This is a genomic window from Alcaligenes phenolicus (genome assembly GCF_032063905.1).
Taxonomy (GTDB): Bacteria; Pseudomonadota; Gammaproteobacteria; order Burkholderiales; family Burkholderiaceae_B; genus Alcaligenes; species Alcaligenes phenolicus.
Genome location: NZ_DAMBOE010000003.1, coordinates 115,344 through 346,029 on the forward strand (window position 1 = coordinate 115,344; position 230,686 = coordinate 346,029).

Below are 230,686 nucleotides of genomic sequence, written 5' to 3' on the forward strand. Positions count from 1 at the left end.
TTGCCCTGCAGAACACATTGAAAGCTCGCGTATGGAAGCCTTGCAATGGGCTCTGGAACGTGGCTCTCGCTCCGGCCGGGTAGCACGTCAATTTGCTAGAGATTGGACCGCTAGACATGTCTAAACCCACGTTGGAAGTGGCCGTTGGCGTTTTACTGAACCAACACGGCCAAGTGCTACTGGGAAAACGCCCAGCCGATAAACCCTGGCCGGGCTGGTGGGAACTGCCAGGCGGCAAGATTGAGGCGGGCGAGAGCGTCATACAGGCGCTGGTACGGGAACTGCGCGAAGAACTCGGCATTGAAACCACCCACGCACACCCCTGGGTCACCTATACACACGAATACCCCAAGAATTTCGTCAAACTCTCTTTCTGCCTGGTGCGGGAATGGGAAGGCGAACCCCAGTGCCTGGAAGGCCAAGAGCTTGCCTGGGTCAACCCTAAAGGTCCATTGGAAGTCGGCCCTGTACTGCCTGCTACCGAACCGCCGCTGAAATGGCTGCAACTGCCCGAACGCTACCTGATTACCAACATCGACGAGCCGGCCCGCTTACCGGCCTACCTGGAACAACTGGAACAAGCCCTGCAACAAGGCCCGGCCTTGGTCCAGTTTCGAGAGCCAGCCTGGGCTGCCCGGCCCGATGCCGAATTTCATTTGCACCAAGCGTTCCTGCAAGTTGTGAACCTGTGCCAGCGCTACCAAGCGCGCTGCCTGGTCAATAGCCTGCACCCCGAGAGCTGGTGGGACCATGCCGATGGTGTGCATTTGCGCGCCAGCGACGCCCAAGCCCTTTACGCGAAATGCCACGACACCCTGACGACATTTCCCGCGATCAGCAAAGGCCTGATCGGCATGTCCACGCACAATGAAAGTGATATTGAAATAGCCCGCAAAATCCAGGCGGACTTTCTGGTTCTGGGCCATGTCCTGGAAACCTCCTCCCATCCCGGCGATCCCGGCATGGGCTGGGCCCGTTTCGCCAGCCTGGCGGAACAAGCTGGACTACCTGTGTTCGCCATAGGCGGACAGTCGGCCAAGACCTTGGCTGACGCCCGCAACCACGGTGCACACGGTATTGCCGGTATACGCCACATGCTGGACAACGACCCGGCATGACGCCACACGTCACTATTTCGGAACACGAAGGCGTACGCTACCTGCACCTGGGCTCTGCCTGGGTGCAGGGTGCGATGCGCCTGGACGCTCCCGATCAGCTAGAGCTGCACTACATCCGTCAGATGATGATCTGGACCTTGTTCCAGACCGATCCACGCCGTATTGCCCAGCTTGGCCTGGGCGCAGGCAGCCTGACACGCTTTTGCTACCAGCACTTCCCCCAGGCGCGCATCGACGCCGTGGAGATCAACCCGGAAGTGGTGCAAGCCAGTCGCCTACTGTTTAATCTGCCGCCCGACGACGAACGCCTGAACGTGCACACGGTAGATGCCCTGGACTATCTGGATGCAATCTACGGCGAGCTGGATGTGCTGCAAGTTGATGTGTACTCCGACCAGGCCGAGCACCCTGCCCTTGAAAGCGCAGCTTTCTATCAGACCTGCCGCAAAGCTCTGGGGCCACAAGGACTGTTAACGGTGAATTTGCTGGGCTCGGAACTGGTCCATGCGCGCAATCTGCATGCGCTTCAAGAGAGTTTCCCGGCCGTAGTCTGGTTACCTGAAACGCACGATGGCAATCTGGTCGCCCTGGCTTTTGCTGACCCGCCACAAATTGACTTTGATGACTTGTACCAGCGGGCCGAAGAGATCCATGCCACCTTGGGCTTGGCCGACGGCAAGGAGTGGGTGGATGGGCTATATGCCTGGATGGACCAGGACTGAGGCGGTTTCCGCGCAATATCAAGCAAGGAATGAGCCGCTGTTGAACTGCAAGCAAGCAAACTGCAGCCCCAATCTTGGGAGGTAGTCCAATCTTTACTTGGCCCATACGGGTCAAACCGGACGTTGCAGCTCCGGTCCAGTCCCAGGCCGGAGAGCACGGTGAAACTACCAAATAAAGCGCCAAGAAGCCTAGCCAACCCCAAACCAAACCAAACCAAACCAAACCAAACCAAACCAAACCAAATTTAAATCAGATCAGATCAATTCAATTCAATTCAGGTCAGGTCAGGTCAGGTCAGGTCAGGTTAGTGTAGGTCAGGCCGAACCTACTCTGCTTTCGCGGCTGGATCAGCTTTCACCGCATTCGGCTCTTCAGGATTCAGACCTGTCGTCACATCCCAGCCACCGCCCAAGGCCACCATCAGTTTGACCGCCGCCCGCAGGCGTTGAGACTCCAGGTCCAAAGCCTGCCGCTCGGCCGACAGCGCCGTAGCCTGGGTTTGTGCCAGACTCAGGAAATCCACCAGACCGGCATCAAACTGATTACGCGTCAGCCGCAGGGACTCGCGTGCCGCGGCCAGAGAACGCGCCTGGCTGGCTTGCTCCAGCTCCAGGCCATTGCGTTCAGACAAGGCATCTTCCACTTCCTTCAGCGCATCCAGCACCGTCTGACGGTAGGCAGCCAATTGTTCGTCATAGCTGGCTTCGGCCTGCTCGACTTGCGCACGGCGTGCCCCAAAATCCAGCAAGGTCAGGGCAAAGGCAGGGCCCAGGGACCAGACACGCGCGGGTGCCGTCAGCCATTCGCTAAGATCACTGCTGCTGAAACCCCCACTGGCCTTCAGGCTCAGACTGGGAAACCAGGCAGCCTTGGCCACACCAATCTGAGCATTGGCCTGCGCCATGCGACGCTCGGCACGGGCCACATCGGGGCGACGTTCCAGCAAACTGGATGGCAGACCCACCGGAATATCCGGAGCAACAGGCCAGGGCGCATGAGGCACCACCTCAAACTGGGAAGGTGCGCGGCCTACCAACACAGCCATCGCATGCAGGTAGGTGGCCTTCTCGCGATTCAAGGCCAAGCGCTGGGTGCGAGCCCCCTCTAGCTGGCTTAAGGCTGCAGCCACATCTCCCGGTGCAGAAAACCCGGCGTCCAGGCGGTTCTGATTGATTTGCAAAGAACGCTCGTACGCGGCCACGGTTTCATCCAGCACTCGCTCACTGGACTCCACACTGCGGTACTGCAAATAGGTCTGCGCCAATTGAGACTGCAGACTCAAGCGTGTGGCAGCCATATCCGCAGCACTGGCTTGCAGGCCAGCATCACCTGCTTCTACCTGACGGCGAATCCGCCCCCACAAGTCCACTTCCCAATTCACCGTGATGCTGGCGTCATAGGCGCTGCTGCTTTGACTGGTATCACCCGACCCACTGCCACGCCTCGTCGTGCCGACCGAACTGCCTACTTGCGGAAACTGGGTCGAGCGCGTGTTGGACAGAGTGGCCTGCGCCTGACGAACGCGTGCCTGTGCCTGCTGCAAGGTGAAGTTTTGCTCGTTCAGACTTTGCATCAGGGTGTTGAGCACGCCATCGTTGAAGCTTTCCCACCAGGGGCCGCGATCCTTCAAATCAGCCGGTTCGGCCTGCTTCCAGGCTGTGGACCGTACCTCCTCCCGAAAGTGCTCGCCCACCGGTGCTTCGGGCCGCTGATAATCAGGGCCAACAGCACATGCGGACAGGAGCAGCACCATCCCAGCCAGTGCGAAGCGCGGAAGAATCATGGCGTTAGAAGTAGGCATATCAGCTTATATATTCAAAGTTGTCTGGTTCTTGCGGCGCATGAAGCGATGGCGCAAACGATCCAGATAAAGATAAACCACCGGCGTGGTGTACAAGGTCAGGATTTGACTGAGCACCAGACCACCCACAATGGTGACGCCCAAGGGCTGGCGCATTTCCACGCCGGGCCCGGAGGCCAGAATCAAAGGAATAGCACCAAAAATGGCGGACAAGGTCGTCATCATGATGGGGCGGAATCGCACCAGGCAGGCTTCGTAAATAGCTTCACGCGAGCCCATGCCGCGCTCACGCTCCATTTGCAAGGCGTAGTCCACCATCATGATGGCGTTCTTCTTGACGATGCCAATCAGCAAGAACACCCCGATCATGGCAATCAGGTTGAACTCGCCACTGGTCATCATCAGGGCCAGCAATGCTCCAATCCCGGCCGAAGGCAAAGTGGACAGAATGGTGAGCGGGTGCATATAGCTCTCGTACAACATCCCCAGCACGATATACAAAGCCACCAAGGCAGCCAGAAACATCATGGGTTGCTTGGCCAGGGCATCGAGCATCTGCGCCGTATTACCTTCAAACCCGGCCTGGATCTCACGTGTAGGAAGCTGAATGCGCGCCATAGCCTGCTCAATGGCCGCCGTTGCCTGACTGAGGGTGACGCCTTCGGCCAAACCGAAGGACACGGACTCGGCCACCAGCAAACCCATATGGTTAATGCTGCGCGGCGCGGTGCCGGTCGTAAAGCGCGTAAAGGCAGACAAAGGAACACGAGTGCCGTCTTTGGCAACGACCTCGATTTCCTTCAGGGACTCCAGATCCTGTGCAAAACGCGGCTCCACTTCCATGACTACGTAGTACTGGTTCAAGCGGCCAAAAATCGTGGAAACCTGACGCTGGGAAAAGGAGTTATTCAAGGTCCCCGCCACCATGGACATATCAATGCCCAGGCGCGTGGCCATATCGCGGTCAATTTCCAGTTGGACCAGGCCTGCCTTATCGTCCGTGCCAGTGTCCACGTCCACCAGCTCTGGCAATTCGGCCATGGCTTGCTGAACCTTGGGCAACCAGGTTTTCAACAGTTCCAGATCACTGCCCAGCAAGGAATAGTCGTAAGAGCCACTGCGCCCGCCGCCCCCGCTACCGACCGGAATATCCTGCTGCGGCACCATGAACATGCGCGCCCCCGGCGTGGTAGATAAAGGCTCGCGCAGACGATTCACAATATCCGTCGTGCTGGCCTTGCGCTCGTCCATAGGCTTGAGTTCAACCAGAATAAAGGACGAGGTGCTGCCACTGCGGCCACCAGCAAACACGGCCACCGAACGAATGTCCGGGTCCTGATTCAGGATGGAACGGAAGTATTCCAGCTTGGGCACCATGGACTGGAAGGAGGTCCCCCGGTCGACCCGGAAAAAACCCATCAACTGGCCAGTATCCTGCTGTGGGAACAGCCCCTTGGGCACTACGGCGTAGAGGTACACATTCAAGCCAATTGTGACGAACAAGGAGAACAGCATCAGTCGATGGTGCTTGAGCGCCCACCCCAATGAACGACGGTAGCCACGCCAGCTGACGCTGCCTATCCAGCCCAAAAAACGGCTGATAGGGTTGGTGGACTCATGCTCTTGCGGCCCAGGACGCAGCAGGCGCGATGACATCATGGGAGTCAGCATCAAGGAGATCACCAAGGACACCAGCACGGCGGTACACAAGGTGACGGCAAACTCCATGAACAAGCGTCCCGCCAGCCCGCCAATCAACCACAAGGGAATGAACACGGCCACCAGCGACAAGCTCATGGCTGTGACGGTAAAGCCCACCTCCCGCGTCCCGCGCAAGGCTGCCCGCATGGGGGACAAGCCTTTTTCCAGGTAACGCATAATGCTTTCCAGCACCACGATGGCGTCATCCACCACAAATCCGGTAGCGACAATCAGGGCCATCAGGGAAATGGTGTTCAACGTAAAGCCGAACAAATGCATGAAGGCAAAGGTACTGATCAAGGACGCCGGAACGGCAATGGCCGGAATTAAAGCAGCGCGCCAGTTTCGCAGGAACAGCAAGACCACCAGCACCACCAGGGCCACCGCAATAATCAGTGTCAGTTGGGCCTCTTCCAGCGTGGCGCGAATACTGGGCGTACGATCCTGAGCCACTGTCAATTGCGCCTGGGTGGGCAGCATTTCCTCGATACCAGCCAAGCGTTCACGAATGGTATTGACCGTCTCGATAATATTGGCGCCCGCCTGACGACGCACAATCAACAGCACCGCTTCCTGGTTATTCCAATAACCCATGCTGTGAATGTTTTCGACAGAGTCCTCGACCTTGGCCACATCCCCCAAACGGATAACCTGCCCATCCTGATTCTTCAGAATCAAGGGGTCAAAAAAACGTGCCTGGTTGTACTGCTTGCCCGAGTTGATCTGCCACTGGCCCTGCTCGCTTTCCAGGTAGCCATTAGGACGCAGACTGTTGGCGTTATTGATCACCGAACGCACATCGTCCAGCGCAATACCAGCCGAGGCCAATGCCTTGGGATTCAATCCCACCCGCACTGCTGGCAAAGAGCCACCGCCCACGTCTACCGAACCTACGCCCGGAATCTGTGCCAGCTTCTGCTGCACAATGCCGCTGGCCATATCAAACAGCTGGGCCTTGTTGGCCGTCTGCGAGGTCAAGGCCAGCACCATGATAGGCATGGACGAAGGGTTGACCTTCTCGTAGGTGGGCACGCTGGACATGCCCGAAGGCAACATGGGCCGGGCCTGGTTGATAGCAGCCTGCACATCGCGTGCGGCCCCTTCAATATCCCGGTCCAACTCAAATACCAGCATGATCTGGGTGGAGCCCTCGCTGCTGCGAGAGCTCATTTCCGACACCCCGGCAATAGAACCTAAAGCCTGCTCCAGTGGCGTGGCCACACTGGAAGCCATGGTTTCAGGGCTGGCACCAGGCAAATTGGCCGAAATCGCAATCACCGGGAAATCCATTTCCGGCAAAGACGCCACGGGCAAGAGTCGCAAGGCCAATGCGCCCACCAGAACCATCGCCAGTGCCAGCAGGCTGGAGCCCACTGGCCGGAAGATAAACAGCCCTAACAAGCGTTTCATGTCGACTCGCGTACCGACTTGGCGCCATTACGGGTAAAGCGGTCAAAAAACAGATAGATCACGGGAGTCGTGAACAAGGTCAGCACTTGGCTAGCCAATAGCCCGCCCACCATGACCAGCCCCAAGGGTTGACGCAGCTCTGCGCCAGAGCCGGTGGCCAGCATCAAAGGGATGGCACTGAACAAGGCCGCCAGAGTCGTCATCAAAATGGGGCGGAAACGCAGCAAGGCGGCTTGATGAATGGCTTCTTGCGGTTTCATGCCCTGCTCGCGCTGCGCCTCCAGGGCGAAGTCGATCATCATGATGGCGTTCTTTTTCACGATGCCAATCAGCAGGATGATCCCGATCACCCCCACCATGTCCAGATCCCGCCCGGCCAACAGCAAGGCAAGCAACGCCCCAATGGCAGCCGAAGGCAGGGTCGACAAAATAGTGATGGGGTGGATATAGCTTTCATACAAAACACCCAGCACGATATACATGGTCAGCACGGCGGCCAACATCAGCCACAGTGTGCTGGACAAAGAGGCATGGAAGGCCTTGGCGGCACCCAGGTAGCGGGTATCCACCGAGGATGGCATACCGATCTGGTCGGGCACGGTTTCAATGGCTTCAATGGCGTCGGACAAGGAGTAACCATCAGCCAAGTCAAAGGACACATTCACGGACGGGAACTGTCCCAAGCGCTCTACCGATAGCGTTGTGGGAACCAGCTGAATACGCGCCAGGGAAGTAATCGGCACAGGTGTACCGGCCGCTGTCATTACATGAATATTTTCCAGATCCTGGGGGCCTTGGCGATATTGATCCTTGACCTCGAGCACAACGCGGTACTGGGCAGACTGCGTGTAGATCGTGGAGATCAAACGCTGTCCGAACGCGTCGTATAGTGCATCGTCGATATTTGCCTTGGTCACGCCCACACGGGCTGCCGCATCCCGGTCAATATCCAGCAGCACTTGCAGGCCATCGTTTTGCAGGCTCATGGATGCATCTTTAATCTGCGGCAAGGCGTTGACGGCATCCAGCCAACGCGGCATCCAGGTCGTCAGCACCTCCGTTTCCGGGTCCGACAAGGCCATCTGGTACACATTACGGCTGATCTGATCGTCTACCGTCAGCTCCTGAATGGACTGCTGGTAAACCGACAAGCCGGGAATATCTTTCAGGCGCTCATCGAGCCTGGCCATGATTTCATTGGCGCTAGCCCGACCCGAGCCAATGGGTTTCAAGGCAATTTGCAGGCGGCCATTGTTCAAGGTGGCGTTCGTGCCATCTACCCCGATAAAGGACGTGACGGCTTCCACATCCGGATCTTCCAGCACAATCGCAACGGCTTGCTGCTGCAAATTCCCCATTGCGCGGAACGACGCGGTTTGCGGTCCTTGGGTAATCGCCTGAATCAGGCCGGTATCCTGTTGCGGGAAAAAACCTTTGGGGACGATCACGTACAGCAGGCCCGTCAACACCACTGTGCCCAGAGCTACCCACAAGGTCAGCGTCTGGTGGCGCAGCACGACAATCAGGCCACGGTCGTAAGCCGCAATGATGCGGTCCATCTGATCGCCCAACCAGGTCGTGAAACGGCCATACTGGCGCTCGTCCTCGGGCTTGAGCATACGCGCACACATCATGGGCGTGAGCGTCAGCGAAATGAACAGGGACAGCAGGATGGCGACGGCCAGGGTAATGGCAAACTCACGGAACAGACGGCCGATGACATCGCTCATGAACAGCAGCGGAATCAGCACTGCGATCAGGGAGATGGTCAGCGACAGCAGCGTAAAGCCAATCTGTGCCGCGCCCTTCAAGGCGGCCTGCAAGGCGGTTTCACCCTTCTCAATATAGCGGGCGATGTTCTCGATCATCACGATCGCATCATCAACCACAAAGCCGGTGGCAACCGTCAAGGCCATCAGGGTCAGGTTATTGATACTGAATCCCCACATCAGCATGATGGCAAAGGTGGCGATCAGGGAGATAGGCACGACAACGCTGGGAATCAGTGTAGCCGTCCACGTGCGCAGGAACACAAAGGTCACCAACACCACCAGCACAATGGCCAGCATCATTTCCTTTTGCACATGGTCAACCGAATCCCGAATGGTCTGGGTACGGTCCGTGGCGACTTCCACATCCACACCGACCGGCAAGGAACGGCGTATCTCGGGCAGCAGGCTTTGAATCTGGTCCACCACATCAATGACGTTAGCCCCAGGCTGACGTTGAATATTCAGCAAGATCGCAGGCACAGTCCCCATCCAGGCGGCCTGACGCACATCCTGCGCATCCCGCACGACCTTGGCCAACTCACCCAGACGCACGGCAGCACCGTCCTTGTAGCTGACGATCAGATTTTCATAATCCTGTACCGTTTTCAGTTGTTCATTGGCGCCGATGCTGGTGGAACGCTGAGGCCCATCCAGATTGCCTTTGGGCTGATTCACGTTGGCCGCGACCACCGCTTGCCGAAGGTGACTTAAGGTCAGATTGCGGACAGCCAAGGCGTTGGGATCAGCCTGAATGCGCATGGCCGGTTCCTGACCACCCGCAATGCTGACCAGACCCACGCCCGTCACCTGCGAGAGTTTTTGTGCAACCCGCACATCAATCAGGTCGCGCACCTCGTGCAGGGGCATATTGGGGGAAGTCACCGCCAAAGAAATAACCGGGGTATCAGCCGGATTGACCTTGTTATAGATAGGCGGTGCAGGCAAATCATTGGGCAGCATATTGGAGGCGGCATTAATCGCCGCCTGCACCTCTTGCTCGGCCACATCCAGTGGCAAGCCCAAATCAAACTGCAAGGTAATGCGCGATGCCCCGCCCGAGCTGGACGAAATCATCTGCGACAGGCCCGACATGCTGCCGAAGCGCCGCTCCAGCGGTGAAGTGATCAAGGCCGCCACTACATCCGGGCTAGCGCCCGGATAGAGCGTGACCACCTGAATAGTGGGGTAATCCACCTGCGGCAAAGCGGCTACGGGCAACATGCGATAGGCCAGCAAGCCGGACACCAGCAAGGCCACCATCGCCAAGGTGGTAGCCACCGGGCGCAGGATAAAGATACGCGACATGCTCACGGCTTACTCGCTTGCAGGACGTGGACGCCGACCCTCACCCGGACGTTTGCCTTGCTCTGGCTTGTCGGCGGCATCATCGGGCGCAGGCTTTTCCTTGACCTGACCATCTTGCTGCATCACCTCGACCTCCGAGCCTTCACGCAAACGGTCAGTCCCTTCAACCACCACACGATCGCCCTCTTTCAGGCCGGTTTTAATCAAGGTCAATTCCAGCGTGGCCGTACCCAATTCCACCACCTGGATATGGACCTTGTCCTCGGCATCCAGGGTGTACACATACGTGCCCACCGAACCCCGTTGCACCGCGTGCGATGGGATCAACAGACCTTGCTCCTGGCCCAAAAAGACACGGGAATTGACGAACTGATTAGCAAACAAGGTTTCATCGGCATTATCAAATTCGGCCTTTACTTTCAGCGTGCCGGTATTGATGTCGATCTGATTATCCAGTGCCTGCAAACGTCCCTTGTCCGACAAGAGCTGACCCTTGCTGTCGATCAGGGACACACGCAAAGGCGATTCGCTTTGCTTCATGGCTTCCAGCAGGCTGCTCAATTGATTCTGCGGCAAGGAGAACTCCACGCCTATGGGATCTGTCTGAGTAATGACAACAATGCCATCAGTACTACCGGCAGACACCAGATTGCCCTGATCCAGCTTGCGCAAACCCAGGCGACCATCCAAAGGCGCCGTGATGCGAGTGCGATCCAGCTGGACCTGCGCACGGGCCACCTCTGCTTGATTGGATTTGATTTGTGCCTGCAGTTGCTGAACGGCCGTTTCCTTGGTTTCCAAAGCCTGGCGAGCAATAGAATTCTGTTGAAACAGGACGCGGTGGCGGGCCAGTTCCTGCTGCGCCCCTTTTAGCTGGGCCTGATTCTGCGCCAATTGGCCGCGCGCCTGATCCAGCTGCACCTGATAAGTACGCGGATCAATCTCGGCCAGCAAATCGCCAGCCTTCACACGTTGGCCGTCCTTGAAGTGGATGCGTTCGAGCACGCCATCAACTTCACCGCGCACGGCGACTGTTTGCAAAGGTTTGACCGTGGCAATCGCATTGACCGTTTGATCGATCAGGCCTTCCTTGACCGTGGCCACCTGCACCGGGACTTTAGTCGCCCCCATCATGCCGCGAGACCCGCGCATGGGAGTGGACGTACTGGAAGGGGAAGACAGGGCGTAATAAACGAGGCCTGCTGTCACCAGCAGCCCTACCACCACCCAGACATAGAAGGATCGGGACCGCCGACCTCTGCCTGTGTTCAACTCCGACATGAATACTCCCCGGCTAAAACTTGATTGTCTCTATGCACGGTCTAAATAAGCGTTTAAGCACTACCGATCGTGACGGCGACACGCATTATGCAGCCAAAACACGATAGCAATTAGTTTCAAACGATAAAGAGATACAAGCGCTGACAAAACCGCATCCCTGCTAGACCACGCTGGCACAGCAAGTATAAAAGCGGCAGTCTGAACCTTATATGAACAGCGTTTTCAGCCGAAGTTGCAACGGGCCAGCCTGAAAGGGATATCCCCCGTCACGGCCTGCGGTTTCAATTGATTATCTTGCTGCACAAAGCGTATCCAGATGACGTAGCGGTTAGCGCTCATTTCCGGATAGATGCACGCACCGGCGTCCACCCACACTCGCAGCAACTGGAAGGTCTTGCCTGCCAGCATTTCTTGATAGGATCCGTCACGGGCCAGTTGGTCTGCCGAGTCACCCGACTGGCGCAGCAAGCGCAAAATCAAGGCCAGACCTTGATACAGTGGCAGGAAAGACTCCGACCAGCGGCGCAAATCCTGGACACGATCGGCATCAGGGCGCTGTTGCCAGGAATAATAAGAAGGCATGTCCACCTGGGACGTGCCACCGGGCACAGCAACCCGGCCCCGCAAACTGGCCAACCATTCATTTTCACGCAAGCCCTGCCCCACCCTCCCCTGGGCCGAGAGGTCAGCAGAAGCGCGCACAATTTGTTCAATCATCTTGTCCAGCGCCTGCAGCTGAACACCGGGGTGTTCACGCAGCGCAGCCAGCGCCACGCGCTGACGCTCCAGATCTTGAAGAACAGCAGAACGCAAATCGGTTCGATCCGAGATGTCCAGTAAATCAAACAAAGTCGCTACAGCGATCTGATGCGAGTACGCATCCTGGTTGGCCGAAAAATGAAACAGCCTATCGAACAAGTATTCGACTCTCAGTAAAGCCCGGACACGCTCATTGCAGGGGTATTCGTATAGAGTCACGCGTTTAAAAACCTTTTTCTGTCGACTGGAGGGTCAGACACGTCGTGTTGTCAGGCAGTCAGGGCACACCAGCGTTGGTGTACGGCTCGCGCCCGCTCTTCCAACAGGGGCAAAGTCGTCTGCCCGTCATTCAGAACCACGTCGTCGGCCACATCCAGGCGCTGCTGACGTTGCGCCTGTGCTGCCATGATACGTTCAATTGTGGCCACTGCCAGCCCGTTGCGCTTTTGAACACGCGCGATCTGGGTCGCTTCATCACAATCTACAACGCAAATCCGGTCCACACGGTCTCGCCATCGTCCTGATTCCACCAGCAAGGGTACAACCACAACAAGATAACATCCTTGCGCTTTCAAGGTCTGTGCTTTTGTTACGTTCCAAATCAGGGGATGAATGATCGCCTCGAGTCGATGACGGGCATCAGGATCGGCAAATACACAGGCCCGCATCCAATCCCGGTCCATGGAACCATCCGCGGCCAAGGCCTGTGCCCCAAAGGCAGCGCGAATCGGCTCAATGGCCAGACCACCGGGCGCGGTCAACTCATGCGCGATGACATCCGTATCCACAACAGCCGCCCCCCAAGAGGCAAAAAAATTGGCCACCTGGCTTTTGCCCGATCCAATTCCACCGGTCAGCCCAATTGTCAGCATGCGCAATCCACGGATAAAAAACAAAACTGTAACGTACCCGCGCCAATCCTCCTACCCTGAATAGGCCTGATACTGTCCCGCCGCCCCTGGTCTAGCGTAGAATTCAGGTATCAACCAGTCCACGGAAGCCCGCCATGTCTTTCACCAAGATTTCCCCCCTGCGTTCCCTTACCTTGCTTTCGGTCGTTTTGCTGGCAGCATGTGCCCAGGCACCCGTTCAGCCTACCCCCAACGAAGGTCGTGACTCCACCCAGAAAGACGCTCTGCGCCAAGCGCAAGGTAGCGGCACCGCACGTGCCCCCTCGCAAATCAATTTAGGCTTCGGTAACCAGGAAGGCCTGCACGCCATTACACCGGCCCGCGCCCAGCAGCCTGCCGCCATGGTCGACCGTAGCGTTCCAGAGCTGGCCGAGCCCAAAACCTTTCTGGGCACCCTGTCCTGCCCACCACAAGGCGGCGCATGTGAGCCCTACAAAATCAGCGTAACCCTGGCTCCTGCCGGCCAATGGCGCTTGCGTGCCACCCCGCTGGGTGCTGGCGAAGAACACCGCATGAGCGGCTGCTGGGTACCTATCGGCACACAGCCTACCCGCATCGCTTTGCTGGCCAACAACGACTCGACCTTGGCCGATCTGAGCTTTGTGAACAACAACGTACTGCGCATTCACACCTTTAACCAGCAACGCCCTACGCTGGAGAGCCATCTGACTCGCCAAGCCGACATCGACCCGATCAGCGAGCTGGACGGCCAGGCCACTCCCGCCTGCCGCTAATCTAAGGCATAGACAGGCTGCCCACCAGGCTGGGTGGCAGCATATCGCGCAAGCCCGGCTCGCTAAATACAAAGCGGGTCAATTCAACCGCATTGCGCACGCGTAATTTCTGAAAAACGCGTGCCCGATGCGCCTCCACCGTACGCTGGGAAATCGCCAATTCAGCCGCAATCACCTTGTTCGCCTTGCCGATGGCGATATAAGACAGCACGTCGCGCTCGCGCGGAGTCAGACTTTCAAACAGCACAGAGGCGGGCAAATGACTATTCAATACCATGTCAGTCTCGTATATCTGTACCAGGCGAACAGGCCGCCTGCGATGTGAAAAATCAACCATAGACAGAGTTTGTCATTTTAGGCAGGGACTACGCGACTGTTAACTTGTACGGGCTGCTTTTGTCACAGGACTAATATAGATACCCGGTTTTCAATGCGTCGGAAAACCATCTTTTTACGCCTCAAATTGGGGATAAACGCAGTCAAAACTGCTGCCTCACCTCCCCAAGAAACACAACAATCACCTAGGTCCCCCCCCGATCGGTCAAACACCCCACCACAACACAACAAACCCAGCCCCATAAACTGCCAGCAGAGATGAGCATTCACGGCCATGAGCCACTCTGACGCGCAGCTCTGGAGGGCGGCTGACTACTTGCCGGTGCTGTGCACCGGTGCCCTTGTCGAGAGATAGCGCAGGGATGCAAGCAGTCTGAATCGCCGCCCCCCTGAGCTGCGCGTCAGAGTGGCGTCTTACTGAGTCCCTCCCTGGCATGAGGGGGCCTGAACTGCCCCCCCAACCAAAGCACCAGAAAAAGACAAAGACAAAGACAAAGACAAAGACAAAGACAAAGACAAAGACAAAGACTGCAAAATCGAACCACGCAGATATAAAAAAAGCACAGTAAAAACTGTGCTTTTCTCACCAAACAACACAAGAAATCAGGCTTTAACCATTTCCAGGTTGTCGATCAAACGCGTCGCGCCCAATTTGGCAGCAGCCAATGCCACCAACGGTTCACCAGCTGCAATTTGCTCTGGCGTTGGTTCCAGCAAATCCGACTGACGACGCAAGGCCATATAGTCCACCTTCCAGCCCAGATCCGTCATCTTCTTGGTCGCATAAGCCTCGATCTCCTCGCGGCTTTGACCTTGCTGCAAACGCTCATTCATTTCCTGCAGTGTGTAATAAATCTGCGGAGCCTGGGCGCGTTCCTCGGGACTCAAATAGCGATTACGCGAAGACATGGCCAAACCATCCTCTTCCCGCACCGTCTCGTGAGCCAGAATCTCTACCGGCAGCTGGAACTGGCGTACCATCTGGCGCACCACCATCAACTGCTGATAATCCTTCTTCCCAAATACAGCCACACGCGGCTGCACACAGGAAAACAGCTTCAGCACAACCGTACACACACCTTCAAAGAAGTCGGGACGGAAGTGGCCTTCCAGAATGCGGCCCAAATGATCAGGCGGGCTGACGCGAAAACTCTGTGGCTCGGGGTACATCTCGCGCTCCGAAGGAGCAAACAAGACATACACATCGCGCTCCTGCTCCATCTTGGCCGCATCTTCCTGCAAGGTGCGCGGGTAACGATCAAAATCCTCGTTAGGGCCAAACTGCAGTCGGTTCACAAAAATACTGGCCACCACCGGATCGCCATGCTGACGAGCCAACTTCATCAAGTCCAGGTGAGCTCGATGCAGATTCCCCATGGTTGGAACAAATGCCACGCGTGTCTGGCCCTGGAGCTGATCGCGCAGTTCTTGGATGTTATGGACGACTTTCAAAAAATTCTCCGCTACGGAATAAGATCAGGCCCATCGGCCTGCGCTCGAATATAAGTCAGGCGCAAATAAATAGGAGCGTAGGGCTCGGCCTGCGTGATTTCAAGCAGTGACTCTCGTGCCAATTCCAGCATCGCCAGAAAATGCACGACAAGCACCGCCGCCGGATCACCCTGATCCAGGCGTTCATTAAACAGCTCTGTAAATTCCATGAAGCGTACATGCTGCAAACGTCGCAGAATCTGGCTCATGTGATCGCGCACCGACAACTGCTCACGCGTAATCTTGTGACTGGCATTGAGCTTGGCACGCTTCAAGATGCCCAGCCAGGCCTCGCGCAAATCATCCGCATTCACTTCCGGCGGAATGGCCTCAATAACCAGTTCGGCCTGGGCATTGGCCAGCAGATAGTCGCGCCCCATCAAGGGTAGCTCGTCCAGACGACGCGCGCCTTCCTTCATGCGCTCGTATTCCAGCAGACGGCGTACCAGCTCGGCACGCGGATCATCCACCTCTTCGCCCGTGTCAGCGCGCCGCACTGGCAGCAACATGCGGGATTTAATCTCGATCAGCAGCGCGGCCATCAAGAGATACTCCCCCGCCAGTTCCAGATTGGTGGCGCGGATCTGCTCCACATAGGCCAGATACTGCCCGGTGACCTGGGCCATCGGAATATCCAGCACATTGAAGTTTTGCTTGCGGATCAGATACAGCAACAGATCCAGCGGGCCTTCAAAGGCGTCCAGAAATACTTCAAGCGCATCAGGCGGAATATACAGATCCTGAGGGATCGCAAACAGCGGCTCACCATAAAGACGCGCCAGCACATCCTCGGGCTGAGGAGCTGGCGTATCCACAACAGTCTGCTGTGCGATCTCAGTCACAGGCGCAGGTGTACAGATTTAGTTGTTTTCGTAGTACACGTAAGGTTTCTGAGGCGTGCGAGCAGCCTTGTAACCGTCTTGCAGTTCCTGGTCAATCTGCTTGTCCCACAGACGATAACGGCCTTCACGCTGCCGTGCTTCGGTATCCGCGTTCTGCTCTTTATACTGTTTAAGAAACTGGGTAATTTCGGATTCGAAATTCTTTGCCATAATACCTGTACGCCTAAATAAATTGGATAACAGAAAAGTTTGAGTTTACTGCACCGCACACCAGAGAGTTCGCCGCATGGCATCTGAACAGACCGAAGCCGCCAAACCGGCGACCATGTCCCCTCAAGAGCGTCGAGCCATACGCATTATTCCCTACATTGTGGGATGTGCATTGTTCATGCAAATGCTGGACTCTACGGTTGTAGCCACTGCCCTGCCCACGATGGCCTTGTCGCTGGATACCAGCGTCATCCGCATGAATACCATCATTACCAGCTACCTGCTGGCCGTGGCGGTATTCGTTCCAATCAGTGGATGGGCTGCAGACCGCTTTGGTGCTCGCAAGGTGTTCCTGGCCGCCATTCTACTCTTTACCGCCAGTTCTGTTGCATGTGCCCTGTCCCAGACCCTGTCACAACTGATCATTTCCCGCGTGATACAAGGCATGGCCGGAGCCATGATGGTGCCGGTGGGACGCATTATCTTACTGCGGCGCGTCCCTAAAGATGAGCTTTTAAGCGCTATGGCGGTGCTGACCTTGCCTGCCTTGCTGGGCCCCATCATCGGCCCGCCCGTGGGTGGTTTTTTAGTCACGTACGCCAGCTGGCACTGGATTTTCCTGATCAACATCCCCGTTGGCATACTGGGCATTGCCCTGGTGCTGCGCTATATCCGCGAAGACTACCCCACAGAGCGCCCGCCCCTGGACTGGCTGGGCTTTATCTTGAGCGCCATCTGTCTGGCCACTCTGGTGACCAGCTTCGAGAACGTAGGCCATGGCACCCTGGGCTGGGATACCTTGGGCTGGCTGACACTGGCCGGCCTGGTCGCTGGCGCATGGTACGTCTGGCACTCCCGGCAAGTTGCCTACCCAATCATTGATTTGTCCTTGCTGCGCACCAAAACCTTTGCCATTTCCGTGCTGGGCGGCAATCTGTGTCGTTTCTCGCTAGGCGCTGCGCCATTTCTGTTGGCCATCATGCTGCAAACCAACTTTGGCATGAGCGCATTATCGGCGGGTCTGATCACCTTTACCGGTGCCATCGGTGCCTTGGGGATGAAACTGGTGGCCCCACCCATCATCCGGCGTTACGGTTTTCGCAAAGTCCTGATCGTCAACGCCTGGTTGACGGGCCTGTTCATCGCCCTGTGTGCCATGTTCCAGGCCACCACGCCCATGTGGCTCATGATTGCTGTCCTGACCGCAGGCGGTTTTTTCCGCTCCCTGCAGTTCACCGCAGTCAACACCCTGACCTACGCCGACCTGGATTCTGAAGCCATGAGCCAGGCCAGCAGTTTTGCCGCCATGGCGCAGCAACTGGCTATCAGTCTGGGGGTGGCATGTGCAGCGGTAACGCTGAATGTCAGTATGGCATTGCGCGGAGCCAGCAGTGTGGAGACTCAGGATACGATCTGGGCCTTTCTGATTCTGGGTGCTATTACGGCCATCTCCAGCCTGTCCTTTGCCCGGCTGTCAGCCAGTGATGGTGAGTCTTTGCAGAAGAAGTAGGCCTATTCAAGAACCGTCCTATAGCTCGTCCAGCATGCTTGTTCTATCAGGAGTGCTACGCAAAGAACTCAAAGCGCCTGCATGACCGACTCAGCATCTGGGCGCTCTGAATCGACACACCCAACTCAGCCGCACGTATCGTGATGCGTTCGTGCAAGGCCTCCAGATCTTCATAAGCCCGCTCATGTAATGCCTCCGCGACGACCAGTACCGTATCTGACTCTTTAGAGACCACGGACTGAGCCCCCTGCCGGAAAACCCAGCGACGTGAGTGCGCATGGTTGGCCTCATCGGCAAACACAATCTCGTCTTCTGTTGGATGTTCGACCTCACCCTGAAAGGTTCGGTAAATCTCCGTACCATCGGCAGGCCGAACTGTGATGCCTCCAGAAATATGGGCGCAGTCAAATGCCGCAATCGGAATGGCTGCCTGCATGGACTCTGCGTTCAAAGTATCGATCAAGGGATGAAAGCCAGGCAGGTGTCCGTCTTTACGAAAGCGACGCAGCAATGCCTCAACCGCACAGCGGTATTGGGTCGGCTTCATGCCAATCTGGGAATAAGCCTGACGCCAGGCCTGAATAGACGGGAGTTCGCTCTCCGGCCCCTGCTCCAGCAACTGGCCAACCCTCGTAAATGTGCTGTTCAGGGCATCGTTTTGGAGTTTAGCTACCCTCACCCCTTGTAAAACCAGGACCAATGCCGTCAGCCTCGGAAAGCGGTTCCACACAGTGTCAGAATGATTGAAGTACATGGTATGCAGGGCACCTTTCGCCAATTGAAAATGTGAAATACAGGCAAGCACACTGCCTATTGCGTCAGTGCGGTTCGTGCTCGGGTTCGCTCCGGGAAGGTCAACACAAAAATGGCAAGAATGACCGTGGCAACACCCACAATCTGTACCCACCCAATCTGCTCCCCTAAAACCAGCGCTGCCAGGGTGACGGCTGTCAAAGGAGCCACCGCCGTAAATACAGACGCTTCGCTGCCACTGACCCGCGCTGCCCCGCCATACCACAGCAAAAACCCTGCAACAGTAGGGACAAGCGCATACCAAACCACTGCGCCTATCGCTGCGGCATCTGGCATAGAAAGCGGTAATTCAAGAAAAGCAAAGGGCAAGGACACCAGCAGGCCCAGACCTGTCATCGTGGTGGCCTGCAATAAAGGCCGCAGCGGCACGGGGATGCGTTTGTTAAGCAAAATGAATGCGCTCTCGCAAACCACTGCCCCCAGGATGTACAACATGCCAATCGACGAACTCGGGCCGGTTCCTTTCCAGACCACTGCCATGACACCCAAGGTCGCCAGCACGACGCTGATCAGCAGCCTTAGCCCTGGCCGCTCGCCCAGGACGATCACGGAGAAGAGCGCAGACACAGCGGGCAATGTGCCGATGATTACGCCCGCATCAGCCGCCGACAAATGGGACAAGCCTGCTATCAGTAAGGTCGTATAGCCAACACTGCCCGCCCCGGCCTGAAGCAGCAACAGTACCCAGTCCCGGAACAACAGCTTGGGCCACCGCTCTCGCTGCCAGAACATCAGGGCAAGCAAAGCCGGCAAGGCAAGCGCAAAACGAAGTGCCGTTGCCAAAAAAGCAGGCATGTTGCCAGCGATCAGCTTGGAGGCAATGACAGTCGATCCAACCGTCATCATGGCCAAGGACAGCAATACATATCCAAGTGTGCGACTTGACATCTTTTCCTCTAGGACGCAAATCAATTCACGTAGTAACTTGGTATTTAATAGTATTGATCAAGAAAAATCTTGAACGATATTGCAAGGAAACAGAAAATCCGCAGGCATCAAGAGGGAGCACTATTTTTTTGATAAAAACAAAAATAGAAAACGACTAGAATAATCATTTCCCCACTCATCCAGGAACACGAAGTGCGCTCTTAGAAAATCAAAGGAAATATCCCAAATGAAGGTCAGTAAGCAATTCAGAGCGAAGGTATGCGGGCAGACAGATATCGTCGCTGTTGAAGCGATGTCCAGCCAATCGTTTGGTCGGCATACTCACGATCAGTTTGGGATAGGGGTGCTGGTCAGCGGAGCTCAGGACTCAGCCAGTGGTCGCGGACAGGTACGAGCGACCAACGGCAACATGATTACCGTCAACCCGAATGAAGTTCACGATGGAAGACCCGTAGACGGCAAGGCAAGAACCTGGCGCATGCTGTATCTGGACCCAGAGCTGATCGCCCAGTTTGCCCAGTCCATGGGGCATAGCGCCGGGGTGGAGTTTATCCACCCTGTTCTTGGCGACACCTCGGCGGTCATGGCATTCAAGCGCCTGTACGTGGCATTAACCGATCCAAAGCGCGAGCCCAAGCAAGGACTGATAGATGAAATTGCGGAGCAGGAGCTTTTTCAAATTCTGGTGCCACTGCTTGGAAATAATCAGCCCACGGAAGCAGAGATTCTATCTGCCGAGTTAGCCAGAGCCAAAGCTCGTCTTGATGCTCACCCGGAAATCCCGGTCTCACTTAATGAACTGGCAACGGAGGCCGGTTTAAGCCGATTCCAATTTCTAAGGGCGTTCAAGGCGGTGACGCAATTGCCGCCTCATGCGTATCGACTACAGCGTCAGCTGCAAATGGCACGCCGCCTGATCATGCAAGGACACACCTTACTGCAAGCGTCTCTTTTATCGGGTTTTGCAGATCAAAGCCACTTAACCCGCCATTTCGTCTCAAGTTATGGCCTGACGCCCGGCTCCCTCTCTCAATCTCGCAAAATGCAGTCTTTTTCGGCGCTCAAGTAATTGAGGGGAATCCGATAATTAATTCAAGACGGCAAATCAAGAATCAATAATTTTGATAATTTATTTTATTGAAAAAATTTGATTGGCAATAAAATTAATCTTTAAAAATAAATAATAAGGAAGCCAATTTAAACCGGCTTATCCTCATCCTCCAGCAACATCACCAGCTTGCAATCCGGCCGTATCGCCAGGCGAAAGGTAAATTGCTGAAAGCGGCGCACTCCCTGGCTGGGGTGCCGGAAATCCCGCAAGCCGCCCTCCCGCTCCACCACGGTCTGGCGTCCCCACCAGAAAGCGAATACCTGACTTTGCTGCGCCAACTCCTGGATCAAAGCCTGTATATCGGCCTCGTCCGCATGGGCGCCTACGTCAGCACGGAACTCGGCCACGACGCGGCTGGCGCGCTGCTCCCAGTCCACCACCAGCTCCCGCGCTGCGGGGTCCAGGAAGATATAACGCAGCAGATTGGGCTGCTCGCTACGGTCGGGCCAGCCGTCAAACAAGCCCAGCAAGGCTTCGTTGCGGGCCAGTACGTTCCAGCTGCGGTCCAGAATGTAAGCCGGGGCGGAGATGCTATCGACGCATGCGCTCAGGCCTTGCGGCAAAGGTTGAATATCGCCCTGCCAATGCTCGGGATCGGCGCAGTCGGCCAGTTCAAACAGGTAGTGGCGCTCGGCCCGGGCCAGTTTCAGGACCGTTGCCAGGCGGGCGCAGACCGTGGGGGACACGGTAACGTCGCGACCCTGCTCGATCCAGGTGTACCAGGTGGTACTGATATCGCACAGCTGCGCCACTTCCTCGCGACGCAAACCAGGAGTGCGACGGCGCACACCGGGGGCCAGCCCCAGGTCTACAGGCTGGATACGCTCGCGTGCATTACGCAAAAATCGTCCCAAAGCCTGACGCCGGGTTTGAGAGGCGCTCTCGGCGCCGCCCGGATTAGCCCCTGCTGGCCCCGTCGTTCCCATATCAGCCTAATACGCCCGACAAGGTGCGGCGTACGTCTTCTTCCGTACGACCACTGCGCTGGATATAGTCTTGCAACTGGTCTTCACCAATATTGCCCACGTTGAAGTACTTGGACTGCGGATGGCTGAAGTAGAAGCCCGACACACTGGAAGCCGGAATCATGGCGTAGCTGTCGGTGATGAACATCTCGATGTCTTCACACTGCAGGACACGGAACATATCGTGCTTGACCACGTGCTCCGGGCAGGCCGGATAGCCGGGTGCAGGACGAATGCCCTGGTATTTCTCGTCGATCAGCTCTTCGTTGGACAGGCGCTCGTCGGTGACATAGCCCCACAAGTCGGTACGTACGCGAGCATGCAGACATTCGGCAAAGCCCTCGGCAAAACGGTCGCCCAGTGCCTTGATCATCAAGTCCGAGTAATCGTCGCCGGCAGCCTGGAAGCGCTCGGACAGTTTGTCTACGCCAATCCCGCCAGTAACCGCAAACATGCCGATGTAATCGGCCACGCCGCTTTCTTTCGGAGCAATGTAGTCAGCCAGACACTTGCTATCCACACCTTCACGCTTGACGCCTTGCTGTCGCAGGTTGCGCCAGGTGAACAGGACTTCGCTGCGCGATTCGTCCGAGTAGACCTCGATATCTTCGCCATTGACGGTGTTGGCGGGGTAGAACGCAATCACACCGTTTGCCGTCAACCAGCGTCCTTCAATGACTTTCTTCAACATGGCCTGCCCTTCGGCAAACAGCGTCTTGGCCTGCTCGCCCACCACCTTGTCTTCCAGAATGGCCGGATACTTGCCGAACAAGCTCCAAGTCTGGAAAAACGGCGTCCAATCGATGAACTGGGCAATATCGGCCAAGTCGTAGTTTTTGAAGGTGCGGCGGCCAATGAATTTAGGGCGTGGCGGCACGTAAGTGGACCAGTCAATGGCAGGCTTGTCTTCGCGCGCTTTTTCCAGCGAAATCAAAGGCGTGGCTTTGCGATTGGCATGGCGCTGGCGCACTTGCTCGTATTCCTCGCGCACTTCAGCCAAAAACTCTTCCACATTGTCTGATACCAATTGGGTAGCCACACCCACGCATCGGCTGGCGTCCGGAGTATAGATAACCGGGCCGTCGTAATGCGGGGCGATCTTCACCGCCGTATGTACGCGGCTGGTGGTTGCGCCGCCAATCATCAAAGGAATATTGCGTTCACGGAAGTACGGGTCGCGCTGCATCTCGGAGGCGACATAGGCCATTTCTTCCAGGCTGGGGGTGATCAAGCCGGACAGGCCCACAATATCGGCCTCCACTTCCTTGGCCTTGGCGAGGATCTCGGCACAAGGCACCATCACGCCCATATTGACCACTTCAAAGTTATTGCACTGCATCACAACGGACACAATGTTCTTGCCGATGTCGTGCACGTCGCCCTTCACCGTGGCAATCACCATACGGCCTTTGGAGCGCACGTCACCACCCGCAGCCTCGATCTGGCGCTTTTCTTCTTCGATAAAGGGAATCAGGTGAGCCACGGCCTGTTTCATCACACGCGCGGATTTCACCACTTGCGGCAGGAACATTTTGCCCTGACCGAACAAGTCACCCACCACGTTCATGCCGTCCATCAAAGGACCTTCAATCACGCTGATGGGGCGGCCGCCCTGAGCGTCGATTTTCTGCCGGACTTCTTCGGTGTCTTCCACGATGAAGCTGGTAATGCCATGCACCAAAGAGTGGATCAGGCGCTGCTCAACCGTAGTTTCGCGCCAGCTCAGATCTTCCTCTTTCTTGGCGCCGGAGCCTTTGACGCTCTCGGCCATTTCCACCAGACGCTCGGTAGGGGTGCGTTCGTCCGCCGGATCGGTTTTGCCTTTGGGTTCGGCCCGGTTCAGGATCACGTCTTCAATCAGATCGCGCAGATGCGGCTCGATATCGGCGTACACGCCCAGCTGACCGGCATTCACAATACCCATGGTCAGGCCTTCCTGGATCGCGTAGTACAGGAAGACGGTGTGAATAGCCTCGCGCATGGCTTCGTTGCCACGGAAGGAGAAACTGACGTTGGAAATACCGCCCGACAAGCGTGCGTGCGGCAGATTCTTGTGAATCCAGCCCACACCGCGAATAAAGTCCAGACCGTAAGTCGCATGTTCGTCCATGCCGGTAGCAACAGCAAAGACGTTGGGGTCGAAAATAATATCCTCTGGCGGGAAGCCAACCTCATCAACCAGCAAGCGGTAGGCGCGTTCGCAAATTTCTACCCGACGCTCGTAACTATCGGCCTGACCTTGCTCGTCAAACGCCATCACAACAATGGCGGCTCCGTATTTACGGCACAGACGGGCATGTTCCAGGAAAGGCTCAATGCCCTCTTTCATGGAAATCGAGTTCACGATGGCCTTGCCTTGAACGCAACGCAAACCCGTTTCGATCACATCCCACTTGGAGCTGTCGATCATGATGGGCACGCGGGCAATATCCGGCTCGGAGGCAATCATGTTCAGGAAACGATGCATACAGGCTGCCGAGTCCAGCATGCCTTCGTCCATATTGATGTCGATAATCTGTGCACCGTTTTCCACCTGCTGACGGGCCACCGACAAGGCTTCTTCGTAGTTTTCTTGCTGAATCAGGCGCAAGAAAGCCTTGCTGCCCGTGACGTTGGTACGTTCACCCACGTTCACAAACAGGGTTTCTTCGTCAATATTCAGTGGTTCCAGACCCGACAAACGGGTTTTGACAGGAACTTCAGGAACAATGCGGGGAGGCAGCTTGCGGCACAGCTTGGCAATGGCGGCAATGTGCTCTGGCGTCGTGCCACAGCAGCCACCCACCATATTCACCAAACCGGCTTGCGTGAACTCTTGCAGCAGGCTGGACGTATCGGCAGGTGTTTCATCAAAGCCGGTCTCTGCCATGGGGTTGGGCAGGCCAGCGTTAGGGTAGACACACACATAGGTGTCACAAATTTTGGACAGCTCAGCCACGTAGGGACGCATCAAGGCGGCACCCAGGGCGCAGTTCAGGCCAATCGTAATCGGACGGGCATGACGCATGGAGTTCCAGAAGGCCTCCACGGTCTGACCAGACAAGATACGGCCCGAGGCATCCGTGACCGTGCCCGACACCATCACCGGAACACGCTCGCCGCGTTCATCAAAGACGGTTTCCAGAGCAAACACAGCTGCTTTGGCATTAAGCGTGTCAAAGACGGTTTCGATCAGCAGAATGTCAACGCCACCATCCAGCAAGGCACGGACCTGTTCGGTGTAGGCCACACGCAGTTGCTCAAAGGTGACGTTACGGGCGGCCGGGTCATTCACATCCGGCGAAATAGAAGCCGTCTTGGGCTGCGGGCCCAAGGCACCAGCCACAAAACGCGGCCATTCAGGTGTACTGAAGGCATCGCGCGCCTGACAGGCCAGTTGGGCAGAAGCCAGGTTCAGGTCATAGCTGATGCCCTGCAAATCGTAGTCACCCTGGGCAATATCCGTTGCACCAAAGGTATTGGTGCTGATGACGTCGGCGCCGGCGGACAGATATTTCTCGTGAATTTCGCGAATGATGTCCGGGCGTACCAGCGACAGCAATTCATTATTGCCCTTCACATCCTTGTGATGATCCGCAAAGCGCTCGCCCCGGAAATCGGCCTCGCCCAATTTGTAACGCTGAATCATGGTGCCCATCGCACCGTCCAGAATCAGAATTTGCTGCCCCAAACGACGCGCAAACTCGGCACCACGCGTATAGGCAGAGATCGGATAAGGCAAGGCAGGATAAGACACTAAAAGCTCCGTAACACGAAACGGGACATTGACGGCATCTGACAGCAAGAGCCGCGAGAATGGTGGATTGGCGCCACAATTGTAGCGCTTTGTACAGCGAATCCACCCTAAACACTTAACCTTTGCCCCAGCGGCATGTAACATTTTCCGCTCGGAAAGAGGTGCTTTCCGGCCCATGCAGCCTTGGGCCTGGGAAAGTCAAATGGGAAACGTGAGCGGTTCCGCCCTGGAACTGCCAAACGTGCTGCCCCCGCAACGGTACCTGCTACGCGCAAAGCCCGATACCAGCCTGCTTCTCGACCCTGAATTCATGGCCGTCCCACGGTGGGCGGCTTCGCTTACTGATGTGCGGGGACGCACATCTCACAGGAATCTCCATGACACTACTGTCCATCAGACCTTTGATGGTCGCCCTGGCGGGCGCCCTGCCTTTGATCGCCACGGCCCAAACTGCCCCTGTCACCAAACTGGATCAAATTGTTGTTACCCCTAGCCGCATGGCTCAGCCACTGAAAAACGTGGTGGGTGACGTGACGGTGATTGGTCAGGAAACCTTGCAGAAAGCAGGTCAAAGCAGTGTGGCTGAAATTTTGCAGCGTCAGCCTGGGGTGGAGATTTACAGCAGTGGGGGCCCGCAGACTACAACGGGCATTTACCTGCGCGGCACCAATCCACAACATACCCGCGTCATGATCGACGGGATGCGCATCAACAGCTCCACCAGTGGTTCGGTGAACTGGCAGGCAATTGACCCCGCCCTGATCGAGCGTATTGAAATTGTGCGTGGCGCGGGCAGCAGCCTGTACGGATCGGATGCCATTGGTGGTGTAGTGAACATCATCACCAAAAAAGGCGGCGGCGACCGTGCCTTGAGCGCATGGGGGAATGTAGGCTTGGGTTCGCAAGACACCTTCAAAGCCAGCGCCGGTTTTTCGGGTGCGGCCCAAGGTTGGGACTACAGCCTGGCTTCCAGCTACGGCACCAGCGATGGTTTCAACGCAACCAACCCGCTGTCCTTCAGCTACAACCCGGACAAAAATGGCTACACCCAGCACGGACTGAACGGTTCTCTGGGATATGAATGGGCACAAGGCCAACACCTGGGCCTGACTGCCATCAACAGCTTTATGGATGGTCAATTCGACAACGGCCTGTCCGAACGCCGCACCCCCAGCACGCAAACACGTCAGCAAGCCTACGGCCTGACCAGCACCAACAAGCTGTCTGAGTTGTGGACCAGCCGCCTGAGTGCCTCGCTAAGCAAAGAAACAGTGGAAAACCGCGCCTTTGGCTCTCGCTATTCCACACTGCAACGCCAATACAGCTGGCAAAACGATCTGACCGTGGCGAAGGGCCATACCGTCTCCTTGCTGGCCGAGCGTCTGGAAGAGCGCATGACCCACAGCACCGTACACAAGGACGACAAGCGCAACACCAATGCCTTTGCCCTGATTTACCGTGGCGATATCAATCAACACCACCTGCAAGCCAGCGTGCGTAACGACAATATCAGTGGCTATGGCAACAAGGTAACGGGTGGCCTGGGCTATGACCTGGATATCACCAGCAACTGGACAGTAGGCGTCGCCGCCAACACGGGCTTTCGTGCACCTACGTTCGCGGACTTGTACTCGCCATACAACTGGGGCTTCCAAGGCAACCCGGATCTGAAACCGGAAAAATCCCGCAACGTCGAAGGCCATATCCGCTACACGGACGATACGACTGAGCTGGGCTTGGTGGTCTACCAGAATCGCATCCGCGACATGATCAACCCTTATGTGTGTGACGCCAACTTCGAGTGCACGACCAGCAACACCGAAAAAGCACGTATCACTGGCGTGACCTTGACTGCCATGAAACAGTTGGGCGACACCACGCTGACTGCCAGTGCCGACTTCACCGACCCCAAAGATCGAAACACCGACAAGCAATTGGTGCGTCGTGCCAAGCAGAACTACAAAGTTGCTGTGGAGCACAAGTTTGGTGACCTGAAAACCGGCGCAGAATACTTGTTCGCGTCCCATCGCTATGAAGACGCAAAGAATGAACAGCGCCTGGGCAGCTCCGGCCTGTTGAACCTGACCGCCAGCTACCCGCTGACCTCCAGTCTGGAGGCCCAACTGCGCTGGAACAATGTGCTCGACAAGGATTACACCTTGGCTCGTGGCTATAACAACGCCGGCTCCAGCGTGTTCCTGAACTTCGCCTGGCGCATGTAAGCAGTAAAATCAGCTTTGCTTGATTCTGGCGCGGATCTGCACAAGAGCCGCGCCATTTACTTAAAGGCGCATGATGCCCTCTTTGCCTGCGACTTGTCGTCTTCAGCACCCGACGCGCTCTGTCTGGAGCGGATTGGGGCTATGGGGTTTGCATTCCCTGTGCGTCCTGCTTTTGGGATTTCCTATCCTGACGCAAGCGCAGGAGCAAGACCCGCTGCTGTCACAGACACAGACACAGACACAGACACAGACAAGCACAGAGCAAAGCACTCAAGAAGTACAGAGCAAGCAGCAAGATAAAACAATACAAAAAGCCGCGACAGAGCAAGCAGTCCAATCCCCACAAACCATTGCTCCAGCACGCGCGATTAGTCTTGCCCCTCACATCACTGAGATCCTGTTTGCCGCCGGTGCTCAAGATCACTTGATCGCCGTGGACAGTTCCAGCGACTACCCTTCAGCTGCCAAGGAGCTGCCCCGCATTGGGGACGCCTTGCGCGTGAACCCGGAACGGCTTCTGGAGCTAAAGCCTGATCAGGTCTGGGCCTGGCAAGCCAACCAGATCGGTCCTGAATTACAGCGCCAGCTACAGCAAACCCATATCAGCCTGATCTTTGCCGCTCCTGAAAAACTGGACGATATTCCCGCCTTTGTCCGTCTGGCAGGAGACAGCCTGGATACGGCTGAGGTCGCCGTGCCGATGGCTGCTTTGCTGGACAATCAGATTGCCGCCCTGCGCCAGAACAGCCGCTTGGGCGAGACTGTCAGCGTGTTTCTGGAAATCGGCTCTGAGCCTTTGTACACCTTGGCGCGCGATCCTCTGATTCAGGATGTGCTGAACACCTGCAAGGCGCAGAATATTTATGCTGGCCATGCTGCCGTCGCCCCCACCATCAGTCTGGAAGACGTGCTGCACAAGCGCCCGCAAGTGGTCATCATGGCCTACCGTGATCCGGCCCAACTACGCGCCCGCCACCTGTTCTGGGAAAGGCATCTGGGGCTAAGTCCCCACGCCTTGCTGAACCTGAATCCGGATGCGCTGTACCGCCCCGGCCCCAGGCTGATAGAGGCTACTCGCGAACTCTGCGAGCAACTGGATCGCTATCGAGCCCAGGTATCCTGAGCGGTTTTCTGCTTCGGCTTAGAACTGATACTTCACCGCCAGCATCATGTTGCGCGGTTCCCCCAGAAAAAACTGGCGAATTATTATCTTCACAGTCCCAATCACCTAGGGGGCTTATTAACCACCTCCATACCCGATATGCCATAATCGTGTAACTAAAAAATACCGACGAATAACTGTTCGGTAATAAAATTGAAAATGATTGTGATCATGCTTTGCCCTTGCCTAATTAAAAACTATTTGGATAGACATAGACAACCATGACAAATTTCCTTATTGATCCAGAATTTGACCCTTATCGTGCACATATAGAAAGACAACTACGAGAAGGCAAAACTTGGACAGAACTGCGGGACCAAGTAGAAAAAATGCCAGAAAAACTCGATCAATGGCTACAGTTCCAGCAAGATTTTTCATCATGGCCAAGCCTTGGCTCCACATTACAAGATCGGCTTTCAGCATGGATAGCACTTCTTGATGCAAAAGAAGATGCGGACACACGCATGACACGCGCTCAACGCCCACTCGTTTTAGTTGGACAAGAAGAAACCGAACCTGACATCCATATCCCAGAGGCCGAGCACTCCGCATGGCAACTTTACCGCTCCCATCTGCAAAATCAAGGTTGGGACAATAATGCTATTTCACCCATTGAAGAATCATCACTCAGAATCCTGAAACGGCTGAAAAAGAAAACACCGTTTAAGCAGCCCGTACGAGGCATGGTAATCGGTCATGTCCAGTCAGGAAAAACCGCAAGTATTGCCGGGCTATCCGCTATGGCTGCAGATCATGGTTGGAACTTGATAATTGTCCTGAGCGGCACACTGGAAAACCTACGACGCCAGACGCTTCGTCGATTAGTTAACGATCTGAATCACCCCGGCAACTTGCACTGGGAAGCTATCGATCAACCATCAAGCGACAGCCCAGATGGCCATCGAGCATCAGACAAGCATTTCCGACCAGGGAGTACGTCACGCTACCTTACTGTGTGCCTTAAAAATCCAACACGCCTTAAAAATCTGCTTGAATGGCTTACGAAAGACAAAGCGTCATTGAGACAAATGCGGATCCTGATCATTGATGATGAAGCAGATCAAGCCAGCATCAATACTGCTGCTGCAGAGCACACCAGAACCACTATCAACCAGGCAATCATCTATCTAACCCAGGTAGAAGCGCTGTCTGTCAACTACATCGGCTACACCGCAACACCTGCAGCCAACTTCCTGAACGAAGGGCCTGGAGAGGGGTTGTACCCCCAGGATTTCATTCTTTCACTACCGCAATCAAACAAGCATTTCGGACCACCACAGATCTTTGGAGTCCCTGACCGCGATATCGAGCCCCTAGGAATTATCAACCCAATTTCTTCAGACGATCTAAAAGCCATCAGCGTTTTACACGATGAGGCGTCCACAATCATGCCTCATAGCCTTAAAGAAGCGATACGCTGGTTCATCTGCGCGGCAGCTGTATTTCGCGCTAATAGCATTGCCAAGCCTGTCAGCATGCTGGTACATACCAGTCAAAGGCAACAGCATCACAAACATCTCGCCGATGCTATACGCGGTTACCTCACAACAGCACGCACAGACTTGGACTTCCTTGCCGCCTGCCGGACAACTTGGGAGGAGGTTGGTACACAGCTTAGCAAAGATGGTTTCAACGAACGTTTCCCTAGCTATGGCTGGCTGGATAAACTTGGTGACTATCCTGAATTCGATACGTTAGAACCTCATATCAAGGAACTACTAGCAGGAGTATCCTCCATCCCCCTTGACGAGGAGGGCTCTACCGCCTATCACCGCGGCATTCATATCTGCATAGATAACTGCGCGAATAATGGTGTCAATGATGAAAACGAAATCCGGCGCCTGGTCTACCCTGACCCCAGCGCTCAAGACTACCCTGAGTTCTCAACAGCTTTTATCGTCGTAGGTGGAAGCACCCTTGCTCGCGGACTAACGATCGAGAACCTTGTTAGCACTTACTTTCTTCGGGCATCGGTTCTTGGGGACTCCCTGATGCAGATGGGCCGCTGGTTTGGCTACAGAAAAGGATATGAACTCCTCCCCCGAATCTGGATGCCACGCCTGACCCAAGAAAAGTTTGAGTTTTTGACATTGGCAGAAGAAGATCTGCGAGACGACCTCAAAAGATTCATGGACGGAGGAGCCAAACCTAATGAGTTCGGGCCAAGGGTCCGCGTTCATCCACGTGCCTCATGGCTACGTCCAACCGCTAAAAACAGGATGGCACATGCCACCACCGCTGAATATGACTTTTCAGGAGTCAACCGGCAAACAACTATTTTTCACTCAGGAGAAGACAGCAAGCACATTCTCCAACAAAATAAATCTGAAACCGAAAAATTCCTTGGCAGCCTTGCAAATGGCCCCATGAGAGCCTCAACCCGAAACGCTCTCATTTGGAAAAACATAGCTTTCGAGAAGATTGCCCAGCTCTTGAGCAAGCTCAGCTTCCATCCAAACGCACAGTTTTTCTCTGACATAGAGCCATTTCTGGAATGGTATCGACAGCAAGCTGGAAATGCGGAATATCAAAATTGGAATGTCGTTGTCGCAGGTACAGGAGGGGATCACAATCCGTGGCACATATGCGGAGAGAAAATAGGACGCATCACTCGCTCTCGCCTAAAAAACGCAAGTAGCGACAGCGCGGTTTCCATTGGTGTCTTGCGAGATCCATTAGACTTGCTAGCCGACACCGACACAAAGTACACAGACTCCAAACCCCCAAGCAATGAAGATATCTCCCGCACGCGTAATGCAGCGGGCTTGGGCAAGACCCCTCAACTCTTACTTTACCTGATCGACAAGAACAGCCAACCTGCCGAGTCAGAAATATCCAAACCACGAAAAGACAAAGTCAGGGAAAGGGAAGCGCTTGGAGCAACAGAAGATATCGTCGGCGTCAGCATCTGGCTTCCGGGAGCTAAAGACTCCACACGATCCTACGCAACGCATCTCACTGTGAAAATGCCCACCGTATTGTCCACCGAAGAAGATGATATTCCTGGGACCGGGATTTGAAACGAAAAATGAAATACTTTCCACTAAGCCTGGGGCCAATGCAAGAGTCTGGCAGCGCATTGCTGCGGGCATTGCAAAATGAATCAATGATTCCTCTTGACCTGCTGGTCCGCGAAGCTGTTCAAAATAGCCTGGATGCTGCCCGAAAGCCTGCCACTGATACGGTCTCTATAGATGTGAGAATCCGTCCTCATGAAACTGACACTATCACTAATCTATTTGAGTCCGGTATCGACAGAGAGGTGCTCACCCGCCGATTTCCCAACGGTGGCTGCATGCTCGAAATTCGAGATTCAGGCACTGAAGGGCTAACCGGCCCAATCCGCTTAAAAGATGTCACTTGCGACACACCGCGCGGGAACTTTCTAAAACTCGTCTATGAAGTAGGTCGTACCCACAATGATGAAAATGCTGGAGGGTCATGGGGGCTTGGTAAAACATGTTACTTTCGGGTCGGCATAGGACTTGTACTCTATTACTCACGTATTCAAGTTGACGATCATTTCGAAGAGAGACTCGTTGCTTGCCTTGTCGAAAACGAATCTGCCGAATCTCGCCTGCAACGAGACTCGGCCACAGGCATTGCCTGGTGGGGGGTAGGCGAAGGCGCTCCAATTACTGAGCCCACCGAAGTTGCACGGATCCTGCAGGCAATCGATGTGCAACCATACGCAGGTAAGGAGACAGGTACAAGCATAATTATCCCTTTCCTTCGTCCTGACTTGACCCCTCAACAGGACGACGCCTACTCCGATGAGCTTAATGAGCAAACGAAATCTGAACCGCCACCATGGTGGTTCACAAACTATGCGGACTATATCCGCATCTCGATGGAACGGTGGTTCTGCGCAAGAATTGACAATCCTTTATTTCGCGGCGGGCCAGCGCTCGTAGTCAGCATTAATGGGCGTCGCTTGGAGACCCGGAAAATGTTGCCGGTGTTCCAAGTTTTACAAGCACTCTATAACAGGATGGAACCAACCACTAACAGGCTCAGGGAAGACTATCTGGATCAATGCGGTACCAGTGAGAACAATGTTTTCCACGCTCCGATTGATGTGCACCGAGTATTTAAAACGGGCACGAATGCCGGCCGGATTGCTGCTGTTCGCCTGACCCAAGAACAACTCAAGGTGGCAGTACCAGATAACATGCCCGATCCCTATCGTTGTATTTTCGACATACAAGAACATGCTCAACGGGACCGACCTTTAGTAGCCTTCATGCGTGGACCCGGCATGGTCATCCGCTGGGATAATAGCGTCGACCCCAAAGGCTGGGGAGGAAACACCCAGCTGGAAGCAGGTGAAACCTTCCTTATAGGCTTGTTTGTTCCAGATAAAGACCGAGAACTAAGAGAAGACATCCAGAATAAGCTGCGCAATCAGGATCAGACACTGGAGTCGTACTTACGCTCATGCGAACGGGCCGACCACCATCAGTGGTTGGATCAGGCAGGACTTACCATCATCAGCAGAATCCGAAGCAAGGCGGGCAGTACGATTGAAAGATTTCACTCACCCATAGTAGCTAATCCCTCTCGTGTGTCACTACGCGAAGCTCGCAATATTGCGGACAAATTACTACCCTCAGGTTTCGGCCAAGACGGACGTATCGCACCTACAACGACCGGAAGGACTGACGAGGGGGGCCCAGCCAGGCACCAGGGCGATACACCATCGTTACCTGACCTTGAAATAAGGAATGTGCAGTACGGAGAAGGCGACATAAAAATTTGCTGGAGATTGTATTGGGGCAAAGGCCGTTCCAGCAGGAACATACAACTGGGGATCGATTCGGAGTCGGGCTTCATCAGCCATGAGAAATGGGGTGCTGAGGGGCTTGGGGCATTCCCCCTCACAATCGAAACAGCATCAATTAATGAAGAAACCGTTTCAGGCAATGCAGACATCCTGACCACTAGCGGAACTGCAATAACGATCAACCCTTGGCTCCTGAAAATGGATGGTGCCACCCTTGATGGTGAGCTGACCATCAACATATCCAACGAAATGACGGGAAGTTTGCGCCCAGTACTGCACGCTAGTTCGATACTGGCAACTGCGAAGGAACAAGAATGAAACATTCTCCAATCCCTCCGCACCCTGTACTTACTCCCGCACTAATAGAACAATTGGAGATTACCCCGACCATTTCATTTTCCTCATCACGAACCAGTCCAGGAGAAAAAGGAAAATGGGGAGAGCAATACACACTGGGCCATGACTCCGACTGGGATCCCAGCAAAGACGAGCTGGAAGTGAGCTACTGTCTTGATGATATCCGGAACACCGCCCTACTATTCGGCCCGCACGGAGTTGCGCCAAGGTCCGCGACGTTGGCGCTAGCTCTGGAATGGCTCTCTATTGACTCGGGCTGCCGCCTCCTTGGGGAGCCGGCGATTCTAGAGCTACCCAAGCAATCCGACACGCCAGTCCCGGTGAAACTCAAGCTGACCTTGCCCGCCAATACTGTTCGGGGAACTGGGACACTCTCGCTACAGCTATTACTTGCCAGTGTCGGCACCCTCGAAGAGGACGAAAAAGGCCTTGCGCGTCTTCCAGGATTCAGATTCGGCACGCTCGGAGCTGAAACCCGACTTATAGTAGACGGGAGCGGCTCACTGTTCCCTGTTGTGTCCGAGTCACTTGGCGTTGACAACCCCCTGTGGTTATTTACTCAAGATTGGTCTGATCCTTTGGAGGACGAGTTCTCTACAGTCTGGCTATCTTTATCCTTGAACACAGACCATCCAGCTTTCCCACTGCTGCGCGAACAAGAGTCAGGCGCATGGAGCCCCCTCTTTTGCCAAGTAATTACAGCATGGGTGAGCACATTTCTTCTGGAGCTCAAAGCTGAAATGGGAAATGATTTTAATCCCATTACCTTCGGTCGGCCGGGAAAAAGTGTGCCCGGAAGCATAGTAGATGCAGCAGCATCAATGGTGAAGCGCGGCAACCTCGACTGTACGTCACCCGGGGCACTAATCAGCTCTATTCAATCATGGATTGATAGTACAGCCCGACCGCCTCTGGAGACGCAATGAACTGGGCTAAATTGACACGTAACGCAGCCAGCCGGAAATTTGACGAACTCAGAAATAACGATGAATTCAAACACGGCTTTTTAGCCACCAGCTATTCCGAGTTAAGGCAAGCAATTGTCGACAATCTTCAACCTTTTGAAAACAGCGATCTGGAAGCAGGAGCTTACGATCTGGAGGCTGGTCTGACCCTGTACAGAGTCCTGAATGAAAAAAAGTTTGAGGTTCGCCAAGCCGCAGATGAAAGCATCTGGCGCCATCTGTCTCTCATTGTTCTACCCGACTATGTAAGATCGCGATGGAACTCAGGCAATGCCGAAGCACGCTTTTGGCGGGATCGAAGCCGTATCTGGCTACGTGCAATCTGGTGGTTCATTCATCTTTCATGGCAGGGCGACGAAGACTCCACACGCATGGCAATAAAAGGCATGACCACCGACGATGTTGTACAAATCGTTGAGCGCCCAGGACGCCATGGTTTCCGCGTGGAGCTATACCGAGCAATGATTCAAGCGGCAAGCACAAGGCCTCAAAAGGACAGAAAGATTCGACAACTGATGAAGCTTAATACAGCGACCGTAGTGATGGTCGAACCTTCTATTTACCAAGGAGGACTTCCGAGATATGTGGAAGCTTTATACAAACAGATCGATCAACTCACTTGATGCGCAGAAGACAGGTTGAATCAATGAACGTCGTACAAGAAATTCGAACTGCTTTTGCAAATGTGCGAGAAGGCGCAATGCTCCCTGTCGTATCCGGGCAGGCTGATTCAGAAGCTTGGGTATTCCGGGAAGATGGACGCTTTGGCGTCGCCGTTCCTTTAAACAGCCCTCGTCATGTTCTCGAGTTCTTCGCCGGAGCCAGGCTAAACGCCGTAGAACGAGACATTGGAGGGCACATTCGCACCTTGCTTCGCCTTGACTCAGGACAAGAGGCACTGCGTAACGAGTTTGCAGTTCTCTGCGCACAATTTATTGAACTGGGTATAGACAGGCAAACAAGAGCGCACTTGATCTCGGATCCATTGGCATGGTGGGACCGTTGGCGACAATTACTAGGAAATACCAATCGAAACCAGCAAACCTACAGTGCTCTCGGCGAACTACTTACTCTGGAGCGGCTTCTTTCACAAGGCATCAATGCAAAATGGATTGGGCCTCTAAAGGGATCTGTAGATATTGAAGCTACTGGTAAATCATACGAGGTGAAATCAACACTAAGTCGCTATGGCTCGGTAGTACATATCGCAGGACAATTTCAATTGAATAGATCCAGACACAACCCTCTTTATCTCATTCACCATCGGTTCGAACCTTCTACGGCAGGCGACTCCATCAACTCTGTAGTACGTCGTCTCATCGACCATGGACTGGTTGAAGAAGAACTGGAAGCTTTACTAAGCCGTATCGGGCTTCATGCCGGCGGAGCTGCTCGAACAGAAACATACCGGCAGTTAGAGTCGATCATCTATGAAATAGATGAAAACTTTCCCAGCATTACTCCATCCAGCTTCCGGACTAGCGTAATTCCGGCCGGTATTGTATCCATTGAATACGATGTGGATCTTTCCACATTACAAGGACAACCATTCTGAAAAACTCCAACTCCAGAAACACTCGCCAAACCTGACTCCAAACAGGCACGGTATGCAAACCGTGCCTGAGCGCGAACTCATGCAACAGAAAATCCAGCGGTGTACCCAGCTCTGTCAGGCCATTCAGCTCACACCGCTATCGACCTGCCCTTACATCACAAAGGAAGGCAGTGTCAGCACGGCATGAGTGGGTTGGTAGCGAAAGCCTTCTACATCGTTCAGACGGGCTTTGGCACGACGGGACAGATGCTTGAGGACTTGGCTGCGCTCCACGGTGGGCAGTGTGGACAGTGCATTTTCGATGGTGCGACCGGACAGGTCATTAAGTGCGTAAGCAAACTCGCGAGCACCGTGGGTTTGCAGCAGCTCCAGCAGGTAGCCTTGACGCTGGCGGGATGCGGCCAGGCGCAGAGCGTCTTGCAGAGCGTTGTTGTGTGGGGCGGAACGGAACAGGTTGAGGCGGAACATAGCATTCTCCTTCGGACACAGGGGTCCAGAAAGAGTGCTCACCTCATCAGAGGGGCCCGCTTTGTGGTCCAGTGTCCAATTGACTGGTCATTAAGGAGGCTTGTCCTTTACAGGAACAAAGCCATAAAGAAGGATCAGGGTCCATTTACTTTTAAACGTGAGTAGTTAAAAAAGAAGGTGCGACGGTTTTTGCACCAACAGTATTTTCGCATCTGAGTGTGGGCTTGTCTGCCAGGCATTGGCACACTTTCCATCGCCTTGCAGACATCAAATTTATACTTAGGGATATGTCTCCTGAGCCGTCCCCACAAGCACTCAGCCCTGCCCGACCTTCCTGCGCCAGGGCCAGTGAGAACACGGACTCAGGTGCAGGAAACCGGCCATTTCATTAGAAGTGGTGTGTCACACCCAAGGCAACACGGCTACTACGTGGTTCACTGGCACTGGCAGCGGTTTCCATATCAAAGCGGCGTCCTTGCGCCGCAAAGGCATAGACGCTGGTTCGGGGCGACAAAGCATGCACGTAGCCCACAGACATCACCTGAATGCGACGTGCGCGCTCATCGGTATCCTCCCAGGTCCAGTTCGGACGACCCAGAGACCATTGCAGCTGGAACTCGCCCTTGCCTACAGGAATCGCCGTGCCCACATACCAGGTATCCAGTCGGCCACCGTTGATGAACTCCGCCGGGCCCAAGCCTTCCAAGCCCTGGTCTTGCAGATGGGCAGGTCCATCATCACCATTCAGGCCCACAAAGCCATTGCTCTGACGGCTCCAGCCAGCTGCAAGGCGGGCTACCTCAAAGTCATAGCTCGCGCCCAATTGCCAGGCCATAGGACGATGGGACTCGACACGGCTCAAACTCTCGTAACTGGCCCCCAGCAACCAGGGCCCCTCCTCGTAGCGCAAGGCCACGCTATAGAGTTTGCTGCGAGAACCCCCTAGGCCTTGCTCGCCCACATCTGCGCTGTAGCTGGCTCCTAACTGCATGCTTGCCCATTCCGGGCTGCGCCAACTGAACTGATTAGAGATCTGGTAGTTGTCCGAGGCACGCATCAAAGCGCCCATACCAAAGTCTTTCCAGGAACCCACTTCAATGGCAGAGACAAATTCCTGGCCCACGGTGTACTGGCGCCCAAAACGCAGCTCGCCCCAGTTATCACTGCCCAGACCCAGCCAGGCCTGATAGTTGAACAGACGCTCGGAATCCTCGGCCCGGCCTGTGGCCAGATCAATACCACTTTCAAGATTAAAGGTGGCGCGCAGCCCATCACCCAGATTCTCATGGCCGCGAATCCCCCACAGAGAGTCTGTCTGCCCGCCGCTTAACACGTCGCGCTGCGAGCCTTCGCCGCTCACGCGCGTCCAGCCCAAACCGGCATCCAGGGTGCCATAAAGCTGCACCGAGGTTTCAGCATGGCTGTGGCTGGGCATCAGAGCGGCTGCAAGACCAAACAGGGCCACGCCAGCCGCCAAAGAAGCGGCTTTGTTCAATTGAAAAGGACTGCACTCCAGCACACGACGCCAGCCGCAGGCCACAGGAACAGGTTCACGCATCAGAACTCCTAACAAGGTTTGATTACCCGTCGCCACCACTACACCTTGTGCGGTCCCGGCCACAACCCGGTCGCCCATGGCGCATGTATCGGGAGCAGCCTGCAAAATGGCACGGTTCAGAATCAGGTGATCCTGATGGATCAAGCGCAGATCCGCCGGTACGTAATCACCGGCAGACAGCAGCACGACATCACCGGGCACCAGCATACGAGCCGGCACGCGGGACTGGTGATCCCTTGCCAGCTCGTACATGGTCAAATCGCGGCGCACCTGACAGGTTTGTTTTTTCATGGTCTGGACCACCTGGACCAGATCAGCGGGGCTGGAACGTAGCACCCGTATTTGATTGGGGCCGTTCTGTATCAGACGGCGCAACACTTCATCAAAGGCCAGGCCATGGCGCTGGGTATTCAAGGCTTGCAACACTTGTGGCACGCTGCGGGTAGCGTAGTAGCTCAGCGCACAGTGGGCGCGGCGTACCAGACGCACCGGGCTCTGGTGTACGACGGCGCTGTGATCGGGATGGAAAAACCGGCTTGCATTCATGGATACCTCTACACATTGGTGCAGGGACGGCCACCCCGCTCTGAAAGGCTAGGGATGTGTTTACCGTCGAAGTGGAAAGACAAAAATCGCTAATTGATTCGGATAGGAGTTACCGCCCGCTGGCCTGCATTCAGAACCAACGGGCACTATCTCGTGGTCATCGGCCATCGACACCTCTGTTTCGTTCAATGAGTTCTTCAACAAACAGCCTGTGCACCGCCTAACCGGGCCAGCACACGGCGCTTACCCTCAACGCAATGCGCCCGATTTCTTGATTGTCCAGATCGGTACCGCCGTCAGCACCAACACGGTCACCAACTGCACCCACATGGTGCCCTCCCAAGATAACTCGGGCATGACATGGAAGTTCTGACCGTACCAGTTGATCAAGGCTGTACCGGGCACCAGCAAGGCCCACAACACCGTAAAGACCTTGGTCACATTCAGGTCGCTCATGGCCACGGACTCTCCGGCGGCACGCCAATGAAAACGCTGGCGTTCAATGGCGAAATGCGCACGGCGTTGCATGCCCTCGATGGCGGCAATCAGCTCGTCCACGCGGCTCAAATCCATGCTTTTTTCCTGATAAACCCAGCGGCGCAAGCGTTGTGCGGCCTGCTCCAGATCGTCAATGGAATGCATCACATGAGACAGCGGCTTGTGCAGGGTTGCCATATGACTGTCCAGATCGATCATGTCCTCGGCACCGCGCGAATAGTCCGTGCCTACATTGGACAGAAAGCCGCGCAAGGACAGGGTCGAGACACTCAGGCCCTGATCAATACGGTCCAGCACTTGCGAGGTCTGCGCCAGCAATTGATAAAGCAGAGTCAAAGCCAGGGCATGGGAGCTGGCCAGGGACATTTCCTGGGCACTCAAGCGCTCCAGAGCCTGGCCGGGACGCAGCAGACGATGGCCTGTTTCCACGGTATACAAAGGCTGATCGTCCTGCCCCAAACACCAGATCAGGTCAGACACCTGCATCTGTTCGTCACTCACTCGCACACAGCGTATGCGTGTGGCCATCCCCAGGCTGGCCTGGGCTTGTGGCAGCAAATCCACGCGATACAACTTGCCCAGATCTTCCAGCGCCTGACGGTCAGGGGCCTGCAAGCGCCGCCAGGAAGCCATATCCTTGAAACGGGCCGTCATCGCATCCACCCTTTACGCTTTACATAGGCCAAGGGAGCCAAGGCAAATACAGCGGTCATGCCCATGACCAGCCACTCGCCACCGATGATTTCCAGCTCGGGCATATTGGCAAAGTTCTGGCCGTAGAACGCAGCGATCAGCGTAGGCGGCAAGAACACTGCGGTAACCACCGTAAAGACCTTGATCACCTGGTTCTGTTTCAAATCCAGCGTGGTCATCAAGGACTGCTGCAGGTTGCGAATCTTGTCGTGCTGAAAGCGGGCGTAGCGACGCAAGCTTTGAATATCGGAGAGCAACATGGACAGGTTCTCTGCGCTTTCGCCACCGGGCGTACGACGCAACCAACGGCCTGCGCGAGCCAGCATCAACTGCCCCTCCACTGTTTTGGCGACCAGCTCCTCGGCCTCTCCCAGACCGATGGCGGTACTGGCAATATCCGCCACCCCGGCCTGACGCCCGGAGGTATCAAAGCCGCCACTGGCTGCCGCCACCGTATCGCTGCACTCGTCCAGACGCCCGGCAATATCCGAAATCGTGGCGCGGGCCTGATCGTTCAGAGCCTGCAAGATCATGAACAGAATTGAAGCGGGACTGGGCACGGCGTGCCCGACCTCTACCCTGGCGTTCAACTGCTGGCTGACACGCTCCAGGGTATCGACCCGCACGTCCTGCTCCACGCTGATCAAACGGTCCTTGCTCAAGGCGAACAGCAGGCTGGTTTCGCGGTACTGCTGGCCCTGACGTATCACCATCTCCACGGGAATCAGAATAAAGCCCGCTTCTTCCGCGGCAGCACGGCCCCGTTTGACGCTCAGGTCCAGGCCCAGTTTGGCTTGCGCCTCGGCAAGCTCATCATGCCGGCTGGCCGACAGCTGCAACCATGCCGTTTTTTGCCCACGCTTGTCGCTCAGGCTGGACACCACCGCGCCCCCCTGTTTTTTTTCAGTCATGGCTTAGTCCTCGCTTTGTACCTGTTCAGCTTCCGGGGAAACCATGTAGTGGCCATACAAATGCAGACCGGCAAAACTGCCCAGAATCAGGATGTACAACACCACCACCGCAATCATGATTTCGCGCTCGATATGCGCGGTGCGTGGGCGGTTGGCACGCGCTCGGTCAATGGCCTGACGGCGCTGCTGGACGGCCGCGTTGGAGTCCGACTGCAGGCTCAAGTCTTCATTCCAGACCAGACCGCGTAATTTATCCGAGCCTGCCGTTGCCACCTCGGTGCTGCTTTTCAATGTGTTCAACATACGAAATTCTTCCCATTCATTTAAGTATCAAAGGCAGCGAGCCCCACGCTCGCACAGGCGCGCTCTAGCGCAGCCAGCCCCGGTGTTTCACATAGATCAGCGGCAACATGGAGAACAAGGCGGTGGAAATAATCCCCACTATCTCGGCGTGCTCCCATTGCAGAATCGGCATATAGGCAAAGTTCATGCTGTAGTAGGTCGAAATCAGCATGGCGGGCAGGAACACGGCGGTCACCACCGAGAACACTTTCACAATCTGGTTCTGCTTCACGTTCAGCGCCATATTGTTGGTGGTCTGCAAAAGGCGAACGCGGTCGTGCACAAAGTTCACCTGCTTTTCCACAGCCTCGATGTCGTCGATCAGGGTATGGAAAACGGGCTTCAGTTTTTCCTGGTCTGCGGGTAAACGCGCCAGGGCATGACGGGCAGCCATGGCCAGTTGCAACTGGCTCTCCAGGCAGTCGGACAAGAGCTCTTCCACTTCGCTCAAATCCATCTGGGTGGAGACCACGTCACTAACGCCAAAGTCCCGGTCTTTGGTTTCCAGGCTGTTGAGCACGGCGTTGGTCTGAGTCAGCACCTTGCCCAGATCGTGGCTCAGGGAGTCCAGCAGCTCATCGGTGGCATCGTTAATGGATTGCAAAATCACCGCAAAGCTTTCAAAGGCGTCGTTCTCGCGACCATCACGCTGCAAGCGCTGCAGGGCCTGGGCCAGTGGTTTGGGGCTTGGGTCAGGTTCGATGGAGACCAGCGTTTCACGGCTCAGAATGAACACCACCCGGCTGGCCTTCTTCTGACCCTTGTCCACGTTCAGAAACGTCACGGGCACAAAGCTGAAGGGGCCTTCCTGTGTAGGACTGTTCTGCAAGGTCTGTGGAATTTCCACGCCCAGCTTTTTACGCAGGCCCCTGATCTGCTCGGTGGCATGGATGCTGATGCGCATCCAGTTATTGGGCTGGCCGTCGTTGCCAAAGAGCGGCGGCGTTTTACCTTGGTCCGTCATTGTTGATCTCCATCAGAACGGGTCTCTTGGGAGCTGGACGCATCGGGCGACGGCGTCGTGGTCCCCATGTAAAAGCTGGAATGCGAGCCGGAGGTGGAGCTGGTCCGGGTTTCCAGATGCGAGTTGCTGAAAAACAGCCAGCTCACCACCACAATCAAAATGCCCCACGAAGACAGCAGCATGGAAAAAGACAGGCGCTCGTAGCGCGACCAACGCTTGCGACCCTTAAGCGGTGCAACACTGGGGCGACGCGCCGAGCGGGTCCAGACCTGGGCGGCCAGCGAGTTGTCCTGATACGGTTTGCTGCTCAAGGAAGAGGGAATGGTTTGCGGCATAGCACTCTTTTGGGTTGATGAAAGCCACAGCAGCCGTCCATGACGATGCGAGCCCCGCATGGGCTGGTCTGCTGTGACAGGTTGAACAGAAAAGGGGTAGGGCCCAGTGCTCAAGAGCGCTGGGGCTGGCGATACTCACGCAGCCAGTCCTGCGTGCCGTAGCGGTGCGGGAACAGGGTGAACAGGCTGGGCGACGGGCCATGAGTGCGGCGGCGACCCAAATGCCCTACTCGCACGCCGGTATACATGGCGCTGTAGACCTGACTGCGATCAAATTCGGGCAGCATGGCCAGAACATCGGCACGCACACGAGTCGAAAGCTCGGGCAAGGCCTGGGCAAAAGCCAGGGTGCCGTGCGAGGCCAGCAAGTCGCACACGGCGACGGGGCGGTAAGTGGCGACAGCCATACGCAAAGCGCGCTGCAAGCTATCGTGAGGGCGGGAAAACAGCATGAGATTCTCCTGGGCACAGGGCCACAGAAGCACCCCACACGTCTTAGACCGTGAGGAACCTGGAGCCGGTGCTCAATTCGCAATGGGGTTTCATGCGGACATGAAACGCGGGGCGCAACGCAAATGTGCGTCTTTCAGATTCAGGGTCAGGGCCCAAGAACGTGCTCCTTTAACAATCAAACAATGCCAATCGAACTCAAGCCCCAGGTACATCAGTACCTGAGGCTTGTGTCCGAGCGATAAAACAGAAAGAACGGATGAAATCTACGGATCCCTCAAGAAAAATCCCGTTCTTGAGGAACAACAGAATTTTCGCATCGCAACTCTGGCAGGGCCAGCCTGCATTGGGGCCTTGCGCATGGCTTTAAACATAAGGCGAATATGCCAAGGTATATATTTGCCACAGCCACAGGCCAATCGGGCTTGCATCCGTGGCCAGCCCCCTGCCCGAGCCAAATCCCTACCGCACACCAGCAAGCCGGCATACGGGTTTTCCTGCGGGCACCGGCCAAATGGATTATTCTTGCAGTGTTTGCCCAGCAAAAAACCAATTCTTTATCCGTCAGCAAAGACGGATGCGCAACAAAGCACCACCATGACCCAAACAGTGAACAACGATCCCTTTATCCTGGCCGGAACCAGCTACCAATCCCGGCTATTGGTAGGCACCGGTAAATACAAAGATTTTGATGAAACTCGTCAGGCTATTGAAGCCAGCGGCGCTGAAATTGTGACGGTGGCCATTCGCCGCACCAATATCGGCCAGAACGCCAACGAGCCCAATCTGCTCGACTACCTGCCCCCCTCCAAATACACCCTGCTGCCCAACACCGCGGGTTGCTATACCGCCGAGGACGCCGTGCGTACCTTGCGTCTGGCCCGCGAACTGCTGGACGGCCACAAACTGGTCAAACTGGAAGTGCTGGGCGACTCCGGCAATCTGTTCCCCAATATGCCCGAAACCCTGAAAGCCGCCAAAACCCTGGTGGATGAAGGCTTTGATGTGATGGTGTATTGCGCCGACGACCCTATCCAGGCTCGTATGCTGGAAGATATTGGCTGTGTGGCCATCATGCCCTTGGCCTCCCTGATCGGTTCGGGCATGGGCATCATCAACCCCTGGAACCTGCGCCTGATCATCGATCAGAGCAAGGTGCCTGTGCTGGTCGATGCCGGTGTCGGTACAGCCTCGGATGCGGCCATTGCCATGGAACTGGGCTGTGATGGTGTCCTGATGAACACCGCCATTGCCGGTGCCCGCCAGCCTGTGATGATGGCCAGCGCCATGAACCTGGCTGTGCAAGCCGGTCGCCAGGCTTATCTGGCTGGCCGCGTGCCCCGCAAATACTACGATGCCGACCCCAGCTCCCCTACCGAAGGGCTGATCCACTCCCGTACCTGATTGAGACATGATTCCCAATACGCTGACCATTGCCGGAGTTGACCCCTCCGGCGGCGCCGGTATTCTGGCTGATGTCAAAGCCATGAGCGCCCTGGGTGCTTATGCCACCGCTGTGATTGCCGCTTTGACGGCACAAAATACCCAAGGGGTAACCGGCATCAGCCCGGTTCCTGCCGACTTTGTGCGCCAGCAGATTGATACGCTGTTTGCCGACGTGCGCATTGATGGCGTCAAGATCGGCATGTTGGGCCAGGAGGCCGTCACCACCGTGGTGGCCGAGCGCATGGCTCACTTCAAACCCAAGCATCTGGTACTGGACCCGGTGATGATCGCCAAAAGCGGCGATCATCTGCTGGAAAAGTCGGCCGTCCATGCCTTGCGCGAGCAACTGGTGCCCCAGTGCACCATGATCACGCCCAATCTGCCCGAAGCCGGTGTCCTGCTGGACGCCCGTCCGGTAGAAACCGTCAAGGAAATGCGTCAGGCCGCCGAGCGTCTGCGTCGCCTGATGAATCACAGCGATCAACGCTGGGTCTTCCTGAAAGGCGGTCACCTGCCCGGTTCGGACTGCATAGACTTGCTGCACGATGGCGACAAGATGATCGAAATGCCCGCCAAACGTATTGATACTGCCAATACGCACGGCACCGGCTGCACCTTGTCGGCTGCGCTGGCCGCCCTGCTGCCCCAATACAGCAATGTGCCTGACGCTGCTCTGGCTGCCAAAAAGTACTTGTACGAAGCCATTGCCCGTTCGGGTGAACTGACCGTGGGCAGCGGACACGGTCCGGTGCATCACTTCCATAAACTGTGGCCATCGTCCTGATACGTGCCGTTTGATCGGGCCGCTTGAAGGCCCCTGTCTTATGTCTACACTTGGAATTATTGTCGCCATGCGCGAAGAGCTGGAGATTGTGCTGGAGCGCTTGCAAGAGCCCCAGACCATCCAGCGCGCCGGCATGGATTTTCATCGCGGCAGCTATCTGGGCAAGCTCGTTGTGGCCGTGGTTTGCGGCGTGGGCAAGGTCAACGCCGCCGCCTGCACCCAGATGCTGATCTCGGAATTTGCCGTGGGCAGCATCATCAATATCGGCATTGCGGGTGCGGTTGAACCCAGCATCCGACCTGGCGATATCGTCATTGCCGATACCCTGGTCCAGCACGATGTGGAACTGAAAGCCCTGGGTCTGGCGCCAGGACAGGTTTTCCGTCTGGATACCTTCGATTTCCCCGCTGACCCCGCCCTGCTGACCGTGGCGCAAACCGCCGCCCAGCAGATAGAAGGCCACCAGGTCCATACGGGCCGAATTGTTACCGGCGACCAATTTATCGCATGTAACGATAAAATACAGTGGTTAAGCGCCACCTTTAGCGCCTTAGCCTGCGAAATGGAAAGTGGCGCCATTGCCCAGGTGTGCTATCTGAACAAGGTACCTTTTGTCTGCATACGCAGTATTTCAGACAATGCCAACAGTGAAGCGCACATGGATTTTGATACCTTCTTGCCCATTGCCGTCAACAACGCCAGCACCTTGCTCCATGCAATGGTGCCGTCCTGCTAAGCCCAACTGCGCATCTTTATCGATGTGCTGGCTTATAATCGGCTCTTTGCCAAGCCTTTAGTTTTCTGGAAGCTATGAACCATTTTGCGCTGTCTGAACTCGAACGTGCCCGTTACTACATGGTGGAACAACAGATCCGTCCCTGGAACGTATCCGACGAAAAAGTGCTGCAAGCATTGGTCGAGGTCCAGCGCGAACGCTTTGTTCCCTCGTCCTTGCGCTCTTCGGCCTTTTCGGACACCGAGCTGCCACTGATCATCAATGCCGTGGACACGCACGAGACCATGCTCTCGCCTAAAGTCGAAGCCCGTCTGGCGCAAGAACTGCTGCTGCAGCCTAGCGACGGCGTACTCGAAATTGGTACCGGCTCGGGCTACCAGGCTGCTTTGCTGGCTCACCTGGCCCAACAAGTCACCTCCATCGAGATTGACAGCAGACTGGCCGCTTTCGCCCAGGAAAACCTGCAGCGCAACAATGTGCGCAACGTCAAGGTTGAAGTGGGTGATGCACACGCAGGCTGGGGCACCACCGAATACGACGCCATTCTGGTCACCGGCTCCGTGCCCACCATTCCTGATGCCTTGAAGTACCAGCTCTGTATCGGGGGCCGTCTGGTTGTAGTGGTCGGTCAAAACCCGGTCATGACGGCTGTGCGTATTACGCGCACCAGCGCGGCCAGCTTCGAGACGACACCCCTGTTCGACACCTGGATCAAACCTTTGCGCGGCACCGCCGTTTCGCAATTCCGCTTTTAAGCACGTATGCGGTTCATGACTCCCTTGCGCCTGGCATTGCTCTCGCTGCTTGCCTTAAGTAGCACCGCCCAGTCGCAAGATCTGCTGCAGGCCTGGAACCAGGCCCTGGCACATGAACCGCAGTTTGGCGCTGCGCAAGCTGCGCATCAAGCCGATCAGGAACAAGTACCCCAAAGCCGGGCACAACTGTTGCCACAGATCAGCGCCATCGGCACAGCCGAACTGCAAGAGCGTCGTCAAACCAGCAAGCTGTCCAATCAGCATTCCAGCGACCGTGCCGCCTGGACCTTGACGCTGAGCCAACCCGTGTACAACCGCAATGCCTGGGCCCGTTACGAACGCGCCCAGTTACTGGCGCAGGGTGCGGATATTCAGCTGACGCTGGATCGGCAAGATTTGATGCTGCGCGTCAGCCAAAGCTATTTTGATGTGCTAGCTGCGCAAGATACGCTGTCCACCCTGAAAGCCCAGCAAGCCGCCATTGACGAGCAATTGCGTGCTGCTGATCAGAACTTTCAGCTGGGCGGCACCACGATTACCGATACCTACGAAGCCAAATCGCGCCTGGACCTGACCCGGGCTGGTGTCTTGCAGGCTGAAAATGCCCTGCAAGTGGCTCAGGACAAGCTGGCTGCACTGACGCTGGAGCGTTATGACACGCTGGCACGCCTGCGTGAGCCTTTACGCCTTCCCGCCCCGCAGCCTGCGAATTTGCAAGACTGGCTGGATCAGTCCAGCCAATCCGGCTTGAGCGTGGCACTGGCTGATATCAAGGCCCGTGCTGCTGAAGAGCAGTTGAAAAGCACCCAGGCCCTGCACGAGCCCACTCTGGCTCTGAAAGCCCAAACCGGCAGCGGTAGCGACCAGACTCTGTTTGGCCAAGCGGGCGGTGGCCCACGTTCGCTGAACAGCGCTTTGGGTCTGGAGTTAAGCATCCCGATTTTCCGTGGTGGTGAAACCAGCTCGCAAGTACGCGAACAAAGCTCGCGCCTGCAACAGGCCCGCTACGATCATCAGTTCGCTATTCAGCAATCCATCCAGCAGACGCGCCAGTACTTCTCTGGCGTCACCACAGGGCTGGTCCGTGTGCAGGCACTGGAAGCAGCCACCAAATCCAGTCAGGACGCCCTGGAGGCCAACAAGCTGGCTTACGAGGTCGGTGTACGTGTAAACATTGACGTACTCAATGCCCAGCAGCAGTTGTATGAAGCGCAACGCAGCTTGGCCCAAGCGCGTTACGAAGTTCTGATGAACAGCCTGCGCCTGAAAGCAGCCAGCGGCACCTTGAACGAAAACGACCTGCGTGCTGTCAACGATCTGCTTGAACCGGCGTCCTGAAGCCTGCGCTGGCAAAAAATACAGACTAGGCACCGCGATCTGGCCTTTAAAGTGACGCCTCTCCAGCCAGATTTAATATCTCCGAGTTATGCTCAATATCTGCCTCTGAGGCAGGCACGCCAAGCAAACCAGATCAAGCACGTGGGTCACATCAAACCTTGTTCAGCCACTGACAGTGGCATTAGCAACCCGGCCTGGCTTGGATCCAATGCCCCGGCATATCTCAAACACCAAGCAATCCTGGGCATCAGGAGAACCTCGAGTTCACGACTTAAAAGCAAAAAAAATCCCGGACCAAGCCGGGATTCAACACATCAATCTGTACTTCGCTTTTAGTCGCGCAGCTTCTTGACCAGTGCTGTCGTGGAACGCTGGAACTCGAAGGGAATCGCGACTGCATCGCCACCCCAGCTACGCACTAAAGCCGTTTCAGGCAAGGCTTCCATATCGTAGTCGCCGCCCTTCACGATCAAGTCCGGACGCAGCGTCGCGATCAAGGCTTCGGGCGTGTCCTCGTCAAACAAGACCACCGCATCCACGCAGGCCAGCGCAGCCAGCAAGGCGGCGCGATCCTGCTCGGGATTGATGGGGCGCTCCGGCCCCTTGTTCAAACGACGCACCGAGGCATCGGTATTCACACCGACAATCAGCGAGGCGCCCAACTGGGCGGCCTCGTCCAGGTAGCTGACGTGCCCACGGTGCAAGATATCAAACACACCGTTGGTAAAGACCAGCGGGCGCGCCAGGCGCCCCTGCTCCACCGCTTCACGCAGGACATTCAGACCCATCACCTTGGCCTCGAAACGTGCGCTCATATCAAGCCTGCACCAGCGTCGAATCAGAGCCGACCTGACGTGCCAGATCTTTGCGGTAGCGGTTCAATTCCTGCACGGTCTCGAACGAGCTACCCATCAGCAAGGACATATTGTGCAAGATGCGCGAGCTGACCTTGTGCTCCCATTCCTTGTCGAAACGAATCTGCGTATCCAGCCAGTTTTCCAGCCAACCGGGCGATGGCAGCTTGGACTGCACAGTATCTTCCGGGAACATGGCTTTGTTCACGTGCAAGTTGGTGGGGTGCAACGCCTGCGCGGTGCGATGAGCAGAAGCCATCAGAACACCAATCTTGGAGAAAGCCAGACGGGCTTGCAGGCCAAATTCCTGGCCCTTGTGCACCAGGGCACGCTTCATGTAGCGCAAGTAAGCACCGGCGTGACGGGCTTCATCCTGAGCCACGATCTTGTAGATGGCCTTGATCACCGGCTCGGTGTGCCAGTCGGCAGCACGGCGATACCAGTGGTTCAGGCGCACTTCGCCGCAAAAGTGCAGCATCAGCGTTTCCATGGCCGGGGCCGGATCGAAGTCAAAACGCACTTTGTGCAGTTCTTCTTCGGTAGGCATCAGCTCGGGGCGGAAACGGCGCAGGTATTCGATCAGAACCAGCGAGTGCTTTTGCTCTTCAAAGAACCACACGGACATAAAGGCGCAAAAATCGCTGTCATCTTTATTGTCACGCAGGAACATTTCGGTTGCAGGCAAGGCTGCCCACTCGGTAATGGCGTTCATTTTGATGGTGTAGGCTTGCTCGTCTGTGAGCTTGCTGCCATCAAAGTCATCCCACGGTATGTCATGCGCAAAATTCCAGCGCACCGCTTCCATGGATTTAAATAAGTCATGGTAAAGCATAACGATTCCTAAAAAGAATCAAGCGGTTCCTTGAGGGCGGCCATTCACCGTCCGGAAGGCGCCGGAAAGCGCCAGCTTAGCAATCAGCTGGCGGACCTGCGTCTATCGTAGAACCTGCAGTTATCAGAAATATGTCAGCCACAAAAAAACTGACGCGTTGCGGGGTCGTCACACTTATCGCCCCACCAAAGCCCAGATGGCCACCCCGACCGCAACCGCCAATACAGCACATAAGGCAGTCAATAATCGGTTGGTCTGCTGCTGCGACTGGCGCAACAGCTTGAGTTCCTGGTTCAACGCCTGCCCTGTCTCTGGCCTATTCAAAGCGGAATACACCAGACGCGGAAGCTGCGGCATGATCTGGGCCCACTGCCCTGCTTCCTGTTTCAAACGCGAATAAAAGCCCGATGGACCAATACGCTGGTACATCCACTTTTCCAGATAAGGTTTGGCGGTATCCCACAGATCCAGCTCCGGATCCAGATCCCGCCCCATCCCCTCCACATTCAGAAGGGTTTTCTGCAGCAGCACCAGCTGCGGCTGAATTTCTACATTGAACCGGCGCGAGGTCTGGAACAGGCGCAAAAGCACTTGCCCCAGGGATATTTCGGACAAGGGCCGGTCAAAATACGGTTCACATACCGCGCGTACCGAGCCTTCCAGCTCCTCTTCACGGGTTTCAGGTGGCACCCAGCCGGACTCAATGTGCAATTGAGCCACCCGGCGGTAATCGCGCCGGAAGAAAGCCAGGAAGTTTTGCGCCAGATAGTTTTTGTCGAACTCGGACAGCGAACCCACAATGCCAAAGTCCAGGGCGATGTAGCGGCCCAAGCTTTCCGGTGCGTCCGAGACATAAATATTGCCGGGGTGCATGTCGGCGTGGAAAAAACCGTCGGTAAACACCTGGGTGAAGAAAATCTCCACCCCTTTGCGGGCCAGATCCTTCAAATCCACATTGGCGGCACGCAGGCGATCAATCTGGTTGACCGGGATGCCCTTCATGCGGTCCATGGTGAACACGGTCGAGGCGCAATAGTCCCAATGCACTTCAGGCACAATCAACAGCTGGGTACGCTCTGCGTCTTTGGTGAAGTTGCGGCGTAGCTGACTGCAATTGGAGGCTTCACGAATCAGGTCCAGCTCGTCGTTCAGGTACTTGTCGAACTCGGCCACCACTTCACGCGGCTTCAGACGACGGGCATCCGGGCCCAGCCGTTCCATGAACGCAGCCAGCACGCGCATCAGACGCAAGTCTTTATGGATGACTTCGCGCATGCCGGGACGCAATACCTTCACGGCCACTTCGCGGCCATTGTGCAACTCGGCAAAGTGAACCTGCGCAATCGAGGCCGAAGCGATGGGTTCGCGGTCAAACTTCTGGAACAGCTCGTAAGGCGAAGCACCCAGGGCCTTCTGAATTGTGGCTTCCGCCACCTCCGAAGGGAATGGCGGCACGCGGTCCTGCAGCAAAGCCAGTTGCTCGGCAATATCCAGCGGGATCAAATCCCGGCGAGTGGAGAGCACCTGGCCAAATTTAACGAAGATGGGCCCCAGACTTTCCAGGGCCAGCCGTAAACGTACGCCACGTGGCAGCTTGGGCTTGCGACCCAGGCGCACAATGTGCAACATGCGTGATGCCCAAGGGTGGCGGATGCTCGATAGCACCAGCTCGTCCAGGCGATAACGGAATACAACCAGCAAAATGGTCAGCAGACGACACAAGGAGAACATGCTCAGGACTCCCGCCGACGCGCGTCAAGACGTTTCAAACGCTGGTCCAGTTCGTCCAGGCGTTGGACCAAACCAGCCGATTGCTCGCGCATCCGTTCCAGTTCGGGGCGGGTAACCAGCAAGGCGCTTTCTTCAGTCAGGTATTCGCTGGCATTGCCTGCCAAACGCTGGCCCAGATCCCGCAAACCGGAAAAGGCCCGGCGCGCCCCGCTGAACAGACGCACCGCCATGACATCACCCACAATTTTGGCCAGATCGTGCTCGGCATCCCAGCGCAGATTGGCTGCCAGGTCCGACACCAGATTGGCCAGCCCGGCCTCGCCTTGCACATGCATTAACTGGGCGACACGGCTGAAATCGCCGTCTTGAAGAATTTGTGGCAGTTCAGGCAGCTTGTCCTGAGGCAGTGTCAACGTGACATCCGGCACGACGGCAGGATGGCCCTGCTCCAGCTTCCCTTGAGAACTGATGGTGTAGACCAGTTGCAAACGGCCCACAATCAGCGACACGGTTTTGCCTGCATGGCTGCGCAAACGCTCACGCGCCCAATCCTCGCGATCAAGCAAGGCATTGAGCAAACGCACGCCCACGGCGCCAGGTTCTAGGAATGAAGGGATACCAAGCATGTCCATGCAAGTCTACTGCCGGGGCGAGTAAACCAGTCCAATTAAAACAGCCAGTTTAACCCGACACAGACACGGCCGGATGCACAGGGCGACAGGAACACGGGCAGATGGGATCACAGCGAAACGGGAGCGCTCATAACAGAACAGCCGCCTGGGTAAGAAGGCGGCTGTCTGTATAGATAGAGATCAAGCGTTGGGGTCAACCGGGATCTGCTGAATACCAGCCAGCAGCCAGCCTGCGCCGTCGGCCTTGAACAGATTCCAGACTTCCTCAAAGCGGAAAGCCTCTGCACCCACTTCTTCACGCAGCATACCGGAGTAGCGCACGCTGGCCAGGTGGCCGTCGGCTACTTTTTCAATACCCAGCAATTCTGCGTTCAGCAGTACCACTTGGGTTACGTTCTCGCCTTGGCGCTGAGCGATTTGAGGAGCGGCTTCCTTGAGCAGGTCATCGGTCAGGAAGGTACGCAGTTGTTCCACGTCGCCCTTGTCCCACAGTTTCTGGATTTCCACGAACTGGGTCTTGGCATTGGCCAGGAACGTAGGCGTGTCGAAATCACCGGGGATGAACCAGCTCTCGTCTACTGGCGGCGCTGGAACAGCGGCGGCAGCAGCGGGCTGAGCAGCTGGAGCGGCAGCAGGCATAGGTGCTGGCGCAGCTTGGGGCTGCTTCCATGGGCTAGGAGCAGGATCAGCATTGCGCATCATGGACTGACCACCGGCTTGTTGCATGGCAGGACGAGCAGCCGAGCCACGCAGACGACGCACGATGAACAGAACGGCGAAGATCACCAGACCGATCAACAACAGGCTGGACATCATTTCCAGGAAAGCACCGCCCAGACCCATGCTGGACAGCAAGGCGGCAATACCCAGACCAGCGGCGATACCGGCGATCGGGCCCAGGAAGCGGGACATGCCCGACTTGGCAGCGGTACCAGCCGCAGCCGTACCGGCAGCAGCGGCACCCGCAGCAGGCGTAGCCGAGCGAGTAGCGTTATTCGCTGCAGCAGGCGGCGTCGCTGCCGAGCGGTTGCTGGTGATGTTGGAGGATTGGCGGCCAAAACTGGAGCCACCACCCATGCGTCGTGCTTCCGCATCATAAGAAACGGTCAGCAAGGCGCCGGTGCTAAAAGCCAATACAGCGGCCATGAAATAACGAGAAAGCCGTCCAGACATAGTCACAAACTCCTGACCAGAACAAGCGCTTAACACACAGGGTTTTGACGCCCCCGGCCATGCCATCCCAGTCGATTATTCAAGAAAACTTACGATAAGCTGAACATTAACATGACAAGTTCTCATGCACCATGTTTTTTTTACCGTTCATTACAGACAAAAAACGAACGGCACCAGAAGGTGCCGCTGTATATAGAGAGGGAACGCCCGGAATCAATCCAGGCGGATGCCTTCGTGCAGCGCGGCTACGCCGGCTGTCAGATTGAAATACTGCACGCGCTCCAGGCCCACTTCGCGCATCATGTCGGCCAGAGTTTCCTGATCGGGGTGCATGCGAATGGATTCAGCCAGATAGCGGTAGCTTTCCTCGTCCTTGGCCACAAACTTGCCAATACGGGGCAGGATATTGAAGGAATACCAGTCATACGGGGCCTGCAAAGGCTTGGCCACGCGGGAAAACTCCAGCACCAGCAATTTGCCGCCCGGACGCAACACCCGCTTCATTTCAGCCAGCGCGCTATCCTTGTGCGTCATATTGCGCAAGCCAAAGGCTACCGAGACGCGATCAAAATAGCCGTCAGGAAAAGGCAGGTGCTCGGCATCACAAACCGTAACGGGCGTGATGATGCCCTTGTCCTGCAAACGATCACGACCCACGCGCAGCATGGAACTATTGATATCGGTATGCCAGACCTCGCCGTCCGCACCGGCCTGACGCGCAAAAGTCTTGGTCAAATCACCCGTACCCGCGGCAATATCCAGCACTTTCATGCCGGGACGCACTGCTGCGCGACCGATCGTGAAGGCTTTCCAGATACGGTGCAGGCCGCCCGACATCAGATCGTTCATAATGTCGTAGTTGTTAGCCACCGAATGAAAAACCTGGGCTACTTTGCCCGCTTTTTCGTTTTCGGCCACGGTTTGAAAACCGAAGTGCGTATCGGCGTTCTGGGCGGAGGAGGTTTGAGGACGCTGTTTTTCCATAGTGCATAATCGTAACGCAGATTTCCCGGTACAGAAACGAAAATCCGGCTCGCTGGGTGCTCCCCTTTTTTACACGTTCACAAACCTGAAACATTAACGCCATATGATGGCGCTATTACGTGCAGTCAGGGATTTGAAGCGCCTGCCGTATTGCACTTGAGCCGCCTGATGGCAACAGCAGGCCCCGCGCCCAAGCACAATACAGACAGCCAGCCTGACCCTCTATTATTTTTTATCGGACCAGTCTGAAGCTAACAATGAGTACAAGCATATTAGTCGTGGAAGATGAGCCTGCGATCCAGGAACTGATCTCTGTCAATCTGTCTTTTGCCGGCCATAAAGTGCTGCGCGCCTTCGATGCCGAACAAGCCCAGATCCTCATTCGCGCAGAACTGCCTGATTTGATTCTGGTGGACTGGATGCTGCCCGGCTCCTCGGGCATCAACCTGGCCCGCAAACTGCGCTCGGACGAACGTACTCGTCATATTCCGGTCATCATGCTGACCGCCAAAGGCTCGGAACAGGACAAGGTCGATGGCCTGGAAGCCGGTGCGGACGATTACATCACCAAGCCTTTCTCGCCCAAAGAACTGATTGCCCGCATCAAGGCCGTATTGCGCCGCCGCGCTCCCCAGCTAACTGACGATGTGATCTCCATCGGCACCCTGCAGCTGGACCCCAGCACGCACCGTCTGTCCAGCCAGGGCATGGCGCTGACCATCGGGCCTACCGAGTTCCGTCTGCTGCATTTTTTCATGACGCACACCGAGCGCGTATTTACCCGCTCCCAGTTGCTGGACCAGGTGTGGGGCGACCATGTATTTGTGGAAGAACGTACGGTAGACGTGCACATTCGTCGCTTGCGCAAGGCATTGGAGCCTAGCGGACACGACAAACATATTGAAACGATTCGTGGCTCGGGCTATCGTTTTGCCCTTTCCCCACTGGAAAAGGCTCCAAGCGCCTGATCCCATGTTCAGCATATTCACGTCTATTGTTATCTGGGCCCTGTTGGGCAGCCTGATTGGCTGGTGGCTCGGGCCATTCATCGGCCTGGCCTTGTTTTGTGGCGGCCTGTTGATGCTGGTTGTCATCAGCACCTTGCAGTTGTCCCGCGTTGAGCGCTGGACCCGCAACCTGAACGATCCCCCACCGCCCGCTGTCGGCCCCTGGGACGCCATCCTGGCTCCCATCTATCGCCAATTGCGCCGCGACCGGCAGGAAATTCAGGACCTGAATCGTTACGTAGACGGCATCATGATGGCCGCCGAGGCCCTGCCCGACGGTGCCATTACCCTGAATGGGGAGATGGAACTGCAATGGTGCAACCAGACCGCCTGTGAGCACATAGGCCTGAATCTGGCCACGGACCGCCATCACAGCATCTTCAATATCCTGCGCGAACCCGAGTTTTCTCGTTACGCCCGCCAGCCCCAATGGGATGGCCCCTTGCTGCTGCATCTGAGCAAAGACGGACGTGAGCGCTCCTTGCTGCTGCAATTAACCCCTTATGGCCTGGGCCAGTTCCTGATCGTGACGCGTGATGTCACCCAGGTGGAAATGCTGGAGACCACCCGCAAGGACTTTGTGGCCAATGTCTCCCATGAACTGCGCACACCACTTACCGTCTTGCTAGGTTTTCTGGAAACTCTGCAGGACATGCCGCCCGAAAGCTTGCCTTTGGAACAGCGTCAACGCTACGAGCAGATGATGCTGGAGCAGACCCGCCACATGCAGTCGATTGTGTCCGACTTGCTGACCTTATCCACGCTGGAATCCTCACCCACAGTGGAAGGGGAGACGGTACAGGTCAGCCAGTTGATTGAAAGCGCGCTGAAACAAGGCGAGGCCATTTCTGGCGGCCAGCACAGCTTTGTCACGGATCTGGACCCTCGCATTGCCATTCAGGGCATGGAAACCGAACTGAGCTCGGCTGTCTCCAACCTGATTACCAACGCGGTGCGCTATACCCCCAAGGATGGCACCATCACCGTGCGCTGGTATTTGAATGACAATGGCGAGGCCTGTTATTCGGTACAAGACACGGGCATCGGTATTGCCGCCCAGGATATTCCCCGTCTCACCGAACGCTTTTACCGCGTGGACAAGGGACGCTCCCGCTCCACGGGCGGCACCGGCCTGGGCTTGGCCATCACCAAACACATTATCGTGCGACATAACGCCGACCTGCAGATCCAGAGCCGTCTGGGCGTGGGCAGCGTGTTTATGTTGCGTTTCCCCAAGAGCCGGGTTCGACTCCAGGACAGCTAGAACATGTGGGGCCATATTGGCCCTACAATAAACGGCTCTGAAGACCACGTTGGCGGCCTTATGCCGCACAGGAGCCAAGCATGTCCCATACCAACGAGCTGCGCCCTTTCCACCTGGCTTTTCCGGTCCATGATCTGGCCGTTGCACGCCAGTTCTACGGACAGACACTGGGCTGTCCCGAAGGCCGATCCTCGGATCAGTGGATTGACTTCAACTTCTACGGCCACCAGATCGTGGCCCACCTGGCCCCTTCGGAATGCGGCAGCAATGCCACCAGCGCGGTGGATGCCCATAATGTGCCCGTGCGCCACTTTGGCGTCGTGCTGGACATGCCCACCTGGCAGACCCTGGCTGACAAGCTGGTTGCCGCTGGCACCAAATTCGTTATCGAACCTTATATCCGTTTCAAGGGCGAGCCCGGCGAACAGGCCACCATGTTCTTCATGGACCCTTCGGGCAACGCCCTGGAGTTCAAGGCCTTCAATAGCCTGGATTCGCTTTTCGCCAAATAAAGATGCACAAATCCTGGCAACTTAACGAGCAAGGCGACCGCTGTCTGCTAGTGCAGTTCAGCGGCCCGCTTTCTCTGGACACCGGCTTGCGCTGTACCCGCGCCGCCCGCTTGCTGCGCGACCACGCCCCCGCCTGTGTCCGTGATCTGGTCCCCAGCTTTACCGCAGTCGCCATCCACTTTTACCCGGATGGCAGCAGCGACCAGCTTGCCCGTTTGCACGACTATGTTCACCAAGCTCTGGCCGAGCTGGATGCCAACCAGGACCAGGCCGCTCCCGGCGCACTGGTGGATGTTCCCGTTTGCTACGGTGGCCCCTTCGGTCCGGACCTGCCTGCCATTGCCGAGCAATTGGGGCTAAGCCAGGAACAAGTCATCGAACTGCACAGCAGTCAGGTGCAACTGGTATTCATGGTGGGCTTTGCCCCCGGCGCTCCCTATATGGGCATCTTGCCCGAGCAACTGAATGTGCCGCGCCGCGCCACACCACGCACCGTGCTGCCCAAAGGCTCGGTCGCCATTGCGAACCAGCAAACCATTATTTACCCCAACGAATCCCCCGGCGGTTGGCATCTGATTGGCCGCTCGCCCGTTAATTTATTCGATGCCCGGCGCTCGCCCGCCGCCCTGCTCGCCCCCGGCGACCAGGTGCGCTTTGTGCCTCTGCCTCACGAGCAGTTTGATCACTGGACACCCGCATGACGGTGCATATCCTCAAACCAGGCATGATGAGCAGCCTGCAAGACCGAGGTCGTTACGGACACCAGCACCTGGGGGTTTCGCCCAGCGGTGCCATGGACGAACGTGCCCACCGACTGGCCCATTTGCTGGCAGGCAATACCACCGACCAGGATCTGGCCAGTCTGGAAATTACCGTACAAGGCCCAAGCCTGCGCTTTGACGAAGCTGCCCTGTTTGTACTGACCGGCGCAGATATGAATGCCAGCCTGGACGGCCAGCCCGTAGCAGTCCTGCGCCCTACTCTGGCACGTGCCGGGCAAACACTGACGATGCAGTCCGCCAAACCCGGCCAAGGTGCCCGTAGCTACCTGTCTGTTTACGGCGGTTTTCAGGTCGAGTCCCTGCTGGGCAGTCAAAGCACCCACATGCGCGTTGGCCTGGGTGGTTTTGAAGGCCGCGCCTTGAAAAAAGGCGACCAGATTCAATTGGCTCACCCACTGCCCAATCAGGAAGCGGCGCTGAACAAGCTGCAAGACGAACTCGACGAGCTGCGAATTTACATGCCGGCAGCCCTGGCCCTGGCCCCACGGGAGCGCCTGCGCGTCATTCTGGATCAAGCCGATTTGTTTACCGACGAATCGCTGGAACTGTTCCAAAGCCAAAGCTACCGCATCAGCCCGGCTTCAGAACGTATGGGCTATCGCCTGGAAGGTCAGCCCTTGCAGCGCAAGACACCCAAAGAACTGCTGTCCGCCCCCACTTGCTTTGGAACAATTCAGGTCCCCAACGATGGCCAGCCCATTGTGTTGATGGCGGACCGGCAAACCACCGGGGGTTATCCGCGCCTCGGACAAGTCATCAGCGTGGATCTGGCTCAAGTTGCCCAACGTTTGCCCGGTCAGAACCTGGGCTTTGAAGTGGTGACGGTAGAACAGGCCCATGCACTGGCTGCCCGCCAGGAACAGGCTTTCGCACGTCTGAATGACAGCCTGGAGCCGTTGCGGCAGGCTCTAAAACAGTGCGTGACATAGAGCTTGTTAAGTCGCCACCGTACTAACGGGCACCTGGCCTTATCGCACATTCGTATGGCCCAACAGGCCATCAGGCCGCAAAGGCAGTAAGGCGGCTTGAGCCAATCCCCCATGACGAACTCAGGAGCAAACACCCACTGCTCTTGGCTCCCAGGCTCAATACGGCTCCAACGACAGTCACCACATTCAAGCCCCAATAAAAAAACACCTCGCTTGGAAAAGCGAGGTGTTTTCATTTGCTCTGACGCAGGACAGCGAATGCCGTGCGCCGTCCATAGACTTACAAAAACAGCTTGTAAGCCGGGTTATCCGTTTCGTCCCAGTGCGGGTAGCCCAGATTGCCCAGGAAAGCCTTGAATTCCTTTTTATCGGAAGGCGGCACCTGGATTCCGATCAGAATACGACCGTAATCATCACCCTGATTCCGGTAGTGGAACAAGCTGATATTCCAGTCCTGGTTCATGCTGGACAGGAATTTACGCAAAGCACCGGGGCGCTCTGGAAACTCGAACCGCAGCAGGACTTCGTCCGTAGCCTGGCTGGACACCCCACCCACCATATGACGCACGTGGGTCTTGGCCAGTTCGTTGCCCGTCAGGTTCAAGGTACCAAAGCCTTTCTTGACGAAACGCTCTTCCAGCTTCTCGATCTCCGCTTCTGAAGCAATCGACATACCCACAAAGACGTGCGCCTTTTCAGGATTGGACATGCGGTAGTTGAACTCCGTCACCGAGCGAGTGCCCAGGGCATCGCACAGGCGGCGGAAGCTGCCTTTTTCCTCGGGGATCGTCAAGGCAAACAAGGCTTCACGAGCCTGACCCACATCTGCACGGTCTGCCACCATGCGCATACGGTCAAAGTTCATGTTCGCGCCGGACGTGACCGCAATCAGGGTCTTGTTCTTGAGCTTGTTTTGAGCAGCGTAGCGCTTGGCACCCGCCAAAGCCAGGGCACCAGCCGGTTCCAGCACGCTACGCGAGTCCTGAAACACATCTTTGATAGCCGCACAAATCGCATCCGTATCCACGATGACAAAATCATCCACATACTGACGCACCAGACGGAAAGTCTCGGAGCCCACCTGCTTGACGGCAGTACCGTCGGAGAACAGGCCCACGTCCGACAAATTCACACGACGACCGGCCTTGATACTGCGCACCATGGCACAGGAGTCTTCGGTCTGCACGCCGATTACTTTGATTTCAGGACGCAAGGACTTGATGTATGTGGCCACGCCCGCTGCCAGACCACCACCGCCAATCGCGACAAAGACCGCCTCAATCGGACCGGGGTGCTGTTGCAGAATTTCCATGGCCACCGTGCCCTGCCCGGCGATCACATCAGGATCGTCAAAAGGGTGCACAAAGGTCAGGCCTTCGTTCTTTTGCAGTTCCAGAGCGTGCTGGTAGGAATCCGAATAGCTCTCGCCCACCAGGACCACTTCACCACCCAGATTCCGCACACCATCAATTTTCACTTGCGGGGTGGTGGTTGGCATGACGATAACGGCACGGCATCCCAGCTTGCGCGCTGCCATGGCCACGCCTTGCGCGTGGTTACCCGCCGAAGCGGCCAATACACCCCGTTTTAATTCCGCGGCCGACAGATTGGCCATCTTGTTATAGGCACCGCGCAGCTTGAAGCTAAAAACAGGTTGATAGTCTTCGCGCTTGAGCAGGACCGTGTTATTAATTCGTGCCGATACCTGGGGAGCGGGTTCAAGTGGTGTTTCGATGGCAACATCGTACACTTTCGAGGTCAGAATGCGCTTTAGGTAATCGTTCGACATGACTCAGCTTTTAATAACAACCGGTTTTGCCACCAAGGCCAGCCGCAGGCCCCTGCCTGAGACCGCTCACCGGAAAAGAAAAACAGAATACCATAGGCGGATGCCCTAACTGGCGTTCATTATTCCCCACAAAACCCGTCCACTTTACTTATGCAAGCCTGGATCTCTGATCTTATTTCGTGGCTCTTGGCCGCCCTATCTCTGCCCGAAGTGGGCTTGAGCGCCATTTTCATCATCAGCCTGGTCTCGGCTACCCTGCTCCCCCTGGGTTCGGAACCCGCCGTATTCGCCTATATCAATCTGGCTCCACATATGTTCTGGCCCGCCGTGCTGGTTGCCACTGTGGGTAATACGGCAGGTGGGGCCATCAGCTATGCCATGGGTCTGGGCGCCGAGAAAGCCTACGAAGCCTGGCGCGAGAAGCACCCGCAACACACAGAAGACGGCGCAACTCCCAAGAACAAGGCAGCAGGCCGCTGGCACGAGCTGGGACAACGCTGGCTGACCCGCATGGGACCGCCCGCCCTGCTCTTGTCCTGGCTACCCGTGGTAGGCGACCCCCTGTGTGCCGTAGCCGGTTGGCTACGCCTGCCATTTTGGCCCAGCGTGTTTTACATGGCGGTGGGAAAACTGGCGCGCTATATCACCATGACCGCTGGTCTGCTGTGGATTTTCCCCAAATTGGGTTGGTAATTTGCAGCAAACTGGCCGCAAACGCCCCCTTAACCCCGACTTGGCCCTGTAGTAAGGGGGCAGCCCGGCTACGATTCGTATACACTTGTCTTTTGCCTATCTGCTCCTCGCTGAGCCGCCCTTGACGGGCCTTGCCAACTATCGCCATGAACGCCCCCATTGCAAGCAAGCACCTGGCTGCCCAGGCACGCAACAACGACACGCCGCGCCTGCGTGAAATCCCCTACAACTACACTTCGTACTCAGACCGGGAAATTATCCTGCGACTGCTGGGTGAAGAGGCCTGGGAAAAGCTGTCCGAGCTACGCTCCGAACGCCGCACCGGCCGCTCCGCACGCATGTTGTTTGAAGTGCTGGGTGATATCTGGGTCGTCAAGCGCAACCCCTATCTGCAGGACGATCTGCTGGACAATCCCAAGCGCCAGCATCAACTGATCGAGGCCCTGAACCATCGCTTGAACGAGATTGACCAGCGCCGCGACAGCGCCGTGCCCGATCGCGATGCCAAGGTTCTGCGCCTGCTGCACGCTGCTCGGGGTGCAGTAGCCGCGTTTGAACAAGAATTTACCGATATCCGCGAGCTGCGCCAGAAAATTGTGCGCTCCCTGTCGCGCCTGACCGCCAAGGACAACATCAAGTTTGATGGCCTGTCGCGCGTCTCGCACGTGACAGACGCCACCGACTGGCGTGTGGAATATCCCTTTGTCGTGCTCACCCCCGATCACGAAAACGAGATGGCCGCCCTGGTCCGTGCCTGTATCGAACTGAAGCTGACCATCATCCCGCGTGGGGGTGGTACCGGTTACACAGGCGGTGCCATTCCACTTAGCTGGCGCTCGGTTGTCATCAATACCGAAAAGCTGGATGCCATTGGCAAGCCAGAACAAACCACTCTGCCCGGCATGTCCGAGCCCGTCACCACCATTCTGACCGGTGCTGGCGTGGTGACCCGTCGTGTGGCTGACGCTGCCGAAGCCGCCGGTGCCGTGTTTGCGGTAGACCCGACCTCGGCCGATGCCTCCTGTGTGGGCGGCAATATCGCCATGAACGCGGGCGGCAAGAAAGCCGTGCTGTGGGGTACTGCGCTGGATAACCTCGCCTGGTGGCGCATGGTCGATGCCCAGGGCAACTGGCTGGAAGTGACCCGTCTTGAACACAATATGGGCAAGATCCACGACGTGGAAATGGCTCATTTTGAAGTCAAATGGTTTGATGGCCGTTACGCCCCTGGTGCCCAGTTGCTGCGCAGCGAAACCCTGCACATTGAAGGTCGGCGTTTTCGCAAGGAAGGCCTGGGTAAAGACGTTACCGACAAATTCCTGGCAGGTTTGCCCGGTATTCAGAAAGAAGGCTGTGATGGCCTGATCACGCAGGCCCGCTGGGTGCTGCACCGCATGCCGGCGCATACGCGCACCGTCTGTATGGAGTTTTTCGGCCAGGCCAAGCAGGCCGTGCCCTCCATTGTGGAAGTCATTGACTACCTGAACGGCGAAGGCAAACGCATCGGCGCCATTCTGGCCGGTCTGGAACACTTGGACGAACGCTATCTGCGCGCGGTGGGCTATGCCACCAAGAGCAAGCGTGATGGTCTGCCCAAAATGGTCCTGATTGGCGACATCGTAGGCGACGACCCTGATGCCGTGGCCACCGCCGCCTCTGAAGTGGTGCGTCTGGCCAATGGCCGCTCCGGTGAAGGCTTTGTGGCCGTCAGCGCCGAAGCCCGCAAGAAGTTCTGGGCCGACCGTGCCCGTACCGCTGCCATTGCCCGCCATACCAACGCCTTCAAGATCAACGAAGACGTGGTGATCCCCCTGCGCCGCATGGGTGAATACACCGAAGAAATCGAACGCATCAATATTGAGCTGTCCACGGACAACAAGCTGCGCTTGACCCGTGAACTGGAAGACTTCCTGCAAGGCGATCTGCCCGTGGGCAAGATCGAAGATCACAACGACGCCGAGCACACTCGCGAAGAGATTCTGGACGAGCGCCGTCACGACGCCCTGCAAATCGTGCGTAATGTGCGCCAACGCTGGCAGTGGTTGCAGGACAATCTGGACAAGCCGCTGAAAGACTCGCAGGCTGAACTGGCCGAGATTGGTGTGCCGCTGGACAGCGCCGCGATCGAGGCTCGTCTGCAAGAAGACCCGAACACCTCGATTTTCCAGCTGCTGCAAGATCACACGATCCGCACCTCCTGGAAGAGCGAGATTCGTGAAAACCTGGAAAACATCTTCCCCGGCGCCGACTGCGCGGCCGTACTAACCGAACTGCAAGCCATTCACGACCGCGTGCTGAAAAGCCGTGTGTTTGTGGCGCTGCACATGCACGCCGGTGACGGTAACGTACACACCAACATCCCCGTGAACTCGGACGACTACGGCATGCTGCAGCAGGCCAATGTCACCGTGGCCCGCATCATGCAAATTGCGCGCGGTCTGGACGGCGTGATTTCCGGTGAGCACGGAATTGGTTTGACCAAGTACGAGTTCCTGACACAAGAAGAGTTGGAGCCTTTCCAGAACTACAAGCGCGAAGTGGACCCGAACAACCACTTCAACGCTGGCAAGCTGATGCCCGGTGCGGATTTGAGCCGCGCGTGGACCCCCAGCTTCAACCTGCTGGGCCACGAATCGCTGATCATGCAGCGCAGCGAAATCGGTTCCATCTCCCATGCCATCAAGGACTGCTTGCGTTGCGGCAAGTGCAAACCGGTCTGTGCCACCCACGTGCCACGCGCCAACCTGCTGTACTCGCCCCGCAACAAGATCCTGGCCACTTCCCTGTTGATCGAAGCCTTCCTGTACGAAGAGCAAACACGTCGCGGGATCAGCCTGAAGCATTGGGAAGAGTTTGAAGATGTAGGCGACCACTGCACCCTGTGCCACAAGTGCTACAACCCCTGTCCGGTGGATATCGACTTTGGCGATGTGTCCATGGAAATGCGTTCCTTGCTGAACCGCATGGGCAAGAAGTCCTTCAATCCGGGCTCGGCCGCGGCCATGTTCTTCCTGAACGCCAAGGACCCACGCGTCATCAAGGCCACCCGTACCGCCATGATTGAAGTGGGCTACAAGGCCCAGCGTGCGGTGCACAATCTGCTGGCTGCCCCTGCTCGCAAACAGGTCAGCGCTCCCCCTGCCACCATCGGCAAGGCACCGATCCGCGAACAGGTCATCCACTTCATCAACCGCAAGATGCCCGGCGGCCTGCCCAAGCAAACTGCCCGTAAATTGCTGGATATCGAGAACTCGGATTACGTACCTATCATCCGTAACCCTGAAGCCACCTCCGTGGATTCGGAAGCCGTGTTCTATTTCCCCGGCTGTGGTTCGGAGCGTCTGTTCTCGCAAGTGGGTCTGGCTACTCAAGCCATGCTCTGGCATGTCGGCGTGCAGACGGTTCTGCCTCCTGGCTACCTGTGCTGTGGCTACCCGCAGCGCGGCAGCGGTCAAAGCGACAAGGCCGAGAAGATCATTACCGACAACCGCGTGCTGTTCCACCGCATGGCCACCACCTTGAACTACCTGGATATCAAGACCGTGGTGGTCAGCTGTGGTACCTGTTACGACCAGTTGGCAGGCTATGAATTCGACAAGATCTTTCCCGGTTGCCGCCTGATAGACATCCACGAATACCTGCTGGAAAAAGGCTTGAAGCTGGAAGACGTGCAAGGCGTGCGTTACATGTACCACGACCCTTGCCACAGCCCCATGAAGCTGCAAGACCCCATGAAAACGGTTAAATCCCTGGTGGGCGACAGCACCATCAAGGCAGATCGTTGCTGTGGCGAGTCGGGCACGCTGGCTGTGTCGCGTCCAGACATCTCCACGCAGATCCGTTTCCGCAAGCACGAAGAACTGCAGAAGAACCAGGATGCTGTTCGCGCCGATGGCTTCCAGGGCGAAGTCAAAGTGCTGACATCCTGTCCGTCCTGCCTGCAAGGTTTGTCCCGTTACGAGGACGAAACCAAGATGGATGCGGACTACATCGTGGTGGAAATGGCCAAGCACATGCTGGGCGAGAACTGGATGGCAGACTACGTACGCCACGCCAATGATGGTGGTATTGAGCGCGTTCTGGTGTAAACCACACGCATCACTCCCCCTGAACAGGCCGGCTTCATGTCGGCCTGTTTTGTAAGTGCTAGGTGGGTATTTTTGCCGCTGGGCCGATCCCCAAAAAAAACACTCCCTTGGGAGGGTTGAAACAAGGTAAGGCTATTCGTCGCTGGGCCATACCTCAAAGCGCCCATCGGATAGCTGCAAAGGGGCTTTTCTGCCGGGCCGCCGGAGATAATCTCCCTCAGGACGCCTTCAGCCCAAAACGCAGTATGGAAGCTTTTTCAGAATAGGTGCTTTTATGTCTGTTGATGATCCATTACTAATCAGCCTGCACGCCCTTCTCCGCAGCGAACGCACCGCGTCGCTGGGAACCCTCAGCAATCAAGGGTTGCCGGTGGTTTCCCGCGTTCCCTTTGCGATCTGCCCCGAGCAAGCCAGCATCATCATCCATATCAGCGAAATGGCGGCTCATACCCGTTATTTACTGCAACGCCCCGATGCCAGCCTGATGGTCAGTCAAAGCGAGCATGGCCAGGATGCCGTCCATGACCTGCCCCGTGTCACCTTTCAGATGCTGGCCCGCAAACTGGAACGCGAACAGCCCGACTGGGAACAGGCCAAGCAGGCTTATACCGCCCGCTTTCCCGACATGGAATTTCTGAGCAGCTTTACGGACTTCCATTTCTTTTCCCTGGATCTGGTTCGGGTGCGCCAAATTGCTGGCTTTGCAGCGGCACGCACCCTGAAACCTGAGCTGGTGCGCGCTTTACTGGCAAAGCCAGCAGCCATCTGAATATTCAGGGGCAATCGGCCTTGAAATCCTTGGGAGCTCACCCAAGCCACGCCCCCTAACCCCCCCTTAAAACGGCAATAAACCAAGGCATCCCCCCTTGCTGGCCCCGAGTCATCTCCAAAATGTTGCTCGTTTTGCAACAACATCGTCACTAAGCAGCTTTAAGACACAGAAATCAAACCACCAATTAAACGTCCCTCTTTCTAGAGAAATCGCCACTTCCTCTCCAGCCCCTCCAAAAACAGGTACACGTTTTCGCACATTCCAGACGCTAGGTATGACAAAACGTAAATTTTACCGCTATAAGATTCAACGGCTATGACGTTAAATGGCACGTTAGGACGTCGACAACACGCCCTCAGAACGAGTTGCCGCCAAGCATAGAAAAAACCTAGAAGAGGAAGAGATGCCGAACAAGAAGCGCAGCACTTATGTGCTGGTACAGATGGCTTTACTGAGCATGATTTTGCCGGGCATCGCCCACGCGGAACCAGACAGTTCACTGGAGCAATGGCGTACTAAAGAATACAAACGCCAGCCTGGCCTGGACATGATCAACGCCGGTAAAGCCTATTCGCTGGGCTTTACCGGCAAGAGCGTGACTGTTGGTATTCTGGACAGCGGCATTGAGGCCAAGCACCCCGAATTTACAGGTGCGATCGCAGGCGGCTTTGACTTCAATACGGATACTCACTATGCCAACGGCCAGGGTGTAGACTCGAACCCTCCAATAGGTCACGGCAGTCACGTTGCCGGCATTATTGGAGCACGCCGCGATGGCTTCGGCATGCATGGTGTTGCCTTCAACAGCCAGCTCTTTGCCGTTGCTTATCTCGAGTCAGAGGGGGTTGAGGGCGACCGTGTGCTTTCCGAAGGATGGAATTATCTTGCCCAGTTCAAGCTGCCTATTATTAATAGCAGTCTGGGGCTCAATAACTGCCGCAACTCAACTACCCCACCCTGCCATGTCCTGGATTATGGTTCAGCGCAAAGCGCTCTAGATAGACAACCCCTGATTATCGAGTCCTTCAAGAACAGCGTACAAGCGGGCACCTTGATGGTGTTTGCCACCGGTAATGAGAAACAAGACCACCCCGATTTCCTGGCTGGCTCTCCTCACTGGTTTCCCGAACTAAAAGACAATTGGCTGGCCGTCACCGCCTTGGGTGAGGAAGGCAATCTGGCCTCCTATGCCAATAAATGCGGTGTGGCCGCCGAGTGGTGCCTAGCCGCTCCCGGTGGAGACTACAACCCAGGGATTAAGTCAGTCAACTCTTCAGGCGGGTATGCGGTCATTAGCGGCACCTCAATGGCGTCCCCACACGTAGCCGGCGGTGCTGCTCTGGTCAAGGAAGCCTTCCCCTACTTCACCGCCTATCACCTGCAACAAACCTTGCTGACCACCGCAACGCCTCTAGGTGACCCCAGCATCTACGGCTGGGGCCTGATGAATGTGGGCAAGGCTGTTCAAGGACCAGGACAATTTACCCGTCTGTTCGATGTAGACACGCTGGGCTACAACTCCACCTTCGCCAATGACATCAGTGGCACAGGTGGCCTGCATAAGCGCGGTTCCGGCTCTCTGGAGCTGAGCGGCAATAACAGCTATACCGGCGACACCACCGTCAGCGGCGGTCGTCTGGCCGTCAATGGCACGCTGGTATCCGCTATCACTGTAGAGCGCGAAGGCACTTTGGGTGGCTCTGGTACGGTTGCTCAAGTAGATAACTACGGCACCCTGGCTCCGGGTAATTCAGTGGGCACCTTGACCGTCAGCGGCGACTACACCGCCCATGCCGGTTCGGTACATGAACTGGAAGTCGATCCCGCTGGGGCGACAGATCGTCTGGTGGTTGGCGGTGCAGCCCATATCGACGGCACCCTCAAACTGGCTGGCGGCCCCTTCCGCCAGAACGTCAGCTATTCATTCCTGAATGCGACCAACGGCGTGACCGGGCAATACAGCCACATTGCTTATGACATGGCCTTCCTGTCACCGACTTTAGTCTACGGTCCCAGCCTGTCCCTGATGGTCGAGCGCAACGACACGCCCTTTGCTGCCTTCGCCTATACCGGCAATCAGAAGTCTGTCGCCCAGGCATTGGATACCGGCTCCACACAGCCCCCTGCCGCCATGACTGATCTGTATGACACGGTGCTTAATGCCCAGTCCACTCAGGTCGCGGGCTATATGGAGCAGCTACAAGGCCAGATCCATGCAGGTACGACCTCGGCTCTGCTGAGCAACGGCGACCTGCTGCCCCGCACCTTGGGCAAACAAGCTTCGGGCGCACGTAATGCAACCGGCAAAGACACCGTCTTGTGGGCTGAAGTCATCCATCAACAACGTGATCTGGATGGTGACGACAACAGCCAGGATGTACGCCACAAAGTGGGCGGACTGTTCCTGGGTGGCGATACGGCCATCGGCGAGCAAGGCTGGCGCATGGGTGCCTCTCTGGGCTATCTGGAAAACCGCATCAAGCTGGATGATCGTCGCCAGAGCTCGCGCAGCAATAGCTACAGCGCGGCCCTGTACGGGACGCAGGCTTGGGAAATGGGTTCGGGCAGTCTGAATTTGTTGGCTGGTGGTGCCTACACCCGCCACAGTCTGGACAGCGAGCGCTCTCTCTCTGTTCACCAAAGCGAGACACTGAAGGCAGACTACAAGGCGCACAGCATTCAGGCTTTTGCCCAGTTGGGTTACCGCATGCCGGTCAGCCCACGCTCCAGCGTGGAGCCCTATGCCAGCGTGAACTGGCACCAACTGCGTCACGGCTCCTTCAGTGAATCAGGCGGTCAAGCTGCCTTGCGTGGCGACTCGCAACGCCAGAACCTGAGTACCGTCACACTGGGTCTGCGCGGCACCACTGAGGTGGACCTGTCCAAAACCACGCTATCCTTGAGCGCCGGTTTAGGCTGGCGTCATGCCCTGGGTGACACCACACCCGAGCGTGAACTGGCCTTTGCCGCACTGCCCGGCAGCAACTTCCGCGTCAGCGGCGCACCTATCGCCAAGAATGCCGCTGTTGCCGAACTGGGCGCAGAGCTGAAAGCAGGCAAGAGCACCTCCTTCGGGCTGAACTACCAGGGTCAGTTTGGCCGCAATCAGGATCATGCTGGCTCTATGTTCATGAAAGTGCGCTTCTAATCAAAGAACTTGCAGGGTGGTGCCTGCTCCGCACAGCCACCACCTTCGCAACAAAAATAAACAAGTATGAAGGGCATCGGTGTTGCACATACAAGGGCGGGACGCTTAATAGAGCACAAGCTCGACGGCATATAAGCCCGTAACGAAAAGATTAAACGGTTATGCCGTTAAATATGTCTTAAGGTTATTAACAGCAAGCTTTCGCAACGAATTGCCGCCATACATAAAAAGCCGGAAAGAGGAACAGATGTCGAACAAGAAACGCAACACTTATCTGCTGGTGCAGATGGCTTTGTTAGGCCTTGCCTTGCCGGGTCTCGCCTATGCGGAGCCAGACGGCACCTTAGAGCAATGGCGCACGAAAGAATATAAAAACCAACCTGGCCTGGACATGATCAATGCGGCCAAAGCCTATGCGCTGGGCTTTACAGGCAAGGGCGTGACTGTCGGTATTCTGGACTCCGGCATTGCAGGCAAGCATTCCGAATTTGCCGGAGCAATTGCTGGGGGCTTTAATTTCCGGACAGAAACCCCTTATGCGAATGGACAAGGCGTCGATAACGACAACCCTGCCGGGCACGGCAGTCATGTTGCCGGCATTATCGGCGCTAGACGCGATGCTGCGGGAATGCACGGCGTCGCCTTCAATAGCCAGCTTTTTGCTGTTGCCTACAACCTCAATGAGGATGATGACGATGATGACGATGATGATGATGATGGCGACGCAGCACTGCCCCCAGACCAGGACACAGATCTAGCGCTCTCTACGAGCTGGAATTATCTTGCGCAGTTCAAGCTGCCTATTATCAACAGCAGTCTGGGGCTCAATGACTGTCGCGACTCAACTACCCCACCCTGCCATATCCTGGATTATGGTTCAGCGCAAGGCGCACTAGATATGCAGCCCCTGATTATCGAGTCCTTCAGGAACAGCGTACAAGCGGGCACCTTGATGGTGTTTTCCACCGGTAATGAGGAACAAGACCACCCCGATTTCCTGGCTGGCTCTCCTCACTGGTTTCCCGAACTAAAAGACAATTGGCTGGCCGTCACCGCCTTGGATGAGGAAGGCAATCTGGCCTCCTATGCCAATAAATGCGGTGTCGCGGCTGAATGGTGTTTGGCCGCCCCCGGTGGCAAGAATCCCGGTATCTACTCCGTCGACTCTAGTGGTGGCTATGCCCATAATTACGGTACCTCAATGGCATCCCCACACGTAGCCGGCGGTGCTGCTCTGGTCAAGGAAGCGTTCCCCTACTTCACCGCCTATCACCTGCAACAAACCTTGCTGACCACCGCTACGCCCATAGGTGACCCCAGCATCTACGGCTGGGGCCTGATGAATGTAGGCAAGGCTGTTCAAGGACCAGGACAATTTACCCGTCTGTTCGATGTAGACACGCTGGGCTACAACTCCACCTTCGCCAATGACATCAGTGGCACAGGTGGCCTGCATAAGCGCGGTTCCGGCTCTCTGGAGCTGAGCGGCAATAACAGCTATACCGGCGACACCACCGTCAGCGGCGGTCGTCTGGCCGTCAATGGCACGCTGGTATCCGCTATCACTGTAGAGCGCGAAGGCACTTTGGGTGGCTCTGGTACGGTTGCTCAAGTAGATAACTACGGCACCCTGGCTCCGGGTAATTCAGTGGGCACCTTGACCGTCAGCGGCGACTACACCGCCCATGCCGGTTCGGTACATGAACTGGAAGTCGATCCCGCTGGGGCGACAGATCGTCTGGTGGTTGGCGGTGCAGCCCATATCGACGGCACCCTCAAACTGGCTGGCGGCCCCTTCCGCCAGAACGTCAGCTATTCATTCCTGAATGCGACCAACGGCGTGACCGGGCAATACAGCCACATTGCTTATGACATGGCCTTCCTGTCACCGACTTTAGTCTACGGTCCCAGCCTGTCCCTGATGGTCGAGCGCAACGACACGCCCTTTGCTGCCTTCGCCTATACCGGCAATCAGAAGTCTGTCGCCCAGGCATTGGATACCGGCTCCACACAGCCCCCTGCCGCCATGACTGATCTGTATGACACGGTGCTTAATGCCCAGTCCACTCAGGTCGCGGGCTATATGGAGCAGCTACAAGGCCAGATCCATGCAGGTACGACCTCGGCTCTGCTGAGCAACGGCGACCTGCTGCCCCGCACCTTGGGCAAACAAGCTTCGGGCGCACGTAATGCAACCGGCAAAGACACCGTCTTGTGGGCTGAAGTCATCCATCAACAACGTGATCTGGATGGTGACGACAACAGCCAGGATGTACGCCACAAAGTGGGCGGACTGTTCCTGGGTGGCGATACGGCCATCGGCGAGCAAGGCTGGCGCATGGGTGCCTCTCTGGGCTATCTGGAAAACCGCATCAAGCTGGATGATCGTCGCCAGAGCTCGCGCAGCAATAGCTACAGCGCGGCCCTGTACGGGACGCAGGCTTGGGAAATGGGTTCGGGCAGTCTGAATTTGTTGGCTGGTGGTGCCTACACCCGCCACAGTCTGGACAGCGAGCGCTCTCTCTCTGTTCACCAAAGCGAGACACTGAAGGCAGACTACAAGGCGCACAGCATTCAGGCTTTTGCCCAGTTGGGTTACCGCATGCCGGTCAGCCCACGCTCCAGCGTGGAGCCCTATGCCAGCGTGAACTGGCACCAACTGCGTCACGGCTCCTTCAGTGAATCAGGCGGTCAAGCTGCCTTGCGTGGCGACTCGCAACGCCAGAACCTGAGTACCGTCACACTGGGTCTGCGCGGCACCACTGAGGTGGACCTGTCCAAAACCACGCTATCCTTGAGCGCCGGTTTAGGCTGGCGTCATGCCCTGGGTGACACCACACCCGAGCGTGAACTGGCCTTTGCCGCACTGCCCGGCAGCAACTTCCGCGTCAGCGGCGCACCTATCGCCAAGAATGCCGCTGTTGCCGAACTGGGCGCAGAGCTGAAAGCAGGCAAGAGCACCTCCTTCGGGCTGAACTACCAGGGTCAGTTTGGCCGCAATCAGGATCATGCTGGCTCGCTGTTCATGAAGGTCCGTTTCTAAGCAACGCAACAAAGCACGGGGCTGACAAGACGTCAGCCCCGTGCACTATCAAACAGACAGACATGAAAAATCCCTGCGATGCTCCAGGCACGGCAGGGATTCAGGCTACAAAGCCAAACCGGCAATACGCCGGTTCTGGCAATTAGCGGTCAGATTCCTTAAAGCTACAGACGGTGTAAACCGACAGGCCGGAATCCGTCACCGCTTTGGAGCCGCCCAATTCGGGCAGATCAATAATCGCGGCAGCTTCCACCACGTTGGCGCCCAAGCGCTGCAGCAAACGAGCCGCAGCCAGCAAAGTACCACCAGTAGCAATCAGGTCGTCGATCAGCAAGACACGCTGACCAGGACGCACGGAGTCGGTGTGCATCTCGACGCTGGCATTGCCGTATTCCAGGGAATATTCTTCGGCCACTGTATTGAAAGGCAGCTTGCCTTTTTTACGCACCGGCACAAAACCCAGGTTCAATTCATAGGCCAGAACCGAACCCACGATAAAGCCGCGTGCATCCACACCCGCCACCAGATCCAGCTTTTGTCCCATGTAACGGTAGACAAACAGGTCAATCAACACCCGGAAGGAACGCGGGTCTTGCAGGACCGTGGTGATATCGCGGAAAGTCACCCCTGGCTTGGGCCAGTCCGGCACATTGCGAATGATTTGACGGATGTACTGGGTGGGATCAATTTGCATGTCAAAGCTTCTACAACAGAAAATCCGGGCGCGAAGGGCGCACTTGGATACGTTGCAAGTGTACACAATTGGGCAGCAGCAACAAGGGCTCGCCCGGCTTGTGCCCGTAAGTTGTACTAATACGACGCGGCTGGGCAAAAAACGCTACAGACTTGACCCAAAGTGTCCTTTTAGTTTGGTTCTAAAGTATCTATTGCTGCGCCGGATTTGCGCTGCAAACGCCCCGCCTCAAACCGATAAACGCTATCGACCAAAGGCAGCAAACGGGTATCGTGGGTCGCCATAATCACAGTTTTTCCCCGCGCTGCGGCCAGAATATCCTGCATCAAGGCCTGACTGGTCGGGCCATCCAGACTGGCCGTAGGTTCGTCCAGAAACCAGATATGGGCAGGCGACAACAGCACACGCGCCAGACACAGGCGGCGCTGCTGCCCTAGGGACAATTGCTGCCCGCCCTCGCCCAGCCAGGTATCCAGCCCTTGGGGCAAATCACGTACCACACTGTCCAGCTGGGCATCGTGAAGAGCCTGCCAGATTTGTTGCTCTGAAGCTGTCGGTTCTGCCAGCAAAAGGTTGTCTCGCACCGAACCCAGAAACAGTGGCGAGTCCTGTGCCAGCAAGGCGCAATGATCAAACCAGCTGGCGCGGCTCCAATGCTGGGCTGCTTTACCCTCAACCAGATACTGCTTTCCCGAAACAGGCAACAAGCGCATCAGCACACCCAGCAAGGTGGACTTGCCGGAGCCACTAGGGCCAAAAATAGCAATGTCCTCGCCAGCTTGGACTTGCAGCGACAACTGCTCCAATACGGGCTGTGAACCGTAGGAAAAATTCAGATCTTTGATTTCCAGGCAGGCTGGCTTGTCCAACGCAATCGCCTGCCCTTGCGCCTGATCGGTTGCCTCGGGCTCGTCCAGAATTGTCAGCAAACGATTGCTGGCCGCCTGAACCTCTCCCAAGCGGCACGCACCGCGCATCATGGGTGCCATGATCTCGAACAAACCCAGCAAAGCCAGCACCAGCCCCACCCACAAGGGGCCGCTCATGGCTTGCAGATTGACCTGTTGCGCTCCAACCAGCAGGCAGGTCATCAAGGCCACGCCCATCAAGACCTGCTGGGAAAACTGCCCGACAATGCCCCAGCCATTGCTGCGTAAACGGGCTTGTCCCAGCTCCAGGCCAAGCTTGTCCACTTGCTCTTGCACGACATCCGCAGCGGCAAACACCTGAATATCGGCATAGGCGCGGATGGCCTGATGCACCAGAACACGCTGGCGGTTTTCCAGTTGATGGACTTGCTGGGCTGCACGGCTGGCGCCACGGGCGCAAATATACGGAATCAGACAAGCGGCAGTCAGCAAACAAGCCAGAATCAGCCAGGCCCACCAGGACAGCCAGGTTTGCAGCACAGCGCTAAACACCAGACCAGCCACCACAGCCGTAGTCAGCGGCACCAAAATCAGCAAAAGCACCAGATCCAGCACAGCCACGTCAGAGGTCAGACTGGAAGCCAGCTCCCCATCTCGAAACTGGGCCAAGCGCGACTGACTGAATCGGCTCAAGCGTCCGAAAACCAGGCTGCGAATACGTACTTGCAAATCCAGCGTCAGGGCATGACCGACGACGCGCTCCAGATACCGGGAGGCGATACGCCAGAAAGACAGGCCGCGAATCATGGCCGAAGGGCCAAACAGATTGAATACGATGCCCAAGGTAGCCAGAAAAGCGCTGCTTAGAAACCAACCAGCCACACCCAAAAGGCCGACACCCGCGGCCACCGTGCTGATCGCCAGCAGAACTGTAAACAATACGGCCCCACGTCGTGCGCGCAGGCTGGAACCTAAGAGACGAAACCACGCTTTCATGCCGTCAGAACTCCTTGGGCAATGTGCAGTTGGTTCGAGCACATGGCCGCCAGTTGCTGGTCATGCGTGGCCACGACCAGACAGCGTCCCTGACAGAAGCGCAGAATATTGCGCATGACACGATCCCGGGTCGCCGCATCCAGGCGGGAGCTGGGTTCGTCCAGCAAAACCACATGCGGGTCTGTCAAAAACAGGCGGGCCAGTGCCAAGCGCTGAATCTGACCACCGGAAAGACCAAAACCACCTTCGCCCAGAACCGTATGCAAACCATCGGGCAAGGCCCGTACAAACTCGGCTGCACAGGCTTGTTCCAAGGCTTGCCACAGCTGCTCATCACTGGCTTGTGGGGCCGCCAGACGCAAGCCATCGGCAATGGTCCCCATGGCTAAAAAGGCCTGCTGGGAAATCAGTACGACGCCATCATGGCGCGTCAGCAAGCGCCCGGCAGTATCGCTATTGCGCAGCAAAATTTCACCCTGCGCCAAGGGGCGCAAACCAATCAGGCTTTCCAGCAGACTGGTCTTGCCGGAGCCGCTGGCCCCCAGCAAGGCGTAAGACTGATCTATATAAAGTTGCAGCCCGGGCACTTCCAGCAAGGTCCCCTGCCCGCCCAACTGCGGCAAATGCAGATGACGCAATACCAGTACCGGCAAGTTGGGAAAAACCGCTTCATTGTCGGCGCTGGTGGGAGCCGCAGGAATCAAATCCTGGCCCAAGTTTGCCCACAGTCTGTCGACTTCCACTGCAGCCGCACGCGCCGCTGCCCGATCATGATAATTAGCGGCCAATTGGCGCAAGGGCTGGTAGGCCTCTGGGGCCAGGAGCAAACAGAACAAGCCTTGTTGCAGGCTAATGCCCGAGAAGGACTCGCCCAGATAGCCCAGGTAACCCAAGCCAATGTAGACCGCTATCCCGGCCACACCCAATGCAGCGAAGAACTCCAGCACAGCCGACGATAAAAACGCGATTCGCAGCACTTTCATGGTACGTGTGCGCAGCTCCTGACTGGCCAATTCCACACGCTGCAACTCGTCCTGCCCACGCCCCATCAAGCTAAGGGTAAAAATGCCGCGCAGCCGGTCGGCGAAAAAGCCGGACAGTCGCAGCGTTGTTTGCTGTTGTTCACGGCTGGCTGCTTCCGCCCCCCAGCCCACCAAGGCCATGAACAGGGGAATCAGGGGCGTGCTCAACAAGAGAATCAAGGAAACAATGCCATCCACCGGCAAGACCGCCAGCACTAGCGCCAAAGGCACCAGAGCCGCCGCTGCCATGCAAGGGATATAGCGAGACACAAAGCCATCCAGGGCTTCAATTTGCGTGATCAAGCTGGTGGAAAGTTCGCCGCTATTGCTGGCCCGCAAGCGCGGCACCGTACTGCGGAACAGTCGGGCAAACAGCTCGGAGCGCAGCCCTTGTTTCAGTTGTTCTGAAACCTTTTGCGCACGGCGTTCACCAAAGGCGGAAATGGCGGCACGCAGCAACAAAAGTGCAGCCACCATCAGGATAGAGAAAAGCTGCCCTGTCCAGGGCAAGCCATCGACCACAATTGCCTGCACAATCTTTGCCAGCAACCAGGCCTGGGGAATCAGTAAAGCGCCGGCCAGCACAGGGGCCAGCATGGAAGCCCGCAAAGCCGTGCGGGCGCGGCTGGAGAATTGCCCCAGCCATTGTTGCGCCGTTGGACTTTGCGGTGTCAATCAGACCTCGATATCTGCGTTAGCCTTGGAGGCGGCTGCGCTCTGCAAAGCGGTGTTTTCACGAAGCTCGAACCACATCGCATTCAGGATGGAGAATGCGCAAGCCAGACCCAAACCTAGAACCCAAGAGAAGTACCACATATGCGCTGGCCTCCTTAGTAAGAATGAGAAGAATCTTTCATGCTGGCAACCGACACCTTGCCACGCATTACGCTATACACCCAGGAGGTATAGAGCACGATGATGGGCAAGAACACCAGTGTCACCAAAAGCATGATCCACAAGGTCAGATGACTGGCCGAGGCATCAAACAGGGTCAGGCTGGAACCGGGGTTCAAGGACGAAGGCAGCAGGAATGGGAAGACGGCAAAACCAAAAGTCAGGATGATGCCAGCCAGTGCCAAGGACGAGAACAGCAGAGCCAACAAGCCGCGACCACGACCAGCCAGCAAGGCACCGAACAGCAAGCCCGCAAAACCGACAATGGGGGCTGCCCACAAGGCAGGCCAGGTACGATAGTTAGCCAACCAGGCACCTTCAACCATATCGACCGTCTTGCCAATCGGGTTGGACATGGCGTGGGCCGCCTCGGGCCAAGGCATGCTATAGCCATTCATGGCACTGATCCACCAGCCGCCGGCAGCAAAAGCCACAATGGACAGCAGCCCCAAAGGCATGGCCCAGGCACGCGCACGACGAGCCACATGATCACTGCCCTTCCAGGCAACCACCACCGCACCTTGGAAAGCCAGCATCAGGACACTGAGCAAACCGCACAGAACGGCAAAGGGCTGGAACAGACCGAAGAAGTTGCCTTGGTACATGGGGCGCAGCGTGGTCTCGTCAAAGCCGAAAGGTACGCCCAGCATCACGTTCCCAATAGCCACACCAAACACCAGAGCACAAACCAGACCGGAGGCGGTCCAGATCGCGTCCCAGTTACGACGCCAGCGCGACGAGCTGAGCTTGCTGCGGTACTTGATGGCCACCGGGCGAACAATCAAGGCGACCAAAAGCAACATCATGGCCAGATAAAAGCCCGAGAAAGCCATGGCATACAGCAAAGGCCAGGCTGCAAAGGCCACACCACCGGCAACGATCAACCAAACCTGGTTACCTTCCCAGACCGGGCCAATTACGTTGTACAACGTGCGCCGTTCATCATCAGTGCGAGCAACCAGCGGCAGCACCATGGCCACACCCAGGTCGGCCCCGTCCATGATGGCAAATGCCGCCAACAAAACACCCAGCAGCAACCACCAGATGATGCGCAAGGTGTCGTAATCGAGAAGAATCAAATTTTCCATGATGGTTCCCCCTCCTTAACCGCGCAGCAACGGAGCGTTGCGCGAACCATAAGACAAAGCGGAAGGTGTGGCGGTCTCGCCAGCCTCGTCCGGACCTTTACGTACCGAGTGCAACATGACCTTGATGCCAATCACCGCCAAGGTGGTATAGAGCAACAGGAAGATGGTCATACTGATCATCAAGTCCACAAAGGACAGACCAGAGGCCGCATAGTAGGTAGGCAAGACGCCTTCAATCGCCCAGGGCTGACGTCCGAACTCGGCCACAAACCAGCCACATTCGATCGCAATCCAAGGCAGGGGAATGCTCCAGACCGCTACTTTAAGCAAGCGCGGGTGACGTTGCAGTCGGTCACGCGATGCCAGCACAAAAGCCACGCCAAAGAACAGGATGAAGTACAGCCCCAGCGCCACCATCACACGGAAGCTCCAGAACAGGGGTGCAACCTGTGGCACCGTATCCCAGGCAGCCTGGGCGATGGTCTCGGTATCGGCTTTGGTAATGTCGTCCGTATAACGCTTGAGCAGCAAGGCATAGCCCAGGTCTTTCCAGTTATTGTCAAAGACGCGGCGAGCCTCGATATTGCTGTCATCAGCGCGCACCAGCTGCAGTGCCTCGTAAGCACGCAAGCCATTGGCAATACGAATCTTGGCATGTTCGACCAGTTCATTAATGCCCAGCATGGGGGTACTGACTGAGCGTGTACCGATCAGACCCATCACCCATGGAATTTCCACGGCAAAGCGGTTTTCACGGGCCTCCTGATCAGGCCAGGCCAAGAGATTGAAACTGGCAGGGGCTTCCTCGGTTTCCCACATGGATTCCATGGCTGCAATCTTCATTTGCTGGTGTTCAGTAGTCAGGTAACCACTTTCATCACCCAGCACCACCACGGACAGGGACGCTGCCAAGCCGAAACTGGCCGCTACCGTCATAGAGCGCTTGGCCAGATCAATATGGCGACCACGCAGCAAGTACCAGGCACTGATGCCCATCACGAACATGGCACCCAGGACATATCCGGCACTGACGGTATGAACAACTTTGGCTTGCGCAACGGGATTGAGAATGACCTCGGCAAAATCGGTCATTTCCATACGCATGGTGTGGGGGTTGAAGATGGCGCCGACCGGGTTTTGCATCCAGCCGTTAGCGACCAGAATCCACAGAGCCGACAGGTTGGTACCGATGGCCACCAGCCAGGTGACGATCAGGTGTCCCAGCTTGGAGAGGCGATCCCAGCCGAAAAAGAACAGGCCGACAAAAGTTGCTTCCAGGAAAAAAGCCATCAAACCTTCAATGGCGAGCGGCGCTCCGAAAATATCGCCTACATAGTGACTGTAATAGGCCCAGTTCATGCCGAACTGAAACTCCATCACAATCCCGGTTGCGACACCCAGGGCAAAGTTAATGCCAAAGAGAACGCCCCAGAACTTGGTCATGCGGCGCCAGATGGCCTTGCCCGTCATGACATAGACGCTTTCCATAATGGCCAGCAAAAAAGACAGGCCCAACGTCAAGGGAACAAATAAAAAGTGGAACATCGCGGTGGAAGCAAATTGCAACCGCGACAAGGTAACAACATCCAGATCAATCATGACGATCCCCAGTTTGATCAGCTTTGCGAATCTTCCCGGCGAACCCCAGCACTTTCTGAACTTTGCTACCTAAACGCATCAGATTTTGCAGGGTCTCGGGCGGTAAGTGATGAACCTCGTCAAACCAACCACAAGCCAACTCGATCAATTCCAGCATTTCATTAATGCGCTGCTGCCCATATGCCTCTTCGTCATTGACGGGCGCTTCCATTAGGATACTTCGCAATAAGGTCAATGTGGGATCAATCTCGCGCTTACGCTTTTCCTCCACCAAAGTACGGAAAATATCCCATACATCCTTGGGAGATTCAAAGTATTCGCGGCGCTCGCCAATCTTGTGCGTCATGTTGACCAGTCGCCAGGACTGCAACTCGCGCAAGCTCATGCTGACATTGGAGCGGGAGATGCCTAGCGTTTCAGCGATCTCGTCGGCGTGGAGGGCTTCGGGGGCAATGAACAGCAGCGCATAGATCTGGCCCACCGTCCGGTTGACCCCCCAGCGCCCGCCCATCTCCCCAAAGTGCAGAATAAAACGCTCTGCCTGTGGTCCTAGATTCATGGCTTCCTGAATTTTCAGTAATTACTGAAATTACAAAACAAGACGTATCTTAACCCTAAACTATTCTGCTTGCCACTGGTCCAAGGGCATCTGTCCTTACAATTTGCCTCCTGCAAATCTACATGCCAAGCAGACACTTCACGTTTACAATTTCTCCATGAATACACCGGCACTTTTAGACCCCGCACATATCCTGTCCTCGGCACAACGCACCTTCGCCATTGAAGTTGACGCGTTACAAGCGCTGGGCGGGCGTCTGGACCAACGTTTTGTAGAAGCCACCAAGCTGCTCGTGCACTGCCAGGGCCGTGTGGTGGTGACTGGCATAGGCAAGTCCGGCCACGTGGCGCGCAAGATTGCGGCTACCTTGGCATCGACCGGCACCCCCGCTTTTTTCATGCACGCTGCCGAAGCCTTGCACGGCGACCTGGGCATGATTACCAAGCAGGACGTGGTCATTGCCATTTCCTACTCTGGGCAGGCCCAGGAACTGGTCACGGTGCTGACTGTGCTGCGCCGCATGGGTGCCAAACTGATTGCGATCACCGGCAATGCCCAGTCCGAACTGGCCCAAAATGCCGACCTGCATCTGGATGCCCATGTAGAGCATGAAGCCTGCCCACTCAACCTGGCTCCCACGGCCAGTACCACGGCCGCTTTGGTATTAGGTGATGCACTGGCCGTTGCCTGCCTGGAAGCACGAGGCTTTAGCCGCGAAGACTTCGCCCGCTCCCACCCCGGTGGTGCACTGGGCCGTCAACTACTGACGTTTGTGCGCGACATCATGCGCAGCGGCGAACAACTGCCTATCGTCTCCCCCGAGACCCTGATTCCCGATGCACTGATGGAAATGTCCAGCAAAGGCATGGGCATGACTATTGTCACAGATACACAAGGTCATCCCGTTGGAATGTTCACTGATGGCGACCTGCGCCGCCTGATTGCTCGTGCCGGCGATATACGCAATCTGCCAGTATCTGAGGGCATGTCGCGCGAACCACGCAGCATTGCCGCCGAAGCCCTGGCCATTGAAGCAGCCGAGCAAATGGATGCCCTGCGTATCAGCCAAATGCTGGTATTGGACACAAACGGGCTACTATTGGGAGCTCTGCACATGCACGACCTGTTGGCTGCAAAGGTAATCTGATCATGATGAATACGCCCACCATCCCGCTCCATCCCGCTGAAGCTCAAATTCTGGCCAAGCTGCCCGAGAACGTGCGCACCCAATTACGTCAGTTGCGCATGATGGTGTTTGACGTGGACGGCGTGCTGACCGACGGACGCCTGTGGTACAGCGCGAACGGCGAGGAGTTCAAGAGCTTTCACGCTCTGGACGGCCACGGTTTACGCATGCTGGGCGAAAGCGGCATTCATGTCGCCCTGATTACCGGACGCGAAAGCGGCATCGTATCGCGTCGCGCTGCCGAACTGGGCATTCCTTTTGTTTACCAGGGCGTACGCGACAAAATTGCCATCCTGACCCAACTGGCTCAGGAAAACGGCCTGTCCCTAAGTGAAGTGGGATATATGGGCGACGATCTGATCGACTTGCCCGCCATGCAGCGCGTGGGTTTTTCCGCCAGCGTGCCTGAAGCCCCCTTCTATATCAGTCAAATTGCCAGCTGGGTAGCCACACAGCCCGCCGGCCACGGCGCAGTTCGCGAATGCTGTGATGCCATCCTGGCCTCCCAGGGTCGCCTTGCGCCCTTTATTACAGGTGGTCCTTTGAAGACCACGGGAGTCATTCAGTAATCATGCGTGACCGTCTACCCACCGTCATTTCCCTGTTGTTGCTGACCTTGCTGGTGCTGGCAACGCTGTGGGCGGTCGATTACACCCAAAGCTCGGTCGCCATTGACCCGCCGCGCCGCATTACCCACGAACCCGACTCCTGGGCGCGCGACTTCACCATGATCAGCTCCGACCAGACCGGGATGGCCATCAACCGCCTGGATGGCAAGATTGCCTATCACTACCCGGATGACGATTCGCACGACATTACGGCCCCGCGCGCGGTCAGCAACCGGGCCGACTCCCCCCTGACCATTGCCACTTCCGACACGGCACATATGAATGCAGGCGGGGACACCATCACCATGAAAGGCAATGCCCATATTCACCGCCAGGCCACACCCGATGACGAGGCGATGGACGTGCGCAGCGAAGTGCTGATCATCCTGCCCGAAGAGGACGTGGTGTACACCAACGAACCGGCCCTGGTTGTCAACGGCCAATCCACCATGCGCGGTACCGGGATGCGTTACGATAATCGCGTTCGCCAATTGAACGTCATGTCGGAATCCGACGTTAAAATCTCCGGCCAACAAACACAAAAAGCGCGTTCTTCCAATAGCTCTAAGGATTCCCCTCCATGACCACGCCTGACAGCGCCCGCCTGGGCCACAAGCCCAAGCTCTCTCTTAGCCTTTTGCGTGGTGCCCTGGCCCTGTGCCTGAGCACTGCCAGCCTGGCTTTGCTGCCTACGGCCCCTGCTCTGGCCCAAGCGGCTGCCTCTGCCGCCGCCGAACCGGACACCTCCGTGCTGTCCGATACCCTGACCTACGACGATATTGCCAAGCAGACCATCTACAAAGGCAACATCATCCTGACCCGTGGCGCCATGACCTTGATGGCTGACCAACTGGCCATCGAGCAGGACGCGGAAGGTTTCCAGCATGGCACCGCAACGGTGACCGAGCGCGCCCGTGTCACTATTCGTCAGGAAGACCCGGCCAAGTTTGAACTGATGGTCGCCGAAGGCGTCCGAGCAATCTACAACGGCAAAACCGAAGAGGTCGAGCTGATTGGCAAGGCAGTCGTCAATCGTTATGTTTGCGGCAAGCTGCAGGACTCTGTCCAGGGCCAGCGCATTATCTACCGCCAGAAAGATGGCACGTACCAGGCCTTTGGTGGTTCAGACTCCGCCACACGTGATGGCCGGGTCCGCTCTGTGGCCCGCCCACGCGCCAATGCCGATGCTGCTCTGGCCGAATGCCAACGCAAGTCCTCCCCCCGCAAATAGCCCGGACCCCCTTGAATCATGGTTGCTTCTAACAACCCGTCTACCCCTACTCGCGCCAGCCACTCGACCAAAGGCAGCTTGATTGCACAAGGACTGCGCAAGACCTACGGCAAGCGTACGGTCGTGCAGGATGTTTCTTTGAATGTGGAAAGCGGCGAAGTGGTGGGCCTGCTAGGCCCGAACGGGGCTGGTAAAACCACCAGCTTCTATATGATTGTGGGCATTGTGCCCGCCGATGCAGGCCGTATTGAAATTGATGGCACGCCCATTACCGCCATGCCCATGCACAAGCGGGCACGGCTGGGCCTGTCCTATCTGCCCCAGGATGCTTCCGTCTTTCGCCGCCTGACGGTTGAAGAAAACATCCGCGCCGTGCTGGAACTGCAGCTGGACGATAACGGCCGCAGCATTAGCAAGAACGACATCAACGAGCGCCTGGAAACCCTGATCAGCGAGCTGCAAATTGCGCACATTCGTCAAAATACCGCCCTATCCCTGTCTGGTGGCGAGCGCCGCCGCGTAGAAATTGCCCGCGCGCTCGCCAGCAACCCTCGTTTCATTCTGCTGGACGAACCCTTTGCCGGGGTGGACCCGATCGCCGTGATCGAAATTCAGCGCATTGTGCAATTTCTGAAAGGCCGCAATATTGGCGTGCTGATTACCGATCACAACGTGCGTGAAACCCTGGGCATCTGTGACCGCGCCTACATCATCAGCGAAGGCACGGTACTGACCAGCGGGCACCCGTCCGAGATCATCGATAACGAAGCCGTGCGCAAGGTTTACCTGGGCTCGAACTTCCGAATGTAAGCCGACTTGTGGCCCTGTAACGGGGCCTGTCGGAGCAAGGGTTTTCCTGCACACCGCAGATTGATCCAGGTCATGTTATCTGACCAACATATAGGTATACTGGAATATCCAAGATCAGTAGTAAGGAGGCTAAACACGAAGATATTCCCCCCTCTGAAACATGTTGTTTGACTACTACGGAGAGCCTATATGAGCCTTAACATCACTGGCCGTAATCTTGACATAACTCCTGCCATTCGCGACTACGTCAAAAGCAAAATTGGTCGAATTGAAAAACACTTCGACAATGTGGTTGACTCGCAGGTTATGCTTTCCATTGAACGCCTGAAGCACAATGCCGAAGTGACCGTCCGTGTCCCCGGCAAAGATATACACTGCGCCTCTTCAGACGAAAACTTGTATGCCGCCATCGATCTGCTAGCCGACAAGATCGACCGCCAGATTCTGAAATACAAGGAAAAGGCAAACAGCCATGCGCATGAGCCCGCCAAGCGGCTCGAAGTTCCGGCAGCCTGATCACGCCGAACTGTTACAGCAGGCATAGCCGCCTGCCGACAAACCCCGTTCTTTCAGAAGTTCGGGGTTTTGTGTTTCTTGGCACAGTGTCCGCCTGTTGTTAGCCATCCAAAAAATGTTTAGCTAAAAAACATTCCCCCCTATAATGGCCGTCATGAATCTCTTGTCGCGTATTTTGCCTTTGTCCAACGTGGTTCTGGATCTTGCTGTTACCAGCAAGAAGCGCGCTTTTGAACAAGCCGGACTGATTTTCGAGAACCATCACGGCATTGCCCGGACAGCCGTTTTCCATAGCCTGATCGCTCGCGAGCGTCTGGGCTCCACTGCCCTTGGCCACGACGTAGCCGTCCCGCATGGCCGCATCAAGGACTTGAAGGAGCCTTGTGCCGTTTTCATGCGCTTGGCCGAACCGGTGCGTTTTGATGCCAGCGACGGTCGTACCGCCAGCTTGCTGTTCTTTTTGCTGGTTCCCGAAACGGCTACGCAAATTCACCTGGACCTGTTGGCCGAGATCGCCCGTTTGATGGCCGATCAGGACATCCGCCAGGCGCTGGCCCAGGAAACGGACCCTGTTCAAATCCACCAACTCCTGACCCAGACCCCTGATCTCAACGCGGAACACCCCGATGCTGACAGTTCAAGAACTGGTCAATGATAATCATGACAAGCTCGAGGTAAGCTGGGCAGCCGGAAAACAAGCTGCCCAACGCCCCATCCCCGATCTTGGCGCCTCTGCCGCGGATTTGGTCGGCCACCTGAACCTGATCCACCCTGGCCGCATTCAGGTTTTCGGTCCTGAAGAACTCTCTTTTTACAACCGCTTTGACGTCAAACGTCGCCTGCATCATCTGGATGATCTCAGGCAAGGCGGTGTTCCTGCCCTGTTCATTGCCAACGACGCCGTTGCGCCCGACGATCTGATCCAGTTTTGCGAAACCCAAGGGGTGCCGCTGCTCTACACCCCTATCGATGCGGCCCAGCTGATCGATTTGCTGCGCATCTACCTGGGCAAACGTCTGGCCCCCAAAACCACCATGCATGGCGTGTTCATGGATGTGCTGGGTCTGGGCGTGTTAATTACCGGCGAATCCGGTCTGGGTAAAAGTGAACTGGCGCTGGAGCTGATCTCCCGTGGGCACGGGCTGGTTGCAGACGATGCGGTTGAGCTGTCCCGCACGGCTCCCAACATGATTGACGGCCAATGCCCGCCCCTGCTGCAGAACCTGCTGGAGGTACGCGGGCTGGGACTGCTGGACATTCGCACCATTTTCGGCGAGACCTCCGTTCGTCGTAGAATGAAGCTTAAACTAATTGTGCACCTGGTTCGCTCCAACCCCGACAGCTTCGAGCGTCTGCCTACGCAGGACCAGACCCAGGAAGTGCTGGGGGTGGACATCAAACGCGTGATGCTTCAAGTGGCCGCAGGCCGGAACTTGGCCGTGCTGGTGGAAGCCGCCGTGCGCAACACCATTCTGGCCTTCCGCGGCATTGATACCATGGGCGACTTCATCGAGCGCCAGGCATTGGCTATCATGAATAGTCGCGACGACTAGGCGCTCAAGGGCCGGTTGGCACTTAACGGCCCTGACAGCTTTGTCCTGTTTCACCTAAACGCTGCCCGCCGGGCGGCGACTCGGAGCCCTTTGCCACGATGCTGAAAGTTGTATTGATTACCGGCATATCCGGTTCGGGAAAATCAGTTGCCTTGCGCTTGCTGGAAGATACCGGCTACCTGTGCATCGACAACCTGCCCCCCCGATTTCTGGCCGAATTTGTCGAGCGCTCTGCCGAACAGGGGCTGGAGCGTCTGGCCGTTGCCATTGACGTGCGCGGCGCCGGTGATCTGGACATTCTTCCCGGCGTCATCAGCAAACTGAATGAAGAAGGCTACTCCCTGCGTGTCCTGTTCCTGAACGCCAGCGATCACACGCTGATGCAGCGTTACTCGGAATCACGCCGTCGTCATCCGTTGACAGACCGCTTGCGTCAGGATGGCCGCTCGCCTTCCCTGGAAGAATGTATTGCCGTTGAGCGTGAAATGACGGCGCCCCTGCGCGAGCTGGGTCACATTATCGACACTACCGACCTGACCCCTGGCCAATTGCGTGCCTGGATTCGGGATCTGGTGCAGGCCGATCGCGCCAGCGTGGTGCTGACTTTCGAATCCTTTGCCTACAAGCGTGGCGTGCCCGGCGATGCAGATCTGGTGTTCGACGTGCGCTGTCTGCCCAACCCCCACTACGACCCGGAGCTGCGCCCCATGACAGGCCGCGACGAACCAGTAGCCAAATGGCTGGCCCAGTTCGGTTCCGTCGAGACCATGGTGGATGACATCGCCGGCTTTGTACGTCGCTGGTTGCCTTTGTATATGCAGGACACCCGCAACTACCTGACGGTCGCCATTGGTTGCACCGGCGGTCAGCACCGTTCTGTGTACGTTACCGAACAACTGGCGCTGCGTTTTGCTGATTACGCCCCCTTGCTGGTGCGCCATCGCAATCAACCGCCCATTAATCCCGTCCCATGAGCCCAACTGTACGCAAACTAGGCGCCATCCTGGGCATCCTGGCCTTATTGGCCGGATGCGCATCCAGCCCCAAACGCGCCAAGCCCAAAGCCAAATCAGGGGCCACCGTTTCAGCGCCCCGAGGCGGGGGCTACTACAAAGACGATGGCCCCGACGCCCGCATCCCAGCCAATCTTCAAGCCACCCCCGACGCAGTTCCCCGAATAGAACCCATCGCCCGCAGCAATACCCGCCCCTATACCGTGCTCGGCAAAAGCTTTGTTCCACACACCTCACACAAAGCCTTTACCCAGACCGGCACCGCCTCCTGGTACGGACGCAAGTTTCACGGCAAGAAAACAGCCAATGGCGAAACCTACGATATGTACGCCATGACGGCGGCGCATCCCACCTTGCCCATTCCCAGCTATGCCCGCGTGACCCGGCCCAAAACAGGCAAATCCGTCATTGTGCGCATTAACGACCGCGGGCCATTTCATAGCTCACGCATCATCGACTTGTCCTACGTTGCCGCCGCCAAGCTGGACTTGATTGCACCTGGCAGCGGCACCGTGGTGGTTGAGTCCATCACACAGGAAGAAATACGCAGTGGCAGTTTTGGCCGGGGCGACATTGAACTTGCCGAGGCACCGGCACCCAAGCCGGCTCCCACCGCTCCGGCTCCTAAATCCAGCCTGGTGATTACCGAAAAGCTGGAGCCCACGCCGGACGCCCTGGCCGCCTTGTCTGAGCAAGACATAGAGGTAGAGCTGGACGATTCGCCTAGCTGGAGCAGCGACGCCAGCGATCAGCAGTTGATTGTGCAGTCCTCGCCCACGACAGCCAGCAAGCCGCAGGCCCCGTCCGGCCAGAGTCGGGTCTATCTGCAATTTGGCGCCTTTTCTGCCCGTGAAAATGCGGCTGCCCTGGCACAGCAGTTGAATCGCCAGATTGCGCAGATAGAGTATCGCGATGCCCAGGTACAGATGCACAACGATCTGTACCGGGTACAAATTGGCCCGTATCAGAATCGGACCGAAGCGATTAACGCGGCTTACCGTATCCAGCAGCAAACTGGCTTGAGCCCCTCAGTTGCCGTACGCTAAGCCCCGGCTCCCTAGTCCTTGGGCGAGTTCGCCAGGCCCCAGGCATACAAAACATCACGAGAAATCCCGGTCGCCTGGCTGGCAATCCGGGCTGCATCACGCAGCGAAACTTGTTCCAACAAGGCTTTCATCCAGCGCTCTGTAGTGGCATCCAGCGCAGGCGCATCCTCGTCCACTTCGCGCACAGCGTCATGCAGAATCAGGACAAATTCACCCTGCTCGCGATGGCTGTCTTCATCTAGCCAGGCCAAGGCCTGCCCCAAAGGGGCGGTATGAATCTGCTCAAAACGCTTGCTGAGTTCACGTGCAAAAGTCAGTTCGCGCTCCGGGCCACACACCTCTTCCATATCACGCAAGGCCGCACGCAAACGGTGGGGGGACTCAAACATCAATACCGGCATACCCAGGCTGGACCAATGCTGCAGCCACTTACGGCGCGCCACAGTTTTGGGCGGCATGAAACCGGCAAAGGCAAAAGCGGGGTTCTCGTCACTGGTTGCACCACTCCCCATCAGGGCAGTAATGACTGCCGAGGCACCGGGCAAAGGAATCACCTGAAAGCCCGCCTCCCGCACTGAACGTACGACGCGAGCACCGGGGTCACTGACAGCAGGCGCACCCGCATCCGATACCAAGGCCACTCGCTGCCCCTGCTCCAGACGCTCGATAATCATCTGAGCGGCTTGGGCCTCGTTATGGCGATGCGCCGCCATCAAAGGCGTTTGTATGCCCCAGGCCTGCAGGAAAGGACGGGTTGCCCGCGTGTCCTCTGCCGCAATAATGTCGCACAGTTCCAGCGCCTGCCAGCCGCGCAGGCTAAGGTCTCCCATATTGCCAATGGGCGTGGCCACCACATACAGGCAAGACTGTGGCCAGACCTGACCTTGCACCTTGTCCATCATGCTTTGCCAGACGCCGGCATTCCCTGTTCGGTTTTCGGTATCGCTCATGCTTGATCCTGCTTATTGATCATCGTGTATCCCTATGAATCCCTTTGAATACGCTCGCCAGGCTCAAAACCGGCAACTGCGGCGCAAACAGCGTAGTCGTCCTGCAGCCAGAAAGGACAGGCCACGGCGCTCTCCCAGGCAGCAATGCGGCGATCAGGCTGAACAGCGCGCCTGCGATCATGTCACCGCGCAGGGTGCCCGTATTCTGGCCCGTCAACTGGGTGCTCGCTTTGGGGAGATTGACCTGGTTCTGTGGCATCAAGATCATCTTGTCTTTCTGGAAGTGCGCCAACGCAATCACAAGGGCTACGGCGGGGCGCTTGCCAGTGTAAACCGGGACAAGCAACGGCGCTTGATCCTGACAGCCCAACAATGGCTGCCGACGCTATGCCAGCGCTATTTCCAGGGCAGGCTGCCCGCCTGCCGATTTGACGTTATCGCCATTGAAGACGACACCCTGACCTGGATCCAGAACGCCTTCGAGCAGCGCTGAAAAATAAAAAATAGCAAAGCCACCCCGGGAATTTTCAGACAAGAACGCTGTCCTATACAGAAATCTCAACCGCCGTGCCGTATTTCGGCCCTGTTACAGCATCTGGTTTCAATACCGTGGCGTTTTTTTCAACATGACACGATCTGCCTGCCCCACGGGGAAATTCTCCGTGCGATAATGCGCGCTATGGACCTTATCGCCTTAATGACTTCGCATTTCGACGATTCCGTCGATACTCTCAAAGCCAGCACACGCGAACTGGCCGAACCTTTGGCCGCCGCTGTCGAGCTGTTGTTTGCCACCCTGGCCAACGACGGCAAGATTCTGGCCTGCGGAAACGGCGGATCAGCAGCCGACGCTCAGCACTTTATTGCTGAGCTGGTGGGCCGCTTTGAGCGCGACCGTTTGCCCCTGGCTGGCATTGCCTTGAATACCGACACCTCCATCATGACGGCGGTGGGTAATGACTATGGCTTTGACAGCATCTTTGAACGCCAGGTCAGTGCCTTGGGCCAGACTGGCGATATTCTGGTGGCCATCTCCACCAGCGGCAATTCGCCAAACGTGATCCGCGCCATCGAAGCGGCTCGCGAGCGCGATATGGTCATCATTGCCCTGACCGGCAAGGGCGGCGGACAAATCGCCGACCTGCTCTCGGATACCGACATCCATCTGTGCGTCCCGCACGATCGAACCATGCGTATTCAGGAAGTACACATTGTTCTGTTGCACGCCATGTGCGATGGCATTGATGCGCTGCTGCTCGGAGATCCACTATGAAACACCGTTTGATTCTGGCCGCCCTGCTGGCCAGCACAACCCTGACCGGTTGCGGTCTGCTGGTAGTTGGCGGCGCTGCAGCCACAACCGCCGTTGTCGCTACCGACCGCCGCACTACGGGCGAGCAGGTCGAGGACAAAACCATTGTCATGAAAGCCGGTGCGGAAACACGCCGCCTGCTGGAAAACAAGGAAGGCCGCATCAATACCACGTCTTACGCCGGGGTTGCCCTGCTGACGGGTGATGTACCTACCCAGGCCGACAAGGAAGAAGCCGCTCGCCTGGTTTCCAAGGTTGATAAGGTAACTCGCGTGGTCAACGAGCTGCGTGTGGGTGAACCTACCCCCCTGAGCGTACGCTCGAACGACTCCTGGATCACCACCCGAGTCAGCACCGCCTTGCTGAACGCCAAAGACGTTCCCAGCCGCACGATCTCCACCACCACCGAGCGTGGCGTGGTCTACCTGCTGGGTCGCGTCACCCGTGAAGAAGGCGAACGCGCCGCGATTGCAGCCTCCAGCGTCCCTGGCGTGAACAAGGTGGCCAAGCTCTTTGAATACGTCAGCGCCGAAAGCCTGGCACAGCCTTTGAGCACCAATAATCAGCCAAGCAATAGTTCTGGCACAGCGGCCCCTGCAACTGAGCCTGCGCCCGCCTCCTCTGTAGAAGTTATGCCCGTCCAATGAAAAAAGTAGTCATCATTGCCCTTGCTGTTGCCATTGCCGTAGGTCTGGGCGTCTGGACCATGTCCGGCAGCACCAAGGCCAGCGCCCCCGATGTCGCCTTTACCGATCTGAATGGCAAGCACTTTGAAACCAAAGACTTGCAAGGCAAGGTCGTCCTGGTGAAATTCTGGGCCACGGACTGCACCACTTGCGTGGCGCAGATGCCTGACAACATTGAGAACTTCAATGCCATGTCTGGCAAAGGGTTTGATATTGTGGCCGTGGCCATGAAGCACGACCCCATCAACTACGTGCGCAACTTCACCCAATCCCGCCAACTGCCGTTCACGGTTGTCCATGACGACAAGGGCGAAATCGCCAAGGCTTTTGGGGACGTCCGTTTGACGCCCACTGCCTTTTTACTCGACAAACAGGGCCACATCATCAAGCGCTACCTGGGTAACTACGACAAGCAGGAATTCATTGCCACCGTCGAAAAAGCCCTGGCCAGCAGCTAAAAGCCTGTTTCTGCCCCCAGCCACATAACCCCGGGTACCAGCAGTGGACCCGGGTTTTCTTCAAGTGAGCGCATCAATGAGCACCACAGATTCGCAGAATTACTCCTCGACCGTCAAAGCAGAAGTTTTGTCCGAGGCCCTGCCCTATATTCGTCGTTTCCACGGCAAGACCGTCGTCATCAAATACGGTGGCAACGCCATGACTGAAGAAGCGTTGCAGCGCAGCTTTGCCCATGACGTCGTCTTGCTCAAGCTGGTTGGCCTGAACCCCGTTGTGGTGCACGGTGGCGGCCCCCAGATCAATGACGCGCTCAAGCGAGTGGGCAAAGAAGGCACCTTTATTCAGGGCATGCGCGTCACCGATGCAGAAACCATGGAAGTGGTGGAGTGGGTGCTGGGCGGGCAGGTGCAGCAAGACATCGTGATGATGATTAATGAAGCCGGTGGCAAGGCCGTGGGCCTGACCGGTAAAGACGGTGGCATGATTCGCGTCACCAAGAAAATGCTGCCCGATGCCGAGCATCCTGGCGAGCTGCTGGATATTGGTTTTGTGGGTGATATTGAAAGCATCCAGCCTGAAGTAGTCAAAGCCCTGCAGGACGATCAGTTCATCCCCGTGATCTCCTCAATTGGATACGGTGAAGACGGTCAGGCCTACAACATCAATGCCGACGTGGTTGCCGGCAAGATGGCCGAAGTGCTTAGCGCTGAGAAACTGGTCATGCTGACCAACACTCCCGGTGTGCTGGACAAGGCAGGTCAACTGTTGCGTCGCCTGTCTGCTCAGACCATCGACGAACTGTTCGCTGATGGCACGATCTCCGGCGGTATGTTGCCCAAGATCTCTTCGGCCCTGGATGCAGCCCGCAATGGCGTCAACTCCGTACATGTCATTGATGGCCGTGTCCCTCACTGCCTGTTGCTGGAAATCCTGACTGACCGTGGTGTTGGCACCATGATCAGCTCGCACTAATCCGTGCGCGCTCCTATCCGTGCCCATACCTGGGCACGGCCTTTGTCAGCCTGTCAGCCAGATGAAACCATCTGGCTGTTTGATCTGGATAACACCCTGCACAATGCCTCCAAAGGCATTTTCCAGGCGATTGATGGACGTATGCGCATCGGCGTGGCGCAAACGCTGGGCGTGGATATGGATGAGGCCGACCGGCTGCGTCTAGAATACTGGAAGCGTTACGGCGCCACCATGATCGGCCTGCAGCGCCACCATGGAGCAGACCCGGCAACATTTCTGAGACACGCTCACGACTTTGACGTGCCTTCCCTGATCAGCGCCGAACCAGGCCTGGCCTACCAATTGCGCCGTCTGCCTGGCTACAAACTACTGCTGACCAATGCACCGCTAGAGTATGCACAGCGCGTCTTGAAAGCCCTGAATCTGCTGCCTGTCTTTGACGGGTTATGGGCTATCGAGCATATGCAGCTGCAAGGCCGTTATCGCCCCAAACCCTCTCAGGCATTGATGAAGCAGGCTCTGGCCGTGCTGAAATCACAGGCCCGCGACATTGTTCTGGTCGAAGACACCCTGCGCAATTTGAAAAGTGCCCGCCAGTTAGGGATGCAAACCATCCATATCTATAACGCAGGCACCCCGTTCAGCGCTCTGTATCATGGACGCAGCCCGTATGTTGACCATCGCATCAACCGCATCGCACAGCTGGTCAAGAACTGGCCACGCCCCTAGGCCTGCTTAGAACGCCAGCTGGCGCTCCCCTTGCTGAATGGTGACCCACTTCAATTCGGTCATGTCCGCGATCGAATAACGGCCATTTTCCTTGCCGTAGCCACTGTCCTTGAAACCACCGAAAGGCGCGTTCGGATCATCATCAAAGGAGTTGTCATTGATGTGAACCGAACCGGCCTCGATACGCTCGGCAAAATCCATGGCCTTTTGCAGATCGTTGGTCAGAATGGCAGAGGACAAGCCGTAGGAAGTGTCATTAGCCATTTCCAGAGCATGCTCATAGTCACGCGCCTTGTAAATGGCAGCCACTGGCCCAAAAGTCTCCTCGTGGTACAGATGCATGTCCGGGGTCACATCACACAAGGCCGTAGGCTGAATCACATTGCCTTCGCGGCCACCACCTGCCAGCAAGGTGGCTCCCTTGGAGACGGCATCCTGAATGTGGGCCTGCACAAAATCGGCCTGCTCGGAGCTGATCAACGGCCCGACGGCGGTTTGTGGCAATGCAGGGTCGCCTGTAGGAATGCGGGCAACCTGTTTGGCAAAGGCTTCGCAGAACGCATCGTAAATGCCCTGCTCCACAATAATGCGCGAGTTGGCCATGCACACCTGACCCTGGTTGAAATAGATGCCGAAAGCAGCGGAGCGCACGGCGTAATCCAGCGTGGCATCATCCAGCACCACCACCGGGCTTTTACCGCCCAACTCCAGCACAATGCGCTTTTGATGACGGCCAGCCAGATCCGCCAGGATACGGCCCACACGAGCCGAGCCTGTAAAGGTCACCAATTTGACGCGAGGATCGGAGAACAAGGTATCGCCCAGGGCTTCGTCCGTGGTCAGCAGAACAGTCAACACACCTGGGGGCAGACCGGCTTCTTCCAGAATCTCGGCAAACATCAGGGCGGCCATAGGCGTATGTGGCGAAGGCTTCAGAATGAAGCTGTTACCGGCTGCCAGCGCAGGCGCCAGTTTCTTGCCGTTGAGCAGCAAGGGGGCATTGAAAGGACCAATCCCGGCCACCACGCCCAAAGGACGGCGAATGCTCATGGAAATACGGCCGGGCAGGTCCGAAGGCATGGTTTCACCGCGAATATCGCGGGTCTGGCCTGCGGCAATACGGAAGGTGCTGACGATGTAATCGCACTCGAACATGGCCTTGCCAAAGACGTTACCGCCCTCTTCAACCAGCACACGCACGATGTCGTCGCGGCGGCGTTCCACAATGTCGGCCGCACGGCACAGGATGGCCTCACGTTCACGGGCCAGCATCTTGCCCCAGACGCGCTGTGCACGCTCTGCACTGGCTAGCGCTTCTTCAATGTCCTGTTTGGTCGCCAGAAAAACGCGAGCCAGCGGTTTACCCGTATAGGGATTGACCAAGTCCTTATGCAACTGACCTTCTGATTTCCAGGCTTGTCCATTGATGTAGGGGTAGACCTGCTTTAGCTGCTCTGTCATGACTGCTCCTTTCCTGTGTTGTCTCCAGGTGCGCTTTGGGCACCCTTCATGGTTAAACCCGATAGCCACCGAGGTGCGCCATAGCTCACCATGCAGTACTGTCTTAGATACTATTCTTGAGCCGAATGCCTCTCTGTGTCGTGGACTGGGGCGCAGCCCAATCTGGACAATGGCGCAGAAGACGGAAAAGAACGCATGAGCACGAACTACCACTGGGATACGCAGGCTTTGCCACCCGGACAAGGCGCCAAGCTCTGGACCCAAGCCATTTCACTGTCCTTTCAGCATGTGCAAACGCAGTGCCACGGACAAAACTTTCATGGCACCTTGCGCTCGCAACGCTTGGGGGAGGTAGCGATCAACCGGCTGACCGCTCAGCCCTATCGGGTCAGCACAAGCAGGCCGCAAACGGATCAGCCCTGGTTGTTCTTGAATGTGCATCAACAAGGCCACTGCCGCCTGATTCAGAACGGGCGTGAGCAATGGCTCCCAGCCGGGAGCCTGAGCCTGAATGTGGGCACCAGCCCCTTCACACTGGATTTTGTGGACGAGGTCATCATGACCACGCTGCGCTTGCCGCTGGATGGGCTGCTGCCCTATACCGGCCCTTTGAATGACGTGGTCGCCCAGCCTCTGGCGCAAGGCGCCAGCCTGCACTTGCTGGAACACTATCTGCAAGGCCTGCTGCTGTCTGCCGATGACCTGCGGGCCAATCAGCACGATCAAGCCTGGCGTTGTCTGCGCGACCTGCTGGCCATGAGCATTAACGAGCGGCGCTCTGCCCCGCCTGCTCCAAGCGCGGCTCGGTACGAAGATGCATTGGGCTATCTGTCTGATCGACTGGGTGATCCCGCCTTGAATATTGCAGCCCTGTCCAAGCATCTGGGTATGGCACCGCGTACCGTCCAGGAACTGTTCAAAACACAGGGAAGCACTTTTACAGCCCAGTTAATGCAGCTGCGGCTGGATGCAGCCGCACAGCTGCTGCGCCAGACACCGTCCAACACGGTGGCGCAAATAGCTTATTCAGTGGGGTTTTCGGATCTGTCCTACTTTCACCGCCAATTTAGACGGCGCTTTGGTATCACGCCAGGCCATTTTCATGCTCATGGCCTGAAGTCGTAAAGCAAAGATCAGAAACAGATCAAGTGTGATCGGCATGTTCAGCCGCTGAACCGCATACCGGGCAAGCGGGATCTTTGCGGAAACGCACGGTATGCCAATTCATATTGAAGGCATCCACACTTAGCAAACGGCCCACCAAAGGCTCTCCGAAGCCGCCTAACAGCTTCAAGGCTTCAACCGCCTGTGCGCTGCCCACCATACCCAACAAGGGCGACAAAACGCCTGTGGTGGCGCAACGCAGTTCCTCGACGTCGTCCGCTTCAGGGAACAGACAGTGATAGCAAGGAGCTTCGGGCTGACGCAAGTCGTAAGTACTGACCTGACCCGAAAAGCGAATCGCTGCACCTGACACCAACGGTTTACGTAGTGCCACGCAGGCACGGTTGATGGCATGGCGAGTGGCGAAGTTGTCGCAGCAATCCAGCACCAGATCCACTTGCTGAACCCAATGCATCAAGCCCGCCTCGTCCAGACGTTGAACGACAGGCGTGACCTTCACTTCCGGATTGAGCTGCTCGATATGCAGCTTGGCAGATTCAACCTTGTCCCAGCCCAGGCGATCTGTGGTGTGAGCAATCTGACGCTGCAGATTGCTCAGTTCCACCTGGTCATCATCCACCAGAATGATGGAGCCCACACCCGAGGCAGCCAGATAAGCCACCACGGGGGAGCCCAGGCCTCCGGCTCCAACAACCAGAATGCGGGAAGCCAGAATCCGCTCCTGCGCTTCTACCCCGAATTCATCGAGCAGAATATGCCGCGCATAGCGCAGTAATTGCTGATCTTCCACGTCAGGAACCTGTGTTTACGGTTTTACCGGTTCGAGCCCCTTGGGGGTGATTCGGAACCGCTCAACGCTGGGTTGCTGACTCAGGGGACTTTTTTTTTCTGGCGACTCGGACTCCACTTCCTTTTCGCGCTTGGCAGCCGCTTCCTTGGCGGCAGCTACTTTGGCTGGATCATTCTTGATCACAGGACGGCCAGCCAAATGATTCAGCGCTTGCTGCAACTGGAAGTCGTCGTCACCACCGAATTCAAACATCTTGAATTCCGGGCTCATGCCCAGATCAGGCTGTTCTTCTTCGGTAGTTTCGTCCACCTTGCTGTTGACCAGGTGACGCTTCAGGTCCACTTCGCGCGGCAGGCGGAACAGATTGCCCTGGGCGGTGTCATCCACGACCACGTCCGGCTGTACGCCCGTTACCTGAATGGAAGTACCGTTAGGTGTGTAGTACAAGGCAGTCGTCAGTTTCAGGCCCGATTCCTCGGACAGCGGGACCACACTTTGCACCGAGCCCTTGCCGAAGGTGCGGTTACCGATAATGGTGGCGCGTTTGTGGTCTTGCAAAGCACCGGCCACAATTTCCGACGCCGAGGCCGAACCCACGTTTACCAGCACCACGATAGGCACGTTCTTGAGCCAATCCAGTTTCTTCAGAACATCCGCGTCCGTATCCAGCTCGCCCAGCACGGACTGCATGGATTTGACGTAGTACTCGCGGTTGGACGAAGGAATGCGGCCCTTGGTGGAAACAACCAGATCACCCGAATCCAGGAAGGCGGACGTCACGCCGATAGCGCTTTCCAGCAAGCCACCGGGGTCGTTACGCAGGTCAATCACCAAGCCTTTCGGTGCGCCTGGGCCTTTATGAACTTCGGACAACTGCTTGACCAGATCAGCAGCGGTACGTTCCTGGAACTGGGCAATGCGTACATAGGCCACATCGTCAGCCAGCATCTTGGAGCGCACGCTGCGCACCTTGATGACATCACGTACCAAGTTGAATTCCAGTGGCTTGTCGCGGCCAGCACGACGTATCGTCAGCTTGATGGAGGTTTTAGGCTCGCCACGCATTTGCTTGACGGCATCGTTCAGGCTCAAATCCTTGGTGGGTTTGCCATTGATGTGCGTAATGATGTCGCCCGCCAGAATACCGGCGCGCGCAGCAGGCGTATCTTCAATAGGCGAGATGACTTTGGGCATCCCGTCCTCGCTGCCGATCTCTATGCCCAGGCCGCCAAAGCCGCCTTGAGTCATGGCTTCCATTTCCTTGAAAGCGTCGGCATCCAGATAGGCCGAGTGCGGATCCAGATCGGTAAACAAACCCTTGATCGCATTATTGACCAGGGCCTGATCCGTCAGGGGCTCCACATACGTGTTCTTGATGGCAGCGAACACATTGGCGAACTGCTGCAGTTCGCGCAAAGGCAATGGCTCGCCGCGTTGAGCGACCGCAGTAATGCCCAGGCTGATCAAAATACCGCCCACAGCACCTGCTGCCACTAGACCAATGCTGCCAATCCTTCGAGTGCTCATGCACATTCCCATTATTTTCAGATTCAAGACGGGGCCACCTCCCGGAGCTGACCCGACCATGCATTATAAGAGTAGCGTAAAGCGTCGACCAGCGTGAACTGGGCTGGAGTCGCTACCCGGCGCAACAAATGCGAGCAAAAGTAAACGCCAGTGGCAAAAGCGGCTCAGGAACCCAGCCAAACCTGCGGATTAATGGGCTTGCCTTGATGGCGCAGCTCAAAGTACAGGCCGGGTTCAACCTGCCCGCCGGTGGCCCCCACCCGCGCAACCGCATCTCCACGTCCCACAATATCGCCTACTTGCTTAAGCGTGCTCTGGTTATAGGCATAGACACTCAAGTAGTCGCGACCATGATCAATAATCAGCAAATTGCCAAAGCCGGTCATCCAGCTGGCGAAAACCACTCGGCCCGGGGCCACCGCACGAACCGTGGTGCCTGCCTGAGCGCGCAACACGATACCGCGCCAAATACCGCCATCCGGACGCTCCGCCCCGAACTTGCCCTGCATTTCGCCGCGTACCGGATAAGGCAAGCCACGTTTCAGACCCGGAAACCCCCCTTCTGGTTCCAAAGCAGGAGCAGATGCCTGCTCCACAGGCTCCTCAACAACCTGCACCTCACGCACTTTGGGAGCGGCCGGTTTGCTGATCGGCTCGCTAGGCTCGGACGAAGCTTCCAGGCTGTCTGACAAGAGACGCTCGTTCGCGGTCGGCGGCGTGTAGGTCAGCGGTGGACGCGGAATCATGGGTTCCGGATCTGGCTTCTGGGGCGCAGCAGGTTCCGGCTTGCCAGGTGGCAAGGCCGCAGGCAAAGGCGGTTGCGTAGCACGAGCCCGCTCCAGCAACTCCCGCTCGCGCTCCAGACGCGCCTGCTCACGGGCGGCCTGCTCTTGTTTTGCTTTACGCTGCAACTCTTGCTGACGAGCCAGCTCGGCTTTGCGCGCTTCCTCTGCACGGCGCGCCGCTTCCCGTCGGCGTTGTTCTTCAGCGCGACGGGCCAGCTCGGCCTGTCGGGCAATTTCAGTTTCCAGGCCGGAGATCAAATCCCCCAGCCGTTTGTCATTACTTTGCAGGTTTGCAGCCTGACCGCGCTGGCGTTCCAGTTCAGCGCTGATGTCAGCCACCACCTTGGCTCGTTTTTCTTTTTGTTCTTCCAGAGCTTCCTTCTGAGCCGCAGCCTCCTTGGCCAGTTGCTCCTGCTCTTTCTCACGCGCGGCAACCTGGGTCTGCAAACGATCCAGACGCTCTACGGTACGACGTACCTTATGAACCTGCTCGGTCTGCTGACGCGAGACATAGCCCAGGTAATGCAATTCTCGGTTAATGGCATTGGGATCATCACCCGACAAGAGGGCAGACCAGGGCGACACGCCATTGGCGTATTGCGCTCGTAATTGCTCGGCCAGCTCCTGCTGACGTTGCTCTTTGATCACTTGCTGTTCGCTGATCTGTTTGCCCAGCGTACCTAGCTGCTGGTGCAATTGTTCCTGCCGCTGCTCAATCTGAGCCAGCGTGCGATCGATATCGGAAATAGCCTGCTCGGATTCGCGCAAGGCATTGGCGGCATCACGACGCGAGCTTTCGCTGGTGTCGATGGTTTTGCGCAGCGATTCGATCTTCTGGCGCAGCTCTGCCTGCTGCTTTTGAGCCTGGGCCTGGCGGGCAGCCAAGTCCGGATCAGCAGCCAGGGCCGGTAAGGTCCAGGCTGCCAGCAACAGGCAAACGCTGTAGCGCCACATTATTTACTGCGCCTTGCCCTGATTGGCCACGGCTTGCATCTGAGCCGCAATCGCTTCCTGGTCGCCCAGGTAGTAATGACGGATAGGACGCAGGTTTTCGTCCAGCTCGTACACCAAAGGCTGGCCGGTAGGAATATTCAGGTGAACGATGTCCTCGTCAGAGATGCCGTCCAGGTGCTTGATCAGCGCGCGCAAGCTGTTGCCGTGAGCCGTCACCAGAACGCGACGGCCGGAGCGGATTGCAGGAGCAATGGACTCGTCCCAGAAAGGAACCACGCGGGCCACGGTGTCTTGCAGGCACTCGGTGCGAGGCAACTGATCAGCTGGCACACGAGCGTAGCGAGCATCAAAACGCGGGTTGCGTGGATCGTCTTCAGCAACGGGATCGGGAGCGATTGCGTAGGCACGACGCCAGACCAGGACTTGATCCTCACCGTACTTTTGTGCGGTTTCGGCTTTATTTAAGCCCTGTAAAGCACCATAATGGCGTTCGTTCAGGCGCCAGCTCAAACCTATGGGGGTGTGCATGGCGTCCATCGAATCCAGGGCGATCCACAAGGTACGGATAGCGCGCTTGAGGACCGAAGCGAAAGCCAGGTCGAACTCAAAACCGTTTTCTTTAAGCAGATCACCGGCCTGCTTTGCCTGTTGACGCCCGGTTTCGGTAAGATCGACATCGGTCCAGCCAGTAAACCGGTTCTCCAGGTTCCACTGGCTTTCGCCGTGCCGCATCAGTACAAGTTTATACATGGTAAAAACAGCCTCGAGGTTGAAAAATTGGCGCCACTCTATAATCGTGTGATCTTGCCCTTTTTTCTTGCTTTTCTTGGTAATCAACAGGATTTAACGTGGACTTCATCTTAAGTCAGAACAATCTTCTAATTTTAGCAATTGCGGTGCTTGCCGGCATTATGCTGTTAATACCCAGCTTTTTCAAAGGTCGTGCGGGACGCGCAGTTTCAAGCTCGGAAGCGGTACAGATGGTAAACCAGAAAGACGCTATTTTGATTGATCTGCGCAGCGCCGATCAGTTCAAGGCCGGGGCAATTGCACAATCTCGCAACATTCCTGCCGCCGACCTTGACGCCAAGGCCAGCACACTGCCCAAAGACAAGCCTGTCATTTTGGTGTGCGATACCGGTCGCAGCGCTCCGCGCAGCGTGGCCGTCCTGCGCAAGCACGGCATCAACGAAGCCTACACATTGCAAGGCGGTATTCAAGGCTGGCTGCAGTCCAGTCTGCCCGTCAAAAAATCGTAAGCTCCCCCTTCTACGAGGCTCTCATGGCAAAAGTCACGATGTACTCCACAATGGTGTGCCCTTATTGTGTGCGCGCTGAAATGCTGCTCAAGCAACGCGGCGTAACTGAAATCAATAAAATCATGATTGATCGCGAACCCGAACAGCGCGCTCTCATGATGGAGCGCACCGGTCGGCGTACCGTTCCCCAAATCTACATTGGCGACACCCATGTAGGTGGCTACGATGATCTGGCCGCTTTGGACCGCGAAGGTGGCCTGCTGCCTCTGCTGGCTGCCTGATTTTTTTTCTAACAATTTTTTTATCCCATAGGATCACCCATGGCCGACCAGAACACCCCAGCCGCTGAACAAGAAGCTCAACAACCCAGCTTCAGCCTGCAGCGCACCTACATCAAAGACCTGTCCATTGAAATGCCCAACGCTCCCCAGATCTTTCTGGAGCAAGAGGCCCCTTCCGTGGAAGTGTCCATCAATGTGGGCGGCCAACGCCTGGCTGACACGGTCTACGAAAGCACCGTCACCGCCACGGTAACCACGCGCATTGGCGACAAGGTCATGTACCTGGTGGAAGCCACTCAAGCCGGTATCTTCGAAGCTGCCAACATCCCTGAAGAACAGCTCGAGCCCCTGCTGGGAATCGTGTGCCCCACCATGCTGTACCCCTACTTGCGCGCTGCCGTGGCCGACGCCATCAACCGCACTTCCCTGCCTGCCCTGCACCTGACTGAAGTGAACTTCCAGTCCTTGTACGAGCAGCGCCTGGCACAGCAACAAGGTGCCGACCAAGCTGACGGCCAGCCTTTGCAGGCCTGATGATGTCAAACGCGCACACTCCTGTTCGTGTCGCAGTCCTGGGCGCAGGCAGCTGGGGAACGGCGCTGGCCGCCCTGGCCAGCACCCAGGCTCCCACGATGGTGTGGGCGCGCAAAGCATCAACAGCACAGGCTATCGGGCAGGATCATCGCAACCCTGCCTACCTGCCCGATGTCGTGCTGCCCGACTCGCTACAGGCCAGCGACAGCCTGCAGCAAGTCATGGAATTTGCCCTGGCTGATGACACCGGCCCGGCCCTGCTGATTCTGGGCGTGCCTGTACGTGGTCTGGCACAAACCTGTGTGGATCTGGCGCATTACCTGCCTGCCACACGCCGCCATCCCGTCCTGCTGGTCTGGACCTGTAAAGGCTTCCATCAGGAAAGCGGCTTGTTACCCCACCAGATTGTGCGTGAAAGCCTGCCCGACCATCCCTGGCTAGGCCGTGCCGTGCTCTCTGGCCCGTCGTTCGCCCTGGAAGTGGCTAAAGGCCTGCCTGTTGCGCTGACACTGGCCTGCGAACCTGCTGATATGGCCGGCATTGCCCTGGAGGCTTTGCATGGCAAGCAAGCGCGCCTTTACACCAGCACCGACATGATCGGCGTGGAAGTGGGCGGCGCTGTCAAAAACATCATGGCCATTGCCTGTGGCATTGCCGACGCTCTGGGCCTGGGCCATAACGCCCGTGCCGCCCTGATTACCCGAGGCCTGGCTGAAATGCAGCGCCTGGGTGTTGCGCTGGGTGGTCAAGCCGAAACCTTCTCCGGCCTGGCGGGTCTGGGAGATCTGGTCCTGACGGCCACGGGCGAATTGTCCCGCAATCGCCAAGTAGGCCTGGCGCTGGGTGCTGGTGAAAGCCTGGACAGCATCCTGGCCACCGGCATTACCGCTGAAGGTGTACGCTGTGCCCGTTCGGTTCTGGAAATGGGCCGAGCGCACCAGATTGAATTACCGATTACCGCCGCGGTCTGCCAAATCCTGTTTGAACAACTGGCCCCGCGCGAAGCTGTCCACGCCTTGCTTACCCGCGAGGCAAAGCAGGAAGGCCACTAATACCTTCGTCTGCCCGATCTGGCACTTCACCCGCGCTGCCAGAACTGCAGTCAACCGTCTCTTACTCAGAATAAAACAATGTCATTGCTTGCTCGTTCTCGTGATCTTCTGATCCGCTCCGTCCTGGGGCTGGCCTGCACTGGTTTGCTGGCTCAATCGGCTCTGGCCCAATCCAGCTGGCCAGAGCGCCCGATTCAAATGGTCGTACCCTTTCCGGCAGGCTCCTCGCCTGACGCCCTGGCCCGTGCCATTTCCGAGCCCCTGTCCCAAGCTTTGGGCCAGACTATCATTGTTGATAACCGCCCCGGTGCTGGTGGCAATATCGGCACCCGCTTCGTAGCGCATGCCAAACCCGACGGCTACACCCTGCTGCTGACCATCAATGGTCCCATGGTGACCGCCCCCACCCTGTACAAGACCTCGCTGGGTTACGACCCGCTGAAAGACTTGCAGGCCATCTCCATGATTGGCACCAGCCCCAACGTGCTGGTCGTGCCGGCCAACTCGCCTGCCAATACAGTAGAAGAGTTCATTGCCCTGGCGAAGTCTCGTCCCGGCGAATTGAACTACGGCTCAGTTGGCCCCGGCAGCTCAGCCCACCTGGCCATGGCCATGCTGGAACATGCAGTTGATATCAAACTGGAACAAATCCCTTACTCGGGCTTTCCACAAATCCTGACCGCCATTATTGGTGGTGACATTGACGCCGCCTTCATGGTGCCCGGCATTGCCATGCCCCAGGTTGAAGCGGGCAAGGTGAAAGCTCTGGCCGTAACCTCCTTGCAGCCCAGCGAATTGCTGCCCGGTCTGGACACCATGGCACAGGCTGGTCTGGAAAACTTCGAGGCGATTTCCTGGGACGCCTTCTTTGTGCCCCACAATACCTCGGACGATGTGGTCAAACGCCTGAACCAGGAAATCACCACCATCCTGCAACGCGACGACATCAAGGCCAAGCTCAACGCCTTTTACTTCTCGTCCGAGCCGTCCACCCCGCAAGAGATGACGGACAAGATCATTGCCGACAAAGCTCGTTGGGATGAAGTGATTGAACGCCTGAATCTGTCGCTGGAATAAGGACAAGATCGAAAAAAAAAGGCCCTGCAAATTCAAGATTTGCGGGGCCTTTTTCTTTGCAGCCATTACCCAAAAAAACAAATACGCGCCGTTCAATGACAAATGTGGCGTTGCCCACGACTACACCCTTGCGGCCTGCCTCTGCACGAGCTTAAACACCACCTTCGTAACCCGCTTGCCGCCAGGCATCAAAAACACAAATCGCCACGGCATTGGACAGGTTCAAGCTACGTTGCCCCGCCAACATGGGCAGACGAATCCGCTGCTCGTTGGGGAACAAGGCCAGTTGTTCTGCAGACAAGCCTGCAGTTTCGCGGCCAAATACAAATACATCACCCGGCTGAAAGCTTTGCTCAGCCAGCAAATGGCTACCACGTGTAGTCAGGGCAAACGCGCGATCCGGCGCGGAACCCGTGGCCTGCAAGGCTTCTTCCACACTGTCGTGCACCTTCACCTGCGCCCACTCGTGATAATCCAGCCCCGCACGACGCAGCTTGCTGTCTTCAAGCTCAAAGCCCAGGGGCCGCACCAGGTGCAGGACGCAGCCCGTATTAGCCGCCAATCGAATGACGTTACCCGTGTTGGGAGGGATCTCGGGCGAAACCAGGACGATATGAAACATGAAAAACCTAAAAAGTGCAGAAAAAGCCGCGAACAAGCGACGAAGTATACAGGGCTAGGATGCCTTCAATTTCCAGGGAGCTCGTGCAGCGACCAAGGCATAAACAGACTGTGCACCCGCCAAACGGCAGGCCCGCGCCAAGGCATCCAAAGTAGCCCCAGTGGTCAGCACATCATCGACCAACAGCACATCACACCCTTGTAGCGACTCTCGTAGGCTAAAAGCCCCCCGCATGGCCTGCCTGCGAGCCTGACGCCCCAAGTTCTTCTGGGCCTGCTCGTGCCGTAGCTGCGCCGTGACGATATGCAAACGTGCTGACAATCCCAATGAATGCGCCACACGCTTGGCCAGCACGGCTGCCGGATTAAAACCCCGCCGGTGCAAGGCTCTGCGCTGCGAAGGCACTGGGATGACCCGGCAGGCAGCGTTCAGCACAGGCCCATGACGACGCCATTGCTGCACCATCAGTTCCGCCAACACCGCTGCCATTTCCAGCCGACGGGAAATTTTAAACGCATGTATCAACATATCGCCAGGATGTTCATAATCGAATCCGGCAACCGTCGCTTGCAGGGACAATTGCCCTGCTCCGCAATCCGGGCAGGCCAGTAAAGCCAAGGGCGGCAAGGCCAGAGCACAACGAGGGCAGCGCAAATCCTGGGCCGGTGTTGTCAGCGCGTGTCGGCAAAAGCGGCACAGTGCGCCACTTTGCGAACGTAATCCGCACAGCACACAAGGCCGTCCCAGCAGTGGAATCCCTACAAGACGGTGGGTCGGCTCGCGCCGAAACAGGGGATGCGCCATAATAGATCATTACCTTTCAGAGCCAGGCTGATTCGATCACAGCACATACCACTGATCCAGGCCAGCAACGTCCGCGCAACTATGTCCCAGCTACCTTCTTTACCAATCAACTCCGCCCACGTCGAGCAGCAATTCAATCGCCGCGCTCCCCTGGATCACGCTCAGTTTCTTTATGGTGAAGTCGCGCAACGGATGTTGTCCCGGCTGGCTTTGGTACGCCTGCAACCCACTCATATTCTGGATGCTGGCTGTGGGGCCAGCCATGCGCTGGAACCTTTGCGTTCCCGCTACCCGGATATGAACTACACCGGCCTGGACCGCAGCGCCAAGCTGTTGGAAGTTGCCCGCGAGCGCTACCAATCCAAACCCAGCCTGTGGCAAAAACTACGCAATCAACCTACCCCTGCTGCCAACTGGGTTCAGGCCGATATGGCCAACAGCGGCCTGCCCGCAGAAAGCCAGGAGCTGGTCTGGTCGAACATGGCCCTGCACTGGCATCCGGAACCGCATCGAGTCCTGGCTGAATGGAACCGCCTGCTGAAACCCGAGACGCTGGTCATGTTCTCCTGCCTGGGCCCCGGCTCTTTTGCCGAGCTGCGCAGTGCCATGGAGCAAGCGGATCTGGGGACCAAAACGCTGGAATTCGTGGACATGCACGACTTTGGCGATCTGTTGCTGGAAAACGGTTTTGCTGATCCCGTGATGGATCAGGAGGTCGTGACGCTAACCTACCGCAGCGCTGAAAAACTGCTGGATGATTTACGTCTGCTGGGCGGCAATCCGCACCCTCAACGCAAGGCCAGCCTGAGCACCCTGCCCTGGCGTCAACGCCTGCTCAATGCGCTGGAAAAACAGCGCCATATGGATGGCACTTTGCATCTGAGCCTGGAAATTGCTTACGGGCACGCCTGGCGCGCCCGTAGCCGTCGCAGCACCCAGGGCGAGGTCAGCGTGCCGATCTCCACAATCAGCCGCCGCCCCAAACCCCAGGAATAAACCGCGCTTAGAAGCGGTATTCGGCCTGCAACCAGAAGCGGCGGCCATCTTCCGCGTAGGAATAGGCTCCGCTGGTACCCGAGTCGCGACGACGATCGGTCAGGTTATAGACGGCCGCACTCAAGCTCAGATCTTTTCTGGCACGCCAGCTGGCTCCCAGATCCACCGTAGCAATCGTCCCCATGCTTTCGCTGACAACACCGCCCTGTCCCCAGGAAATATTGGTTTCCCGACCACGCACGTTCAAGGTCGAGAAGGCTGACACGGCTTCATTCGGCGTCCAGTCCACGGTCAGGCTACCCATATTGCGTGGCGTCGCCACCAAGGGTTGTCCTTCAGACTGCGGGTAGCCAAAGCCCAAAATCGTGGCGCTGCCATTACGCACCTTGGAGTCCGTAAAGGTATAACTACCGCGCACTTTCCATTGCTCGTTGAAGCGATAGGCCAAGCCCAATTCCAGACCCTGCACCCGTGCTTCAGTGATATTGAAGTAGGTGCTATACATGCTGTTGGTATACGGGTCTGGTGGCACAGGACGGCCATCGGGGTAGTACAGCTGACGCGAGCCGGTATTGGCGATCTTGTTCTTGTAACGGGTGTGGAACAAGGTAGCGTTGGCGCTCAACGGACCGCCATCGTCAAAGTACAGGCCCAGTTCTACGTTGGTGCTGACTTCAGGTTCCAGATCCGGATTGCCCCAGGTATAAGCACCACCACGCTGTGGCAAACCGATTTGCGGATTGCTTTGCATGATGGTCGGGGACTTGAAGCCCTTGGCAATACCGCCTTTCAGCGTCCAGGCATCCGTGGCGCTCCAGACAGCGTACAAACGAGGAGTCCAGTGACGACCATAGAACTCGTTGTCATCCATGCGCACGCCGCCGGTCAGGGCAAAGGATGGACTCAGGCTCCATTCGTCTTCCAGGAACAGGGAGTATTCACGCACGGAAGTATCCACACCTGCGCCATTCGGATTGGCGTAGTAACCATCGGCCTTCAACTCGCTTTTGCGCCACTGAAAACCACCCACCAGCATGTGATCGGCCAAAGGCAAAGTGAGCTTGCCATCAATCACGGTATTGCGGATATCAGGACGGGCGCTTTGCGTTGGGCCATCGCGATAAGCCTGCTCGCGATTAAGGCTCAATTCGGTATCAAAGCTACCCCAGCGCACGGTATGCGCCAGCGTATAGCTATCGCGCACATACTCGTTTTCATTAGCCTTGCCCGTCAATGCCAGGGACTTGCCCGGTGTAGTCCAGAAGTGCTGAGTCGTGCGGCCTGCTTCAAACATGAACTCATGATTGTCATTGGGGGTCGCCCACAAGCGCACAGTACCGTTTTGACGCTTGGCGCGCGCAAAGCCATTCAGAACCTGATCTTCCTGACGCTGCTTGTGATAGCCCCAGAACTGCAAACCCAGACGCCCCGGCACAAGGGGGCCGGACAGGTGCAGATCGGCTGAGCCGCTATTTCCTGCCGAACCACTGTCTTGCAAGGTATAGCCCCCTGTCAGTGAGCCGTGCCATTTATCTGCCACTTTGCGCGTCACGATATTGATGACCCCACCCAAAGCCTCGGAGCCGTACAAGGTCGACATGGGGCCTCGCACCACCTCGATACGCTCGATAGCTTCCAGCGGGGGAATCCAGTTCATATCCAGAGCCTCAGACACCCCACCCTTCATAGTGATCTGGCGCATGTCCTGGCGGCGACCGTCAATCAGAACCAGCACATGCTCGGACTCCATGCCACGGATCGAAATCGCCCCCTTGTCACCTCCCAGAACACTGACACCCGGCACTTGCCGCAAGGCATCGGCCAAGGACTCGAAGCGTTTCCCCTCCAGTTCCTCACGCGGAATCACTGTGATGGACGCGGGTGCACTTACCACCTCCTGAGCAAAGCCCGATGCCGTCACCGAGATAGCACCCAGCTGTTCAACTTCATTACGCTCCTGAGCCCAAGCAGACATGCACGCCAAGGACAAGGCGGCCAAGGGCCAGCGCCGCCCCGTTTTCATTTTCATCACGGCTTCTTCCATTATTTATAATACGAACCAAACTCATTTCTATTTGCTACTATCATGAGCCCGGTTCCTGACCGTAGTCTGATGAAAACTATTCTGATTATTGAAGACCACCGGCCTTTGTTGAGCCTGTTGGCAAGCCATCTGCAAGGGCAGGGATACGCAATTCGCACCGCTACGACGGGGCGGATTGGCCTTGCCCTGCTGCAAGAGCACAGCTTTGATGCCCTGATTCTGGATCTGGGACTGCCCGATATGGACGGCATGGAAGTTCTGGCGCAGCTGCATCGTCCCGATCGCAGCCAGCGCCTGCCCTGCCTGATCTTGAGTGCGCGCGATGCCGTCCACAATCGCATCCAAGGGCTGCGTGGCGGTGCGGACGACTATCTGCTCAAACCCTTTGATCTGCTTGAGCTGGAGGCCCGCCTGAGCGCAATCCTGCGGCGGGCTGCGCCCCATCGTTATCAGCAACTGGTGATCGCGAATTTACGATTCGAACCTGAAGTGCGACAAGCCTGGGTCAATGACCAAGCCTTGATGTTGCCGCGGCGGGAAAGCCTGCTCTTGCTGGAACTGATGCAGGCCAGCCCCCGTTTGTTGATCAAGGATTATTTGCTGGAGCAGCTCTATCAAAACCAGACCGACATCAGTCTGAATGCCGTCGAAGCGTTGATCTCCAAACTGCGCCGCAAGCTGCGCGAGCAAAATGCCCTGGTTTGCATCGACACGGTGCGTGGCGTGGGCTACCGCTTGCGTGCTCTGTGAGCAGGCGCGCCTTCAGTCTGCGCGGGCGATTACTGATCAGCCTTTTGCTGATGCTGGCCTTGGGCTTTTGCGCTCTGGCCCTGTCCTTGTTCGATACACGAGACGAGCTGCGCCGCATCAGCCTGTTTTTGCAGGCCGAGGAAATTGCCCGCGACTTTAAACCCTCGGAATCATTGGACAGCTTGCCGCGTCAGTACGCCGGTGGCGAAATGTCCTATTCTCTGTACAGCGCCGAGGGTGAGTTGCTCCAGGCCTCATCCAATCTGGCAAGTCCACGACGCCTGCGCCCTGCTCAGCCCGAAGACGAGCTGGCCTTGTTCAGACTGAAGCATCGTAGTGGCTATGTAGTTTCGGTTTCGGTCACGCTGCCCAGTGGCGAAATCCTGATGGTCGCCAAACGAGACCAGCGCGAAAGAGAGCTGATCGGAGCCTTGCTGCAAACCCGCATGTGGCGCTCACTGCTTTTGTGGCTGCCGGTGTGTGCGGTGGGGCTGTTGTTGATCGCCTGGCTGATTCATTGGACCTTGCGCCCGGTACGACAAGCGGCAAATCTGGCTGCGACGCTGGGCCCTGCTCAACCCGAGCTGCGCTTGCCGGTCACTGAACTGCCCAAAGAAATTCGCCCCTTGGCACAGGCCGTCAATCAAAGTCTGGACCGCCTGATGCAGGCCTATCACCATGAACAACAACTGGTCGCAGATGCGGCACACCAACTGCGTACCCCATTAGCTGTGATGTCCTTGCGTCTGCAAACGGCTGAACACCACGGCGAGCAGGACCGGGATTTGCTGCGCGAGGATATTAGCCACTTGCAGCGTCTGGTCAGCCAATGGCTCAGCCTGGCCCGCAAGCAGGAGCAGGCTACGGAGCTAACAGACCACACAGCCCTGGCACCGTTGTGCCGCCGTGTGATGGGAGACTTATGGCCGCTTTTCGAGCAGGCCAATCGGGAGATCCAATTTCACGATGATAGTTCGCTCGATACTGTTCAAGCCTGCGAGGCCGATCTGTCCGAAGCCATTGTCAACGCACTGGACAATGCCCTGACACATGGCGAAGGCACGGTCAGCTTGCATTTGCATAACCCACAGCCAGACCAATGCGCGATCGATATCAGCGATCAAGGTGCAGCCTTGGACGCGCAAACAGCTCATCTGGCCTTTGAGCGTTTTCACAAGCAAGACAGCGCCAGCAAAGGAGCTGGTCTGGGGCTGACGATTGTGCGCCAGATTATGCTGCGCCACGGTGGCCAGGCCCTGTTCCTGCCCGGCGCACCCTGCACCCTGAGGCTCTTGCTGCCACTAGCTGCTCCCGCCTCTGACAAAAAAACGGTTTAGCGGTAAACTCGTCCGGTTGGCCTCCCCGGCCAACTACGTTCTCAGGGCGGGGTGCAAGTCCCCACCGGCGGTAATGGCACTAGCCTAGCCCGCGAGCGCCTGACCTTGTGTCAGGGACAGCAGACCCGGTGTGATTCCGGGGCCGACGGTATAGTCCGGATAAAGAGAGAACGGGATACCCTCATAACCTGTACAGGAGTCATCCTGCTATGGGCTTGAGCTATCCTGCTTCCTGCATGCCCTGTTTTTGTTGTCATAAAACAGGAAACCAACATGAACAGCATTACCCCAGCCAATCTTCTGGCTCCCCGTATCGCCTTTATTCAAGCTTGCTGGCACAAGGACATTGTGGATCAGGCCCGTCTGGGTTTTATCGACGAAGTCAAAGCCATGGGCCATGACAGCAGCCTGATCGACTTCTTTGAAGTGGGCGGCGCCTTTGAAATCCCGCTGCATGCACAACGTCTGGCCCAATCGGGACAGTACGCTGCTGTAGTCGCTGCGGGTCTGGTGGTTGATGGCGGCATCTATCGCCACGACTTTGTGGCTACCGCAGTGATTCAAGGTTTGATGCAAGTCCAGCTCAGCACCAACGTGCCCGTGTTTTCGGTCGTGCTGACTCCACACCATTTCCATGATGGCAAAGAGCACCACGATTACTTCCATCGTCACTTTGTGCTCAAGGGCCAGGAAGCGGCCCGTACGTGCCTGGATACCGTGAGCAAGTTGCAGGCGCTGCCTGCGGCATCTGTCGCCGCTCTCTAAACGGCAAGGCGGCCTGAAAAGGCCGCCTTCAATCCCGATCCTTCGGGCTGCGTTAACTCGTAACGCCAACACTGGCCGAGGTTCTTCGGCCATGCATCTGGTAACTACTGTATCAAGACTGGTTACGCTTGCGCGACGAGTCTATACCCAGCTGTTTGAGCTTGCGGTACAAGTGGGTGCGCTCCAGACCAGTACGCTCCGACACGCGTGTCATGCTGTGATTTTCGCGACGCAGATGATATTCAAAATAAATGCGCTCGAACTCGTCACGCGCTTCGCGCAATGGCAGATCCAACGAGATGCTGCCTAGCTGGGACTCATCCTGCTCCACTTCAGGCACGGCCATGGCTGGCGCCATGCCAGGAGCCATGCTGGCTGTTTCAGGGCGGCGATCACCACCCTGAACCACTGGGCGGGCAGCGGCTGCCAGCGCCTTGGGTGCAACGGTACGCTCCAGACCCGAGGCGACGGTCTTGAGCAGGCGCTGCATGGTGATGGGTTTTTCCAGGAAGTCCACCGCACCAATACGGGTTGCTTCCACCGCGGTATCCACCGTGGCGTGGCCACTCATCATGACCACTGGCATATCCAGCAAGCCTTGGGATGCCCACTCCTTGAGCAGGCTGACACCGTCAGTGTCTGGCATCCAGATATCCAGCAAGACCAGATCGGGGCGGCCCCGCAAGCGTGCCTCGCGAGCCTGGGCGGCATTCTCTGCCAATTGCACGGTGTGCCCTTCGTCGTAAAGAATTTCCGACAAAAGTTCCCGAATGCCGATTTCGTCATCAACTACCAGAATTCTGGCCATAAAACGTCACCTACGTGATTTTTACGCATTATCGTTTGCTCGCCGCCCAGAGTCCAGACGAATATGCTGGCCAGCAAGCCGGGTAAAGAGGATGGAAATGCGAGCCCCCCCCTCACGACGATTGGAAACATCGATTCTGCCGCCGTGCTCCTCGATGATTTTCTTAACTATAGCAAGTCCCAGACCCGTGCCGGTGGGCTTGGTGGTTACGTAAGGTTCAAAAACGCGCACCAGCATCTGGGGATCAAAACCTGGCCCGTTATCTGACACCACAAAACTGACCGCATCAGAAGAGTCGGAACCTTCTACGCCCGCAATCATGGTTTTAACAAATACATGCGCCTGGTCAAGTGATTGATCCTGGGCAGCCGCTTCACGAGCATTGGCCAGCAGATTATGGATAACCTGCCGCAGCTGCGTGGGGTCGCCTTGAACCATGGGCAAATCAGGGTCCAGCTCCACATCAATTGCCACACTATAACCATCGTCCCGGACCATGCCTTCTTCCGGGTCCCAACCATATAAAGTCAGCACTTCGGTAATCAGCTCGTTCAGATTCAGAGCTTGCATCTGAGTCGCCGGTTTACGGGCATACTCCCGGAAATCTTCCACCATCTTTTTCAGCGAACTGACCTGATTGACGATGGTATTGGTATAGCGCAGCAACATGGCAGCATGGACTTCATCCAGCTGCGACTCCAGTTTCATGGCCAGTCGTTCGGCCGACAACTGAATAGGCGTCAGGGGGTTCTTGATCTCGTGTGCCAGGCGTCGAGCCACTTCGCTCCAGGCCACCAGACGGCTGGCGGAAATTACATCGGTAATATCGTCAAACACCACCAGATAGCCGGTTGGCTGACCATCTACACGCAGCAAGGTACCACGGGCCAAAACGGTGACGATAGTATCACGCGCTTCATTACCTTCTTGCATTTCCAATTCAAACTGCTGCTGCCAATAAGGGTGATCCGAGCCCATGGCCTGATGCGTGGAAAAGGCTTCCCGTATCACCGAGGCAAAGGTCATGGCCCCTTCCAGCGTTTCCAGCGGGCGACCTTTAATCGAGCGCAAATCCACCTGCAAGATACGCTGCGCTCCCTGGTTGAACATGGTGACGCGGAACATCTCGTCAAAAGCCAGCACACCACTGGACAGGTTGCTGAGCACCGACTCCAGGTACATATTGGAGCGCTCCAGCTGCAGACGATTTTTCTCGACCATGCGGCGCGCTTCATCCAGCTGTCGGGTCATGGCATTGAAAGAGCGCGTCAACTGGCCAACTTCATCCTTGGCGGGCGGCTCAGGCAAAGCCCGGTAATCCCCTACCCCTACCGCTTGCGTCCCGGCAGCCAACGTCAACAAAGGACGCGTCAGGCGACGAGACAAAGCCAGGGCAGCCGCCACAGCCGTAAACACCGCCAGAATCAAGGCCAGCGTCAGCGTAATACCGTAGAGCTTGCGCAAGCCCTGACGAGACAAGGCCAGTTCCTGATAATCCCGGAAACCTTGCTGTACCTGGTTGGCATTGCGTGCAATCTTGTCCGGCACAGGCTGAATGACCTGCAGCCAGCGCGAGTCTGCCGTGCCACTCAAGGTTGCCGCAAAGCGATTGGGATCGGCCAATGGTAGAACCGTGCGCAGACGCAAACCTGTGGACTCTGCGGGAACCCCGCCTTCGTCCAGGCCGTTGTCGTGAACAGGCGCATCATCATCCACCTCGGCAGCCGAATAGCGGCCTGCAATACGCAGCTGATTCATCACGCTGGAGGGCGGCATATCCGGCAGCAAGGTGTCATACCGTGCTGAAGAAAAGGCAATCAAACGGCCATTGCCGGAGAACACCATTGCCTCCGTCACCCCGCTGTTCTCACGCAAGGAGATCAGCAAGCTGCTGTACTGCGCACTATCCGCCTTGTTCAGTGCCGACACCATTTCATTGGCACGACCTTCCAGCTCATTGAGCTGCGAATCCAGGGCGGCACGTCCCAGACTCAAGCCTGATTCCAGCGCCGTATCTACCCGCACGTTGAACCAGGACTCGATCGAGCGCGACATGAACTGCACCGAGAGCAGATAAATCAGCGCCCCCGGAATAATGCCAATCAAAGTGAAGTAAAAGGCAAAGCGCGCCGTCATGCGGGCACCAAACTGACGCCGGCGTATTTGTCTGAACAGACGAATCGTCAGCAACAACACCCAGGAAATCAGGGTGGCGGCCAGTACACCGTTAAGCACCAGCAGCAAGTCATACTGCTGCGCATAGCGCGAAGCATTACCCGTAGACCAGACAAGAAGAGAAAACAGCGCCAACGCGCTGACACCCGCTCCGAACAGAGCGGTGCGCAAGATCCAACGTATCAAGGTTGGGGCTCGTCGACGGAGACGGAAAAGGAAAAGGTTTTCCATGGAGTAGCCAATGTCCAGGCAGAACTATTGATGGCGTCCACTTGAAACGGACGGGCCAGCAAAGAGGTATCCAGGCGCAAACGTACACGACCCTGGTATTCCTGGTCGCGATCCAGATCAGCCACATAGGCCACGGCCCAGCCGCGAATATGCCGCAGCATGGCCAATGCGTCGTTCATGGAGGATTCGGGCAGAGAAAGGTCCCCGGTGCCCACGCGCCACTGTCGGGTCAGAGCGTTATACACGACCCGCCAAGTTTGTTGTTCCTTAACAACATTTTTATCAAACCAGTACCAGCGAGGTTTGGCCAATTCCACTTCAACCGTGAAATACAGCGGCACCCCTTTCTCGGCAGCGGTGCGCAACTCCGGGCTTAACTCGAACTCGACATCCGCGTCGATATACAGTTTTTCGTCCCGAATATGGGGCTCGACCTTAACGACCCGCTCTCCCGACGTAGCGACCGGCACAATCGTATTGGCCGAGCTTAGCGCGCAGTTGAAAATCAGCAGAAAAGACAGAAAAACGCGCCACATCGTGATTAACCGCAAAAAGGACAAAGTCAGAGCCCTAATTGTGACAAGTCAAACCGGGCGCGTAAATAAGGCATAGAAAAAACCGTCGCCATCTGCCAGCGATCGTCCCGCAACGCCGGGCAAAATCTGGCCAGGAGAGTCCAAAAGCTGTGCCTCGGGATGACGGGCCAAAAATGCCTCAACCTGTTGCTCCCCTTCAGCCGGGAAAATCGAGCAGGTCGAATACAGGAGATGCCCGCCAGGCCGCAACGTAGACCACAAGGCATCCAGTATAGAGCTTTGCAAACGCGCGGTATCGGCAATGTCCGACTCACGGCGCAACCAGCGAATATCGGGGTGACGACGCACAATGCCCGAGGCGGTACAAGGCACATCCGCCAGGATGGCATCAAAGGGCTGGCCATCCCACCATTGGGCAGTACGCGCCGCATCACCTCGTTTTAATTGAACCTTGTCGCTGGCCAAACCCAGACGACGCAGGTTGTGGCCCACACGCTCCAGACGCTCGCCGTCCGAGTCCAGGGCCAGCAAGGAAACATCCGCCTGTTCCAGCAAATGCGCCGTCTTGCCGCCCGGAGCCGCGCAAGCATCCAATACGCGCATGCCATCCTTGACCGGCAAGAGCAGACCGGCTTGCTGGGCCGACCAGTCCTGCACCGACCACCAACCCAGATCAAAACCAGGAATAGCCTGAACCGGCATGGCCTTGTCCAAGGTGACGGCACCCGTGCCAGGGCTGCTGGAAGCAATACCGGCCTCTGTCAGCACAGCCTGCAAACGCTCCACTGAACAACGACGCTGATTCACGCGCAAGGTCAAAGGACCAGGACGATTGGCCGCTTGCAACAGCGCTTCCCAATCACGCGGGTAAGCTCGGCGCAACTCCTTGACCCACCAGCCGGGGTGATTCCAGCGTGCTTCAGGACGGCTCTCCACCTGAGACAGGATCATCTTGCGCTCGCGTGTAAAGCGACGCAGCACCCCGTTCACCAAACCCTTGGACAGACGCAGCGCAGCCTGGCTATCAGCCGCACGCACAGCCTGATCCACCACCGTATGCACGGCATAGACCGGCACATCCGGGCGATCCTCAAAAGCCTTGGCATCCTCTTGCACACGCATGGCTGTATCCAGCAAGGCCAGCGACACCATCAGCAAGGCATCCAGCCAGGTATTGCTGGGCTGGCGTGGCACCAGCATGATACGAATCTGACGGGCATGGCCCAGACGGCGCAAAACATGGAAGCTGACAGACTGCACCGCCGCACGGGCAGGCGCTGGCGTTGCAGCCAGGCTTTCAGTCAGGGACTTGCCTGCCAGCACGCCTTCAATATTGCGCGCGCTCAGCAGCATGACTTCGGACAGGGGCAAAGAGGGGGAAAGATGGGTGTCGGACACAGAACAACCGCTAGAAAAGAAAAATATGACTGCGACTGTAGCACTATTTGCCGCATAAACCGGGCTCAAACGCACAAGATCCGCACGCATCCGGGCATGGGACGGTAAAATCAAGCCTATTTCCCAATTTCGAGCCCTCAAGCTCCAGAAGGACCCTCTATGAGCGCCCCCAAAGTCGGATTCGTGAGCCTGGGTTGTCCCAAGGCCCTGGTCGATTCCGAACGAATTCTTACCCAGCTGCGTACCGACGGCTATCAGATCACCCCCAGCTACGACAATGCAGATGTGGTGGTGGTCAATACCTGTGGCTTTATCGACAGCGCCAAGGCCGAATCGCTGGAAGCGATCGGCGAGGCACTGGCTGAGAACGGCCGCGTCATTGTCACCGGCTGTATGGGTGTGGACGAAGGCCTGATTCGCGACGTGCACCCCTCGGTGCTGTCCGTCAGCGGCCCCCAGCAATACGAACAGGTACTGCGCGCCGTGCGTGAAGCCGCACCGCCTTCGCTGGATCACAACCCCTATATTGATCTGGTGCCCCCACAAGGCATCAAGCTGACCCCACGTCACTACGCGTACCTGAAGATTTCCGAAGGCTGTAACCACAGCTGCAGCTTCTGTATTATCCCGTCCATGCGCGGCAAGCTCGTCAGCCGTCCTGTCGGTGATGTACTGGGCGAAGCCGAGCGTCTGGTCAAGGCCGGCGTCAAAGAACTGTTGGTGATCTCGCAGGATACCAGCGCCTATGGCGTGGATATCCGCCAGCGTACCGGCTTCTGGAATGGTCGCCCCGTCAAGAGCAGCATGCTGGACCTGAGCGCCGCCCTGTCCGAACTGGGGGCCTGGGTGCGTCTGCATTACGTCTACCCCTACCCGCACGTGGACAACATCATTCCCCTGATGGCCGAAGGCAAAGTACTGCCGTACCTGGATATTCCCTTCCAGCACGCCAGCCCTTCCGTGCTGCGCGCCATGAAGCGCCCTGCTTTTGAAGATCGCACCCTGTCGCGCATCAAGCAATGGCGTCAGGACTGCCCGGATCTGACCATCCGCTCCACCTTCATCGTCGGCTTCCCCGGCGAGACCGAAGAAGACTTCCAATACCTGCTGGACTGGATGACCGAAGCCCAACTGGATCGCGTCGGCTGTTTCCAGTACTCCCCCGTGGAAGGCGCTCCCGCCAACAAACTCGACGGCATCGTCCCCGACGAAGTCAAACAAGAACGTTGGGAGCGTTTCATGGAGCATCAACAAGCCATCTCTACCGCTCGCCTGGCCGCCAAAGTGGGCCGCGAAATGGATGTGCTGATTGATGAGATCGACGAAGACGGCGATGCCGTAGGCCGCTCCAGCGCCGACGCTCCCGAAATTGACGGCAACGTCTTCATCACCAGCGAACAAAAACTGGAACCCGGCCAGATGGTGCGCGTGCGCATTACGGATTCCAGTGAATATGACTTGTTTGGTGAACAGATCTAAGCACTGGCTAGTCCTGATAGCCTGATCAAGCCAGTGGGGTCACAATGACCACACTGGCTTTTATACGCAAGCCCCTCATTAACTTCCCTGCTCACCTGCTCTGCTGCCTATCCCTTCTCATTCAGGCATAGGCGGCCCGGCACATTACCCAAGGATCTTTCATGCCTGTCTACCAATTAGATCAACACGCCCCACAAATCGACGACAGCAGCTTTGTTGCCGCAGAGGCAACCCTGATTGGCAAGGTCGTTTTGAAAGAGCAAAGCAGTGTCTGGCCCGGTGCCGTTATCCGTGGCGACAACGAAACCATTACCGTGGGTGTAGGCTCCAACGTGCAAGAAGGCGCAGTACTGCACACCGATCCAGGCTACCCGCTGGATATTGGCGACCATGTCACCATCGGCCACCAAGCCATGCTGCACGGCTGTACCATCGGTGAAGGCGCGTTGATCGGCATCCAGGCGGTCGTGCTGAACGGTGCCGTCATCGGTCGCGATAGCCTGGTTGGTGCTGGAGCATTGGTCACGGAAGGCAAAGTCTTCCCGGAACGCAGCCTGATCATCGGATCGCCTGCCAAAGCCGTACGTACCCTGAGCGATGAGGACATTGCCAAGCTGCGCCAGAACGCCAGTGTTTACGCCGAACGCGGCGGTCACTACAAAACAGCCTTGAAACGTATCGACTAACTCCTTCTTTTCGATTTGCATTTAACTGGAAAGACCTATGGCCAAAACCATTCTTGTCACTGGCGGTACCGGCTTTATCGGCTCCCACACCTGTGTGGAGTTGATTACACACGGTTATCAGGTTCTGATCCTGGACAACTTGAGCAATAGCCAAAAAAGTGTCTTGGATGCCATCGAGAAAATCACGGGTACTCACGCCGGTTTCATCGAAGGCGATATCCGGAATCGAGCCTTGCTCGACACGATTTTTCAGCAGCATACAATTACAGCAGTTATCCATTTTGCAGGTTTGAAAGCAGTGGGCGAGTCGGTCGCCCAACCGCTCAAGTACTACGACAACAACATCACTGGCACGCTGACTCTGTTGCAAGCCATGCAGCAGGCCAATGTGCGCACCCTGGTGTTTTCGTCTTCTGCTACCGTCTATGGCGATCCCCAACAGCTTCCCATTCCAGAGACACACCCACTGTCCGCAACCAATACCTATGGCCACACCAAGCTGGTGCTGGAACAAGCAATGGGTAACCTCTACCAAAGCGAATCGGGCTGGCGCATTGGCCTGCTACGTTACTTCAATCCAGTAGGCGCTCACGAATCCGGACTGATTGGTGAAGCCCCCCAAGGCATTCCTAATAATCTGATGCCCTATATCGCGCAAGTTGCGACTGGACAACGTGAACAAGTACAAGTTTTCGGCCACGACTATGACACAGAAGACGGCACTGGCGTGCGGGACTACATCCATGTCAGTGATCTGGCCGAAGGCCATGTTGCCGCCTTGGAATACCTGGAAACCAAGGATAGCGAGCTGCTGACTGTCAACTTGGGGACAGGTCAAGGCTATTCCGTTCTCGAGATGATTGCAGCCTTCGCCCGCAGCTGTGGACGCTCTATCCCCTACTCGCTCGTCCCCCGCCGTCCCGGCGACATCGCTGCTTGCTGGGCCGATACCCAGAAAGCCCGCGAAACATTGGGTTGGGAAGCCAAAAAAGGCATCCAGGAAATGTGCGACGACGCCTGGCGCTGGCAATCCGGCCAGTCCTGATCTCTGCTACTCCTGCCATCGCCGTTGGCGATGGCACGTTGACAGATGATTGATTTGCAAGGAAGAAAACGGGTCCTAGAATGAAGACGTCAATCTAAAAACCACCTTCAGAGACAGATTCCTATGAAAACCTACCGCATCGGTCAGATCGTCCCCAGCTCCAACACCACCATGGAAACCGAGATTCCTGCCATGTTGCAGGCTCGTTACGCCGAGTTTCCTGAAGAGCGCTTCACCTTCCACTCCTCGCGCATGCGCATGATGCACGTGAACCCCGAAGAGCTGAAAGCCATGGACATCGCCAGCGATCGCTGTGCTGTTGAGCTGAGCGACGCCCGCATGAGCGTGATGGCCTACGCTTGCCTGGTAGCCATCATGGCCCAAGGCGACGGCTACCACCGCGTCTCGCAAGAGCGTCTGCAAAACACCGTAAAAGACAACGGCGTGGAAATTCCTGTGCTGAGCTCGGCCGGTGCCCTGGTCGATACGCTGAAAGAATTCGGCTACAAGAAAGTCTCCATCATCACCCCTTACATGAAGCCGCTGACCAAGCGCGTGGCTGACTACATCGAAGCTGAAGGCATCGAAGTTCAAGACTCCATCAGCCTGGAAGTGTCGGACAACCTGGAAGTGGGCCTGCTGAACCCGGAAAACCTGCTGGAGCACGTCAAGCGCCTGAACCACGACGGCGTGGACGCAGTCATCCTGTCCGCTTGCGTACAGATGCCTTCCCTGCCCGCCATCCAGCGCGCTCAAGACCAGATCGGCAAGCCCGTTCTGTCCGCTGCTGTTTGCACCGTGTACCAAATGCTCAAGACCCTGGGTCTGGAAACCCGCGTACCTAACGCTGGCCACATCCTGTCGGGCGCCAAGCCACAAGCCTGATCAAACAGGCTTAGCTGTACAAAGCCCTGCCGACATACAGTCGGCGGGGCTTTTTTTATGTTTAGACCTCATCAAAGCCTGCCGTAAAAACCGCAGTTGTGCCGGCTCATAAACAAACGCCAAGCCACGAGCAGTCATTCATCCTCGATACAGGCTGATGCCGCCCTCTGCTACTACATCCATATGGGCATATGGCGTAGGACGGTGATTCTCTACGCTGCCACAGTCACCCCATGTGCAGATCAGCAAAAAAAAGCGATATGATGCCTGCATGAAACTGGACCTGCTGACCCTCAAACTGTTTGTCCGCATACTGGAAGAAGGCACGATCAGCCAAGCGGCGGAGCGTGAGCATATTGCCGCCGCCGCGGTCAGCCGCCGAATTGCGGATCTGGAACAGTCTCTGAACACCACCTTGCTGTTGCGCACAAACAAAGGGGTCAGTCCGACGGCAGCAGGCCTGGAACTGCTATACCGCTCGCGTGCATTGCTCAATAGTGCGCAAGAGATCGAGACGCGCCTGCAGGCGTTCTCGCAAGGCCAGCAAGGCCTGGTGCATATTCTGGCCAATACATCGGCTATTTCCCAGTTTCTGGCCGAGCCTCTGGGCGAGTTTGGACGTTTGCACCCAGCTATCCCCCTGCAGCTGGAAGAACAGACCAGCCTGGACATTATTCGGGCCCTTGCAGAGGGTAAAGCCGATCTGGGAGTATTTACCCGTCTGCCCTACGCGGCCGACATCGAGGCCTATCCTTTTCGCAGTGACAAGCTGGTCGTGCTGGTGCCTATCAATCACCCCTTGGCTCAGCATGAAAAAATCCGCTTCGAGCAAACGCTGGAGCATGAGCAGATCACGCTGCTAACGGGCACGCAGCTGCATTACCAGATCACCAAGATCGCCATGGAAGTCAACCGCTCGGTGCGCATCCGCACCGAAGTGTCGGGCTACGACGCCATGTGTTTGCTGATTAATGCAGGCATGGGTATAGGCATCTTGCCGCGCAAGAGCGCCAGCATTTATCAGATCCCCAATACCCGTGTGATTGAGCTGGACGAAGAATGGAGCCAGCGAGAAATTCTGATCGGTGTGCGCCGCCGCAGTGACCTGCAACCGAGCGCAGAAAGCTTGCTGAGCTTCCTGCTCGAGAGCGGCGCTTAAGAAAGCCGACCTTAGCAGGTGCTACGGCCAAGGTCATATCGTCTAATAAGCAGGCCCGGCCTTTACAACATAACTGAGGCGGAGCAGCTATCCGCAAGACGCCTGGCGATCTAACAAGCTTTAGTAAGCTGCGCCGGGCTGAGCAACTGGCACCTCAACCTCGTCCTTGAATTGACCCAACAAAGCCGTTGCCGCCTGTCGCAACAACACTGCATCCACCCCTACGGCCACAAACAAGGCGCCCAAGGACAAATAGTGATGCGCTGCCTCGACATTCGACTGCAGGATTCCGGGGGCCTTACCCGCCTTGCTGATACGCACAATCGCATCCTCAATCGCTGCCAAGACGTCTGGGTGTCCTGGTTCGGTCAAATACCCCATACTGGCCGCCAAATCCGCCGGGCCGATGAAAATACCGTCCACGCCCTCTACCGCCAGAATCTCGTCCAGATTATCCAGCGCCTCGCGAGTTTCCACCTGACAAATCACACACATTTCCTGATTGGCCCGCGCCACATAGTCGGTAGTCGCTCCCCAGCGAGCAGCACGTGCCAAGGCTGCACCCACCCCTCGAATGCCATGAGGCGGATAACGTGTCGCAGCAACAGCCGCTTTGGCCTGTTCAGCGTTTTGCACCATGGGAATCAACAGATTCTGAGCCCCCATATCCAGCAGCAGCTTGATCTGCACGGGGTCATTCCAGCTGGGACGCACAATCGGCGCGATGGGATGAGCCGAGACGGCCTGCAACTGCGCCAGCAATGTCTGTACCGTATTGGGGACATGCTCACCATCCAGCAAAATCCAGTCGTAGCCCAGGCCAGCACAGAGGTCCGCTACATAAGGGCTGGCCAAGCCATGCCACAAACCAATCTGGGACTTGCCCTGCCGCAAAGCCTGCTTGAACGCATTTACCGGGTGCTTCATGTCCTCTCCTTGTCATGTGCTTAGGCGTCAAACAAGCAGTGTAAAGCGTACAAGGCAGAAGTGAGCATAGGGCTTGATTGTTTGGTCTCTGAGTATCGTCATAGATAACCAGCAGACAAGAGTAGACAACAGAAACGGCCCACTCAATGGGCCGTTGTTCTTGATGCAATGGCAGGCGTAATTACAAGGCCTGACCAACCTCTTTCACCAACTCCCCAAAGCGGGGCGTAGTGCGATCTCGCGGACGTGGCAAGTCCACCTCTATCCGAGCGCTGACACCAGCCGGGCTGCCACCCAGAACGATAATGGTATCGGCCAAAAAGACCGCCTCATCAATGTCGTGTGTCACAAATAGAACCGCTGCTGAACTACGCTGCCACACTTGAACCAGCTCGTCCTGCAAGGCCTGGCGGGTCAAGGCATCCACGGCGGAAAAAGGCTCGTCCATCAACAGCAAATCCGGCTGTACGGCCAAGGCACGAGCAATGCCAACGCGCTGCACCTGACCACCCGACAGTTGATGCGGCCAGCGGTCTCTCAGATGCGCCAAACCCACCTGATTCAAGGCAGCATCCACACGCTGATCGCGCTCTTCACGCGACAGACCCAGACCTTCCAGACCATAAGCCACGTTGGAAGCAATACGCCGCCAAGGCAGCAGACGGCTATCCTGAAACACGAAGGCATTGGCACGACGGCCAGGACTATCTTGCAGATTCGAACGCAGATGTCCGAAGCTGGGCTGGCTCAAACCGGCTGCCGCACGCAACAAGGTGCTCTTGCCTACACCCGAACCACCTACAATCGCCACAAAATGCCCTGCCTGGACTTCCAGATTCACATCGCGGATCACAGGTGCAGGCGCACCGGGGTACTGAAAACCAAACCCTTGGAACTGAATCAAGGCTGCCACTGAAGTACCCATTTGTTGAAAGCCAGAAAGAGCATGTCGCACAAGGTGTAGACCACCGAGATGATCAACATATAGACCACAACTGCATCGTAAGCACCCACACCCGCCGCGGCATTCATTTCCTGCCCCATACCAGGCACACCCAGCAACTCGGCTGCAATCAGCGTCATCCAGGCTTGACCAATACCGGCACGCACACCGCTCAACAAACCGGGGCTAATCGCTGGCAGCACCACCGTCCAGGCGCGAGAAAAATAAGAATTATGCCCAAAAGCCGCAGCCAACTCGTAATAGCGGGGATCGACCGAACGCACCGCACTGTAAGTGGCAAAGTAATTCAGCCAGAACACACCAATCGCAATAACAAAGGCTGCGCCAGTATGACTAACCTTGAACCAGGCAATTGCAAACACCACCCACGCCAAGGGCGGGATAGGACGCAGCAAGCGAACCAAGTAAGCTTGCAGCAAATCAAAGCGATGGATCGTTGCCGCCGCCAGACCAAAAGCAATGCCCAAGAAGGTGCCTATGCCCAAGCCCCAGAAGTAATGCACCAGACTGGACTGAGCAGCAGGCCAGAGACGACCGGCTTCAATCTCCTGGAACAAAGCCGAGGGCAGACTCAATGGATCAGGCAGCGTACCGCGCGGAGCCCAGCCATAGACATAAGCCAGGCGCCACACCACGATGAACAAGGCCAAGCCGGCGACCCCGTAGACAACCCGCTCCAGACCGCGACGCCATAAGGCATCAACCAAGGCCCCCGCAGGTGCTGGTGCCGCGGCGGGTAAACTGGCTTGTTTCGCAACGCTCATTACGGTGCTGCCTTCTCATAAAAGCGAATATCAAACAGGCTTTCAACATCATCCAGCTTGGTCGCCAGCGTACCTAAAGAAACCTGGAAATCCTGCAACTGAACCGTGCCATCAATAATCTTGCGAGGGTCAGGCTGGAACTGATCACGCGAACGCTCGATAGCGGCCTGCACAATGTCTTTAGGCAAGCGACCACCGCCTACATACTTCTGGACATAAGGCGTTGCCTTGGCAGGTTCGTCGCGCAGCATGGCAGTGGCACGCAGGTGAGTATTCACCAAGTGCTGAACCAGATCAGGATTGGACTTGATCAGACCTTCACGTACCAGCAATACCGAACCGGGTTCATTGGGGAACAGCTCACCACCATGAGCCACGATTTTGGCATCAGGCTGGCGTTGAAGAATCTGGCTAACGGTAGGTTCCAGAATCGCGGCAGCATCCACAGCATGATTGCTCAAGGCCTGTTGAATCTGCGCTTCGCCCTGGAAGATCACCTCGACAACATCCGGGTCTACTTTCAGCATATTGCGCAGCCAGTACTGCAAAGCAGCCTCAGGCACAGCGCCTTTGGGGTAGCTGGCAACCTTGGGCTTGTGACCCTTCTCCTGGGTGAACTTGGCTACAGCCGCTGCAAAATCAGGCTTGTCGGCATCCAGATAGGCAGCCAGATCGCCAATAGCCACCACACTGACCTGTTCCACGATGTTGGAGGCAACAACTTTGACGTCGGCCTTTTTAGCCTTGGCCACCAAGGCGGGACCAATACCGACATAGGCAACATCCAGCTGACCGGCGATCAAGGCCTGGGTCAGCGCTGGTCCGCTTTGAAACTGAACCAGCTTGGGCTCCGCTTGCCCCTCTGGCAATAAGTCGCCAGACCCTAAGCCCACGAACAATTGAGCGGCAGGCATGATGGGCAAATAGCCAATCTCCAGCGCTTGCTCGGCAGCCTGTGCGGAGAAGGAGACGGATAGAGCAAGAAGGCCAGGGGCTAAATAACGGGAAAACATAACGATCTCGTGAAACAGGCGAAAACTGAAGCTTAAACCTGTTGGGGAGACGCATCTTTATTTGCTAATAACCAATAGAAATAACACCCTTCAAAAACCGCAAAAACTGAAATACTGACTATTCATCCGCTCCAGAAGGCTGAAGCCCCCCCTGGGTGGATATGCAACAAGACCAAATCAAGATCCGTCCGGCAAGTTCAATACGCTCCCGACCTGACGAACACTACCTTAACTGTCTTGAAAAGAATCGCTATATCGTTCCATAAAGACCAGTTTTTCACATACCAGGCATCAAAATAAACCCGTTTATCGTAGTCCACATCATTGCGACCACTAACTTGCCACAAGCCTGTCATCCCTGGTTTGGCCAATAGATAGTAATCAACATTTTCTTTGTATCGAGCCAACTCTTCTTCGACGATCGGGCGCGGCCCCACCAAGCTCATCTGGCCAATCAGGACATTGAACAGCTGGGGCAACTCGTCCAGGCTAGTCTTGCGTATGAAGTCCCCCAAAGAAGTAATTCTAGGGTCATTCTTTAATTTGAAGTCCTTCTCCCACTCTTCTCTGGCAGCTGGATCATTTTCCAGCAAATCCTGAAGAACCTTCTGAGAGTTTCTTACCATAGAGCGGAACTTCAAACATTTAAATTTTTTGCCATCCTGCCCCACCCTTTCATGTCCGTATATTGGAGCACCACCATCCTTGGAAATAAGCACACCCAAGATCAAAAACACCGGACTCAAAACAACCAGCAGGAACAGGGAGACAATAAAATCAAAACACCTTTTCAAAACCCTGGAAACAGGCTTTGTAAGGCTGGTATTCAAACCCAATATCAGCATTTCCTGACTAAACAGGAATGACATTTTAGTATTATTAATGGGTATTCCTCTTGTTGCCGGAATAATTGAGACAGAACGACAATAACTATTTGTCAAACTTCTTATCCAATTCTCTCTCAGCCCTTCCTGACCCCCATCTGTAGCAATGAAATACTGGATCATCCTGTAATCCGGAAGATCCTTGATATCATCGAATCGAGTCAAACAGGGGATCAGCCCCTCCAGCAGATTCTCTTCCTCAGAAGAACACACCACGGCAATAAAGTCATAGCCTAGGTACGACTCTTTAGACAGAATCTGGTATGCCTCCAAGGCATTTTGCCCACCACCAAAAATGACTGCCCTGATTTTGTAGTTCCCGAAACGACGCCAAAGAAACTTGATGAAAAATCGGCTGACAGGCACCAAGGTCACAATAAAGAACCAAGTATAAATCCACAAGTACCTTGATAAGTTCCATTTTGAAAAGGCAACAATAGCCAGGTCAATAATAGATAGAACCACCAAAACACCAAGGATACCTTTTAGCTCAAACCAAAACGGTGGCCTTTCCTGATAATGCCTGAGCCGGAGCCAAAACCACGAAATGGAAATCAGGGAAATAAAGAAATAGCAAATCAGGCGAGACGAAACCTCATCAGCAGGTATATACCTATCAATATCACCGGAAATAAAAAACAAAAGTAAACCAGCAAGAATGGGGGATATATTAAAAACCAGCAGATCGGAAACTGCCAAAAAAAATGGCATTACAGTTCTATTTTTCATTTGATCGCGATATTTATTTTATATTTTCGAAAAACAAGTACAAGAAGAGAGCCAGAAAAGCGGTCTCTCGAAAAACCAAAGACGATCAAAAATATTTATCAACAGTAAATTTCGAAGAAACCAACAAGGCACCATAAGCATCATTCACAGCGAGCCCTACATTCTCAATAATTATTTTATTTTTAAGAAAAAAATCTGGACAATCCATATAAAGATCATCAGTTGTTTTTTTATCAAGAATATCCAGATTAGTGGCGTACACTTCTACACTGCGCATACAGAAAATTTCCTCACTTTCCAGGTCGTTAACCATCAAAATTACCTAATTAACACCGAGATTTACCTAGTCGAAGCATCTCATTCAAAACCACCTATCAACTCTTGATTTCCTGCAGATTTAAACTTTGGACCTCAAGCTCTCGAGCAGAAAAACTTGCAGCTTTTACTCTTCATTGGACCTTGAAATTTCCTGTTTTTATATTTCCGATAATGCAGTATATGGCGATCCCGATAGCATCGATGATTTTTTTCTTGAAACCACCTCTTACGATCCTGTCTGCCAGCAACATATAAGACTTGGCTCAACACCAAGACTGTCACTTGCTCGATCCCTCTGAACACATGGAACCCTGTACCAGAATGCCAATCCAGGACTCGACAAGGAGCCCGTCTCATACCCCCCCCCCAGAGTCATGCTGGGAAACGAAACTTGGAGGTTGCATACAGCATCTGTGCCATCATAGAGGAATTGCTCTCAGTCCAACCATCGGGAGTAAAACAATAGACAGGTATCATTACATTTGTAGCGGCCTGACCCCAGTAAAAATAAACGCCCACTTACTATTGCTAACCGTCCAAACCAAGAGCCACGCTAGCAAATACCAGAGTCCATTCAAACAGGCCATGCAAAATTGCAGCCTGACATCCAGAAGATCCTCCATGGCAGTAACGTGTTCCCAAGGGCAACGACCGCCCAACTCATCCAAAGGCCCAAGTACAAAAGGCATCATTTTGGCTGGAGGATCCGGCTCTCGCCTGCATCCGGTCACTATGGGTGTCTCCAAGCAATTGCTGCCCATCTACGATAAGCCGATGATCTTTTATCCTCTATCAGTGTTAATGCTCGCTGGTATACGAGAGGTCCTGATCATCTCCACGCCCGAAGATCTCCCCAACTTTCGCAAGCTGCTTGGTGACGGCTCGCGCTACGGCTTGTCCCTCTCTTATGCAGAACAAGCCTCTCCAGACGGGTTGGCTCAAGCTTTTATCATTGGCGCCGACTTTATTGGCCAAGATAATGTCAGCCTGATTCTTGGAGATAACATTTTCTATGGCTACGGTTTTAGCCAAATGCTCCGCGAAGCAGCAGAAAGAACAACTGGCGCCACCATCTTTGGCTATCAAGTCAGCGACCCGGAAAGATTTGGTGTTGTCGAGTTTGATCCTCAAGGGAAAGCCATTTCTATTGAAGAGAAACCTTCACAGCCCAAATCCAATTTCGCTGTAACTGGCTTGTACTTCTACGATAATCGGGTGGTTGATATCGCCCGCAAGGTCAAACCCTCCCTGCGGGGCGAGCTGGAAATTACGGACATCAATAACGCCTACCTGGAGTCCGGTGGACTGCATGTCAGCCTCTTAGGCAGAGGTTTTGCCTGGCTGGATACAGGAACGCACGAGAGCCTGCAAGAAGCAGGAGTATTTGTACGGACTATTGAACATCGCCAAGGACTGAAGATAGCCTGCCTCGAAGAAATAGCCTTTAACCAAGGCTGGCTCAGTCGCGAGCACCTGTACGAGCAGGCACAAGCTTTGGCCAAGACGGACTATGGTCAGTACCTGCTCAAACTGGCGGACACTCAAGATGAACATCATTGAAACTGATCTGGCAGGCGTACTTATCATCGAGCCTCGTGTCTTCGGGGACGAACGCGGTTTCTTCAAAGAAACATTCAACGCGCAACGCTATCGTGATCAGGCGAACATTACATTGCCATTCGTGCAGGACAATTACTCCCGGTCCCAGCGAGGGGTCTTGAGAGGAATACATTTTCAACGCACTAGACCACAAGGAAAGCTGGTCAGCGTTACACACGGTGCGGTTTACGATGTAGCTGTTGATATCAACCCAACCTCGCCTACATTCGGTTCCTATATTGGCGTAGAGCTTACGGCACTCAACCACCGGCAGCTCTGGATCCCCCCAGGCTATGCCCACGGTTTTTGTGTGCTGTCGGACTTTGCCGACTTCAGCTACAAATGCACCGACTTTTACTTGCCACAGGATGAAGGCGGATTGGCCTGGAACTGTCCTGAAGTCGCGATAGATTGGCCAATCCAGAACCCGCAGTTGTCCGAAAAGGACAAACACTATCCTGTGCTAAGTCAGCTCGTCGCCCAAGGCAAGGCCTGAGTCCATGGCAGATCCTGTCATCCTTATTACCGGGGCTCGCGGTCAACTGGGCCGATCCTTTGCTTGCTTGCGTGTGAGCACCGATCCAGATGTCGAGCTTGTCATGCTTGGACATGCGGAGCTGGACATTACTCAAGCCGACTCCATTGCTTTGGCATTGGAGCAGCATCGTCCCGATGTCGTAATCAATGCAGCGGCCTACACCGCAGTCGACAAAGCCGAATCCGAACCGGATACAGCACATCTGATTAACGGTGTAGCCCCAGGCCTTCTGGCCGCTGCCTGCGCCGAACGTGGCATAGGGCTAGTGCATGTCTCTAGCGACTACGTTTTTGACGGCCTGGGAAAGCAGCCCTATATCGAAGACGCTCCTACACATCCTGTCAGTGTCTATGGGAAAAGCAAACTGGCGGGTGAACAAGCAATTCTGGCTGCCCTGCCCTCGGCCGTCATTTTGCGCACCAGTTGGGTGTTCAGCCAGTTTGGAAACAACTTTCTAAAGACCATGCTTCGCTTGGGCAATGAACGCACCGAACTGAGCATTGTGGATGATCAGGTTGGTGGTCCCAGCTACGCGCCACATATTGCTCAAGTGCTACTCCAGCTGGCAGAGCGGCTGTATGAATCCAAACAGGGCAGCGACAAGCAGCAGTCTCCATCAGGTGTCTTCCATTTTGCTGGCCAGCCCTCTGTAAGCTGGTATGGCTTCGCTCAGGAAATCTTTGATCAGGCCGTCAGACTTGACCTACTAACTCAAGCACCGCGGCTGACCGCCATCTCTACCAGCCAGTACCCAACACCTGCCAAGCGGCCGGCGCACTCCAGCCTGCAGCAAGACAGGCTGGATGCTTTGCTCGGTACAGAACATATAGAAAGAAACTGGCAACACGGTATCGAGCAAAGTCTGCTTGCCCTGAAACAGAGGTAGTAAACCAAGCCGCATGGGTGCCGCAAGCAAAGCAGATGGTGTGCTCAGGCTGCGCTGCGGTAGCCGAGTTCGATCAATCAGGTACACCGACCGCCATTAGGAATCTCTACCTATACCTCTGACATAGTCGCAACTCAGGTGGTTGGTTGCTGTTGCTACCAGAAAATTAGAATTTCTAGCCCATCCGTCCAGCTGCTTCAGACGCAAAAAAGCCACCCCTAAGGGTGGCTTTTTCACGGATGCTACCGACTTGAGCTTAGTGCTTGCGCGCGTTGCTCAAGCGACGTGCTGCGGCAGCTTGAGCGGCCAGCATGGCCAGCTCGGCTTCCACAACAGCGATATCGGCCTTGTCCTTGGTGTTACGCAGGGCTTCTTCCGCATGCTTGCGGGCTTCCAGCGCCTTTGCTTCATCCAGGTCTTGTGCGCGAATCGCGGTATCCGACAATACAGTGACTTTCCCAGGCTGAACCTCGAGTATGCCGCCAGCGACAAAGATATGCTCTTCGCTGCCATCGTCCATAACGATCTTCAGCGTGCCGGGACGAATCCGCGAGATCAGTGGAGTGTGACCGGGCAAAATACCCAGCTCCCCAGCCTCGCCGGGCAGTGCCACGAACTTTGCTTCACCAGCAAAGATCGATTCTTCAGCACTAACCACGTCAACATGAAGCTTAGCCATGAGTAATCCTTATTACTGAATAGTCTTGGCTTTTTCGAAAGCCTCGTCGATCGAACCGACCATGTAGAACGCCTGTTCTGGCAGTGCATCACACTCGCCCTCGACGATCATCTTGAAGCCGCGCAGGGTTTCAGCCAGTGGAACGTACTTACCAGGCGAGCCGGTAAACACTTCTGCCACGTGGAAAGGCTGAGACAGGAAGCGCTGGATCTTACGAGCGCGGGCAACAGCCTGCTTGTCTTCTGGAGACAGCTCGTCCATACCCAGAATCGCGATAATGTCACGCAATTCCTTGTAGCGCTGCAGCGTTTGCTGAACACCGCGAGCCACTGCGTAGTGCTCTTCGCCCACAATTTGTGGATCCAGCTGACGGCTGGTGGAGTCCAGAGGGTCCACAGCGGGGTAAATACCCAGAGCAGCAATGTCACGCGACAACACAACGGTGGAGTCCAAGTGCAAGAAGGTCGTGGCAGGCGATGGGTCAGTCAAGTCATCGGCTGGAACGTAAACGGCCTGGATGGACGTAATCGAACCGGTCTTGGTGGAGGTAATGCGCTCTTGCAGCTTACCCATTTCCTCGGCCAGCGTAGGCTGGTAACCCACTGCGGAAGGCATACGACCCAGCAGAGCGGACACTTCTGTACCGGCCAGCGTGTAGCGGTAGATGTTGTCCACAAAGAACAGGATGTCACGGCCTTCGTCACGGAACTTCTCGGCCATGGTCAGGCCGGACAGTGCCACACGCAGACGGTTGCCTGGAGGTTCGTTCATCTGACCGAACACCATGGCCACTTTGGACTCGCTCAGGTTGTCCATCTGGATAACGCCAGCATCGGCCATTTCGTGGTAGAAGTCGTTACCTTCACGGGTACGCTCACCCACACCGGCAAACACGGACAGACCGCTGTGTGCCTTGGCGATGTTGTTGATCAGCTCCAGCATGTTCACGGTCTTGCCCACACCGGCACCACCGAACAGACCAACCTTACCACCCTTGGCGAACGGGCAAACCAGGTCAATCACTTTAATACCGGTTTCCAGTAGCTCTACGGAAGGCGACAGTTCGTCGAAAGTAGGCGCAGGCTGGTGAATGGCGCGACGCTCGTCGGACTGAATAGGACCGACTTCGTCAATAGGGCGACCCAGAACGTCCATAATGCGACCCAGGGTGCCGACACCCACGGGAACGGAGATGGGAGCGCCCGAACCGGCCACTTCCATACCACGGCGCAGGCCGTCGCTGGAACCCATGGCGATGGTGCGAACTACACCGTCACCCAATTGTTGCTGTACTTCAAAAGTCAGGCCTTTTTCTGCGAAAGCCGAACTTTCGTCAACGAGCGTCAATGCTTCGTAGACTTTAGGGATGCTGTCGCGGGGGAACTGAATATCCACCACGGCGCCGATGCACTGAACGATGGTACCGTTGCTCATGTTGAGTCCTTGCAATATAACTTTGATGGTGTGCCTTGCCGTGATTACACAGCGGCGGCACCCCCCACGATTTCAGAGATTTCTTTCGTAATCGCTGCCTGGCGAGTCTTGTTATAGACCAGCTGAAGATCGGCAATAACGGTCTTGGCGTTGTCCGAAGCGGCTTTCATCGCCACCATACGAGCAGACTGCTCGGAGGCCATGTTCTCGGCAACGGCCTGATACACCAGACCCTCTACGTAACGCAGCAACAAGTCGTCAATAACCGACTTGGCATCGGGTTCGTAGATGTAATCCCAACCGTATTCGGAAGAGTTGACGCTTTCTTGCGCGACTACCTGATCACCAGCCTGGAAAGGATCTTTCAGACCGGAAGGCAGAGGCAGCAAGCGAATAAATGTTGGGTCCTGCTTCATCGTATTGACAAAGCGGCTGGTCGCCAGATAAACAGCATCAATGCGGCCTTCCACGAAGTCGTCGATCTGCACCTTGATGGCGCCAATCAGACGTTCCAGGTTAGGCGCATCGCCCAAGCCCACTTCCTGAGAAACCAGATTGGCACCAACACGCGCCAAGGTTCCAGCAGCTTTACCACCCAGAGCCGTTGTCTGAACTTTAATACCCTTGTCTTCAAACTCGCGAACACGCGCAAGTACCAGACGCAGAATATTGGTGTTCAGGCCGCCACACAGACCTTTGTCCGTGCTGACAACCACGATACCTACCGATTTGACTTCGGCAGGCTCAACCATGTAGGGGTGAGTGTAGTCGGGGTGCGCCTGCATCAGATGCGAAGCAATCTCGCGCACCTTGTCTGCATAGGGACGGCCAGCACGCATCCGCTCTTGCGCCTTGCGCATCTTGGATGCCGCCACCATCTCCATGGCTTTGGTGATCTTGGACGTGTTTTGCACGCTCTTGATCTTAGTACGAATTTCCTTGATTCCGGCCATCACACTTTCCTGTAAGGGCATTATCGGGAGCCAGACTAGGCTGTCGACTCCCGCTAATCATGACGCCGGGGTTTCCGGCGCCTGCCAACAATGATTAGAAAGCGCCGTGCTTTTTGAAGTCCTGGATGGCTGTAACCAACTCAGCCTCGTCTTCTTTAACCAGTTCCTTCTTGCTTTCGATACGCTCAACCAGGGCAGCGAACTTGCTGCGCAGGTGATCTTTCAGGCCTTTCTCGAAAGGCAGAACCTGAGCGACTTCCAGATCGTCGAAGTAACCGTTGTTCACAGCGTACAGGCTCACGGCCAGTTCCCACACAGCCAGAGGCTGATACTGGGGCTGCTTGAGCAGTTCGACCACGCGCTTACCACGTTCCAGCTGGCGACGGGTTGCGTCGTCCAGGTCGGAAGCGAACTGAGCAAACGCGGCCAATTCACGGTACTGAGCCAAGTCGGTACGAATACCGCCGGACAGCTTCTTGATGACCTTGGTTTGAGCAGCGCCACCCACGCGAGACACCGAAATACCGGCGTTAATAGCGGGACGAACACCAGCGTTGAACAGGTCGGACTCCAGGAAGATCTGACCGTCAGTAATCGAAATCACGTTGGTTGGAACGAAAGCGGAAACGTCGCCGGCTTGCGTTTCAATGATAGGCAGTGCGGTCAACGAACCGGTCTTGCCCTTCACTTCACCGTTAGTGAATTTTTCCACGTACTCGGCGTTCACACGAGCAGCGCGCTCGAGCAGACGGGAGTGCAGGTAGAACACGTCACCAGGGTAGGCTTCACGGCCTGGTGGGCGACGCAGCAACAGGGATACTTGACGGTAGGCCCAAGCTTGCTTGGTCAAGTCGTCATAAATGATCAGGGCGTCTTCGCCACGATCACGGAAGTATTCACCCATGGTGCAACCGGAGTAAGGAGCCAGGTATTGCATGGCGGCGGACTCGGAAGCCGAGGCGGCCACAACAATCGTGTACTCCAGAGCACCGTGCTCTTCGAGCTTGCGCACCACGTTGTTGATCGTGGAGGCTTTTTGGCCCACGGCAACGTAGATACATTTAACGCCATTGCCCTTTTGAGCAATGATGGTGTCCACAGCCACGGCAGTTTTACCGGTCTGACGGTCACCAATGATCAGTTCGCGCTGACCACGGCCGATTGGCACCATGGAGTCCACGGCTTTCGTGCCGGTCTGCATGGGCTGGGAGACGGACTCACGGGCGATAACGCCAGGAGCCACTTTCTCGATGACGTCAGTCATCTTGGCGTTGATCGGGCCCTTGCCGTCGATAGGCATACCCAGAGTATCAACCACACGACCCAGCAGTTCGGGGCCAACGGGTACTTCCAGAATGCGGCCAGTTGTTTTAACTGCGTCGCCTTCGGAAACACCGGTGTATTCACCCAGAATCACGGCGCCGACAGAGTCGCGCTCGAGGTTAAGGGCCAGACCGAACGTGTTGTTCGGAAATTCGAGCATTTCGCCCTGCATCACATCGGACAAACCGTGGATGCGCGTAATACCGTCGGTCACGGATACAACCGTGCCTTGTGTACGAACGTCAGTCGACGCACCCAGGCCTTCGATGCGGCTCTTGAGCAGTTCGCTGATCTCGGACGGATTAAGTTGCATGTTCAGACTCCTGAAATCCTGTTTACTGACTCGCGCTATGCGGTCAGCGTATCGCGCATGCTGGCCAGCCGGGCCTGCACGGAAGTGTCGAGCACCTGGTCACCAACAATCACCCGAATACCGCCGATAAGGTCAGCGTCGACGGTCACAGTCGGTTTTAGCTTCAGGCCAAACTTTTTCTCCAGCCCAGCGGTCAGCTCAGCAACCTGAGCCTCAGCCATCGGGAAAGCACTGATAATCTGTGCCTGCGCCGTGCCTTCGAGTTGGTGTTTCAATAGATCAAACTGTTCTGCAATCTGTGGCAACAGCAAGATGCGCTGGTTATCCACCAACAATTGAAGAAAGTTGCGAGCCTTTTCGGTGACCTGTGACTTAACCAGGCCCGTAAAGAGTTCGAGTCGCTGCCCGTTATTCAGGCGCGGATCGTTCAGTGCCTCGCGCACATCGTGGAGACCGGCCACCTGAGCCATTTCGGACAACAGGGCCGACCACGATTCGAGGCCCTGGCTGTCGTCGCGCACGGCGGCGAACAGGGCTTCGGCGTAAGGTCTGGCAATAGTCGATAGTTCAGCCATGGCCTGCCTTGATGTTAAAGTTCTGCCTTGAGCTGCTCGAGCAGCTGGGCGTGCGCATTCGCGTCAACTTCGCGTCGCAAGATTTGCTCGGCACCCTTGACAGCCAAGGCAGCCACTTCGCTACGCAGACCTTCACGTACGCGTTGCACTTCCTGGTTAGCGTCTTGCTGGGCCTGCGCAATAATGCGGGCTTTTTCGGCTTCGGCTTCACGACGAGCTTGCTCCAAAAGAGCAGTCGCTTGTTTTTCAGCGTCGACAATGCGTTGATGGTTTTCGGACTTGGCCGAAGCGTCCATCAGGCTGATACGCGCTTGGGCCTGTGCCAGATCGGCCTTGCCTTTATCGGCAGCAGCCAAACCATCAGCGATTTTCTGACGACGATCATCGATTGCTTTCGTCAGTGGCGGCCATACGAATTTCATCGTAAACCAGGCCAAAACGAAAAACACGATCATCTGAAAAAAGAGAGTCGCGTTTAAATTCACGGTCGTATCCCTTCAATACCACGTGTGTAGGAAGCGGTATGCGTCCTGACACATGTATGTTCAAGTCGACAAGCGGTGCATGATCAAACCGAGCAACACACCGCTAACGACGACTGCCTGCCCGTCTGCCAAAAGCGGCAACGGACTCGCCTTATTACCCAACGAATGGGTTGGCGAATGCAAACAACATGGCGATACCGACACCGATCAGGAAAGCAGCATCGATCAGACCGGCCAACAGGAACATCTTGGTTTGCAGAGCGTTCATCAGTTCAGGCTGACGAGCCGATGCTTCCAGATATTTACCACCCATCAGGGCGATACCAATGCAAGCGCCAAAAGCGCCCAGACCGATGATGATACCGCAAGCAAGAGCAACGAGAGCTACGTTGGTCATGACAACTCCTTGGTTAAAAATCAGGTGTAATTCAAAAAAATCAAAGCGTTAGCAGGCCAGGCCTGCTCCCCCCAACCAGACACCATTGTCCAGTCGGAATCGGATTAATGGCCTTCGTGTGCCTGTCCAATATAGACAAGGGTGAGCATCATGAAGATGAACGCCTGGAGCAACACAATCAGAATGTGGAAGATTGCCCACACAGAACCGGCCAGAATGTGACCGATACCCAGTCCCAGGCTGGCGCCATTAAACCCTGTCCATGCGCCACCCAGCAGAGCGATCAACATGAAAACCAGTTCACCGGCAAACATATTGCCGAACAACCGCATGCCCAAGGACACGGACTTGGCCGCGTATTCGATGCAGTTCAGCAAGAAGTTGAAAGGTGCCAGCACAACAGCCATCAGGCCTGTGGCAGTGAACGGTGCAGTAAACAGCTCTTTGACGAAGCCGCCGGGGTGCTTGATCTTGATGCCGTAGTAGAACATCAGCAGCAGCACGCCCATGGACATGCCCATAGGCACGTTCAAGTCAGCGGTAGGCAAAATACGGTGGTAGTACAGAGGGTCGCCAGGCTCGGAGGCCAGACCGGTCTGGATGAAGATCCAGCCCAGACCATCAACGGGCAGCAAGTCCAGCACGTTCATCATGATGATCCACAGGAACACGGTCAGCGCCAGGGGCGAGACGAACTTCCGGGACTCAGCGTTAGGAACAATGGATTTGGCCTGGTCTTCAACCCAATCGACCAGCATTTCTACAAAAGACTGCAAGCGGCCTGGTACGCCGGCTGTTGCGGCCGAAGCGGCGCGCCACAGAAAGAAAACCACAACCAGACCCATCAGCAGGGACCAGAACATGGAGTCGTAGTTAATGACACCGAAGTTGGCCAGAACATCCTGTTTTTCACCCAAGTTGTTCAAGTGAACCAAGTGATGCTGGATGTACCCTGACTGAGGCGAAATATCACTAGCAGCAGCCATCTGTATTTACCCTGTGATGTATACGTTATGGGACGAGCCCGTGAAACAAAAATTCGTTATGGCAGCTTGCGGAAAAACAGCAGCAGCACATATCCCTTCAAGACACACAGCAGGCCAAAGAGCAAGGCAGGCCAAACTAACCAGCCCGTGTTTGCCATGGCAGCCGTTGCCAGTGTCAATACCGCAAAGCCGAGTTTGAATGCCTCCCCCCAGAAGAAGGAAAGCGCTCCGGCGTTGCCGCCGCCCATCAAACCCAGCAAAAGACGCAATGCGAACAATGCGTTAGGCACAAAATAAGCAGCCGCACCAATAAGTGCCGAGGCTGCTGCATATGCGCCGGAAATCCATGCCGACAGGCCAACTGCCACCAGACCCATAAAAGCCTGGGCAACAAGTGTGCGCACAATTCCTTGCCCTGCCCGGCGAGCCATGCGGCTACGTTGCTCGGGCGTAAGTACTACGGGTTCCGGAAATGGTGGCTTGTCCCCTGCTGCCTGCACCGTGGCTGCGGTGCCTGTCTGCTGATAAATCGGCTGATTCATAGTAGGAAACAATCAGATAACGTTGTGTGGGTGGATGTACTGCAAAGGCCTTGGCCAATCCATCCGCGCAATATTATCGGCCCCTTTCAAAAGCCGGTGTCGTCAAACCCATAAAGTATAGCGTCTTTTTTTTGTTGTAAGCAAATTCAGCCTTGCTTGTTTGATACTTAATGCAAGGCTGATTTACGCAATCTCAATGGCATCAAGGGGTAAGCTTATTTTGTAACATTGCAGTGCAGCAATTTTACAACACACCCCTTGTTTTATCAGCGATTGAGAAACTTAGCGGTGCTTGAACTCGGGCTTGCGTTTCTCAACGAAGGCACGCATGCCTTCCTTCTGATCCTCTGTGGCAAACAAGCCATGGAAGTTGCGACGCTCGAACAGCAGACCTTCTTCCAGCGACGATTCAAAAGCACGGTTCACACACTCTTTGGCCATCAGGACCGACGGCAGGGACATGCTGGCAATAACCGTGGCGGCGTCCAATGCCTCTTCAATCAGCTTGTCGGCAGGCACCACGCGCGATACCAGACCGGAGCGCTCGGCCTCTTCGGCATTCATCATGCGCGAAGTCAGAATCAGATCCATGGCCTTGGCCTTGCCTACGGCACGAGGCAGACGCTGCGTACCACCGAAACCGGGGATCACGCCCAGCTTGATTTCCGGCTGACCGAAACGAGCCGAATCAGCGGCAATGATGAAGTCACACAACATGGCCAGTTCGCAGCCACCACCCAGGGCGTAGCCAGCAACGGCGGCAATGATGGGCTTGCGGAAACGGCGCAGTTCTTCCCACTGGCCACCCAGATAGTCCTGGGAGCTGACATCGTGGTAATTCCAGTCTTTCATGGCACCGATATCAGCACCGGCGGCAAAGGCTTTTTCGTTACCGGTCAGCACGATACAACCGATTTCGTTGTCGGCATCGTATTTCTTTAACAGGGCATACAACTCGGCGATCAGCTCGTTATTGAGCGCATTCAAAGCCTTGGGCCGATTTAATGTCAATAAAGCAACACGACCATGCACCTCTGCTTTGACTAAGGGTTCGTTCATGCTGACTCCCAGAAAAATTAAATAGAATAGGGGAATGGAACCTACACCCGTACTTTACCGTGCCGAGCCGACAGATCTCGCCGGCCACCGCCTGACTGTCCAGATACAGATCACTTCCCCCCAAACAGATGGCCAGATCTTGAGCCTTCCGGCCTGGATTCCTGGCAGCTACCTGATCCGCGACTTCTCGCGTCAGATCGAAAGCATAGCTGCCTTCGCTGGCGAAAAGCCGGTTTCCATCCGCAAGCTGGACAACCATCGCTGGCAGTGCGAACCCTGCGAGGGTCCCTTGAGCATTCAGTACCAGGTCTATGCCTGGGACCTGTCCGTACGAGGCGCACATATTGATCAGACCCATGCTTTCTTTAATGGCACCAGCGCCCTGCTGGCCGTTGAGGGCCAGACTGAACAGCCGTGCCTGCTGGAACTGGTGTCCAACAAGGACATGGAAGATTGGCAGGTTTACACCAGCCTGCCCGAGGCCACCGACATGCCAGGCGCGGCAGAGCGCTATGGTTTTGGCCTGTACCGCGCCAGCAATTACGACGAGTTGATCGACCACCCCATTGAGATGGGCACTCCCCAGGTCATCAGCTTCTTTGCCCACGGCGCTGAACACGAACTGGTCTTTACTGGCGTCATCCCGAACCTGGACCTGCCCCGCATTGCCCGTGACGTAGAGAAAATCTGTGCCGAGCAAATCGCCTTTTTTGAACCTGAAACCCGTCGCGCGCCCTTCCTGGATTGCAGCTCGCGCTACGTGTTCATGACCATGGTGACCGATGATGGTTACGGCGGACTGGAGCATCGCGCCTCGACCGCCCTGATGGCTTCGCGTCGAGACCTGCCTACCCAGGGCCAGGACAAATCGGTGAAAAGCGCGGGCTACCAGACCTTTTTGGGCTTGGTCAGCCATGAGTACTTCCATACCTGGAACGTCAAACGCATCAAGCCCGCCGTCTTCGCACCCTACGACCTGAGTCGTGAAAACCACACCCGCTTGCTATGGGTGTTTGAAGGCTTCACCTCGTACTACGACGATTTGATGCTGCTGCGCTCTGGCGTGCTGAGCGAGGCCGATTACCTCAAGCTGCTGGCCAAGAACATCAATGCAGTTGAACGTGGTCCTGGCCGCTTCAAGCAGTCCGCCGCACAAAGCTCTTTTGACGCCTGGACTCGTTACTATAAGCAGGACGAGAACTCCCCCAACGCACTGGTCAGTTATTACAGCAAGGGCGCCCTGATTGCCCTGGGCCTGGATCTGCGTATTCGCAGCCATACCCAGCAAGCCAAGAGTCTGGATGATGTGATGCTGCTAATGTGGGAACGCTATGGTCGTGACTTCTATCAAGGCAAGCCAGAAGGCATTCCTGAAGATGCCATGCCTGCCCTGATTCTGGAGGCAACTGGCTACGACGCCACAGACTTCATTGCCCGCTACGTGGAAGGCTGCGAGGACCTGCCCCTGAAGCCCTGGCTGGCCGAGCAAGGCCTGAAGCTGGAATGGCAAGCCTCCACCAAGCTGCCCAGTCTGAACGCCCGCTTGCGCCAAAGCGCAGGCCAATGCCAACTGGCCACGGTATTTACCGATGGTGCAGCGCATCAAGCTGGGCTGTCTGCCGGTGATACCCTGGTCGCTATTGACGGCTTGCGTGTCAGTGACACCGCCAGCCTGGAGCGCCTGCTGGCGGCCTATGAACCCGGCCAGACCGTACAAGTTCACGCCTTCCGCCGCGATGAACTACACTGCTTCACGCTGCAACTAGCGCGCCCTGCTCTGGACGAATGCGTCCTGAGCCGCCAGTCCTGACCCTCTTCCCAGGCCCGCCAGCCATGGCGGGCCTGCTACTTTGTTTTTGCCATGACCACACGCCGTATATTCATCAACAATCTGGTGGTGCAAGCCTCTATCGGCATGCTGGACCACGAACTGGTTCACCGCCAGCCCCTGCATATTGACGCCGAATTCGACACCACCATTACGCAGGACGTTCAGGACGAGGACATCGGGACCGTGTTGGACTACCGTCAGTTGCGTGAAGCGCTGATCGACGTCAGCACCACGGAACACACGAATCTGCTGGAAACACTGGTAGAGCGCCTGGCTGATCGCATCCAGAATGATTTCCCGACCGTGGAACGCGTTAAAATCCGCGCCAGCAAACCCGAGGCCTTTGCCGACTGTGATGCCGTCGGCATCGAGATCGAACGCAGCCGCTAAAGCCCCCCTGCCCCGCTTCTTGCCGGGGCCACGATGACACTTCTTTCCGCTTTTCCTTATGTCCCAAGACACCAGCACCCTCCCTCCTTCCGAAACCGAGACCCCCGTGTTTGCCAGCAAGGCTGAACGCAAGCAGCGCGTCAATGACAACAAGCTGAGCAAACGCATCATGCGTGAAGTGGGCCGCGCCATCGGTGACTTCAACATGATCGAGGAAGGTGACAAGATCATGGTCTGCCTGTCTGGCGGCAAGGATTCCTACGGCCTGCTGGACGTGCTGATGACCTTGCAAAAGCGCGCTCCGATCAAGTTCGATATCGTGGCCGTGAACCTGGACCAGAAACAGCCCGGTTTCCCTGACCACATCCTGCCCGAGTATCTGGAAAAGCTGGGCGTGCCCTATCACATCGAAACTCAGGACACATATTCGGTAGTGACGCGCGTGATTGCCGAAGGCAAGACCATGTGTTCGCTGTGCTCCCGTTTGCGTCGCGGGATTTTGTACCGTGTTGCCAAGGAGCTGGGTGCCACCAAGATCGCTCTGGGCCATCATCGTGATGACATTCTGGCTACCTTCTTCCTGAACCTGTTTTACGGTGGCCGTATGAAGGGCATGCCGCCCAAGCTGATGTCGGACAATGGCGAACACATCGTGATCCGCCCTCTAGCCTATGTGCCCGAAAAGGACCTGATCGCCTACGCCAAGCTCAAAGAATTCCCCATCATCCCCTGTAACTTGTGCGGTTCGCAGGAAAACCTGAAGCGCCAGGAAATCAACCGCATGATTGCGGACTGGGACAAGAAATTTCCGCATCGCTCCTGGAACGTGTTTGGTGCCCTGACTCGCGTGGTGCCTTCGCACTTGATGGACCCCAAGCTGCATAACTTTGCAGACCTGAAGGTCACAGGCCAGGCCGATCCGGAAGGCGATAAAGGCTTTGATCAGGATTATTTTGACGATCACCTGCCCGAGAGTTTGCTGGCTGCTGGCTTCGAAGAGGACGCCGATGACGCAGCACCTACCGTGCGCCAGGACGCTTTCACCCCTGCCCAGCCTGCTGCTTCCGGTGAACAGCAAATTGTGTTCATGAGCAAGCGCCGTTCCGGCCAATAAACATGGTACGTGGCTTAGCGTAGCGCTTGCCACCAGCAAACACACAAGCAACAGGCAATAAAAAGCCCCGATATAAACCGCTAGTGTCTGGAATGATATCCAGATTGTGGAGGTTTATATCGGGGCTTTTTTGCGCCCGCTGAACGGCTATCAGGCCTTAGCTCGGTTTTTGCGAACCATCCCAGCGTTCACCGGGCACCTGAATATCGAACAATTCCAGCACCCGCATCACCGTGTGATCGACAATATCGTCGATGCTTTTGGGGCGCAGGTAAAACGCGGGCATAGGCGGGAAGATAATCCCGCCCATTTCCGTCACAGCCGTCATATTGCGCAAATGCGCCAGATTGAATGGCGTTTCGCGCACCATCATCACCAAACGGCGACGCTCTTTCAAGGTAACGTCGGCAGCCCGGGTAATCAGGTTGTCAGACAAACCATGCGCAACAGCGGCCAGGGTACGCATCGAACAGGGCACAATCACCATGCCGGCAGTAGGAAAGCTGCCGCTGGCCAAGGTTGCACCCACATCGCGGAAGCTGTGCACCTGATCGGCCAGAGCCTGGATCTCGTGCCTGCCGATATCCAGCTCATATTTGATGTTCAGCACCCCGGAGGGCGAGATCACCAAATGAGTTTCTACATCCGGACAGGACTGCAGCACTTGCAGCAGGCGCACGGTGTAGACCGCCCCGGTGGCCCCGGTCATACCTATGACCAGGCGTCGCTTGGTGCTCACTCCAGAGCCCCAGCCTCGCGCAGCATGGTTTCCAGTTCGCCGTTTTCGTACATTTCAGACACGATGTCCGAACCGCCAACGAATTCGCCCTTGATGTACAGTTGGGGGATGGTGGGCCAGTTGGAGAAGTCCTTGATGCCCTGACGCACTTCGGCGTCGTCCAGCACGTTGACCACAACCACTTGGCTCAGGCCAACAGCGCGCAGGATCTGCACGGTGCGTGCGGAGAAACCGCACTGAGGAGCTTGAGCTGTACCCTTCATAAACAGCACAACTGGGTTTTCCGTTACGGTTTCGCGGATGAAATCTTGAACTTCACTCATGATGTTCTCTTAAGAAAAGAATTAACACTGTCCACCTGTGACCCGCCGGATTCCTGCCAGATCTTCATAACTGATGACCTGTTTGAACCCTGCCTGCCGCAGCATATTTTGCACATGGTCGGCCTGATCCCAGCCGTGCTCCATGAGAAGACTAGCACCAGGACGCAGATACGGCCCGGCTCCCTGAACTATTGTACGCAAATCCGTCAAGCCGTCAGAGCCATCTGTCAGTGCCTGACGCGGCTCGAACCGCACATCGCCCTGCGCCAGATGTTCATCATCCACTGCAATGTATGGAGGGTTGGACACGATCAGGTCAAAAGGTTCCTGGCCTGCCACGGCATCGTACCAACTCCCCAGGCAAAACTCGACTTTCCCACACAAACGCTGAGCATTTAAGCCCGCCTGCGCCAATACCAGCGTGCTGATATCACTGGCGACCACATGGGCATCGGGGCGTGCCAGCGCCAGAGAAACTGCAATGGCACCGCTGCCACAGCCCATGTCCAGAATGCGGGGAGACTGGATGTTCTGCACACGCTCCAAGGCACGCTCAACCAGGGTTTCCGTATCGGGGCGTGGAATCAGCACCGAGGGCGACACCAGAAACTCATGGCCCATGAATTCCCGCACACCCACGATATATGCCATGGGCTCGCCCGCAACGCGGCGGGCTTCCAGGGCTTGATAGCTTTGAATCTTGTCCAGCGGTAACTCGTCCGTGTCGTGCGCAATCAGCCAGGAACGACCGACGCCCAGCACCTGCATCCACAGCATGTCGCGCTCCAGGCGCGGCAAGGGACTTAGCGGCTGCAAGGCTCGCAAGGTACGGGGAGAATCGGCAGGCGCGGCCGTTAAGGGCATGGCCTGCTCACCGGATAGGTTCTTGCTCACGCCTGCGCCAGATCAGCCAGCAAACCGGCCTGATGCTCGGACAGCAAGGCCTTGATCAGCTCGTCCAGATCGCCGTCCATGATGTAGCCCAGCTTGTACAAGGTCAGATTGATACGGTGATCCGTCATGCGGCCTTGCGGGAAGTTGTAGGTACGGATGCGCTCGGAGCGGTCACCCGTGCCGACCAGGCTTTTACGCTCGGCGGCTTCTTTGTCAGATTGCTCACGCTGCTGCTTGTCTTTCAGACGAGCGGCCAGCACCTGCAAGGCCTTTTCGCGGTTACGGTGCTGGGAACGGTCGTCCTGACACTCCACCACCAAACCTGTAGGCAAGTGAGTCAGACGAACGGCAGAGTCCGTCTTGTTCACGTGCTGACCACCGGCACCACTGGCGCGGAAGGTGTCCACACGCAAGTCAGCGGGGTTAATGGTGATTTCTGCCAAGCCTTCGGCTTCGGGCAACACGGCCACGGTACACGTAGAGGTATGGATGCGGCCCTGGGCTTCAGTTTCAGGCACACGCTGTACACGGTGCGCACCGGACTCGAACTTCAGACGCCCGTACACATCCTGGCCTTCAATCCGAACGATCACTTCCTTGTAACCGCCCACTTCCGAATCGCTGGCAGACATGATCTCCGTACGCCAGCCGCAGTTTTCGGCATAGCGCATGTACATGCGCAACAAATCCCCGGCAAACAAGGCGCTTTCGTCCCCACCGGCACCGGCGCGGATTTCAATGAACACGTTACGGGTGTCGTCCGGATCGCGCGGCAGGAGCAGGATTTGCAGTTCATCTTCCAGTTGAGCAATACGTTCCTTGCCCAACTTGTATTCTTCTTCGCCCATTTCCTTCAATTCAGGGTCGGACATCATGTCCTGGGCGGCCTGCAGATCGCCTTCGGCAGCCTCATAGCTTTTGAATGCTGCTACAACGGGGTCCAGCTCGGAACGTTCGCGCGACAGTTTGCGAAACTCGTCCATATTGCTGGCAATTTCAGGCTCGGCAAGCATGGCATCAACTTCATGCAGACGGCGAGCCAATTGCTCAAGCCGACTGCGCATAGAGTCTTTCATAGGGAACAGCCTAAAGGGAAAATCAGAGGGTCTGGGCGCAGTTCAAGGCGGGGCTGCACCGCAGGAGAGTCGGTGAACAGACAACAGCCCAAACGCTAACGTCGACGGGTGGTCGAGGGCAACAGGCGAGGCAGCAGATTCAACAATTGCTCGCGCTCGGAACCTTCACTGCGCGTCAATTCAGCCATCGGGCCGTGCATGTACTTTTGAGTCAGGCCATGCGCCAGCATTTCAATGACTTCTGCTGGATCATCACCACGGGCCAACATGCGGCGCGCGCGCTCCAGCTCGTGTTGACGTACTTTTTCGACCGACTGCTGCACATCCAGAATGGCAGGCACAATAGCACGAGTGCTCAGCCAGTGCATGTAATGCTGCACCTGGGTGTCAATAATGGCTTCAGCCTGCACCACAGCGGCCTGACGAGCATCGGCACCCCGTTGTACAAAGCGGCCCAGATCATCGACGGTGTACAGGTACACGTCGTCCAGGCGACCTACTTCGGTTTCAATATCGCGTGGCACGGCCAGATCCACCATGACCACAGGACGGTGACGACGCGAACGCACGGCTCGTTCCACCATCCCCAGACCCAGAATGGGCAAGGTACTGGCCGTACAGGACACCACCACATCAAAATCCGCCAGACGATCAGGCACATCGGCCAGCTTCATGGTGCTGGCCATGAAGCGCGAGGCCAGGCTTTCAGCCCGTTCCTGAGTACGGTTGGCGACCACGATGCTACAGGGGTTCACCGCCGCAAAGTGCGTGGCACACAGCTCGATCATTTCGCCAGCGCCAATAAACAGCACCTTGGCCTGGCTCAGGTCACCAAACACACGCTCGGCCAAACGGACAGCAGCTGCCGCCATGGACACCGAATGGGCGCCAATAGCCGTTTGCGTACGGACTTCCTTGGCCACCGAGAAGGTGCGCTGGAACAATTGATGCAACAAGGTGCCCAGCGAGCCAGCTTCATTGGCGGCACGCACGGCATCTTTCATCTGACCCAGAATCTGGGGCTCGCCCAAGACCATGGAATCCAGCCCGCTGGCAACACGGAACGCATGGCGCACGGCCTCGTTCTGGTTGTAGCGGTACAGATGGGGGGTCAGCTCGGCAGAGCGCAGACTGTTGAAGTCTGCCATCCATTCGGGCAGACGCTCAGCCACATGGGGCTCGGCCGCACAGTAGATCTCGGTACGATTACAGGTAGACAGAATGGCTGCTTCACGCACACCCGTACCAAAAGTGGCACGCAAGGTATCAAGCGCAGGCTTTAACACATCGATCGGAAACGCAACGCGCTCGCGCACGGCAACCGGCGCGGACACATGATTCAGACCGAAGGTTAGAACATCTACAGACATGAGCAGTACAGGCTATAGCCCTGAAAAGACCAAGACAGGCAATTTTGCAAAAGCAAAACGCATGAAATTTAAGTGATTTTACGCCGCAAGCCAGGTTTTTGCCAAAAATGTTACTTGAATTGCCCTTTTGTGATTACAATTGCACTCCTTTATGCAGCCCTCTTTTCGCTGAAAAGGGCCTCCCCCTAGGGGTACGGCAAATTTGAAGTCGAAAAGATGCATAAATTTTTTGTTGTACTATGCGCACAAATTAAAAAACGTGGTATAGTTCTATTTTTACCGAGCAGTACACGTTGGCCTGGTAGCTCAGTCGGTAGAGCAGAGGATTGAAAATCCTTGTGTCGGTGGTTCGATTCCGCCCCAGGCCACCAAGAATTCAAGCAAAAAGCCCAGTCATCTGACTGGGCTTTTTGTTTTTCTACTTGCCAGATGCGCAGACTAGCCCATACACACGACGTGAAAGCATTTTCATTTCAGTGTGGAAATTTGCCCCTACCTGCCTCGGACACCTCGTCTATAGATCATCAGACAGCATGCTTTGCCTACAGCAGTGTCGCTGGCATCGCCGCCAAGCGCTTGGCGGACTCACGCATTCCCAGTTCAATTGCCTCAAACACTTCCATAGGAAACTCAACGGGCAGTTGCTGGGCGACCACCTCCAACACGTGCGGGACTCGTCCTAAGCAATCCATGATCAAGTCATCCATGTTCTCTCCCCACCCGCACAGTCGGGCCATGTGGTTGAAATGCCGGCGCTGAATATCACGCAATCGGTAGTGGGTGTTTTTCCCGCGAACGGCCATGGCCAGCTTGAGACGATTCACATCCAACTTGTTCGGTCCAGTACCCGTGACTGGCCAAGCCGACAAAACATCGTACAAAGGCGTCAAGCGGTAACGGCCACCAGGCAATAGAAAAATCGAAAAATTCTTCGCATGCCCATCAGTCGCTGCCAACATCCAAAACACTAATTGTGCTGTCAGCAAAGTACGCAAGTCCTGCTCCCTCGCTTCAGACAGCTGCAAAATACGCGCGATATCAACAACGCCCGGCCCGCCATCGGCCTCGTATTTAGCATCAGGAGACTTGCCTGTTGCCTGACAAAAGTCCTCCTGTGGCAGCCTCAGCCAATAAGACTGTGCAGCCAACTTCCGGTCAAAACGCTCAACGATCAATACCTTTTGCTCTTCAAAACTGGCCATCTCGCAGTTAGCGACAGGTAAATCAAAGGCGCGCAAAATCTGTGCACACAGCCATTCATTTTCTACAGAACTGCGCATATCCGCTTGGCGGCCCCCCACCAAGCCCAATGGTAGTTTGAAGATATGCGTTGTCGGAGTAGATCCAACAGGTCGACACCATTGTCCGTGATGCCATAAAAAGGCTGTTTTTTCCTGGGCTCCTGCCAAGGAAATTCTGAAGTCTTCATCAGACGCTTGCTGTTGCCCCAAGACCAACGGTGCAGCAGTAGCCGCCCTCAAAGCGTTAGCGATTTCAGCCTCGCTTAAAGGACAAGCCTGAATATCAAAGACATCATCGGGCTCCTCACCTTCGGGAAGCAGCTGAATAGCTCCAACACAATCACGCCCGATAGCCGTTAGCAAATCAAAAGCATCTGTGCTGGATGTTCTGAATCGTGTCTGCAGGCGACGGCGGATTACATCACTGTCTGGTAGCAGGTTGTCAAAATAATTCCGTACTTGAGGACCACGCAAAGGCGCGTTATCAATAGTGAACGGCAAAGAAAGCGATAAGGGACGCCCTTGTGATGATACGAGCCAAACAGGGTCGTAAGTCAGTCTATCCTCGCCATTGGCGGCTACTTGCCAAGTCCCTACCCGAAGGCCATTCGCCCATAAACCCAATAGGCGTTGCTGTGAACGGTGCGCCATGGCTACCATTCACTTGTACTTAAAGGGGCTTGAGAGCGCTGTTGTACGGCTAGCTCCAGCCCCAAAATACCAGTCAAGGCTAACAATCGCTCAACGGTTAACTGGCTCGGCTGACTTTCCAGTTCGGACAAACGATTTTGGCTGATCCCCAGACGAGATGCGACTTCCTGCTGCGTCAGACCTAAAGCCTTGCGTCGAGCAACAAGCTGATAACCAAGCTGATCACTAGTAGAAAGTATGTACATATCTATTTATCGCTAATGTCGATAATTTGAGTATATCGATTATCTCGATAAACAACAAATATCGGCAATACCGATAAAATTAAATTATCGATATTAGCGATAAAAACCTCAGAATCCCACCGGCTCCGCCATCCAGCCAAACCCGGCCGTCATGGTCGGTGGTGGTGTTACACAGGCCTTACGCCCCTGTCGCAGTTCCGTCCAATTTCCCAGCAAGGCCTGTTCGCAATGCGCCTCAGCCCGGCGCAGTTCGTTGCGTGCTTTACTGGTGGTGACGCCGAAGCGTTCAGCCACCACACTCAGGCTCTGTTCTTCCAGCCGGGCCGCCAGAAAGATGGCGCGACGTTGGCGGGGCAGCAGCTCGATGGCGTAGATCAGGACGGACAGCAAAGATCGGCCGATCAGGCTGGACTCTGGCCCCGGCATGGGGGAAATCTGCTGATGCTCTTCCAGTTCCTCCAGGGGCACCAGCGTCCCTCTGCCGGACTCGGCGCGCCATTCGTCAATCGCCAGATTGCTGGCCATACGCAGCAAATACAAACGAGGGTTGGCGACCGGCCCGATCTCCCGGCTGCCATGCAGACGCAGCCAGGTGTCGTGCAAGGCATCCGCTGCGCGGTCGCGGCAGCGCAGGCGGATGGTCAATTGACGCAGCAGCTCTTCGTAGTGCACCTTCAGATACAAGCACAGTGAATACTGCGGCGTCACACACTCTTCATTACGCTTGCGTGTAGGCAAGGGCAGGCAAGTGGACAGCATGATCAGATCTCCCAGGCTCAAGCTACAGTGTCATCCGCCGCCGCTCCTCGGGCGTCAAGCGATCCAGAGCGGATTGCGGATTGGTGCCCAGTCCCAGGACCTGCACCGTACTGTCTTGGCGATACGCAGAGGCATCTATCCTGGAAGTCGCTGGGCCTGCTCCTGATGATGTGGCCCCGCCCCCTGACTGCCCTGCATCCCCAAATCCCAGAATCTGCACAGTAATGACCGAAGGCAGATTCTGACGAGCCTGTGCACGAGCGCGGTTGACCGTATCCTGCGCCGCCGATGCGGCCGACGATGCTGTCGCGCTGGCGTTACTCAAGGCTCCCGTGTTGACGGTCGCCACCACCGGAATTCCCTTGGACTCGCCCTGTACCTGAATATTGTCTGCATTGACTACACGCAAGGCGGCGATATTGATGTCGCCCGACACACGAATCCCTGCCTCGCCCGCGTCCACCGTTCCCAATGGCGCAATCAGATCGATATAACCTGGCGGGACCTCGGGAACCGGGTTCAAGGTAGCGATACCCGCACCGGTATTGGGTGTTGATGGTGACAAGGCCACATTGCCAAACAGATCGTAAACACGCCGCTGCGGTGTGTAGACCACCGTTGTCTTGCTACCCCGACCCGCGTTGATGTCCCCTGCTGCCGACCAGGCCAGAATATTGCCACCAAAGGTTGTGAAGACCCGGCTCTGCCCCATCAGAATATCGCTTTGCGAGAAGAAGTTGATGTCCCCTTCCCCTTGCGTGATCACACCCGATCCCGGACCAGGGTTAAAGCCACCATCAATCCCCACCAAGGCACGACCGCCGGGAGTCAGGATGCTGATGTCACCACCAAAGTTGGTGTGAATACCCGCATCCAGCACGTCGTAGAACGACACGTTGTACCCCGGACTGCCCAAGGCCTCCCACTCGGCCTTGGTGATGTAATCCAGCTTGGGATTAGGTCGGCTCTTGCCCGCCGTGTTGTTCACGTAATCCGCGTCGTAATACAGCGCACTGCTGTACATCGTCAAATCACCCGTGTAGCTCAAGGCCTTGCCTTGAGCATCCTGTTCGGGGAACAAGGTGGCAATCGCTTCACGACCACGCAAATAGCTGCCTGCGCGCTTGCTGTCACTATCGTTGTACTCACGGCCCGATGCCTTCAGCTCTGCGTAGTACACATTGCGCAGATAGCTGCGTTGCTGCTCGGGCGGCAAGGCATCAAAGAAGCTGCGGGCGTCCATGCTGGCCGCATCAAAATGCAGGCCCAGGCCGTTCTTGTCGCCAAAGCGGGTGCTCAACCAATTGACCAGGTGCAGCTGGCTCTCCAGCTTGTACTCGCGCGCCAAGGGACGGCTGGACGCATTGCGGCCTTCAGCCCTGGCCTGATCGCGTACCTGGTCCAGCTCTCCCTGCTTCGCCAGCAAGAAAGCCTGCGCGCCGACTTCATCACCTGTGTAGCCAAACTCGCGTTGCAGCCATTGCCCCAGCGTCAGGCCACCGCTGTAGATGTACAGCGCCTTGCCCTGTTGATCTGCAAACGGCAGTTCCAGATCAGCCTGATTCTCGGGGTTCAGATAGCGCGCCGCAAAGTCGTTCCAATGCGCCCCTTCGCCCATCCCGGCCGAGACCGAAATACTGGCGCCGCCACCACGACTATCGGACAAGGCACTGCTCAAGGGTCCCAGACTCTTGATCTCGCCCTTATCAGCCAGATACACATGACGCCCGGCCGACACGTCCAGCAAACCCGGCCCCAAGATGTAGAAGCTGCTGTTACGGACATCTCGACCCGCTTCAACAATGGAAATATCGTCTGCCCAGGCATGGGTAATCAAATTACCGCGTGTCGTCGCAGTGGCGCTCTTGGCCCCTGCCACGGCATCTTTCTGCCCCAGACGTGTGCCCGAGTCGGTAATGTCACGCCCGGCCCGAATCGCCACAGGAACCGAGCCTTCCATACGTGAGCCCTGCGAGCCCGGTGGGTATCCCAACAACACTTCCTGACCGACGCGCAAGCCAACAATGTCGCCGTTGACGGCGTAGTAACGAGCAGGCTGACGTTGAGCTGCGGCAGTACCGATATTGACCGGCGTACCGAACACAAACAAGGAGCCTGTATTTTGACGGCCTCCGTACAGCGAAGTGATCGCCTTGCTGCTGACGGTGAACCAGTCGTTGAGCTTGACGGCCTCGCCATCCACGTTATGAATGATGCGAGGGTTATAGCCGTACTCGCCGCCGCCTGTCTGCGATAGCAAGCCTACAAAGGCAGGACGGAAGGGGCTGGACATGGCCGCTGCATCTGCCGCCGAGGCCGAGAAAACATAGCCGGCCGCCTGAATGGAGCCTCCCGCCAGGAACTGCAGTTCACCACGCCCTGTTGCGTTGACAAACTGCTCGCCCATTGGCGAAGGGGCCAGTACCGTACCAAAGCCATAACGCAATATTGAAGTGCCGGATATAGTGGCATCGCTGGCACTGGCTCCGTACTGAATATTGCCGTTAGCGGCCGCCGCACGCAGGATAGAAGGATAGAAATGGCCATCTGCGTTATGAGACTGGTTGCGGCCTGGGTCGCCCCAACGCGTATCTTCATACGCATTGCGCTCATCCCAGGACGTGGTGGGCGTCAGGTTGCCCCCCACGCTCAACAAATCAATCGCCGTCGCCGGAGTCCACAAGGAGAACCAGGACCAGCCATTGCCGTCATAGTGCTGGCCATCTACGGAGAAAGGCGTTGAGCTTAACGACAAGGTACGCCCTGGGTCTACCGTACTGCCCAGCACCAGATCGCCACGCGTTTGCATGCGTACAGCAGAATCACCCAAGACCAGAATCGGGCCACCGGTTGCGGCCCCTCCGCCGCTGGCATAAATATTGCCAGGACGCGTATCCATTTGATCTGTTCCACCAAAGCCCAGCTTCACCCCGCCAATCGCGCCGGCATCCAGAGCAATGGCTCCTCGCAAATTCACCAAAGTGCTGTTCAGGTCATGCTCGTTCAAGCGCACATCGGGGTTCGGGTTCAGCGTGCCGCCCAGGCGCAGGACCAGATCCCCGCCACCTGTCTGTACCAGTTCGCCCCCCGGGGTGATTCGGCCTGTGCTGCCCACCACCAGATGCAAGCCCTGGCTGCGCGGCGTATGCGTCTGCTGATTCCAGCTGCTGCGAATACCGCGCTGGTTCAACATGCCAGCATCCGCCCCGGCCTCCACGGTCAAGTTGCCCCCCCCCAAAGTACCCACACCGGTAAAGCCGCTCAGGAAAGGATCGTTGGCAAACAACCAGGTGTCGTACTCGCTATACCCGCCATTTGCGGTACCCGCCACATATGTCCCGAAGTTGACCCACCAGGCACTGGGAGTCCCTTCCGAGGCTGACACTGCACTACCCGTTCCCTGGCGCCACAACCAGTTACCCACTGCCGTAGAAGCAATCTGCTGACGCGTGTTGTAGAAGGTGTAGCTCAGATCATTCTTGCCGTCGTTATTGCCGACCAGATCCCCCTTCACACTGCCTTGAGCACGCAGCAACACATTGCCGCCCTTTTCGGGATACCAGGCCTGATACAGGCTGTCCGCACCACCGTCGACCAGCGACTCGAAACGCTTGCCTTCCGCACGCAAGATCGTGCCATCGAACAACTTGCCACGCGCCTGGTTATAGGCCGCCCCCATCGACGCCGACGGCGTGCCTGCGGTGTAGACCCCGTACAGCGAATTCATCTCGATGTCGCCACCAGACACCAGATCCAGGTCACCCACGCCCGTACGCAGGACACTGAACAGTTGCTCACGGGCGGGCTGTTTCAAGTCTTGCATCTCGGGCGGTGTAGCGGGCGAGAGCTCGGCGGCCATATCGCCCATGCCAAAAATATTCAGTTCAGTGACATCGGCACCGATAATGCCGTACGCTTGCAGCTCTTCGACCTGCGCCTGTGTCACCTGCTCACCGGAGACAGGCACAAAGCTCAACCAGTAGCCCCCCGCCAGCAATTCAATCAGCTCTTCAAAGCGGCTGACCTCTCCCCAGCCATACACTGCTGGTTTGCCCGTTCCTGGAATTTCGGTTGATTTCACGCCAAGGCCAAAGTGCGTATCCGCCAGCATCAAGCGACGCTCGGTATCAATCAGCGTCAAGCGATTATCCGCTGCCGAGGTATCCGCCCCGGCAACCAGACGCAAATCCCAGGACTGCGAGCCAGCGGCCAACATGGGGGCCAGAGCCAGCATACGACCTTGCGTGTCATCCCCATCTCGAGGACGAAGATCGACCATCACGGCCCCGCCCGGCAATACCACGTCCGTCTCGGAAGGCACCAGCGCCCCTTTCTTCAAGGCGACCTGCTGGTTCAATTTCATGAGCACCGGCAAGGGCACGCCTTTGGGCCACAGAGTGGCCGCCATTTGCGCGTCCTCCGGCAAACGGAAGCCCGCTGCCAACTGCATATTGGCTTGCAGGGTCACCGCCTCTTTCAAGACCGTGCCAGCGGCATAAACTACTTGCCCGGACGCATCCAGCACGGCCGCTGACAGCACCGTTCCTGCCTGCAAGGACAGACCTTGCGCCAGACTCATCAGGCTGGGGATTACGGTGCCGCGTGGCAAGCTCATGCCCTCCACGGGCAGGTCATAGTTAACGGTGCGACCGGCCGCGAACTGGGTCCCCACGTCCAGCGTGGCCATGCCGCCATGAGGGATGATGAGATCACCACCGAAAGGCATGCGACCTGCGGGCAGAACCCAGCCACCATCATCAGCCGTGACACCCAGCACGGAGGTATTGAAGCCATCCGTCAAACTGCCAAAAATCGTCAAATCTCCAGCGGCGCGCAACACCAGGGCCCCGGCCTCGCCCGAGCCATACACCGAGCTTTTCTGAGCATGAGGATTGACGCTGGCATAGCGGTAGCCCGACAGATCAATATCCCCATCCACATGCAGATCACCGTCTGGATTCGTGACGGCATTGCTGACAATCTCCACACCAGGGCGCAGGTGGAATTGATCACCATAAGCACGCAGCCCGGCCAGCTTGCCTTGCATCAAGGCCTGATTCGCCAGAGCCTTGTTGATGAAGGTTTCACTATCCAGATGCTTCTGACGCAAGTACTCCTGATCGATACGCTGGTAGCTACGACCATCTACCGTTTCATCAAGGCCGAGCTGTGCATCGTCGTATTGCTGGAAAGCATTGACGGCAATCGACTTGGCCCCGGTAATGTTGAGTGCACCGCGTGCATCAATATCGACATCGTTGCCCGTCGCGCCACCCAGACGCGGCGCGTTCAGAGCGATAGTGCCGTAATTCGCATGGGAACCAGCCACACTCAGATTCATGCGCATGCCATCGGCCAGAACCAGACGACCCTGGCCCGAATCAATTTCAATGATGGCCCGGTTAGGTGCTTCAATCACTTGGCCGTAACTGTCCCGACGCAGCACACTGGCACTGGCATCCAGCACGGCGCTGCCAGTCAGGGTCACCCCTCGCTTGGCAGCCAGGCGAATGCTGCCCGCCTGCTCACCGCTGGCATCAATGGTGCCGTTGACCGTCAAGCTGCCATTGTCCACGGAGACATTGATTTCACGCGCTTTAAGCTCGTTGCCAATGAGCAGATCTCCCTGGCGCAGCTGGAAGCTGCGACCACCCCACACCGATCCTTCATTCAGACGGGCGTTCAGTCCCGCAAAGTCCGCAATCTGCTGTCCACGCAGCTCAATAAAGCCGGAAGCAAAAGGTACCAAGGTACCGCCCGCATCATAATGCCCTGTTCCAGCTCCCGACATACGGCCACGCAAGTCCACCAAACCGTTCAAGGCCAGGGCCGTCAGTTTGCCTGCACGATTCTGCTGGGCCGATACATCAATCAGGGATTCCGCCGCTTGGGTCACATTGCCGCCGCGACTCTCCAGCACAACCTCGCCACCCCAGCTGTACTTGTTCACATCAAAAAAGCCGATCGGACGCCCTGCCAGATCCAGCTGCGCGCCCTCTTGCAGAACCACATCGTCTTGAGCAGACAGCTTCAGCTTGCCGCTAGGCAGCAAGGCCGCACTGTCCCAGACCAGGGACCTGGCAGCATCCAGGCTCAGCTCTGCTCCCAAGGCGTGCACCGCTGTGGCCAGATCAGGCTGCACCGGGCTGCTCCCCTGCGGACGAGTCACCGCAATGCTGCCACCTGCACGGATGTTGTTGACCGAACCGGCCTGTCCGGTAAACAAGGGGGTGCTGATGTTCAGGTTGCCGCCCTGATAGGTCCAGCCATTGCTGGCTGCATCCCAGGCACCACGACTGTGGTACACGGACAAGCTGCCCCTGTGATTGGCTGTAATGCGCTCGGAAGCATTCAGGTTCACGCTGCTAAAGCCCAAGGCCAGACGGTCGTGCATGCCCACCGTATCGGGCTGGCTTTTCGGGCCGTAGCCAAACTCAATCTGCTGAGCATCAAATACCAGACGGCCATTCCCCGTGCCCGCGCCGCCTTCCACGATGCTGCCCGCCGGTATCGTGGCTCCGTTCCAGACCAGAATTCCGGTTTCGATACGTGCTTCACTATTTGCGTCGCCATAGCCATAAATGGCAGGTGCGCTTAACACCAGGCGCTCCAGTGCCGACTTGCCTGTCACCGGGTCCAGCGTGCTCAAATTGACATCGCCATAGAAGTTGACGGAGTCACGCGCCGTCAACACCAGGTTTTCCAATGCAGGCGCCCCCATCTGGGTATCGCCGCGCAGCAAGCGCTCCAGCACACGTTGATTCAGCGTCAGACCGGAGGGCAAGATACCCGCAGCAGACGCATCGGACAGAGCCTGCGCTCCGCCCACATTGATGCCGCCCATGGCCAGCACCAGATTGCGTGTGCCATAGCGCACCGACTCATCCAGCTCAAAGGTTTTATTGGTGGCAGCAGTAATCGTGCCTTCAGAATACAAGCGGGTTTCACCCGAACAGTTGCTGCCAACGGCACAAGTCCCAATATGCAGAAAGCCCGCCCCTACCGTGCCCCAACTATCGTCATTGCTGGGTGAAGTGACATCCAGCCAGCCATTGCTCAAGGCCAGAACCCCTTTCTGACCGGGCTGCAGCACATAGCCCTCACTGGAGTCCCAGGGCGCGGCGCCTTTGCCCAAGGTGTTGATCGTGGCGCCCTGCTCAACTGTCAGGCCCTTTTCACGATTACCCACCACCAGAAATACCTGGGCGGCTTCCAGCACGGCGCCACCGCGAATATAGATTTCATCTGTGCGCGTGTTGCCCAGACTGACACGCCAGGCATCGCGGGTCGAACCATAACCTTGCAAGGCAAACGTGGAGGTAGGTGACCCCCCGATACTGATGCCTGCCGCCCCCAGGCGATTGAGCACACCGGACTCTACCGACATACCATCAAAGCCTGTGGTCGGCGCTGCCCCATCGGCCAGCACTTCAATGCGCTGACCGGTCAGCACCACATTGCCCCCACGGCCATTCTTGGCCGGTTCAAACTTGGCAACACCGGACGCCACCTGCAAACGGTTCGCCTCCAGCTGCAGTTGGCGAGCATCCCGCTCCAGTTGAGGGCGCGGGACGTTATCCCGCATGGCCCAGTCCAGCCCAAACTGCGAGTAAGACGTTTCGTTGTATTGGGAATACTGGCGCAGAGTGTCTGCCGAGGTCAGCACCACGCGCGAGGGCATGGCATCCATGACATGGGTATTGGCGATCCCCAACCGAGCGGCCACATTGTAGGAACCATTACGCATGGCAATGGTGCCACCCATAGCCGCACTGGCACTGCCCGAACCACTGATTTCAACGCGGTAAGCACCAGGCAACAAGGCGTAGATAGAGGGCAGCAAGGTATACGTACCTGCGGCCAGGCCCGGTACGCCCTGTCCGATATGAATCTGGCGTCCCACCATAGGATCGCCTGCACCATTGTCGGCCGCCAATGGCGCCACCACTTGCTGTACACCTGGCACAACGGCATAGACCGGGTTGCCAGACAGCTCGGGCAGCATGAAGCCGTTATTGGTGCTCTGAATCAGGGGGTGCAGACGGGCATCCGTAGAACCACCCCGCCCAGGCAGGAAGCCTGCTCCTGTCAGTTCCCCACCACCCGACAGATCCAGCAAGGCACCCTCCTGCACGTCCACGCTGGTGGCTTTCAGGCTGAGATTACCCAGCAGACCGCCCAGGCCCACATAAGGCGCATCGCTACCTGCATAGTTATAGGTCAGCCCATCCACCGTCCCGCCGTAGGGCATGATCAAACCCGCGGCACTGACCGAGGTAATACTGCCAGGGCGCATCACCATGGAAGTTGGGGCTTGAGAGGCACCACCTACACCCACACCCAATTCCAACTGCCCCAAGGGAGCCAGCAACACACCGCCCTGATCAATATTGCCCGACATCAGGCGCAAGACACCCAAGGCAGAATAAGGCTGGGCGACAGGGCCACTGCCAATGCGCTCGATACGCAAGCTGCGCTGCGGGTCATACTGTGTCAGCGGGTTATTCCACTGATCGCGCTGGATATAACGGCCGGAAATCACCTCCGCCGTCACGCCAGTTCCCGGATAGATGCGGCCAGCCGCCAGCACCAGATCCCCTTCGGTCAGCAGCTGTGTACGATCACCGACCGCATGCTTCAAGAAACGAAGGTCGTTCTGCGCGCGCAGATCCACCGTATCAAAACCGGCACGCGATACCTCGGCCTTGCCACTTTGCAAGGACCGGCCCAACGCACCGAAGGCGATCTGGTTGGCTATGTCCAGCACATTGGCGTCGATACGCAGATAGGAGTCTGGCAGCAGCTCGGGCAATCGGCCTTCATTACTGTTCAGAGCCTGAATCAGCGGAGTCACATACTTGTCGCGGGTGGGATGCGTTGCCCCTGCCAAACGGACATGAGGCGCGGCCAGCTTGACCGTAGCACCGGGCATAGAGCCAGGGGCCATGGCAATCTTGGGGGTGGCCAGATGCAGGCTTTGGCCCATCTGCAAATCCACACCGTTTTCAATCGACAAAATGCCGTTGGACAGCAGGGCCAGATTATCAAAGCCCCCCGCCTGAATGCGGTCCACACCCACACGAGCATGGCCGTAGACCAAACCCGCATCAGCACGACCAGCTTGCAGATCAAGCGGCAGATTCTCCAGTTGCTGCTCTTGTACCAAGGTCATTTCGCGGTGTGCCAACACGCGATCACCCGGCCCACCTGACATTTCATAGTTCGGCGACTCCAGGGCGACCGACAAGGTTCCGCCTGCCGCATTGGCACCACCGGCCCAGGCCTGCATATCGCCATCCAGATACAGTCCGTTGAAGCTGGCCAGATGAATGACACCGCCATTGGAAGCGATGGTTTGCGCGCCCTGACCAGGCATGTCCAAAGTCGCTGCGGCTCCGGATGCCAGCAGGCGCGCGCCTTCGCGCACAATGACAAAGCTGTCGATAGCCTTGACCTGCGTCGCAGCCTGCTGGTACTTGCTACCAATTTCGATACGGCCACCATTGAGCACCTTGCCGTAGCGTTGACCCTGGGTATCGACAGCCGTCATGGCCTTGCCCGACACATCCAGCACGGCATTGCTGCCCAACCAGATCGAACCGTCGTGTCCTTTGAGGTGGCGCACGTCCTCGCTACCAGCACTCAGACCATAGATACCGATCTTGCCGCCCGAGGCTCGCAAGGAGCCATCCACCGTAATCTGACCGCTGCCTTGCAAGACAATGTTGCGACCATCATCTACGCTAATGTGCGCCGCCTTGCCCACGGACAAGGTGGGGCCACTGGGGTCCACATCTTGCTGCTTGTACTCAAAACCTGCCGTCAAGCTCAGATCGGCACCGCCGCGCTGGCTGATCGAACCTTTTTCAGGCGATTCACTGAACTCGGGTGGCAACCACAGTGAGGCAAGCTGACTCAGATCCCCACCATTGGCCAGTTGACGTGCAGCGGGCAGATCCAGCTGCATGACGGGCATGTTCAGCGCCAGATTGGCCCCTTCTGCCACGGCCACGCCATAGCCGCCTATCACGTCGTAATTCGCAAACCCTTTCTGGAACAGGCTGCTGTCCAAATGCAGCATGGACCCCACGGCCACATCCTGCGTCAAGCGCGTTCCGGCACGCAGCAAGGTGCCTGCGCTATAGCTCAAATCGGCATGAGCGACCGTGCCAGCCTTATAGACGCCAGGTGATGGCGCAATGGCGATGCCATCAGGCAGGATATCGGCTGGCACCACATAGTTGGTCGGGAAGCTGGCGGGATTCATGATCTCCATGATCACCGTTCCCGCTGGCAAGGTTGGCGCTACGCTCCAGCTATAACCGTCTACCCGCAACTGCTGGCCATTGGACAGCCAAACCGAATAACTGGAGTTCTCGTTGCTTGGCTTGGGCAAGGTCCAGGGGGTCGTCAAATGAATCCAGCTGGACTGATTGGCCTGCTCAACCTTGGGCGCCCCGCCAATCACCTCGCCAGCGGCGGCATGGGTACGCATGTAGTGGAAATCCACCGGCAAAATCGCACCAGCAGCAATGGTAAAGGCCTCGGTCGTCAGCAAATCGGCCAAAGAGCTTTGACCCGCTTGCAGGACACCATCACTGCCCTGCACCGTACCACCCAACACGACAGTCTCCCCGGTCTGCAAGCGCAAGGTGCCGCCCCCAGCCACACCATGACCACGGATTTCACCCTCCAAGACCAGTCGTCCACCTATGCCGGATACGCCGGACATATACGCATCAGCTGCCAAGGTGATATTGCCACCCTTGCCACCTAGCACCGAGCCATCGGCCATATAGGCCGCTGCCGAAGACACGTCCAACAGCGCGTGTTCGGCCACAGTCACATCACCGCTGCTGCGCAAAATGATCTCACCACCATTACGCCACGGCAGATAGCGCATCGCACGACTATCCAGCTCCTGATTGCTCCAGAAGCCTCTGGTATCCAGGGTGACGCCTGAGTCAATTCGTGTGGCAGCAATAGCGCCGGCTGCCACATCGGCAATCTTGCTGGATTGCCAGCCCAAACTGGCGCTGGTCCATTTATCCACCAGATCACCCAGCACAATACGGCCACCGCGCGCCGTCAGGTCAGCCTTCACATCAACTTGATTGGCATGCAGCGCGATCTCGCCCCCCAGAGCAAGCTCCAGCGCGTCGTTGACTTCCACACTTTGGCTGGCATAGGCACGTACAGCCCCCAGACCCATTTGCGTCAGCCAATCGGAGTCCAGGCTGATGCGAGAAGGGCCGGACGTCGCGTCGGACTGCTCACCCCCCTCTTGCGCCTGAGCCTTGCCAATCACAATCTGCTCAACCACTGCACTGGGGCTATAGCGCAGATTTTGCGTGTCCTTGTCATAAACCGGTGTCCAACCACCCAGAATCAGCTCGGCCCGACGCGCTACAGCCGTTTGCGACTGCTGATAGCCATCCAGCTTGGGAGCCGGTGCCTGAATCTGGCGCGGACCCTGGTAAACCTCGGACTCGATATGCCCTTGCAGGTCCGCAGCCTTGGTCGAGATGACCAGGCGGCCCGCATCACGTCCTACCGTATAGCCTTCTTCGTAACGCTGGGTAGGAGCCAGAATCGGGTTATAGAAGCTGCGGGTTTGACCCCAGCGCGCGCTGGTCTGCTCGTAACCTTTGTACAAGCCGGTGTAGAGCAAATCGCCCGGTGCACTATCGACCGTGTATAGACGGCCATCCACACCCCGCAGCCAGCTTTGACGCAGATAACCGCTTTGTACATCCAGCGTGCCGCCCGACAAGTTGATCAAGGAACCGGGACGCGTCACCACGCTGGCACCGCTGAATTGCACGGTGCCGCCCTGGGCAGCCCACTCGCCAATACTGTGGCTGGCGACGCCCAGATAACCACCCACTTCAAGCAGCCCGCCCGCGGTGTACCAACGGTCCTTTTCATAGCCGTTGGTGCCAGCAGGAACAAACACCAGGTTGCGGCGATCCAGCCAGACATCGCTGCTGCGCAGATTGTCGCCCTCGCGGTTGACCGGAGCATCGCGCTGCTCATTACCCTGAACGTTGATCATCAGGTTGTTGGCTTCCATCGCCACGCGAACACCCACATGGCCGGACACATCAATCACGGCGTCCTGACGTACTTCGCTGTTCCTGGCCGCGTCCACAAAGACCTGACCACCGGTCGCCAGCGTCAGGCTGTCGGCGTCAAAAACCACATCGCCACCGCTGGCAATCTGTACCAGCGACTGATCACGGCGATGACGCAAGCCATCGCCTTCCTTGTCCGATTCCTTGATCAGGGCTTCGCGTTGTACATCCAGGGCGGTAGCAGCACTTTCATCCAGCACAATGGCTGTGACGCTATCCTTGCCCAGGGTCACGCTGGATTGAGCATCCGTCTTGTTGTTCTGCAGATGAATCGTGCCTCGGTTGTGAACCGAGGTGCTGGCCACCAGCACGCCGTCCTGGCTGATCGTGCGCGCGGCCAAGGTGATGTCGCCCGTTGCGGCTTGAATCACGCCCGTATTGCGAACCAGGCCCGTTTTGTCAGATGCCCCTGCCTGAGCTACCACCGTGTTGCCACGGGTGGTGGAATTGACGTTTTCCTCTGTCCCCATCCCCTTGCGGATGATGAAGTTCTCGCCAGCGGCCAAGGCAGCCTGCCCGCCCGGAGTCGAGATACTGCCCGCATTGTGTACTTCCTGCCCCAGCAAGAGCACATAGCCCCCGCCCTGGTTCACGGTCTCGGACGCGTGTGTGCCGATACGTGCACCGGCGTGTATCTCGATCTTGCCTTGTGCATTAGTGAAGGACGCCGTGTTGGCATCCTTGCCGTACAAACCTTCGGTAAATTGCTGATCCGTGATCTTGGCGGCGGCTGTCACCAGATTGCGCACGTTCACTTGAGACGTGCCGCTGAACACCACCCCGTTCTGGTTCACCACCATCACGGTGCCATCACCCTTGATGGCGCCTTGAATCTGGCTCGGGGCGGTATCCGCTCCCACGACACGGTTCAACACCGCATCGGACGCTTTCTGCTGGAACTGCACCGTGGTGTTGCGGCCCACGTTAAAGCTTTCCCAGTTCAGTACGGCTTTGCTTTCGGTCTGCTTGATGGCAACGGTGTGCTGACCATTGTCTTGTGTGTGCACCGGACGATCTGCGCCGGTCCAGACGTGCAGATTGCCTGCAGCATCACGATCCCACACCCCGCCTTGCACATAACCGTCCGGCACACCGGCTTCTTTGGCGGCAGCCTCGCGCGCGGCTTTTTGTGCAGCTTGCTGAGCAGCAATCGCACTGGCGGTACGACCCAGGTTCTCGACCGAACGGGCCAATTGCTGACGTGCTTCGGCATGTTGGCGTGCTGCCGAATTCAAAAGGCCATTGCCAGGATCAACCATCCCACCTTGTGCGCCGGAAACATTGCGCTCTACCGCCCCCCGCGACGCGAACCATGCGCCTGATACGGGCTGGGTTTGCGCATAAGCCTGCGCACTTAAACCACCTGTGACCAGCAAAGTCGCTATGGCTCGGGCCACCGGCGTCAGGCGGTTTCGGGTCTTGTCGCGAGAAGCTCTATCGACAGGGTTTCTAGGATCAGATGACTTGGAAGACAAACTGCGTAGGCGTGGCGACATTGCTTGAGTTTCCCGGCTTAAGACTGGAGGGATTTCGTATCCATATCTACAAGACTGGTTCTGACGAGAAATCAATCATGCCTATTTTGTTACTTTATGTAACTACGCCTGTCTTACCAGGGCAATACCACCCGCCAACTCTTGCACCCGTATGCCGGACATGGCGCGCAGCATATCCAGGGCCAAATCCATATCGCTGATGGACAAGCTCAAGTACACCGGGCGGCTCTTCAAACTATCGCTGTAAATCACGATTTTTCCGGGCCGATAGCGGTTCAATTCTTCCACTACATCGGCCAGGGGCTGGCCTTCAAAAGCCAGATAACCACGTCGCCAGGAACTGACCTGATCCAGGTTAGGGCGCTGCACCGCGTGGATGCGCTCATAGTCGTAAATCGTTTGCTGGCCCGCCTGCAAAGTGACGGTTTGACTCGCCTGTACCTGGACCTGCCCTTGCAGGCACGTCACCGTCACGTTCGTCCCCGTGTAGCGCACGTTGAACTGCGCCTGTTGCGCTTGCATGCGCCCTGGCCCAGCCTGAACGTGGAGGTGGCTGGTCGCTCCATCCAGCACACGGATTTCGACTTCGCCTTCAACAAGCTCAATGCCTGCCCCCTGGGCAGTATCACGACGGTTGATGCAAGTTTGCGTGTTCATCTGAATGGCAACGGCCTGCCCCAGTTGAATCTCACGCTGCTCGCCCACCCCTGTTCGAAAATCCGATGTCAGTTCCGTGAACGATGGCCACAAGCCCCAGGGCGGATGTACCACTCCCACCACCGCCAGGGCCGAGGCTGCAAAAGCTCCACCCATGAAGGCGCGCCGGGCCGTAAATACGGGTGGGGCAGCGGGAGCTTTCCATTCCGGCAACAAGTCTCTGGCGGCCTGCAAACCCGGCGTTACCGTGTCCATCGTTACCGTCAGCTCCTGCCAGGCCACACGATGTTCGGGACTTTGCTCCAGCCATTGCTGAAAGCTCTGCGCATCGGACTGCCGGGCACTGCCCGAATGCAGCCGCACCCACCATTGATTGGCTTGAGCACGCACGGCGTCAGACGGGGAGGAGGAAGAAAGACTCATGGGGCAAAACTTAAGCGTCGGTAAGGCTGTCAGAGACGCTGACACCCACAGCATCATTGAATTGTTCCGCGCAACGCAGACGCAGATAGTCCAGCGCGCGCATCATTTCCTTGTTCACCAGGGAAACCGAAATATTGTACTGTTTGGCGATCTGGGCATAGGTCAGACCATCTACCCGCGAAGCCATCAAAATCGTGCGCTGACGAATCGGCATGTCCTGCAGCACAGCCAGCAATTGCGCCGTCGTGATGCGCGCCCAGGCACAACGCTGGGTATCGTAGGTGTCATCGGCAATATGGCTCAAGGCGTCCAGATCCATGGCTGTCAGCAAGCTGTTGCGCTGTTTGTAGGAATCAATGGCGATATGGGTGGCCATGCGCAGCAAGTAGGCCTCGTCATTGTTCACCGATACCCCGTTGCCTACTCCCCCTATCCGTATCCAGGTTTCCTGCAAGGCATCCGCCGCATCTTCACGCGAACCTATCGTGCGTTCCAGCCGCCGACGCAAATGCGTGTAACGGGCGATCAGACTTTGGCGCAAACGGCTACGCAGAGCTTCGGACATGATCTACTTCCCGGCCTGCGCAGGGCAGTCGTCACGCACATGGCCCGAGACGGGAGCCAGCAACAGGACCAAGGGTTGCGGCAGACTGGCATCCGGTGCCACGCCCATTGCCAGTGAATCCAGCACCTGGCTGATCGCCTGATCGCGGCTGGCCTGCCCGGTCGAGCCCAACAGGTGCACGCGTTCCACTTGCCCCTGTGGGTTCAGCCACAACTGCATGGCCAGCCGGTACGCGCCGGGACGGGTCTGGGGTGATCGGCACAAGGCATTACGCACGGTCCGCTGGACTCGGGTGACATAGGCACTGTAATCATGGGCACCATCACGCACGCCCGAGATGTGACTCAGATTCAAGGGGCGCTGGCCGGTGGCCGCTTTGCCCGGCCTGCTATCGGGCAAGCGGATCACAATAGAGCGGTTATCCACGTAATAGGCTTGCAAGCCCGAACCATGCAGCAAGGAGGACAAGGCTTGCTTGCGCGTCATTTCGCCGCGTACGGCCGGCATGGGTCGCTGCGGATCGGCACCGTCCAGCAGCACAGAAAGATCAGACCGTTGCCCATACGCTTTCAAGGCCTGAGCCAAAGGCTGAGCCTGAATATCGAAAGACAAACGTTCGGAAGAATTTAGCAGGGTGTCAGCATCAGACCGGGCAACTGCGAGACTTGCACAGGCAAATAACAAGAAAGCGCCGAGTAACACCGCCACACTGATCGCCACCTGAGTCATGGTCATGCGCACGTTAATAGGTCTAGCCGCGGCGTCGGACAGTGAAACGAAAAGGGGTGAGGCGAGGCGATTGTAAAAGCCCCCAATGACAACATAGTGACAGTTCCCGCCCGCTTTACTTGCCAAGCCACCTTAGCGCAGCACCAGCCAGGGCGTAGCGCCCTGCAGGTGTTCACGCATCTGTTCCAGACTGCGCTCCAGCGCCTGAGCATCCTGGCGATAAAGATGAATCAAGGAAAACAGCGGCGAGCGGGTATCAATCAAATATTGATTCGCCCCGCTCAAGGCAGGCACACACAGCACAGGCCGGTCGGCCAACAAACGCCAGCGCAAGGTCAGGTCGCGCGTTTCTTTCAAGTTGAAATGCCAATGGCGCGAGACCTGCGCACGGCGTATCAAATTCTGGCTGACACCGACTGAATGCAGGGCCTGGTGGCTGGGGATCAGGTCTGGATGAGGCAGGCAATGGCGCAGTAAATAGGCGCACACTGCCGCCAGAGGGGAGGCATGATAGATGGCGATGGAAGAAGTTTTGGCACTGAACCACGGCGTGGCTTCATGCTGCTTTTCCCAATGCGTACTGCTGATCCGCCACAATCGCATGCCGTCCTCCTTCACCCGCCCTGCCCCTGGGTCTGCTGCCTGCTGCCTGCTGCCTGCTGCCTGCTGCCTGCAACATTCTGCATGGCACAAGCAGCCAGCATAGCCCCCAGGGTTCAAGACTATTGGGTCTGCTGCAACAACTGACTCAACACCTTGCCATCCACGCTTACCGTATCGGCATCCAGCATGCCGGCTACATAGGCCTGCGTTGCTTCCTGCTGTCGCTGACGACGCAAGGCATCACGTAGCGCCGGCTTTACTTCCTCCAGCGAACGCACGCTGGCCGGGCGCAGATCAGTCAATTGCAGAATATGCACACCATCGGCCTGCACAATCGGATCACTCAGCTGCCCCGGCTCCAACTTGGCAACCGTAGCGCGCATGGCTGGCACTAGCTGGCTCATCGGTAAAAAGCCATTATCGCCACCGCGCTCGGCACTGATTTTCTCGTCCGAATGCTCTTTGGCCAGGGCTGCAAAATCCGCCTTGCCTTCGCGCATTTGCTTGACCCAGGCATCGGCCCGTTTCTTCGCTTGCGCCAAAGCCTGTTCGTCCTTGTCCGGCACGCTTAAAAAGATCTGGCTCAAGCGATACATGGCCGGCAACTGGAACTGATCCTGATTGGCCTGATAAGCCGTTTGCAGATCCTGCTCGGACGGGTAATCCGCTGCGGGTTCAGACACGGATTGCAGATAGCTGCGCAGGATCACCTGATTCTGCGCTTCTTCAATGGCACTGCGTATCTCGGCCTTCTTGTCCCATTCCTGAGCCTTGGCCTGCTCTACCACGGCTTTCTCGGCCAGGCGACTGCGCAACCACTGCTCCAGCACCACGCGATCATTGCGCATGGCTTCACGCTGGGCAGCGGGCAAAGCCTGCAGGAACTGCTGCAACTCGTCCTGGCTGACCACCACCTGTCCCAGCGTGGCGACCGCAGGCGTCGCAGCACTGCTTTTTGCCGTCGATGCCGGAGCGCTGCTTTGTTGCACGGCAGCTTGCGGCTGCTGGGCTTGAGCATCGCCATTTTTCCCACAACCCACCAACAGGGCCGACAGGCTCAAAGCCAGCACACTTTGCAGCAGAATTTTGGGGTGTGTCATCGTACTCACCTGATTCAAGCTTGTGCCGCTTCAGTTTGTTCAGCGTCGGCAGGTGCAGTAGGCACTTGGGCTACTTCTGGCTTAGCAGCAACCGCTTCATCCTTGTCGGCACTCTTGGCTTCATTATTGGCCGCCGCATGCTGACGCAAAAACAGCAAGAATTCCTGCAACAAGCGGTCCCACAACTCAGCGGTAGCTTGCAGGTAGCTTGGTGCAACGCCACCGGCCACGATAACGTCCATTTCCAGCACCAGAAACTCGCCTTGTACCGCCAGGCGAGCAAAGCGCTTGCCAATATTCCAGGCCGATTCGATACCGGCAGGCATCTCGCCTTGAACGCGCAAAGCGCAGCTCAAGGTGTAGTCCAGTGCCTGGTCCGCCTCATGCGCAGGATTACCCAGGCGCAGCGCAAAACCAATGCCTTGCGAAGCCGACAAAAGCTGGCGATTCCCAGCCTGCTCGGACTCGGTCACGCGATAGCCCATCTGTTGCAACAGCTCCTGCAATTGCTTCAAGGAGACGGATTGGATGGTTTGGGAGTCAGTCATACATATTCCTTGTGGGTATCAATCAATAAGGCTCAGGGCGCGACAGGCGGCTGTTCCGACGTCGTGGCACCGGGCGTGTACAGGCCGTCGTAAAGCTTGTCGCCCAGCGCCTGCGCGTGCTCGTCAAACTTCACGCGTGCCGAGCCGGCCAGCGGTTGTCGGATCTTGAGCAAGTCGCCCGTGCTGAACTGTTCATACGCCGCCAGGATTTCTTTCCCGGCTGCATACAATTCCTTGTTTTTTGCCGTGCACAGCGCCAGTTCCTCTTCGCGCTGGGCCAGACTGGAAGCCAAACTGGCACGTTGCGCTTCAGTGGCACGAGCTTGCACCTGCAAGGTTTCAAACTCGTTACGCGCACGGCCTAATTGCGATTGCGCTGCCGCCACTTGCTGACGCGCAGAGGTCTTGATCCCCTCCTGCTCGTCTTGCAAGCTTTGCGCCTGCTTGCTGGCCTTGTCCAAACGGGCCTTCAGTTGCTCGACCTCCTTGCGGGCCGCATCACGTTCGGTTTCTGCGGCGGTTTTTGCCGCCGTCAGCTGCGCCTGCTGACTTTGCAACTGCTGCAATTGCTGGGTACTGGAGCGCAACTGCGTGCGCAGCCGCTCCTCCATATCCGATTTTTGTGCCATGGCTGGGCCAGCCCACTGGCCCAAACCCGCCAGCAGCAGCGCGCCCAGCGTCATGACAAAAGGTTTGCGCCCGCTTGGCTGCACACACTGCTTCCAGGATGAATTCAATATCGTCATGGCTTAGAACCTGGCGTTAAGTTCAAGCTGGATGATGTCGATAGACAGCGGCGCACCATAGACTTCCTTGGAACTGCTCCAGCGCAGATGGCCGGTTACGTTCTTCTCGAAGGCATAACCTGCGCCCAGGAAGTAGCCACGTGCATTGGTGCCACCCAAGTGGAAGGAGGAGTCGTTATAGCCATCAGGCATGGCATCCGGTTCGATGTACTTGTAGCCCGCGAAAGCCAGCCAATCGCCCTTGTCCTTCAAGCCCAGGCTACTGCCCAAGGTCGCTTGAACCATCCAGGCATTGCCGCCGCTTTCGATACCGGTCGGGTTACCGGAGGCATCGTAAGTACCGTTGGAGGCAATGTTGTACAGACCACCGGCACGATCTGCCATCTTGTTGCTGTCGTAAGCCAGGTTGCGCACGTAGTTACCGGCCAGACGCAGGTTCAGGCCATTCATGACTTCGGTGTCCCAGCGCATGTTCACGTCCAGCAAGTTGAACTTGGAGGCCAGGCCCACGTACTGCCATTCGTTCCAGTTTTTAGGGTCTGCCGACCACTGACGAATGTCACGCAAGAGGAACACGGTATTGCCCTTTTGCATGAAGGCAGGACGCGACCAGTCTGTGTCACACACATCGCTGGACGAATACAGCGTGCAGGCGCTGGAGCGTTGGCCGGCGATATTGTCAAAGTGGTAATACGCTACGCTGCCTCGCAAATTGTTTCGCTGATTGATCTTCCATTCGGCACCGATCTGCGCACCCAACAGCCACTTGTTTTCGCTGGAGCCTTCGGACAGGCTGTTGCGATCCCAGGGCGTGTTGGCGTATTCCAGCGCATAGGCACCCAGATTGCCAAAGACAGTTACTGGACGATCCGACATCGCGTGCTTGAAGGCGGCAGAAATACCGTCCACGTTCAAATCAGACGACCACAGCAGATCCGTGGAATCAAAGGGACTGGAGGCACGACCCGCCACAATGGTGGCCCAATTGGTAGGACGGTACGACAAGTAGGCCTGGTCCAGCCACAGGTGCTTCTTGCCCATGCCGTTGCCCAACGTATCGGAAGTGGACACCGGATTGTCATCGCTGCCCGTGGCCAGGCGGATACCGGCCTCCCAACGCTCGGACAGCGTCGCTTTCACACCCAGACGAGCACGGATACGCCACAGGTTACGGCGATCCTGGCGGCTGTTCAGATAGGGGATCTTCAGGCCATAAGGCTTGTTCTCGACCACGGTAGGAATGGGGCCGTTGTCGTTCCACTTCGCAAAGTTGATCAGCTCGTTGCTGTTCGCGCCATCCATCAGGCGGGACTCGTTACGCACCCGCACATCGCCTTCCACCGTGATGCGCGAAACCCAGTCCGGGAAGGTGTTGGGCTGGGCCCAGTTCTCGGCCTTGGCTTGCGACATCACTTCATTCTTCACTTCTTCGCGGATCTGCTCGCGCACAGTCTCCGGGATGTACGTGACACGCACATCACCAGGCCGGGCCTGGGCGGCACCTGCTGCACCAATATCGGCTTTGCGCGCCTGGGCGGCTTCCGCCTCAGCCTGAGCCACCAGGGCATCGGCCTGAGCCTGGGGCAAGACGCCTTGCTGCACCAGCAGACGAATCAGGTTAACGGTGGCGTTCTGGGATGGCGCCTGAGCCAGCACAGGGCCAGCGGTGCAGGTCAAGGCCAGCGCCACCGCGCAAGCCAGCCGACTAGGATGGGTTTTCATGAAAAGCGCACTCCAAATCATTCGGTCAAAAAAGGCAGACAATCAACTGGGCCTACGACCCGTTACCTGGGCTCGGATAGGCATGCTTACCGACGCCGGTGGCCGCTCGCTCAAGCGCCCGACTTCACGCAAGGCAGCTACCAAGGCCTCATCAATCTCGGTATCGCCCGAGGACTGTGCCAGGGCGACACGGGTAATGGACCCGTCTTCGGTCAACCACAACTGCACCTGAACGCGGTAGACCAAGTTGCGGGTGCGGCTGTCCTCACGCAGGATTTTTTGCAGCGCATAGGCCAGGTACTGGCTATAGGTGGCATTGCCTGCACGGCCACCGCCACTGCCACCCATGCCTCGTCCCTGTCCGGCACTGATGTTGAAACTGTCAGTACCGGCCTGGGCGTCGCTGTCCATCTGCATCGGGTCTGACAAATCGTCCGATGGCGTGGGTGGCGCTTCATCCTGCGGTTGGGACTCTTCAACCGGCGTAGGCTCGGGTTCGGGCTCCGGCTCGACCACTTCCTCTTCTTTGGGCTCTTCAGGCTCCGGTGGCGGCTCGGGTTCGGGCGGCGGAGGAGGCGGTGGCGGCAAAGGAATCAACATGGGCTCTTTGGGCACCTGGCGCTTGATCCCGGCCATGTCATTGGCCCATTTCCAGACCCACCAGCCCAGCAGCGCCACCAGCACCACAACCAGCACCTTGATGGCCAGCCGACGCCAGCGTGCGCGTTGCTTGGCTTGCGGTTTGGATGAGTTTGGCAACATCGTTAGAACACCAATTAACTTACTGAGGTTTGCCGGTCACCAGACCGACCTGGGACAGGTCCAAGCGCCGCAACACATCCAGCACTTCCACCACTTTCTGGTACTGCACAATGCTGTCGCCGCGCACAATCACCGGGAAATCCGGGTTCAAAGCTTTCTCGGTACGCAAGCGGTCTTCCAGCTCGGGCAGGGTCACCGGATAGGCATCCAGAAACACCTGGCCCGCTTCGTTCACGGAGATGGCTTTGGTTTTGGGTTGAACCAGGGACACGGTGGAACTGGCCTTGGGCAAATTCACCTGAATGCCGGAAATTTGTGCGGTGGCGGTCAGGATGAACATGACCAGCACCACCATCAGCACATCGACCAGCGGGGTAATGTTGATGCCGTCAACGGCTGCGCCGTCATCGTCGTCGTCTCGTAGGGCTGCCATGTCCGTTCCTTATGCCGAGCCAGCAGCCTGGGCATTGGCCAGATCAAGGTCAGCGCCTTGAGCCAGTGCCGCCTCGTGCTTGTCGTGTTTGTTTTTGCCGGGCGCGGTGTTCTGGCCATGAATTTCAGCCAGACGAGTCACAAACTCGTCCACAAACACACGCATGTCCGCGCTGACATCTTTATTGCGGCCAATCAGGCGGTTGTAGCCAAACAGGGCCGGAATCGCGACGAACAGACCCATGGCCGTGGCCAGCAAGGCGGCGGCCATACCGGGAGCGATGGCGTTGATGTTCACATCGCCTGCCATTGCCGTTCCCAGGAACACCACCATGATCCCCAGCACCGTGCCAAGCAGACCGATGTAAGGGCCACCGGCAATCGCGTTGGACAAGATGCCCAGACGTGCACCCAGTGCCTGATTTTCTTGTGTACGAACACCGTCCATGGAAGCACGGATGGCTTCGATGGTGTTGGGAGACAAGGCCTTCATGCCTTGGGCCTGACGGTTGTGCAGCTCTTTCACACCCATGCGATACAGGCGCCACAAAGAGGAATGAGCAAAGTTCTGTTCGGCCTTGGCATCGGTCTGTACCGCATCCAGCTTGCCGCCGGACTCACCAAATGCAGCACGGAACTGACGGTTGGCTTCTTGCACACGGCCCACCTGACGGCTCTTGCGGTACATGATGACCCAGGACTGAAACATCATGAACACCAGCACGGCGATCACAATCCAGGCGTCCAACGGGACGGCTTTCAGCAGGAAGCCCAGAGCACCAAAACCGAAGCCGGACTGCTCTTCATCCGCACCGTACGCAATCAGGCGAGACTCGGCTCCTTGTGCCAGTGCATCGGCGTAAATCAGGGCAGCAGGTCGTGCAATCTTGGACAAGCGCAGCTCGTCAATCGCACCAACAAAGGGAGCATAGTTAGCGACTGGAGCGGCGACAGGCGCTGTGGCCTCGGCACCGGCAGAGGCGGCGGCACCGGGCGTGGCACCCTCAGCGCCAGCCACTTCAGCCGCTACAGGAGCAGGCGCGGCCGGCAAGGTTCCGGGGACATCACCCCCCAAAGCGGCAACCGTGTTCAGCGGTGGCAGGCTGGCATTCAGGGAAGCCGTGGCGCGGCCCTGGACGTACAGAATCACTTGACTGCCATCGGCCGTCACGGCCAGATGTTGCCAGGTGCTGGGCGACAAGGGGGCACCGGCAGGACTGCGCTGGCCATTGATCTCAACAAAGGGCACGCCCTGGTCCAGACCGATCAGAAAGCTGCTGGCACCATCACGACGGGCATAGACCAATTGCTGGCCTTGGGGCTGATCTGCACGCACCCAGGCGCTGAAAGAAAAAGCACCGGCTGCTGGCACGGCCAGGGAAGGACTGGCAGGCAGCATCAAGGGCGCTGTACCCACAAACTGGGCTGCACGTCCGGACACGCCGTCGATCACGCCCGCTGGGGCTGTTTGAGCGTGGTTGGTGTACGCCGTGCTGTCACGCGAAGGTGCACCAGCAGCGCCATCAAAATGATAGACCAGGGTGTAGTTGGGATCGAAGGTAATCTGGCCATTGGAAGCCACCGGGGCTTTCTCGTTGCCGTAGTACATCCAGATATCCTGCTTCTGGCTGGCCATCAGCTCAGGAATATCCACCCAGATCAACGCCATGCCCATCAAGGGGTCAAAGCTCTCGATCTGATGGTTCAGCACGGTCTGGTCATCGCCGGACACAAAGCGCAGGTCCGAGCCATTTTCATTGGTGCCATCAAAGGAAAAATTGCCGGTATGCAGGCGTACCAGCAAAGGGGTACGGCCCACGTTCTCACTGATCGCGCCACCCTCGGGGGTGGTATCAACAGAAATTTGCTTGCGGTACTGCCAGTCGGGCTGCCACCAGGCCTGCGCCACGGCGGGTAGCCAGCCCACCATCATGGCGAGCATCAAAAGAAGAAGGCGTTTCATGATCGAATTACTCCGGGAACAAAATCAGGCAGATTGTTCTGGCTAAGGGGGTCAGAAGGAGGCGCGCAGGCTGAAGTGCACACGCGGATCGTGTCGTTCGGTGTTGACGCCTTGCGTCAGGGGATAAGCCCAGTCGGCATGCAGGGACAGCCAGTCAAACATTTGCAGACGCGTACCTATGCCCACACTGGCCAGATGAAAGCTGGACTCCTGCTCAGGCAAGGGGTCACGCAAGCGCAAACGTGCAACATCGCTGAAGGCGTAGAAGCGCCACTCGTTAACCGAGGGGCCAATCCAGCGGGCCAGCGAGGGGGTGCGCAGCTCAACGCTGGCCATCCAGCCATCGTCTGCACTGCGCTCGGCGGCCAGATAACCGCGCACGCTGGTCGCGCCACCGGCCGAAAATTGTTCGTTGGAAACCAGAGCGCCTGAACCAATCTGAAAGCCCACGCGGCCATAGGCCTGCCAGTCTTTGGCAAAGGTTTCGGTGTGGTTCAGATCGCCCTTGAACACCATGAAACTGGGGCTGGCCATCCAGCGCTTGTAGTCGAACTCTTCCCATTCGCTGTTCAGACCAAACAGGCTGCGGCTCGCGCCAGTCAGGGTCAGGCCGACACTGGTTTGCGAATCTTCGGTGTAGCGGTAGCCGTTATAGGCCAGCGTGAAGGGCAGATACGTCAGCGGCACGCGGTCTCTGGTCTCACCAAAACGGGTTTGCTCTTCAAAATCCTTGTAGTCCATGCCAATCGAGGCGGTGTGATACCAGGAGCCCGACTGCGGAAAGGTGTAGGTGGCATGAATGCCGTAGGACTGGCCTTTGCCCAGCACATTGGTGCCGCCAACAGTCGAGACATCGCTGTCAGACTTGTAGCCAGAGAACGCCAGGCTCCAGCGCGGGGACAGAGGCATGGTGTAGGCCGCCGACCAGACCTTGGCATCCTGCATATCACGCGGAGCGGTGAAGTAGGTCAGGGAGAAGGTATGGCCGCTTTGCCATAGATTGTCGTGGCCAAGGGTGACCATGCCGCGCAGCTTGCTGGTGTCGGCGCTGTAATCATTGTTCAAGCCCACACTGGCACTCCAAGGGCTTTTGTCGTCAACGCGCAGATCCACGTCCATGGTGCCGGGCACGCGCCCTTCTTTCACCATGGGCATGACCTGACGGCTGGCACCGCGATTGAGCTCGGCCAGTTCGGCCTGCGCCTTGCTGAAATCCGGCACCTGACCTTCTTGCAAGGACGGCACGCCGTCACGGATGGCCAGCGGCGAATAGTGTTCAGCACCGACCACGCGCACACGGCCTACCTTGGTTTCCGTGACCTGGAAAAACACCACGCCATCGGCTACGGCCTGCTCGGGCAGATCCACGTAAACCGACTGATAGCCCTGGGCGTTATAGACCTCCTGCAAGGCGTCGCGCGCTTTTTCAATATCCTCAAGGCTGCGCTCGGGGCCTAAAAAGGGGTAGACCGCTTTTTCAATGCTGCGGGCGTCCAGCACGGTATTGCCACGCACAATGTATTCATTGATGTTGACCTTGCCCTGAGCCTGCGCAAAGGCACTATGAGGCAGCAACAAAGCCAGCGCCATCACTGGCGCAGCACAAAAGGGGTGGCCCCTCCACCCGGACAAACGGACGTTGCGCCCTGAAATTTCTGCTGGCATCACGATGCTTCCGATCCTCAATCTGATGAGCGCTGTGTCTGTGTGTCCCTGCTGGGACGACACGCCGCGCGACTCGTTGACATCTAGACGCAGCAGAAATCGAAAACTCTCGCTTGTAACAAAAACTTCATAATTCTTTCTGGGCGGCGGGGGCCAAACAGGGAGACTCGTCCCCAACGGCACGATGTGCCTGCCCCCATGACAGCGGCAAAATACGCCGCCTTTGTCATGAAAACTTCACCCAGAAAAGAGAAAGCTTGCGCTAGGGTGTGTGGAACCCGAACGCCGTTACGGTGTGACTTCTTTTTATTGGCACCACCCTATGCGCCCTCTCCTTTTCTTCTTATTGTTTTTGGTTCAGGCAGGCAGCATGGCCCAAGAGAACGCGCAGCCTGAAGGCGCAAAAAGGCCCCCGTCCGATGTGTCTCCAGGCTGTGTCAGTGTGGTAGTGGATGGACAGGCGGCCCTGTCCTACGATTGCTTGAGCCAGCAAATGCAGCCCAAGGCAGGCACAGCGCCCGGCGCGCCAGGAATAGGGTCTGAAGCCATCATCCAGAAAGGCCCGAATGCGATGGGTTTGGTCAATCCAGCAACGACCAGCAATCGTATGGGCTCGAACTTCGGAACCTCGGCTTATCCGCAGCGGCCACCACGGCCTTCAGCGCCTTCGCCTTTTGCCTCGCCAAACCCCTGAGAAGTCAGGGAACCATTACAAGAACGGAGTAGATACAAAACCCCGTACAAATCGAATACGAGGGCCGATTTGTACGGGGCTTTTTCCAGCGCTTCGTCGTTTCTACCCATCCGGCAAAAACACCAAAGCCGTTTTTTTCACTTAGCTGCGCTGATACTGCAAGCAGCGCCCCTTGTAAGACACCTCCTTGCCTTCGGGCATCAAAATGGGACGATCGCGCAAGCAAACCTGTCGCACCAGCTCAAAACCGTAGCGCGACATTTCCTGAGTAAATTTATTGCGATGCCCCCGGTCCGGGTCTACCACCCAGACTTCGGCCTGCTTCTTCGCACGCTGGTCTACCAGTTGGGCTAATTGGGCGGGCGTATTCCCTTCATACAACAGGTCGCTGCCCACGATCAGGTCGTAGCGCTGCCGGGCAGGTTTCAGGCCCAGAGACGCCAGCAAATCAGGGCAGGATTGCTCCCCCCACTGTGCATGGACATACGGCAGATCGGACAAGCCATTCAAAGCCTGATTCAGCTTCAGGAAATGCGGCACCATGGGATGGCAATCGCTGGCGTGGATTTGTGCGCCACGTTTATGCATCACCAGACTGGTCAGGCCCAATCCGCAGCCCAATTCCAGAATGCTTTCATCCGCCCGAATGGGGCGGTTTTTCAGTTTGCGCGCCAGTTGAATGCTGGATGGCCATACCAGGCCAAACAAGGGCCAGACAGCCGGGCCTATGCCCAAAGACTGTGCATGCCCTAATGGGTCAGCATATTGCATGTGATCGGCCAAGGAACGAATACGTAACGATTCTCTGGGCGAGATTCGTATATGCTGGAGACGGGTTTTTAACTTGACGGGTGTAGATGAGGTCGAGCCATATAAGTCTGACATAGACTGATGATCGTCCATATCCACACAAAAAGCGAATTTTGGCTTATTTTGCTGTGGTTTAAACTATAGATAACCGAATTTAAACGAATTTTCACCCAACGCCACTGATAAGGACCGCTATTGTTCAAAGACCTGATTGAAGACCTTAACGACCATTCCATCGTGGAACCTGACATTTTTCTGGACGTGCCCTTCGTCCCCAGCGACGACCGCGTCATCGACACCATGTTGCAACTGGCCCAAACCGGGCGCAAGGACGTCTTGTATGACCTGGGCTGTGGCGATGGGCGCATTGTCATTGCGGCCGCCAAAAAGTACCACTGCACCAGCATAGGCGTCGAACTGGACCCGTTGCGCGTTGCCGATGCGATGGAGCAAGCCGGCCATGCAGGCGTGGAGTATCTGGTGGACTTTGTGGAAGAGGATCTGTTTACCGCAGACTTCAGCCAGGCCACCATCGTGACGCTGTACTTGATGGACACCATCAATGCCATCCTGCGTCCGCGCTTGTTGCAGGAACTGCGACCCGGTGCGCGCATTGTGTCGCACGCCTTTGATATGGGCGACTGGGAAGCCGACGAGATCCTGCATGTAGGCGGCATCAAAATCTACAAATGGATTGTGCCCGCGCAGGTGACAGGCGAATGGGAATGGGAAGGTCTGGACGGGACGGACTACCACTTGCAGCTCAAGCAGCGTTATCAGGATGTCAGCGGGAAAATCTGGATGAATGGCAAACCCGCTCTGCTGACTGATCTTTGTCTGTCCGGCGATTGTCTGGAACTAAGCGCACAGGCCGACGAGTCCTCGCCCGTAATCAGTTCCAATCTGTACTTCGACCATCAGGAGCTGCTGTCCGTGGAAGAGGTGGAAGCAGAGGACTGATTCCGGCTGGCCTTTTTCTTCATACTGTATCGCTTTGGCACGAAGTCAGGGCAGCGGCTTGGAACTGGCATCTAATCGTCAAGATACTTTTCAGCATGACGGAATCCAACACACAGCTTGTCGACACGTTCGGAACCACCAGCGTACCGCCCACGGTTGATCTCTTTCCGAGCCGACTTTACTGACAAAGAGAAACGTCTCTTAACTGCATGGCGCGGCTGCAATGCTAGGCTGATCTAACCTTCTGTTTTATTTCAGCAAAGGAACCAGCCTTATGCGTTTTTCTTCCTTCAAAGCGCGATGCGCAATGGTCTTGGCCACCGCAGGCGCCACCCTTGCTTTATCCGCCCCCTCACTGGCCGATGTCATCATCCCCATGAATATGGCTACCGAAAGCGGTGCTGGCGAACAGATCGGCCAGGTTAGCGTCCGTCAGACAGAGCATGGTTTGGTTTTCACGCCAGACCTGAAAAACCTGAAACCCGGTGTACATGGCTTCCATGTGCATGAGAATGCCAGCTGCGCCCCCAGCGAAAAAGACGGCAAGGTAACGCCTGCCGGAGCAGCGGGCGGCCACCTGGATCCTGCAAAAACCGGCAAGCACGGCTTCCCATGGGGCAACGGCCACTTGGGCGACCTGCCCGCCCTGTATGTACAGGCTGACGGTACCGCCAGCACACCCGTTCTGGCCCCACGCCTGAAGTCCTTGGATCAGATCAAGGGCCGCTCCCTGATGATTCACGAAGGCGGTGACAACCACTCCGACCACCCCGCGCCCCTGGGCGGCGGTGGCGGGCGCTTTGCTTGCGGGGTGATTAAGTAAGCAGTCTTAACTCTTCAACCTTCTCAAGGAGATGCCATGAACGAGACAATTGAATCTTCCTTTGAACATCTGCAAGAGATTATCAAGGACATCCGCTTTGCGATGTTCGTCACCCATGCGGCCAATGGCGAACTTCATGCCTGGCCCATGACAACCCAGAAGGCAAAAATGGGGTCGACCCAAGAGGACTATGAGCATGACAAGCTATGGTTCTTCATGTCGCGCAGCAGTGACCCGGTCAGTAATCTGACCGCCAATCCGCATGTGAACGTCAGCTATGCCGACCCTAAAAGCGACACCTATGTGTCGGTGTCCGGTATGGCCCGCGTAGTCGACTCCATGAACCAGAAAGAACGCTTCTGGAACACCATGACCGAAGCCTGGTTTGCCGAGGGTATTACCGACCCCGATCTGGCGCTGGTGTGCGTGCATATTGATAGTGCGGAGTACTGGAGCGTGCGCGAAGGCAAGCTGGCACAAGCCGGAAAAATGCTGAAAGCCACGCTGATGGGCGAGCGCCTGACCGAGATCGGCGAGCATGGCAAAGTCACGCCAGGCCGCTAACCCTCTGCCGCAAGCCACCCTTTCTTGATGCAAAAGAAAAAAGCCCGGTCAGACACCGGGCTTTTTTCATCAGGCTGATACAAACAGCCCTCAACTCAGTTTCAAGTGGCGGGCAAGACGGGTATATAAAGGTCCGGTCAACACCAACACGCAAACCATGCGCGCCACCTGAAAGGAGGTCACCATCGGCGCTCCCAATTGCAGTACTTTGGCTGTAATCGCCATCTCTGCAATGCCGCCTGGGCTGACGCCAAGCACCAGCGTGGGATAGGCAATATCGGAAAGCCTATACAGGCCATAGGCGAAAGCAAACGCCAAGCACAGATTGATCAAGTTACTAATGGCGGCAACCCCCAGATACCTGGGAGCACGACGGAAAAAGTCCGGCCCGAACTTGTCGCCCAAAGCCCAGCCAATGCACAGCTGTCCCAAGTTGGAAATTTGTATCGGCAGGCCCGACAAAATAATGTCGTTATACGTAAGAATGGCCACCACCAACAAAGGGCCTAGCACCCAAGGGTTGGGCAGACGCAAGATTTGAAAGAGGAAGCCTGCCACACTGCTTAACAGCACCAGCAGAGCCAGGCCAGGAAGGTTCAGAAAATCAGGCCGTACGACAGCTCCCGCCTGCTCCCCCGAAAAGCCCAAAGCCTCGAACGCGAAGGGAATAATCACCACGACCATCAGCACCCGCAAACCATGTGCAGAGGCGACCAGATCCGGACGTGCACCATAACGTTCCGCCAGCCCCGTCATCTCACTGGCTCCCCCTACTGCACTGGCAAACCAGGCAGTACGCAGATCCGTACCGGCATAACGGGTCAGCATGAATGTGCCTATGCAGCACAAGACCAGCGCAAACACCATGCCCATCACGATAAACAGAGCATTACTGCCAATCAGATGCACCATGGCCGGGGTGAAATACAGCCCCAGGGATGTCCCAATAACCCATTGACCTGCATTGCGCGCCAGCGGCATGCAAGCCCCCGGACTGCCTGCCATTTTGGTAGCTGCCGTCAAGATCAGGGCACCCAACATCCAGGGCAAAGGCATACTCAGCCAACTGGCCACCAGGGCACCAAGCAGGGCTACTCCAAAACCCAGAGCAATTCGAAACCAGATAGCCATAACAAAAACAACAAGGCCAGGCCGCAGCCTGGCACTTTCTCCCGATAAAAGCCCCACCGAAGCGGTGGGGCCCCCCTATTTATGTCTCGTCGTGCAGTTGCTTGCGCCCTGCAATACGACGCAGCACGATCGGACCTACACTAACCAAAACGGCCGCGATCCACAAGGCAATTGAAACTTTGCTCTCGAACAGAATACCGATTTCTCCGTTCGTGATGGACAGCGCGCGACGCAGATTCTGTTCCATCATATTGCCCAGAACCACACCCAGCACCATCGGTGCCATGGGCACATTCATCTTGCGCAGGAAGTAGCCCAGAACGCCAATGCCGACGACCAGCAGTAGATCAAAGCTCGTGCCATTGATGGCATAGACCCCGATATAACTGATCGCCAAAATACCAGGCACCAACAGGCGCGGAGGAATAGCCAGCATGGAGGCAAAGACCCGGACCATGGGCACGTTCATCAAGAACAGCATGACGTTGGCGACCATCAAGGAAGCAATCAAGCCCCACACAATCTGTGGCTGAGATTCAAACAGTACGGGCCCCGGCGTGATGTTGTACAGCGTCAGGGCACCCATCATGACCGCCGTTGTTCCAGAGCCTGGCACGCCCAGTGTCAGCATGGGAATAAAGGAGCCGGTTGCAGCGCTGTTATTGGCTGCCTCTGGCGCAGCCAGGCCACGCATATCGCCCTGGCCAAACATGGCATTGGGATCTTTGCCTTCGATATATTTTTTCTCATTGGCGTAGGCCACCGCAGAGGCCACACTGGCCCCGGCACCGGGCAGGATACCGATGAAAAAACCCATCACACCACCACGTACGGTGCTCCACCAGGTCATGCCCAGCTCTTTCAGGTTAAAGAGCTTGCGCTTGCTTTTAGGTACTTCGATCGACACGCCACCCAACAGGTTTTCCAGCATCTGCAACATCTCTGCCACAGCAAACAAACCAATCACGACAACGACAAAATCAATGCCGTCTGCCAGGTTCGGAATATCAAAGCTGTACCGATACACCCCCGAGTTGGCGTCCACTCCCACCGTAGAAATAAACAGGCCCAGCATGGCGGCCAGGATACCTTTGACAGGCTCATCCCCCAACAAACTGGTCAGCGCACAAAAGGCAAACACCATCAGCACAAAATACTCGGCCGGGCCAAAGGCAACCGCCCAGCCCGCCAGCATGGGAGCCAGCAGCACAATGCCGCAAATGGCAATGGTAGACCCGATGAACGAGGAAAAAGCCGACAAGGACAAAGCCACACTGGCCAACCCTTTGCGCGCCAGCGGATAGCCATCCAGAGTCGTCATGACCGCTGCCGCTTCACCCGGCACATTGATCAGAATGGAAGTAATACGACCACCATACTCTGCCCCCACATACACGGCGGCCAACAGGATCAGAGCAGACTCCGGGGGCAGCTTCATGGCAAAGGCAATCGGCACCAGCATGGCCACGCCATTAATCGGTCCCAGTCCCGGCAACACGCCCACAATGGTGCCGATAAAAGCGCCAATCGCGGCGACCAGCAGATTCTGGGCAGAAAAAGCAACCCCAAAGCCTACGCTCAAATAATCAAGAATCGAGCTCATAACCACTCTCCCAGGATGCCGTAGGGCAGAACCACATCCAGGCCCAGATCAAACAACAGAAACAGCCCCACTCCCATCGACAGCCCGCCAATCAGGGCCTGCTTCCAGCTACCGCCAAACAGACGGCCCACCAGGGTAGCCATCAGGGTGGTGGCAATGATGAAACCCAGCCACTGAAACAGCCAGGCATAGGCCGCCAGGTAAGCCACCATCATCAAGATGCGGCCATTGGCTCCACTGGGGTTGGCAGGCACAGTCCCACCACCTTTGATAATCAGGCGCAGCCCGCATAAAGCAATGATCAAGGCCAGCAATAAGGGAAAGGCCTTGGGCCCAACAGGCTCATAGGAAAATGGGGGCTCTAGGTCGTAGCCAAAAGCGGTGATCAAGGCAGCGAGCACCAGCGCGCCCACGCCTAGTACGCGATCATTCAGCGTCATGATTGGAATCTCCGGATTCACCCGCCATGGACGACGGGGCAGACAGGCGGCACTCCCGGCGCAAACCGGCCGGAAGTACCGTAAAAACTTACTTCTTGATCAGGCCAAACGAGTCAGCCAATTCTCGATACTGAATTACTTGTTGTTTTACGTAAGCATCCAGTTCCTGGCCGCTCATATTGAAGGGGAACAGACCCTGCTGGGTTTGCATGCGAGCAAACTCGGGCGTTTTCATCAGTTGCTCGAACGCCTGGACCCACCACTGATATTGCTCGTCAGAGACTTTGGGGCCCACATAAAAGCCGCGAATAATAGGCCACTCAATATCAAAGCCCTGCTCTTTAGCCGTGGGAATCTCGGCCAGCGCACCATCCAGTCGCTTGTCGTTAAAGACGGCCAGAACACGAATAGGCGCCCCACCCTCCAGCATGGTGTGAGCTTCGGCTGCATCGCCCATATAGGCCTGAATATGACTACCGCGCAGGGCCGTCATGGCCTCGCCACCACCCTCAAAGGCAACAAAGCGCATTTTGCGGAAATCCACATCTGCGGCACGGGCCGTCAGCGCAGCCTTCATCCAGTCCTGCCCACCCACGGAACCACCCGCTCCCAGAACAATCTTGGTCGGGTCGGCCTTGAAGGCCTCCATCAGGGATTTCAGATCCTGATAGGGCGAGTCCGCACGCACAATAGCCACGCCGTAGTCACTGCCAATCGACGCCAGCCAGCGCACGTCCTCTACCGAATATTTGCCAAATTTGCCCTGTGCCAGATTCAGCAGGGAGCCACCCGAGAAAGCAGCAATCGCATTGCCGTCGCCCGGACGCTGCGCCACGATGTGGTTATAGGCCACCGCCCCGACACCGCCGGGCATGTAAACGGTGCGCATGGGATTTTCCAGCAGCTTGGTTTCCAGAAAACCGTTCACGGCTACACGACAGGTCAGGTCAAACCCGCCGCCTGGCTGTGCTGGAGCAATACATTCAGGCTTGGAGGGTTGCTGGGCCTGTACGCCACTCAGGCTGCTCAAACCCAGAATACTGCTGGCCAGTAGCACCCGTAGTTTCATGTGGATAGTCATTGATTCGCCTCCAGGAGGATCTTGGTCGTTGTAATGGGTGCGACCTTACCGGAGCGAAGCTTTCGCCTACCTTTCAATTTCGCCAAAAAACACGATTTTCAAGGGTATACCCTGAAAAATCCAATCAGCGCTCAAGCGAATCAAACTCCAAACGCACGATCAAACCACGCTGCTGCGGGCCTGTCCGCAAGCTCATGCGGGCACCATGAATCTGTGCAATAGCCTGTACAATCGCCAGCCCCAAACCGGAGCCCTGCAAGGCCTTCCCCGCCTCGCCGCGCCTGAAACGATGGCCTGCCTTGGCCATATCATCAGCACTCATACCCGGACCATCGTCTTCAACCTGAATGCTGCACACCGGCCCTTCCTTGCGCACCGTTACCGTAATGCATGCAGCACGTGGGCAGTACTTGATGGCATTGCTGACCATATTGCTCAAGGCCTGTTGCAAGAGCCAAGCCTCCCCAGCTACCCGAACAGGGGTGGAGGGCGCGTCCAGGCCCAGATCCTGGCGCTTGGACCGCGCCAGGCTCCAGAGCTCATCCACCACCAGCCCGGCTTGCTGACACAAGTCGACTGCGCCCAAGGCTGCACGGGTGCGTAGCTGGTCAGCAGCATCGCGAACCCTGGACAAGGCCACCATTTGATGCGTCATCTGGGCCGTGTTGTTCAAGCGTAATTGAATTGCCTCCAGCACCTCCTTCATTTCATCGGTCTTGGCCAGGGACAGGGCAAAATCCACCTGGGTCAGCAAAACAGCCAAGGGGGTTTTCAACTGGTGCGAGGCATCGTCCAAAAACTGCTGTTGCTCGCGTGATTTGCGTGCATAACGATCCATATGCAAATTGATGGTCTGCACCAAAGGCCGGACCTCTCGCGGCAGGCTGGCCTCACTGATCGGTTCCAGATTATCGGGGGAACGATGCCGTACCTCGGCGCTCAACTTGCGCAAAGGGCGTAGCGCCAGCAAAGTGCCAACCAGAATCAGAATAATGAAAAGGCTGAGCACCGCCACGTCCTGAATCAGATTCTGGATAATGACTTTGCGTATGAAAGCATGGCGCTCGCTCAGGTTTTCACCTGCCTGAATCAGGATTCGGCTGTCTTGATAAGTCTGCAGGCGCCCATCCGATTCCAGCGCCACTGCCGCGATGCGCAAGGGCTCTCCCAAATACTCAGCGTCATAAAACACGGGCTGGTTACTGAGCAGACGCCGCATGGGCAAGGGCATACCGGTAAAGCCAATTTCCGACAAACCATCTTCAGTGGCCACCCTGAAATACACCTGACTGCTGATGGTGTACTCCATGAACTCCATCATGTAGTAAGACTGCTCCATCGCCAGCCCGCCACTGATGGTCAAGACATTGGACGACATGGACTTCAAGGCACCGGCCAAGGCCCGGTCAAACGCGGCGTTGACCTGATCTTTCAGGGTCATGCTGGAAACAAACAGGGACACGCCCGAGGTCAGCAAGGCCGCAGGAATCAGCATGAACAACAAAGTACGACGCAAACTGCTTAAGGCCATGTTTGCCCCCAATAAGGCAATACGCTAAGGCTCGTCATCGCTCACAGGCTCCAGGCAATAACCTACGCCGCGCAAAGTGACGATATGGACATCCGAGGACTGCAGTTTCTTGCGCAACCGATGCACCAATACCTCGATAGCTTCGATATTGATTTCATCCTCATCCTTGTCATTGAGCCGATCCAGGATGAACTGCTTGTTCACTGGCTCTCCGCTACGCTGCACCAGAATACGCAGCACCTCGGCCTCGCGCGGTGACACGGACAGAAGCGCCGAATCCAGCGTAAAGCGCTGCGTGGACAAGTCATAGACCAGGCTGCCACACGCCATACGCGGTTTGTCCTTGCCCCGGCTACGACGAATCAGGGCATTGACGCGCGCCACCAGCTCTTCAATACGAAAAGGTTTGGGCAAAAAATCGTCCGCCCCACACTCCAGGGCTTCCACTCGCTCCTGCAAGGAGTCGCGAGCCGTCAAGATCAACACGGGAGTCCGGTTATCATCCGAACGCAGGCGTGCCAGCAAGGCACGTCCGTCCATGCCCGGCAAGCCCAGGTCCAGGACCAGCGCATCAAATTCCTCGATCTGCAAACGATGGTAGGCCACCATCCCGTCGTTGGACCACTCGACTGCAAACCCTTTCTTTTGCATGCTGCGTGTCAGCCACAGGGCCAAATCAGGCTCGTCTTCAATCAATAAAATTCGCATGGCGGATAGTAGAAAAGAAAACAGAACAGGAGCAATAGTACGCCGCCAGATCGTATCGGCAGCACGTCACTGGCTGACAGACTCGGTCAGCTCCAGCACAAAACGCCGCAACCAGCGGCTTTCTTCATCATGTTCCTTGTTGATGTCCCAAATCATGGACACCACAAAGGATGGCACCCGCAACGGCACCGGCGAGACGGCTAATCGACTATTGCATTCCACAAAGGAGCGGGCGGCGTAATCGGGCATGGTCAGCACCAAAGGGCTGCCAATAATGGCGTTGATTGCCCCGGAAAAATGCGTGAACGAGGCCTTGACCTTGCGCTGCAGTCGCTCGGCATCAAAGAGCTCATCGACAAAACCGCGCAAGCCGTCAAAGGACACCCGCCCATGGTGAGCATGCAGATACTCCTGCTTGCTGATGGGGGTTGAAAACGCAATGGACTGCTTATCGTAAATGCAGATATAGGAAGCCGAAAACAGCACTTGCGACTTGTGCATGGTGCTCAGAAATTTGGGGCTGGAGCAGATCGCCAGATCCGCCCCATGCTCCACCATGCTTTGCGGCCACAAATAGCTATTGGTTTGGTAGAAGGAAAAACTGATCGTCCAGCCCTGCTCGTCAGCCATGCGAATCATGCGTTTGGCCAGCATATTTTCCAGATCGTCGGACAAAGCGATGCGAAAAACCCGGCTGGAGCGAGCTGGATCGAACTCCTGCTCGGATGTGACCAGCGCCGAGATGCTTTTCAGGGCCTCGGATATCTGCGGGGCAATCTCCAACGCCCGATGCGTAGGCGTCATTCCGTGCGAACCACGGGTAAACAGCTCGTCATTGAATACCACCCGCAACTTGCGCAAGGACGCGCTGACCGCGCCCTGGGTCAGAAATAGGGCATTGGCGGCCTTGGTCACGCTGCGCTCGTTCATCAAGCACTGGAACACCAGCAGCAGGTTCAGATCCATCTGCCTGATATTAGCGATATTAATGGAAGCCATTTTTCTAATTAGTTTGAATAATTATTTGGCTTGATTAGACTAAAAATCAGCCACAACCACAATAAGGGCAGGTATTCACCTGCCCTGCTCGAGGAGATCTCTATGGGCACTGCTACCGTCGCCCCTTCGCATGCCAAATCGGCACCCCCAGGCCAGCCGGGCCTGAGTAAAAAACAAGTTGTTGCCGTTGGTATTGGCAACTTTATGGAATGGTTTGACTTCGCGATTTATGGCTACTTTGCAGCCATTATCGGCAGCATCTACTTTCCATCCGACGCCGCTGGCGTTTCCCTGTTGTCGTCCCTGGCCGTGTTTGCCGTGGGCTTTGTCTCGCGCCCCTTTGGCGCCCTGATTCTGGGCCCCATTGGCGATCGCTTTGGCCGCAAGACCGTGTTGATGATTACCGTCTTTGGCATGGGCGTGTTCACCACCCTGATTGGCCTGCTGCCTGGCTATGACACCATCGGCATTACCGCTCCTATCCTGCTGGTTGTGCTGCGCTTCCTGCAAGGCATGATGGTGGGTGGTGAATGGTCCGCTGCCGGTATTTTCCTGGTGGAAAGCGCCCCTTCCAACCGTCGTGCCACCGCCGCCAGCGTAGTGACCTTCACCGCCGGCATCGCCTTCCTGCTCGGTACCGCCACCGCTGCCGCCATCAACGCCACGCTGACCGAAGCTCAGGTCTACAGCTGGGGCTGGCGTGTGCCCTTCGTGCTGTCGATTGTGATGACCTTCATTGCGGTCTTTATCCGTCGCAAACTGAACGACACCCCCGTCTACCACGAGCTGCAGGAAAAGAAAGCCAACAACACGCTGGAGCGCGTCTCGTCCAAGGACAAGTTCAACGCCTTTGTTCTGTCCTTTGCGTTCTCTGCTCTGTTCCTGGTGTCGCTGTACTACTTCATCACCTACGCCAACAACCACCTGGTTTCCATCCTGGGCATGAGCAAGACCTCGGCCCTGTGGCTGTGCAGTGCCTCGCTGGTGGTGTATTGCATCTTGCACCCACTGGTTGGCCGTTTCTCGGACCACTACGGTCGCCGCAAACTGGCCTTGTTTGCCGCCGCGGGTCTGACCATCATGGCCTACCCGATTTTCATCATGATGAACTCCGGCAAACCCGCGCTGATTCTTCTGGGCCTGATCATCATGGCTTTCCTGGTAGCCATCTCTGCCGTCATGAACGTGGTGCTGCTGGTGGAAGTGTTCCCCGCCTCGATTCGCTCGACCGGCGCCGCACTGGGCCACAACGTCTCGTCGGCTCTGCTGGCTGGCCCTGGCCCCTTCATTGCTGCTGCCCTGATCCAGTACACAGGTAACCCCAACGTACCGGCCTGGTACCTGGCTGCGGTATCCCTGGTGTGCTTCCTGATCCTGTATACCCGCCTGCCTGAAACCAAAAACGTGGACTTGTCCGCAGGCTGACCTTTAAAGGAGACCTAGTTATGAGCAAAGTTGCAGTTATACAAGCGGCATCCATTCCGTTTGACTCTGCCAGCAGTGTCGAAAAAGCCGCCGCCATCTTGCAGCGCGTAGCTGCCAATGGCGCCACCCTGGCTGTCTTTCCCGAAGCCTTTCTGGGTGGTTATCCCAAAGGCATCAGCTTTGGCAGCGTCATCGGCAACCGCCGTCCTGAAGGACGTGCCCTGTACCAGATGTATGTGGAAGGCGCAGTCACCCTGGGTGGCCCTGAACTGGAAGCACTGGCCGATGCAGTCACCCAAACCGGTGTGTACACCGTCATGGGCGTAATCGAAAAAATGGGCCGCACCCTGTACTGCACCGCTCTGACACTGGCTCCGGGCAAAGGCGTGGTGGGCATCCACCGCAAACTGATGCCTACCGGCCAGGAACGTCTGGTCTGGGGCTTTGGCGATGGCTCCACCATGGGCACTGTCGACACGCCCATGGGTCGTATCGGCAACGTGATCTGCTGGGAGAACTACATGCCCACCCTGCGTCAGACCATGTATGCCCAAGGCACCGAACTGTACTGCGCCCCCACCGCAGACGACCGCCCCACCTGGGCCTCGTCCATGATTCACATCGCCGTTGAAGGCCGTGTGTTTGTGCTGTCCGCCTGCCAGGCCATCCGCCTGAACAACTACCCCGAGTCCTTCCAGAAAGAATTTGCCCTGCCCGGCGAGTTTGCTCCGGACAGCTACGTAATGCACGGCGGCAGCATGATCGTCAGCCCCACCGGCGAAGTGCTGGCCGGCCCGGTGTTTGATGAAGAAACCGAGCTGTACGCCGAACTGGATATGGACCTGCTCAAACAGGCCAATCTGGACTTTGACGTCTACGGCCACTACTCGCGCCCCGACATCTTCTCTCTGCATGTCGACACCCGAGCCAAGCAGGTAGTGAAACTGCAAACCGAAGACTCGGCCGAGTAAAACCAGCCAAATCCTGCACTCAAAAAACCGGCCCCATCACGCGATAAACGTGATGGGGCCGGAACTGCTTTCGAGCCTGGCACAAGCTGCTGCCTGCATCTGCTCTTTCCTGTCGTAGCTTTGTTTTTGATCCCTTGGCACTAGCTCAAAGCCAAAGGTTCCTGCACGGGCTGATACGGAGACATCTGCAACTGCGTCTCGTCCAGACCCATTCCCTGCGCCAACAGGGCCAGCATGGTCTGGCTCAACGGAACAAGACCTTTCTCGATCACGTTGTATTCCGCCACACTGATTCCCAAGCGACTGGCCAAACGCTCACGCTTGATCTCCAGATACTCGCGCCAGGCACGAATCAGGGTCCAGCGATGCGTTCGCATATCCTTGAGCACCACATACGGAATGCCCTTGTCCGACCGCACAAAACGCGGTGCGGCCATCAACTTGCGCACGCACTCATCATTCATGGCATCTCGTGTCAACAGATGGGCATACAGCACGGCCTGCTCGGGCAAGGTGCGAGGATCAATATCTTCAGTGGTCAACAAGTATGTATTCATCATGGCTGACAAACCTAAGGATGTAAGAGAACGGTGAACCCTGAACTTACCGACCCGTGCCACCCCGGTCTGTCAGATAATTCTGAAAGAGCACCCTGACCGCCCTATCGACTGATCCTGATCAAGACACACATCCAAACAGACCATAAAAAAGGCCCTGAACATGTCAGAGGCACGCCTTCAAAACACAGCATTGGGCATATTTACATTCATATCTGCGACTACAGCTAAGGCATGAATACTCTGTGAACCCCAGGTCTTGCATCACGTCGAGTTCGAACTGCCCGGCAGCTTTCAGATCGAATTCTTCAAACAAGCCCGCTAAATTGAAAAAATCCCTTGCAAACAGTAGGTGAATACCCGCATCACCGACTACACTTGCGGCTCCGGCGTGAAAACCTCAATAGAATCAAGATTGTCCTTGATCAATTAGACACGCCCTCTTGGCAGTAGCCCATAAGTTCAACGCTTATACTGTTCAACTATAAAACAGGGGCAGAGCTCACAAGGCGCCTCCCCTGACGATTTCAAACACGAAAACACAATCCTATTGGAGAGCCGCATGGTGAACATGAATCGGCGTCAGTTCTTCAAAGTGACGGGGGCCTCGCTGGCCAGTTCCAGCATGGTCTTGCTGGGCGCTGCGCCCACCCCCGCCATGGCGGAAGTCAGGCAGTACAAACTGACCCGCATGACAGAGACGCGAAATACCTGTCCTTACTGTTCTGTAGCCTGTGGAGTGCTGCTGTACTCCCGTGGTGACGGCGCCATGAATGCCGAGCCCAGCGTGGTTCACATTGAAGGCGATGCCGACCACCCCGTGAACCGTGGCACACTCTGTCCCAAGGGCGCAGGCTTGGTGGATTTCATCAAGAGCCCCAACCGACTCAAATACCCTGAATACCGTGCCGCTGGCTCGGACAAGTGGGAACGCATCTCCTGGGAAGACGCTTTCACGCGTATTGCCAAGCTGATGAAAGAAGACCGCGACGCCAACTTCCAGACCACCGCTGAAGACGGCACCGTCGTCAACCGTTGGCTGACCACCGGCATGCTGGCTGCTTCGGCAAGTAGTAACGAAGTGGGCTATGTCACCCATAAAGTCATCCGCAGCATGGGTGTACTGGCGTTCGATAACCAAGCACGTGTCTGACACGGCCCGACGGTGGCAGGTCTTGCCCCGACGTTTGGCCGTGGAGCGATGACGAACCATTGGGTCGACATCAAGAACGCGGATATTGTGCTGATTATGGGCGGCAACGCAGCCGAGGCGCACCCCTGTGGTTTCAAATGGGTGACCGAGGCCAAAGCACACAACAATGCAAAACTGATCGTTGTGGATCCACGCTTTACGCGTTCGGCATCCGTAGCGGACTTTTACGCGCCTATACGTACCGGTACCGACATCACCTTCCTGGGTGGCGTCATCAAATACCTGCTGGATAACGACAAGATCCAGCACGAATACGTGCGCAACTACACCGATATGCCCTTTATCGTGCGCGAAGACTTTGACTTCGAGCAGGGGCTGTATTCGGGCTACAACGAAGAAAAACGCAGCTACGACAAGTCCTCCTGGGACTACGAGCTGGGCGAGGACGGCTACGTCAAGACGGACCCCACCTTGCAACACCCACGCTCGGTCTACCAACTGCTGCGCAAGCACTACGAGCGCTACACGCCCGAGATGGTGGAACGCGTCTGTGGCACGCCCAAGGACAAGTTCCTGAAAGTCTGTGAAATGCTGGCCTCGACCGCTGAACCGGGTCGCGCTGGCACCATTCTGTATGCACTGGGCTGGACGCAACACAGTATTGGTTCGCAGATCATCCGTACCGGCGCCATGGTCCAGCTGCTGCTGGGCAATATTGGTATTGCCGGCGGTGGCATGAACGCGCTGCGCGGACACTCCAACATTCAGGGTCTGACTGACCTGGGTTTGATGTCCAACCTGCTGCCCGGCTATCTGACTTTGCCCAACCAGGCCGAGAAAGAGTTTGACGGCTACATCGGCGCACGTGCCCAACAGCCGCTACGCCCCAACCAGCTAAGCTACTGGCGCAACTACAAGAAGTTCCACGTCAGCCTGATGAAAGCCTGGTTTGGTGATGCCGCCCAGGCCGAGAACAACTGGGCCTACGACTATCTGCCCAAGCTGGACAAGCTCTACGACATGCTGCAAGTGTTCGAGCTGATGGACGAAGGCAAGATGACGGGCTACATCTGTCAGGGCTTCAACCCCCTGGCGGCGGCACCGTACAAGGCCAAGCTGCTGCGTGGTTTCTCCAAGCTCAAGTACATGGTCATCATGGACCCGCTGGTCACGGAAACGTCAGAGTTCTGGAAGAACTATGGCGAGCACAATGATGTCGATTCCGCTTCCATCCAGACCGAAGTCTTCCGTCTGCCCACCACCTGTTTCGCCGAGGAAGAAGGCGCACTGGTGAACTCGGGCCGCTGGTTGCAATGGCACTGGAAGGCCGCCAACCCTCCGGGCGAGGCCAAGAGCGACATTGAGATCATGAGTACGCTGTTCACGCGCATTCGCTCGCTGTACCAGAAAGAAGGCGGTGCCTTCCCTGATCCGATCCTGAATCTGTCCTGGCCGTACTCCAACCCGGATGATCCAACCGCCGCTGAACTGGCCAAGGAATACTCGGGCCGCGCACTGGTGGATCTGCATGATCCCAAAGATCCAAGCAAGATCACGCGTAAGGCAGGCGAGCAGTTGGATGGCTTTGCCGAATTGCGCGACGACGGCACCACGCTGAGTGGTTGCTGGATCTATGCCGGTGCCTGGACGCAGCAAGGCAACCTGATGGCTCGCCGCGACAATAGCGATCCAACCGGAATCGGCCAGACGCTGAACTGGGCCTGGGCCTGGCCAGCAAACCGCCGCGTGCTCTACAACCGTGCTTCCTGTGACCTGACCGGCAAACCCTTTGACCCACGCCGCAGCCTGGTTCACTGGGATGGCAAGCGCTGGGGTGGTGCGGATATCCCTGACTACAAGGCCGATGAAAATCCGGCTGATGGCATGGGCCCGTTCATCATGAACCCCGAAGGTGTCGCCCGCTTCTTTGCCCGTAAAGGCATGGCAGAAGGCCCCTTCCCCGAGCACTACGAGCCTTTTGAAAGCCCGCTCAGTTACAACCCGCTCAGTCCTGACGAGCCACGTGCCATGACCAACCCGGCAGCGCGTATCTTCAAGGACGACCTGGCGGCCATGGGTACGGTAGACAAGTTCCCCTACGTGGGTACTACCTACCGCCTGACCGAGCACTTCCACTACTGGACCAAGCACGTGAAGCTGAACGCCATCGTGCAGCCCGAACAGTTTGTGGAAATTGGCGAGGAGCTGGCCAAGGAAGTGGGCATTGTGCAAGGTGACCGCGTCAAGGTGTCTTCCAACCGTGGCTACATCAAGGCCGTAGCGGTGGTGACCAAGCGCATCAAGGCCCTGAACGTGGATGGGAAGGTTGTCCACCAAGTGGGGATCCCGCTGCACTGGGGTTTTGTGGGTCTGGCCCGACCTGGTTTCCTGATCAATGCGCTGACCCCGCCGGTAGGCGATGGCAACTCGCAAACGCCGGAGACCAAGGCCTTCCTGGTTCAACTTGAAAAGGTTAAGGAGTAAGCCATGGCCTTGCAATCACTTGATATCAAACGGCGCTCCGCAACCACCACCCCATCGCCCAGCGTGCGCGAGCCCGTGGGCGGGGAAGTGGCCAAGCTGATCGACACCAGTAAGTGCATTGGCTGTAAGGCCTGTCAGGTCGCCTGCATGGAATGGAACGATACGCGCGACGAAATCGGTCACAACGTCGGGGTGTATGACAACCCGGCCGACCTGACCGACAAGTCCTGGACCATCATGCGTTTTGCGGAGTATGAAAACCCCGCTGGCGATCTGGAATGGCTGATTCGCAAAGACGGCTGCATGCACTGCGAGGATCCGGGCTGCCTGAAGGCCTGTCCCTCGCCAGGCGCCATCGTGCAGTACACCAACGGCATTGTGGATTTCCACGAGGAAAACTGCATTGGCTGCGGCTACTGCGTTACCGGCTGTCCTTTCGATGTGCCTCGCATTTCGGAAAAGGACAAGAAAGCCTACAAGTGCACCTTGTGTTCGGACCGTGTGGCGGTCGGACAGGAACCGGCCTGTGCCAAGACCTGTCCTACCGGCGCGATCGTGTTTGGTACGAAGGAAGACATGCAGCACCACGCTGCAGAGCGTATCGAAGACCTGAAATCGCGCGGCTTTGAAAACGCAGGTTTGTACGACCCGGCTGGAGTGGGTGGCACCCACGTCATGTACGTGCTGCACCACGCCGACAAACCCGAGCTGTACAGCGACCTGCCCAAGGACCCGCAAATCAGTCCGATGGTCTCGCTCTGGAAGGGAGTGGCCAAGCCGCTGGGGGTTGCTGCCATGGCACTGACCGCCCTGATTGGTTTCTTCCACTACATCCGAACCGGTCCTAACGAGACCGACGAGGAAGACGAGCGCCGCGCCGACGAGGACGCACGCAAGATCCAGGAGGCTCACCATGACTGATCACAACCGCAAGGGCTTGATTCAGCGCTACACCACCAGTCAGCGCATTAATCACTGGATCATTGCCATGAGCTTTGTGCTGCTGGCCTTGTCCGGGCTGGCGCTGTTTCATCCGTCGATGTTCTGGCTGACCAACCTGTTTGGCGGCGGTCCGTGGACACGCATTCTTCACCCATTTATTGGTGTGGTGATGTTTGTGTGCTTTTTCCTGTTTGCGGCTCGCATGGTACGGCACAATATGTTCTCCAAGGGTGACGCCGCCTGGCTGCGTCACTTCAAGGACGTGCTCAATGCCAAGGACGAGCGCATTCCGGAAGTAGGCCGCTATAACGCCGGGCAAAAGATCCTGTTTTTTGCTCTGGTCATTTTCATGATCGGCCTGCTGGCAACCGGTGTGGTGATGTGGCGCGAATACTTTTCCGCCTTCTTCCCCATCTGGGCTATCCGCCTGGCCTCCGTGCTGCACGCGGTCTGCGCCCTGCTGATGATTTGCGCGATTATCGTGCACATCTACGCCGGTATCTGGGTAAAGGGTTCGGTCAAAGCCATGACCCGCGGTACGGTTACCCGTGCCTGGGCCTGGAAGCACCACCGCGCCTGGTTCCGTGAAGAAATGGAAAAAGGTCCCAGCCGTCCTGCCGAATAAGCGGGGCTCTGGTACATAAGCAACCCGGCTGCCATGCACCATTTCGGGCATGGCAGCCTTGTTTTCAGGAGTCTGTCTTGCAACGCATCCTTCCGCGCGGCGAAATCGAAAGTCTGGACCACACCTCCATCCCCCGACTGCGCCTGCCTGTGCGAGCCAGCGTCTTTGCTGACCGGGCAGCACGTCTGCGTCAGTTGGCTGCCGACAATCCCGTTGGTGCCTACCTGCTCTTGCTGGCACATCTGGTTGATGGACAGCACAAACAACTCAATGCCCTGCCCCCGGCCGAACTGCCCGCTGAGGTGCTGGAAACAGCACAAAGACACGGTATGCCACCCTTGCTGGCATCGGGCTGGAAGCGCGATCCACAGTGGCTCAGCATTTTGAGCAGCCTGCTCAATCACATGATCAACACTTCGGACGTGCCTGCAGCCGCCCAAGAAGTCTGTCAGGGCCTGCTAAAGAAAGCCGAGTCTGACCCACAACAACTGGAAGATCTGGCTGACGCCATTCTGGCCGAGCAATTGCCTGAACAAGACGGTGCCGCGGCACCTTTTGTCATGGCCGCCTTGCAGGTCTACTGGACACATCTGGCCTGCTCGCTGACCGAAGGCCAATTGTCTGTGACCAGCCCCTTTGGCGTATGCCCATCCTGCGGCAGCCTGCCCGTATCCAGCGTGGTACGTGTCGGTGGTCGTGAAGATGGTTGCCGCTACATGTGCTGCCCGCGTTGCAGCGTGGAATGGCATCTGGTGCGCGTGACCTGCTCGCACTGCGAGAGCACCAAAAGCGTGGCGTATCACGCCATTGAAGATGGCCCGGAAGGGATCAAGGCCGAGTCCTGCGACAACTGCCACACCTACCGCAAAATCTTCTATCAGGAAAAGCAGCTGGGTCTTGATCCAGTTGCAGACGACCTGGCCAGTCTGGCTCTGGACGTTCTGATGGGCGAAGAAGGCTATTCCCGCGCCAGCGGCAATCCGCTTCTTTGGCACCAGTCTTAAGCTAAGATTCCCCTACGCCTTGTTGCCCCGAGCACAAGGCGTAGCTGACGGACCTTGCCCATAGACTCAAACGCCTGCCTTTGAATGATGAGCCCTACGCCTGAACTCTCCCCCGCCCACATCCCTTCCCTGGATCGCTTGCTGCGCTCGCCAGAGTTCCAGCCCTTGCTAAGCCAGTTCGGTCACACACGCCTGAGTCAACGCACTCGTGCCCATTTGCAGGCACTGCGGGAGGCCGTGTTGAAGGGAACACTAAGCCCTCAGGATCTGGAGCCCGCTCAGCTTGCCAAAGCACTGCAAGCACAACTGCAGGAAGAATCCCGCTTGCAGCTACGCCCGGTCTTCAATCTGACCGGCACCGTGCTGCACACCAATCTTGGGCGTGCAATGCTGCCGGATGAAGCCATACAGGCTGTTGTCCAGGCCATGCGCTCGCCCGCCAATCTGGAGTTTGATCTGGAAACCGGCGGCCGAGGCGACCGCGATGACCTGATCAACCCCTTGCTCTGCGAACTGACCGGCGCTGAAGCCGCCACAGTCGTGAACAATAATGCCGCCGCCGTGCTGCTGATGCTCAGCACCCTGAGCCCCCGGCGCGAAACGGTGGTGTCGCGCGGCGAACTGGTTGAAATTGGCGGCGCCTTCCGTATCCCCGACATCATGAAGCGTGCCGGTGCTCGTCTGCATGAGGTGGGCACCACCAACCGTACCCACGCGGCTGACTACGAAAACGCCATCAGCGAGCGCAGCGCCATGTTGATGAAGGTGCATTGCAGCAACTACGCCGTCAAAGGCTTCACCAAAAGCGTTGCAGTCGAAGAGGTTGCACAGATCGCCAGGAAGCACGGCCTGCCCACCAGCGTGGATCTGGGCAGCGGCACCTTGGTGGACCTGAGCCAGTGGGGCCTGCCGCCCGAGCCCACCGTGCGCGAGACCATCGAAGCCGGTGCCGATATCGTGACTTTCAGCGGCGACAAGCTGCTGGGTGGCCCCCAGGCCGGTCTGATCGTAGGCCGGGCAGACCTGATCGCCAAGATCAAGAAAAACCCGCTCAAACGTGCTCTGCGCGTGGGCAAAATCACCTTGGCGGCACTGGAACCTGTGCTGGCCTTGTACCGTTCGCCAGAGCGCCTGCCCGAGCACCTGACCACCCTGCGTCTGCTGACTCGACCTTCGGCTGAAATGCGTGCCCAAGCACTACGTTTGGCCCCTGTCTTGCAGCAATGGGTAGGGACACAATTTGCAGTCGAACCCACTGCCATGCTGAGCCAGATTGGCAGCGGTGCTTTGCCCGAAGACGTGCTGCCCAGCTTTGGACTGCGCTTTGCCTACCAAGGCACAGGCCGTCCGGGTCGCCATCTGACTCAACTGGAAAAACGCCTGCGCACTTTGCCCCAGCCCGTCATCGGGCGCATTGCGCAAGATGCCTTTTGGCTGGACCTGCGCTGTCTGGAAGAACCCTTTGAGGCCGCCTTCAGCGCACAACTGATTCCCGAGCAAGCATGATTGTTGGTACTGCAGGACATATCGATCACGGCAAAACCACCTTGATCCGCGCCTTGACGGGTGTGGATACCGACCGTCTGGAAGAAGAAAAAAAACGCGGTATCTCCATCCAGCTGGGCTATGCCTATACGCCTTTGCCTGATGGCCAGATTCTGGGATTTATTGATGTGCCCGGCCACGAACGTCTGGTACATACCATGGTCGCAGGAGCAACCGGCATTGATTTTGGTTTGCTGATCGTGGCTGCAGATGACGGTGTCATGCCGCAAACCCGAGAGCATCTGGCCGTGCTGCAATTGCTGGGTTTGCAGGCGGGTGCCATCGTCCTGAGCAAGGCGGATCGCGCTGATGCTGCCAGAATTGAATCCGTCAAAGCCGAGCTGCAAGCACTTGTCCAGGGAAGCTTTCTGGACAATGCCCCCATCTTCGTTATTGATGCCCTGTCCGACGACAAACCCGGCCTGGAAGCACTGCGCCAGCATCTGCATGCACAGGCCATGCAATCCACCAAACAGGATGGCAAGGGCTATTTCCGCCTGGCCATTGACCGTGTCTTCACCTTGCAAGGTCACGGCACCGTCGTGACCGGCACAGTGCACGATGGCGTGCTGGATCTGGATGGCCCGGCGATGGACTTGCGCCTGATGCCACGCGGTACACCCGTACGAGTGCGCAGCATTCACGCCCAGAATCAGGCATCACGCCAGGCCCTTGCCGGTCAGCGTTGTGCCCTGAACCTGGGCGGAATTGATGTACAGGATATCGAGCGTGGCGACTGGCTGGCCGATGCCCGCTGCTTCATCCCCTCCACACGTATCGACGTGGAGTTGAGCCTGCTGGACAAAGATATTCCCGCCCTACGTACCTGGTCGCCCTGGCATGTCCACATGGGGGCTGCTCACCTGACGGCCCATGCCGTGCCTTTGGATGGCGAGTCCTTGCAGCCCGGCCAGACCGGCAAGGTCCAGTTGGTCTTTGACCGCCCGATCTGCACCATGACGGGCGAGCGCTTTATCTTGCGCAATGCCCAGGCCAGCGAAACGGTCGGCGGCGGGATTGTGCTGGACCCGAATGCACCGGACCGCAAACGACGCTCCGCAACGCGCCTGGCCTGGCTGGATGCCTTGGCACAATGGACTCGCGGCGGACCGTTGGAGGGCCTGCTGGCCCAAGCACCTTACGGTCTGGACGAAGCAACACTGCTGCGTCTGTCGGGAGGATCTCAACAAGGCTTGAGCGCTCCGGCCAATGCCCGCTGGCACACCGGATCTCGCCCACAAAGTCAGCCTATCTTGTTGAGCGATGCACGCCTGGAAGCACTGTGTCAGCACATAGAAAGCGTGATGCTGCAGTTCCACGAGCGCAATCCGGACGAGCCAGGCCTGTCCATCAGCCGCTTGCGACGCATGGCCGCCCCCACCATGCCCGACGCTATCTGGCAGCTCCTGACCGAATATCTGCTGACAGAACAGCGGCTGGCGCGACAAGGAGCCTGGCTGCATACGCCAGGCCACCGCGTCACCCTCAGCCCCGAAGATGAAGCGCTGGCCACCGCCCTGCTGCCCCTGATCGAGGCAGGCCGCTTTGATCCTCCATGGACACGTGATCTGGCCAAAGAAACCGAAGCCCCAGAAGAGCAGACCCGCAACGTACTGCGCCGACTGGTGCGCCAAGGCGAGCTGTTTCAGGTCGTGCATGACCTGTTCTACCACCGTCGCCAAATCGCAGTGCTAGCCAATATCGTCAAGGAGCTGCACAGCGGCCAAGGCGTCAGCGCCGCGCAGTTCCGGGACGCAACGGGACTGGGCCGCAAACGGGCCATTCAGATTCTGGAGTTCTTTGATCGCGTCGGCTATACACGACGTGTACGTGATCGCCATGTATTACGGGGTGAAGCCTGGGCGGCAGCGGATTGAACCCGAAGCGTCATGCAAGAGCCAGAGCAGGCAGCGCCCTGATCATTGAAGCGTAATCAGCCCTAACGTATGATAGGGCCTCTTGAAGGAAAGCATCCGTGCCCGGTGGCACGGCCGGGCTTCAAACCCGGTTGGGGGCGTCAGACGTTCCCAGGTAGGTTCGACTCCTGCTGCTTTCCGCCACTTTGCTGGCAGAAAATCTCCCCACACACATGCCAGAGGCACGTATTCACTGACTAAACCGGCGTATCAGACGTTGGACGCCCTGCTGTTGGTCCCGAGTCAGAGCAAGTCACCGCCAATACCTGCGCCTGCTGATCCCCCAGGCTAAGCACGCTGTGGGGTAGCTCCGAATCAAAATACACGGAATCACCCGTCTCCAAGGTCATGCTGTGCTCTGCAATGGTGACTTGCACTTGCCCTTGGATCACAAACAAGAACTCTTCTCCCCCATGCGGAAAAGTTGGCGCTGGCAGCTGTTGCTCGTGTGGAGGGTAGATAACAAAGGGGTCCATTAAACGAAAGCGCCGCCGCCCGGCCATGCTCTCGTAACGATAGGCGCTATGACCTGCCACGCTGGGCAAGGGCATACGATCGTGCCGACGCACGACACACACGCTTTCGTCTTGATCCAGATCCCCCTCTCCAATCAACTGCGACACCCCCATGCCATAAGCCTGGGCCAGCTTGACCACAGTAGAGATGGACGGCGCACTGACTGCCCGCTCCAGCTTGGACAGATAACTTTTAGTCAAACCGGTGCGCTGGGCCAACTGCTCCAGCGACAAGCCATGTTGGCGACGCAGGGCGCGCAAGCGAAAGGGAAGATGGGTCATGGGCTAGACAAGAGGTGTAGCGCCCGAGGTCAAGCTCGGGGCGCATATAAAAAAGCGGCCTCTTATTCTACTCAAAAACATCCGTATGGCGTTTCAGCGCTTTGCGGGCATAGTATTCAAAGCCGATCTGGGAGCGGCGCGGCCTCAGAATCCAGTCATGTGCCTCCCGGCCCAGTTCCGGCGCAATAGGCTGGATCGTTCCGGCTGACATCGCCAGCAGTTGCATGCGCGCTGTACGCTCAAATTGCAAAGCCAATACGCAGGCTTCTTCTACTGAGGCCGCCGCCACCAACATTCCATGGTGCGATAAAAGAATAGCGCGCTTGTCACCCAAGGCCTCAGAAATGATCTGTCCCTCTTCATTGCCCACAGGAACACCCGGCCAATCCTTCAGGAACGCGCAGTCCTCATACAAAGGGCAATTGTCCATATGGGATACGTTCAACGGCACCTCCAGCATGGACAGGGCGGCCACATGCAAGGGATGTGTATGAATGATGCAGTTCACATCCGGCCGGGCACGATACACCCAGGAATGAAAACGGTTTGCTGGATTAGGCATCCCATATCCCTTCAAAACCGTTAAATCTTCATCTACCAGCAAGACGTTGGTCGACGTAATTTCATCAAACCCAAGCCCCAGCTGCTGCGTAAAATACGTGCCTTCCTGTTCGCCGCGTGCTGTGATCTGGCCAGCCAACCCAGAGTCATGACCGCCATCAAAAAGAATACGGCACGTCAGTGCGAGCTTCTCGGGAACACTGCGCTCAGGGATTTCGAAGAGGGCCTGCATCTGGCTTTGCGCCTGTTCAATCAGCACGGACTTGGACAAGCTCATGGTGTCACTCATAACAACTCCTTTTGTAAATTAATATCCTGCTCACAGCAGCGGGACATAGCCCGCCAGGGTCTGCATACGCTCGAGCCAATGTCGTACCGATGGATAGGGGCGCAGGTCGTACCCTCCCTGCTCCGCCATGCAGGTATAGGGAAACAAGGCCACATCGGCGATGCTGGGCCTGCCCCCAACGAAATAGCGATGCAACTGCAAATGCACCTCCATCTGGGCCAGAGCTTTATCGCCCTGTTCGCGCCACGCCAGCACCGCAGGATCATCCACCGTCATCGTCCCCCGCAACGCCACCCACAGTCTGGGCTGCGCAAGATTGGTCATATGCTGAGTCTGCTCAAAAGACAGCCACTGCAGCACCTGAGCCTGCGCGAGCGGGTCCGCGGGCAGAAAGTCTGTGCCCTGCGCCAGGTACCACAAAATAGCGGCCGACTCTGCCAGCCAGGGCCCTTCCCGGGTTCGCAGTACCGGCACCTGTCCCCAGGGGTTGATTTGCCGGAACACCTCGGTATCCAGATCCCCCTCCACAATAGACAGGCTGCGCCGCTGTAGCGCTATACCCAAATAACCGCACAACAGTCGTACCTTCCAGCCATTGCCGGTATGCACCGTGTCGATAAGCTCCAGAGCGGCGTGGTTCATTGTCTTTACCTCACTCAAGACTGATTTCTGCGGTCTGAACAATACGCTGCCACTTGCTGCGCTCAGCCGCGATGAAGCTTTGATACTCATCCTGGGTGCCGGTGTAGACCTGGCTACCCTGCTGCTCCAGATGGGCTTTGAATTCCGGGTTGGCCAGTGTCTTTTGCAATGCCGTCTCCAACACCGCAACAACCTCCTGTGGCGTACCCGGCGGGGCCAGCAACACGTTCCAGGAGCTGATACGTAGCTCAGCAGCCCCCAGCTCTGCGCTGGAAGGCACATCGGGAGCGGCGGGGGAGCGTTGGTTATCAGCCAGAACCAGGGCCTGAAGCTTGCCTGCCTTCACCTGCGGCATGATCACGGGAATGGCATCCATCACCATGTCGGCATGACGGCCCACAACGGCACTGACCGCCTCCCCTCCACTCTTGAAAGGGATATGTCGCACATCAAGTTTCTCGGTCAACTTGAAAAGCTCTACCCCCAAGTGCGGAGCACTCCCTATCCCTGCCGATCCGAAGTTAAGGAGCCCTGGCTCCTGACGGGCATGGGCAACCAGTTGGGCATAGTTCTCCGTACCCAAATCCGAACGAACCGCCAGAACATACGGAGACCCCGTCACCATGCCGATGGGCACAAAGGCCTGCGGGTCGTAGTTGATTTTGGAAAGAATCAAAGGGTTGACCACCTGTGTACCTACTGTCCCCATGAACACGGTGTAACCGTCCGCTTTCGCATTTTGTGCAGCCTGAGCGGCGATCATGCCCCCGGCTCCTGCCTTGTTTTCAACAATCACGGTCTGGTCCAGCTCCTTACCCAACTGCTGGGCAAGGAGGCGTGCCACCAGGTCGGTGATCCCCCCTGCACCAAAAGGCACGATCAGACGTACTGGCTGTGCCGGGAACGTCGTTGCTTGTGCCGGAGCCGCCGTCATCGTCAAGGCCGCCCACCCGGCCATCATCAAACCAAGCATCTTTTTCATTGGATGTCTCCTGAACTTTTTAAGTTTGAATTGTTCAGGACACATTCTCATCAAAAATGACCCATCGTGTCAAATAAAGAAATTATTGTCCTAAAAGTTTTATTTGCGGCGCTGAATGAATACATCAAGACGACCATCTACAAGGTTCAGACTATTTTCCTCCTCTGATTTTCATGGAAGAACTCAATAACTTTTCCTATAGAACAAATCCTGTCCAGATCATTTTCAATGCCCCTCTTCTCTGTCCGTGTTTCAAAAACCACACATTCGTCAGCTTTCTCGACAGGCGTCACATTTTTAAACACAATCCTGATCGCGAACAATTCTCATTCTGTTTATCGTTTACTAGGAAAGTGATTATGAACTTATTGGCGCCTCCGGCTCGCCGCCCGATCTTTGCATTGGGCCTGCTCGCCACGGCTTTGGCAGCCAGTTTCAGTGCTCAGGCACAAACTTCCAACGTCCGTGGTGGGGTCACCTCGCTGGAAGAAATTCGCGTCTTGCCTTCGGCAGAAGAAGCCGTCAAACAGGCTCCAGGCGTGTCCACGATTACTGCCGAGGATATTGAAAAACGCCCTCCCGCCAACGATCTGTCCGAACTGATCCGCACCATGCCCGGCGTGAACCTGACCGGTAACAGCCCATCCGGTTCCTACGGCAATAGCCGCCAGATCGACTTGCGCGGCATGGGCCCTGAAAACACCTTGATCCTGATTGACGGTAAACCTGTCAGTTCGCGCGACTCCATTCGCATGGGGCGCGACGGTGAACGTAATACACGGGGCGACAGCAACTGGGTGCCCGTCAACGCCATCGAACGCATTGAAGTGCTGCGCGGCCCGGCTGCTGCGCGCTATGGCTCCGGTGCTGCCGGTGGTGTCGTGAACATCATCACAAAAGCGCCTACCGATACCTTCTCCGGCTCGGTAACCGCCTACGGTCTGATTCCTGAGGACAGCGACTACGGCTCCACACGTCGTACCGGCTTTAACCTGTCCGGCCCCATTGCCGACAAGCTGTCTTTCCGCGTCTACGGCAATATCGCCAAGACAGATGCCGACAAACCCGCGTTGAACGCCCAGGCTTCCGGCATGGAGGTGAACGAAACCACCGTGCCACCTGCGGGCCGCGAGGGGGTACGCAATAAAGACGTTAACGGCTTGCTGCGCCTGGACATCAACCGGGACCACCGTCTGGAGCTGGAAGGCTCATTCAGCCGCCAAGGCAATATCTACTCAGGAGAGCGTCTGTTTAGCCGCAGCACGCAAACCATTGCATCACTTGCCGAAGATGGGGCTGAAACGAACATCATGTATCGTCGCGCCGGCTCGCTCAGCCACTATGGTGACTACGGCCAGGGCCGCCGCTCCCGCCTGACCTTTGCATATGAAGGCACGACCAACTCACGTTTGAATGAGGGCCTGGCCGGTGCCGTTGAGGGCAGCATCTCCAACCCCGGTGCCGGCTCTGTTTCCGAACTGCGTTCCCTGAACATCTCGGGCGAATACAACACACCCCTGCAGATCGCCAACAAGCACGTCTTGATGACGGTCGGATTCGAGCACCGCGATCAAAGCCTGGATGATGACTACGCCACTCGCTCTGGCCAAACCATCAACAAAAACACGGACTCCAAAAGCAAGGCCCGTACAACAGCCGCCTATGTGGAAGGCAATATCGAGCTGACCGACGCCTTGACCGTGACACCAGGAGTGCGGTTCGACCATCACAGCAAGTTCGGTGACAACTGGAGCCCCAGCCTGAACGCCTCCTACTTCATTACCGACAGCATCACCCTGAAGGGCGGTATCGCCCGCGCTTTCAAAGCACCTAACCTGTATCAGTCCAACCCCAACTACCTGTATCAAACACGGGGCAACGGTTGCCCGTACGACCCGGTAACTGGTCAACGCGTAAGCGGCCCTTGCTACATCTTCGGTAACGACAATCTGTCGCCCGAGCGCAGCATCAACAAGGAAATCGGTCTGGCCTACGACAACGCGGGCTGGGCAGCAGGTCTGACTTACTTCCAGAACGACTACAGCAACAAGATCGTGGCCGATATGGGCGACCAGACCATTCCAGATGCAGTAAACATTGGAGGCTCGCTGGTACGTCCCTTCCAGTGGGTCAACTCCGGCAAGGCCGTGATCCGTGGTCTGGAAGGCAACCTGACTATCCCGATTCTGGGCGAGAACGGTGACACGCTGAGCCTGAGCAACAACCTGACTTACATGATCACCAACAAGTCCAAGGAAACGAACCAGCCTTTGACTGTCATCCCCCGCTACACCCTGAACAGTACGCTGGACTGGCGCGTCAACGACAAGCTGTCCTTGCTGGCTACTGCCACGCTGTATGGCAAGCAAAAGCCACGTTCACACAATCTGTCCAACAACTCGGAAGTGAAAGGCGATGGTCTGCGTGAACGCGGTTCGTATGCCATCTTCGGTCTGAGCGGCGCTTACCAGGTGAGCAAGTCCACCAATATCCGTCTGGGCGTGAACAACCTGTTCGACAAGCGCTTGTACCGCGAAGACTCGGGTAGCGGCCAAGGTGCCAACACCTATAACGAACCTGGTCGTCAGTACTACGCGACATTGACTGCCAGCTTCTAATGCATCTTGCCGACCTCCGGGCTTGCTCCGAAGTCTGGAGGTCTGGCACACCATAACGTCGCTTTTTCACAACCAACATAATAATTACTCTCATTTCTATTCGAGTTATAAGGTTTCACGCTTGAACCGATAATGAGAATCGGTATCATTATTTCCGCTGTAAGGAAAATACTGCCGCCAAGAGCAACGCAACCGCAGCACACGCTAAAAACAGACACAAATTGGAAGTCGTCAATGAAATCTCTATTTACCGTAAAGCGCTTGCCGCTCGTTCTGGCAGGCGCTTTTGCTGCTAGTGGTGCCGTTGCTCAAGAAAGCACACCCGTCCAACTCAGCCCAGTGGTTGTTACCGCCTCAGGCTTTGAGCAAGACATTAAAGAAGCTCCTGCGTCGATTACCGTCATTACCCGCGAAGACCTGGAAAACAAGTTCTACCGTGATGCCTACGACGCTCTGCAAGATGTGCCTGGCGTCATTGTGACTGGCGGTGGTGACCGTCGCGACATCACCATTCGCGGCATGAGCTCCAAATACACACTGATCCTGATCGACGGCAAACGCCAAAGCTCGACCGAAACACGGACCAATTCGGACTCCTCCGGTGTGGAAGGCGGCTGGACCCCTCCCCTGTCCGAAATTGAACGTATCGAAGTGGTGCGCGGCCCCATGTCCTCGCTGTATGGCTCCGACGCCATGGGCGGGGTGATCAACATCATTACCCGCAAAGTACCCAAGGAATGGGGCGGTTCCATTCGCCTGGATAGCACCTTGCAATCGCACAGCCGCTCGGGCGACATCTTCCAAGGTAACTTCATGCTGGGCGGCCCGATCAAGGATGGCGTGCTGGGCTTGCAGATCTATGGTCAGCAAACAAATCGTAAAGAAGACGATATCTACAACGGTTATCGCAAACGTGAGTCCTTTGAAGTCGGTGCCAAGCTGAGCCTGACCCCTTCGGAAAACCACAGCTTTGTTCTGGAAGGCAGCACAAAGCGTCAAAAATACAATTCCACTTTGGGCAAAACCGTTGAGCCAATTGCTCCCGGCACGGCTTGCGGACGCTCCGGTTGCCCTGCCAGTTCCGAGACAGATTACCGGGGTGAAAAGGTCTCTTTGACTCACAGTGGTAACTGGGGATTTGCAACCTCTGACACCTACGTGCAACAGGAAGACTTCAACAACAAGTCGCGTGACATGCGCATCAAAAATACCGATGCACGTACTGCATGGGTTGCCCCCCTGGGCGAACATCTGCTGACGCTGGGTGCCTCCTACCAGCATCAAAAACTGAACGACGAAACCGGTAACCAGCTCACAACTGGAATCAACCGTATCAAACGCACCCAATGGTCGCTATTCATGGAAGACGAGTGGAGCCTGACCAACAGCTTCGCCCTGACCGGCGGCCTTCGCTACGACCACGACGAGAACTTTGGCAAGCACTTCAGTCCACGTATCTATGGCGTGTGGTCTGCCACAGACAACTGGACTATCAAAGGCGGTGTATCCACCGGCTTCCGTGCACCTGACCTGCGTCAAACCATCCCTGGTTGGGGCCAGGTCAGCCGTGGTGGCAATATGTACGGTAACCCTGACCTGAAGCCAGAAAAATCGCTGTCGCAAGAACTCGGCGTCATGTATGACAGTCTGGAGGGCTTCTCCGCTGGCGTGACTTTGTTTAATAACGATTTCAAGGACAAGATCACTCGCGTTGCATGCCCGGCCAGCAAATGTACCGACGGCCCTAACCAGTTTGGTTCCGACCCCACTACTTACGAGAACGTGGACAAGGCGGTAACCCGTGGTATTGAAACCAACTTCAGCTGGGATCTGGCTCAAGACTGGACCTTGAAAGCCAATTACACCTACACCCACTCCAAGCAAAAGAGCGGTCCTAACGAAGGTCAGCCTCTGAACCAGATGCCCAAGCACATGGCTAATGTCAGCCTGGATTGGCGTCCTACCGAGAAGATCAGCACATGGGCCCGCGTGAACTACCGTGGCAAGGAAAGTGAGCCCGTCACCTCGGCGTCTTCTTCGACCACACGTGCACCGTCCTACACCTTTGTAGATCTGGGCGGCACCTACAAGCTGAACAAGAACGTAGACCTGTACGCCGGTATCTACAACATCCTGGATAAACAAATCCGCTACGATGACTACAGCTACGTCGAAGATGGCCGTCGTTACTGGCTGGGCGTAGGCTTGCGTTTCTAAACGCCTTTAGTCCCTTCAAATGGCCGGCGCCTCTAGAGCCGGCCATTTTTATTTCTTCACTGCATTCGTCTACCTCACCCGACCGATAAGCTCTTCCTTCAGCCATAACAGCGCTAGACTAAAGCCTGGTTGGCCAGCTTTCTGGCTACAGAATCACCACATTCGGGAGCTGATCTTGTCGTCCACCGAGTCTGATCTCGCGATCTACGCCGGGCCTCGTGCTTATCGTCATATTCAAAGCAATGGTTTGCATGCCAAGGACATCAGCACACTGATTGGCAGCGCGGGTGGGCCCAAGGCTTTGGCGCTAACCGGGCTGGATCAGTATTTGTTTGGCGACTGGCTCAACACGCATGATGAGCCGTTGTGGCTGTTTGGCAGCTCCATTGCTTCCTGGCGTTTTGCCTGTGCGGCCCAGCGCGATCCGCACAAAGCCTTTGCGGACTTTGCGCAGCTTTATATACACAGCCCCTTTCTGCCCAAATCCACGGTAGCGGACATTACCCGGTCGACCCAGACCATGCTGAAAACCTTGCTGGGGGACGCCGACTCACAGGCTGCGATCCTGAACCATCCACGCTATCGCTTCGCCATTACCGTGGCACGCAGCAAGGGCTGGGCGGGTTCCCGCAACCCCAAACAGCTAGGCGCGGCCCTGCTCAGCTGCATGGTCGGCAATTATGTGCACCCTGCTATCCCGCATTGGTTCTTTGAGCGGGTTATCGTGCACGACACCCGCAGCCCCTTGCCCATTCACGGCAGACATCAAGACCTGGCTCGCTACGCCGCACTGGATCAGCACAATTTGTTCGAGACCCTGGCCGCCAGCACCGCTATTCCACTCGTGATTGACGGTGTGAATGCCGCCCATAACTGGCCTGCCGGTCTATACCGGGATGGGGGTCTAGTCGACTACAACTTCTGCGCTCTGGATCTGGACAGTCCTGGCCTGACCTTGTTTCCCCATTTCACTCAAAAGATCAGCGCCAGCTGGTTCGACAAATACCTGCCCCGTTGGCAAAAGGCTCGCCGCCGTCACAACCTGGACAATCTGATTTTGCTGTGCCCGACCGAACGTTTCTATCGGCGTCTAAAAGACCGCAAAATCCCCGATCGCTCCGACTACAAGCGTCTACCCGACGCAGAACGGCGTGTTGCCTGGCAAAACTCCGTCGAACAAAGCCAGCGACTGGGCGAGCAATTTGCACAGTGGGTGGCCGCCGACCAGTTGGTCCAGCGTGTTCGCCCCCTGCTCTTTCCGTAGCAAAAGCCTGCAGGGCATTGAGGCAATTTAGTATCATTTCATCTTCAACCTCTTTCTTGGTACGCGCTCATGGATACTGCCATTCGTCTGACCCAATACAGTCACGGAGCCGGTTGCGGCTGCAAGATTTCTCCCAAAGTATTGGACATTATCCTGGCGGGAAGCGGAGCCCAGAACGTGGACCCGAACCTGTGGGTAGGCAATACATCACGTGATGATGCGGCTGTGTACGGCTTGAATGAAGAAACAGGCGTCGTCTCGACCACCGACTTTTTCATGCCCATCGTGGACGATCCGTATGACTTTGGGCGCATTGCCGCGACCAACGCCATCAGCGATATCTACGCCATGGGTGGTAAACCGATCATGGCCATCGCCATTTTGGGCTGGCCCATCAATGTCCTGTCCCCTGAAGTCGCCCGCGAGGTCGTGCGTGGTGGGCGTGCGGCTTGCGATGCTGCTGGCATTACCCTGGCCGGTGGTCACTCCATTGATGCCCCCGAGCCCATTTTTGGGCTGGCTGTAACGGGCGTAGTTGATAAAGGCCAGTTAAAACGCAACGACACCGCAACCGAAGGCTGCCTGCTCTATCTGACCAAACCCCTGGGTATTGGCGTGCTGACCACGGCCGAGAAAAAAGCCAAGCTTCGTCCTGAAGATCAAAACCTGGCACGCGACTGGATGTGCACGCTCAACAAACCCGGCAGCCGCTTTGCACAACTTCCCGGTGTTCAAGCCATGACCGATGTGACTGGCTTTGGTCTGCTGGGCCACCTGATCGAAATGGCAGATGGCAGCGGCCTGACCGCCCGTCTGAATCTGGACCGTGTGCCCCTATTGCCCGGCATTGAATACTACCTGCAGGAAGGCTGTGTACCCGGCGGCACGCAACGCAACTTCGACAGCTACGGCCATCGCATCGCTCCTATCAGCCAGGATCAGATCAACATTCTGTGCGACCCACAAACCAGCGGCGGTTTGCTGATCGCCGTGGAGCCTGCTGCCACTGCCGAGTTTCTGGCAACAGCACAGGAATTGGGCCTGACCCTGGAAGCCATCGGGGAATTCATCCCCGCCAAAACCCACGCCGTCGAAATCGCTTGATGCGTCCTGATACCCACCACTACCGCGAGCTGTTCCTGAACGATGTGCCTTTGATGGACGCTCGCGCTCCCATCGAATTCAGTAAAGGCGCCTTTCCCGGCGCATTGAACCTGCCACTGATGAACGACGAGGAGCGTCACCTGGTGGGGATCTGCTACAAGCAACATGGCCAGGATGCCGCCATTGCCTTGGGTAACAAGCTGGTCAGTGGCCAGCTCAAGCAAGCTCGCCTGCAGGCCTGGGCGAAATTTACGCAAGACCACCCCGACGGCTACCTGTATTGCTTTCGAGGCGGTCTGCGCAGCCAGATCACACAAACCTGGCTGCGCGAAGAGGCAGACATTCCCTATCCCCGCGTAGTGGGCGGCTACAAGGCTATGCGTGGCTTCTTGCTGAACAATCTGGAACAAACCGTCGGCAGCGCCCGTTTTCAGGTACTGGGCGGCATGACTGGCACCGGCAAGACCGATGTCCTGCAGCAGCTTGATAACAGTCTGGACCTGGAAGGCTACGCGCATCATCGTGGATCCAGCTTTGGCAAACACGCCACCAGCCAGCCCAGCCAGATCGACTTCGAGCATCGCCTATCGATCGCCATGCTCAAAAAAACGGCCCAAGGGCACCAGCACTTCGTCCTGGAAGATGAAAGCCAAACCATAGGCCGTTGCAGCCTGCCACTGGGCCTGTACCGAGGGATGCAGCAGTGGCCCATCATCTGGCTGGAAGATAGCCTGGAAAACCGCATTACGCGCATCGTGCGCGATTACGTCCAGAACCTGCACGCGGAATACACAGCCCAACACGAGCCACAAACAGGCTTTGCCCTCTTTGCCGAACAACTGCGCCAAAGCCTGGCCCGCATTACCAAGCGCCTGGGCCATCAACGCTACCAGCAACTGGCCACCATCATGGACGAGGCCTTACAGGAGCAGGAGCGCAGCGGCGCGCTGGAGGGTCACCGGGAGTGGATCGGCGGTTTGCTGACGCAATACTACGACCCCATGTACGCCTATCAACGCGAACAAAAAGCGGAACGGATCATTTTTCAGGGTGATGCCGACGCGGTCCTGAATTATTTGCGTCAGCAAGGCTGAACCTCATCTAAAGCCCGGCCAGCAAAGCCTGCCATCATTCCTCACGGATCAAGGACTGACTGACGCCGACCCACATCCACTCTTGTCAGAATCTGTCCTTGCTCTGACACAAAGAGTAAACAAAGGGTAACCCCTACCATCTCGCAAGAATCTTGTTGCAGGTGGTAAGAAATGACGTCCCTCAATCGCGTTGCCCGGCATGTTCAGTTCCGTATTATCTGGCTCCTGCTTTTTGTACTGGCAGCCTGTCTGAGCAGTCCTCCGGCACACTCCAGTTCGCGCATTGCCCATTTCTTGCCGGACATTGCCCTTAACGAGATCTTTCCCACCGCCACCCACACCAGCGAGCCCGCAGGCACCTTACCTGTTGCCAAGGTCTTTAAGGATCAGGAACAGCTAGGGTATGTGTATGTGACGACCGACATCGTTAACACCCGTGGTTACTCCAGCTTCCCCATCGACACCCTGGTCGCCATGAGCATGGATGGCAGCATCGTCGCTGCCAAGCTGCTGGAGCACCATGAACCCATTGTCTTGATCGGCATCCCCGAATCGCGGGTAGAAGCCTTCATTCAGGGCTATGTGGGCCAGAATTACATCAAGAACCGTCCCAAACCCGGCGCACCACCACCTGTCGACATTATCAGTGGCGCCACCGTGACCTTGATGGTGGTCGGTGACAGCATCATGCGCTCTTCCCAACTGGTGGCCCGGCAAGAAGGCATAGGCCAGCCTGCCGCCCCCGCCACGGCACCGGCGGCAGTCAAACGCAGCATAGACAGCAGCAATCAAACCATTGCCAGCTGGGATGAGTTGCTCCAAAGCGGTGCCATCCAACGCCTGCACGTCAGCGTGGCCGACATCAACCAGGCCTTCATCGACAGTGGCCGTACAGAAGCCGCCGCCCATCCGCAGGAAGGCGATCCACAAGACACTTTTATTGATCTGTACGCCGCGCTGGTCAGCGTACCCAGCATTGGTAAAAGCCTGCTGGGCGAATCTGACTACACGTACCTGCAGCAAGAACTGAAACCCGGTCAGCAAGCCATGCTGGTCGTCGGGAACGGGCTGTACTCCTTCAAGGGATCAGGCTATGTACGCGGCGGGATTTTTGACCGTATCGAGATCGTCCAGGATCTGGATAGCTTTCACTTCACCGATCTGGACCACCAACGTCTGCCCGGCGTAAAAGCCGCCAATGCCCCTGACTTCAAAGAAGCCGCCCTGTTCAAGATTCCGGCTACCGCTACCTTTGATCCGGTCCAGCCCTGGCGGCTGCAACTGCTGGTCCAGCGCGTGCTGAGCGTCAAGGATAAAGCCTTTGTCACGCTGAACCTGAATTACCAGCTTCCTGATGCCTATTTGACAGCGCCCCCTCCAGCAGCAGTTGCAGCGGCCCCCGATGCCGCAGAGCACGATGACCTGGAAACCGCCGGCGAGCCTTTGTACAAGCAAATCTGGGCGGGCAAGAAAGTGCAGATTGCCGTGCTGCTGCTGTCCTTGCTGACCTTGGGTGGAGTCTTCTTCTTTCAGGACACGCTGACCAAGCACGAGGTCTTTTACCAACGCTTTCGCATCGGCTTTCTGCTGTTCTCCCTGGTCTGGATTGGCTGGTACGCCTCGGCCCAGTTGTCCGTGGTGAACGTACTGACTTTCTCCCACGCACTGCGCACCGATTTCCGATGGGAGTACTTCCTGATGGATCCGCTGGTCTTCATTCTGTGGATCGCTACCGCCATCTCCCTGATTTTCTGGAACCGGGGTGCCTTCTGTGGCTGGCTCTGTCCCTTTGGGGCGCTGCAAGAGCTGGCCAACAAACTGGCCCGCTTCCTGCGCATTCCGCAAATCAAGGTAGCCTACAGCGCCCATAAGCGCCTGGTGTCCATCAAATACGTGATCTTCATTCTGCTGTTTGGCTTTGCCCTGTACGACATGGCCGTGGCGGAAAAGATGGCCGAAGTCGAACCCTTCAAGACCGCCATTATCCTGAAGTTCATCCGCGACTGGCCCTTCACCATCTTTGCGGTCTTGCTGCTGATTGCCAGCCTGTTTATCGAGCGCTTTTACTGCCGCTACCTCTGTGCCCTGGGCGCTGCCCTGGCTATCCCTGCCCGCTTGCGCATCTTTGACTGGCTGCGTCGCTACCCCATGTGTGGCAACCCGTGTCAGCGCTGTGCAAGCGACTGCCCCGTCCAAGCCATCGAGCCAGAAGGCCCGATCAACCCCAACGAGTGCATCCAGTGCCTGAACTGCCAGATGCTGTATCACCACGAGAAAAAATGCCCGCACCTGATTCAAAAAATCGCCAAGCGCAAGCGAGATAAACCGGCCCCCGTCGCCGTTGCCAGCTCGCTGCAAGACGATGCTGCTGCCCGCCCTACCGTGCGTCCACGCAGCGTAGACAGTACCGATTCCACGCCAGCCACGCCGTGAGACGGCTGGGCGCGCCCCAGCGCCAAGTCGGTCACGTCATCACACAAAAGGAAGATCACACCATGTCCGAGAACACACAGGATAAACACGGCTTGAGTCGCCGCGCCTTTCTGGGCACCGCCGCCTTGTCAGGTGCCGCAGTCGTCAGCGCGACCCATATTGGCAATGCCCTGGCCGATACGAAAAAAGCACCGGACGGGCAAAACGCCCACATTGAGCCGGGTGAACTGGACCAGTACTACGCCTTCAACTCCGGCGGTCAGTCCGGCGAAATCCGCATCATGGGCCTGCCCTCCATGCGCGAGCTGATGCGCATCCCGATTTTCAACATCTGCAGCGCGACGGGATGGGGCATTACCAACGAAAGCCGCCAGATCATGCGCGCCAACCTGACGCCTGAAACCCTGGCCTTTGCTGACTCCCTGGGCGGCATCCTGCCTAACGGCGATGCTCACCACCCCCATATGTCCTTTACCGACGGGACTTACGACGGACGCTTCATCTACATCAACGACAAGGCTAATAACCGCGTGGCTCGCGTACGCTGCGATGTCATGAAGTGCGACAAGATCATCGAGATCCCCAATGCCGACGGCATCCACGGTCTGCGCCCCCAACGTTATCCCCGCACCGGCTATGTGTTCTGCAACGGCGAACACATCGTTCCCCTGCCCAATAACGGCACCATCTTCGGCAACCCCAAAGAGAACTACTTCTCAGTCTTTACCGCCATTGATGGCGACACCATGGAAATCGCCTGGCAGGTGATCGTGGATGGCAACCTGGACAACTGCGACGCCGACTACCAGGGCAAGTACGCCTTCTCCACCTGCTACAACTCCGAAAAGGGGCTGGACGTCGGCGAGATGAGCGCCAACGAGCAAGACTGGGCCGTGGTGTTCAACCTGAAGGCCATTGAAGACGGCGTCAAGAAAGGCGACTTCAAAGAGATGCAGGGCGTCAAAGTACTGGATGGCCGCAAAGGTTCGCGCTACACCCGCTACATTCCTGTGCCCAACTCCCCGCACGGTTGCAATGCAAGCCCCGATGGCATCCACGTGGTCTTTAACGGCAAGCTCTCGCCCACCGTCACCATGATTGACGTGCGCCGCCTGGACGACTTGTTTGCCGACAAGATCAAACCACGCGACTGCGTAGTGGCAGAGCCTCAACTGGGCCTGGGGCCACTGCACACGGCCTATGACGGCCGCGGTAATGCCTACACCACGCTGTTTATCGACAGCCAGATCGTGAAGTGGAACATGGCCAAAGCCATTGAGGCCTACCAGGGCAAGGACGTAGACCCCATCATCCAGAAATTGGACGTGCACTACCAGCCCGGCCACAACCACACCACCATGGGCGAGACCAAAGAGGCCGATGGTAAATGGCTGGTGTCGCTGAACAAGTTCTCCAAAGACCGCTTCCTGAACGTAGGCCCGCTCAAGCCAGAAAACGATCAGCTGATCGACATTTCGGGCGACGTGATGAAGCTGGTCCACGATGGCCCAAGCTTTGCCGAACCACACGACATGCTGCTGGTTGCAGCTGACAAAGTACGACCCAAGCGCGTCTGGACTCGTGACGACCCATGGTGGGATGGCGCACGGAAAATGGCTGAAAAAGACGGCGTCACCCTGGAAGGCGCGTCCAAAGTCATTCGGGTTGGCAACAAGGTACGGGTCTACATGACCGCCGTGGCACCCGTATTCTCCGTGCCCAGCTTTGAGGTCAATCAGGGCGATGAGGTAACCGTCGTCGTCACCAATATGGAGATGATCGAGGATTTGACCCACGGCTTTACCTTGTCCGGCTACGGCGTTGCCATGGAAATTGGACCGCAGCAAACCAGCTCGGTCACCTTCACGGCCTCTCGCCCCGGTGTGCATTGGTACTACTGCCAGTGGTTCTGCCACGCCTTGCACATGGAAATGTCCGGTCAGATGAATGTGAAACCCAAAGCCTGACGGTGACATGAAGCCTTTCCGCCTGCTCCCCGCCCGTGCACGATGCCTCAGCCCAACCCTGGTGCTGAGGCTGGCCTTCAAGCCGCTTACGATCCTGGCCCTTGCGGCCAGTGGTCTGGCTGCTCAAGCGGCCACCATTGAGGTGCCCGCCGATACCGCGCTGCAAGCCGCCATCGATGCCGCCCAAGCCGGCGACATTCTGGTGCTGGCTCCCGGCACGTATCAAGGCAATATCATCGTGAACAAACCTTTGACGCTTCAAGGCCCCAGCAACCGGCAAGCCGTGTTGATGGGCGAACGTGAAGGTCGCACGGTGTGGGTCCAGGCGGAAGATGTGCAGATACGTCAGATCACCGTACGCAATTCCGGCTTGAGCCTGCCGGATATGGATGCGGGCATCTTCCTGGACAAGCCCGCCCATAACGCCCTGATTGAAAACAACGACATCCTCGACAATCTGGTGGGGGTATATGTCTGGGGACCCCACAACGCGCTGGTGCAACACAACACTATCGTGGGCAATAAAGAGCTGCGTCTGAATGAGCGCGGCAATGGCGTGACCGTCTGGAACTCCCCCGGCTCACGCATCTTGTACAACGATATTTCCTGGGGTCGCGACGGGATTTTTTCCAATACCAGCCGCGACAACGTGTTCAGCCACAACCGCTTTACCCAGCTACGCTATGCGGTGCACTACATGTACACCAATAACAGCGAGGTCAGCAGCAATGTCTCCATAGGCAATGACATTGCTTATGCCCTGATGTTTTCGCAGTTCCTGACGGTACGTGAAAACATCAGCATCAACAGCACGCATCAGGGTTTGATGCTCAATGCCGCCCAGCAATCGACCATTACCGACAATATTGTGGACGGGGCCGAGAAAGGCGTTTTTCTCTACAACGCCAACTTCAACAAGATCTCCGGCAACCTGATTCAGAACACCCAGATCGGGGTGCACTACACCGCCGGCTCCGAAGGCAATGAGATCACGGAAAACGCCTTCATCCAGAACCAGAATCAGGTGAAGTATGTGGGCACCCGCTACCTGGAGTGGTCCAGCAAGGACCGGGGCAATTACTGGAGCGATCACAGCGCCTTTGACCTGAACGGTGATGGCATCGGTGACACCGCTTATCGCCCCAATGGCCTGATTGAACAACTGGTCTGGCGAGCCCCTTCCGCCCGTGTGCTTTTGAACAGCCCCGCCGTCTCCATTGTGCGCTGGGCGCAAACCCAATTTCCTGCCATTTTGCCCGGCGGCATCATCGATAGCGCACCGCTGATGCGTGCGCCCGAGAATCCCGTCTGGGAGCGCTACAAGGCCAATCATGACTCCATCCAATAACTGTACGGCCCCTGTCGCGCTGGCCAATGTCAGCAAGCTGTATGGCCAGCAGCGTGCCGCCAACGCGGTGAACTTCGAGCTTTACCCCGGCCAATGCACGGTGCTGGCTGGCCACAATGGCGCAGGCAAAAGCACCGTCATCAAACTGATTCTGGGCCTGATCCGTGCCGATGAAGGCAAGGTCACCTTGCTGGACCACGATGCGGGTTCATCCCAGGCTGCCCGGCTGCGAGCCCATATCGGCTACCTGCCTGAAACCGTCGCCTTGCATCCTGCCTTGACCGGCACCGAAACACTGGCGTTTTACACTCGTCTGAAAGGGCTGCCGACCAGTGACAACCAGGCCTTGCTGGCACGTGTCGGCATTGCACAAGCGGCTCACAAGCGCGTGGGCACCTATTCCAAAGGCATGCGCCAACGCTTGGCACTGGCTCAAACCCTGCTGGGCAAACCTCGTGTGCTGTTACTGGATGAGCCCACCACTGGACTGGACCCGGCCTCCCGTCTGCTGTTCTACGAGATCGTGCAAGAACTGCGCGATGCCGGGGCCACCATCCTGCTCAGCACTCACGCTCTGGCAGAGATGGAACGTCTGGCAGACCGCATCATCGTGATGCAACAAGGACGCAAGATTGCCGATGGCACCTTGTCCGAACTGCGCCAACACGCTGGCTTGCCGGTACGTATTCGCCTGACCGTGGAGCAAATCCCCGACTCTGTTCCACAGCACTGGAATGTCATCGGTGCCAATCGCCTGGAGCGTCATTGCACCGAAGCCGAAAAAATCCAGATTCTGCGCGAAGCGCATGCCATTCAAGGATTAACCGACCTGGAGCTGGAATCCCCCGGTCTGGACGAGTTGTATGCGCACTTTTTGAAGCGCGAGGATTACTAAGCCATGAACCCTGTCCTGATCATCATTCAAAAGGAAGTGCGCGATGGATTGCGCAACCGTTGGGTACTGGCAGTCACCCTCTTGCTGGCCGCACTGGCTTTGTCTCTGGGTTTTCTGGGCAGCGCCCCCACCGGCAGCGTCAAGGTAGATCCGTTGACAGTCACGGTTGTCAGCCTGTCCAGCCTGTCTATTTTCCTGATCCCGCTGATTGCCATGCTGCTGTCCTACGACGCCATTGTGGGCGAGATCGAACGCGGCACCATGTCCTTGCTGCTCAGTTACCCCGTCCATCGCTGGCAAGTTCTGGTTGGTAAATTCCTGGGCCATGCCCTGATCCTGAGCCTGTCTACGGTGGTGGGCTACGGTTTGGCTGGCGTCACCTTGCAAGTGGCTCATGGCGGCCTGGACTTCAGCGTATGGACGCCCTTTCTGGCGATGATGGGGGCCAGCATTCTGCTCGGTGCCAGCTTCCTGTCCATGGGCTATTTCATCAGCACCCTGGTCAGAGAACGGGCAACGGCGGCCGGACTGGCCATCGGTATCTGGCTGTTTTTCGTGGTGATTTATGACATGGCTCTGCTGGGTGTTCTAGTCGCCGACCAAGGCGCCATGATCACCGCTTCCTGGCTGAACATCATCCTGCTGCTCAACCCCACCGACGTGTACCGCCTGCTGAATCTGACCGGCTACGAGAATGTCGCCATGTTTGCTGGCATGGCCGGTTTAAGCGAACAGGCTCGTCTGCCTGCCAGTGTGTTGATGAGCGTTCTGCTGCTGTGGATCGCCGTGCCTTTTGGTCTGGCAAGCCTGGTATTCAAAAGAAAAGCACTATGAAAAAACTGCGCACTCTTCTGTTGCTGTGCCTGGGTCTGATACTGGCTGCCTGCAGACAACCGGAGCAGGTGCAAGCCCCGCCGCCTCCCGTCGTCCAGATCCCACAAACCGCTGTGGGCCACTACTGCGGCATGTACCTATTCGAGCATCAAGGCCCTAAAGGACAAATTCTTCTGCGCGAACGCGAAGCGCCACTCTGGTTCACCACCATACGTGAGGTCTTTGCCTACACCATGCTGCCTGAAGAATCCAAAGCCATTGCCGCCACCTATGTGCAAGACATGGCCCAACGTAATCCGGACGGCCAGTTCCCCGAACAAGCCTGGATACCGGCACAAGATGCCTGGTATCTGATCTACAGCCGCTACACCGGTGGCATGGGCACCATCGATGCCCTGCCTTTTAGCCAGGAGCAAGCCGCCAAGGATTTCCAGCAACAGCATGGCGGCCAAGTGGTTCGTTTTGCCGAGATGCCGGAGAACTACATCTTTGGCGCAGTCGCGCTGCCTTAAACGCTTACCTTCCTGATCCCAGGTATTTGCCATGACTTCTACTCCTGTTTCCCGTCGTCGTTTTATCGGTATCGTGGCCGCAACCAGCGCCCTGACTTGCGTGCCATGGGCTGCCAAAGCAATGCAAGCGGCCTCTACCCCGCTCAGCTCCTGGCAAGGAGTGGCGTTGGGTGCGGACGCACAACTGCATATCCATCATCCCGACCCGGTTTTTGCGCAAACCTTGATCGATCAGGCCCTGTCCGAAGTGCGACGGCTGGAACGGATATTCAGTCTGTATGAAGAAGGCAGCGCCTTGCGACGCCTGAATCACGATGGTTATCTGAAGCAAGCCCCCGGTGATATGACACGACTGCTGCTGGAGTCACAGCGTCTGAGTAAATTAACGAATGGGGCCTTCGACCCGACAGTGCAGGTGCTCTGGGATCTGTATAGCCAAGCGGCTCAGCGCAACACTAAAACATCCATTCCTGATGCTGCCGAGATCAAGCAGGCGCTGAAACAAGTCGGCTACCAAGCCATCCACATTCAGGATGACACCATCCAGCTACAGTATCCCGGTATGGCCCTGACCCTGAACGGGATTGCTCAGGGCTACATCACCGATCGCATCACTGAACAGCTGAAACAGGCAGGCCTGGAGCACGCTTTGGTCGATATGGGCGAGATACGCAGCCTGGGCATGGCTCCGGGAAACCGTCCCTGGCGCGTCGGTCTGGCAGGCGATCAAGCAGAGCCAGCCAGCTTGTTGCATCTGGATGTACACAATCAGGCAGTCAGCACCTCGTCAGGAGCAGGCACAGCACTTAGCCGGGATGGCTCCGTCACCCATCTGTTCAACCCCGCCAATGGTCAGGCCCGTCCTTTGTATCGCAGTGTCTCTGTCGTGGCTGGAAATGCCACCATTGCCGACGCCCTGTCCACAGCCTTTTCCTGGATGTCGCCACCAGAGATAGCCCGGGTACTGGCTAGCGATCCTGGTTTGCAGGCATGGGTGCTGCCCTACGATGGTGATCAGCTAGTACGGATGCACTCGTAAACACCAAGACAAACCCGCTTACCGGCAGACGCTCAAGCCCGATAAAGCCTCGTACAATGGCGGTTTCGTCTACTGCAGGCCAAATCCCCATGCCCCTGAACGCTGAAACCCTTCCCTCTGCCGCCCCTTTACCCGGTCTGCCAGAATGGACCGGGTTCTGCCAGGCAGCACACCAGTCCGACCGATATGCGTTGGACCTGCATTGCCTGAAGGCAGCAGGCTTGCAAGTGGACTTGAGTGGACAGAGGCATTCGCCGGAACTTCAAGCAGCCGGAGCCGCTCTTTTGGCAGCTCGCCATTTCGACACGGCACGCAAACAGTTACTAAACGGCGGCATCGTCAACGGCACCGAACAACGCGCCGCCTGGCACAGCGCCCTGCGCGCCCCCGCCCCCATGACGGAAGTTGCCAAGGAACGCGAGCGCATGAACGAATTCGTGCGCGTCGCCGACTCCGAGCGCCGCTGGCGCAACATAATCCATATTGGTATTGGTGGCAGCGACTGGGGCGTGCGCCTGTCCCTGGCAGCCTTTGGCTATCGCCACAGCTGGCGCAACGTACGCTTTCTGGCCAATATCGACGGCCATGCGCTGGAGCATGCACTGTCGGGGATGGACCCTCACGACACTCTGATCGTGATCGCCTCCAAATCCTTCACCACGACCGAGACTCTCAAGAACGGACAGCGGGCCCTGGAATGGCTGCAAGCCGCTGGTGTTGCCAACCCCTACGAACAAATCGTTGCAGTCACCGCCCGCCCTGAAACGGCCTCCAACTGGGGCGTGCCACAAAAACAAATCTTCCAGTTCTGGGATTGGGTGGGTGGACGCTTTTCACTATGGTCTGCTGTCAGCCTGACCACGGCCCTGGCTGTCAGCAGTGATGTCGTCGCTGGCATGCTGTCGGGCGCTGCCGCCATGGACCAGCACTTTCAGGAAGCCCCCATCGCCACCAACGTGCCCGTACAAATGGCATTGGCAGGCGTGGTCAACCGCAGTGTGCTGGGCTATGGGTCCTTGAACGTTTCACCCTACGACTTCCGCCTGGGCAATCTGGTGCCCTACATTCAACAACTGGATATGGAGTCCCTGGGCAAGTCCGTCACCACCAGTGGAGAACCCGTTGGCTTAGCCACCGGCGCAGCTGTCTGGGGACTGGCTGGAACAGACGCGCAACATACCTTCTACCAATGGCTGCACCAAGGCAGCGATGGTGCTCCTGTGGACTTTATCGTGTGCCAGCAGGCGGATCACAATCAGGCCGAACACCATAACCTGCTGCTGGCGAACTGCCTGGCGCAGCGCGAAGCCTTGATGCGCGGCAAAACCTACGAGCAAGCCCTGGCCGAATGCGCACAGCAAGGTCTGGGTGAGCAAGCGGCCGAACTGGCCCACCACCGCGTGCACTCGGGCGGGCGCCCCAACACGCTGATCGTTTTGCCCCGCCTGAATCCCTTCTCACTAGGCGCCTTGCTGGCCTTGTACGAGCACAAGATTTTTGTGCAGGCCTTGATCTGGGGGATCAATCCCTTCGATCAGTGGGGGGTGGAATACGGGAAAGTATTGGCTAACGGGATTTTGCAGGAGCTGTCGGGAGAGAAAGAAACCTCTGCCGAACATGATGCGTCTACACGGCATTGGATAGAGACTTTCAAGAACTAAGGCTATCCACTTAGCTGCCCCTGCCCAACCTCATTATCTATCAAAGACCTAGGGCACTATTTTCTCATCAGCCTCCACGTGTATACTATTCGTATATACCAAACCCATGGAGGTAACTATGCGTACAAACGTAAAACTACCCGCCAAGAAAGTTCACCCCACCAACAAGACAACAAGCGTGTTCATGAGTGGAAATAGTCAAGCGGTGCGTCTACCTGAAGGTTTTCGATTCGAAGGGAAAAGAGTCTTCATACGACGAGACCAAGAGTCTGGAGATGTCATTCTGTCCTCAAAGCCAAGAGGCTGGGATCACTTCCTTAATGTTGCCGCTAATAATGACCCTGCTGAATTCGAAGGTTTTCTGGAAGATCTGAACAGAGATCAAGAACCCGCCCCCGAGAAAGATCATTTCGCAGGGTGGGAAGAATGATCTACATGCTAGATACCAATGCTGTTTCCAATGCTGCCATGAACAGGGGCAAAGTAAGAGAAACTATGCTGGGACACAGTCCCAGCAATATTTTTGTATCTAATATTGTGCTTGCTGAACTGATGTATGGGTTTGCCAAAAAGTCCAGACCTACCTTGCAGGCGACAACAGAAGCCCTGCTAAGCACGATGACTGTGCTGGATTGGGATGATTCCGTTTCCGATGTTTATCCGGCTTTCCGTGTAGCCATAGAAGCCAAAGGTCGCTCACTCTCGTATATGGACATGTTGATTGCAGCCCATGCCCATTCAATAGGGGCCATCTTGGTGTCCAGCGATGCGGGAATGCATAACGCCCTGGCAAACAATGTTGTTGATTGGTACTAGGACTACAGTAGACAAAGCGTCTACTGGCTCATCAATCCACTAAAACACATCCACTCCCGCGCCAGATCATGAATCGCCGCATCCCGATGCGGCGTTTTTGTCTGGCTCCCTGCGGAGTTCCAGATAAAGTAATCCACATCCCCACAAGGAGTACCTAGCGCCGCGTAGACCGAAGGCATGATGGGAACGTGGTCGCCATACCAGCACAGGCTGGCAGGCCTGTCCGACGAGATCAAGGCTCCGCGCAGACGTGTCAGCATGGCATCGGCATTGCGGATGTGACGCAAGTAAATCGTCAAGTCTTCGCAACCTGGTGGAGGTGGCTGATGATACAAGGCCTCGACATCAGCCGCTGCAACCTTTTCCAGATGCAAAGGCCCGTGATTCTCCATCGTAATCACGTGTATGAATACCGGCCCTGTAGCCTGCTCCAGCACACTGGCGACTTTATCCGCCACCGCCAGATCGCCAATATAAGGGCCTGTACGTTCCACATCAGCAAAGGCCTTGATGTCCAGAAACTCGTCAAACCCAAACAGCGGAAATACACGGTTGCGCTGGTAAAAACTGGCGGGATAAGGGTGGATGCAAATCGTGTGGTAACCCTGCTGCTTCAACCAGGAAGCCAAAGTCGCCACAGACCATCCTGCACATACCGCGCGATAGGGATTGAAGCGGTGCACACCCAAAGCGCTGTTTTCAATACCGCTTAAGAAGGAAAACTCCGAGCGCACGGTGTTCGCACCCCAAGCAGGGACCTGCAAGTATCCGCTGGCAACCGCTTCGGCTTTGAAGCGGTCAAACTCCGCCAGAATTTCTGGTCGAATCCCGTCAGAAATTCGCCGGGCATCAAAGAAAGACTCGCTTTGTACGGAAACCAGATGCGGCAGATCCCCCGAAGAATCCGCACCGGACAAAACAGACGCAGACGTTGGAGCAACACTTTCAAAAGGGGAGGACAAGCTGGGGCGCTCTCGCCCTTGCTGCCAGTAACGCCAGAAGCTGGCTAACAGCCCCAAGGCCTGCACGTCCTGCTCCGGTGCAATCTGCACCATCAAACGCGCACTATTACCCCACAGCAGCAAGCCCAGACTCAGCACAGCAAGCAAAGCCAAGGCTCCCCATTGCGCTGTCCAGGCAGCACGCATGGCGGGTACGGGCTCCAGCCATAAACCAATTGTCAGAGCGGCAATAAAACCCGCTGCCGCCAGAAAGAACTTCCCCCACCCCAGAAAAGGAATATAGAGCCGAGGATGACGAATCGCATCCGTAAAATACTCGTAATCCTGAAATACAAAGGCTTCACGCAAAGCCTTGAACTTGGCATTGCTGACCACAACCAGCAGCAGGAAAAAGGCGCACAGCAAGGCCGTGGCAAAGATAGGCCGTCCCAGCAAAAAAACCAGGGCGACATATGCCAAACCGTACAGGCCTATGTGCAAGGCCCAGGCCGCTGCAGGACGACGCAAGCTGGCTGCTGTTTGCAGGAAACGCTCCAGCCCGACTGTCAGGGCCAGTCCCGACAAGGCAGCCAGGATTGCAGTCCAGAATCCGGGCTCAAGCGTCATAACCGATCTTGCTCAGAATAAAGACAGACACCCGGGCGGGCAGCACGGCGAGAAACCAGCAACCAAGGTTCAAAGGAAACGGAAAGCTGATACGTGCTTTATTGGCTTTCAGGCCACGGGCAATACGCTTGGCTGCTCTTTGCGGGGTCCACAGGAATGGCTTGGGGCCTGGCATGGCATCACACATGGGCGAGCTAACGTAGCCTGGCATCACCACATTGACCTTGATTCCCTCCGGGGCCAACCAGCCGCGCAAACCTTCACCATAAGCTTTAACAGCCGCCTTGCTGGCGCTATAGGACGGCGTGGTGGGCAGACCAAAGTAAGCGGCCAAGGAGCTCATCAAGGCGATCTGACCGCACCCTTTCGCCCGCATGGCGGGCAGCACAGATTGCACGACTCGCAGCGAGGCCTTCACATTGATATCCAGCAACAGTTCGGTATCTTCCCAGGCCTCCGGCTCGCCGTTGGGACCTACATGGATATTCATGCCCGCATTCACGATGACAAGATCAAAAGCGGCACATTGCGACAACCAATCATGCAAGGCATCCAGATCACGCAAATCCAGCTGATGGGTATGCACTTGCGCGCCCGCCTGACGGCAGCGCTGGGCCAAAGGCTCCAGAATCGCAGCATTGCGACCATGCAAAGTCAGCTCTGTACCTGGCTTGGCGTAGTAAAGCGCCAGCTCGCCACCAATGGCACTGGTGGCGCCAGTAATCAGAATCCGTTCCTGCCTTGCTGGTTCAGCTACGCCCACGCGCTCTCCTTTCTTGAAAGGACCAGTACAAAACCATGCCAAAGCCTACACACACCGTCGCATTCAAGGGAACCAACAAGTAGTTGCCCATGCGTATGGCCACATACAGGGCCAGTGCCGAATACAGGAAGGTGAACACTTCTCCGATCAGCAAATACAGATTGATGCGAGGCTGTCTTGCCGCCTTCTCGCCTTCGCCTTTGGGCGTGCGGTTAAATTCCCCGTAAACCTTGAAGGCGGCTCGTACACCGCCGACAAAATAATACCAAGCCATGGGCGGGAACATGGCGACATACAAGTAGGTATGCCACACGGTCCCCAACACACCCGGCCTGTCATCGAAACGCGCGCCCTTGCGAGCCCCAAAGGCATTATTCAACGCCCAGACAGCGACCAGCAAGAAGAACAGTGGTGCGCCCCAAAGCAACACGACATGGTCGAAATCCAGCAAATAATTCAGCGGCAGGCTCAACAAAATCAAGGCGTAAATGGAGGCCAGCATGACCGATGAAAACATCATGGAAAACGCATGCATGCGCTTCATCAAGGGCATGTCCTGCTGCCACATCTGCCCCAGGTGCTTGAAGGCACTATGAATCAGCCCCCGCCCCCAGCGCTCCCGCTGCACACGGAACGCACTGATGTTCTCGGGCAAGGTGGACATGGACACCACATCGCGTAAATAAGCGTACTTCCAGTCACCAAACTGGGCCCGATAACCCAGGTCCACGTCCTCGGTAATGGTAGAGGCATTCCAACCGCCCAGGGCTTCCACGCAAGCGCGTCGCCAGACACAGGAACTGCCACTCAAGGAAGCCATATCCCCGTCTTCGCTCAGCCCCACCGTCACATATTGCTGGTGGCCCATTTCCATGGCCTGAAAGCGGGTCAGGAAAGAGTGGTCACGGTTTTCATAGCCAATACCCGTCTGCAAAAAACCCAGCTTCGCGTCCTTGAAAGGCGGAATGGTTTTCTGCAGGAAATCGGCTGGCGGCAAGAAGTCCGCATCAAATATCGCAAAAAACTCGCCCTGGGAATGCTGAATGCCATGCACCAGATTCCCGGCCTTGTAGCCCGCACGATCGGCACGTTGAATGCGGCGAATAGGCACACCTTGCCGAGCACACTGATCCACCTTGTTCTGGGCCAACAGCGCCGTCTTGTCTGTTGAGTCGTCCAGTACCAGAATTTCCAGCGCGGACACCGGATAATCCAGGCGACAAGCCGCATCAATCAGACGCTCGACAACGGCCGCCTCGTTATAAATCGGCAATAGAACACTGACCTTGGGATACCAGTCCTGCTGCAAGGAGGCAGACGTCTGCACCAGATCGCTTAACTTGCGGCGCTCCACGCGCCGCGAGATCAACAGTACCCGCAACTCCAGGATCACGTACAGGGCAAAGGCCCCGACAACCAGCAAGAACAGCGCCTGAATCAGGTACGCAAAAATGTTCACAATCATGGAAACAAGCGCACCCTAGAAGCCGACCACATCAGCCAACTCCTGGAGGCGATGCTCCCAGGTGTGGAACTGGCGTACATAAGCCGCCCCCGCCGCCGCACGCTCGCAGTCCTGTGCGGAGGGACCTTGACGCAGACGGGCAAACAACTCACTGGCCTGCTCACGAGAATGCACCACATGACAAAAATCACGGAAATAACGATCCACCGCACGACCGGGGTTAGTCACCGCAATGCCCCCACTGGCCAGAATTTCCAGCAAGCGGCGCGAGCACATGGTGTCAGAATCCGTGACCGAGTTCACGTTCAGGCACATCACATGTTCTTTGTAGATACGCCCCGTCTCGCGGTGCGGAACCTGACCATGAACCTGCACATGCGTCGAGCGCGGAAAGCGGAATTCGATATGCCGGGACAATCTGTCGTGATTTCTGTCGTAGGCATTAAGCTGCATCTGCGCATCCTCACAGGCCCCAAAAATCATGTCCAGAAAACGCCTACGTTCACTCAGGATGCGACGGTAATAACTGCCCGTAAAGCACCCTTCCTTGCGCGTGAAATCAAAGCCCGTGAAACTATGAAACGCAGGCTGATACGGCATGCTCAAGGTATTCACAGGCACATCAGGACTCAAACGGGCCCGATAACGCGGCAGGCAATCACTGTCCGTGGTGAACACATAATCAAAGGCCTTGGCCACATCAATGAAGTGCTCGAAGTACGCCCCGTCGTCCTTGTTCCAGAACACCGTGGGCACACCCTGATCCTTAGCGAACTGCACCAACTTGTAAATCGTGCGAGGCGTGCGCAAACGGATAAGGCGTGACTGCTTGGCCAGCTCGTAACGCCACGCGCCGCCCAGCCCATGAAACACGGACTCCACAAAAAGCAAATCAGGCTTCCAGGAGGAGATGACCTCCTCGTAATTGCGCGGGTTCAGAATACGGATAGAGCATTCGGCGGACAGGCAATCTGCCGTGAAGTAGTCCGAGACCAAGGCCACTTTCAATTGCCCAAACTGCCCCGCGGGCTTGCCGTCTTCACTGACGGTTGGGTGCGTGTAGATGCGCGCCCCCAAAGCCCGGATTGCACGACCGATCATGAGTTAGCCCCGGCCGGCAAAGCATGCACCACAAAGTCAGCCCAACTGCGACGCTGCGTGGCCTCTTCACGTGCCAAGGCACCATCCCGCGCCAACACTTCCGGACCTGCCTGAAAGGTTTCATCCAGCACACGAGCCAGATCCTGCACATCACCCGCTTTAAAAAAGCGTACCGAGCGACATGGCCCAACTTCGTCTTGAAACACCGGCAAATCCGGTACCAGAACCGGCTTGCCCATCGCCATCGCCTCAACCAGCTTGATGGGGGGCACAATACGGCACACCTCAAAGGGACGACGAGGAATACATACCAGCGCGGCCTTGGCCTGCAAGGCGCGAGCCTCCTCAGGCGAGACCCGACCAGCAAACAGCACATGCTTTTCCATACCCAGGCTTTGCACCTGAGCCTGCAACTGAGCGCGCGCCTCCCCATCTCCAATAATGGTCAGGGTCACATCCTTGCCACGGCCAGCCAGATCCGCCCAGGCGACGTGACAGACGGCCGCCTTCGGCATAACCCAGGCCACACACCACCACGGCGGCCAGCATATACAGATCCCCTTGCCAGGCCGCATCCAGACCTTCTCGCGCGGCATAGGCCATCACCAGCAAGCAGCCTAAAACAGAGCACAGCCAGAACACGGGTTTATGACGTTCACCGGCCAAGACCACCCCAAAAAGCGCTGTGCACAAAGGCAATAAGGCGACGTACACAATGGAATGCGCCGAAGTGATGTACTGCAGGGCCAGTGCCGTCAACAAGGGGAATCCCAGCACAACACCAAAACCAACCACGGCCAGGGGCAACAGGTCCGAGCGTTGTGGCCGTGCCACGCGCCCGATCAGCAACCAGATAGCCGCCAACAAGGCGGCGAGCACCGCTCGCGCGCCCGTCAGAAAAAAAGGATCCATACCCAGTACAGCAACGCGTGTAGCCGGTAAAGAACCGGCAAAAATTGCCACACCAATAAAGCCGTTTAGCCAGCTGACTGCCTTGCTATCCATCATTCACTCTCCAACAAAGATGCTTGTCAGTACAACACAGCTATGCCAGCATACACAGGCACAGTCCAGTACAGTTTTAAAAAACTGTACTGCTCACAAGACCCACACACCGTGCCCGAACCTGCCCCATGTCTGCCTTGACCCGTATCGACCACATCATGCAATCCGTGCGTGAACGCATCGCGGCACGGACCTACCCGCCCGGCACCCGCCTGCCGTCAGTCCGCGCTCAAGCGAAGTCGGCAGGCGTGTCGGTATCCACGATTGTCGAAGCCTATGGCAGGCTGGCCGCCGAGGGGCTGATCGAGGCGCGTGTGGGTTCCGGTTTTTATGTAACGGCTCCCTTGGCCCCGCTCAGTTTGGCCGCCCTGGAGCCTGCCCTGGAGAAGGACATCGATCCTTTATGGATCTCGCGCCAATCTCTGGAAGCAGATGCCGATGTCCTGATGCCCGGCTGCGGCTGGCTTCCCTCGGACTGGATGTATGACCACGGGGTGCGCCGGGGTTTGCGCAAGGCCGCTCGTAGCCCCAGCGCGGACTTGACGGACTATGGCTCACCTCTGGGTCTGGAGCCCTTGCGACAAATGCTGGCCCGCCGCCTCGTACAGTCCGAGATAGACGCCGCCCCGCATCACATCATGCTGACCGACTCGGGCACTCAAGCCATTGACCTGCTCTGTCGCTTCTTCCTGGAGCCGGGCGATACGGTCCTGGTGGACGACCCCTGCTATTTCAATTTCCATGCCTTGCTACGAGCACACCGGGCCAAGATCGCCAGCGTGCCCTACACCCATCAAGGCCCTGATCTGGCCGCCTTCGAGGCAGCCCTGCAAGAACACAAGCCCCGCCTGTACATCACCAATTCAGGCATACACAATCCAACCGGCGCACGTCTTTCGGCCATGACCGCCCATAGCGTGCTGGCCATGGCGCAACGTGCCGACCTCTACATTATTGAGGACGATATTTTTGGGGATCTGGAGACCCGGCCCGCTACCCGACTGGCCGCGCTGGATGGGCTGTCCCGCGTAGTACAGATAGGCAGTTTTTCCAAAACACTGTCGGCCGCCTTGCGCTGCGGTTATATCGCAGCCCAGACTCCATGGATCGAGAGCTTGGTCGACTTGCGTACCGCCACCAGTTTCAGCAGCAACCGCCTGGCCTCACATATTCTGAACAGCGCGCTTGGCGACAGCGGCTATCGCAAGCATTTGGAACGGGTGCGATACCGGCTCTCCAAAGCCATGGATCACACCGTGACACAGCTGGAACAACTTGGCCTGACACCGTGGCTACGCCCCCGCGAGGGCATGTTTCTCTGGGTCCGTCTGCCCGCCGAGCATGATGCCCTGAGCCTGACACGCGCCTGCCTGCCCCATGGCATCGTGCTGGCCCCTGGCCCTGTTTTTAGCCAAGCCCCTGATGCTGCCCAGTTTCTGCGTTTCAACGTCGCTCAATGCGGGGACAAACGCGTCTTCAACGTCCTGAAACGGGCTCTGAACAAAGAGCTGTCTGTTTAAAGCATCAAGGAATTTCAGACCTTCCGCTTGAACACCCCGCTTCAGTGTCCTGGTCGCTGCCAGAGGATTACAATCGGCTCTGTTATGCGGCCCATGCGGACCGCCGCCACCGATCCCATTCCCATGTCCCCCAAAGACTTACGCGATTTATTCCTGCTAGCCGCCATCTGGGGCGGCTCGTTTTTATTTACGCTGCAAGCGGTCCCCGACTTTGGCCCCTTTCCCCTGACCGCCATACGGGTCGGTGTCAGTGCCCTGGCCTTGATGAGCTACATCACCGTCACCGGACGCTTGCCCATCTTTCTGGCGAACTGGAAACCCATCTTTGCCCTGGGCATTCTGAATGCCGCCGTGCCCTTCTCCTTATACGCCTTCGCAGCCTTGCGACTGGAGTCGGGCTTGCTGGCCGTCTTGAACGCCATGGCCCCCTTGTTCGGTGCACTGGTGACACGAGTCTGGTTGAAAGAGCGCCTGACACCCAGCCGCGTTCTGGGCCTGTGTTTGGGCTTTCTGGGCATTCTGATTCTGGTGTACGACAAGCTCAGCTTCAATAAAGGGGCCGAGGGCTGGGCCGTGCTGGCGTCTTTACTGGCCACGGTGTTTTACGGTATTGCCGCTAACTTTACCGCCCGCTATCTACGCGGTGTACAGCCCCAGGCGGTAGCAGCAGGCAGCATGGTCAGCGCAACATTGGTTCTGTTGCCAGCAGCCATTTACTGGTGGCCCGCACAGTTTCCGGGCCTGCATGCCTGGAGCGCTGCGCTGTCCTTATCCTTGCTGTGCACAGCGGTCGCCTACCTGATT

The 230,686-nt window shown here is 56.8% G+C and carries 198 protein-coding genes, 2 tRNA genes, 1 pseudogene and 2 riboswitches (2 of these 203 only partly in view); of the genes and pseudogenes, 96 read left to right on the plus strand and 105 right to left on the minus strand.

Features of this window, described 5'->3' with window-relative positions; all coding sequences use genetic code 11:
- The 3 genes in view from U2949_RS07095 to U2949_RS07105 are tightly spaced (each overlapping or abutting the next) and all read left to right on the plus strand, a layout consistent with a single transcriptional unit that may run on beyond the window.
- Positions 1–124 carry the final stretch of an ATP-binding protein gene (locus tag U2949_RS07095; protein ID WP_026484442.1) on the plus strand. 743 nt of this gene lie to the left of the window's left edge, so the window shows 124 of its 867 coding nt (coding positions 744–867); its start codon lies beyond the left edge, outside the window; the stop codon is at positions 122–124.
- Entirely contained in the window at positions 117–1,118 is a 1,002-nt protein-coding gene (locus U2949_RS07100; protein WP_026484443.1) for a Nudix family hydrolase, read from the plus strand. The genes U2949_RS07095 and U2949_RS07100 overlap by 8 nt, the downstream gene beginning before the upstream one ends.
- A complete protein-coding gene (locus U2949_RS07105; protein ID WP_321286902.1) occupies positions 1,115–1,840 on the plus strand; it encodes a spermine/spermidine synthase domain-containing protein in 726 nt (241 codons plus the stop codon). Before U2949_RS07100 ends, U2949_RS07105 begins: the two co-directional genes overlap by 4 nt.
- A 326-nt stretch (positions 1,841–2,166) precedes the next feature.
- Here U2949_RS07105 and U2949_RS07110 read toward each other — a convergent pair whose 3' ends face one another.
- From U2949_RS07110 to coaE, 6 genes are all read right to left on the minus strand, one after another.
- Positions 2,167–3,642, minus strand: coding sequence for an efflux transporter outer membrane subunit (locus tag U2949_RS07110; RefSeq protein ID WP_026484445.1), 1,476 nt, complete (start codon positions 3,640–3,642; stop codon positions 2,167–2,169).
- 6 nt (positions 3,643–3,648) lie between these two features.
- Positions 3,649–6,753 (minus strand): efflux RND transporter permease subunit, encoded by a 3,105-nt coding sequence (locus tag U2949_RS07115; protein ID WP_026484446.1) that lies wholly within the window; start codon positions 6,751–6,753, stop codon positions 3,649–3,651.
- Positions 6,750–9,836: a multidrug efflux RND transporter permease subunit gene (locus U2949_RS07120; protein WP_026484447.1), complete on the minus strand. Its 3,087-nt coding sequence runs from the start codon at positions 9,834–9,836 to the stop codon at positions 6,750–6,752. Before U2949_RS07120 ends, U2949_RS07115 begins: the two co-directional genes overlap by 4 nt.
- 3 nt (positions 9,837–9,839) lie before the next feature.
- Positions 9,840–11,111 (minus strand): efflux RND transporter periplasmic adaptor subunit, encoded by a 1,272-nt coding sequence (locus tag U2949_RS07125; protein WP_321286906.1) that lies wholly within the window; start codon positions 11,109–11,111, stop codon positions 9,840–9,842.
- A gap of 222 nt (positions 11,112–11,333) precedes the next feature.
- The gene (zapD, locus tag U2949_RS07130) at positions 11,334–12,089 is read right to left on the minus strand and encodes a cell division protein ZapD (RefSeq protein ID WP_026484449.1); all 756 of its coding nucleotides are present in this window, start codon (positions 12,087–12,089) and stop codon (positions 11,334–11,336) included.
- Between the two features lie 50 nt (positions 12,090–12,139).
- Positions 12,140–12,742 (minus strand): dephospho-CoA kinase, encoded by a 603-nt coding sequence (coaE, locus tag U2949_RS07135; protein WP_026484450.1) that lies wholly within the window; start codon positions 12,740–12,742, stop codon positions 12,140–12,142.
- Positions 12,743–12,876: 134 nt separating this feature from the next.
- On the opposite strand from coaE, the gene U2949_RS07140 reads away from it, so the two are divergent.
- Entirely contained in the window at positions 12,877–13,515 is a 639-nt protein-coding gene (locus tag U2949_RS07140) for a hypothetical protein (protein WP_009458742.1), read from the plus strand.
- Position 13,516: 1 nt separating this feature from the next.
- Here the strand turns inward: U2949_RS07140 and U2949_RS07145 are convergent, their stop codons facing one another.
- From U2949_RS07145 to U2949_RS07160, 4 genes are all read right to left on the minus strand, one after another.
- Positions 13,517–13,792, minus strand: coding sequence for a response regulator transcription factor (locus U2949_RS07145; RefSeq protein ID WP_026484451.1), 276 nt, complete (start codon positions 13,790–13,792; stop codon positions 13,517–13,519).
- 662 nt (positions 13,793–14,454) lie between these two features.
- On the minus strand, positions 14,455–15,303 hold the full coding sequence (gene panC / locus U2949_RS07150; protein ID WP_321286911.1) for a pantoate--beta-alanine ligase: 849 nt from the start codon (positions 15,301–15,303) through the stop codon (positions 14,455–14,457).
- Between the two features lie 11 nt (positions 15,304–15,314).
- Complete coding sequence (locus U2949_RS07155) at positions 15,315–16,157, minus strand: segregation and condensation protein A (protein WP_009458739.1); 843 nt, start codon at positions 16,155–16,157, stop codon at positions 15,315–15,317.
- A 45-nt stretch (positions 16,158–16,202) separates the two neighbouring features.
- On the minus strand, positions 16,203–16,394 hold the full coding sequence (locus U2949_RS07160; protein WP_009458738.1) for a DUF3460 family protein: 192 nt from the start codon (positions 16,392–16,394) through the stop codon (positions 16,203–16,205).
- A 76-nt stretch (positions 16,395–16,470) separates the two neighbouring features.
- Here U2949_RS07160 and U2949_RS07165 point away from each other — a divergent pair, with 76 nt between their 5' ends.
- Positions 16,471–17,904, plus strand: a complete 1,434-nt coding sequence (locus U2949_RS07165) for a DHA2 family efflux MFS transporter permease subunit (RefSeq protein ID WP_035270372.1) — start codon at positions 16,471–16,473, stop codon at positions 17,902–17,904.
- 55 nt (positions 17,905–17,959) lie between these two features.
- On the opposite strand, the gene U2949_RS07170 is transcribed toward U2949_RS07165, so the two are convergent.
- Together U2949_RS07170 and U2949_RS07175 are read right to left on the minus strand one after the other, a co-directional pair.
- Positions 17,960–18,658, minus strand: a complete 699-nt coding sequence (locus U2949_RS07170; protein WP_257723736.1) for a B3/B4 domain-containing protein — start codon at positions 18,656–18,658, stop codon at positions 17,960–17,962.
- Positions 18,659–18,714: 56 nt separating this feature from the next.
- The gene (locus U2949_RS07175) at positions 18,715–19,605 is read right to left on the minus strand and encodes a DMT family transporter (RefSeq protein ID WP_257723737.1); all 891 of its coding nucleotides are present in this window, start codon (positions 19,603–19,605) and stop codon (positions 18,715–18,717) included.
- Positions 19,606–19,831: 226 nt separating this feature from the next.
- Here U2949_RS07175 and U2949_RS07180 point away from each other — a divergent pair, with 226 nt between their 5' ends.
- Entirely contained in the window at positions 19,832–20,674 is an 843-nt protein-coding gene (locus tag U2949_RS07180; RefSeq protein WP_321286916.1) for an AraC family transcriptional regulator, read from the plus strand.
- Positions 20,675–20,802: 128 nt separating this feature from the next.
- Here the strand turns inward: U2949_RS07180 and U2949_RS07185 are convergent, their stop codons facing one another.
- Complete coding sequence (locus U2949_RS07185; RefSeq protein ID WP_035270366.1) at positions 20,803–21,642, minus strand: helix-turn-helix transcriptional regulator; 840 nt, start codon at positions 21,640–21,642, stop codon at positions 20,803–20,805.
- Between the two features lies 1 nt (position 21,643).
- A complete protein-coding gene (gene metH / locus U2949_RS07190) occupies positions 21,644–25,417 on the minus strand; it encodes a methionine synthase (protein ID WP_257723738.1) in 3,774 nt (1,257 codons plus the stop codon).
- Positions 25,418–25,559: 142 nt separating this feature from the next.
- A riboswitch (cobalamin riboswitch) is annotated at positions 25,560–25,724 on the plus strand.
- A 70-nt stretch (positions 25,725–25,794) separates the two neighbouring features.
- On the opposite strand from metH, the gene U2949_RS07195 reads away from it, so the two are divergent.
- The 7 genes from U2949_RS07195 to U2949_RS07225 all read left to right on the plus strand — a co-directional run bounded on the left by U2949_RS07195 (position 25,795) and on the right by U2949_RS07225 (position 36,461).
- A complete protein-coding gene (locus tag U2949_RS07195) occupies positions 25,795–27,639 on the plus strand; it encodes a TonB-dependent receptor domain-containing protein (protein ID WP_321286920.1) in 1,845 nt (614 codons plus the stop codon).
- Between the two features lie 172 nt (positions 27,640–27,811).
- On the plus strand, positions 27,812–28,762 hold the full coding sequence (locus tag U2949_RS07200; protein WP_407654175.1) for an ABC transporter substrate-binding protein: 951 nt from the start codon (positions 27,812–27,814) through the stop codon (positions 28,760–28,762).
- 260 nt (positions 28,763–29,022) lie between these two features.
- Positions 29,023–31,821: a Z1 domain-containing protein gene (locus tag U2949_RS07205; protein WP_321286924.1), complete on the plus strand. Its 2,799-nt coding sequence runs from the start codon at positions 29,023–29,025 to the stop codon at positions 31,819–31,821.
- Complete coding sequence (locus tag U2949_RS07210) at positions 31,818–33,902, plus strand: hypothetical protein (RefSeq protein WP_321286926.1); 2,085 nt, start codon at positions 31,818–31,820, stop codon at positions 33,900–33,902. The genes U2949_RS07205 and U2949_RS07210 overlap by 4 nt, the downstream gene beginning before the upstream one ends.
- Positions 33,899–34,867: a hypothetical protein gene (locus tag U2949_RS07215; protein WP_321286928.1), complete on the plus strand. Its 969-nt coding sequence runs from the start codon at positions 33,899–33,901 to the stop codon at positions 34,865–34,867. The genes U2949_RS07210 and U2949_RS07215 overlap by 4 nt, the downstream gene beginning before the upstream one ends.
- Positions 34,864–35,529 carry a DUF6339 family protein gene (locus U2949_RS07220; RefSeq protein ID WP_321286930.1) on the plus strand — a complete coding sequence of 222 codons (666 nt, stop codon included), beginning with the start codon at positions 34,864–34,866 and terminating at the stop codon, positions 35,527–35,529. The genes U2949_RS07215 and U2949_RS07220 overlap by 4 nt, the downstream gene beginning before the upstream one ends.
- 23 nt (positions 35,530–35,552) lie before the next feature.
- Positions 35,553–36,461, plus strand: a complete 909-nt coding sequence (locus U2949_RS07225) for a PD-(D/E)XK motif protein (RefSeq protein WP_321286932.1) — start codon at positions 35,553–35,555, stop codon at positions 36,459–36,461.
- Between the two features lie 150 nt (positions 36,462–36,611).
- On the opposite strand, the gene U2949_RS07230 is transcribed toward U2949_RS07225, so the two are convergent.
- The 8 genes from U2949_RS07230 to U2949_RS07265 all read right to left on the minus strand — a co-directional run bounded on the left by U2949_RS07230 (position 36,612) and on the right by U2949_RS07265 (position 43,228).
- Complete coding sequence (locus U2949_RS07230; RefSeq protein WP_009458715.1) at positions 36,612–36,929, minus strand: hypothetical protein; 318 nt, start codon at positions 36,927–36,929, stop codon at positions 36,612–36,614.
- A 388-nt stretch (positions 36,930–37,317) separates the two neighbouring features.
- The gene (locus U2949_RS07235; RefSeq protein ID WP_321286934.1) at positions 37,318–39,033 is read right to left on the minus strand and encodes a porin; all 1,716 of its coding nucleotides are present in this window, start codon (positions 39,031–39,033) and stop codon (positions 37,318–37,320) included.
- 249 nt (positions 39,034–39,282) lie between these two features.
- The gene (locus U2949_RS07240; RefSeq protein ID WP_026484464.1) at positions 39,283–40,185 is read right to left on the minus strand and encodes a CorA family divalent cation transporter; all 903 of its coding nucleotides are present in this window, start codon (positions 40,183–40,185) and stop codon (positions 39,283–39,285) included.
- Positions 40,182–41,135, minus strand: coding sequence for a magnesium transporter CorA family protein (locus U2949_RS07245; protein WP_321286937.1), 954 nt, complete (start codon positions 41,133–41,135; stop codon positions 40,182–40,184). The genes U2949_RS07240 and U2949_RS07245 overlap by 4 nt, the downstream gene beginning before the upstream one ends.
- Positions 41,136–41,138: 3 nt before the next feature.
- Entirely contained in the window at positions 41,139–41,438 is a 300-nt protein-coding gene (locus U2949_RS07250; protein WP_009458709.1) for a hypothetical protein, read from the minus strand.
- Between the two features lie 64 nt (positions 41,439–41,502).
- The gene (locus U2949_RS07255; protein ID WP_035275172.1) at positions 41,503–42,441 is read right to left on the minus strand and encodes a CorA family divalent cation transporter; all 939 of its coding nucleotides are present in this window, start codon (positions 42,439–42,441) and stop codon (positions 41,503–41,505) included.
- On the minus strand, positions 42,438–42,776 hold the full coding sequence (locus U2949_RS07260; protein ID WP_257723745.1) for a hypothetical protein: 339 nt from the start codon (positions 42,774–42,776) through the stop codon (positions 42,438–42,440). The genes U2949_RS07255 and U2949_RS07260 overlap by 4 nt, the downstream gene beginning before the upstream one ends.
- Before the next feature lie 110 nt (positions 42,777–42,886).
- The gene (locus U2949_RS07265) at positions 42,887–43,228 is read right to left on the minus strand and encodes a hypothetical protein (RefSeq protein WP_051316361.1); all 342 of its coding nucleotides are present in this window, start codon (positions 43,226–43,228) and stop codon (positions 42,887–42,889) included.
- Positions 43,229–43,823: 595 nt separating this feature from the next.
- On the opposite strand from U2949_RS07265, the gene U2949_RS07270 reads away from it, so the two are divergent.
- The 5 genes from U2949_RS07270 to U2949_RS07290 all read left to right on the plus strand — a co-directional run bounded on the left by U2949_RS07270 (position 43,824) and on the right by U2949_RS07290 (position 48,285).
- Positions 43,824–44,630 (plus strand): thiazole synthase, encoded by an 807-nt coding sequence (locus tag U2949_RS07270; protein WP_009458704.1) that lies wholly within the window; start codon positions 43,824–43,826, stop codon positions 44,628–44,630.
- Between the two features lie 7 nt (positions 44,631–44,637).
- A complete protein-coding gene (gene thiD / locus U2949_RS07275; protein WP_042486637.1) occupies positions 44,638–45,456 on the plus strand; it encodes a bifunctional hydroxymethylpyrimidine kinase/phosphomethylpyrimidine kinase in 819 nt (272 codons plus the stop codon).
- Between the two features lie 40 nt (positions 45,457–45,496).
- Positions 45,497–46,192, plus strand: a complete 696-nt coding sequence (locus U2949_RS07280) for a 5'-methylthioadenosine/adenosylhomocysteine nucleosidase (RefSeq protein ID WP_321286943.1) — start codon at positions 45,497–45,499, stop codon at positions 46,190–46,192.
- A 74-nt stretch (positions 46,193–46,266) separates the two neighbouring features.
- Positions 46,267–46,947: a protein-L-isoaspartate O-methyltransferase family protein gene (locus U2949_RS07285; RefSeq protein WP_321286945.1), complete on the plus strand. Its 681-nt coding sequence runs from the start codon at positions 46,267–46,269 to the stop codon at positions 46,945–46,947.
- A 15-nt stretch (positions 46,948–46,962) separates the two neighbouring features.
- Entirely contained in the window at positions 46,963–48,285 is a 1,323-nt protein-coding gene (locus tag U2949_RS07290) for a TolC family outer membrane protein (RefSeq protein WP_321286947.1), read from the plus strand.
- Between the two features lie 332 nt (positions 48,286–48,617).
- On the opposite strand, the gene rfaE2 is transcribed toward U2949_RS07290, so the two are convergent.
- The 6 genes from rfaE2 to ubiE all read right to left on the minus strand — a co-directional run bounded on the left by rfaE2 (position 48,618) and on the right by ubiE (position 54,491).
- Positions 48,618–49,100 (minus strand): D-glycero-beta-D-manno-heptose 1-phosphate adenylyltransferase, encoded by a 483-nt coding sequence (rfaE2, locus tag U2949_RS07295; RefSeq protein ID WP_026484471.1) that lies wholly within the window; start codon positions 49,098–49,100, stop codon positions 48,618–48,620.
- Between the two features lies 1 nt (position 49,101).
- The gene (locus tag U2949_RS07300) at positions 49,102–49,971 is read right to left on the minus strand and encodes a ferritin (RefSeq protein WP_026484472.1); all 870 of its coding nucleotides are present in this window, start codon (positions 49,969–49,971) and stop codon (positions 49,102–49,104) included.
- 174 nt (positions 49,972–50,145) lie between these two features.
- A complete protein-coding gene (gene ubiB, locus U2949_RS07305) occupies positions 50,146–51,702 on the minus strand; it encodes a ubiquinone biosynthesis regulatory protein kinase UbiB (protein WP_321286951.1) in 1,557 nt (518 codons plus the stop codon).
- Between the two features lie 2 nt (positions 51,703–51,704).
- A complete protein-coding gene (locus U2949_RS07310; protein WP_026484474.1) occupies positions 51,705–52,334 on the minus strand; it encodes a ubiquinone biosynthesis accessory factor UbiJ in 630 nt (209 codons plus the stop codon).
- Between the two features lie 180 nt (positions 52,335–52,514).
- Complete coding sequence (locus U2949_RS07315) at positions 52,515–53,507, minus strand: Tim44 domain-containing protein (RefSeq protein ID WP_026484475.1); 993 nt, start codon at positions 53,505–53,507, stop codon at positions 52,515–52,517.
- 213 nt (positions 53,508–53,720) lie between these two features.
- On the minus strand, positions 53,721–54,491 hold the full coding sequence (gene ubiE, locus U2949_RS07320; protein ID WP_321286955.1) for a bifunctional demethylmenaquinone methyltransferase/2-methoxy-6-polyprenyl-1,4-benzoquinol methylase UbiE: 771 nt from the start codon (positions 54,489–54,491) through the stop codon (positions 53,721–53,723).
- Between the two features lie 257 nt (positions 54,492–54,748).
- Between ubiE and phoB the strand changes: the two genes are divergently transcribed.
- The 5 genes from phoB to U2949_RS07345 all read left to right on the plus strand — a co-directional run bounded on the left by phoB (position 54,749) and on the right by U2949_RS07345 (position 58,985).
- Positions 54,749–55,459: a phosphate regulon transcriptional regulator PhoB gene (gene phoB, locus U2949_RS07325; protein ID WP_026484477.1), complete on the plus strand. Its 711-nt coding sequence runs from the start codon at positions 54,749–54,751 to the stop codon at positions 55,457–55,459.
- A 4-nt stretch (positions 55,460–55,463) separates the two neighbouring features.
- Positions 55,464–56,762, plus strand: coding sequence for a phosphate regulon sensor histidine kinase PhoR (phoR, locus tag U2949_RS07330; RefSeq protein ID WP_257724315.1), 1,299 nt, complete (start codon positions 55,464–55,466; stop codon positions 56,760–56,762).
- An 80-nt stretch (positions 56,763–56,842) separates the two neighbouring features.
- Complete coding sequence (locus tag U2949_RS07335; protein ID WP_022983640.1) at positions 56,843–57,274, plus strand: VOC family protein; 432 nt, start codon at positions 56,843–56,845, stop codon at positions 57,272–57,274.
- A 2-nt stretch (positions 57,275–57,276) separates the two neighbouring features.
- Positions 57,277–57,975 (plus strand): 5-oxoprolinase subunit PxpB, encoded by a 699-nt coding sequence (gene pxpB, locus U2949_RS07340; RefSeq protein ID WP_321286957.1) that lies wholly within the window; start codon positions 57,277–57,279, stop codon positions 57,973–57,975.
- Positions 57,972–58,985: a 5-oxoprolinase subunit C family protein gene (locus U2949_RS07345; RefSeq protein WP_321286959.1), complete on the plus strand. Its 1,014-nt coding sequence runs from the start codon at positions 57,972–57,974 to the stop codon at positions 58,983–58,985. The genes pxpB and U2949_RS07345 overlap by 4 nt, the downstream gene beginning before the upstream one ends.
- A 280-nt stretch (positions 58,986–59,265) precedes the next feature.
- Here the strand turns inward: U2949_RS07345 and ilvA are convergent, their stop codons facing one another.
- Positions 59,266–60,774, minus strand: a complete 1,509-nt coding sequence (gene ilvA / locus U2949_RS07350; protein WP_026484481.1) for a threonine ammonia-lyase, biosynthetic — start codon at positions 60,772–60,774, stop codon at positions 59,266–59,268.
- 150 nt (positions 60,775–60,924) lie between these two features.
- Between ilvA and U2949_RS07355 the strand changes: the two genes are divergently transcribed.
- The 5 genes from U2949_RS07355 (at position 60,925) to U2949_RS07375 (ending at position 72,518) form a co-directional block, all read left to right on the plus strand.
- Positions 60,925–61,467: a YqaA family protein gene (locus tag U2949_RS07355; protein WP_035270318.1), complete on the plus strand. Its 543-nt coding sequence runs from the start codon at positions 60,925–60,927 to the stop codon at positions 61,465–61,467.
- A gap of 146 nt (positions 61,468–61,613) precedes the next feature.
- Positions 61,614–65,555: a DUF3683 domain-containing protein gene (locus U2949_RS07360; protein ID WP_321286962.1), complete on the plus strand. Its 3,942-nt coding sequence runs from the start codon at positions 61,614–61,616 to the stop codon at positions 65,553–65,555.
- Positions 65,556–65,829: 274 nt separating this feature from the next.
- On the plus strand, positions 65,830–66,324 hold the full coding sequence (locus U2949_RS07365; RefSeq protein WP_026484484.1) for a HugZ family pyridoxamine 5'-phosphate oxidase: 495 nt from the start codon (positions 65,830–65,832) through the stop codon (positions 66,322–66,324).
- Between the two features lie 406 nt (positions 66,325–66,730).
- Positions 66,731–69,475, plus strand: coding sequence for an autotransporter domain-containing protein (locus U2949_RS07370; RefSeq protein WP_321286964.1), 2,745 nt, complete (start codon positions 66,731–66,733; stop codon positions 69,473–69,475).
- A 247-nt stretch (positions 69,476–69,722) separates the two neighbouring features.
- Complete coding sequence (locus U2949_RS07375) at positions 69,723–72,518, plus strand: autotransporter domain-containing protein (protein WP_321286966.1); 2,796 nt, start codon at positions 69,723–69,725, stop codon at positions 72,516–72,518.
- A 142-nt stretch (positions 72,519–72,660) separates the two neighbouring features.
- Here the strand turns inward: U2949_RS07375 and U2949_RS07380 are convergent, their stop codons facing one another.
- The 7 genes from U2949_RS07380 to U2949_RS07410 all read right to left on the minus strand — a co-directional run bounded on the left by U2949_RS07380 (position 72,661) and on the right by U2949_RS07410 (position 80,239).
- The gene (locus tag U2949_RS07380) at positions 72,661–73,212 is read right to left on the minus strand and encodes an adenine phosphoribosyltransferase (protein WP_026483768.1); all 552 of its coding nucleotides are present in this window, start codon (positions 73,210–73,212) and stop codon (positions 72,661–72,663) included.
- Positions 73,213–73,382: 170 nt separating this feature from the next.
- Entirely contained in the window at positions 73,383–75,077 is a 1,695-nt protein-coding gene (gene cydC / locus U2949_RS07385) for a thiol reductant ABC exporter subunit CydC (protein ID WP_321286968.1), read from the minus strand.
- Complete coding sequence (cydD, locus tag U2949_RS07390) at positions 75,074–76,774, minus strand: thiol reductant ABC exporter subunit CydD (RefSeq protein ID WP_321286970.1); 1,701 nt, start codon at positions 76,772–76,774, stop codon at positions 75,074–75,076. The genes cydC and cydD overlap by 4 nt, the downstream gene beginning before the upstream one ends.
- Entirely contained in the window at positions 76,775–76,915 is a 141-nt protein-coding gene (gene cydX, locus U2949_RS07395) for a cytochrome bd-I oxidase subunit CydX (RefSeq protein ID WP_026483765.1), read from the minus strand.
- 14 nt (positions 76,916–76,929) lie between these two features.
- Positions 76,930–78,081 (minus strand): cytochrome d ubiquinol oxidase subunit II, encoded by a 1,152-nt coding sequence (cydB, locus tag U2949_RS07400; protein WP_026483764.1) that lies wholly within the window; start codon positions 78,079–78,081, stop codon positions 76,930–76,932.
- 15 nt (positions 78,082–78,096) lie between these two features.
- The gene (locus U2949_RS07405) at positions 78,097–79,680 is read right to left on the minus strand and encodes a cytochrome ubiquinol oxidase subunit I (RefSeq protein ID WP_250756172.1); all 1,584 of its coding nucleotides are present in this window, start codon (positions 79,678–79,680) and stop codon (positions 78,097–78,099) included.
- On the minus strand, positions 79,673–80,239 hold the full coding sequence (locus tag U2949_RS07410; RefSeq protein ID WP_026483763.1) for a GbsR/MarR family transcriptional regulator: 567 nt from the start codon (positions 80,237–80,239) through the stop codon (positions 79,673–79,675). Before U2949_RS07410 ends, U2949_RS07405 begins: the two co-directional genes overlap by 8 nt.
- Before the next feature lie 157 nt (positions 80,240–80,396).
- On the opposite strand from U2949_RS07410, the gene U2949_RS07415 reads away from it, so the two are divergent.
- From U2949_RS07415 to U2949_RS07460, 10 genes are all read left to right on the plus strand, one after another.
- Positions 80,397–81,386 carry a KpsF/GutQ family sugar-phosphate isomerase gene (locus tag U2949_RS07415; RefSeq protein ID WP_026483762.1) on the plus strand — a complete coding sequence of 330 codons (990 nt, stop codon included), beginning with the start codon at positions 80,397–80,399 and terminating at the stop codon, positions 81,384–81,386.
- Between the two features lie 2 nt (positions 81,387–81,388).
- Positions 81,389–81,994: a KdsC family phosphatase gene (locus U2949_RS07420; protein ID WP_080655515.1), complete on the plus strand. Its 606-nt coding sequence runs from the start codon at positions 81,389–81,391 to the stop codon at positions 81,992–81,994.
- Between the two features lie 2 nt (positions 81,995–81,996).
- Positions 81,997–82,617, plus strand: a complete 621-nt coding sequence (gene lptC / locus U2949_RS07425) for an LPS export ABC transporter periplasmic protein LptC (protein WP_026483760.1) — start codon at positions 81,997–81,999, stop codon at positions 82,615–82,617.
- Complete coding sequence (lptA, locus tag U2949_RS07430; protein ID WP_021447173.1) at positions 82,614–83,264, plus strand: lipopolysaccharide transport periplasmic protein LptA; 651 nt, start codon at positions 82,614–82,616, stop codon at positions 83,262–83,264. Before lptC ends, lptA begins: the two co-directional genes overlap by 4 nt.
- Before the next feature lie 18 nt (positions 83,265–83,282).
- Positions 83,283–84,074 carry an LPS export ABC transporter ATP-binding protein gene (gene lptB, locus U2949_RS07435; RefSeq protein ID WP_009458653.1) on the plus strand — a complete coding sequence of 264 codons (792 nt, stop codon included), beginning with the start codon at positions 83,283–83,285 and terminating at the stop codon, positions 84,072–84,074.
- 189 nt (positions 84,075–84,263) lie between these two features.
- The gene (gene hpf, locus U2949_RS07440; RefSeq protein ID WP_009458652.1) at positions 84,264–84,590 is read left to right on the plus strand and encodes a ribosome hibernation-promoting factor, HPF/YfiA family; all 327 of its coding nucleotides are present in this window, start codon (positions 84,264–84,266) and stop codon (positions 84,588–84,590) included.
- 154 nt (positions 84,591–84,744) lie between these two features.
- The gene (locus tag U2949_RS07445) at positions 84,745–85,245 is read left to right on the plus strand and encodes a PTS sugar transporter subunit IIA (protein WP_051316301.1); all 501 of its coding nucleotides are present in this window, start codon (positions 84,745–84,747) and stop codon (positions 85,243–85,245) included.
- Entirely contained in the window at positions 85,217–86,143 is a 927-nt protein-coding gene (gene hprK, locus U2949_RS07450) for an HPr(Ser) kinase/phosphatase (RefSeq protein ID WP_009458650.1), read from the plus strand. The genes U2949_RS07445 and hprK overlap by 29 nt, the downstream gene beginning before the upstream one ends.
- Positions 86,144–86,241: 98 nt before the next feature.
- Positions 86,242–87,117 (plus strand): RNase adapter RapZ, encoded by an 876-nt coding sequence (rapZ, locus tag U2949_RS07455; protein WP_009458649.1) that lies wholly within the window; start codon positions 86,242–86,244, stop codon positions 87,115–87,117.
- Entirely contained in the window at positions 87,114–88,202 is a 1,089-nt protein-coding gene (locus U2949_RS07460; RefSeq protein WP_026483759.1) for a septal ring lytic transglycosylase RlpA family protein, read from the plus strand. Before rapZ ends, U2949_RS07460 begins: the two co-directional genes overlap by 4 nt.
- Before the next feature lie 11 nt (positions 88,203–88,213).
- On the opposite strand, the gene rsmI is transcribed toward U2949_RS07460, so the two are convergent.
- A complete protein-coding gene (gene rsmI, locus U2949_RS07465; protein WP_257723023.1) occupies positions 88,214–89,152 on the minus strand; it encodes a 16S rRNA (cytidine(1402)-2'-O)-methyltransferase in 939 nt (312 codons plus the stop codon).
- 34 nt (positions 89,153–89,186) lie between these two features.
- On the opposite strand from rsmI, the gene U2949_RS07470 reads away from it, so the two are divergent.
- The 6 genes from U2949_RS07470 (at position 89,187) to U2949_RS07495 (ending at position 93,310) form a co-directional block, all read left to right on the plus strand.
- On the plus strand, positions 89,187–89,645 hold the full coding sequence (locus U2949_RS07470; protein ID WP_257723022.1) for a YraN family protein: 459 nt from the start codon (positions 89,187–89,189) through the stop codon (positions 89,643–89,645).
- Between the two features lie 186 nt (positions 89,646–89,831).
- Positions 89,832–90,425: a phosphoheptose isomerase gene (locus tag U2949_RS07475; RefSeq protein ID WP_009458645.1), complete on the plus strand. Its 594-nt coding sequence runs from the start codon at positions 89,832–89,834 to the stop codon at positions 90,423–90,425.
- On the plus strand, positions 90,422–91,111 hold the full coding sequence (locus U2949_RS07480; RefSeq protein ID WP_009458644.1) for a BON domain-containing protein: 690 nt from the start codon (positions 90,422–90,424) through the stop codon (positions 91,109–91,111). Before U2949_RS07475 ends, U2949_RS07480 begins: the two co-directional genes overlap by 4 nt.
- Entirely contained in the window at positions 91,108–91,608 is a 501-nt protein-coding gene (locus U2949_RS07485; RefSeq protein ID WP_021447175.1) for a peroxiredoxin family protein, read from the plus strand. Before U2949_RS07480 ends, U2949_RS07485 begins: the two co-directional genes overlap by 4 nt.
- A gap of 76 nt (positions 91,609–91,684) precedes the next feature.
- A complete protein-coding gene (gene argB / locus U2949_RS07490) occupies positions 91,685–92,581 on the plus strand; it encodes an acetylglutamate kinase (protein WP_009458643.1) in 897 nt (298 codons plus the stop codon).
- A gap of 3 nt (positions 92,582–92,584) precedes the next feature.
- Positions 92,585–93,310, plus strand: a complete 726-nt coding sequence (locus tag U2949_RS07495; protein WP_257723021.1) for a pyrimidine 5'-nucleotidase — start codon at positions 92,585–92,587, stop codon at positions 93,308–93,310.
- 6 nt (positions 93,311–93,316) lie between these two features.
- On the opposite strand, the gene U2949_RS07500 is transcribed toward U2949_RS07495, so the two are convergent.
- Positions 93,317–94,771: an aldehyde dehydrogenase family protein gene (locus U2949_RS07500; RefSeq protein WP_257723020.1), complete on the minus strand. Its 1,455-nt coding sequence runs from the start codon at positions 94,769–94,771 to the stop codon at positions 93,317–93,319.
- A gap of 195 nt (positions 94,772–94,966) precedes the next feature.
- Between U2949_RS07500 and U2949_RS07505 the strand changes: the two genes are divergently transcribed.
- Positions 94,967–95,896 carry an AraC family transcriptional regulator gene (locus U2949_RS07505; RefSeq protein ID WP_321286985.1) on the plus strand — a complete coding sequence of 310 codons (930 nt, stop codon included), beginning with the start codon at positions 94,967–94,969 and terminating at the stop codon, positions 95,894–95,896.
- Positions 95,897–95,915: 19 nt separating this feature from the next.
- On the opposite strand, the gene U2949_RS07510 is transcribed toward U2949_RS07505, so the two are convergent.
- The 4 genes from U2949_RS07510 to gpmA all read right to left on the minus strand — a co-directional run bounded on the left by U2949_RS07510 (position 95,916) and on the right by gpmA (position 100,702).
- Complete coding sequence (locus tag U2949_RS07510; RefSeq protein ID WP_226349167.1) at positions 95,916–96,686, minus strand: HesA/MoeB/ThiF family protein; 771 nt, start codon at positions 96,684–96,686, stop codon at positions 95,916–95,918.
- A 15-nt stretch (positions 96,687–96,701) separates the two neighbouring features.
- A complete protein-coding gene (locus tag U2949_RS07515) occupies positions 96,702–98,213 on the minus strand; it encodes a S41 family peptidase (RefSeq protein WP_021447177.1) in 1,512 nt (503 codons plus the stop codon).
- Between the two features lie 164 nt (positions 98,214–98,377).
- Entirely contained in the window at positions 98,378–99,952 is a 1,575-nt protein-coding gene (locus tag U2949_RS07520; RefSeq protein ID WP_035274808.1) for a murein hydrolase activator EnvC family protein, read from the minus strand.
- A gap of 3 nt (positions 99,953–99,955) precedes the next feature.
- Positions 99,956–100,702 carry a 2,3-diphosphoglycerate-dependent phosphoglycerate mutase gene (gene gpmA / locus U2949_RS07525; protein WP_026483748.1) on the minus strand — a complete coding sequence of 249 codons (747 nt, stop codon included), beginning with the start codon at positions 100,700–100,702 and terminating at the stop codon, positions 99,956–99,958.
- A gap of 98 nt (positions 100,703–100,800) precedes the next feature.
- On the opposite strand from gpmA, the gene U2949_RS07530 reads away from it, so the two are divergent.
- The 5 genes from U2949_RS07530 (at position 100,801) to U2949_RS07550 (ending at position 104,155) form a co-directional block, all read left to right on the plus strand.
- Positions 100,801–101,211: a rhodanese-like domain-containing protein gene (locus U2949_RS07530; protein WP_009458618.1), complete on the plus strand. Its 411-nt coding sequence runs from the start codon at positions 100,801–100,803 to the stop codon at positions 101,209–101,211.
- Positions 101,212–101,234: 23 nt separating this feature from the next.
- Positions 101,235–101,492 carry a glutaredoxin 3 gene (grxC, locus tag U2949_RS07535; protein ID WP_009458616.1) on the plus strand — a complete coding sequence of 86 codons (258 nt, stop codon included), beginning with the start codon at positions 101,235–101,237 and terminating at the stop codon, positions 101,490–101,492.
- A gap of 39 nt (positions 101,493–101,531) precedes the next feature.
- Positions 101,532–102,026: a protein-export chaperone SecB gene (secB, locus tag U2949_RS07540; protein ID WP_026483747.1), complete on the plus strand. Its 495-nt coding sequence runs from the start codon at positions 101,532–101,534 to the stop codon at positions 102,024–102,026.
- The gene (locus tag U2949_RS07545) at positions 102,026–103,078 is read left to right on the plus strand and encodes an NAD(P)H-dependent glycerol-3-phosphate dehydrogenase (RefSeq protein ID WP_407654170.1); all 1,053 of its coding nucleotides are present in this window, start codon (positions 102,026–102,028) and stop codon (positions 103,076–103,078) included. The genes secB and U2949_RS07545 overlap by 1 nt, the downstream gene beginning before the upstream one ends.
- A gap of 78 nt (positions 103,079–103,156) precedes the next feature.
- A complete protein-coding gene (locus tag U2949_RS07550) occupies positions 103,157–104,155 on the plus strand; it encodes a Bug family tripartite tricarboxylate transporter substrate binding protein (RefSeq protein WP_009458612.1) in 999 nt (332 codons plus the stop codon).
- Positions 104,156–104,306: 151 nt separating this feature from the next.
- On the opposite strand, the gene U2949_RS07555 is transcribed toward U2949_RS07550, so the two are convergent.
- Positions 104,307–104,777 carry a tRNA (cytidine(34)-2'-O)-methyltransferase gene (locus U2949_RS07555; RefSeq protein WP_026483745.1) on the minus strand — a complete coding sequence of 157 codons (471 nt, stop codon included), beginning with the start codon at positions 104,775–104,777 and terminating at the stop codon, positions 104,307–104,309.
- 54 nt (positions 104,778–104,831) lie between these two features.
- Positions 104,832–105,581 carry a ComF family protein gene (locus U2949_RS07560; protein WP_257723017.1) on the minus strand — a complete coding sequence of 250 codons (750 nt, stop codon included), beginning with the start codon at positions 105,579–105,581 and terminating at the stop codon, positions 104,832–104,834.
- Between the two features lie 81 nt (positions 105,582–105,662).
- On the opposite strand from U2949_RS07560, the gene U2949_RS07565 reads away from it, so the two are divergent.
- Entirely contained in the window at positions 105,663–106,577 is a 915-nt protein-coding gene (locus U2949_RS07565; protein WP_228125828.1) for a methyltransferase domain-containing protein, read from the plus strand.
- A gap of 7 nt (positions 106,578–106,584) precedes the next feature.
- Here U2949_RS07565 and U2949_RS07570 read toward each other — a convergent pair whose 3' ends face one another.
- Positions 106,585–108,606 carry a TonB-dependent receptor domain-containing protein gene (locus tag U2949_RS07570; protein ID WP_321287359.1) on the minus strand — a complete coding sequence of 674 codons (2,022 nt, stop codon included), beginning with the start codon at positions 108,604–108,606 and terminating at the stop codon, positions 106,585–106,587.
- An 84-nt stretch (positions 108,607–108,690) separates the two neighbouring features.
- Here U2949_RS07570 and U2949_RS07575 point away from each other — a divergent pair, with 84 nt between their 5' ends.
- From U2949_RS07575 to U2949_RS07585, 3 genes are all read left to right on the plus strand, one after another.
- Positions 108,691–109,371, plus strand: coding sequence for a response regulator transcription factor (locus U2949_RS07575; protein WP_321286991.1), 681 nt, complete (start codon positions 108,691–108,693; stop codon positions 109,369–109,371).
- Positions 109,368–110,708, plus strand: a complete 1,341-nt coding sequence (locus tag U2949_RS07580; protein WP_321286993.1) for a HAMP domain-containing sensor histidine kinase — start codon at positions 109,368–109,370, stop codon at positions 110,706–110,708. The genes U2949_RS07575 and U2949_RS07580 overlap by 4 nt, the downstream gene beginning before the upstream one ends.
- Before the next feature lie 33 nt (positions 110,709–110,741).
- Positions 110,742–110,884, plus strand: a riboswitch (FMN riboswitch).
- A 97-nt stretch (positions 110,885–110,981) separates the two neighbouring features.
- The gene (locus U2949_RS07585; protein ID WP_045929568.1) at positions 110,982–111,473 is read left to right on the plus strand and encodes a 6,7-dimethyl-8-ribityllumazine synthase; all 492 of its coding nucleotides are present in this window, start codon (positions 110,982–110,984) and stop codon (positions 111,471–111,473) included.
- Positions 111,474–111,585: 112 nt separating this feature from the next.
- Here the strand turns inward: U2949_RS07585 and U2949_RS07590 are convergent, their stop codons facing one another.
- Genes U2949_RS07590 through rsmB form a run of 4 tightly spaced genes read right to left on the minus strand, consistent with a single transcriptional unit; the run spans position 111,586 to position 116,576 of the window.
- Entirely contained in the window at positions 111,586–112,281 is a 696-nt protein-coding gene (locus U2949_RS07590; RefSeq protein WP_026483739.1) for a response regulator, read from the minus strand.
- 21 nt (positions 112,282–112,302) lie between these two features.
- Positions 112,303–114,639: a sensor histidine kinase gene (locus U2949_RS07595; RefSeq protein ID WP_026483738.1), complete on the minus strand. Its 2,337-nt coding sequence runs from the start codon at positions 114,637–114,639 to the stop codon at positions 112,303–112,305.
- Entirely contained in the window at positions 114,639–115,223 is a 585-nt protein-coding gene (locus U2949_RS07600) for a DUF4390 domain-containing protein (RefSeq protein ID WP_026483737.1), read from the minus strand. Before U2949_RS07600 ends, U2949_RS07595 begins: the two co-directional genes overlap by 1 nt.
- 48 nt (positions 115,224–115,271) lie before the next feature.
- The gene (rsmB, locus tag U2949_RS07605) at positions 115,272–116,576 is read right to left on the minus strand and encodes a 16S rRNA (cytosine(967)-C(5))-methyltransferase RsmB (protein ID WP_321287364.1); all 1,305 of its coding nucleotides are present in this window, start codon (positions 116,574–116,576) and stop codon (positions 115,272–115,274) included.
- 204 nt (positions 116,577–116,780) lie between these two features.
- Here rsmB and rimO point away from each other — a divergent pair, with 204 nt between their 5' ends.
- From rimO to U2949_RS07630, 5 genes are all read left to right on the plus strand, one after another.
- Positions 116,781–118,100 (plus strand): 30S ribosomal protein S12 methylthiotransferase RimO, encoded by a 1,320-nt coding sequence (gene rimO, locus U2949_RS07610; RefSeq protein ID WP_239054718.1) that lies wholly within the window; start codon positions 116,781–116,783, stop codon positions 118,098–118,100.
- Positions 118,101–118,261: 161 nt separating this feature from the next.
- Positions 118,262–118,786, plus strand: a complete 525-nt coding sequence (locus U2949_RS07615) for a gamma carbonic anhydrase family protein (RefSeq protein WP_251196771.1) — start codon at positions 118,262–118,264, stop codon at positions 118,784–118,786.
- A 37-nt stretch (positions 118,787–118,823) separates the two neighbouring features.
- The gene (gene galE / locus U2949_RS07620) at positions 118,824–119,831 is read left to right on the plus strand and encodes a UDP-glucose 4-epimerase GalE (protein ID WP_257723013.1); all 1,008 of its coding nucleotides are present in this window, start codon (positions 118,824–118,826) and stop codon (positions 119,829–119,831) included.
- 123 nt (positions 119,832–119,954) lie between these two features.
- On the plus strand, positions 119,955–120,716 hold the full coding sequence (locus U2949_RS07625) for a maleate cis-trans isomerase family protein (protein ID WP_009458584.1): 762 nt from the start codon (positions 119,955–119,957) through the stop codon (positions 120,714–120,716).
- Between the two features lie 271 nt (positions 120,717–120,987).
- Positions 120,988–121,875: a LysR family transcriptional regulator gene (locus U2949_RS07630; RefSeq protein ID WP_026483731.1), complete on the plus strand. Its 888-nt coding sequence runs from the start codon at positions 120,988–120,990 to the stop codon at positions 121,873–121,875.
- Positions 121,876–121,995: 120 nt separating this feature from the next.
- Here the strand turns inward: U2949_RS07630 and hpaI are convergent, their stop codons facing one another.
- From hpaI to U2949_RS07660, 6 genes are all read right to left on the minus strand, one after another.
- A complete protein-coding gene (hpaI, locus tag U2949_RS07635; RefSeq protein WP_321286999.1) occupies positions 121,996–122,802 on the minus strand; it encodes a 4-hydroxy-2-oxoheptanedioate aldolase in 807 nt (268 codons plus the stop codon).
- A gap of 181 nt (positions 122,803–122,983) precedes the next feature.
- Positions 122,984–123,727, minus strand: coding sequence for an ABC transporter ATP-binding protein (locus tag U2949_RS07640; RefSeq protein ID WP_266140673.1), 744 nt, complete (start codon positions 123,725–123,727; stop codon positions 122,984–122,986).
- On the minus strand, positions 123,703–124,530 hold the full coding sequence (locus tag U2949_RS07645; RefSeq protein WP_026483728.1) for an ABC transporter permease: 828 nt from the start codon (positions 124,528–124,530) through the stop codon (positions 123,703–123,705). Before U2949_RS07645 ends, U2949_RS07640 begins: the two co-directional genes overlap by 25 nt.
- Positions 124,530–125,543, minus strand: coding sequence for an ABC transporter substrate-binding protein (locus tag U2949_RS07650; protein WP_026483727.1), 1,014 nt, complete (start codon positions 125,541–125,543; stop codon positions 124,530–124,532). The genes U2949_RS07645 and U2949_RS07650 overlap by 1 nt, the downstream gene beginning before the upstream one ends.
- Positions 125,544–125,740: 197 nt before the next feature.
- Positions 125,741–127,156, minus strand: coding sequence for an undecaprenyl-phosphate galactose phosphotransferase WbaP (wbaP, locus tag U2949_RS07655; protein ID WP_321287003.1), 1,416 nt, complete (start codon positions 127,154–127,156; stop codon positions 125,741–125,743).
- Positions 127,157–127,241: 85 nt separating this feature from the next.
- Complete coding sequence (locus U2949_RS07660; RefSeq protein WP_026483725.1) at positions 127,242–127,433, minus strand: hypothetical protein; 192 nt, start codon at positions 127,431–127,433, stop codon at positions 127,242–127,244.
- Positions 127,434–128,095: 662 nt separating this feature from the next.
- Here U2949_RS07660 and rfbA point away from each other — a divergent pair.
- From rfbA to rfbD, 3 genes are read left to right on the plus strand one after another with little or no spacing between them, the layout of a single operon-like run.
- Positions 128,096–129,034 carry a glucose-1-phosphate thymidylyltransferase RfbA gene (gene rfbA / locus U2949_RS07665; protein WP_051316292.1) on the plus strand — a complete coding sequence of 313 codons (939 nt, stop codon included), beginning with the start codon at positions 128,096–128,098 and terminating at the stop codon, positions 129,032–129,034.
- A complete protein-coding gene (rfbC, locus tag U2949_RS07670; protein ID WP_026483723.1) occupies positions 129,021–129,569 on the plus strand; it encodes a dTDP-4-dehydrorhamnose 3,5-epimerase in 549 nt (182 codons plus the stop codon). Before rfbA ends, rfbC begins: the two co-directional genes overlap by 14 nt.
- Positions 129,570–129,573: 4 nt before the next feature.
- Positions 129,574–130,497: a dTDP-4-dehydrorhamnose reductase gene (gene rfbD, locus U2949_RS07675; protein WP_321287007.1), complete on the plus strand. Its 924-nt coding sequence runs from the start codon at positions 129,574–129,576 to the stop codon at positions 130,495–130,497.
- A gap of 256 nt (positions 130,498–130,753) precedes the next feature.
- On the opposite strand, the gene U2949_RS07680 is transcribed toward rfbD, so the two are convergent.
- From U2949_RS07680 to U2949_RS07725, 10 genes are all read right to left on the minus strand, one after another.
- The gene (locus U2949_RS07680; RefSeq protein WP_009464130.1) at positions 130,754–131,176 is read right to left on the minus strand and encodes a F0F1 ATP synthase subunit epsilon; all 423 of its coding nucleotides are present in this window, start codon (positions 131,174–131,176) and stop codon (positions 130,754–130,756) included.
- A gap of 12 nt (positions 131,177–131,188) precedes the next feature.
- The gene (atpD, locus tag U2949_RS07685; protein ID WP_026483721.1) at positions 131,189–132,610 is read right to left on the minus strand and encodes a F0F1 ATP synthase subunit beta; all 1,422 of its coding nucleotides are present in this window, start codon (positions 132,608–132,610) and stop codon (positions 131,189–131,191) included.
- A gap of 44 nt (positions 132,611–132,654) precedes the next feature.
- On the minus strand, positions 132,655–133,563 hold the full coding sequence (gene atpG / locus U2949_RS07690; RefSeq protein WP_003805009.1) for a F0F1 ATP synthase subunit gamma: 909 nt from the start codon (positions 133,561–133,563) through the stop codon (positions 132,655–132,657).
- A gap of 94 nt (positions 133,564–133,657) precedes the next feature.
- Positions 133,658–135,199 (minus strand): F0F1 ATP synthase subunit alpha, encoded by a 1,542-nt coding sequence (gene atpA, locus U2949_RS07695; RefSeq protein WP_003805007.1) that lies wholly within the window; start codon positions 135,197–135,199, stop codon positions 133,658–133,660.
- Positions 135,200–135,234: 35 nt separating this feature from the next.
- On the minus strand, positions 135,235–135,774 hold the full coding sequence (locus U2949_RS07700) for a F0F1 ATP synthase subunit delta (protein WP_003805005.1): 540 nt from the start codon (positions 135,772–135,774) through the stop codon (positions 135,235–135,237).
- A gap of 14 nt (positions 135,775–135,788) precedes the next feature.
- Positions 135,789–136,259 (minus strand): F0F1 ATP synthase subunit B, encoded by a 471-nt coding sequence (locus U2949_RS07705; RefSeq protein WP_009464119.1) that lies wholly within the window; start codon positions 136,257–136,259, stop codon positions 135,789–135,791.
- A gap of 154 nt (positions 136,260–136,413) precedes the next feature.
- Complete coding sequence (atpE, locus tag U2949_RS07710; protein ID WP_009464117.1) at positions 136,414–136,656, minus strand: F0F1 ATP synthase subunit C; 243 nt, start codon at positions 136,654–136,656, stop codon at positions 136,414–136,416.
- 104 nt (positions 136,657–136,760) lie between these two features.
- Positions 136,761–137,642 carry a F0F1 ATP synthase subunit A gene (gene atpB / locus U2949_RS07715; RefSeq protein WP_026483719.1) on the minus strand — a complete coding sequence of 294 codons (882 nt, stop codon included), beginning with the start codon at positions 137,640–137,642 and terminating at the stop codon, positions 136,761–136,763.
- Between the two features lie 56 nt (positions 137,643–137,698).
- Positions 137,699–138,184: an ATP synthase subunit I gene (locus U2949_RS07720; RefSeq protein WP_321287012.1), complete on the minus strand. Its 486-nt coding sequence runs from the start codon at positions 138,182–138,184 to the stop codon at positions 137,699–137,701.
- Positions 138,185–138,466: 282 nt separating this feature from the next.
- A complete protein-coding gene (locus tag U2949_RS07725) occupies positions 138,467–139,243 on the minus strand; it encodes an enoyl-CoA hydratase (protein ID WP_026483717.1) in 777 nt (258 codons plus the stop codon).
- A 34-nt stretch (positions 139,244–139,277) separates the two neighbouring features.
- On the opposite strand from U2949_RS07725, the gene U2949_RS07730 reads away from it, so the two are divergent.
- Genes U2949_RS07730 through ttcA form a run of 3 tightly spaced genes read left to right on the plus strand, consistent with a single transcriptional unit; the run spans position 139,278 to position 142,578 of the window.
- A complete protein-coding gene (locus U2949_RS07730; protein WP_321287014.1) occupies positions 139,278–141,053 on the plus strand; it encodes a M61 family metallopeptidase in 1,776 nt (591 codons plus the stop codon).
- Between the two features lie 51 nt (positions 141,054–141,104).
- Positions 141,105–141,464: a dihydroneopterin aldolase gene (gene folB, locus U2949_RS07735; protein WP_026483715.1), complete on the plus strand. Its 360-nt coding sequence runs from the start codon at positions 141,105–141,107 to the stop codon at positions 141,462–141,464.
- A 58-nt stretch (positions 141,465–141,522) separates the two neighbouring features.
- On the plus strand, positions 141,523–142,578 hold the full coding sequence (gene ttcA / locus U2949_RS07740; RefSeq protein WP_321287017.1) for a tRNA 2-thiocytidine(32) synthetase TtcA: 1,056 nt from the start codon (positions 141,523–141,525) through the stop codon (positions 142,576–142,578).
- A 157-nt stretch (positions 142,579–142,735) separates the two neighbouring features.
- Here ttcA and U2949_RS07745 read toward each other — a convergent pair whose 3' ends face one another.
- The 5 genes from U2949_RS07745 to hemA all read right to left on the minus strand — a co-directional run bounded on the left by U2949_RS07745 (position 142,736) and on the right by hemA (position 146,980).
- The gene (locus U2949_RS07745; RefSeq protein ID WP_080748002.1) at positions 142,736–143,317 is read right to left on the minus strand and encodes a UbiX family flavin prenyltransferase; all 582 of its coding nucleotides are present in this window, start codon (positions 143,315–143,317) and stop codon (positions 142,736–142,738) included.
- Complete coding sequence (gene grxD, locus U2949_RS07750) at positions 143,314–143,640, minus strand: Grx4 family monothiol glutaredoxin (protein WP_003804985.1); 327 nt, start codon at positions 143,638–143,640, stop codon at positions 143,314–143,316. Before grxD ends, U2949_RS07745 begins: the two co-directional genes overlap by 4 nt.
- Before the next feature lie 21 nt (positions 143,641–143,661).
- On the minus strand, positions 143,662–144,504 hold the full coding sequence (gene prmC, locus U2949_RS07755; protein WP_026483712.1) for a peptide chain release factor N(5)-glutamine methyltransferase: 843 nt from the start codon (positions 144,502–144,504) through the stop codon (positions 143,662–143,664).
- 26 nt (positions 144,505–144,530) lie between these two features.
- Entirely contained in the window at positions 144,531–145,610 is a 1,080-nt protein-coding gene (prfA, locus tag U2949_RS07760) for a peptide chain release factor 1 (protein WP_009464100.1), read from the minus strand.
- Positions 145,611–145,705: 95 nt separating this feature from the next.
- Positions 145,706–146,980, minus strand: a complete 1,275-nt coding sequence (gene hemA / locus U2949_RS07765; protein WP_021447198.1) for a glutamyl-tRNA reductase — start codon at positions 146,978–146,980, stop codon at positions 145,706–145,708.
- Positions 146,981–147,275: 295 nt separating this feature from the next.
- On the opposite strand from hemA, the gene U2949_RS07770 reads away from it, so the two are divergent.
- A tRNA-Phe gene (locus U2949_RS07770) sits at positions 147,276–147,351 on the plus strand.
- Positions 147,352–147,522: 171 nt separating this feature from the next.
- On the opposite strand, the gene U2949_RS07775 is transcribed toward U2949_RS07770, so the two are convergent.
- The 16 genes from U2949_RS07775 to U2949_RS07850 form a co-directional block, all read right to left on the minus strand.
- A complete protein-coding gene (locus tag U2949_RS07775; RefSeq protein WP_257723034.1) occupies positions 147,523–148,872 on the minus strand; it encodes a type II toxin-antitoxin system HipA family toxin in 1,350 nt (449 codons plus the stop codon).
- Between the two features lie 2 nt (positions 148,873–148,874).
- Positions 148,875–149,117 (minus strand): helix-turn-helix domain-containing protein, encoded by a 243-nt coding sequence (locus tag U2949_RS07780; protein ID WP_080655514.1) that lies wholly within the window; start codon positions 149,115–149,117, stop codon positions 148,875–148,877.
- 108 nt (positions 149,118–149,225) lie between these two features.
- Positions 149,226–149,876, minus strand: a complete 651-nt coding sequence (locus U2949_RS07785) for an RNA polymerase sigma factor (protein ID WP_143241239.1) — start codon at positions 149,874–149,876, stop codon at positions 149,226–149,228.
- 22 nt (positions 149,877–149,898) lie between these two features.
- The gene (locus U2949_RS07790; RefSeq protein ID WP_321287022.1) at positions 149,899–163,407 is read right to left on the minus strand and encodes a filamentous haemagglutinin family protein; all 13,509 of its coding nucleotides are present in this window, start codon (positions 163,405–163,407) and stop codon (positions 149,899–149,901) included.
- Positions 163,408–163,608: 201 nt separating this feature from the next.
- Entirely contained in the window at positions 163,609–164,586 is a 978-nt protein-coding gene (locus tag U2949_RS07795) for a FecR family protein (RefSeq protein ID WP_321287023.1), read from the minus strand.
- A 10-nt stretch (positions 164,587–164,596) separates the two neighbouring features.
- Positions 164,597–165,151: an RNA polymerase sigma factor gene (locus U2949_RS07800; RefSeq protein ID WP_009461859.1), complete on the minus strand. Its 555-nt coding sequence runs from the start codon at positions 165,149–165,151 to the stop codon at positions 164,597–164,599.
- A 3-nt stretch (positions 165,152–165,154) separates the two neighbouring features.
- Positions 165,155–165,886: an STN domain-containing protein gene (locus U2949_RS07805; protein WP_321287026.1), complete on the minus strand. Its 732-nt coding sequence runs from the start codon at positions 165,884–165,886 to the stop codon at positions 165,155–165,157.
- Between the two features lie 126 nt (positions 165,887–166,012).
- Positions 166,013–166,483 (minus strand): hypothetical protein, encoded by a 471-nt coding sequence (locus U2949_RS07810; RefSeq protein ID WP_321287028.1) that lies wholly within the window; start codon positions 166,481–166,483, stop codon positions 166,013–166,015.
- Positions 166,484–166,602: 119 nt separating this feature from the next.
- The gene (locus U2949_RS07815) at positions 166,603–167,583 is read right to left on the minus strand and encodes a peptidylprolyl isomerase (RefSeq protein WP_321287029.1); all 981 of its coding nucleotides are present in this window, start codon (positions 167,581–167,583) and stop codon (positions 166,603–166,605) included.
- Between the two features lie 14 nt (positions 167,584–167,597).
- On the minus strand, positions 167,598–168,131 hold the full coding sequence (locus U2949_RS07820; RefSeq protein WP_026483706.1) for a YbjN domain-containing protein: 534 nt from the start codon (positions 168,129–168,131) through the stop codon (positions 167,598–167,600).
- 32 nt (positions 168,132–168,163) lie between these two features.
- Positions 168,164–168,877: a hypothetical protein gene (locus tag U2949_RS07825; RefSeq protein WP_051316289.1), complete on the minus strand. Its 714-nt coding sequence runs from the start codon at positions 168,875–168,877 to the stop codon at positions 168,164–168,166.
- Positions 168,878–168,880: 3 nt separating this feature from the next.
- Positions 168,881–170,599 carry a putative porin gene (locus U2949_RS07830; protein WP_321287031.1) on the minus strand — a complete coding sequence of 573 codons (1,719 nt, stop codon included), beginning with the start codon at positions 170,597–170,599 and terminating at the stop codon, positions 168,881–168,883.
- A 42-nt stretch (positions 170,600–170,641) separates the two neighbouring features.
- The gene (locus U2949_RS07835) at positions 170,642–171,361 is read right to left on the minus strand and encodes a TonB family protein (protein ID WP_321287032.1); all 720 of its coding nucleotides are present in this window, start codon (positions 171,359–171,361) and stop codon (positions 170,642–170,644) included.
- A 19-nt stretch (positions 171,362–171,380) separates the two neighbouring features.
- The gene (locus tag U2949_RS07840; RefSeq protein ID WP_321287033.1) at positions 171,381–171,794 is read right to left on the minus strand and encodes an ExbD/TolR family protein; all 414 of its coding nucleotides are present in this window, start codon (positions 171,792–171,794) and stop codon (positions 171,381–171,383) included.
- A gap of 9 nt (positions 171,795–171,803) precedes the next feature.
- Entirely contained in the window at positions 171,804–173,756 is a 1,953-nt protein-coding gene (locus tag U2949_RS07845; protein WP_321287034.1) for a DUF2341 domain-containing protein, read from the minus strand.
- A gap of 51 nt (positions 173,757–173,807) precedes the next feature.
- Positions 173,808–175,346 carry a ShlB/FhaC/HecB family hemolysin secretion/activation protein gene (locus tag U2949_RS07850; RefSeq protein WP_321287035.1) on the minus strand — a complete coding sequence of 513 codons (1,539 nt, stop codon included), beginning with the start codon at positions 175,344–175,346 and terminating at the stop codon, positions 173,808–173,810.
- Positions 175,347–175,791: 445 nt separating this feature from the next.
- Here U2949_RS07850 and U2949_RS07855 point away from each other — a divergent pair, with 445 nt between their 5' ends.
- Positions 175,792–176,115, plus strand: a complete 324-nt coding sequence (locus tag U2949_RS07855; protein ID WP_321287036.1) for a hypothetical protein — start codon at positions 175,792–175,794, stop codon at positions 176,113–176,115.
- A gap of 141 nt (positions 176,116–176,256) precedes the next feature.
- Here U2949_RS07855 and U2949_RS07860 read toward each other — a convergent pair whose 3' ends face one another.
- Positions 176,257–176,886 carry a class I SAM-dependent methyltransferase gene (locus U2949_RS07860; protein ID WP_021447206.1) on the minus strand — a complete coding sequence of 210 codons (630 nt, stop codon included), beginning with the start codon at positions 176,884–176,886 and terminating at the stop codon, positions 176,257–176,259.
- 234 nt (positions 176,887–177,120) lie between these two features.
- On the opposite strand from U2949_RS07860, the gene U2949_RS07865 reads away from it, so the two are divergent.
- From U2949_RS07865 to U2949_RS07875, 3 genes are all read left to right on the plus strand, one after another.
- Entirely contained in the window at positions 177,121–177,885 is a 765-nt protein-coding gene (locus U2949_RS07865) for a class I SAM-dependent methyltransferase (RefSeq protein ID WP_257722986.1), read from the plus strand.
- Between the two features lie 274 nt (positions 177,886–178,159).
- Positions 178,160–178,708, plus strand: coding sequence for a superoxide dismutase family protein (sodC, locus tag U2949_RS07870; RefSeq protein ID WP_009463437.1), 549 nt, complete (start codon positions 178,160–178,162; stop codon positions 178,706–178,708).
- 36 nt (positions 178,709–178,744) lie between these two features.
- Positions 178,745–179,272, plus strand: a complete 528-nt coding sequence (locus U2949_RS07875) for a pyridoxamine 5'-phosphate oxidase family protein (RefSeq protein WP_026483698.1) — start codon at positions 178,745–178,747, stop codon at positions 179,270–179,272.
- 90 nt (positions 179,273–179,362) lie between these two features.
- Here U2949_RS07875 and U2949_RS07880 read toward each other — a convergent pair whose 3' ends face one another.
- The 7 genes from U2949_RS07880 to U2949_RS07910 all read right to left on the minus strand — a co-directional run bounded on the left by U2949_RS07880 (position 179,363) and on the right by U2949_RS07910 (position 186,765).
- Positions 179,363–180,403, minus strand: coding sequence for an AbrB family transcriptional regulator (locus U2949_RS07880; RefSeq protein ID WP_021447207.1), 1,041 nt, complete (start codon positions 180,401–180,403; stop codon positions 179,363–179,365).
- 79 nt (positions 180,404–180,482) lie between these two features.
- Positions 180,483–182,006, minus strand: a complete 1,524-nt coding sequence (locus U2949_RS07885; RefSeq protein WP_009463441.1) for a tripartite tricarboxylate transporter permease — start codon at positions 182,004–182,006, stop codon at positions 180,483–180,485.
- On the minus strand, positions 182,003–182,440 hold the full coding sequence (locus U2949_RS07890; protein ID WP_026483696.1) for a tripartite tricarboxylate transporter TctB family protein: 438 nt from the start codon (positions 182,438–182,440) through the stop codon (positions 182,003–182,005). Before U2949_RS07890 ends, U2949_RS07885 begins: the two co-directional genes overlap by 4 nt.
- Positions 182,441–182,534: 94 nt before the next feature.
- The gene (locus tag U2949_RS07895) at positions 182,535–183,527 is read right to left on the minus strand and encodes a Bug family tripartite tricarboxylate transporter substrate binding protein (RefSeq protein ID WP_321287042.1); all 993 of its coding nucleotides are present in this window, start codon (positions 183,525–183,527) and stop codon (positions 182,535–182,537) included.
- 124 nt (positions 183,528–183,651) lie between these two features.
- A complete protein-coding gene (locus tag U2949_RS07900) occupies positions 183,652–185,058 on the minus strand; it encodes a sensor histidine kinase (RefSeq protein ID WP_026483694.1) in 1,407 nt (468 codons plus the stop codon).
- 24 nt (positions 185,059–185,082) lie between these two features.
- Positions 185,083–185,766, minus strand: coding sequence for a response regulator (locus U2949_RS07905; RefSeq protein WP_026483693.1), 684 nt, complete (start codon positions 185,764–185,766; stop codon positions 185,083–185,085).
- A 66-nt stretch (positions 185,767–185,832) separates the two neighbouring features.
- Positions 185,833–186,765, minus strand: coding sequence for a LysR family transcriptional regulator (locus U2949_RS07910; RefSeq protein ID WP_321287044.1), 933 nt, complete (start codon positions 186,763–186,765; stop codon positions 185,833–185,835).
- Positions 186,766–186,867: 102 nt separating this feature from the next.
- On the opposite strand from U2949_RS07910, the gene U2949_RS07915 reads away from it, so the two are divergent.
- Together U2949_RS07915 and U2949_RS07920 are read left to right on the plus strand one after the other, a co-directional pair.
- Positions 186,868–188,190, plus strand: a complete 1,323-nt coding sequence (locus U2949_RS07915; RefSeq protein ID WP_254002355.1) for an MFS transporter — start codon at positions 186,868–186,870, stop codon at positions 188,188–188,190.
- Between the two features lie 20 nt (positions 188,191–188,210).
- Positions 188,211–189,161 carry a carbon-nitrogen hydrolase family protein gene (locus U2949_RS07920; RefSeq protein WP_021447211.1) on the plus strand — a complete coding sequence of 317 codons (951 nt, stop codon included), beginning with the start codon at positions 188,211–188,213 and terminating at the stop codon, positions 189,159–189,161.
- Positions 189,162–189,301: 140 nt separating this feature from the next.
- Here U2949_RS07920 and U2949_RS07925 read toward each other — a convergent pair whose 3' ends face one another.
- Positions 189,302–189,721, minus strand: a complete 420-nt coding sequence (locus U2949_RS07925) for a helix-turn-helix domain-containing protein (protein WP_321287047.1) — start codon at positions 189,719–189,721, stop codon at positions 189,302–189,304.
- A gap of 559 nt (positions 189,722–190,280) precedes the next feature.
- Here U2949_RS07925 and fdnG point away from each other — a divergent pair.
- The 7 genes from fdnG to U2949_RS07960 all read left to right on the plus strand — a co-directional run bounded on the left by fdnG (position 190,281) and on the right by U2949_RS07960 (position 199,531).
- Complete coding sequence (fdnG, locus tag U2949_RS07930; protein WP_321287049.1) at positions 190,281–193,355, plus strand: formate dehydrogenase-N subunit alpha; 3,075 nt, start codon at positions 190,281–190,283, stop codon at positions 193,353–193,355.
- A gap of 3 nt (positions 193,356–193,358) precedes the next feature.
- On the plus strand, positions 193,359–194,276 hold the full coding sequence (fdxH, locus tag U2949_RS07935; protein WP_021447214.1) for a formate dehydrogenase subunit beta: 918 nt from the start codon (positions 193,359–193,361) through the stop codon (positions 194,274–194,276).
- On the plus strand, positions 194,269–194,922 hold the full coding sequence (locus U2949_RS07940) for a formate dehydrogenase subunit gamma (protein ID WP_009463457.1): 654 nt from the start codon (positions 194,269–194,271) through the stop codon (positions 194,920–194,922). Before fdxH ends, U2949_RS07940 begins: the two co-directional genes overlap by 8 nt.
- Before the next feature lie 77 nt (positions 194,923–194,999).
- Positions 195,000–195,926: a formate dehydrogenase accessory protein FdhE gene (gene fdhE, locus U2949_RS07945; RefSeq protein ID WP_321287051.1), complete on the plus strand. Its 927-nt coding sequence runs from the start codon at positions 195,000–195,002 to the stop codon at positions 195,924–195,926.
- An 87-nt stretch (positions 195,927–196,013) separates the two neighbouring features.
- Positions 196,014–197,432 carry an L-seryl-tRNA(Sec) selenium transferase gene (gene selA, locus U2949_RS07950; RefSeq protein WP_257723032.1) on the plus strand — a complete coding sequence of 473 codons (1,419 nt, stop codon included), beginning with the start codon at positions 196,014–196,016 and terminating at the stop codon, positions 197,430–197,432.
- Positions 197,429–199,348, plus strand: a complete 1,920-nt coding sequence (gene selB, locus U2949_RS07955; RefSeq protein ID WP_257722977.1) for a selenocysteine-specific translation elongation factor — start codon at positions 197,429–197,431, stop codon at positions 199,346–199,348. The genes selA and selB overlap by 4 nt, the downstream gene beginning before the upstream one ends.
- 87 nt (positions 199,349–199,435) lie before the next feature.
- A tRNA-Sec gene (locus U2949_RS07960) sits at positions 199,436–199,531 on the plus strand.
- Positions 199,532–199,584: 53 nt separating this feature from the next.
- On the opposite strand, the gene U2949_RS07965 is transcribed toward U2949_RS07960, so the two are convergent.
- The 4 genes from U2949_RS07965 to U2949_RS07980 all read right to left on the minus strand — a co-directional run bounded on the left by U2949_RS07965 (position 199,585) and on the right by U2949_RS07980 (position 202,658).
- A complete protein-coding gene (locus tag U2949_RS07965) occupies positions 199,585–200,184 on the minus strand; it encodes a helix-turn-helix domain-containing protein (RefSeq protein WP_321287054.1) in 600 nt (199 codons plus the stop codon).
- Positions 200,185–200,251: 67 nt separating this feature from the next.
- On the minus strand, positions 200,252–201,034 hold the full coding sequence (locus U2949_RS07970) for an aldolase (RefSeq protein WP_321287056.1): 783 nt from the start codon (positions 201,032–201,034) through the stop codon (positions 200,252–200,254).
- A gap of 30 nt (positions 201,035–201,064) precedes the next feature.
- Entirely contained in the window at positions 201,065–201,676 is a 612-nt protein-coding gene (locus U2949_RS07975; RefSeq protein WP_321287057.1) for a glutathione S-transferase family protein, read from the minus strand.
- A gap of 10 nt (positions 201,677–201,686) precedes the next feature.
- Complete coding sequence (locus U2949_RS07980) at positions 201,687–202,658, minus strand: Bug family tripartite tricarboxylate transporter substrate binding protein (RefSeq protein ID WP_321287059.1); 972 nt, start codon at positions 202,656–202,658, stop codon at positions 201,687–201,689.
- 359 nt (positions 202,659–203,017) lie between these two features.
- On the opposite strand from U2949_RS07980, the gene U2949_RS07985 reads away from it, so the two are divergent.
- From U2949_RS07985 to U2949_RS08055, 15 genes are all read left to right on the plus strand, one after another.
- A complete protein-coding gene (locus U2949_RS07985; RefSeq protein WP_051316288.1) occupies positions 203,018–205,276 on the plus strand; it encodes a FepA family TonB-dependent siderophore receptor in 2,259 nt (752 codons plus the stop codon).
- A gap of 234 nt (positions 205,277–205,510) precedes the next feature.
- Entirely contained in the window at positions 205,511–207,493 is a 1,983-nt protein-coding gene (locus tag U2949_RS07990) for a ligand-gated channel protein (protein ID WP_321287060.1), read from the plus strand.
- 175 nt (positions 207,494–207,668) lie between these two features.
- Positions 207,669–208,757, plus strand: coding sequence for a hypothetical protein (locus tag U2949_RS07995; protein ID WP_257722972.1), 1,089 nt, complete (start codon positions 207,669–207,671; stop codon positions 208,755–208,757).
- Positions 208,758–208,826: 69 nt separating this feature from the next.
- Positions 208,827–209,861, plus strand: a complete 1,035-nt coding sequence (selD, locus tag U2949_RS08000) for a selenide, water dikinase SelD (protein ID WP_321287063.1) — start codon at positions 208,827–208,829, stop codon at positions 209,859–209,861.
- The gene (gene mnmH, locus U2949_RS08005) at positions 209,861–210,955 is read left to right on the plus strand and encodes a tRNA 2-selenouridine(34) synthase MnmH (protein ID WP_257722970.1); all 1,095 of its coding nucleotides are present in this window, start codon (positions 209,861–209,863) and stop codon (positions 210,953–210,955) included. Before selD ends, mnmH begins: the two co-directional genes overlap by 1 nt.
- A 171-nt stretch (positions 210,956–211,126) precedes the next feature.
- Positions 211,127–213,388 (plus strand): NosR/NirI family protein, encoded by a 2,262-nt coding sequence (locus tag U2949_RS08010; RefSeq protein WP_257722969.1) that lies wholly within the window; start codon positions 211,127–211,129, stop codon positions 213,386–213,388.
- Between the two features lie 62 nt (positions 213,389–213,450).
- The gene (gene nosZ / locus U2949_RS08015) at positions 213,451–215,355 is read left to right on the plus strand and encodes a TAT-dependent nitrous-oxide reductase (RefSeq protein WP_321287065.1); all 1,905 of its coding nucleotides are present in this window, start codon (positions 213,451–213,453) and stop codon (positions 215,353–215,355) included.
- A gap of 7 nt (positions 215,356–215,362) precedes the next feature.
- Positions 215,363–216,703 carry a nitrous oxide reductase family maturation protein NosD gene (locus tag U2949_RS08020; protein ID WP_257722968.1) on the plus strand — a complete coding sequence of 447 codons (1,341 nt, stop codon included), beginning with the start codon at positions 215,363–215,365 and terminating at the stop codon, positions 216,701–216,703.
- The gene (locus tag U2949_RS08025; protein WP_321287068.1) at positions 216,687–217,598 is read left to right on the plus strand and encodes an ABC transporter ATP-binding protein; all 912 of its coding nucleotides are present in this window, start codon (positions 216,687–216,689) and stop codon (positions 217,596–217,598) included. Before U2949_RS08020 ends, U2949_RS08025 begins: the two co-directional genes overlap by 17 nt.
- 3 nt (positions 217,599–217,601) lie before the next feature.
- Complete coding sequence (locus U2949_RS08030) at positions 217,602–218,432, plus strand: ABC transporter permease (protein ID WP_321287070.1); 831 nt, start codon at positions 217,602–217,604, stop codon at positions 218,430–218,432.
- Complete coding sequence (locus U2949_RS08035) at positions 218,429–218,944, plus strand: nitrous oxide reductase accessory protein NosL (protein ID WP_321287072.1); 516 nt, start codon at positions 218,429–218,431, stop codon at positions 218,942–218,944. The genes U2949_RS08030 and U2949_RS08035 overlap by 4 nt, the downstream gene beginning before the upstream one ends.
- Positions 218,945–218,975: 31 nt before the next feature.
- Positions 218,976–219,983 carry an FAD:protein FMN transferase gene (locus U2949_RS08040; RefSeq protein WP_321287073.1) on the plus strand — a complete coding sequence of 336 codons (1,008 nt, stop codon included), beginning with the start codon at positions 218,976–218,978 and terminating at the stop codon, positions 219,981–219,983.
- A gap of 89 nt (positions 219,984–220,072) precedes the next feature.
- Positions 220,073–221,644 (plus strand): glucose-6-phosphate isomerase, encoded by a 1,572-nt coding sequence (gene pgi, locus U2949_RS08045; protein WP_321287075.1) that lies wholly within the window; start codon positions 220,073–220,075, stop codon positions 221,642–221,644.
- A 118-nt stretch (positions 221,645–221,762) separates the two neighbouring features.
- Positions 221,763–222,074 carry an antitoxin gene (locus tag U2949_RS08050; protein ID WP_257722963.1) on the plus strand — a complete coding sequence of 104 codons (312 nt, stop codon included), beginning with the start codon at positions 221,763–221,765 and terminating at the stop codon, positions 222,072–222,074.
- A gap of 5 nt (positions 222,075–222,079) precedes the next feature.
- Positions 222,080–222,460: a PIN domain-containing protein gene (locus tag U2949_RS08055; RefSeq protein WP_239054822.1), complete on the plus strand. Its 381-nt coding sequence runs from the start codon at positions 222,080–222,082 to the stop codon at positions 222,458–222,460.
- A gap of 20 nt (positions 222,461–222,480) precedes the next feature.
- On the opposite strand, the gene U2949_RS08060 is transcribed toward U2949_RS08055, so the two are convergent.
- The 6 genes and pseudogenes from U2949_RS08060 to U2949_RS08085 all read right to left on the minus strand — a co-directional run.
- A complete protein-coding gene (locus tag U2949_RS08060) occupies positions 222,481–224,028 on the minus strand; it encodes an LTA synthase family protein (RefSeq protein WP_321287079.1) in 1,548 nt (515 codons plus the stop codon).
- Complete coding sequence (locus tag U2949_RS08065; protein WP_321287081.1) at positions 224,018–224,791, minus strand: SDR family NAD(P)-dependent oxidoreductase; 774 nt, start codon at positions 224,789–224,791, stop codon at positions 224,018–224,020. Before U2949_RS08065 ends, U2949_RS08060 begins: the two co-directional genes overlap by 11 nt.
- Positions 224,778–226,256 carry a glycosyltransferase gene (locus U2949_RS08070; RefSeq protein WP_109089234.1) on the minus strand — a complete coding sequence of 493 codons (1,479 nt, stop codon included), beginning with the start codon at positions 226,254–226,256 and terminating at the stop codon, positions 224,778–224,780. Before U2949_RS08070 ends, U2949_RS08065 begins: the two co-directional genes overlap by 14 nt.
- 15 nt (positions 226,257–226,271) lie before the next feature.
- On the minus strand, positions 226,272–227,357 hold the full coding sequence (locus tag U2949_RS08075; protein WP_321287083.1) for a CgeB family protein: 1,086 nt from the start codon (positions 227,355–227,357) through the stop codon (positions 226,272–226,274).
- A complete protein-coding gene (locus U2949_RS08080) occupies positions 227,354–227,932 on the minus strand; it encodes a glycosyltransferase (RefSeq protein ID WP_407654172.1) in 579 nt (192 codons plus the stop codon). The genes U2949_RS08075 and U2949_RS08080 overlap by 4 nt, the downstream gene beginning before the upstream one ends.
- Positions 227,817–228,362 (minus strand): annotated as a pseudogene (locus U2949_RS08085) (DMT family transporter); the annotation flags it as partial. The gene U2949_RS08080 and the pseudogene U2949_RS08085, both read right to left, overlap by 116 nt.
- Positions 228,363–228,490: 128 nt before the next feature.
- Here U2949_RS08085 and U2949_RS08090 point away from each other — a divergent pair.
- Together U2949_RS08090 and U2949_RS08095 are read left to right on the plus strand one after the other, a co-directional pair.
- Positions 228,491–229,882, plus strand: a complete 1,392-nt coding sequence (locus U2949_RS08090) for an aminotransferase-like domain-containing protein (protein ID WP_321287087.1) — start codon at positions 228,491–228,493, stop codon at positions 229,880–229,882.
- A 123-nt stretch (positions 229,883–230,005) separates the two neighbouring features.
- Positions 230,006–230,686: the 5' portion of a DMT family transporter gene (locus U2949_RS08095; protein WP_321287090.1), read on the plus strand. Its footprint extends 195 nt past the window's final position; the window shows 681 of its 876 coding nt (coding positions 1–681); the start codon lies at positions 230,006–230,008; its stop codon lies off the right edge, out of view.

What these genes read in the sequence shown, in the direction of transcription:
- hpaI (WP_321286999.1), bottom strand. Translation starts at nt 122,802, where the DNA reads ATGAAGCACCCGGTAAATGCGTTCAAGCAGGCTTTGCGGCAGGGCAAG.
- U2949_RS07990 (WP_321287060.1), top strand. Translation starts at nt 205,511, where the DNA reads ATGAAATCTCTATTTACCGTAAAGCGCTTGCCGCTCGTTCTGGCAGGC.
- U2949_RS07300 (WP_026484472.1), bottom strand. Translation starts at nt 49,971, where the DNA reads ATGCTTTACCATGACTTATTTAAATCCATGGAAGCGGTGCGCTGGAAT.
- U2949_RS07880 (WP_021447207.1), bottom strand. Translation starts at nt 180,403, where the DNA reads ATGGCTATCTGGTTTCGAATTGCTCTGGGTTTTGGAGTAGCCCTGCTT.
- U2949_RS08070 (WP_109089234.1), bottom strand. Translation starts at nt 226,256, where the DNA reads ATGATTGTGAACATTTTTGCGTACCTGATTCAGGCGCTGTTCTTGCTG.
- U2949_RS07795 (WP_321287023.1), bottom strand. Translation starts at nt 164,586, where the DNA reads ATGAGTCTTTCTTCCTCCTCCCCGTCTGACGCCGTGCGTGCTCAAGCC.
- U2949_RS07335 (WP_022983640.1), top strand. Translation starts at nt 56,843, where the DNA reads ATGTCCCATACCAACGAGCTGCGCCCTTTCCACCTGGCTTTTCCGGTC.
- U2949_RS07585 (WP_045929568.1), top strand. Translation starts at nt 110,982, where the DNA reads ATGAACAGCATTACCCCAGCCAATCTTCTGGCTCCCCGTATCGCCTTT.
- U2949_RS07725 (WP_026483717.1), bottom strand. Translation starts at nt 139,243, where the DNA reads ATGAACGAACCCTTAGTCAAAGCAGAGGTGCATGGTCGTGTTGCTTTA.
- U2949_RS07910 (WP_321287044.1), bottom strand. Translation starts at nt 186,765, where the DNA reads ATGGCTTCCATTAATATCGCTAATATCAGGCAGATGGATCTGAACCTG.
- U2949_RS07730 (WP_321287014.1), top strand. Translation starts at nt 139,278, where the DNA reads ATGGAACCTACACCCGTACTTTACCGTGCCGAGCCGACAGATCTCGCC.
- U2949_RS08060 (WP_321287079.1), bottom strand. Translation starts at nt 224,028, where the DNA reads ATGACGCTTGAGCCCGGATTCTGGACTGCAATCCTGGCTGCCTTGTCG.
- U2949_RS07205 (WP_321286924.1), top strand. Translation starts at nt 29,023, where the DNA reads ATGACAAATTTCCTTATTGATCCAGAATTTGACCCTTATCGTGCACAT.
- U2949_RS07640 (WP_266140673.1), bottom strand. Translation starts at nt 123,727, where the DNA reads ATGGGTACTTCAGTGGCAGCCTTGATTCAGTTCCAAGGGTTTGGTTTT.
- U2949_RS08030 (WP_321287070.1), top strand. Translation starts at nt 217,602, where the DNA reads ATGAACCCTGTCCTGATCATCATTCAAAAGGAAGTGCGCGATGGATTG.
- U2949_RS07365 (WP_026484484.1), top strand. Translation starts at nt 65,830, where the DNA reads ATGTCTGTTGATGATCCATTACTAATCAGCCTGCACGCCCTTCTCCGC.
- rfaE2 (WP_026484471.1), bottom strand. Translation starts at nt 49,100, where the DNA reads ATGAGCGCACGTTTCGAGGCCAAGGTGATGGGTCTGAATGTCCTGCGT.
- grxD (WP_003804985.1), bottom strand. Translation starts at nt 143,640, where the DNA reads ATGAGTGAAGTTCAAGATTTCATCCGCGAAACCGTAACGGAAAACCCA.
- U2949_RS07560 (WP_257723017.1), bottom strand. Translation starts at nt 105,581, where the DNA reads ATGGCGCATCCCCTGTTTCGGCGCGAGCCGACCCACCGTCTTGTAGGG.
- U2949_RS08020 (WP_257722968.1), top strand. Translation starts at nt 215,363, where the DNA reads ATGAAGCCTTTCCGCCTGCTCCCCGCCCGTGCACGATGCCTCAGCCCA.
- U2949_RS07160 (WP_009458738.1), bottom strand. Translation starts at nt 16,394, where the DNA reads ATGGCAAAGAATTTCGAATCCGAAATTACCCAGTTTCTTAAACAGTAT.
- U2949_RS07885 (WP_009463441.1), bottom strand. Translation starts at nt 182,006, where the DNA reads ATGAGCTCGATTCTTGATTATTTGAGCGTAGGCTTTGGGGTTGCTTTT.
- U2949_RS07235 (WP_321286934.1), bottom strand. Translation starts at nt 39,033, where the DNA reads ATGAATGCAAGCCGGTTTTTCCATCCCGATCACAGCGCCGTCGTACAC.
- atpD (WP_026483721.1), bottom strand. Translation starts at nt 132,610, where the DNA reads ATGAGCAACGGTACCATCGTTCAGTGCATCGGCGCCGTGGTGGATATT.
- U2949_RS08050 (WP_257722963.1), top strand. Translation starts at nt 221,763, where the DNA reads ATGCGTACAAACGTAAAACTACCCGCCAAGAAAGTTCACCCCACCAAC.
- U2949_RS07315 (WP_026484475.1), bottom strand. Translation starts at nt 53,507, where the DNA reads ATGTCTGGACGGCTTTCTCGTTATTTCATGGCCGCTGTATTGGCTTTT.
- U2949_RS07175 (WP_257723737.1), bottom strand. Translation starts at nt 19,605, where the DNA reads ATGTCAAGTCGCACACTTGGATATGTATTGCTGTCCTTGGCCATGATG.
- gpmA (WP_026483748.1), bottom strand. Translation starts at nt 100,702, where the DNA reads ATGTATAAACTTGTACTGATGCGGCACGGCGAAAGCCAGTGGAACCTG.
- U2949_RS07215 (WP_321286928.1), top strand. Translation starts at nt 33,899, where the DNA reads ATGAAACATTCTCCAATCCCTCCGCACCCTGTACTTACTCCCGCACTA.
- U2949_RS07140 (WP_009458742.1), top strand. Translation starts at nt 12,877, where the DNA reads ATGTCTTTCACCAAGATTTCCCCCCTGCGTTCCCTTACCTTGCTTTCG.
- U2949_RS07515 (WP_021447177.1), bottom strand. Translation starts at nt 98,213, where the DNA reads ATGAGCACTCGAAGGATTGGCAGCATTGGTCTAGTGGCAGCAGGTGCT.
- U2949_RS07915 (WP_254002355.1), top strand. Translation starts at nt 186,868, where the DNA reads ATGGGCACTGCTACCGTCGCCCCTTCGCATGCCAAATCGGCACCCCCA.
- U2949_RS07905 (WP_026483693.1), bottom strand. Translation starts at nt 185,766, where the DNA reads ATGCGAATTTTATTGATTGAAGACGAGCCTGATTTGGCCCTGTGGCTG.
- rapZ (WP_009458649.1), top strand. Translation starts at nt 86,242, where the DNA reads ATGCTGAAAGTTGTATTGATTACCGGCATATCCGGTTCGGGAAAATCA.
- selA (WP_257723032.1), top strand. Translation starts at nt 196,014, where the DNA reads ATGAGCCCTACGCCTGAACTCTCCCCCGCCCACATCCCTTCCCTGGAT.
- U2949_RS07630 (WP_026483731.1), top strand. Translation starts at nt 120,988, where the DNA reads ATGAAACTGGACCTGCTGACCCTCAAACTGTTTGTCCGCATACTGGAA.
- rimO (WP_239054718.1), top strand. Translation starts at nt 116,781, where the DNA reads ATGAGCGCCCCCAAAGTCGGATTCGTGAGCCTGGGTTGTCCCAAGGCC.
- U2949_RS07835 (WP_321287032.1), bottom strand. Translation starts at nt 171,361, where the DNA reads ATGTTGCCAAACTCATCCAAACCGCAAGCCAAGCAACGCGCACGCTGG.
- U2949_RS07900 (WP_026483694.1), bottom strand. Translation starts at nt 185,058, where the DNA reads ATGGCCTTAAGCAGTTTGCGTCGTACTTTGTTGTTCATGCTGATTCCT.
- U2949_RS07625 (WP_009458584.1), top strand. Translation starts at nt 119,955, where the DNA reads ATGAAAACCTACCGCATCGGTCAGATCGTCCCCAGCTCCAACACCACC.
- U2949_RS07345 (WP_321286959.1), top strand. Translation starts at nt 57,972, where the DNA reads ATGACGGTGCATATCCTCAAACCAGGCATGATGAGCAGCCTGCAAGAC.
- U2949_RS07480 (WP_009458644.1), top strand. Translation starts at nt 90,422, where the DNA reads ATGAAACACCGTTTGATTCTGGCCGCCCTGCTGGCCAGCACAACCCTG.
- U2949_RS07645 (WP_026483728.1), bottom strand. Translation starts at nt 124,530, where the DNA reads ATGAGCGTTGCGAAACAAGCCAGTTTACCCGCCGCGGCACCAGCACCT.
- U2949_RS07775 (WP_257723034.1), bottom strand. Translation starts at nt 148,872, where the DNA reads ATGGCGCACCGTTCACAGCAACGCCTATTGGGTTTATGGGCGAATGGC.
- U2949_RS07810 (WP_321287028.1), bottom strand. Translation starts at nt 166,483, where the DNA reads ATGCGATTGTGGCGGATCAGCAGTACGCATTGGGAAAAGCAGCATGAA.
- U2949_RS07550 (WP_009458612.1), top strand. Translation starts at nt 103,157, where the DNA reads ATGTCATTGCTTGCTCGTTCTCGTGATCTTCTGATCCGCTCCGTCCTG.
- U2949_RS07920 (WP_021447211.1), top strand. Translation starts at nt 188,211, where the DNA reads ATGAGCAAAGTTGCAGTTATACAAGCGGCATCCATTCCGTTTGACTCT.
- U2949_RS07185 (WP_035270366.1), bottom strand. Translation starts at nt 21,642, where the DNA reads ATGGGAACGACGGGGCCAGCAGGGGCTAATCCGGGCGGCGCCGAGAGC.
- U2949_RS07290 (WP_321286947.1), top strand. Translation starts at nt 46,963, where the DNA reads ATGACTCCCTTGCGCCTGGCATTGCTCTCGCTGCTTGCCTTAAGTAGC.
- U2949_RS08080 (WP_407654172.1), bottom strand. Translation starts at nt 227,932, where the DNA reads ATGCGGCCTGGCAAGGGGATCTGTATATGCTGGCCGCCGTGGTGGTGT.
- atpE (WP_009464117.1), bottom strand. Translation starts at nt 136,656, where the DNA reads ATGACCAACGTAGCTCTCGTTGCTCTTGCTTGCGGTATCATCATCGGT.
- U2949_RS07380 (WP_026483768.1), bottom strand. Translation starts at nt 73,212, where the DNA reads ATGCAAATTGATCCCACCCAGTACATCCGTCAAATCATTCGCAATGTG.
- U2949_RS07100 (WP_026484443.1), top strand. Translation starts at nt 117, where the DNA reads ATGTCTAAACCCACGTTGGAAGTGGCCGTTGGCGTTTTACTGAACCAA.
- prmC (WP_026483712.1), bottom strand. Translation starts at nt 144,504, where the DNA reads ATGCCCTTAACGGCCGCGCCTGCCGATTCTCCCCGTACCTTGCGAGCC.
- U2949_RS07845 (WP_321287034.1), bottom strand. Translation starts at nt 173,756, where the DNA reads ATGAAACGCCTTCTTCTTTTGATGCTCGCCATGATGGTGGGCTGGCTA.
- U2949_RS07545 (WP_407654170.1), top strand. Translation starts at nt 102,026, where the DNA reads ATGATGTCAAACGCGCACACTCCTGTTCGTGTCGCAGTCCTGGGCGCA.
- rfbD (WP_321287007.1), top strand. Translation starts at nt 129,574, where the DNA reads ATGGCAGATCCTGTCATCCTTATTACCGGGGCTCGCGGTCAACTGGGC.
- galE (WP_257723013.1), top strand. Translation starts at nt 118,824, where the DNA reads ATGGCCAAAACCATTCTTGTCACTGGCGGTACCGGCTTTATCGGCTCC.
- U2949_RS07520 (WP_035274808.1), bottom strand. Translation starts at nt 99,952, where the DNA reads ATGTGGCGCTACAGCGTTTGCCTGTTGCTGGCAGCCTGGACCTTACCG.
- U2949_RS07855 (WP_321287036.1), top strand. Translation starts at nt 175,792, where the DNA reads ATGGCCCAAGAGAACGCGCAGCCTGAAGGCGCAAAAAGGCCCCCGTCC.
- U2949_RS07820 (WP_026483706.1), bottom strand. Translation starts at nt 168,131, where the DNA reads ATGACTGACTCCCAAACCATCCAATCCGTCTCCTTGAAGCAATTGCAG.
- U2949_RS07850 (WP_321287035.1), bottom strand. Translation starts at nt 175,346, where the DNA reads ATGGCGCTGGCTTTGTTGCTGCCTCATAGTGCCTTTGCGCAGGCTCAG.
- cydC (WP_321286968.1), bottom strand. Translation starts at nt 75,077, where the DNA reads ATGAAAGCGTGGTTTCGTCTCTTAGGTTCCAGCCTGCGCGCACGACGT.
- U2949_RS07720 (WP_321287012.1), bottom strand. Translation starts at nt 138,184, where the DNA reads ATGAATCAGCCGATTTATCAGCAGACAGGCACCGCAGCCACGGTGCAG.
- U2949_RS07410 (WP_026483763.1), bottom strand. Translation starts at nt 80,239, where the DNA reads ATGAATCTAGGACCACAGGCAGAGCGTTTTATTCTGCACTTTGGGGAG.
- U2949_RS07800 (WP_009461859.1), bottom strand. Translation starts at nt 165,151, where the DNA reads ATGTCCGAAGCTCTGCGTAGCCGTTTGCGCCAAAGTCTGATCGCCCGT.
- secB (WP_026483747.1), top strand. Translation starts at nt 101,532, where the DNA reads ATGGCCGACCAGAACACCCCAGCCGCTGAACAAGAAGCTCAACAACCC.
- U2949_RS07840 (WP_321287033.1), bottom strand. Translation starts at nt 171,794, where the DNA reads ATGGCAGCCCTACGAGACGACGACGATGACGGCGCAGCCGTTGACGGC.
- U2949_RS07445 (WP_051316301.1), top strand. Translation starts at nt 84,745, where the DNA reads ATGAATCTCTTGTCGCGTATTTTGCCTTTGTCCAACGTGGTTCTGGAT.
- U2949_RS07785 (WP_143241239.1), bottom strand. Translation starts at nt 149,876, where the DNA reads ATGCTGTCCACTTGCCTGCCCTTGCCTACACGCAAGCGTAATGAAGAG.
- U2949_RS07965 (WP_321287054.1), bottom strand. Translation starts at nt 200,184, where the DNA reads ATGACCCATCTTCCCTTTCGCTTGCGCGCCCTGCGTCGCCAACATGGC.
- U2949_RS07370 (WP_321286964.1), top strand. Translation starts at nt 66,731, where the DNA reads ATGCCGAACAAGAAGCGCAGCACTTATGTGCTGGTACAGATGGCTTTA.
- U2949_RS07310 (WP_026484474.1), bottom strand. Translation starts at nt 52,334, where the DNA reads ATGGACATGCTTGGTATCCCTTCATTCCTAGAACCTGGCGCCGTGGGC.
- U2949_RS07470 (WP_257723022.1), top strand. Translation starts at nt 89,187, where the DNA reads ATGAATCCCTTTGAATACGCTCGCCAGGCTCAAAACCGGCAACTGCGG.
- U2949_RS07805 (WP_321287026.1), bottom strand. Translation starts at nt 165,886, where the DNA reads ATGACCATGACTCAGGTGGCGATCAGTGTGGCGGTGTTACTCGGCGCT.
- atpB (WP_026483719.1), bottom strand. Translation starts at nt 137,642, where the DNA reads ATGGCTGCTGCTAGTGATATTTCGCCTCAGTCAGGGTACATCCAGCAT.
- U2949_RS07460 (WP_026483759.1), top strand. Translation starts at nt 87,114, where the DNA reads ATGAGCCCAACTGTACGCAAACTAGGCGCCATCCTGGGCATCCTGGCC.
- U2949_RS07405 (WP_250756172.1), bottom strand. Translation starts at nt 79,680, where the DNA reads ATGATTGATCTGGATGTTGTTACCTTGTCGCGGTTGCAATTTGCTTCC.
- U2949_RS07420 (WP_080655515.1), top strand. Translation starts at nt 81,389, where the DNA reads ATGATGAATACGCCCACCATCCCGCTCCATCCCGCTGAAGCTCAAATT.
- U2949_RS07270 (WP_009458704.1), top strand. Translation starts at nt 43,824, where the DNA reads ATGACCCAAACAGTGAACAACGATCCCTTTATCCTGGCCGGAACCAGC.
- U2949_RS07115 (WP_026484446.1), bottom strand. Translation starts at nt 6,753, where the DNA reads ATGAAACGCTTGTTAGGGCTGTTTATCTTCCGGCCAGTGGGCTCCAGC.
- U2949_RS07825 (WP_051316289.1), bottom strand. Translation starts at nt 168,877, where the DNA reads ATGACGATATTGAATTCATCCTGGAAGCAGTGTGTGCAGCCAAGCGGG.
- phoR (WP_257724315.1), top strand. Translation starts at nt 55,464, where the DNA reads ATGTTCAGCATATTCACGTCTATTGTTATCTGGGCCCTGTTGGGCAGC.
- U2949_RS07225 (WP_321286932.1), top strand. Translation starts at nt 35,553, where the DNA reads ATGAACGTCGTACAAGAAATTCGAACTGCTTTTGCAAATGTGCGAGAA.
- U2949_RS07220 (WP_321286930.1), top strand. Translation starts at nt 34,864, where the DNA reads ATGAACTGGGCTAAATTGACACGTAACGCAGCCAGCCGGAAATTTGAC.
- fdxH (WP_021447214.1), top strand. Translation starts at nt 193,359, where the DNA reads ATGGCCTTGCAATCACTTGATATCAAACGGCGCTCCGCAACCACCACC.
- U2949_RS07615 (WP_251196771.1), top strand. Translation starts at nt 118,262, where the DNA reads ATGCCTGTCTACCAATTAGATCAACACGCCCCACAAATCGACGACAGC.
- ubiE (WP_321286955.1), bottom strand. Translation starts at nt 54,491, where the DNA reads ATGGAAAAACAGCGTCCTCAAACCTCCTCCGCCCAGAACGCCGATACG.
- U2949_RS07265 (WP_051316361.1), bottom strand. Translation starts at nt 43,228, where the DNA reads ATGCTGTTTTCCCGCCCTCACGATAGCTTGCAGCGCGCTTTGCGTATG.
- mnmH (WP_257722970.1), top strand. Translation starts at nt 209,861, where the DNA reads ATGCGTCCTGATACCCACCACTACCGCGAGCTGTTCCTGAACGATGTG.
- U2949_RS07475 (WP_009458645.1), top strand. Translation starts at nt 89,832, where the DNA reads ATGGACCTTATCGCCTTAATGACTTCGCATTTCGACGATTCCGTCGAT.
- U2949_RS07285 (WP_321286945.1), top strand. Translation starts at nt 46,267, where the DNA reads ATGAACCATTTTGCGCTGTCTGAACTCGAACGTGCCCGTTACTACATG.
- U2949_RS07240 (WP_026484464.1), bottom strand. Translation starts at nt 40,185, where the DNA reads ATGACGGCCCGTTTCAAGGATATGGCTTCCTGGCGGCGCTTGCAGGCC.
- U2949_RS07125 (WP_321286906.1), bottom strand. Translation starts at nt 11,111, where the DNA reads ATGTCGGAGTTGAACACAGGCAGAGGTCGGCGGTCCCGATCCTTCTAT.
- U2949_RS08055 (WP_239054822.1), top strand. Translation starts at nt 222,080, where the DNA reads ATGCTAGATACCAATGCTGTTTCCAATGCTGCCATGAACAGGGGCAAA.
- U2949_RS07145 (WP_026484451.1), bottom strand. Translation starts at nt 13,792, where the DNA reads ATGGTATTGAATAGTCATTTGCCCGCCTCTGTGCTGTTTGAAAGTCTG.
- U2949_RS07680 (WP_009464130.1), bottom strand. Translation starts at nt 131,176, where the DNA reads ATGGCTAAGCTTCATGTTGACGTGGTTAGTGCTGAAGAATCGATCTTT.
- U2949_RS07415 (WP_026483762.1), top strand. Translation starts at nt 80,397, where the DNA reads ATGAATACACCGGCACTTTTAGACCCCGCACATATCCTGTCCTCGGCA.
- hprK (WP_009458650.1), top strand. Translation starts at nt 85,217, where the DNA reads ATGCTGACAGTTCAAGAACTGGTCAATGATAATCATGACAAGCTCGAG.
- thiD (WP_042486637.1), top strand. Translation starts at nt 44,638, where the DNA reads ATGATTCCCAATACGCTGACCATTGCCGGAGTTGACCCCTCCGGCGGC.
- U2949_RS07255 (WP_035275172.1), bottom strand. Translation starts at nt 42,441, where the DNA reads ATGACGGACCAAGGTAAAACGCCGCCGCTCTTTGGCAACGACGGCCAG.
- cydX (WP_026483765.1), bottom strand. Translation starts at nt 76,915, where the DNA reads ATGTGGTACTTCTCTTGGGTTCTAGGTTTGGGTCTGGCTTGCGCATTC.
- U2949_RS07650 (WP_026483727.1), bottom strand. Translation starts at nt 125,543, where the DNA reads ATGTTTTCCCGTTATTTAGCCCCTGGCCTTCTTGCTCTATCCGTCTCC.
- U2949_RS07500 (WP_257723020.1), bottom strand. Translation starts at nt 94,771, where the DNA reads ATGACAGAGCAGCTAAAGCAGGTCTACCCCTACATCAATGGACAAGCC.
- U2949_RS07600 (WP_026483737.1), bottom strand. Translation starts at nt 115,223, where the DNA reads ATGTGGCGCGTTTTTCTGTCTTTTCTGCTGATTTTCAACTGCGCGCTA.
- U2949_RS07180 (WP_321286916.1), top strand. Translation starts at nt 19,832, where the DNA reads ATGAAGGTCAGTAAGCAATTCAGAGCGAAGGTATGCGGGCAGACAGAT.
- U2949_RS07815 (WP_321287029.1), bottom strand. Translation starts at nt 167,583, where the DNA reads ATGACACACCCCAAAATTCTGCTGCAAAGTGTGCTGGCTTTGAGCCTG.
- U2949_RS07590 (WP_026483739.1), bottom strand. Translation starts at nt 112,281, where the DNA reads ATGGCCAGAATTCTGGTAGTTGATGACGAAATCGGCATTCGGGAACTT.
- U2949_RS07110 (WP_026484445.1), bottom strand. Translation starts at nt 3,642, where the DNA reads ATGCCTACTTCTAACGCCATGATTCTTCCGCGCTTCGCACTGGCTGGG.
- rsmB (WP_321287364.1), bottom strand. Translation starts at nt 116,576, where the DNA reads ATGCTGCTGAGCGCGCGCAATATTGAAGGCGTGCTGGCAGGCAAGTCC.
- U2949_RS07895 (WP_321287042.1), bottom strand. Translation starts at nt 183,527, where the DNA reads ATGACTATCCACATGAAACTACGGGTGCTACTGGCCAGCAGTATTCTG.
- pgi (WP_321287075.1), top strand. Translation starts at nt 220,073, where the DNA reads ATGCCCCTGAACGCTGAAACCCTTCCCTCTGCCGCCCCTTTACCCGGT.
- U2949_RS07105 (WP_321286902.1), top strand. Translation starts at nt 1,115, where the DNA reads ATGACGCCACACGTCACTATTTCGGAACACGAAGGCGTACGCTACCTG.
- rsmI (WP_257723023.1), bottom strand. Translation starts at nt 89,152, where the DNA reads ATGAGCGATACCGAAAACCGAACAGGGAATGCCGGCGTCTGGCAAAGC.
- folB (WP_026483715.1), top strand. Translation starts at nt 141,105, where the DNA reads ATGACCACACGCCGTATATTCATCAACAATCTGGTGGTGCAAGCCTCT.
- U2949_RS07165 (WP_035270372.1), top strand. Translation starts at nt 16,471, where the DNA reads ATGGCATCTGAACAGACCGAAGCCGCCAAACCGGCGACCATGTCCCCT.
- atpA (WP_003805007.1), bottom strand. Translation starts at nt 135,199, where the DNA reads ATGCAACTTAATCCGTCCGAGATCAGCGAACTGCTCAAGAGCCGCATC.
- phoB (WP_026484477.1), top strand. Translation starts at nt 54,749, where the DNA reads ATGAGTACAAGCATATTAGTCGTGGAAGATGAGCCTGCGATCCAGGAA.
- U2949_RS07980 (WP_321287059.1), bottom strand. Translation starts at nt 202,658, where the DNA reads ATGAAAAAGATGCTTGGTTTGATGATGGCCGGGTGGGCGGCCTTGACG.
- lptB (WP_009458653.1), top strand. Translation starts at nt 83,283, where the DNA reads ATGGTTGCTTCTAACAACCCGTCTACCCCTACTCGCGCCAGCCACTCG.
- U2949_RS07575 (WP_321286991.1), top strand. Translation starts at nt 108,691, where the DNA reads ATGAAAACTATTCTGATTATTGAAGACCACCGGCCTTTGTTGAGCCTG.
- U2949_RS07975 (WP_321287057.1), bottom strand. Translation starts at nt 201,676, where the DNA reads ATGAACCACGCCGCTCTGGAGCTTATCGACACGGTGCATACCGGCAAT.
- U2949_RS08010 (WP_257722969.1), top strand. Translation starts at nt 211,127, where the DNA reads ATGACGTCCCTCAATCGCGTTGCCCGGCATGTTCAGTTCCGTATTATC.
- U2949_RS07355 (WP_035270318.1), top strand. Translation starts at nt 60,925, where the DNA reads ATGCAAGCCTGGATCTCTGATCTTATTTCGTGGCTCTTGGCCGCCCTA.
- U2949_RS08090 (WP_321287087.1), top strand. Translation starts at nt 228,491, where the DNA reads ATGTCTGCCTTGACCCGTATCGACCACATCATGCAATCCGTGCGTGAA.
- coaE (WP_026484450.1), bottom strand. Translation starts at nt 12,742, where the DNA reads ATGCTGACAATTGGGCTGACCGGTGGAATTGGATCGGGCAAAAGCCAG.
- U2949_RS07230 (WP_009458715.1), bottom strand. Translation starts at nt 36,929, where the DNA reads ATGTTCCGCCTCAACCTGTTCCGTTCCGCCCCACACAACAACGCTCTG.
- U2949_RS07555 (WP_026483745.1), bottom strand. Translation starts at nt 104,777, where the DNA reads ATGTTTCATATCGTCCTGGTTTCGCCCGAGATCCCTCCCAACACGGGT.
- U2949_RS07485 (WP_021447175.1), top strand. Translation starts at nt 91,108, where the DNA reads ATGAAAAAAGTAGTCATCATTGCCCTTGCTGTTGCCATTGCCGTAGGT.
- U2949_RS07860 (WP_021447206.1), bottom strand. Translation starts at nt 176,886, where the DNA reads ATGCAATATGCTGACCCATTAGGGCATGCACAGTCTTTGGGCATAGGC.
- U2949_RS07250 (WP_009458709.1), bottom strand. Translation starts at nt 41,438, where the DNA reads ATGTTGAACACATTGAAAAGCAGCACCGAGGTGGCAACGGCAGGCTCG.
- U2949_RS07700 (WP_003805005.1), bottom strand. Translation starts at nt 135,774, where the DNA reads ATGGCTGAACTATCGACTATTGCCAGACCTTACGCCGAAGCCCTGTTC.
- U2949_RS07570 (WP_321287359.1), bottom strand. Translation starts at nt 108,606, where the DNA reads ATGAAAATGAAAACGGGGCGGCGCTGGCCCTTGGCCGCCTTGTCCTTG.
- pxpB (WP_321286957.1), top strand. Translation starts at nt 57,277, where the DNA reads ATGCACAAATCCTGGCAACTTAACGAGCAAGGCGACCGCTGTCTGCTA.
- lptA (WP_021447173.1), top strand. Translation starts at nt 82,614, where the DNA reads ATGACCACGCCTGACAGCGCCCGCCTGGGCCACAAGCCCAAGCTCTCT.
- wbaP (WP_321287003.1), bottom strand. Translation starts at nt 127,156, where the DNA reads ATGAAAAATAGAACTGTAATGCCATTTTTTTTGGCAGTTTCCGATCTG.
- U2949_RS07940 (WP_009463457.1), top strand. Translation starts at nt 194,269, where the DNA reads ATGACTGATCACAACCGCAAGGGCTTGATTCAGCGCTACACCACCAGT.
- sodC (WP_009463437.1), top strand. Translation starts at nt 178,160, where the DNA reads ATGCGTTTTTCTTCCTTCAAAGCGCGATGCGCAATGGTCTTGGCCACC.
- U2949_RS07830 (WP_321287031.1), bottom strand. Translation starts at nt 170,599, where the DNA reads ATGAAAACCCATCCTAGTCGGCTGGCTTGCGCGGTGGCGCTGGCCTTG.
- U2949_RS08075 (WP_321287083.1), bottom strand. Translation starts at nt 227,357, where the DNA reads ATGATCGGTCGTGCAATCCGGGCTTTGGGGGCGCGCATCTACACGCAC.
- U2949_RS07875 (WP_026483698.1), top strand. Translation starts at nt 178,745, where the DNA reads ATGAACGAGACAATTGAATCTTCCTTTGAACATCTGCAAGAGATTATC.
- cydB (WP_026483764.1), bottom strand. Translation starts at nt 78,081, where the DNA reads ATGGAAAATTTGATTCTTCTCGATTACGACACCTTGCGCATCATCTGG.
- rfbC (WP_026483723.1), top strand. Translation starts at nt 129,021, where the DNA reads ATGAACATCATTGAAACTGATCTGGCAGGCGTACTTATCATCGAGCCT.
- selD (WP_321287063.1), top strand. Translation starts at nt 208,827, where the DNA reads ATGGATACTGCCATTCGTCTGACCCAATACAGTCACGGAGCCGGTTGC.
- lptC (WP_026483760.1), top strand. Translation starts at nt 81,997, where the DNA reads ATGCGTGACCGTCTACCCACCGTCATTTCCCTGTTGTTGCTGACCTTG.
- ilvA (WP_026484481.1), bottom strand. Translation starts at nt 60,774, where the DNA reads ATGTCGAACGATTACCTAAAGCGCATTCTGACCTCGAAAGTGTACGAT.
- U2949_RS07565 (WP_228125828.1), top strand. Translation starts at nt 105,663, where the DNA reads ATGTCCCAGCTACCTTCTTTACCAATCAACTCCGCCCACGTCGAGCAG.
- U2949_RS07780 (WP_080655514.1), bottom strand. Translation starts at nt 149,117, where the DNA reads ATGTACATACTTTCTACTAGTGATCAGCTTGGTTATCAGCTTGTTGCT.
- U2949_RS08025 (WP_321287068.1), top strand. Translation starts at nt 216,687, where the DNA reads ATGACTCCATCCAATAACTGTACGGCCCCTGTCGCGCTGGCCAATGTC.
- atpG (WP_003805009.1), bottom strand. Translation starts at nt 133,563, where the DNA reads ATGGCCGGAATCAAGGAAATTCGTACTAAGATCAAGAGCGTGCAAAAC.
- U2949_RS07360 (WP_321286962.1), top strand. Translation starts at nt 61,614, where the DNA reads ATGAACGCCCCCATTGCAAGCAAGCACCTGGCTGCCCAGGCACGCAAC.
- U2949_RS07505 (WP_321286985.1), top strand. Translation starts at nt 94,967, where the DNA reads ATGAGCACGAACTACCACTGGGATACGCAGGCTTTGCCACCCGGACAA.
- ubiB (WP_321286951.1), bottom strand. Translation starts at nt 51,702, where the DNA reads ATGTTCTCCTTGTGTCGTCTGCTGACCATTTTGCTGGTTGTATTCCGT.
- U2949_RS07985 (WP_051316288.1), top strand. Translation starts at nt 203,018, where the DNA reads ATGAACTTATTGGCGCCTCCGGCTCGCCGCCCGATCTTTGCATTGGGC.
- hemA (WP_021447198.1), bottom strand. Translation starts at nt 146,980, where the DNA reads ATGTCTGTAGATGTTCTAACCTTCGGTCTGAATCATGTGTCCGCGCCG.
- nosZ (WP_321287065.1), top strand. Translation starts at nt 213,451, where the DNA reads ATGTCCGAGAACACACAGGATAAACACGGCTTGAGTCGCCGCGCCTTT.
- U2949_RS07660 (WP_026483725.1), bottom strand. Translation starts at nt 127,433, where the DNA reads ATGCGCAGTGTAGAAGTGTACGCCACTAATCTGGATATTCTTGATAAA.
- grxC (WP_009458616.1), top strand. Translation starts at nt 101,235, where the DNA reads ATGGCAAAAGTCACGATGTACTCCACAATGGTGTGCCCTTATTGTGTG.
- ttcA (WP_321287017.1), top strand. Translation starts at nt 141,523, where the DNA reads ATGTCCCAAGACACCAGCACCCTCCCTCCTTCCGAAACCGAGACCCCC.
- U2949_RS08040 (WP_321287073.1), top strand. Translation starts at nt 218,976, where the DNA reads ATGACTTCTACTCCTGTTTCCCGTCGTCGTTTTATCGGTATCGTGGCC.
- U2949_RS07170 (WP_257723736.1), bottom strand. Translation starts at nt 18,658, where the DNA reads ATGTACTTCAATCATTCTGACACTGTGTGGAACCGCTTTCCGAGGCTG.
- prfA (WP_009464100.1), bottom strand. Translation starts at nt 145,610, where the DNA reads ATGAAAGACTCTATGCGCAGTCGGCTTGAGCAATTGGCTCGCCGTCTG.
- U2949_RS07260 (WP_257723745.1), bottom strand. Translation starts at nt 42,776, where the DNA reads ATGCCGCAAACCATTCCCTCTTCCTTGAGCAGCAAACCGTATCAGGAC.
- hpf (WP_009458652.1), top strand. Translation starts at nt 84,264, where the DNA reads ATGAGCCTTAACATCACTGGCCGTAATCTTGACATAACTCCTGCCATT.
- U2949_RS07375 (WP_321286966.1), top strand. Translation starts at nt 69,723, where the DNA reads ATGTCGAACAAGAAACGCAACACTTATCTGCTGGTGCAGATGGCTTTG.
- U2949_RS07970 (WP_321287056.1), bottom strand. Translation starts at nt 201,034, where the DNA reads ATGAGTGACACCATGAGCTTGTCCAAGTCCGTGCTGATTGAACAGGCG.
- rfbA (WP_051316292.1), top strand. Translation starts at nt 128,096, where the DNA reads ATGGCAGTAACGTGTTCCCAAGGGCAACGACCGCCCAACTCATCCAAA.
- U2949_RS07280 (WP_321286943.1), top strand. Translation starts at nt 45,497, where the DNA reads ATGTCTACACTTGGAATTATTGTCGCCATGCGCGAAGAGCTGGAGATT.
- selB (WP_257722977.1), top strand. Translation starts at nt 197,429, where the DNA reads ATGATTGTTGGTACTGCAGGACATATCGATCACGGCAAAACCACCTTG.
- argB (WP_009458643.1), top strand. Translation starts at nt 91,685, where the DNA reads ATGAGCACCACAGATTCGCAGAATTACTCCTCGACCGTCAAAGCAGAA.
- U2949_RS07195 (WP_321286920.1), top strand. Translation starts at nt 25,795, where the DNA reads ATGACACTACTGTCCATCAGACCTTTGATGGTCGCCCTGGCGGGCGCC.
- U2949_RS07925 (WP_321287047.1), bottom strand. Translation starts at nt 189,721, where the DNA reads ATGATGAATACATACTTGTTGACCACTGAAGATATTGATCCTCGCACC.
- U2949_RS08035 (WP_321287072.1), top strand. Translation starts at nt 218,429, where the DNA reads ATGAAAAAACTGCGCACTCTTCTGTTGCTGTGCCTGGGTCTGATACTG.
- U2949_RS07245 (WP_321286937.1), bottom strand. Translation starts at nt 41,135, where the DNA reads ATGACTGAAAAAAAACAGGGGGGCGCGGTGGTGTCCAGCCTGAGCGAC.